Origin of the sequence: Shewanella sp. 2_MG-2023, assembly GCF_030548905.1 — a bacterium.
GTDB classification, from domain to species: Bacteria; Pseudomonadota; Gammaproteobacteria; order Enterobacterales; family Shewanellaceae; genus Shewanella; species Shewanella electrodiphila.
In genome coordinates, this window is record NZ_JAUOSO010000011.1 from 1 (window position 1) to 196,282 (window position 196,282).

General features: G+C 40.2%; 151 protein-coding genes, 7 tRNA genes, 1 other RNA gene and 1 pseudogene. 69 read left to right on the top strand and 91 right to left on the bottom strand.

The window, feature by feature from the left end; all coding sequences use genetic code 11:
- The 9 genes from Q4600_RS12075 to Q4600_RS12115 form a co-directional block, all read right to left on the bottom strand.
- Positions 1 to 73: transfer RNA gene (locus Q4600_RS12075), tRNA-Lys, on the bottom strand.
- 217 nt (positions 74 to 290) lie between these two features.
- On the bottom strand, positions 291 to 1,016 hold the full coding sequence (ybgF, locus tag Q4600_RS12080) for a tol-pal system protein YbgF (RefSeq protein ID WP_303516519.1): 726 nt from the start codon (positions 1,014 to 1,016) through the stop codon (positions 291 to 293).
- 63 nt (positions 1,017 to 1,079) lie between these two features.
- Positions 1,080 to 1,631 carry a peptidoglycan-associated lipoprotein Pal gene (gene pal / locus Q4600_RS12085; RefSeq protein ID WP_229368306.1) on the bottom strand — a complete coding sequence of 184 codons (552 nt, stop codon included), beginning with the start codon at positions 1,629 to 1,631 and terminating at the stop codon, positions 1,080 to 1,082.
- Positions 1,632 to 1,650: 19 nt separating this feature from the next.
- Entirely contained in the window at positions 1,651 to 2,979 is a 1,329-nt protein-coding gene (gene tolB / locus Q4600_RS12090; protein WP_102528367.1) for a Tol-Pal system beta propeller repeat protein TolB, read from the bottom strand.
- Positions 2,980 to 2,988: 9 nt separating this feature from the next.
- Positions 2,989 to 3,924, bottom strand: coding sequence for a cell envelope integrity protein TolA (gene tolA, locus Q4600_RS12095; RefSeq protein ID WP_229368311.1), 936 nt, complete (start codon positions 3,922 to 3,924; stop codon positions 2,989 to 2,991).
- 4 nt (positions 3,925 to 3,928) lie between these two features.
- Positions 3,929 to 4,354 carry a protein TolR gene (gene tolR, locus Q4600_RS12100; protein WP_102528365.1) on the bottom strand — a complete coding sequence of 142 codons (426 nt, stop codon included), beginning with the start codon at positions 4,352 to 4,354 and terminating at the stop codon, positions 3,929 to 3,931.
- A complete protein-coding gene (tolQ, locus tag Q4600_RS12105; protein ID WP_102528364.1) occupies positions 4,354 to 5,043 on the bottom strand; it encodes a protein TolQ in 690 nt (229 codons plus the stop codon). Before tolQ ends, tolR begins: the two co-directional genes overlap by 1 nt.
- Positions 5,033 to 5,434 carry a tol-pal system-associated acyl-CoA thioesterase gene (ybgC, locus tag Q4600_RS12110; RefSeq protein WP_102528363.1) on the bottom strand — a complete coding sequence of 134 codons (402 nt, stop codon included), beginning with the start codon at positions 5,432 to 5,434 and terminating at the stop codon, positions 5,033 to 5,035. The genes tolQ and ybgC overlap by 11 nt, the downstream gene beginning before the upstream one ends.
- A 1,566-nt stretch (positions 5,435 to 7,000) precedes the next feature.
- Positions 7,001 to 7,870 (bottom strand): OmpA family protein, encoded by an 870-nt coding sequence (locus Q4600_RS12115; RefSeq protein ID WP_102528362.1) that lies wholly within the window; start codon positions 7,868 to 7,870, stop codon positions 7,001 to 7,003.
- 138 nt (positions 7,871 to 8,008) lie between these two features.
- On the opposite strand from Q4600_RS12115, the gene rnt reads away from it, so the two are divergent.
- Entirely contained in the window at positions 8,009 to 8,686 is a 678-nt protein-coding gene (gene rnt / locus Q4600_RS12120; protein WP_102528361.1) for a ribonuclease T, read from the top strand.
- A gap of 62 nt (positions 8,687 to 8,748) precedes the next feature.
- On the opposite strand, the gene Q4600_RS12125 is transcribed toward rnt, so the two are convergent.
- Positions 8,749 to 9,354: a peroxiredoxin gene (locus Q4600_RS12125; RefSeq protein ID WP_102528360.1), complete on the bottom strand. Its 606-nt coding sequence runs from the start codon at positions 9,352 to 9,354 to the stop codon at positions 8,749 to 8,751.
- A 415-nt stretch (positions 9,355 to 9,769) separates the two neighbouring features.
- Between Q4600_RS12125 and Q4600_RS12130 the strand changes: the two genes are divergently transcribed.
- Positions 9,770 to 11,089 (top strand): Na+/H+ antiporter family protein, encoded by a 1,320-nt coding sequence (locus Q4600_RS12130; protein ID WP_102528359.1) that lies wholly within the window; start codon positions 9,770 to 9,772, stop codon positions 11,087 to 11,089.
- A gap of 103 nt (positions 11,090 to 11,192) precedes the next feature.
- Here Q4600_RS12130 and upp read toward each other — a convergent pair whose 3' ends face one another.
- Positions 11,193 to 11,819 (bottom strand): uracil phosphoribosyltransferase, encoded by a 627-nt coding sequence (gene upp, locus Q4600_RS12135; RefSeq protein WP_102528358.1) that lies wholly within the window; start codon positions 11,817 to 11,819, stop codon positions 11,193 to 11,195.
- A 241-nt stretch (positions 11,820 to 12,060) separates the two neighbouring features.
- Between upp and purM the strand changes: the two genes are divergently transcribed.
- Positions 12,061 to 13,098 carry a phosphoribosylformylglycinamidine cyclo-ligase gene (gene purM / locus Q4600_RS12140; protein WP_303516523.1) on the top strand — a complete coding sequence of 346 codons (1,038 nt, stop codon included), beginning with the start codon at positions 12,061 to 12,063 and terminating at the stop codon, positions 13,096 to 13,098.
- Complete coding sequence (gene purN / locus Q4600_RS12145; RefSeq protein WP_303516525.1) at positions 13,099 to 13,743, top strand: phosphoribosylglycinamide formyltransferase; 645 nt, start codon at positions 13,099 to 13,101, stop codon at positions 13,741 to 13,743. It begins immediately after the preceding gene.
- Between the two features lie 82 nt (positions 13,744 to 13,825).
- On the opposite strand, the gene cysB is transcribed toward purN, so the two are convergent.
- Positions 13,826 to 14,800: an HTH-type transcriptional regulator CysB gene (gene cysB / locus Q4600_RS12150; protein ID WP_102528355.1), complete on the bottom strand. Its 975-nt coding sequence runs from the start codon at positions 14,798 to 14,800 to the stop codon at positions 13,826 to 13,828.
- A 354-nt stretch (positions 14,801 to 15,154) separates the two neighbouring features.
- Here cysB and Q4600_RS12155 point away from each other — a divergent pair, with 354 nt between their 5' ends.
- Positions 15,155 to 15,940 carry a hypothetical protein gene (locus Q4600_RS12155; RefSeq protein ID WP_102528354.1) on the top strand — a complete coding sequence of 262 codons (786 nt, stop codon included), beginning with the start codon at positions 15,155 to 15,157 and terminating at the stop codon, positions 15,938 to 15,940.
- Positions 15,941 to 16,221: 281 nt separating this feature from the next.
- Here the strand turns inward: Q4600_RS12155 and topA are convergent, their stop codons facing one another.
- Positions 16,222 to 18,885 carry a type I DNA topoisomerase gene (gene topA / locus Q4600_RS12160; RefSeq protein WP_303516531.1) on the bottom strand — a complete coding sequence of 888 codons (2,664 nt, stop codon included), beginning with the start codon at positions 18,883 to 18,885 and terminating at the stop codon, positions 16,222 to 16,224.
- A gap of 358 nt (positions 18,886 to 19,243) precedes the next feature.
- Here topA and astB point away from each other — a divergent pair, with 358 nt between their 5' ends.
- Positions 19,244 to 20,578, top strand: a complete 1,335-nt coding sequence (gene astB / locus Q4600_RS12165) for an N-succinylarginine dihydrolase (RefSeq protein ID WP_303516532.1) — start codon at positions 19,244 to 19,246, stop codon at positions 20,576 to 20,578.
- Positions 20,579 to 20,688: 110 nt separating this feature from the next.
- Here astB and Q4600_RS12170 read toward each other — a convergent pair whose 3' ends face one another.
- On the bottom strand, positions 20,689 to 23,262 hold the full coding sequence (locus Q4600_RS12170) for a hypothetical protein (protein ID WP_303516534.1): 2,574 nt from the start codon (positions 23,260 to 23,262) through the stop codon (positions 20,689 to 20,691).
- Between the two features lie 234 nt (positions 23,263 to 23,496).
- Here Q4600_RS12170 and Q4600_RS12175 point away from each other — a divergent pair, with 234 nt between their 5' ends.
- From Q4600_RS12175 to Q4600_RS12190, 4 genes are all read left to right on the top strand, one after another.
- Positions 23,497 to 24,801, top strand: a complete 1,305-nt coding sequence (locus Q4600_RS12175) for a dicarboxylate/amino acid:cation symporter (RefSeq protein ID WP_303516536.1) — start codon at positions 23,497 to 23,499, stop codon at positions 24,799 to 24,801.
- Positions 24,802 to 24,958: 157 nt separating this feature from the next.
- On the top strand, positions 24,959 to 25,723 hold the full coding sequence (locus Q4600_RS12180; protein ID WP_303516538.1) for a LysE family translocator: 765 nt from the start codon (positions 24,959 to 24,961) through the stop codon (positions 25,721 to 25,723).
- 224 nt (positions 25,724 to 25,947) lie between these two features.
- A complete protein-coding gene (locus Q4600_RS12185) occupies positions 25,948 to 26,622 on the top strand; it encodes a response regulator (protein ID WP_229368324.1) in 675 nt (224 codons plus the stop codon).
- Complete coding sequence (locus tag Q4600_RS12190) at positions 26,613 to 27,965, top strand: sensor histidine kinase (RefSeq protein ID WP_303516541.1); 1,353 nt, start codon at positions 26,613 to 26,615, stop codon at positions 27,963 to 27,965. The genes Q4600_RS12185 and Q4600_RS12190 overlap by 10 nt, the downstream gene beginning before the upstream one ends.
- A 41-nt stretch (positions 27,966 to 28,006) precedes the next feature.
- Here Q4600_RS12190 and Q4600_RS12195 read toward each other — a convergent pair whose 3' ends face one another.
- Complete coding sequence (locus tag Q4600_RS12195; RefSeq protein ID WP_303516543.1) at positions 28,007 to 28,702, bottom strand: 2OG-Fe(II) oxygenase; 696 nt, start codon at positions 28,700 to 28,702, stop codon at positions 28,007 to 28,009.
- Positions 28,703 to 28,829: 127 nt separating this feature from the next.
- On the opposite strand from Q4600_RS12195, the gene Q4600_RS12200 reads away from it, so the two are divergent.
- The gene (locus Q4600_RS12200) at positions 28,830 to 30,086 is read left to right on the top strand and encodes a DUF3391 domain-containing protein (RefSeq protein WP_303516545.1); all 1,257 of its coding nucleotides are present in this window, start codon (positions 28,830 to 28,832) and stop codon (positions 30,084 to 30,086) included.
- An 84-nt stretch (positions 30,087 to 30,170) separates the two neighbouring features.
- On the opposite strand, the gene corA is transcribed toward Q4600_RS12200, so the two are convergent.
- Both corA and yejK read right to left on the bottom strand, forming a co-directional pair.
- Positions 30,171 to 31,118 carry a magnesium/cobalt transporter CorA gene (gene corA, locus Q4600_RS12205; RefSeq protein WP_102528344.1) on the bottom strand — a complete coding sequence of 316 codons (948 nt, stop codon included), beginning with the start codon at positions 31,116 to 31,118 and terminating at the stop codon, positions 30,171 to 30,173.
- 201 nt (positions 31,119 to 31,319) lie between these two features.
- Positions 31,320 to 32,348, bottom strand: coding sequence for a nucleoid-associated protein YejK (yejK, locus tag Q4600_RS12210; RefSeq protein WP_102528343.1), 1,029 nt, complete (start codon positions 32,346 to 32,348; stop codon positions 31,320 to 31,322).
- A gap of 276 nt (positions 32,349 to 32,624) precedes the next feature.
- Between yejK and Q4600_RS12215 the strand changes: the two genes are divergently transcribed.
- The 4 genes from Q4600_RS12215 to Q4600_RS12230 all read left to right on the top strand — a co-directional run bounded on the left by Q4600_RS12215 (position 32,625) and on the right by Q4600_RS12230 (position 35,516).
- Complete coding sequence (locus Q4600_RS12215) at positions 32,625 to 32,843, top strand: YejL family protein (protein ID WP_102528342.1); 219 nt, start codon at positions 32,625 to 32,627, stop codon at positions 32,841 to 32,843.
- A 142-nt stretch (positions 32,844 to 32,985) separates the two neighbouring features.
- Positions 32,986 to 34,788: a DUF3413 domain-containing protein gene (locus tag Q4600_RS12220; protein WP_303516549.1), complete on the top strand. Its 1,803-nt coding sequence runs from the start codon at positions 32,986 to 32,988 to the stop codon at positions 34,786 to 34,788.
- Between the two features lie 108 nt (positions 34,789 to 34,896).
- A tRNA-Pro gene (locus tag Q4600_RS12225) sits at positions 34,897 to 34,973 on the top strand.
- 195 nt (positions 34,974 to 35,168) lie between these two features.
- Positions 35,169 to 35,516 carry a hypothetical protein gene (locus tag Q4600_RS12230; protein ID WP_303516551.1) on the top strand — a complete coding sequence of 116 codons (348 nt, stop codon included), beginning with the start codon at positions 35,169 to 35,171 and terminating at the stop codon, positions 35,514 to 35,516.
- 79 nt (positions 35,517 to 35,595) lie between these two features.
- Here the strand turns inward: Q4600_RS12230 and Q4600_RS12235 are convergent, their stop codons facing one another.
- The 3 genes from Q4600_RS12235 to msrP all read right to left on the bottom strand — a co-directional run bounded on the left by Q4600_RS12235 (position 35,596) and on the right by msrP (position 38,643).
- Entirely contained in the window at positions 35,596 to 36,441 is an 846-nt protein-coding gene (locus Q4600_RS12235) for a magnesium transporter (protein WP_303516553.1), read from the bottom strand.
- A gap of 562 nt (positions 36,442 to 37,003) precedes the next feature.
- On the bottom strand, positions 37,004 to 37,612 hold the full coding sequence (msrQ, locus tag Q4600_RS12240) for a protein-methionine-sulfoxide reductase heme-binding subunit MsrQ (protein ID WP_303516555.1): 609 nt from the start codon (positions 37,610 to 37,612) through the stop codon (positions 37,004 to 37,006).
- Entirely contained in the window at positions 37,609 to 38,643 is a 1,035-nt protein-coding gene (msrP, locus tag Q4600_RS12245) for a protein-methionine-sulfoxide reductase catalytic subunit MsrP (RefSeq protein WP_102528337.1), read from the bottom strand. Before msrP ends, msrQ begins: the two co-directional genes overlap by 4 nt.
- Positions 38,644 to 38,843: 200 nt before the next feature.
- On the opposite strand from msrP, the gene rmuC reads away from it, so the two are divergent.
- The 10 genes from rmuC to recD all read left to right on the top strand — a co-directional run bounded on the left by rmuC (position 38,844) and on the right by recD (position 59,475).
- Positions 38,844 to 40,325, top strand: coding sequence for a DNA recombination protein RmuC (rmuC, locus tag Q4600_RS12250; RefSeq protein ID WP_102528336.1), 1,482 nt, complete (start codon positions 38,844 to 38,846; stop codon positions 40,323 to 40,325).
- A 198-nt stretch (positions 40,326 to 40,523) separates the two neighbouring features.
- A complete protein-coding gene (locus Q4600_RS12255; RefSeq protein ID WP_303516558.1) occupies positions 40,524 to 42,473 on the top strand; it encodes a transglycosylase SLT domain-containing protein in 1,950 nt (649 codons plus the stop codon).
- Between the two features lie 154 nt (positions 42,474 to 42,627).
- Positions 42,628 to 43,539: a MoxR family ATPase gene (locus Q4600_RS12260; RefSeq protein ID WP_303516560.1), complete on the top strand. Its 912-nt coding sequence runs from the start codon at positions 42,628 to 42,630 to the stop codon at positions 43,537 to 43,539.
- Between the two features lie 5 nt (positions 43,540 to 43,544).
- A complete protein-coding gene (locus tag Q4600_RS12265) occupies positions 43,545 to 44,621 on the top strand; it encodes a DUF58 domain-containing protein (RefSeq protein ID WP_303516561.1) in 1,077 nt (358 codons plus the stop codon).
- Positions 44,611 to 46,719 carry a DUF3488 and transglutaminase-like domain-containing protein gene (locus Q4600_RS12270; protein WP_303516562.1) on the top strand — a complete coding sequence of 703 codons (2,109 nt, stop codon included), beginning with the start codon at positions 44,611 to 44,613 and terminating at the stop codon, positions 46,717 to 46,719. Before Q4600_RS12265 ends, Q4600_RS12270 begins: the two co-directional genes overlap by 11 nt.
- A gap of 73 nt (positions 46,720 to 46,792) precedes the next feature.
- Positions 46,793 to 47,263, top strand: coding sequence for a DUF2059 domain-containing protein (locus tag Q4600_RS12275; RefSeq protein WP_303516563.1), 471 nt, complete (start codon positions 46,793 to 46,795; stop codon positions 47,261 to 47,263).
- Between the two features lie 1,673 nt (positions 47,264 to 48,936).
- On the top strand, positions 48,937 to 49,542 hold the full coding sequence (locus Q4600_RS12280) for a class I SAM-dependent methyltransferase (protein ID WP_303516565.1): 606 nt from the start codon (positions 48,937 to 48,939) through the stop codon (positions 49,540 to 49,542).
- Positions 49,543 to 49,811: 269 nt separating this feature from the next.
- Complete coding sequence (recC, locus tag Q4600_RS12285; RefSeq protein WP_303516567.1) at positions 49,812 to 53,600, top strand: exodeoxyribonuclease V subunit gamma; 3,789 nt, start codon at positions 49,812 to 49,814, stop codon at positions 53,598 to 53,600.
- Positions 53,600 to 57,451 (top strand): exodeoxyribonuclease V subunit beta, encoded by a 3,852-nt coding sequence (gene recB / locus Q4600_RS12290; protein WP_303516569.1) that lies wholly within the window; start codon positions 53,600 to 53,602, stop codon positions 57,449 to 57,451. The genes recC and recB overlap by 1 nt, the downstream gene beginning before the upstream one ends.
- A complete protein-coding gene (gene recD / locus Q4600_RS12295; protein ID WP_303516571.1) occupies positions 57,448 to 59,475 on the top strand; it encodes an exodeoxyribonuclease V subunit alpha in 2,028 nt (675 codons plus the stop codon). Before recB ends, recD begins: the two co-directional genes overlap by 4 nt.
- 14 nt (positions 59,476 to 59,489) lie before the next feature.
- Here the strand turns inward: recD and Q4600_RS12300 are convergent, their stop codons facing one another.
- Complete coding sequence (locus Q4600_RS12300) at positions 59,490 to 59,672, bottom strand: hypothetical protein (RefSeq protein WP_303516573.1); 183 nt, start codon at positions 59,670 to 59,672, stop codon at positions 59,490 to 59,492.
- A 144-nt stretch (positions 59,673 to 59,816) separates the two neighbouring features.
- Complete coding sequence (locus tag Q4600_RS12305; RefSeq protein WP_303516575.1) at positions 59,817 to 61,883, bottom strand: winged helix-turn-helix domain-containing protein; 2,067 nt, start codon at positions 61,881 to 61,883, stop codon at positions 59,817 to 59,819.
- 121 nt (positions 61,884 to 62,004) lie between these two features.
- On the opposite strand from Q4600_RS12305, the gene Q4600_RS12310 reads away from it, so the two are divergent.
- Complete coding sequence (locus tag Q4600_RS12310) at positions 62,005 to 63,366, top strand: VCBS repeat-containing protein (protein ID WP_303516576.1); 1,362 nt, start codon at positions 62,005 to 62,007, stop codon at positions 63,364 to 63,366.
- 211 nt (positions 63,367 to 63,577) lie between these two features.
- A pseudogene (locus tag Q4600_RS12315) lies at positions 63,578 to 63,823 on the top strand (ATP-binding domain-containing protein); the annotation flags it as partial.
- A 116-nt stretch (positions 63,824 to 63,939) separates the two neighbouring features.
- On the opposite strand, the gene Q4600_RS12320 reads toward Q4600_RS12315, so the two are convergent.
- The 7 genes from Q4600_RS12320 to Q4600_RS12350 form a co-directional block, all read right to left on the bottom strand.
- Entirely contained in the window at positions 63,940 to 64,851 is a 912-nt protein-coding gene (locus Q4600_RS12320) for a DMT family transporter (RefSeq protein WP_303516578.1), read from the bottom strand.
- Positions 64,852 to 65,242: 391 nt separating this feature from the next.
- Positions 65,243 to 65,848, bottom strand: coding sequence for a LysE family translocator (locus Q4600_RS12325; protein WP_102528325.1), 606 nt, complete (start codon positions 65,846 to 65,848; stop codon positions 65,243 to 65,245).
- Positions 65,849 to 65,947: 99 nt separating this feature from the next.
- Positions 65,948 to 67,153 (bottom strand): 2-methylaconitate cis-trans isomerase PrpF, encoded by a 1,206-nt coding sequence (gene prpF, locus Q4600_RS12330; protein WP_303516582.1) that lies wholly within the window; start codon positions 67,151 to 67,153, stop codon positions 65,948 to 65,950.
- Positions 67,154 to 67,276: 123 nt separating this feature from the next.
- On the bottom strand, positions 67,277 to 69,886 hold the full coding sequence (acnD, locus tag Q4600_RS12335) for a Fe/S-dependent 2-methylisocitrate dehydratase AcnD (protein ID WP_303516584.1): 2,610 nt from the start codon (positions 69,884 to 69,886) through the stop codon (positions 67,277 to 67,279).
- 128 nt (positions 69,887 to 70,014) lie between these two features.
- Positions 70,015 to 71,139, bottom strand: a complete 1,125-nt coding sequence (gene prpC / locus Q4600_RS12340; protein WP_248955898.1) for a 2-methylcitrate synthase — start codon at positions 71,137 to 71,139, stop codon at positions 70,015 to 70,017.
- 191 nt (positions 71,140 to 71,330) lie between these two features.
- Entirely contained in the window at positions 71,331 to 72,209 is an 879-nt protein-coding gene (gene prpB / locus Q4600_RS12345; RefSeq protein ID WP_229368396.1) for a methylisocitrate lyase, read from the bottom strand.
- Between the two features lie 138 nt (positions 72,210 to 72,347).
- Positions 72,348 to 73,022, bottom strand: a complete 675-nt coding sequence (locus Q4600_RS12350; RefSeq protein ID WP_102528320.1) for a GntR family transcriptional regulator — start codon at positions 73,020 to 73,022, stop codon at positions 72,348 to 72,350.
- A gap of 246 nt (positions 73,023 to 73,268) precedes the next feature.
- Between Q4600_RS12350 and Q4600_RS12355 the strand changes: the two genes are divergently transcribed.
- Together Q4600_RS12355 and Q4600_RS12360 are read left to right on the top strand one after the other, a co-directional pair.
- The gene (locus Q4600_RS12355) at positions 73,269 to 74,354 is read left to right on the top strand and encodes an acyltransferase (RefSeq protein ID WP_303516588.1); all 1,086 of its coding nucleotides are present in this window, start codon (positions 73,269 to 73,271) and stop codon (positions 74,352 to 74,354) included.
- Positions 74,355 to 74,672: 318 nt separating this feature from the next.
- Positions 74,673 to 75,674, top strand: a complete 1,002-nt coding sequence (locus Q4600_RS12360) for a D-alanine--D-alanine ligase (protein ID WP_229368399.1) — start codon at positions 74,673 to 74,675, stop codon at positions 75,672 to 75,674.
- Here the strand turns inward: Q4600_RS12360 and Q4600_RS12365 are convergent.
- Positions 75,671 to 75,976 (bottom strand): hypothetical protein, encoded by a 306-nt coding sequence (locus Q4600_RS12365; RefSeq protein WP_102528317.1) that lies wholly within the window; start codon positions 75,974 to 75,976, stop codon positions 75,671 to 75,673. The two genes, Q4600_RS12360 and Q4600_RS12365, sit on opposite strands and share 4 nt — an antisense overlap.
- Positions 75,977 to 76,413: 437 nt before the next feature.
- Between Q4600_RS12365 and Q4600_RS12370 the strand changes: the two genes are divergently transcribed.
- Positions 76,414 to 76,833 (top strand): hypothetical protein, encoded by a 420-nt coding sequence (locus tag Q4600_RS12370; RefSeq protein ID WP_229368400.1) that lies wholly within the window; start codon positions 76,414 to 76,416, stop codon positions 76,831 to 76,833.
- A 21-nt stretch (positions 76,834 to 76,854) separates the two neighbouring features.
- On the opposite strand, the gene Q4600_RS12375 is transcribed toward Q4600_RS12370, so the two are convergent.
- From Q4600_RS12375 to Q4600_RS12415, 9 genes are all read right to left on the bottom strand, one after another.
- Positions 76,855 to 77,592 carry an ABC transporter substrate-binding protein gene (locus tag Q4600_RS12375; protein ID WP_303516591.1) on the bottom strand — a complete coding sequence of 246 codons (738 nt, stop codon included), beginning with the start codon at positions 77,590 to 77,592 and terminating at the stop codon, positions 76,855 to 76,857.
- Positions 77,582 to 79,420 (bottom strand): ABC transporter substrate-binding protein, encoded by a 1,839-nt coding sequence (locus Q4600_RS12380; protein WP_303516593.1) that lies wholly within the window; start codon positions 79,418 to 79,420, stop codon positions 77,582 to 77,584. Before Q4600_RS12380 ends, Q4600_RS12375 begins: the two co-directional genes overlap by 11 nt.
- A gap of 173 nt (positions 79,421 to 79,593) precedes the next feature.
- Positions 79,594 to 80,193 (bottom strand): cytochrome c3 family protein, encoded by a 600-nt coding sequence (locus Q4600_RS12385; protein ID WP_229368403.1) that lies wholly within the window; start codon positions 80,191 to 80,193, stop codon positions 79,594 to 79,596.
- An 8-nt stretch (positions 80,194 to 80,201) separates the two neighbouring features.
- Positions 80,202 to 80,672, bottom strand: a complete 471-nt coding sequence (locus tag Q4600_RS12390) for a nitrate reductase cytochrome c-type subunit (protein WP_102528768.1) — start codon at positions 80,670 to 80,672, stop codon at positions 80,202 to 80,204.
- 11 nt (positions 80,673 to 80,683) lie between these two features.
- On the bottom strand, positions 80,684 to 83,173 hold the full coding sequence (gene napA / locus Q4600_RS12395) for a nitrate reductase catalytic subunit NapA (protein ID WP_229368468.1): 2,490 nt from the start codon (positions 83,171 to 83,173) through the stop codon (positions 80,684 to 80,686).
- A gap of 2 nt (positions 83,174 to 83,175) precedes the next feature.
- A complete protein-coding gene (locus Q4600_RS12400) occupies positions 83,176 to 83,436 on the bottom strand; it encodes a chaperone NapD (RefSeq protein ID WP_102528769.1) in 261 nt (86 codons plus the stop codon).
- Between the two features lie 39 nt (positions 83,437 to 83,475).
- On the bottom strand, positions 83,476 to 83,634 hold the full coding sequence (locus tag Q4600_RS12405; RefSeq protein WP_102528770.1) for a periplasmic nitrate reductase, NapE protein: 159 nt from the start codon (positions 83,632 to 83,634) through the stop codon (positions 83,476 to 83,478).
- A 536-nt stretch (positions 83,635 to 84,170) separates the two neighbouring features.
- Positions 84,171 to 85,100: a class I SAM-dependent methyltransferase gene (locus Q4600_RS12410; protein WP_303516598.1), complete on the bottom strand. Its 930-nt coding sequence runs from the start codon at positions 85,098 to 85,100 to the stop codon at positions 84,171 to 84,173.
- Between the two features lie 53 nt (positions 85,101 to 85,153).
- Complete coding sequence (locus Q4600_RS12415) at positions 85,154 to 86,335, bottom strand: AI-2E family transporter (RefSeq protein WP_303516600.1); 1,182 nt, start codon at positions 86,333 to 86,335, stop codon at positions 85,154 to 85,156.
- A gap of 529 nt (positions 86,336 to 86,864) precedes the next feature.
- Here Q4600_RS12415 and Q4600_RS12420 point away from each other — a divergent pair.
- On the top strand, positions 86,865 to 87,764 hold the full coding sequence (locus tag Q4600_RS12420) for a TIGR01777 family oxidoreductase (RefSeq protein ID WP_303516602.1): 900 nt from the start codon (positions 86,865 to 86,867) through the stop codon (positions 87,762 to 87,764).
- 175 nt (positions 87,765 to 87,939) lie between these two features.
- On the opposite strand, the gene Q4600_RS12425 is transcribed toward Q4600_RS12420, so the two are convergent.
- The 4 genes from Q4600_RS12425 to Q4600_RS12440 form a co-directional block, all read right to left on the bottom strand.
- On the bottom strand, positions 87,940 to 88,818 hold the full coding sequence (locus Q4600_RS12425; RefSeq protein ID WP_303516605.1) for a LysR family transcriptional regulator: 879 nt from the start codon (positions 88,816 to 88,818) through the stop codon (positions 87,940 to 87,942).
- Between the two features lie 222 nt (positions 88,819 to 89,040).
- On the bottom strand, positions 89,041 to 89,334 hold the full coding sequence (locus Q4600_RS12430; RefSeq protein ID WP_303516608.1) for an antibiotic biosynthesis monooxygenase: 294 nt from the start codon (positions 89,332 to 89,334) through the stop codon (positions 89,041 to 89,043).
- Between the two features lie 34 nt (positions 89,335 to 89,368).
- Positions 89,369 to 91,852 carry an ABC transporter permease gene (locus Q4600_RS12435; protein WP_248955907.1) on the bottom strand — a complete coding sequence of 828 codons (2,484 nt, stop codon included), beginning with the start codon at positions 91,850 to 91,852 and terminating at the stop codon, positions 89,369 to 89,371.
- Positions 91,852 to 92,583, bottom strand: coding sequence for an ABC transporter ATP-binding protein (locus tag Q4600_RS12440; RefSeq protein ID WP_102528777.1), 732 nt, complete (start codon positions 92,581 to 92,583; stop codon positions 91,852 to 91,854). The genes Q4600_RS12435 and Q4600_RS12440 overlap by 1 nt, the downstream gene beginning before the upstream one ends.
- A gap of 67 nt (positions 92,584 to 92,650) precedes the next feature.
- Between Q4600_RS12440 and Q4600_RS12445 the strand changes: the two genes are divergently transcribed.
- The 4 genes from Q4600_RS12445 to Q4600_RS12460 all read left to right on the top strand — a co-directional run bounded on the left by Q4600_RS12445 (position 92,651) and on the right by Q4600_RS12460 (position 98,752).
- Positions 92,651 to 93,214: an arylesterase gene (locus Q4600_RS12445; protein ID WP_303516612.1), complete on the top strand. Its 564-nt coding sequence runs from the start codon at positions 92,651 to 92,653 to the stop codon at positions 93,212 to 93,214.
- 191 nt (positions 93,215 to 93,405) lie between these two features.
- Positions 93,406 to 94,473: a DUF3083 family protein gene (locus tag Q4600_RS12450; protein WP_303516614.1), complete on the top strand. Its 1,068-nt coding sequence runs from the start codon at positions 93,406 to 93,408 to the stop codon at positions 94,471 to 94,473.
- Between the two features lie 264 nt (positions 94,474 to 94,737).
- Positions 94,738 to 97,386: a parallel beta-helix domain-containing protein gene (locus Q4600_RS12455; RefSeq protein ID WP_102528780.1), complete on the top strand. Its 2,649-nt coding sequence runs from the start codon at positions 94,738 to 94,740 to the stop codon at positions 97,384 to 97,386.
- Between the two features lie 130 nt (positions 97,387 to 97,516).
- Positions 97,517 to 98,752: an SO2930 family diheme c-type cytochrome gene (locus Q4600_RS12460; RefSeq protein WP_303516616.1), complete on the top strand. Its 1,236-nt coding sequence runs from the start codon at positions 97,517 to 97,519 to the stop codon at positions 98,750 to 98,752.
- Between the two features lie 76 nt (positions 98,753 to 98,828).
- On the opposite strand, the gene Q4600_RS12465 is transcribed toward Q4600_RS12460, so the two are convergent.
- The 3 genes from Q4600_RS12465 to Q4600_RS12475 form a co-directional block, all read right to left on the bottom strand.
- The gene (locus Q4600_RS12465) at positions 98,829 to 99,857 is read right to left on the bottom strand and encodes an AraC family transcriptional regulator (RefSeq protein ID WP_102528782.1); all 1,029 of its coding nucleotides are present in this window, start codon (positions 99,855 to 99,857) and stop codon (positions 98,829 to 98,831) included.
- A 12-nt stretch (positions 99,858 to 99,869) separates the two neighbouring features.
- Positions 99,870 to 100,883, bottom strand: coding sequence for a protease SohB (gene sohB / locus Q4600_RS12470; RefSeq protein WP_198589587.1), 1,014 nt, complete (start codon positions 100,881 to 100,883; stop codon positions 99,870 to 99,872).
- A gap of 121 nt (positions 100,884 to 101,004) precedes the next feature.
- A complete protein-coding gene (locus Q4600_RS12475) occupies positions 101,005 to 103,476 on the bottom strand; it encodes a VolA/Pla-1 family phospholipase (protein ID WP_303516620.1) in 2,472 nt (823 codons plus the stop codon).
- A gap of 259 nt (positions 103,477 to 103,735) precedes the next feature.
- On the opposite strand from Q4600_RS12475, the gene Q4600_RS12480 reads away from it, so the two are divergent.
- Complete coding sequence (locus Q4600_RS12480) at positions 103,736 to 104,473, top strand: YciK family oxidoreductase (protein WP_102528785.1); 738 nt, start codon at positions 103,736 to 103,738, stop codon at positions 104,471 to 104,473.
- A gap of 116 nt (positions 104,474 to 104,589) precedes the next feature.
- Here the strand turns inward: Q4600_RS12480 and Q4600_RS12485 are convergent, their stop codons facing one another.
- The 6 genes from Q4600_RS12485 to pspA form a co-directional block, all read right to left on the bottom strand.
- The gene (locus tag Q4600_RS12485; RefSeq protein WP_303516622.1) at positions 104,590 to 104,901 is read right to left on the bottom strand and encodes a helix-hairpin-helix domain-containing protein; all 312 of its coding nucleotides are present in this window, start codon (positions 104,899 to 104,901) and stop codon (positions 104,590 to 104,592) included.
- A gap of 187 nt (positions 104,902 to 105,088) precedes the next feature.
- On the bottom strand, positions 105,089 to 106,183 hold the full coding sequence (locus Q4600_RS12490; RefSeq protein WP_303516624.1) for a TIGR01620 family protein: 1,095 nt from the start codon (positions 106,181 to 106,183) through the stop codon (positions 105,089 to 105,091).
- On the bottom strand, positions 106,183 to 107,625 hold the full coding sequence (locus tag Q4600_RS12495) for a YcjX family protein (RefSeq protein ID WP_303516626.1): 1,443 nt from the start codon (positions 107,623 to 107,625) through the stop codon (positions 106,183 to 106,185). Before Q4600_RS12495 ends, Q4600_RS12490 begins: the two co-directional genes overlap by 1 nt.
- 204 nt (positions 107,626 to 107,829) lie before the next feature.
- Entirely contained in the window at positions 107,830 to 108,225 is a 396-nt protein-coding gene (gene pspC / locus Q4600_RS12500; RefSeq protein WP_102528789.1) for an envelope stress response membrane protein PspC, read from the bottom strand.
- Positions 108,212 to 108,451 carry an envelope stress response membrane protein PspB gene (gene pspB, locus Q4600_RS12505; protein WP_102528790.1) on the bottom strand — a complete coding sequence of 80 codons (240 nt, stop codon included), beginning with the start codon at positions 108,449 to 108,451 and terminating at the stop codon, positions 108,212 to 108,214. Before pspB ends, pspC begins: the two co-directional genes overlap by 14 nt.
- A 19-nt stretch (positions 108,452 to 108,470) precedes the next feature.
- Positions 108,471 to 109,166, bottom strand: a complete 696-nt coding sequence (pspA, locus tag Q4600_RS12510) for a phage shock protein PspA (RefSeq protein WP_102528791.1) — start codon at positions 109,164 to 109,166, stop codon at positions 108,471 to 108,473.
- 178 nt (positions 109,167 to 109,344) lie between these two features.
- Here pspA and pspF point away from each other — a divergent pair, with 178 nt between their 5' ends.
- The 7 genes from pspF (at position 109,345) to fabV (ending at position 117,167) form a co-directional block, all read left to right on the top strand.
- Positions 109,345 to 110,472 carry a phage shock protein operon transcriptional activator gene (pspF, locus tag Q4600_RS12515; RefSeq protein ID WP_102528792.1) on the top strand — a complete coding sequence of 376 codons (1,128 nt, stop codon included), beginning with the start codon at positions 109,345 to 109,347 and terminating at the stop codon, positions 110,470 to 110,472.
- Between the two features lie 73 nt (positions 110,473 to 110,545).
- Positions 110,546 to 112,174, top strand: a complete 1,629-nt coding sequence (locus tag Q4600_RS12520; RefSeq protein WP_303516630.1) for an ABC transporter substrate-binding protein — start codon at positions 110,546 to 110,548, stop codon at positions 112,172 to 112,174.
- The gene (locus Q4600_RS12525; protein WP_102528794.1) at positions 112,174 to 113,202 is read left to right on the top strand and encodes an ABC transporter permease; all 1,029 of its coding nucleotides are present in this window, start codon (positions 112,174 to 112,176) and stop codon (positions 113,200 to 113,202) included. The genes Q4600_RS12520 and Q4600_RS12525 overlap by 1 nt, the downstream gene beginning before the upstream one ends.
- A complete protein-coding gene (locus tag Q4600_RS12530; protein ID WP_102528795.1) occupies positions 113,192 to 114,082 on the top strand; it encodes an ABC transporter permease subunit in 891 nt (296 codons plus the stop codon). Before Q4600_RS12525 ends, Q4600_RS12530 begins: the two co-directional genes overlap by 11 nt.
- 3 nt (positions 114,083 to 114,085) lie before the next feature.
- Positions 114,086 to 115,093, top strand: coding sequence for an oligopeptide/dipeptide ABC transporter ATP-binding protein (locus Q4600_RS12535; protein ID WP_102528796.1), 1,008 nt, complete (start codon positions 114,086 to 114,088; stop codon positions 115,091 to 115,093).
- The gene (locus tag Q4600_RS12540; protein ID WP_303516634.1) at positions 115,074 to 115,859 is read left to right on the top strand and encodes an ATP-binding cassette domain-containing protein; all 786 of its coding nucleotides are present in this window, start codon (positions 115,074 to 115,076) and stop codon (positions 115,857 to 115,859) included. Before Q4600_RS12535 ends, Q4600_RS12540 begins: the two co-directional genes overlap by 20 nt.
- A gap of 105 nt (positions 115,860 to 115,964) precedes the next feature.
- Entirely contained in the window at positions 115,965 to 117,167 is a 1,203-nt protein-coding gene (gene fabV, locus Q4600_RS12545) for an enoyl-ACP reductase FabV (protein ID WP_102528798.1), read from the top strand.
- A gap of 303 nt (positions 117,168 to 117,470) precedes the next feature.
- Here fabV and Q4600_RS12550 read toward each other — a convergent pair whose 3' ends face one another.
- On the bottom strand, positions 117,471 to 119,243 hold the full coding sequence (locus tag Q4600_RS12550) for a flavocytochrome c (protein WP_303516636.1): 1,773 nt from the start codon (positions 119,241 to 119,243) through the stop codon (positions 117,471 to 117,473).
- A gap of 377 nt (positions 119,244 to 119,620) precedes the next feature.
- On the opposite strand from Q4600_RS12550, the gene Q4600_RS12555 reads away from it, so the two are divergent.
- The 3 genes from Q4600_RS12555 to Q4600_RS12565 all read left to right on the top strand — a co-directional run bounded on the left by Q4600_RS12555 (position 119,621) and on the right by Q4600_RS12565 (position 123,007).
- Entirely contained in the window at positions 119,621 to 120,685 is a 1,065-nt protein-coding gene (locus Q4600_RS12555) for a porin (protein WP_303516638.1), read from the top strand.
- A 177-nt stretch (positions 120,686 to 120,862) separates the two neighbouring features.
- Positions 120,863 to 121,738, top strand: coding sequence for a LysR family transcriptional regulator (locus Q4600_RS12560; RefSeq protein WP_229368429.1), 876 nt, complete (start codon positions 120,863 to 120,865; stop codon positions 121,736 to 121,738).
- Positions 121,739 to 121,774: 36 nt separating this feature from the next.
- Positions 121,775 to 123,007 (top strand): DUF819 domain-containing protein, encoded by a 1,233-nt coding sequence (locus Q4600_RS12565; RefSeq protein ID WP_229368430.1) that lies wholly within the window; start codon positions 121,775 to 121,777, stop codon positions 123,005 to 123,007.
- Positions 123,008 to 123,194: 187 nt separating this feature from the next.
- Here Q4600_RS12565 and Q4600_RS12570 read toward each other — a convergent pair whose 3' ends face one another.
- From Q4600_RS12570 to Q4600_RS12620, 11 genes are all read right to left on the bottom strand, one after another.
- A complete protein-coding gene (locus Q4600_RS12570) occupies positions 123,195 to 124,085 on the bottom strand; it encodes a GyrI-like domain-containing protein (RefSeq protein ID WP_303516642.1) in 891 nt (296 codons plus the stop codon).
- A gap of 93 nt (positions 124,086 to 124,178) precedes the next feature.
- The gene (locus tag Q4600_RS12575) at positions 124,179 to 124,769 is read right to left on the bottom strand and encodes an HAD-IB family hydrolase (protein ID WP_248955928.1); all 591 of its coding nucleotides are present in this window, start codon (positions 124,767 to 124,769) and stop codon (positions 124,179 to 124,181) included.
- Between the two features lie 120 nt (positions 124,770 to 124,889).
- Positions 124,890 to 126,761 (bottom strand): SurA N-terminal domain-containing protein, encoded by a 1,872-nt coding sequence (locus Q4600_RS12580; protein WP_303516645.1) that lies wholly within the window; start codon positions 126,759 to 126,761, stop codon positions 124,890 to 124,892.
- A 219-nt stretch (positions 126,762 to 126,980) separates the two neighbouring features.
- Positions 126,981 to 127,253: an HU family DNA-binding protein gene (locus Q4600_RS12585; protein ID WP_055023877.1), complete on the bottom strand. Its 273-nt coding sequence runs from the start codon at positions 127,251 to 127,253 to the stop codon at positions 126,981 to 126,983.
- A 266-nt stretch (positions 127,254 to 127,519) separates the two neighbouring features.
- Positions 127,520 to 129,871 (bottom strand): endopeptidase La, encoded by a 2,352-nt coding sequence (gene lon, locus Q4600_RS12590; RefSeq protein WP_303516647.1) that lies wholly within the window; start codon positions 129,869 to 129,871, stop codon positions 127,520 to 127,522.
- Between the two features lie 130 nt (positions 129,872 to 130,001).
- Entirely contained in the window at positions 130,002 to 131,282 is a 1,281-nt protein-coding gene (gene clpX, locus Q4600_RS12595) for an ATP-dependent protease ATP-binding subunit ClpX (protein ID WP_102528570.1), read from the bottom strand.
- A gap of 129 nt (positions 131,283 to 131,411) precedes the next feature.
- Positions 131,412 to 132,023, bottom strand: a complete 612-nt coding sequence (gene clpP / locus Q4600_RS12600; RefSeq protein WP_102528571.1) for an ATP-dependent Clp endopeptidase proteolytic subunit ClpP — start codon at positions 132,021 to 132,023, stop codon at positions 131,412 to 131,414.
- A gap of 88 nt (positions 132,024 to 132,111) precedes the next feature.
- Positions 132,112 to 133,416 carry a trigger factor gene (gene tig / locus Q4600_RS12605; protein WP_303516650.1) on the bottom strand — a complete coding sequence of 435 codons (1,305 nt, stop codon included), beginning with the start codon at positions 133,414 to 133,416 and terminating at the stop codon, positions 132,112 to 132,114.
- A gap of 284 nt (positions 133,417 to 133,700) precedes the next feature.
- Positions 133,701 to 133,776 (bottom strand) — tRNA-His (locus Q4600_RS12610).
- A 7-nt stretch (positions 133,777 to 133,783) separates the two neighbouring features.
- Positions 133,784 to 133,860: transfer RNA gene (locus Q4600_RS12615), tRNA-Arg, on the bottom strand.
- A gap of 108 nt (positions 133,861 to 133,968) precedes the next feature.
- A tRNA-Pro gene (locus Q4600_RS12620) sits at positions 133,969 to 134,045 on the bottom strand.
- 254 nt (positions 134,046 to 134,299) lie between these two features.
- Between Q4600_RS12620 and folD the strand changes: the two genes are divergently transcribed.
- On the top strand, positions 134,300 to 135,154 hold the full coding sequence (folD, locus tag Q4600_RS12625) for a bifunctional methylenetetrahydrofolate dehydrogenase/methenyltetrahydrofolate cyclohydrolase FolD (RefSeq protein WP_303516652.1): 855 nt from the start codon (positions 134,300 to 134,302) through the stop codon (positions 135,152 to 135,154).
- 110 nt (positions 135,155 to 135,264) lie between these two features.
- Here folD and cysS read toward each other — a convergent pair whose 3' ends face one another.
- Positions 135,265 to 136,647, bottom strand: coding sequence for a cysteine--tRNA ligase (gene cysS, locus Q4600_RS12630; protein ID WP_102528574.1), 1,383 nt, complete (start codon positions 136,645 to 136,647; stop codon positions 135,265 to 135,267).
- A gap of 142 nt (positions 136,648 to 136,789) precedes the next feature.
- On the opposite strand from cysS, the gene Q4600_RS12635 reads away from it, so the two are divergent.
- Both Q4600_RS12635 and Q4600_RS12640 read left to right on the top strand, forming a co-directional pair.
- On the top strand, positions 136,790 to 137,284 hold the full coding sequence (locus Q4600_RS12635; protein ID WP_303516654.1) for a peptidylprolyl isomerase: 495 nt from the start codon (positions 136,790 to 136,792) through the stop codon (positions 137,282 to 137,284).
- A gap of 6 nt (positions 137,285 to 137,290) precedes the next feature.
- Positions 137,291 to 138,013, top strand: a complete 723-nt coding sequence (locus Q4600_RS12640; RefSeq protein WP_229368440.1) for a UDP-2,3-diacylglucosamine diphosphatase — start codon at positions 137,291 to 137,293, stop codon at positions 138,011 to 138,013.
- Between the two features lie 102 nt (positions 138,014 to 138,115).
- Here the strand turns inward: Q4600_RS12640 and miaE are convergent, their stop codons facing one another.
- Positions 138,116 to 138,868 (bottom strand): tRNA isopentenyl-2-thiomethyl-A-37 hydroxylase MiaE, encoded by a 753-nt coding sequence (gene miaE / locus Q4600_RS12645; RefSeq protein WP_303516657.1) that lies wholly within the window; start codon positions 138,866 to 138,868, stop codon positions 138,116 to 138,118.
- A 333-nt stretch (positions 138,869 to 139,201) separates the two neighbouring features.
- Here miaE and Q4600_RS12650 point away from each other — a divergent pair, with 333 nt between their 5' ends.
- Positions 139,202 to 139,798 carry a Yip1 family protein gene (locus Q4600_RS12650; RefSeq protein ID WP_102528578.1) on the top strand — a complete coding sequence of 199 codons (597 nt, stop codon included), beginning with the start codon at positions 139,202 to 139,204 and terminating at the stop codon, positions 139,796 to 139,798.
- Between the two features lie 103 nt (positions 139,799 to 139,901).
- On the top strand, positions 139,902 to 140,951 hold the full coding sequence (locus Q4600_RS12655; RefSeq protein WP_303516659.1) for a glucosaminidase domain-containing protein: 1,050 nt from the start codon (positions 139,902 to 139,904) through the stop codon (positions 140,949 to 140,951).
- Between the two features lie 123 nt (positions 140,952 to 141,074).
- On the opposite strand, the gene glnS is transcribed toward Q4600_RS12655, so the two are convergent.
- From glnS to Q4600_RS12730, 15 genes are all read right to left on the bottom strand, one after another.
- Positions 141,075 to 142,745, bottom strand: coding sequence for a glutamine--tRNA ligase (gene glnS / locus Q4600_RS12660; RefSeq protein ID WP_303516661.1), 1,671 nt, complete (start codon positions 142,743 to 142,745; stop codon positions 141,075 to 141,077).
- 156 nt (positions 142,746 to 142,901) lie between these two features.
- Positions 142,902 to 145,196, bottom strand: coding sequence for a Fe(2+) transporter permease subunit FeoB (gene feoB, locus Q4600_RS12665; protein ID WP_102528581.1), 2,295 nt, complete (start codon positions 145,194 to 145,196; stop codon positions 142,902 to 142,904).
- Positions 145,189 to 145,428 (bottom strand): FeoA family protein, encoded by a 240-nt coding sequence (locus Q4600_RS12670; protein ID WP_102528582.1) that lies wholly within the window; start codon positions 145,426 to 145,428, stop codon positions 145,189 to 145,191. The genes feoB and Q4600_RS12670 overlap by 8 nt, the downstream gene beginning before the upstream one ends.
- A 225-nt stretch (positions 145,429 to 145,653) precedes the next feature.
- Entirely contained in the window at positions 145,654 to 146,190 is a 537-nt protein-coding gene (locus Q4600_RS12675; protein WP_303516663.1) for a GNAT family N-acetyltransferase, read from the bottom strand.
- Positions 146,191 to 146,265: 75 nt separating this feature from the next.
- Positions 146,266 to 146,544 (bottom strand): peptidylprolyl isomerase, encoded by a 279-nt coding sequence (locus Q4600_RS12680; RefSeq protein ID WP_102528584.1) that lies wholly within the window; start codon positions 146,542 to 146,544, stop codon positions 146,266 to 146,268.
- Between the two features lie 97 nt (positions 146,545 to 146,641).
- Entirely contained in the window at positions 146,642 to 148,477 is a 1,836-nt protein-coding gene (locus Q4600_RS12685; RefSeq protein ID WP_303516665.1) for a DUF885 family protein, read from the bottom strand.
- Positions 148,478 to 148,684: 207 nt separating this feature from the next.
- Complete coding sequence (locus Q4600_RS12690) at positions 148,685 to 149,935, bottom strand: hypothetical protein (protein ID WP_303516667.1); 1,251 nt, start codon at positions 149,933 to 149,935, stop codon at positions 148,685 to 148,687.
- Complete coding sequence (locus Q4600_RS12695) at positions 149,935 to 150,555, bottom strand: energy transducer TonB (protein WP_102528587.1); 621 nt, start codon at positions 150,553 to 150,555, stop codon at positions 149,935 to 149,937. Before Q4600_RS12695 ends, Q4600_RS12690 begins: the two co-directional genes overlap by 1 nt.
- Position 150,556: 1 nt before the next feature.
- A complete protein-coding gene (locus tag Q4600_RS12700) occupies positions 150,557 to 150,961 on the bottom strand; it encodes a biopolymer transporter ExbD (protein WP_102528588.1) in 405 nt (134 codons plus the stop codon).
- Positions 150,962 to 150,975: 14 nt separating this feature from the next.
- The gene (locus Q4600_RS12705; protein ID WP_102528589.1) at positions 150,976 to 151,503 is read right to left on the bottom strand and encodes a MotA/TolQ/ExbB proton channel family protein; all 528 of its coding nucleotides are present in this window, start codon (positions 151,501 to 151,503) and stop codon (positions 150,976 to 150,978) included.
- On the bottom strand, positions 151,503 to 152,858 hold the full coding sequence (locus Q4600_RS12710; protein WP_102528590.1) for a MotA/TolQ/ExbB proton channel family protein: 1,356 nt from the start codon (positions 152,856 to 152,858) through the stop codon (positions 151,503 to 151,505). The genes Q4600_RS12705 and Q4600_RS12710 overlap by 1 nt, the downstream gene beginning before the upstream one ends.
- On the bottom strand, positions 152,858 to 153,640 hold the full coding sequence (locus Q4600_RS12715) for a DUF3450 domain-containing protein (protein WP_102528591.1): 783 nt from the start codon (positions 153,638 to 153,640) through the stop codon (positions 152,858 to 152,860). The genes Q4600_RS12710 and Q4600_RS12715 overlap by 1 nt, the downstream gene beginning before the upstream one ends.
- Positions 153,641 to 153,988: 348 nt before the next feature.
- Positions 153,989 to 156,853 carry a TonB-dependent receptor gene (locus tag Q4600_RS12720; RefSeq protein WP_303516670.1) on the bottom strand — a complete coding sequence of 955 codons (2,865 nt, stop codon included), beginning with the start codon at positions 156,851 to 156,853 and terminating at the stop codon, positions 153,989 to 153,991.
- 455 nt (positions 156,854 to 157,308) lie between these two features.
- Positions 157,309 to 158,496: a porin gene (locus tag Q4600_RS12725; protein ID WP_303516672.1), complete on the bottom strand. Its 1,188-nt coding sequence runs from the start codon at positions 158,494 to 158,496 to the stop codon at positions 157,309 to 157,311.
- Positions 158,497 to 158,719: 223 nt separating this feature from the next.
- Positions 158,720 to 161,245: a DNA polymerase II gene (locus Q4600_RS12730; protein WP_303516674.1), complete on the bottom strand. Its 2,526-nt coding sequence runs from the start codon at positions 161,243 to 161,245 to the stop codon at positions 158,720 to 158,722.
- Between the two features lie 235 nt (positions 161,246 to 161,480).
- On the opposite strand from Q4600_RS12730, the gene dinG reads away from it, so the two are divergent.
- From dinG to Q4600_RS12760, 6 genes are read left to right on the top strand one after another with little or no spacing between them, the layout of a single operon-like run.
- Positions 161,481 to 163,556: an ATP-dependent DNA helicase DinG gene (gene dinG, locus Q4600_RS12735; RefSeq protein ID WP_102528596.1), complete on the top strand. Its 2,076-nt coding sequence runs from the start codon at positions 161,481 to 161,483 to the stop codon at positions 163,554 to 163,556.
- A gap of 8 nt (positions 163,557 to 163,564) precedes the next feature.
- Positions 163,565 to 164,338, top strand: a complete 774-nt coding sequence (locus Q4600_RS12740; protein ID WP_102528597.1) for a TSUP family transporter — start codon at positions 163,565 to 163,567, stop codon at positions 164,336 to 164,338.
- Entirely contained in the window at positions 164,335 to 165,000 is a 666-nt protein-coding gene (locus Q4600_RS12745) for a primosomal replication protein (protein WP_102528598.1), read from the top strand. The genes Q4600_RS12740 and Q4600_RS12745 overlap by 4 nt, the downstream gene beginning before the upstream one ends.
- Positions 165,001 to 165,009: 9 nt before the next feature.
- Positions 165,010 to 165,717 (top strand): DUF2057 domain-containing protein, encoded by a 708-nt coding sequence (locus Q4600_RS12750; protein ID WP_102528599.1) that lies wholly within the window; start codon positions 165,010 to 165,012, stop codon positions 165,715 to 165,717.
- A gap of 33 nt (positions 165,718 to 165,750) precedes the next feature.
- Positions 165,751 to 166,656: a histone deacetylase gene (locus Q4600_RS12755; protein WP_303516677.1), complete on the top strand. Its 906-nt coding sequence runs from the start codon at positions 165,751 to 165,753 to the stop codon at positions 166,654 to 166,656.
- 37 nt (positions 166,657 to 166,693) lie between these two features.
- A complete protein-coding gene (locus tag Q4600_RS12760) occupies positions 166,694 to 167,026 on the top strand; it encodes a late competence development ComFB family protein (protein WP_102528601.1) in 333 nt (110 codons plus the stop codon).
- 119 nt (positions 167,027 to 167,145) lie between these two features.
- On the opposite strand, the gene ffs is transcribed toward Q4600_RS12760, so the two are convergent.
- Positions 167,146 to 167,242: signal recognition particle sRNA small type (gene ffs / locus Q4600_RS12765), an RNA gene on the bottom strand.
- A 696-nt stretch (positions 167,243 to 167,938) separates the two neighbouring features.
- Here ffs and Q4600_RS12770 point away from each other — a divergent pair.
- The 9 genes from Q4600_RS12770 (at position 167,939) to panP (ending at position 182,032) form a co-directional block, all read left to right on the top strand.
- Positions 167,939 to 170,071 (top strand): OmcA/MtrC family decaheme c-type cytochrome, encoded by a 2,133-nt coding sequence (locus Q4600_RS12770; protein WP_303516679.1) that lies wholly within the window; start codon positions 167,939 to 167,941, stop codon positions 170,069 to 170,071.
- 281 nt (positions 170,072 to 170,352) lie between these two features.
- Positions 170,353 to 172,332, top strand: coding sequence for an OmcA/MtrC family decaheme c-type cytochrome (locus tag Q4600_RS12775; RefSeq protein ID WP_324295172.1), 1,980 nt, complete (start codon positions 170,353 to 170,355; stop codon positions 172,330 to 172,332).
- An 82-nt stretch (positions 172,333 to 172,414) separates the two neighbouring features.
- A complete protein-coding gene (locus Q4600_RS12780) occupies positions 172,415 to 173,404 on the top strand; it encodes a DmsE family decaheme c-type cytochrome (RefSeq protein WP_229369859.1) in 990 nt (329 codons plus the stop codon).
- A gap of 12 nt (positions 173,405 to 173,416) precedes the next feature.
- Positions 173,417 to 175,504 (top strand): MtrB/PioB family decaheme-associated outer membrane protein, encoded by a 2,088-nt coding sequence (locus tag Q4600_RS12785; protein WP_303516684.1) that lies wholly within the window; start codon positions 173,417 to 173,419, stop codon positions 175,502 to 175,504.
- 182 nt (positions 175,505 to 175,686) lie between these two features.
- Positions 175,687 to 176,265, top strand: a complete 579-nt coding sequence (locus Q4600_RS12790) for a hypothetical protein (protein ID WP_303516686.1) — start codon at positions 175,687 to 175,689, stop codon at positions 176,263 to 176,265.
- 25 nt (positions 176,266 to 176,290) lie between these two features.
- Complete coding sequence (locus Q4600_RS12795; RefSeq protein ID WP_248955953.1) at positions 176,291 to 177,442, top strand: sugar diacid recognition domain-containing protein; 1,152 nt, start codon at positions 176,291 to 176,293, stop codon at positions 177,440 to 177,442.
- Between the two features lie 213 nt (positions 177,443 to 177,655).
- Positions 177,656 to 179,014 carry a GntP family permease gene (locus tag Q4600_RS12800; protein ID WP_303516689.1) on the top strand — a complete coding sequence of 453 codons (1,359 nt, stop codon included), beginning with the start codon at positions 177,656 to 177,658 and terminating at the stop codon, positions 179,012 to 179,014.
- 66 nt (positions 179,015 to 179,080) lie between these two features.
- Positions 179,081 to 180,256, top strand: coding sequence for a glycerate kinase (locus Q4600_RS12805; RefSeq protein WP_303516691.1), 1,176 nt, complete (start codon positions 179,081 to 179,083; stop codon positions 180,254 to 180,256).
- Between the two features lie 129 nt (positions 180,257 to 180,385).
- Positions 180,386 to 182,032 carry a pyridoxal-dependent aspartate 1-decarboxylase PanP gene (gene panP / locus Q4600_RS12810; protein ID WP_303516693.1) on the top strand — a complete coding sequence of 549 codons (1,647 nt, stop codon included), beginning with the start codon at positions 180,386 to 180,388 and terminating at the stop codon, positions 182,030 to 182,032.
- Positions 182,033 to 182,127: 95 nt separating this feature from the next.
- Here panP and secF read toward each other — a convergent pair whose 3' ends face one another.
- The 4 genes from secF to Q4600_RS12830 all read right to left on the bottom strand — a co-directional run bounded on the left by secF (position 182,128) and on the right by Q4600_RS12830 (position 186,598).
- Positions 182,128 to 183,060 carry a protein translocase subunit SecF gene (gene secF, locus Q4600_RS12815; RefSeq protein WP_303516715.1) on the bottom strand — a complete coding sequence of 311 codons (933 nt, stop codon included), beginning with the start codon at positions 183,058 to 183,060 and terminating at the stop codon, positions 182,128 to 182,130.
- 8 nt (positions 183,061 to 183,068) lie between these two features.
- On the bottom strand, positions 183,069 to 184,859 hold the full coding sequence (gene secD, locus Q4600_RS12820; protein ID WP_303516694.1) for a protein translocase subunit SecD: 1,791 nt from the start codon (positions 184,857 to 184,859) through the stop codon (positions 183,069 to 183,071).
- A gap of 164 nt (positions 184,860 to 185,023) precedes the next feature.
- Positions 185,024 to 185,584 (bottom strand): hypothetical protein, encoded by a 561-nt coding sequence (locus Q4600_RS12825; RefSeq protein ID WP_303516696.1) that lies wholly within the window; start codon positions 185,582 to 185,584, stop codon positions 185,024 to 185,026.
- A 923-nt stretch (positions 185,585 to 186,507) separates the two neighbouring features.
- Positions 186,508 to 186,598: transfer RNA gene (locus tag Q4600_RS12830), tRNA-Ser, on the bottom strand.
- A gap of 243 nt (positions 186,599 to 186,841) precedes the next feature.
- Here Q4600_RS12830 and Q4600_RS12835 point away from each other — a divergent pair.
- Positions 186,842 to 188,581, top strand: a complete 1,740-nt coding sequence (locus Q4600_RS12835) for a S16 family serine protease (protein ID WP_303516699.1) — start codon at positions 186,842 to 186,844, stop codon at positions 188,579 to 188,581.
- 72 nt (positions 188,582 to 188,653) lie between these two features.
- A complete protein-coding gene (gene fabA, locus Q4600_RS12840; protein WP_303516701.1) occupies positions 188,654 to 189,169 on the top strand; it encodes a bifunctional 3-hydroxydecanoyl-ACP dehydratase/trans-2-decenoyl-ACP isomerase in 516 nt (171 codons plus the stop codon).
- 76 nt (positions 189,170 to 189,245) lie between these two features.
- Here the strand turns inward: fabA and rmf are convergent, their stop codons facing one another.
- The 5 genes from rmf to rlmKL all read right to left on the bottom strand — a co-directional run bounded on the left by rmf (position 189,246) and on the right by rlmKL (position 195,879).
- Entirely contained in the window at positions 189,246 to 189,422 is a 177-nt protein-coding gene (gene rmf, locus Q4600_RS12845; RefSeq protein WP_102528615.1) for a ribosome modulation factor, read from the bottom strand.
- Positions 189,423 to 189,621: 199 nt separating this feature from the next.
- Positions 189,622 to 191,514 (bottom strand): DUF3466 family protein, encoded by a 1,893-nt coding sequence (locus Q4600_RS12850; protein ID WP_303516705.1) that lies wholly within the window; start codon positions 191,512 to 191,514, stop codon positions 189,622 to 189,624.
- Positions 191,515 to 191,539: 25 nt separating this feature from the next.
- A complete protein-coding gene (locus Q4600_RS12855) occupies positions 191,540 to 193,465 on the bottom strand; it encodes an ABC transporter ATP-binding protein (RefSeq protein ID WP_303516707.1) in 1,926 nt (641 codons plus the stop codon).
- A complete protein-coding gene (locus tag Q4600_RS12860; RefSeq protein ID WP_303516709.1) occupies positions 193,462 to 193,728 on the bottom strand; it encodes a glutaredoxin family protein in 267 nt (88 codons plus the stop codon). The genes Q4600_RS12855 and Q4600_RS12860 overlap by 4 nt, the downstream gene beginning before the upstream one ends.
- A gap of 3 nt (positions 193,729 to 193,731) precedes the next feature.
- Positions 193,732 to 195,879, bottom strand: a complete 2,148-nt coding sequence (gene rlmKL, locus Q4600_RS12865; RefSeq protein WP_303516711.1) for a bifunctional 23S rRNA (guanine(2069)-N(7))-methyltransferase RlmK/23S rRNA (guanine(2445)-N(2))-methyltransferase RlmL — start codon at positions 195,877 to 195,879, stop codon at positions 193,732 to 193,734.
- A gap of 330 nt (positions 195,880 to 196,209) precedes the next feature.
- Here rlmKL and Q4600_RS12870 point away from each other — a divergent pair.
- Positions 196,210 to 196,282 (top strand) — tRNA-Met (locus Q4600_RS12870).

Sequence of the window (196,282 nt, forward strand, 5' to 3'; positions counted from 1 at the left end):
TGGGTCGTGAAGGATTCGAACCTTCGACCAATTGGTTAAAAGCCAACTGCTCTACCAACTGAGCTAACGACCCATCTTTGTTAATTAGATTAAGTGAAGACTATAAATAGAGTTCAATCAATCTGTCATCAAAATAAGTTAATCTAACCTGTTTAATGACCCCAGAACGTCGCTCCGTTCTGAGGGCGCCTATAATACCTTTTTCATCTTCTCATGCAAGCGCAATTTATGGTTTTTTTGCCGTTTGCACTAAAAATAAACTAAGAGGCTGTTTTTTAGTTAAATTAGGCTTATAAAGCCGACAGTTGTTGTTGTGCTAGTCGAGCGGAGGCACTATTGGCATATTCTTTTAATACACGGTTATAGAAAGTCTTTGCTGTAGCACTATCACCTTCTTTCTCTGCGATCATGCCTAGCTTGACTAAACTATCACCACGCTTATTAGAATTCGGGTATTTTGTCACTACAGTATCAAAAGCTTGCTTAGCTTCAGCAAACGTTCCTTTATTAAATAATAACTGACCAAGCCAATAATTAGCATTCGCTGCATAAGTGGAATCTGGGTATTGTTTAATAAAATCGCTGAAGGCAGGAATCGCTTCATCGTACTTTCTTTCTTTCAATACTAAATTAACCGCTTGCTCATAGCTTGCCGTTTCACCTAGCGTCGAGTTTGATGAAGAACCTGCGCTTGAATCTGCAACAGTAACGGTTGTTGACGCTGCACTTGCTGATAAATTGGCAATTTCTTCGTAGAGCTGACGTTGACGTTGAAGCATTTGACTAATTTGGTAATCTTGCTGCTCATTAATGCCACGCAAATCGAGAACTTCACGTTGTAATGCATCTAAACGTTGTTGTGCTTCAAATTCAGTTTGTTGTTTCGCTTTAATAATACGCTCTAAACGAGAAATTCGATCATCATTTGACCCACTAGCAATATCTTGTACTGGTGCAGGTGCCGCTGTGGCGCCTGCAGCTACAAACATTGCAGCAACTAAAACAGCATGTTTCATCAATAAACTCCTAAACTGGCCAGCTAGGCTGGCCTTCCGTAAACGTCAGTTCTTTTAACGTTATTAATAAACTAAAACACCACGACGGTTTTTCGCAAAACCACTTTCTGAGCGTGAAAAATCTAATGGCTTTTCTTCACCATAGCTCACTACGCTCATTTGGCTTGCTTGAACGCCCATGCTTTGTAAGTACTTAGCAATGGCTTTGGCACGGCGCTCGCCTAAAGCGATGTTGTACTCAGGCGTACCACGCTCATCTGCATGACCCTCAATAAGTACTCGAACGTTTGGGTGTTCAACTAAGTAGTTACCGTGTGCTTGGATAATTGCAGCATTTTCGCTTTGCACTTCACTGCGGTCGAAGTCAAAGTAAATAATGTTTTGAGCGCGTAATTCTTCTTGCTCAACACGTTGCTGCTCTTCAGGGGTTAAAATAGGTGCAACGCCACCAGTTTCAACACCACCAGAACCATATTCACCGCCAGTTGTCGTGGTAGTAGTACCACTTGTAGAACCACTCGCGTCAGTTTCAGATTCTGAAGTTGTGCTACATGCACCTAATGCCATAACAGGTACAACAACTAACATAGCTTTAAACAACTTATTCAGATTCATGGGTAATCCTTAATTAATTTTATAGAAATGGAGACCAGGCAGGCGATTTCACTTCGCCTTGGCCCGCTGGTAGTCTTGCTTTAAATCGTCCATCCATAGATACCGCTGCTAACACTTGTTTACCGCGGTAAGTAGTACCATAGATAACCATGGTTCCATTTGGTGCAATACTCGGTGATTCATCAAGTTGAGTCGAAGTCAGCACTTGCATAAAGCGAGTTTTAAGATCCATTCTCGCAATATTGTATTTACCATTAGTACGGTTAACAAAAATCATACTACGACCATCTGGAGTAATAGTACCACCTAGGTTCCACTCTCCTTCAAATGTGACGCGTGATATTTTACCTGTGCTTAATTTTACTTGATATATTTGTGGTTTGCCGCCACGTTCAGACGTAAAAATTAGCGATTGACCATCAGGCATCCAAGAAGCTTCGGTATCAATGGCATAATGATTAGTCACACGTTTTAATGCTCTCGTGGCAATATCAATAACATAGATTTCTGGCTGACCATCTTTAGATAAGGTAACAGCAAGTTTTTTACCATCTGGAGAAAAGCTAGGTGCACCATTAATGCCATTATGAGAGCTAACTTTTACTCGCTCTTGGGTATAAATATCCTGAACAAAAATTTCCGCTTTACGGTTTTCAAAACTCACATAAGCTAAACGACGGCCATCAGGTGACCAAGCAGGTGACATTAAAGGTTCAGGAGAACGTAGCAACATTTGCTCGTTATACCCGTCATAATCAGAAATCATCAAATGATATGGTGATTTTTCACCTTGTTTGACAACAACGTAAGCAACTCGACTTAAGAAAGCACCACGAATGCCTGTGAGTTTCTCATAAACGATGTCGCTGATACGGTGACCATATTGTCTAAACTGTGCTTCACTAATGACAGTTTCACGACTTTCCAGCAATAAATCGCTTGATGGCATTGGACCTTTATCAGTTTGCAGTTGAGCTTTCACTAAATCAATCAGATCGAAGCTAACTAAATATTGATTAGTACCATATGGTTTTATCGAGCCGACTAATAACGCTTCTGATTCAGTATCGCCCCAACCTGTCGCAACAAACTCTTTAACAGTACTAATATTGGCCTGTGGTAACCCACGTGCATCAAGTGGGCTAAAAGTACCACTTCTAGCTAAATCGCTATTCACGACATCACTGATCTGCTCTGGTGCTGGCCCTGTTCCCTGCCAAACAAAAGGCATAATCGCGATGGGTCTTGCGGCGTCAACCCCTTCAGTAATAACAATATCTAATGCTGCGTTAGCGGTAGTACTGGTGAAAAGTACCAATATCGTTAACCATTTTGCCAAAATCTTCATGTGACTCCTTTAATTAAATTCCGGTGATACGGTTAAATTAATTTCTTTCATTTTTTCATAGACATCTGGTTCAGAAGAAACCGGTAAACGTCCAGCGTTGTTAATTGCAGCCTTCGCTGCACGGCAAACCACAGGATCACCGCTTACAGTTTTACTCGAAGTAACAAAGCCATCTTTAGCCAAGCGAACATTGACTACGCAACTTTTTCCTCGCATTGACTCATCAACAATTAATCGTCGCTGTATCGCAGATGTAATCATAGCGGTATATTTATTGACTTCACTTACAACCTGTCTGCTACGAGCAGCTGATACCGCCACTTGCTCGGCAGCCATCGCTTCCGCCATTTCACGCTCTTGACGAGCACGTTCCGCTTCTTCAGCTTTACGCTTTCTTTCAGCTTCTTCTTTACGTTTACGCTCATCTTCACGTTTTTTAGCCGCAGCAGCTTCTTCCGCTTTACGTTTTTCAGCGGCCTTTTTCTCAGCAGCTTGACGTTCAGCTTCTTGCTTTTTACGTAAATCTGCAGCTTTTTGTGCCTTAGCTTTTTCTTCTGCTTCTTTAAGCTTGGCTGCTTTGGCTGCGTTATTCGCTTTGAGTGTTTCTTGCTCTTTTAACTTTCGCTGATTTTCAAGCTGTTTAATACGCTCTTGCTCTTTACGTACTTCATCTTTCGCTTTGCGGGCTTGTCTATCTAGCTCTGCTTGACGCTCTCGCTCCAATTGCTGAGCATCAGCGCGTTGCTTCTTCAATTTTTCGGCATGTTCGTTAATACGTTGCTGATCAACCACCACTGCTTGCACTATTGGCTCAGATTGCTGTGCTTGTGGTAAATGCTTTGGTTTATCATCAAAGCTAATGCCTAATGCTAACGCCACAATCACACCGACATGAACACCAGCAGAAATGGTAATGGGTAAGGTTAATTTAGATTTAGCAGTCACTAAATTACTCCTTAGGTGAATCAGTCATTAAGCCAACAGCTGGCACACCTGCGCCTTGCAAACTGACCATTAACTGAATCACATTTTCATATGGAATGCGGCGATCTGCTTTAACAACCACAGGTCTTTCAGGTTCAAGCAATATCATTGCCCCAACTTGAATTGATATTTCATCCAATGAAAGTGGATCGTCATTTGAGCCACTGCCCACATTTAAGAAGTACTCCCCAAATTCGTCTATCGACGCGACAATCGGTGGCTTACTTTCAGCAGGCAAAGGCTCAGCTTCACCTTGAGGTAATTCAACTTTGACACCTTGAGAAACAATAGGCGCGGTAACCATAAATATGATCAGCAGCACCAACATGACATCAATATAAGGTACAACATTGATTTCGGCGACCGGACGACGGCGCTTACGTTGATACATTACACCGCTTCCTTCTCACTGTAGGCTTGGCGTTGCAATATGTTAGAGAACTCTTCCATAAAGTTAACGTGTGCCATTTCAATCTTTTCAACTTGTGTAGAGAAACGGTTATAACCAATTACTGCAGGAATAGCAGCAAACAAGCCCATGGCTGTCGCAATCAAAGCTTCAGCAATACCTGGAGCAACCATTGTTAAAGTCGCATTTTCAACAGCGCCAAGTGCAATGAATGAGTTCATGATGCCCCATACTGTTCCAAACAAGCCAATGTATGGGCTAGTAGAACCAATGGTAGCGAGTAAAGGAAGGTGGGTTTCTAAGCGCTCAACTTCACGGGATAAACTCACTCGCATAGCGCGCGTTGTTCCGTCCATGACAGCTTCGGGTGATTTACTATTAGCCTGACTTAAACGAGAATACTCTTTAAAGCCTGCGACAAATAAAGCTTCAAGACCTGAAACCCCTTCATTTCTAGCTGACAATTCTTTATACAATTTATTTAAATCTACACCAGACCAAAATGTATCTTCAAACTTCACTGATTTAGCGCGTGCACTATTAAGTAACTTGCGGCGCTGAATAATCACAGCCCATGAGGCGATAGATAAGCATAATAAAGTTAGCATCACTAACTTAACGAGAACACTTGCCTCTAAAAAAAGACCGATAAAAGAAATTTCAGCTTGCACGATTAAACTCCTGCACAATATTTAATGGGATAGCTCTTGGTCGCATACGTGATAACGCGATACAAGCGACAATAATAGTGCCTTCACAATAACAGTCGCCTTTATCATCAAGCAAACGCTGCTTAAATACCAAAGAGGCTTTTTTCAATTCTATGACCTTAGACTCAACAAATAAGTTCTGTTCAAACCTTGCTGCAATACGAAAATCTAATTCAGCATGCTTAACAACAAAAGCAATATCCTCTGCTAACAGTTTACTTTGTACGATTCCCATGGACTTAAGCCACTCTGTACGGGCACGTTCAAAGAAATTTAAGTAGTTAGAATGATAAACTACCCCACCAGCATCGGTGTCTTCATAATAAATAGAAATAGGCCATGTAAACATAATAAGCGATTGTGAATTTTGCGTAATAAAAGATGGCTTACTATACCGAGTACCACAACGCTTGTGAACAAAATGACTGGGTAAAGCAGGCTTTATTTTATGGTTCGATGCTTAATTTGCCATTAAAAAACCCCTTTTGCAGGCATAAGCGTAAGAAATGAAGAAACTTTAATGTTAACCCTTGATATATTTACATTCTATTAACTTATATTGAAGCAAGCTTGATTCAAGAATGGACAAATTATCAGCAACACATTAATTAATCTATCGCTCTATCTCAATCTCCTGCGCCATTCAGCCCACCCAAATATCCATGGGTATACTTATAAATACTAATCATGACAACAAGGCAGATCTTTAGACCATGTTTTCGATGGCGACTTATACAGGTTTTCATACATTAGAAACTGGGGGTTCCAGCAAGCTTGAGCTTTCAGGTGACGTAATCAATATTGGTATTTAGCAAAATCAGCTTCGAGTTCTCTATACTTATATTGAAAGTAGCTTTTTAAAGTCGCTTTGTATTTAAGTCGCTTTCTTTAAGTAGCTTTCTTTAAGTCGCTTTCTTTAAGTCGCTTTCTTTAAGTAGCTTTCTTTAAGTAGCTTTCTATTTAAGAAGCATTCTATTTAACAAGCTTCGAATATAAGCAACTCTGCGTGTAAGTCGCTTGGAGTAGAAGTAACTTTGTATGTACCTAGCTTTGGATATATAGAATATCAGTTTGGATAAGTTAATTTATTGCTTTTATCGATAATAAACTCGTGCTTCCTCGTAAATAGCGATGCTAGCAACACAGATAAAATCAGCCCTCTGAATCAAGAATTAACGGCAACTGAATATTTAGTAAGCAAATTCATTGTTAAACAGTCAAAACGAACTGACATTATTCGCTTTGATAACTTATCCAATATTGAACAGCCTAATCAATTAGTGATCTCTATCACCATTTCAACCAACGCCCCTAATTACACAGGCTTTTAAAGTAAATTAAATATCAAAAAATATTATCAATCATGCTTGGCATGCTGAGATTTAACAATTGTATATCATAGCTAAAAAAGCAGAATTCGACTAAATATGCACTCAGTACGCTTATAAAGTTTATTTTATTCCATTTTGAACACTTTAATGTGATTACGGTAAAAACCCCCTTTAAAAGTTATATTAGTTTTACTAATGATAAACTGAAATTTTTCTAGTTTGTCAGACTAGAGTAAAATCTCTAATATGCATCTTGTTTTCAGGACATAGCTAATTTAGTTATTGAAAACCAAGAACTCCAAGATGATGTACCCCAATACCTCATCTTATCCCTGGTTCTTATGCTTGACTTCCTTCCTTGAATTTGTGAATACAAATTGTTTGGCCCGCTTATTTTAAGCGGGCTTTTTTTTATCTAAAATTTAGCATTTACAAAATCTCAAATAATCACTTTTTGATAGGCATAAAAAATGGCTTAGCTGGGTTTGCTAAACCATGATCAATACGTAGATATTTTATATTTTTTTTTAAGTAAAGTGACTTGGGGAACTTTCAAATAATAAATCAGCCAAATCTCGCCAGCAAGATTAAATGCTTTTTGATATTTTTATCACAACACGGCGATTTCGCGCTCTTTCTTCAACAAGGTTATTTGAAGCGACATGTCGCCTTTCGCCATGGCCTGTTTTATGAATACGGCTTTCTTCAATGCCGCTGGCAACGAGTAAGTCGGCAACAGAGTCTGCACGACGCTCAGATACTCTTTGGTTTATTGAGCGTCCACCATAACTATCTGTATATGCATCAACAAAGATTAATTCAACATCAGAGTCATAGGATAAGTACTCTTGGACACGATTAAGTTGCTGTTTAGAAAAACGGGTTAAGTTAGTTCCGCCTTCCTCGTAATTTAACACGGTAAAAGCGATATCATCAAAACCATAAGGTAATAAGGTTGATAGGCATGAACGAAATTGTCTGTATTGACCACCAAAATTTGCAGCCGACAAGCCGACAGCGACTTTATCATTTTGATTATACCAATCAGCATAGTAAAACGTCGGTTGCATACCTTTACTTAGCTCAGACAGCATAGACCAAGCTGCTTGTTTAGGTACTTCACCATTAAACTGCTTTTGATACTTAAGTTTGGTAATAGCTTTCTCATTAACCCCTGGACGCCATTGAGGCGCTTTGCTGATTAATTCAGCATTTGTCACTTGATCAGGCTTGTTCCACATATCGAGGGTAAAGTTAAGGTTTAAGTCTTTACCTGCTCGACTCGTAAACACAGCCTTACCATAATCAGGAATATCATGCTCTAAGCGGCATTCAATTGGGCTGTTTTGGCTGATGCGCCACATTGAGTCGTCTAGAGACGCAACATAGTGTTGTAGATCAGCTTGTGCTGAACATACAAAGCCTAAGCTCGATAAAAGAATTGCTTTACGCCACATAAAAACACCCTGTTTGATGGTCACAATTCTATATCGGCATAGTTTTATTATTCTTTAGCAGAGAAATCACACAATCAAACATGACACTTGGCCACAGTTTTAGCATAATAGCCGACATATTAGAGAATGAGGTTTTTAATGAGCGATATCTGCGACGCAAACAAATTCAAACACCGCTTTAGAGGCTACTTTCCAGTTGTTATCGATGTCGAAACAGCAGGATTCAATGCCGCAACTGATGCGTTGCTAGAAATAGCGGTCACCACCCTTAAAATGAATGCCGATGGCTTTATCGAGTTAGATAAAACCCAGCACTTTCATATTGAGCCATTTGAAGGGGCAAACCTTGAGCCTGAAGCATTAGCATTTAATGGCATTGATCCAACTAACCCATTACGCGGTGCGGTTGATGAAAAACAAGCATTCCTAGAAATCTTCAAAAATGTCAAAAAGGCTCAAAAAGCCGCTGATTGCCACCGCTGTATCATCGTTGCGCATAACGCAGCATTCGATATTGGCTTTATAAATAAAGCGATTGAGCGAAATGATTTGAAACGTTCTCCGTTTCACCCTTTCGCCACTTTCGATACCGCAACGTTAGCAGGTCTCGCTATCGGACATACTGTACTTGCTAAGGCATGTAAAATGGCAGGTATAGATTTCGATAATAAAGAAGCTCACTCAGCTTTATACGATACCGAGCGTACCGCTGAATTATTCTGTTATATCGTCAATAAATGGAAAACATTGGGTGGCTGGCCAATGGTGAGTGAAGAAGCTGACGAAGTTGAAGTAAAAGAAGACTCAGAAAGCTAATCACAATCTAAAGACACAAAAAAAGCTGCCTAGGCAGCTTTTTTGATTTCTAACTATCGCTATTAAAGCTTGTCAGAATTGTCTTTTAAGTAAGAAGCAACACCTTCAGTTGTTGCAGTCATACCTTTATCGCCTTTTTCCCAACCAGCAGGACAAACTTCACCGTGCTCTTCGTGGAATTGTAGCGCGTCAATCATACGTAGCATTTCATCAACGTTACGACCTAATGGTAAGTCGTTCACTACTTGGTGACGAACTTGGCCTTCTTTGTCGATTAAGAAAGATGCACGGAAAGCAACACCAGCTTCTGGATGCTCAACATCGTATGCTTTACAAATTTCGTGCTTAACGTCAGCAACTAATGTGTAGTTAACTTCACCGATACCGCCTTTATCTACAGCAGTATTTCTCCAAGCGTGATGCGAGAACTGAGAATCGATTGAAACACCGATAACTTCAACGCCACGTTTAGTGAACTCTTCAATACGATGATCAAATGCAATCAACTCTGAAGGACACACAAAAGTGAAATCTAGTGGGTAGAAGAAAACAACTGCTGACTTACCTTTAATCGCGGTAGATAGATTGAAACTATCAACGATTTCACCAGTACCAAGAACCGCTGCGGCAGTAAAATCTGGGGCCGGACGGCCTACTAATACGCTCATTTTATATCTCCATCTATGGATTGAAAAAAACTTAAAAACAATGCCTGTTAAACTGAGTAGCATTATACCCAAACAAAAGCATTATGCGAGGTTGCTCACACATTTGCTTTTGCCTGATAAAAAAATGTACCTTGCATATTTGCGGTATACCTTACCCCTAATTGCTTAAAGAAATAAGTCTTTTAAGATGAAATTTGGTTTACATGCTGAAAAAACACGCCAGAACGATATTGGCCAGAGACAAAAGATTAATTTCAACATAGTGACAGGCCTTGTTACATCAATGAAAAAACCTCCTTACATGCCTACACTTTTTGTAAACTCATTAGAGATAAACTGGACATGGCCTTTGATACAGACAAGAATAACTTCACTATGTCTACCAAATAACAAAACTTAATAAGAATAAATTAATATGAATGCGGTCGTAATTGCTGTCACCTTAATGCTTGCATTAAGTCTCATGCGTGTGAATGTTGTCATCGCGCTTACTGTAAGTGCACTTGTTGCAGGTCTCGTTGGAGGCTTAGATATCCATCAGACAATCGCAGCTTTTAATGACGGTCTTGGAGGCGGAGCACAAATTGCGTTAAGTTACGCCTTACTTGGCGCGTTTGCAGCCGCTTTATCACATTCTGGTTTAACGACCTTGATATCGCACAACATCATTAAAAAAGTAGGTAAAGAGCCAAACAGCACAAATACTCTAGTAGTGCGCTGGTTATTACTTGCATCAATATTGTTGATGGCCATAAGTTCTCAAAATATTTTACCGATTCATATCGCATTCATCCCAATTTTAATACCGCCATTACTGCATGTATTAAGCAAGCTACAAATAGATAGACGTCTGGTTGCGTGTATTATCACTTTTGGCCTTGTTACAACTTATATGATTCTACCAGTTGGCTTTGGTGGCATTTTCTTAAATGACATCTTACTTGCCAATTTAAACAACAACGGTCTAGATGCAGTTAAAGAACAAATCCCAGCGGCTATGTTACTGCCTGCATTAGGTATGATAACTGGTCTACTTACTGCAGTATTTATTACCTACCGTAAGCCGCGCGTTTATAAAGCCACTGATATTACAGTAGAGCAAGAAGTGGTAGGCATTAATAAAAAGACCATCATCATTTCTTTAATTGCAATTTTGGCTACCTTAGTGGTTCAGCTACAAACAGATTCAATGATTTTTGGTGCACTAACCGGTTTTATCATCTTCCGCTTCTCAGGCATCATTAAGCCAGATGTAAGACAAGATATGTTCAACCAAGGTGTATTAATGATGGCCAACATTGGCTTCATTATGATTGCAGCTGCAGGTTTTGCTGCTGTGGTTAAATCAACCGGTGAAGTCAGTACTTTAGTCACCTCGCTTGGTGACATCATTGGTGACAACAAAGCCTTAGCCGCATTACTAATGTTGGTTGTTGGTTTGTTGATTACCATGGGGATTGGCTCGTCTTTCTCAACCATTCCTATTATTGCCACGATTTATGTACCTTTAGCATTAACCTTCGGTTTCTCTGTGGCGGCAACTATTGCATTAGTGGGAACAGCTGCAGCATTGGGTGATGCAGGCTCACCAGCGTCAGATTCAACCTTAGGACCAACAGCCGGCCTTAATGCTGACGGCCAGCACGATCATATTCGTGACAGTGTTATCCCGACCTTTATTCACTACAACATTCCGCTAATCGGTTTTGGTTGGATTGCAGCCATGGTGCTGTAGTCGATTAAAAATTAACAACACCCAATAAAAAAGGAGCCATATGGCTCCTTTTTTAGTTATTAAATCAAACTTCTTAATAAGTAGAGTGATTTAACACTCTGAATTACTTAGTACCAAAAATCTTATCACCTGCATCACCTAAGCCCGGTAAAATATAACCTTGCTCGTTTAAGCAGTCATCAATAGATGCAGTGAATAGTTCGATATCAGGATGCGCCGCTTCTAATGCTTTAATTCCTTCAGGGGCTGCAACTAACACAAGTGCTTTAATTGATACGCAGCCACGTTTTTTTAATAAGTCGATAGTGGCAATCATTGAACCGCCAGTTGCAAGCATTGGGTCAACTACAATCGCTACACGCTCATCTACATTGCTTACTAACTTATCGAAGTAAGGCACAGGTTCTAACGTTTCTTCGTCGCGGTAAATACCCACAACCGAGATTTTAGCGCTAGGCATATGCTCAAGGACGCCATCCATCATGCCAAGTCCTGCACGAAGAATAGGTACTACAGTAACTTTTTTACCTTTGATCTGTTCAATCTCAACAGGGCCATTCCAGCCATTAATAGTGACGGTTTCTGTTTCAAAGTCTGCAGTTGCTTCGTACGTTAATAAGCTGCCTACTTCTGTAGCCAACTCACGAAAACGCTTAGTACTGATTTCAGCTTCACGCATTAACCCTACTTTATGACGAATTAACGGATGTTTTACTTCAACGACTTTCATTTTTGCACTCCTAATGATGAGATATTTTTCGCAAATTGTTCAAATTCTAGTTTATTTATTCTCTTTATAAAACATAAAGTTTCATAATTGCAGCCAATCTCACGCTAAACAGCTAAAACCATTACAGAAAACTGTTTTCATACTCGGATAAACCTGAAACATGACTTTCGACGCCTATCACAAGCTGATAGAATAGCGCCGCATAAAATCCCATAAAACGATGTACCTTAGAGGATCCTCCGTGAGCACTCCTACACCACTTAGCTATAAAGACGCTGGCGTTGATATCGATGCTGGTAATGCATTAGTCAATAACATTAAATCTGCGGTAAAACGCACTCACCGTCCTGAAGTCATGGGCAACCTAGGTGGTTTTGGCGCTCTTTGCGAATTACCAACGAAGTACAAACACCCAGTATTAGTTTCAGGTACTGACGGTGTTGGAACCAAGTTACGTTTAGCCATTGATTACAAAAAGCATGACACTGTTGGTGTTGATTTAGTTGCTATGTGTGTAAATGACCTAATCGTATCTGGTGCAGAACCTTTGTTCTTCCTAGATTACTACGCAACAGGCAAGTTAGATGTAGAAACGGCAACTTCTGTTGTCAACGGTATTGCTGAAGGTTGTCACCAATCAGGCTGTGCATTAATCGGTGGTGAAACTGCTGAAATGCCAGGCATGTATGAAGGTGAAGACTATGATTTAGCAGGCTTTTGTGTTGGTGTTGCTGAAAAAGAAGCAATCATCGACGGCACAAAAGTTAAGTCTGGCGATGCATTGATCGCTTTAGGCTCTACAGGTCCTCATTCAAACGGTTACTCTTTAGTACGTAAGGTATTAGAAGTGAGCAAAGCGGATCCACAACAAGATCTCGCTGGTAAGCCACTAATCGAACACTTATTAGAACCGACTAAAATTTATGTTAAGCCTTTACTAAAGTTACTTGAGCAAACTGAAGTTCATGCAATGGCGCACATCACTGGCGGCGGGTTCTGGGAAAACATCCCACGCGTATTGCCAGATGACTGTAAAGCGGTAATCAAAGGTGACTCTTGGCAGTGGCCTGTTGTGTTCGACTGGTTAATGGAAAACGGTAACATCGAACAATTCGAAATGTACCGCACCTTTAACTGTGGTGTCGGCATGATTATCGCCCTTCCTGCTGAAAAAGTAGAATCAGCATTAGCACTGCTAACAGCTGAAGGCGAAAATGCTTGGTTAATCGGTGAAATTGCAAATCGTCAAGGTGACGAAGAGCAAGTGGAGATTAACTAGATGCCTGTATGCTGTCGCGTTCTCGTTCTTATTTCGGGTAACGGTAGTAACTTACAAGCCATTATTGATGGTTGTGATGATAACGTAGACGCTGAAGTTGTTGGCGTTATCAGTAACAAGCCTGATGCCTACGGACTCGTCCGTGCTCATCACGCTGAAATCAATACTAGTTGTGTTATCGCTCGCAAGGATGAAAGCCGTCAGCAGTACGACTCTCGCTTACAGCAAGCAATTGAACAGTATCAACCTGATTTAATTGTGCTTGCTGGATTTATGCGTATTTTATCTGATGAATTTGTTAGTCAATATATTGGGCAGATGGTGAACATCCACCCTTCTTTATTGCCTAAATATGCTGGTTTACATACCCATCAAAGAGCATTAGATGCAAAAGATAAAGAACATGGCGCAAGTGTTCACTTTGTTATTCCAGAACTGGATGCTGGACCTGTAATTTTACAGGCTAAAGTACCAGTTTATGAAGACGACACTGTAGAAACATTATCTAGCCGTGTTCATGAGCAAGAGCATGCTATTTACCCTCTTGTGGTTAAATGGTTTAGTTTAAATCGACTTAAAATGTTAGAAAATAAAGCCTATCTTGACGACCAATTAATTGGTATTCATGGCTATGCGCCTGATTAAATCGATTTAGAATAAAGCCACAAACAAAAAATCTCGCAAATGCGAGATTTTTTATTATTTGATATTTGGCTTTTTCAAAAGCTTACCTAACAGGTAAGTCCATCCCTGCGAACATTTCATCGATTAATTGTTGGTCACGCAGTGCCACCGCTTTTTCAACCACATCACGAGTTAAATGCGGTGCAAAGTTATACATGAAGTCATACATATAACTACGTAAGAAACTACCACGTCTAAAACCAATTTTTGTTGTACTGTGAGCAAACAAATGTCTTGCATCAATTGCCACTAAATCTTTATCTATCACAGGATCGATTGCCATCGATGCTATCACGCCAACACCCAGCCCTAATCTAACATAGGTTTTTAACACGTCGGCACTCGTGGCGCTGAATACCACTCTTGGTTCAAGTTCAGCTTTTTTAAATGATTTTTCAATTTCAGAGGCTTTATCAAAACCGAACACATAAGTGACTAATGGAAACTCAGCTAAATCTTCAATAGTTAACGTTTTACGATTGGCCAAAGGGTGATCGCGTGTAACGACTATAGAGCGATTCCAGTGATAACACGGCAGCATAATCAAATCGGAATACAAGTGCATCGCTTCAGTGGCAATCGCAAAGTCAGCATCACCACGGGCTGCTTGTTCACTAATTTGCGAAGGCGTTCCTTGGTGCATGTGTAAATTAACTTTTGGGTAGCGTTTAATGAAAGGCTTAATCACTTGTGGCAAAGCGTAACGAGCTTGGGTATCAGTTGTAGCAATATTCAACTCACCTTGATTTGGCTGAGTATATTCTTCTGAGACTTTTTTTATGCTTTCAACTTTGCCTAAAATATCGTTTGAAATATCAATCACTAATTGGCCAGCGGGTGTGACATGAGTTAAGTGCTTACCGCTACGACCAAAGATTTGAATGCCAAGTTCATCTTCAAGCATTCGAACCTGTTTACTGATCCCAGGTTGCGAAGTGTAAAGGTCTTCAGCCGTAGCTGAGACATTCAAATTGTGTTTTACCACTTCTGCAATATATCTTAGTTGCTGTAATTTCATGCTACGACCTTTACTTTATGCCAAACAGAGTTTGAATTTGGTTTTTTAAGACTTCTAATAAAACTAATCAATTTACAAATTATAGAACTAAAACTGTTTATAAAAAGACTCGTTATAGCTAAATGTTATATACGATCTAAAATATTAATGCAAACAGTAATAAAGAGATTGAGAATTTTGCATGTTCTAAGGCTCTAATGGTAACCTTGCGGACTCAGTCCAAAGTTATAGTAATTCTTAACAAATTGAATAACTTTTTTACGACACTCGCTGTGTCTTGCGCTAAGATATAACTACAAATAAGATAAAAGTGGTACTCAACCACTCTGCTATTAATTATTGAACGGAAACCATATGACCTTTACCTTGGTATTGATCCTGTTAGGTGCACTTTTTATCCTGATCATTGGTATCAGTGTTATTCAGCAACAAAAAGAACGCGCTGAAGCTGAACGCAGAATGGAATTAAAGCGCCATAGAGCAATCATCAACGAAACTGAAGCTGTTTTATCTAACACAGGATTAGCATCATTTCCCAGCAGCGTTATTTTAGTGCTTTACAAGCGAATCAATGAAGCACTGGAATTGTCGTTAACTCACCTAGAAAACCAGCCGCAACAAGCTGACTATCAACGACGCTTAGCTGATATTCAAAACCAAATAACGACACTCAGTTCTAGTCCATCTCAAGCATTAGCTATTGAAAATTTTCGTTTGCCTGACAATGACAAACAAATTTTAGAACTAGTGCAAATGCTTAAAAAGCTTAAGGCGATTATTCGAGCTGAGAACAACAAAGGTAAGCTGGACCCACAAGTCTTCGGTGAAGCTGAAAATCGAATTGATAGCTACCAACTACGTATTAACGTCGAGTCGATGCTTTCGCGTTCTCGCGCTGCTAACTCACTTAAACAGTTTGGTTCTTCTAAACAAATGGTGTCAAAAGCATTGGCAACATTGCAAGCCATTAAAGCTAAAACACCTAACGACCCATTTATTAGCCGCAAAGTGGATGAGGCAAAAGAGTTATTAGAAGAAATTAATTCTCAGCAAAAACAACTGAACCCAGATATTGCTAAAGCGCCTAAAGAGGATGAAGACGATATCGATATGCTGTTTCAGCCTAAAAAGAAGTGGTAATAGCAGCATCCATTATTCATTAAAAAGCCTCGAAAGAGGCTTTTTTATTGCGTAAATTAATAGCTTTTTGAGCTAAGCAAGAGCTTACATTACCTAGGCTTCTCAATTTGAATACATATTTCTAGCTTATAAAGCGCACTCCTCAATCCCTAGTGCTATGTTTACTTCTAGTACAGTTTCCTACATTGACATACAAAATCCGCTGAAATATTAAGCACAAAAAATGGGACCCAAAGGTCCCATTTTAAAATGCTAACTAAACTAGCTTCAGTTCAGATAAATTAAGAGGCTTTTTTCTTAGCCGCTTTTTTAGCAGGTTTTTTCTTTGTCGATTCGCTTACCCACTTACCACCGATAAACTTCGAAGACCAACCTGTTGCCTTGCCATCAACTTCAGTCGCAACGTATTGCTCCTTAGTTTTTCGGCTAAACTTAACAGCGGCTTTGTTACCATTATCATCAGTAACAGGCGCGTCAGCTAAGAATTGGTACTTTGGCCATAATTGGTCACGGTAAGTAACAAGTTCTTCAACTAAAGGCGCTCTTGTCTCGCGAGATTTAGGGAACGTACTTGCAGCAAGGAAAATACCTGCAGCGCCATCACGCAATACAAAGTGCGCATCTGATTTAGTACATTTTAAATCTGGTAAGAAAATTGGGTCTTCTTTCGGTGGCGCCGCTTCTCCGCTTCTCAGCAGTTTACGGGTATTCTTACACTCAGTATTAGTGCAACCGAAATACTTACCGAAACGACCATTTTTAAGTTCCATATCATTGCCGCACTTATCGCACTCAATGATTGGTCCTTCATAGCCTTTAATTTTGAACTGACCAGCTTCAATCTCATAACCTTCACATGTCGGGTTATTACCACAAACATGTAACTTACGAGATTCATCGATTAAATAGCTGTCCATTGCTGTGCCACATTTGCCACAACGATGTTTTGCACGTAATGCATCAGTTTCAGCATCTTCGTTATCGCTAACAGCCTCTTCACCAGGCGTTAAGTTCATGGTGGTTTTACAGCGCTCTTTTGGCGGCAATGCATAACCTGAACAGCCTAAGAATACACCTGTTGTGCCTGTACGGATCCCCATTGGGCGACCACAAGTCGGACACTTGATATCTTCAGCTAGTACCATCTCGTTAAGACGCATACCGCCTTCTTCAGGATCTAGTTCAGCATTTTTAAGTTGCTTAGTTAAATCACCGTAGAAACCATCAAGAACAGTTTTCCACTCCAACTTACCTTGCGCAACATCATCGAGTGTTTGCTCCATGCTCGCAGTAAAGTCAAAGTTCATAATATCACTGAAACTTTCGACTAAGCGGTCACTGACAATTTCACCCATTTTTTCAGCAAAGAAACGACGGTTTTCAACTTTGACATAGCCACGATCTTGAATCGTCGAAATAATGGTTGCATACGTTGATGGACGACCAATACCACGCTTTTCAAGCTCTTTAACTAAAGACGCTTCACTAAATCGTGCAGGCGGCTTAGTAAAGTGTTGCTTTGGCAATAAATCTTTAAGATCTAATACATCGCCTTTATCTAGTGCTGGCAGCGTATTGTCTTCTTCGTTTTTCTTGCCCATTGGCGGCTGAACTTTAGTCCAACCATCAAATCGCAGCGTACGACCACTCGCTTTAAGCTCGTATTCGCCTGCAGTCACAGTTAAACGCGTCGCATCATATTTAGCTGGCATCATTTGACAAGCGACGAATTGACGCCAAATCAACTCATAAAGACGCTGAGCGTCTCTTTCCATATCAGTTAGAGATACTGACTGAACGATGACGTTCGACGGTCTGATAGCCTCATGCGCCTCTTGAGCGCCTTCTTTACTTCCATAACGAAGTGGCTGTTCAGGTAAATACTTCTTACCGAACTCAGAACCAATCATATCTCGCACGCCTTCAACGGCTTCTTTACTCAAGTTTGTTGAATCGGTACGCATATAAGTAATATGACCCGCTTCATACAAACGTTGTGCCATCATCATGGTCTTCTTAACACCAAAACCAAGACGCGTACTCGCAGCTTGTTGCAAAGTAGAAGTAATATATGGAGCTGAAGGTTTACTTGAAGTGGCTTTATCATCACGACCTGTGACAACAAACTTCGCATCTTTCAATGCATCAAGTGCAACTTGTGCTTGCGCTTCATTAATTGGGCTGAAAGCGGCTGACTGAAACTTAGCCACTTGCATTTTTAACTTGTGCTGCTCAGGTGTGGCTAAATCGGCATGAACATCCCAAAATTCTTCAGGAACAAAAGCTTTAATTTCGCCTTCACGTTCTACCACTAGTCGCACAGCAACAGATTGCACACGACCTGCTGATAAACCACGCGCTACTTTTTTCCAAAGTAACGGAGATACCATGAAGCCCACAACACGGTCGAGGAATCGACGCGCTTGTTGAGCATTCACCATATTAGTATCTAGTACTGATGGTTCACTAAATGCATCTTGAATAGCTGACTTGGTAATTTCATTAAAGACAACACGTTGATAACGAGATTCGTCACCACCAATGATTTCTTGTAGATGCCAAGCAATTGCCTCTCCCTCTCTATCCAAATCGGTTGCGAGATAGATATGGTCAGCATTTTCTGCAAGTGCTTTTAATTCTTTAACGACTTTTTCTTTGCCAGGTAATATTTGATATTTGGCTGCCCAGCCTTTTTCAGGATTAATCCCCATACGGGCTACTAATGCGCGTTTATCGCGTTGTAGCTTGTACTTGGCTTTTTCTTCAGGGGCCATTTTCCTAACTTCAGCAGGGGTTTTAGTCGCAACCTTGCTGTCAGGCGATGATGATGTAGGCAAATCACGGATGTGCCCTACACTCGATTTAACGATGAATTCTTTACCAAGGTATTTATTAATAGTCTTGGCTTTGGCCGGCGATTCGACAATAACTAGCGATTTACCCATAGTTTAATTTGCGCCAAAAAGTCTCTGATAGATTAAATTGGTTCCATATATAGAGTGTTGAGACGAATGTTTCAAGTAAATACCTCTATTATGTGCCCAGCGAGCCATTTTTTAATCAATTATAAAAAATGACAAAAAATAATATTGCGTTAATTAAAAGTAATATTTCATTATTTATGGTCTAGCAAGTAAAAGTTGTGCATGTTTAGTCACTTTTTCGATTTTTGCGACCAAAGTCACCGCTTGTTAAGGCCTATTTCATCAGTATACTGGCTGTATTCTTGCATTGCCTAGCAGCAAATGAACTCATTTTCACAACAATTTTTATAACAATAATAAATAAATTTAAGGATAATAAATGAAGCACTTCGAAGCGAACTTTGATGGACTTGTCGGACCAACCCATAATTATGCAGGGTTATCTTTTGGTAATGTAGCCTCATATAGCAACGCTGCGCAAGCTTCAAATCCAAAGTCAGCTGCCAAACAGGGACTGAAAAAAGCCAAATCTCTTGCTGACTTAGGCATGATTCAAGGTGTTTTAGCTCCTCAAGAACGCCCAGATTTATATTCACTTCGTCGTATGGGGTTCTCAGGTTCTGATGCTGAAGTGCTTAATCAAGCCGCTAAGCATGCTCCTGCGTTACTTAATGCATGTTGTAGTGCATCATCTATGTGGACCGCAAATGCTGCGACAGTGTCTCCTAGTGCTGATACTCGTGATGGTAAAGTTCACTTCACACCTGCAAACTTAGTCGACAAGTTACACCGCAGTATTGAACCTATCACTACTGGTAATATCCTCAAAGCGACTTTTAAAGACGAGCGTTTCTTCAAACATCATCAACATTTACCAGAACACGCAAGTTTTGGTGATGAAGGCGCGGCTAATCATACTCGCCTGTGTAATGATTACGGTCACTCAGGTGTTGAGTTATTTGTATACGGCCAGGAAGCCACAAATCCGAATGCGATAAAACCTACAAAGTTTCCAGCTAGACAAACATTAGAAGCATCGCAAGCTGTTGCACGTTTGCATCAATTGGATGACGAAAGCAGTGTTTTTATCCAACAAAACCCTCATGTAATCGATCAAGGTGTTTTCCATAACGATGTTATTTCAGTAGGTAACCAAAATGTGTTGTTCTATCACGAACAGGCTTTTTTAAATACTGATGCGAAATTTGAAGAAATTCGACGCAAAATGAATGATGATGTTCACTTTGTTAAAGTTTCTACTGAACAAGTCTCGATAAATGATGCCGTTAAGAGCTACTTATTTAATACCCAAATTATCACCCTACCCAATGGTGAAATGGCAATCATTGCCCCAACTAACTGCCAAGAAAACCCTGCAGTATTTGCCTACCTAAATGAATTAGTCACGTTAGGCACTCCTATCAAACAAGTTCAATATTATGATGTAAAGCAAAGCATGCAAAATGGTGGCGGCCCAGCATGTTTACGTCTACGTGTTGCTATGAGTGAGTTAGAAGTATCAGCAGTAAATCAACATACACTTATGAATGATGCGTTATTCAATAAACTCAATGTTTGGGTAGATAAGCATTACCGTGACAGCTTAGAAGTAAAAGATTTAGCAGATCCACAACTTATTATTGAATCACGTACAGCATTGGATGAACTCACTCAAATCTTGAAACTTGGTAGTGTTTATCAGTTCCAAAAGTAATATCAATATATTTCACAAATAATCATCAATAATGATTAACTAAATATCTAGAAATAAAAATGCCGCTCATTGAGCGGCATTTTTAATTATTGAATTCATCAAGGTATTAACTACAAGATATTAATACCAATCGCGAACACTTCTGTAAGTACTCCCTGAGGAGTTTCTGTGGTTACAGAGAAAACGCCAGAATTAGGTTCATCCTCACCTTTTAATGAAACAGCAAAGTTTCTACCTCCATTATGGTTAGAACTTGGCCAAGTGATGGTAGAAGTACTTGTAACAGAACCAGCTGATGCCGCAAAAGTCACAGTAGTACCTGCAGGTAATTGCTGATTATGTAAATCAGACAGCGTAAACGCTACTGATGCGGAACCTTTACCAATTATCTGAATTGGATATGGAACTATTTCACCATCCCCATCACTTTGAACAGCCGAGTGTGATCTATCAACAACAATCGTATTTCCATTTTCGTCTAACCCGTAGTCTTCATCTACAATTAGTATTTCTTCAGGTAAAGTTGCAACAGCTGTACTTCCCGACATTACAATCACAATACTACGTCTTACGAACAAGGATTTCGAATCACTCACACCATCTGCACAACCAGCATGAACAGGATCTGAACAAAGTACACCATTATAAAGCCCATCAGCAGTATCAAAGACTGTATTCACATTAAAGTCTATTAGCTCTTCAAGCGCACCACCATCAAGACCTTTTAATGAGTCTGCAGCTTGTGGGTTAAATACCGTATCTTCGTTGTAATCATTAAATGCATCATCTAAATCAAATTTTTCACCAGTCACATCTGTACCGTTTAAAAACTCATTCATTTCATCAGCATCAAAACGACCATTACCATTTAAATCAGGGAAAGACTCTTCACCAATTGCTGTAGCAGTAATAGTGGCACGACCACCATATGGCTGACCGTAGTAATTACCATAGACAATATTGTCTTCTTCACAGGTAGGGTCTTCTGACTTGTCGGTTAACTTATAACACTTAAGGTTTTGAATTGGACTTAGTATTTGATTTCCTAAAGCATCGTAAAAACTTTTACCTTCTGGTCTTGGTAATTGTGAAGTCCACATAACAGAACATGCGCCATTGATAGTTTGGCATGCGTCTTCAATAGAACCACCTTCAGTAGTAAATGACACCGTCGTTCCATCAGGTACTGGGTTATTGAATGCATCAGCCATTCTGGCTGTCACTTCAACTTTTGCACCTTCATAATTCCAACCTTCTGCATTACGAATAGTTGAAGATAATGAGAAACTGTCTTGATCAGGTATACCTGTTGACACAACTAACTGACTTGATTGACTGGCGATAACAGGTGATGAGCCTTGAATTGTTCCAGTTACTCGAACTGATGTTGCAACCGTACCAGTTGTCACTACAGTTTGGACAATGCCATCGTTGTTTGTAGTCGCGGTAATTGGATCAATAGATATACCGCCTACCACTGTATTTAATGAAAAGTTTACCGCCTGATTAGCAACAACGTTACTGTTTTTATCTAATACTTGAAACTTAACAACTGAAGACTCGATGCCACCAGTTCCTAAAATACCAATATTTTCAGGTTCTGCTGAAACAAAGACAATACTACCGATATCTGATTGCAATACATTGATAGTTGCTACTGCTGATAAACTAATGCCGCCCGCATTGGCAGTTACATTAATTTGATCTTCACCTACACAGCCTTGAGCAAGATAGGTTGATGTTGCAACACCATTAGATGATGAAACAGGAGAACTTAACTCAGCTTGAGCAGGGCTTTTAGTTGCACAAGTAGAAGAAAAGTTAACATCAATGGGTTGGTTGAATGGATTTCCAGCCTCATCTTGGATCAAAACAGAAACCGTTGCTGTTCCACCTGCTGATAAATCAGTAGTACTGACTTCTGCGACACCGCTAACAAATGGTGAGCCGCTTCCCATAACAACATTTGTTGCGCCTACAACAATAATTGTCTCACCTTTCTCTCCAGTATCCAGAGAAGCTGTTACAGTACCAGCGCCTAAAGAACTACCCGCATAAATATCTACAGAGGCCTTGTTCTCATCATTAGTTACAGCTGAAGTGATCGGTAAATCACCAATCTCTGTACTGAAAGAAACGATAGTAGGCTTATTAATGCCAGTAACTGTCGCAACTAGTACCCCTGGAACTAATGTACTGATCGTGTCAACTTCTTCACCTGCTGCATTAAAGAGTTTCAATGACACTTGAGCTCCACCGCCAGCTTCACCACCATCGCCAACCATGGTAAATGCTACTGTACCAGCTTCACCAGATTCGATACTTGCAGTCACTGAGCCCGAACCTGCTATTTCAGCTGAAAATAAATTAATCGTTGCGACACCATCTGAATTGGTAACCGCTGTTGCAGTCGAAACATCAAACGAGCCTAAATCAGCATTATTTAATTCAAATGTAACTAATTCTCCAGAAACAGCTCCCTCAGTCGAGCTGGTCACTGTGGCAGTTAAAAGAGTGCCAGTTGTAGCATCAACATTCTCAACAGATGATGTTAGTGTTATGCTGATAACTTCTACTGGATCGGTCCCTCCTCCACCATCATCAGAAATGCTTCCCCCACCACTACAAGCAAAAAGAAAAATTGAACTTAAAAGCGCTAAAAATAGTCTTTGTGCTGACCTCATTGTCAGTCTCCCTGTTACATTAAAATCGTACTTAAGATTTATAATAGTTACTTATCTCGCCATATTACACAAAATTCTGGCAACTTTTTTGTTACTCTACTGTTTTCTTCGGCATTTTTCCTTAAAAACTTTAACTTTTATCCCGTTTCATAAGATTTATTTTCCTGCTACGCTTTAAAAGATAAAAAATATAAATCATCAAAAATCGATGAATGAGATTGGAAGGAAGTAGTTTTGAATAAAAATAGTAAGCTTGGTTTAACAAGCAAGATCCTGATAGGTATGGGTGCGGGTATTCTTCTCGGATTGATTTTGAGAAACGTATTTCCAGATAGCCTATTTGTAAAAGATTATATTAATGAAGGTGTTCTACACGTTGTTGGAACCATCTTTATTTCAAGTTTGAAAATGTTAGTTGTGCCATTAGTTTTTGTTTCATTAGTTTGTGGTACTTCTTCCCTAAGTGACCCTTCAAAGTTAGGACGTTTAGGAGGCAAGACCATTGCCTTTTATATGTTCACAACAGCCATTGCACTCACCGTTGCGATTTCATTAGCTATCTTAGTTCATCCAGGAAACGCCTCGTTGGCAAGTTCAGCGATGGAATTCAGCGCTAAAGATGCACCAAGTCTTGCTGAAGTTGTGATTAACATCGTCCCAACAAACCCAATTGAAGCGATGAGCCAAGGTAACATGCTGCAGATTATTATTTTCGCAGTCATCTTTGGTTTTGCGATATCTCACATTGGGGAACGTGGTGCTCGAGTGTCTGCTTTATTTAATGATTTAAATGAAGTGATCATGCGCGTTGTGACATTAATCATGCAACTGGCTCCTTACGGTGTATTTGCGTTAATGGCCAAGTTAAGTTTGACCTTAGGCTTAGAAACATTAGGCAGTGTGGTTCAATATTTCTTCCTAGTAATTTTTGTATTGCTGGTACAAGCCCTTGTCGTTTACCCAACATTACTGAAAACATTTACGGGTCTAAACCCATTCATGTTCTTGCGTAAGATGCGTGATGTACAATTATTTGCATTCAGTACAGCAAGTTCAAATGCAACCTTACCGGTTACGATTGAAACCTGTGAACATCGCTTAGGTGCTGATAATAAAGTCGCTTCATTTACCTTGCCTCTAGGTGCAACTATCAACATGGATGGCACAGCCATCATGCAAGGTGTTGCGACGGTATTCATCGCGCAAGTGTTTGGTATTGAATTGAGCCTAATGGATTATGTTACTGTTGTCGTAACAGCCACATTAGCATCAATTGGTACTGCGGGTGTTCCAGGTGTTGGATTAATCATGCTTGCCATGGTACTAAACCAAGTAGGCTTACCCGTTGAAGGGATTGCACTTATTATTGGTGTTGACCGCTTACTCGACATGATCCGTACAGCTGTAAACGTAACCGGTGATTCTGTAGCAACAGTGGTTATTGCCAAATCTGAAGGTGAATTCAACGAAGAAACTTTCAATGACTCACAAGCAGGTAAAGTTGGTTCAAGCTTTGAAGAGCAAGTTAAAAATGCCTAATGGCAATTAACGAATACTAATAAGTTTATAATCAAAACGTTATTACAACCAAAGGCGCCGTATGGCGCCTTTTTAGTTTTTAAGATAACCTAGCCTGAGCCTATATTTTCAATACTTATATTTAAGTATATTTATTACACTTTAATTCGGATATAAAATGGATTTTGCTCTTCTATCAACGCTCGCTGTTATTCACTGTCTTGCACTCGTTAGTCCTGGTCCTGATTTTGCGATTATTGTAAAAACCTCAACCCAACAAACTCGACAAACAGCATTAATGTGCGCTTTTGGTATCAGCATCGCAATTTTAGTCCACAGTTTGCTGTCGCTTTTAGGGATTAGTTTAATGATCCAACAGTCAGAAATGGCTTATCTTGCAGTACAGATAATTGGCATTAGTTATCTTGCTTACATGGGATTTGGTGCATTAAATTCAGTATTAAAATCATTTAAAACACATTCAAACCCTTCTTCAGCAAATAACAATGCTGTAGGAGAAGACGTTGCGGAAGCGAATCTAGAGCCTAACATAACAAAAAATGTAAAAAGTAATATTGAAAAGGCTAATACTAAAAAGAGTAAAGTTTCAACAGAAAGCTTCAATGTACTCACTCCAGCAAAAGGGTTTCGTTTAGGCTTATACACCAACATGCTTAACCCTAAAGCACTGATTTTCTTTATCACTATTTTCACCGTTTTGGTGACCCCTCAAGTCACGACCGAGACAAAAGTCGCTGCTGCTAGCCTACTATTTATCTTGTCTTTATTTTGGTTTAGCTTTCTTGCGATAGTATTAACAAAGCCCGTGATTCAGCAAAAAATGGCAAAAGGTAGCAGATTAATCGATGCGATAACTGGTGTGATATTCATGGGCGTTGCTATCACGATTTTGGTTAGTTTACTAAATGACTATCTCGCTTAGTCGATCCGTTTACATTAACCCCTGCTAGAAATAGCTGCTTGTCGAACTAGCTATTAACAATTACAGTCAGTAATGGTTAAGTAAAGATAAGTTAATATTTTATCAAATTCATCGTAAGCAAACCGTTATTTAAGATTAACTTACTAATAACTAAACATTGCAAAATCGTTTTTTGTTCCTGAGCTAAATATCGAGTTCACACATTTATTTCTAAGAGTATTAATATGAGAATTTTAGTCATTGAAGACGATCCAATCTTATCCCATCATCTAAACGTACAGCTGTCTGAATTAGGTAACCAAGTACAAGTTGCACTCACTGCCAAAGAAGGCTTTTATCAAGCGACTAATTACCCTATTGATATCGCCATTGTGGATTTAGGCTTACCTGACAAAGACGGAATAACCCTGATATCTGAAATCCGTAATGCGGATGTTAAGGCCCCTATTTTGATTTTGACTGCCAGAGTGAACTGGCAAGATAAAGTCGAAGGATTAAATGCAGGCGCTGACGATTACTTAGTCAAGCCATTTCAAAAAGAAGAACTAGTGGCACGTTTAGATGCTCTAGTTAGACGTAGTGCTGGTTTTGTAAAACCGACAATCAGTAGTGGTACTTTACAGCTCGATTTAGCGGCAAAACAAGTTAGTCTGAATGATGAAAACATGGAAGTGACCGCATTTGAATACCTCATTTTAGAATACTTAATGCGACATTGTCATGAGGTGGTGGCGAAACAACGCTTATTAGACGTGGTCTATGGCGACAAAGAAGGTGACCCTAATACCATTGAAGTTATGGTCAGTAGAATTCGTAAAAAGCTTAATAAAGGTGGGATTGAAAACCCAATTGCCACTATTCGCGGCCAAGGATATAAATTTAATTTACCATGCAGCTAAATTTTATGCCCAAAAAGCGTCTACTCACGCGGATGTTTATTACTTCGTTAACCATCATTGCATTGGTGGGCTTTGGGCTTGCATGGTCTGTGACCATTTTACATGCTCAAAATAGCTATAATAAAGAAACCTCACAACTGATTGCTGAAATGCCTCAAATTGCGGCAGAGCTCAGAGAGCACGATCTCATTCCTGCTGACAATAATTGGCTCAATGAAAATAATAAACAAAAAAGCTATATGATGGCCAGTTGTACACAAACCTTTGACGAAGTTTGGGTTTCCACACTGGCAAAAAAGAGTGGTCTTAACAATATATGTCAGCGATTTGAGTCAATAGCTGACACGAGCCCTCCCTATTACCTCACCATGTCTGATAAAAAGTCCTACTTTGCCTACCTTTTACCCGTTGAGTTAAACCAAACTCAATACAATATGGTGGTATTAAAAGATGCTGATTCTGTTGAAAACGAATTCAAACGCTTCAAAAAGCTCACCTACCTTCGTTTGACTGTCGTGATGATGCTTGCCTTTATATTACTGATTAGTGCCGCCTATTGGGGAATGCGCCCTATGGCAAGACTAAAAAGTGAATTACAAGCCATTGGTGATGGCAAAAAGGAGGCACTTTCTGACGGTTACCCCCATGAACTAGAAGGCGTAACCCAAGCACTAAACCAATTACTAGTCCAGTCAAGCGATCAGCAGGAACGCTACCAAAATGCGATGAATGATTTGGCCCATAGTCTTAAAACACGATTAGCAGCTGTGCATGCCATTACTGATGATCATTCTTTGAGTAAAGCTGATGCCAGTGACAAGATTATGCAGCAAGTGGGTCAAATGGATCAGCTGGTAAAATATCAGTTAAAACGCGCACTGGTTGGGCGCCAAGGCCTAGTGCACGAACAAACACTCGTTCGTCCAATGGTTGAGCAACTTTCGCAAATGTTATTTAAGATTTACCGTGACAAAGGTGTGAAGTTTACGGTTAATGTTGACCCTGAAGTTAGCTTCCCGATTAATAAAGGCGATCTAATGGAGCTTTGCGGTAATTTGATGGAAAACGCTTTCAGACTGTCCATTAGTGAAGTGATAATTTCAGCAAGAATCGACCTTGACGGCAATGCAACACTCATCGTTGAGGATGATGGGCCTGGAGTTGACGATGCGATAAAAGAGCGAATTTTACAACGCGGCGTAAGAGCAGATACCCAATCACCAGGACAAGGGATTGGGCTAGCTGTCTGTAATGAGATTGTAAGCAGTTATCATGGCTTACTGTCTATTACCGAAAGTCATTTACTAGGCGCAAAATTCACCATAAAAATTCCACCACAATAATAAAGTAACGAGGGTTTATCTCCTCGTTATCATTTTATTTATTATTTGATTGGCGCATATAAATGCTCTGCTTTGTTAAACATAATCCATGAAGTCGCAATATACTTATCACTGCTGATAGGTGTATTACCTTTATGGGTATGAGTAAATCCAGCAGGCGCTATTACCATGGTTCCTTTTTGAGGTTTAATCGACTTGTTTTGATAATAAAACTCAGTTTCACCGCCGTCTTCTACATCATTAAGGTAAAACATATATAACAGCACGCGATGCAGTGCTTCATGTGAACCTGTTTGTGGGAAATGTTCTGAATGCCAATGCGGGTATCCGCCGACACCTTGATTGTATTTCTGTAAATTGATTACACCACTTCGATATAAATACTTAGTTAAAGCTTCAGCTCTTGGCTCCCCCAATAAAGCAAAGTTATCAGGTGATAAAGTCGCAGGTTTTCCTTGTTCGTCAGAAACAGACACAGATACAGCTCCCATTAGAGCCATTGGGTATTGTTTAAAGTAATCTGCAGTATGTTTTAAGGTATTTTGTAACAGCTCATTTTTAAGCTGTGTCATATCCTTATGATTATCTAGAGTTAAATCAAAACTTCGTTTCTTATCTCTATCGACTCCTTGACCAGTTTTACCTTCAATAACACCATCATGTTGTTCAAATGCATTGATTAACCTGTCACAGAGATCATCAGTTAATGCATTTGGAATGACTTCAATAAAATCCATATTAAATCAGCACTTTTTATAATGTAATGATAATATGCTGCCATGGAATTGATAAATTGGCAAAACAGTCAGCTCATCATTGGCAATTCAAATTATAAAAGATGGCTTCGGGTACTTGCTTTAACCTATGAAAAACTCTGTAAAAGTTTCTATTAATCAAATTCAAGTGGGTAACTTTATTCGCTTACCTGTCTCGTGGAAAGACCACCCCTTTCTGTTCAGCAATTTTAAAGTCAAAACCCAATCTCAAATTGAATTAATCAAAAGCCTCGGGATTGAACAAGTCTATTTTGATACTGAACGCAGTGATGTGAAGCTACTTGATAAAGAAGAAGCTAAGTCAAAAGCCGGATCGATTAAAGAAGATGGCTTAGATGAACTCAAGCTTGAGATGGATCAATACAAGCAAGATCAAATTGAATCGCAAAAAAAACTTCGTCGCAGTATTAAGAAAACTGAACAACAATTTGACCGTTCTTTATCTATGATGCGATCGACAGTTTCAAAGTTAGGAAGCCGTCCCTTAAACTCTGTTAATGATGCGAAAGACATGGTTAGCTCAATGACAAATATGTTACTGAGCTCTGATGATTTAGTTTTACATTTAATGGGCGACGCTAAGCCCGGTGACTTGATTTACCATCACTCTTTAAACGTTTCCGTTATGTGTATGATGTTGGCTAAAAGCTTAAATTGGAATCGAGAAGATATAGAATTAATCGGTTTAGGTGCCTTATTTCATGATGTTGGCAAACTCAAAATACCCAGTAATATTCTCAATAAGCAAGTGCCGCTAACTAAACCAGAACAAAACCTGATTAAGCAGCATCCATTAATGAGTCTGAACTTTCTCAAATTAGCAGATACCTTCCCTGAGCAAGCTAAACCTATGATTGCTAACCATCATGAATTTATTGACGGTTCAGGCTACCCTAAAGGCTTAAAGGGTGATGATTTAGACAAATTCTCTCAGTTAATCGCTGTGGTCAATGAATACGATGATTTATGTAATGGCACCAAAACCTCAAAAGCCAAAACCCCATACGCATCACTTGGCTTAATTTATAAAAACTACCAAAAAAAGCTTAATACTGAATATGTTGGCAAACTAATCAAAACTATCGGCATTTATCCACCGGGCAGTGTAATTGAGTTATCCAGTGGTCAGTTTGGTATGGTGATGTCGGTTAATCTGAATAAAATCTTATTTCCGCAAATCATGCTGTACGATCCTTTAGTACCAAAAGAGCAAGCACCGATAATTGATTTAGAGCGTGAAGAAATCAGTATCGTACGCTGCTTACCAGTATCAGCCTTGCCTGAAAATATTTTTAAATATCTAAACCCACGAGAGCGAATTAGTTACGGTATCGGTCAGCCATAGTCTGTATATAACAAGCACAAAAAAGCCATTAATAACTCAGTTATTAATGGCTTTTTATCTTAAAGACCAAACCGTTAAATGGCTTTATAACCAACCTTTACGTTTAAAAAATAAATAAGTACCACTGGCACTGGCAAGCATTAACCCAATAGCCATAGGGTAACCAAAACGCCAATCTAGTTCTGGCATATTGGCAAAGTTCATTCCATAACTACTGGCAATCACGGTCGGAGGTAAAAATACCACCGCAGCAACCGAGAATATTTTAATAATTTTGGTTTGTTGAATACCACTAAAGCCCATTGCAGCATCCAGTAAGAAATTCAATTTATCAAAAATGAACTGACTGTGAGGCATTAAGGATTCAATATCAGATAACATCTCACGTAAGTCTTTAATGTTCTCTTCAGATAAATGCTCACGATAATAACGCTGAATGTATCTTAACGAACGCTGCGTATCGAGCAAGCTCAAACGAATTTTGCCGTTCGAATCTTCTTGCAAGGTGATCATCTTGAAAACTTCATCTAATTCTTCATCATTAAACACTTTCGAGCTGACATTATCTAAGACCGCATACACGTCTTCGATTAAATCTGATAAATAATCAACTTTCAGATGGAATAACTCCAGCATTAAACCTTGAGGTGTCGTGGCATCTAAACGACCTAATCGTAAATAGTTACGCAGCAGGCGAATAAGACCGACATCTTCTTCACGAATGGTCAGTAAAAAATCTTTACGTAAGTTAAATGACACGTTAATTGCACGCACATCAGACCCAGAACGCTGCGGGAACAAAGAGTTAATATGCAGACCATCTTTACTCTGAAAAAAACGTGCTGAGGCTTCAATTTCATTGATATCTTCTTCGTCAGGTACTTCCTCTACCGAAAAACGACTCAACCATTCCCTTTCATCATCATTGGGCTTGAACATATCTAACCATAATGTTTGCTCGGGTATACTGTCGTGAACATTGAGTTCGTGGACCGTTAACTTTCGCTGATTATAAACATAGGCTGTTATCATGCTTCCCCCCTAGTAACCACTTAAAAAGCAATCACCGTCAATAGGTTAAATTTTTGGCTAGTGTACTAAAATAATCTAAAAATAAAACTGATAAATGTCATAACAAGCAAATAACATCGAATATTAACTGAAAACCTTAATTTCACATATTAAAAGCAAAAAAAAGCGTCCAAATGGACGCTTTAATTTAAATTTGATGTTTTATTCACCTTTAAGGCGACGATCTAACTGATCTTTCAAGTTTGCTGGTACACCTTTAATCAATAAGGTATCTGAAATAGGATCATATATGACTCGCTCACCTAAATGGCCGCCATCAAAACTTAGCGTCACGCCGCCGCCAGTACCTGAAAACTTCTTCAAGGTACGTAAGCTAGCTTTATCAGCAGGAAACTCTTCATCTAATTCATAAGTTCCACCACAGGCAAAGTCATAAAAAGAATCCATACCCGAGTCAGCAAGTTCATCAGCTAAATCTTTTACTTCAATGTCAGCACCTTCATCAGCGCGTTCACTGCAGTAATCAAACACTTTATCACGGCATTGTTGGCGTTCATCTTTAGTCAATTCACTGCTGGCAACAAAATCCTCGACTGCGTGCATTAAGGTTTTATTCTGTGCTTTAGTGTTAACACCTTCAACACAACCCATGAAGTCTAAGAAGAAATCAGCCACTTTACGGCCTGCACGACCGCGAACAAATGAAATATATTTGCGCGATTCTTTATCTGCTTGCCATTCTGTTAAATCAATACGTGCAGCTAACTGAACATTAGTTAGATCCAAATGATTATTCTGCGATAGCTCCATATCATCTAAAACAGTCATCGATGGTTTAGCATTCAATAAGGCAACAAATAAATAGTCACTTGTCATGCTGGTATAACATGACATCAATAAGAAGCCACCTTGGCTAAAGTCATATTTTGCGAGTTCCTCTTGGAGTAATTTACTCGCCGCACTACTGAACTCAACAAAGCCTAACTCGCCGCTACGATATTCATTTAATGCATTAGAAAAAGCCGGATTTGCTTCACCATCTTCGCCATGAGTACCAAAGAAACCAAAGCCTTTACCCGCTTTTCCAGTGTAAGTTTGATGTAATTCTTCCAACATAGACTCAACAGCATTGCTATTTAATAGCGGCTGCGGTCTAAGACGACAACTTAACTGTCCCTGACTGTCTTGGGAAATTTCGTGGATAATTGCTTGCTCGATATTGATGCTCATAAGCCCTGACTGATCTCTATTAATGGAAGCGAAATAGCGTTCAATATCATAACAGACCAGAGTAAAAAGTCTTAAAAAAATCTTCGCAAAAATGCGCAATTACAAATCAGTTAAGCTAAATAAACTTCAGCAAAGCGATAAGAGCCAAAGGGGTTAATAAACCCAGATAAACCGCTGAGATTTGATGTAATTTTGAACATTAGAAACTTGCAGCAACAGCGGATGAAATCCGATATAATAATGGGCTAATTCATTACTTTTTGAACTTTTCTGATTATGGCTATCCAATCTAAATATACCAACACCCAAGTTGAAGCATTAATAACTGAGCTTTTAGCAGTACTTAATAAGCACCAAGCACCAACTGATTTAAGCCTGATGGTATTAGGCAATTGCGTTTCACACTTACTTGAAAACAAAGTACCGAGTGAATCTCGTCAAGCGGTAGCTGAACAGTTCGCTAAAGCATTAGCACAATCAGTTAAAGCTGACTAAGTAAAACTCAAGACCCAAAGATAGGTCTAAGTTAAAGATCAAACTAAACGCCATTTAAATTGTTCAAAGATATGCTATTTTTATACTTTGCATCAGGGCTAATAGATTTTGATTCCAGATAGGATTAGGAAAACGATACCGCATGGTTGAGCGTAAAAAACAGATGACCCGTGACAAAGTGTCACGCCTTGTAAATTGGGGCCATTGGTTTGCCTTCTTTAATGGCTTTTTAGCTATGATAATTGGCGCCCGCTATTTAAGCAGTGTTGGTTACCCAGAAACCATTATTGGTTGGGGCTACCTAGCTATTAGCACCATTGGTCATTTCAGTTTTTTAGCCTTCATTGTCTATGTCGTCTTTCTATTCCCTATTACCCTTTTACTACCCTATTCAAAAATATTACGCGGTTATGCCGCACTCGTTGCGACATTAGGCCTGTGTATTTTGCTTTATGACACCATTGTCTTTGATGATTATGGTATTCATTTAAGTCCTTTTGCATTCGATCTTGCCTGGACAGATCTCAATGCTCTGTTAAAAAGTACCTCCTATATCGCTACCCCGACAGCGATTATATTAATTGAACTGACCGCTGCTAATTTTATTTGGAAACGAATTGAAAAATTAGAGAAAAAGCAGTTTGGTAATAAAGCAATAGCCTTCGTCGGCATATGCTTTATCAGTAGCCATTTAGTCCATATTTGGGCAGATGCCTCTGATGTAACTCAAATTACCCGTTTTGATGACACTTATCCGCTATCTTATCCTGCTACGGCCCGCTCTTTCATGGAGAGCCACGGCATTGAAGGAACCAATAGTGACGATAGCCGACATCAAACCAAATCAAGAAACCTCAGCTACCCAATACTGCCTTTGCAATGCAAAGATCCTGCACTACTTTCACAACAAACTAATGTGCTAATTGTTTCTGTTGATGGTTTAAGAGCTGATATGGTCAATGAACTCACCATGCCATTCTTAAGCCAATATCAGAATGACAATAAACAGTTTACTGACCATTTCAGTGGCGGAAATCAATTTAAAACCGGCATGTTTGCCATGTTTTATGGCTTACAGGGTAACTATGGTGATAGAAAAGAGTTTTATCACACGCCGCCAGTTATGACTGTGGCGATGGATCAAGCGGGTTACCAGCAAGCTATTTTTCTATCTGAAGAAAATGAAAAAGTATTCGACAATCGCTCAATATTTGACGGACTCTCTGTAATAACTAACGAGAGTGAAGAAGGCAGCGCGCAAACAGACATGAAAAATGTTCAGGCGTTTATTGATTGGAGCGCAAGTCAGCAATCTCATTGGTTCTCGCTAGTCAATTTATCTGCCCCAAAACATTATGACACTCCAATTGGCTTTTTAGGGATTGAAACGATTAAGCCGCACATTGATGTAAAGCCAGCACAAAAAGTATTGTATAACCAATATCGACAGTCTTTGTACTTTATTGATCAACAACTTAAAGAGTTACTTAATCATGTTGGTGATGACACTCTCATCATGATTACTGGTACCCATGGACAAATATTTAGCAGTAATCCATCTGAGGTTAACCAAGATCTTTCCCCTGGTAATGTTAAAGTGCCGTTTGTCATGCATTGGCCAAAAGTATCTGCTGATACTGTCAGCTATCGCACCAGTCATTTTGGTATTGTACCGACAATAATGAGCCAAGTATTACATTGTAATAACTCAACTACGGACTACAGTTCTGGCTATAGCCTGCTACAACCTAGTCAGCAAAAATGGGTTTATATTGGTGATAGCCGCACCTTTGCTATATATCAAAAATCTGAGATTACTGTTTTAGACCGCCATGGGAAATATCGTATTTATGATATTAATTACCAGAAACAACTTAAACAAAAACTGAGTGCTCCCGAGCTTATTCAAGTGATGCGAGAAGGACGAAGACTTTACAATCAATAATATAAAATTGATTTATCGTTTACTTAACAATCGATTGAAAGTAATTTTCATCAAACAGGTTGCCTGAAAAATACCTTATTGATAGTCTATACAGCGAAACAGAATGCTCGGGATATGGCCTAGTCCGGTAAGGCGCTTGTCTGGGGGACAAGAGATCACAGGTTCAAATCCTGTTATCCCGACCACTTTTTTTCACCTCTGTAATTTCCCTTGTTTTTATTCTCAGTTAATTCGATTAAACCTAGACTATTAGACCTTTGTCACCTAAAGCACACTTCAAAACGTCGTTTTGTGATTTACGCATGAGAATATATTCTCCTTTGCCGCTATATTGCCGCCTCTTAGCCTAATTTCACTTAAATTTGTAGAAGGAAACTACCATGTGGTGGCGCCTTGTTTTTATCACTTTAGCTTATATATTACTGGCAGCGCATTTCATGCGTTACGGTCAAATAAATCTAGCAGTGTTGTGCACCATGCTGCCGTTGCTGGCATTACTCAAAAATAACCTCATAAATCGAATCCTTCAATTAGGTCTCCTCGCTGGCACATTTGGCGTCTGGGGCGTTGTTACTTTCCAATATATTGACCTTAGAATTTCCATGCAGCAAGACTGGTACTTGCTCGCCGTAATTATGGGCAGTGTTATTGGCTTCAGCTTATTCTCAAGTTACTGTATAAATGGCTTAGTGAAGCCTCCAAAACATAAAAATTGTTTATTTAGATAGCCAGAATTAGACACAAAAAAGCCGAGTTCAACTCGGCTTTTTTGTGTCTGGTTAGCGATATTTTTGCCAAATAATTTTGTTAGCTAATGCCTAAGAACGCATTCACAATACTGAAGTAAATCCACATACCAGAAATATCGACAATCGACGCCAGTAATGGGCTAACAAGTACTGCGGGATCTAATTTACATGCTCTAGCAATAATCGGTAACACACCACCAAGTGTTGTTGATATGCTGATTTGAATAAACAATGCCACAGCAACCGCACTGGCAATAAGCTCTAACTCAAAGCCCCCAGTGGACATACCATCACTGAAAAACATCACTCTTGCGACAATAACAAGCGCAATCACCAAACCAATAATTAACGCCACTCTGCTTTCTTTCCAAAGTACTGACAACCACTGACGCTTTTTAAGCTCTCCAGTGGCGAGTGCTCTAATCACTAAGGTTGCCGCTTGAGCCCCAGTGTTACCACCAGCAGCTGCAATAACAGGCATATAAATCGCTAACAGCATTAATTGGCTCAGGGTATCTTCATAACTGGCAATAATTAACCCTGATACAATCCCTAACAACGCTAAACCTATAATCCAGCCTATTCGCTGCTGAACGTGGGCGAAAACCCCTGTGTTTAAATAGCCTTTGTGGGGTTCAACCTCTGAGAGAATGATCCCTAACTGATGAGCAAAATGCCTTGCTCTAACATCTTCACCAACAATATCTAATTCAGCAATCAACTTTTGCACATGCACAACAGAGCACCCACCAAGAATATTAACTGCGTCTTCAATAGGCATTGAGGTCAACAACGCTATTTGTTCATCTTGAGTGTATTGAGTAAATATTTTGGTATTTGGGGTAGGCTCTTCATTCGGTAATGACACTGAATCATAAGCTAAAGCTTTATTCATTAGCTTCATGGTATATCTCTCTATCATGTATAGCTTAACCAACCAATTGATAAACGGCAGGTATTATCCATTAGCCACCTTTAAAAGATGCTAATCATTTTAAATACAAATGTATTTGTGGTGTCGAGTAGATATTTGGGAGAAAAAATAAAAAGATAACAGCATATTGAATGTGTTCTAAGCCACTGAAGGGCTCGACAAAATTGACAGGCCGACAGGTGTTATTTTTCTCCCTTTCTACTAGGAGGATAGTCGGTCGTTTTCATTCTCGTCTCCAATTATGACTGGCTATTCCAGCGCCGCGTAATATATCAAAGAGATAGGGAAAGTAACAAGAAACCAAGATGTGAAAAAGCCAAAAATAACAAAGGTATGACACAAAATCAAAGTCAGTAAACAGAAGCGGTTTAGCCTCCCTTTATTGATAACAAAAAATCAATCAAGGTTTCAGCGGGAGCACTAAACCAAACTGTCTCTGGCTTTAATTAAAATCTATTGTAAAAGTCTATAGTTAAGGACTAATGCAATGAGCTTATGTAAAGTGCTTATTTAAAACGTTTAGGCAAAAAAACTATGCTCTACCAAATAGCCACTGTTTGATAGATTTTCGTCTGTACCAAAGTAACAAAGCGAAGATGCCAATATAAATACTGGGTTCGATAATTTCAGATTTAACTGACCAGTAAAAATGGATCGGCGCGAGTATTGCCATAACATAAATCCAATTATGCAAAGACTGCCAGCGTTTTCCCAGTTTACGCTTTACCGCTTGAAAAGACGTTAAAGCTAACAGCGTAGCAATAATCAAACTGGCAGCGCCGACTAAAATATACGGACGTTTAACAATCTCTTCAAACAAAAATCCCCAAGCAAAAAGCAAATCTAAACTAATAAAGGCGGCAATATGTAAACAAGCATAAGCAAACACATATAAGCCCACTAACCTTCTAGTTTGCAGTAGCAAGCCTTGCTTAAATCGCTTAGCAAGCGGTGAAATTAGCAAGGTTACCACTAAAGCATTCAGCGCGCCCATGCCAGTATAATGAATAATATACTGCACTGGATCACCACCAGCATTATCAATTAACACCATCAAAACTAGATAAATTATTGGGCTTAAAAAACTAATATGCAGGCATACTTTAAGCCAAAATAATCCTCTTTGAGTTAAGCGCTTCAATAGAACTTCCTTAAATCTAAACCTTTATACAGATCGGCTACTTGTTCACCATAGCCATTAAACATTTGTGTCGGAATACGTTTCGCTGAAAATAACCCACCCTCACCAATACTTCGCTCAGAGGCTTGTGACCACCTTGGATGATCAACTTGCGGGTTTACATTGGCATAAAAGCCATACTCATGTGGTGCCAATTGGTTCCAACTGGTTGGTGGCTGTTTATCTGTTACGCGAATTTTAACCACTGATTTAATGCTTTTGAAACCATACTTCCACGGTAGAACTAAACGCACTGGCGCTCCATTTTGTGGCGGTAAGGTTTTGCCGTAGAGTCCAACGGCTAAGAATGGTAATTCATTCATCGCCTCAGCAATCGTTAATCCTTCAACATAAGGGTAATGAATACCCCCGCCCATTAAACGATTTCTTTGACCAGGCATCTGATCTGGGTCGAATAGAGTTTCAAATGCAACATGAGTCGCTTTATTCGACACTCCTGCCATCTTAAGTAATTCAGCTAATGAAAACCCTACCCAAGGAACAACCATCGACCATGCCTCTACGCAGCGTAAACGATAAATCCGTTCTTCAAGATCAAATTTGGTGGTTAAGTCATTCAAATCGAGCGTTAACGGCTTATCCACTAAACCCTCAATCCTGAGCTCCCATGGATTAACTTGAAACTGCTGTGCATTGTCAAACGGATCTTGTTTGCTGGTACCGAACTCATAGAAGTTATTATGGCGAGTGATTTTATCTTCGGGGGTTAAACGATCAACTATTTGGAATTGATTGGGTTTACTGTAATCAAGTCCCTGTACAGCAAAAGGAGGCTTTTCTTCGCCGCCAAACAAATCAAATAATCCTGCTTGAACTTGTCCTGGTAAACTTGCCCCTAAAGCGCCAAGACCAAGTGCTTTAATGATGTTACGTCTATCACTAAATACACTTTCAGGTGTCACTTCATTTTCCTTAAGAGACCAAGAAGGCGTATTGCCAACGCCCTTAGTAAAGCCTTTTTTAGACACCATAAACTACTCCTTACTATTCCCGAAAAACGAGATTATTCACTGCGATTAACTATAAGACAGTTTAATACGAATATAAATTTCAAAAAGTTTAGCTTTTGAGTTTATTAATTAAGCGCTTAAGTATTAAATCCACTTTAACTCCCTTGCGCCCATACTAGCGGCATGAGAATCTTAAGCATCATTTTTATCTGGTTGACATCATGACGCTTCCTACTTCTTTATCTATCGCTGAAATCATCGCATTATCCGCAGCGGCCTTTTTAGGCTTACTTATAGGCGCATTACTTAATCAACGGTTAACTCGTCAACGTTGGGAACAACATCGAGACAAAATTGCGGCTGAGATGACTCAGCAACAATCCGATTTTGAGATAAAACAGCAGCTATTAGCGCAACAGATTGAAGACAAAGAACAAGCACTGGCTCAAACAAGAGAAAGATCAGAATTACTCATTGCCCAATTATCAAAATTAGAAGCTCAAGCCGAGCGTATTCCTCAATTAGAACAAACCTTAGCTGACGGCCAGCGTAAGTTCATGGAGACTCAACTGGCGCTTTCCAAATCAAATGCAATGCAACAAAGTATTCAAACCCAAGCGAATACCGAAAAAGTCGCATTGAATGACAAAATAGCTTTACTAGAAAGTGCAGAAGAAAGATTAAAGCTTCAATTTGAAAACCTTGCTAATCGTATTTTTGAAGAAAGAAGCGAAAACTTTAAACAGCAAAATGTCACTCAAATTGATGGTGTTCTAGGGCCGCTTAAACAACAACTTGAAGGGTTCAGACAACAAATCCGTGAATCCTATACTCAAGAGCAAACTGAGCGAAGTGCTTTAAAGCACCAACTTGATCACCTTAAAGATCTCAACCTTAAAATGAGCCAAGATGCGATTAACCTCACCAAAGCGCTTAAAGGTGACAATAAGCAGCAAGGTAATTGGGGTGAAGTTATTCTCGAGCGTGTACTGCAAGAAAGTGGTTTGCGTGAAGGTCATGAATATGACACCCAGCAAGATTTAAAAGATGAGCAAGGCAAACGCTTTAAACCTGATGTCATTGTTCACCTTCCAGAGCAAAAAGATGTGGTCATTGACGCAAAAATGTCACTGGTAGCCTACGAGCGATTCTTTAATAGTGATGATGAAATCGTCCAACAGCAAGCGATTAAAGAACTGGCCTTATCGATTCGCCAGCACATTAAGGGCTTAAGCCAAAAGGATTATCACAAACTACACGGTCTTAAGAGCCTTGATTATGTGTTGATGTTTATTCCAATCGAACCTGCATTTTTATTAGCACTTGAGTCAGACCCTGCTTTGGTAAGCTTTGCCCTTGATCATAATATTATGCTTGTCAGTCCAACAAACTTATTAGTTGCTCTGCGCACCATTAACAATATTTGGCGTTATGAATATCAAAATCAAAATGCTCAAAGCATTGCCGCTCAAGCAGCTAAGATTTACGACAAGCTATGTGGTTATGTTGAAGACATGGACAAATTAGGCCGCGCGTTAGAAACCGCAGACAAAACATATCAGCAAGCAATGAGTAAATTGTCACAAGGTAAAGGCAACCTAATAAGGCAAGCACATATCATGCAAAACCTAGGGGTCGAAACCAGTAAAAATTTAGATCCACAACTCATTAATAAAGCATTAGATGATTCAAAAGAGCACTAAAGGGTATTTTAAAACGATTAAAACCGATTTAGCAGCGCATAAGTGAGCATTTGCACTATTATTTTTGTTGAGCTTACCTGAAACACAGGGTAGAAATACTTAAGCCGTATTATTCAAACTGGCGAATAATACCAATACTATAAATACTAAAGTTGAGTTTTCGCAACGAAGTCGTACTGAGACGGAGATCTCATTATTATGCGTAACATGGTGTATTTTTCAATTGTCACGGTTGCTCTGCTATTTTTGCAGGGCTTTAGTCATTGCGTTAGCGCTAAAGAAATCACTTATAGCGCTCAACAGCAGCTTTATCTGGATGCACGTATAGCACTGGATAAAAAACAAATGAAAACTTACCAAAAATTACGCCAGCAGCTTGGTGATTACCCACTTAATGTATACCTTGATTATCATGAAAAAAGTGCAAGCATATCAAACCTTAATGGCAAGCAAGCCCATCAAGCCATAGAAGCATTCAATCAAACCCCGCTATACAATACCCTGCGCTATCGGTATTTGAAAAATGCAGGTAATCGAAAACAGTGGGACAACTTTCTTGCCATCTCACCGACGGTCCCTAACGATACAGCTTTGCAGTGTTATTACTTTCGCGCCCAATTGTCCCAAGGTAATGAAAAAATTGCCTACGACGGCGCAGAAAGGTTATGGCAATATGGCCGTTCTCGTCCAAAAGAGTGTGATGTTTTATTTAGCGAATGGACTAAAGCAGGTAAGCGAACTCAAGCATTAATATGGTCAAGAATGCTATTAAGCTTTAATGAAAGCCAATACGGTTTAACTCAATATCTGGCTAGAAAGATTACTAAGAATAAAGCTGAAGCAGATCTGCTTATTTCGGTTTATCGCGACCCAAATAGCTTGCGTCATACTCGTAAGTTTTCGTCTAAATCTCCCATGGTTGGCGACATTGTCACTGTAGGGCTGCGCAAACTGGCACGCAAAGATTTAAAACAAGCAGTCAAACTTTACAAAAAGTATGACAAAGCGAATCGCTTTAATGCCATTAAAGGACAACAACTTAATCGTTATATTGTCCGCCGTGCTTTAATCTACAAAGAAGCTGATTTACTTGAACATATCGACGCGAGCTTACCTATATTAGACTCAGATGACTTGTTTCAAATTCGTCTACGTTGGGCCATTAGTGAAAAAGACACTGCCACCATTAAACATTATCTCGCATTACTAAGTGACGACGTGATTGATGATTCCCGCTGGCAATATTGGCAAGCACGCTATCTTGAAGAAAACGCTAAAAATGATGCCGATAAACAAACATCAGCACAGATTGCCAAACAGTTAAGTCAAGCGCGTAACTTTTACGGTTTTCACACCGCACAAACCATCAAAGCGCCCTTGGCAATGAACGATGACAACTTACAGTCAAACCCTGTTCTTGCCGCGAGATTAAATGATGATCCAGCCATGGCGAGAATTATTGAACTGATTGCCATGGATAAAACCCGTGATGCTCGCAATGAGTGGGTGCACATGCTTCGCAGGCAGAGCAATCCAATGCGTGCAGAATATGGACTATATGCCCTTGAGCAAGGCTGGTTTGACTATAGTGTTGAAGCCAGTATTCAAGCAAAGCAATGGAACAGTTTACAGCTACGTTTTCCACCTGCTGCCCAAGCTGAATTTGAAAAGGCCAGTAAAAAATATAAGGTCAACATTGACGAAGTGCGCGCTATCGCACGGCGTGAAAGCGCATTTTACCCCTATGCTACATCAGGTGTCGGCGCCCGTGGTTTAATGCAACTAATGCCAGCAACCGCTAAAGAAACCGCGCGAAAAAACAAACTTACATTTAAACGTAAAACTGATTTATATCAGGTTGATTACAACGTACAACTGGGCAGTGCCTATTATGCTGAACTACTTAAACAATTCAATAATAATCGCGTATTAGCCTCTGCCGCTTATAATGCTGGGCCACATCGCGTGAAGCGTTGGCTTAAAGAATCAGACGGTAAGTTAGACGTAATGAGCTTTATCGAAACGATTCCTTATAAAGAAACCCGAGAATACGTCCAAGCGGTACTCAGTTACCGTTTGATATACCAACAATCCCATAGCCCTGAAAGCAGTATGTTTAGCACTAAAGAGCTTAATTTTATGTATTAAATGTTTTGTACAAAATTAACACAAGATTTAATAAACATTTACAGCTTAATGCCGTTAAGTGCTTTCCTTCTAATTAATGACAAGGTAACGTTATAGTTTCGATGTATTTGTTAACAAATATGGCCGAACCATTTGTTAACTAACGGAGTCCTGAGTGCCAGCGTCAAAACTAAAACAATTATTATCGCAATTAGAAAGTGTATTACTGGGTAAACCTGAACAAATTAAACTGGCGGTTGCCTGTATTTTGGCAAAAGGTCATTTATTAATTGAAGATTTACCCGGCATGGGTAAAACCAGTTTATCCCAAGCGCTTGCCACCTCTTTAGGCATGAGCTATCAACGCATCCAGTTCACCAGTGATATGTTACCTGCCGATATTCTTGGGGTATCAATTTACCAACAGGAGCAGCAAGAATTTACTTTCCATCCTGGTCCCATTTTCAATCAGATGTTGCTAGCTGATGAGATCAATCGTGCAAGCCCTAAAACACAAAGTGCATTGCTTGAAGCCATGGCTGAGCGCCAAATCACCTTAGACAGCACCACTCACCCATTACCAAAACCTTTCTTTGTTATCGCAACACAAAACCCTATCGAGCAATCAGGTACTTTCCCCTTACCTGAGTCACAATTAGACCGCTTCATGATGCGTATTTCGATTGGTTACCCAAATGAGCAAGCAGAACTGGAAATGCTCAAAGGACTCACTTCACGAAATACTGCTGAGCCTTTAGCACAATGTTTTACACCCAATGAACTCATCAGCTTACAAAATCAGGTACAAAAGGTCAGTGCTTCTGATGCTGTGCTTAAATACCTTATTCATTTAGCCCAGTTCTCTCGCCAGCAAGCCGATGGTAATGGCCTGTCACCTCGAGCGAGCATTGCTTTATTGGCCGCAGCTAAATCATGGGCATTTATTCATCACCGCAATTATGTAGTGCCTGAAGATATCCAAGCGGTATTTCACTGCGTGGCTGAACACCGTATTCGCACTAATAATCAGTTACAAGGCCAAGCTTTGTCAGATCATATTCTTGCTAGTGTTAATCCAATTAGTTAACTAGCATGAAAAAATCAGTAAAGACTGAAGCCCATTATCAGCCTAAGCCCAAATGGTATATACGCTTTATTCCCCAAAGAATTAAGCAACGTTGGGGCCGCTGGCTGAATAAGCGGATCCCTCCCAATAAACAGGTTACCCTGACTCATAAGAGTATATTTATTTTACCCAGTGGCTTTGGCATAGCGTGGTTTATGCTTATTGGCGTGCTGTATCTTTTTGGCACTAACTATCAAAATAACTTAGTTATCGGTTTAAGCTTATTACTGGCGAGCCTGCTGCATACCTGCATTATTTACAGTTATAAAAACCTCGCAGGGTTAACTTTAACATCGCAAACGCCACCAGAAACCCAAGCTAACCAAAGCATTGCTTTTCCTGTGACCTTAACCAGTAAAGCAAAACCAGATAACAAACATACCAGTCATCAACAAATCTGCCTTAACTTTGCAGAGCAGCGACATGTGCGCCTGACTGATTTTGGCGAATCTAGTCAATCAAGTATCACATTCACACCTCAAGAACGCGGTCGTTTCAATCCCGGGCGCATTAAGGTGTCATCTAATTTTCCATTGGGTCTGTTTCGTACTTGGTCTTATGTTGATTTAGATATTCACCAAATTATTTATGCCGAGCCAAAAACTAGCCAGGTCTCGTTAACCAGTCTCGATGACGATAACAGCAGCGAGTTTGAGCATGGGAAATTACAATCTGGCGTCGATGATTACAAAGGCTTAAAAACTTATGTAGAAGGTGAATCATTAAAACAAGTCGCTTGGAAACAGTGGGCTCAAGGTCGAGGAATGCTCACCAAAGAATTTGCTCAGCCAGAAGGAAAACCAGTGTGGTTAAGCCTGGACGATACCGATGGTAATAGCCTTGAACAAAAACTCAGCAAATTGGCATGGCAAGTTAATGTACTATCTCAAGGGCAACAAGTATTTGGTTTAGCCCTTAAGCAACAAGTGATTGAACAAAATAGTGGTGAAATACACCGCAAACAATGCCAGCAATTAATCGCCTTATATGGCAAAAAAATCACTGATTCAGCGGTAGAAACAGGAGTCAATGATGAAAAGTAATGACTCATTGTCTCAAAAAGCTCAGGCGAAAAATGATAAAAAGCAATTTATCGAGCAAGATAACTTTAACGAAAACATAGGCCGAAATACCCTATTTTGGTTGTTGATGACTAATGCATTAGTGCTATTTCCCCTTTATCAAGATGCCACCTTATGGAGCATTGGCATTTGCGGTATTTGTTTTGTTTGGCGTGTCGGTATTTATTTCGGCAAGGTCGCCGCACCGCCCAAATTACTGGTTACCAGTCTTGCTGTTGGCGCCGCAGCCACCTTGGCATTGGTGGCTAAAGAAATCGGCATGCTTAATGCGCTGGTTAACTTACTTTTACTTGGGTATGCACTTAAATACATAGAAATGCGTCAAATACGCGATGTAAAAGTCGTCGTGCTAGTGGGTTATTTTCTTATAGCGTTCGCCTTGCTTGAACGACAAAGCATTTTAGACACCATTCAATTGCTGTTTGTTTGTCTTGTTAATACCTGTGTGCTGATCAGCGTGTATCAACATAGCAGCCGCAAAATAAACTTAAGTTTTGGATTCAAACTTTTTTTGCAAAGTTTGCCGCTGGCGCTATTACTGTTTGTGGTATTTCCAAGGCTGCCACCTTTGTGGCTTGCACCAAGCATGAAAAACGCAACAACGGGCCTTTCGGATGAAGTATCACTGGGCGATATCAGCAAGCTAACTCGCTCTCCTAGTCTCGCATTTCGCGTCGGCTTTGATAACGAAACCAATAACACCGATAAATTACAATTAGTTCCCAATGAGCAACTATATTGGCGCGCGCTCGTGATGGAAAATTACGACGGAACAACCTGGAAGCAATCAAATTTCAGAAAGAATGAACAGCGGATTTCATACGGGCCTTTACCTAAACGTAAATTGCCGCATACCATTGAGCAGTCGAATCCATATAATTACCAAGTTATCACTGAGCCAACTTATCAAAAATGGCTGTTTGGTTTAGATCAATCTTTTACCAACACAGAACAAGTGGCTGAACTTAATGACTTTCGACTGTTTTCATTACGTAATATCGACCAACGCTTTAGCTACCGCGTCACGTCTTACCCTAATAGCTCACTTGAATTGTCATTACCACCGATAGCCAAGCGGATAAATTTGACTTTACCAAAAGAAACGAACCCTAAGACACAAGCATTAGCTCAACAATTTGCCAAAGATTACCCTCTCCCACGTGATCGTATCAACGCGATGATGGCCTATTTTGCAGAGCAACCTTATTTCTATACCTTAAGTCCACCGCCCATCGGTGCTAACCAAGTGGATGATTTTCTATTTGATAACAAAGCTGGTTTTTGTTCCCACTATGCTTCAGCGTTAGTGTTTATGGCACGTTCAAGTGGCATACCAGCACGTATGGTGGCAGGTTATCAAGGCGGCGAATACAACCCTAAAGCCGGTTATTACAGTATTTACCAATATATGGCACATGCTTGGACAGAAGTCTGGTTAGAAGGACAAGGCTGGGTCCGTTTTGACCCAACAGCGATGATTGCCCCAAATCGAATTTTAGATGGCTTTGATGCCATGTTTGCTGGCCAAGATAGCTATTTACAAGACAGTCCATTTACCAGTTTACGCTTTAAAGAAATCCCTTGGCTTAACAACATCCGCTTGCAATTGGCCAGCTTAGATTTTTATTGGAGTGTTTGGGTTTTAAGCTTTGATGAAGAGCGCCAGCAACAGGTATTAAGTGAGCTGTTAGGCGAAGTAAACAGCAGTAAAATTATTGTTTTAATGATTATTAGCTTTAGCATTATTGCTTTAATCATTGCCTATTTTGCTGGCGTGTTTACTGTTCGCCCAAAACAAGACCCGATCATTAAACGTTATAACCTGATTTGCACTAAGTTAGCTAAAAAAGGTTACTCACGAAACACCATGCCACCCCAAGCCTTTGCTACTTTTATGCATCACACAGTGAGTGAGCAACAACCACAATTAGCCGAAGATTTTAACAAGATGACAGAGCACTTTATTGCACTGCAATATCAGCAGTTGAGTGATAAGCAGATAGAACAACATCAAATCTTGTTTAAACGCTACTTTAGAAAGGTAAAAATGGGCTTGTGAGTTTAATTTTGGAATTCATGATGCAAACGCTTGCCAATAGACCATATATACAATTAATCCATAAGGTTATGAAATGAAAAAAGTACTAATATTACCGCTATTATTTATGACGTTTAGCGCACCTGTAATGGCCGAAGAAGCCGCAATAGACAAAATGTTCAAAGTCATGAATATGGACACTCAGATGAATGGCGGGTTCGAGGCAATGCTCCCTGTCATTGACCAAATGTCTGCCCAGTTTCAATTAAATGAAGCAGGTAAAGCAGAACTTAAACAAATCTTCCGCACCTGGTTTAATGAAGATATTGATCGCACCAAAATAATCAATGAAATTAAAGCACTGTATTCAGAGTCTTTCACAGATGATGAACTTAAAGCAGTCACTGAGTTTTACCAAACTCCTGTTGGTCAAAAATTCTTAGAGAAATCCCCTCAGTTGATGCAATCGGGCGCACAAATTGGTATACAAGAAGCACAATCTAAACAAACTCAACTGATGGAACGAGTTCAGCCATTTCTAGAAAAACATAGTGTTCAGCATTAATCATTTATATTCGTTTAATTGAGTAAAGTTAAAGATTAACGTCGTGGCGCTTCGCCCACACCAGACCAAAAGGGTATCAACAGCGATACCCTCTTTGAACACCCCGCTGCCCCTCCGAAAATGCTGAAAAGCGCATGATTTTCGATGGGGGTTGATCCAGCTTTTGACGTCGTTTGTTGCTAACTTCGGTCTTAGTCGAAAATGCTAACGCTTCCGATGGTTCATCCATGCACCGCGAAAGCTAATCTCACATCCATGTGAGCTTCACGCTATTTTCTCTGCGTCCTCAATTCAAGTTGAGCCTTGTAGATTTTTTGTTATCACGAATGGAGTTAAATCGAAGAGATAAAAAATTAGGTGTAAGCGCGGCAGTGACCGTCCATGACAAGGACGTCATGGCCGAGCTTTCAGGGACGAACTTGCAGCGTGTCACAGTCGTGCTTGCACAAAGGCCTGCGACAGGCAATTGATTAACTTGAAGCTATGGTGATGCATAACCTAACCAATACAACTATGGTAACTTGCCAATGCCCTAAAGCTGATAATTGAAAAAATAATTATGGGTGTCACAGTTATTTTTATAAGCAGATAGAACAACATCAAATCTTGTTTAAACGCTACTTTAGGAAAGTAAAAATGGGGGTGTAGGGTTAGTTATTTAATCATATTTCAATAGCTTAATCCTATAAAACTAGTTTAAAGTCGTGGCGCTTCGCCCACACCAGACGAAAGGGAAACAACAGCATTTCCCTTCTCGACATCCCTTGCCGCCCCTACGAAATAGCTCTGGAAAGCGAGCAAGCCTCATGCTTATTCGAAAATAGCTAACGCTTTAGAAAGGCCATCCATGGCCAACTAAAGCTAGCCTGACGTCCTGTCAGGCTTACGCAATTTTCTTCAACGCATTTCAGCAATTTCAATGGGGACATGTTTGACCGGCAGGTTCATTTGTTTAGTTAAAGCCTAAATAGAATTTTTTAAAACTGTGAATGCCCAATTTGAATTGAGGTAAGCAAGAAAAATACATGAGCCTAGCCATGGCCTTTCTCGCACATCCATGTGCTTCAAGGCTTTTAGTGCAACCTGCACTTAAGATTCCAGCTAGCTTTTGAGGAAAAGGGACGCCCCATTGAAAGCGTTAGTTATTTTTGAAGCTTACCGAAACAGCCTACAAACAAAGTTTAACGCTATGAATAACTCCATTGGAAGTTTCTCTTTTTAAACTAAATTGGAGTGAGTGTTCCAAGAGGAAATTGCTGTTACTTACTTTCGTCGGATTTGGGTGGAAAACCCACGATGTTAATTCAAACAGAGTTTGGAAATAAATTAAGCCACCAACATCAATACTCATTAATCATTTTTGATACTCGTTTATTCAACGTCACTCTGATAGAGTGCTTATAAATCATAATGTTACTTCAGTAAGTTTTTCAAAAGATTTATAAAACATGTGTGTTTTGCTAAAGAGATGCACGCAATACAAAGTTACACTTAGCAAGAGTAGATAGAACCCTGAAAGCGATGAAACAACAAGGTGCTGAATATTGTGATAATAGATCCATCACCAAAAGTGTCAGCTACTTGTTTATCTAAGATAAACAAGTAGCTGCTGCCGTACAACCTTTCAACTGCGTTAAGTTTTAATCCCAATTTGACTTAAAGTGAGGCCATTAGTGAAACCAAAAGATATCGGCAAAGCCTATGATCAAATTACTCATCTTTGGGCTAATGAAACGTTTAATATGGCTAATGGTATTGAACAGCACAAGAAAGCCATCGGCTTTATTCAAAAGCGAGGAAACGCTTTAGACATTGGCTGCGGTTGTACTGGGCGTTTTACTGAGTTGCTAAAAAATGAAGGCTTCACAGCTTCTGGGTTAGATGTTTCAATTGAAATGCTTAATATTGCGCGTGAAAAACAACCTGATATAGACTTTATGCAAGCTGATATTTGTGAGTGTGAGTTACCAGAGAAGTACGATTTTATCACTGCATGGGACAGCATTTGGCATATCCCATTAACTGAACAACGTAACGTACTCACTAAAATAGTAAAGATGCTCAATATTGGTGGTGTATTTATATTTTCGTTTGGTGGTGTAGAAAAAGAAGGTTGTCATACTGATAACAATATGGGGCCTACAGTCTATTATTCGTCTCTTGGTACTAATGGTTTTTTATCATTATTGATTGAACTTGGTTGCACGATTAAACATGTAGAGTTTGACCAATACCCTGAAGTTCATACGTATCTTATTGTAGAAAAAACCGAACTATAAGCTATAGCAGCATAGTTAGTAGTGAGGGAGAAGTTAACTTTATTTTGTTCTCATATGGATGACCCATGTTCTAATGAATCATGCCCAATATAGACACTTGAAAGTCACTTTCATCTGGTGAACACAACTTATTATTCCGTTTAACATGAATCACCACACAACAATATTTGCTTGCTATTTTAGCGTTTAAACTCTCTATCCAATAAAAGCCTTTCAAACCTAATAACAACCTCTTAGAATGGTTTTTATCATCAGTTGCCGAGTCAGTAATGCTTAGATTAATTCAATCGAATCAGATGGAAGTTTTGTCTGAACAGCTTTCCAAGGTGTTAGCCATTCCCCTTGATAATGCTAACTTACTGGCCAACGAGCATGTGTTAGTTCAAAGCCCAGGGATGTCGACTTGGCTGCGCTTAGAAGTGGCAAAATACAATGGTATCGCTGCAGCCCTTTCATTCCCTTTACCATCCAGTTTTACTTGGCAGTTATGCCATGAACTCTTACCTAACGTCCCTAAAGACAATGCTTTTACCAAAGCGGCAATGACGTGGAAGTTAATGGATTTATTGCCAAGATTATTAACTGATGAAGATTTTGCACCACTACAAGCTTACCTAACACCCGAAGTCACAAACACAGCTTCAAATGTAAGTGATATTAAAAGTGCTGATTTAAGCTCTAACACAAATGAATCCATCCCTAGCAGCAACAGTTTGACTAGACTTGCTAATCAACATCAACAGCATTTTGATGCGATGAAGCTGTATCAACTTTGTGGCCGCATTGCCGATATTTTTGACCAATACTTAGTTTATCGTCCGAGCTGGATTTTAGGTTGGGAAAGTAACGAGCTGCCAATCAAGCTTGAACAAAATCAGCTATGGCAGCCCAAATTGTGGCGTGCGCTAATCGAATATAACCAAGTTGAAATTAGCGGCAGTCATTATCACCGCGCCAACTTGCACCAAGAATTAATTAATGCGCTCAAACAGCCGCAAACCGTTATCAGCTCTTTGCCTGAACGCTTATTCGTTTTTGGCATTTCATCAATGCCGCCGCAAACTCTTGAGGTGCTTTATCACCTTGCTGAGCGCATTGAAGTCATTATGTTTTCCCTTAGCCCCTGTCAGCATTACTGGGGCGATATTGTTGACCCTAAAGCGCGCGCGCGAATGGCGCTGCAATATGCCGATAAAAAGCAACTCGGTGAGTCATGGGAAGAAAAATTAGAAGTCGGTAACCCGATTTTAGCCAATAACGGTAAAATGGGCCGCGAGCTGTTAGATTTAATGCTCGAGTTACCCGCTGAACATACTGACTTTAGTTACGATTGCTACATCGAACCTGAACAACCCGCCGATGAGCTAAACCTGTTGCAAGGATTACAATTTGATATCTTGCAAATGGAAACGTTAGGTCAAGCATTAGGGCCTGATGCCCACTTTTATCAAAATACTCAAGCAAGAAGAAGTTTACTGCCAACGGATGATTCAATCACTTTACGCAGCTGTCATAGTCCGCTGCGCGAAATTGAAACCTTACACGATCACTTATTAGCATTGCTGTCCAATGATCAGCAATCAGCGGGCCTGCTACCTAAAGATATCGTAGTAATGATGCCTGATGTTGCCGCTTATGCACCGTATATTGACGCGGTATTTGGCACCAGTAACAGCCAATCACACCAGCAGCAAGGTAATTATTATATCCCTTACGCCATTGCTGATAGAGGCGCTGCGCAAGAGTCGCCACTCATCAACAGTTTCTTAAATTTATTGGATATAAATCAAAGCCGTTTTGGTTTAACCGATATTTTAAGCATTCTTGAAGTCCCTGCTATTTTACGCAAATTCCAGTTAGATGATGATGGCCTTCAGCTTATTAGGCGCTGGTTAGATGATGCCAATGTTCGTTGGGGACGAGATGAACACACCCGATTGCAACAAGGTGTACCTGGGTTTAAGCAAAACTCATGGGCATTTGGGATCAGTCGCCTTATTCAAGGATATGCTTTTAATGATGAATCTTCGATTTATCATGACACCCTGCTCGTCAAAGGCGTTGAAGGACAATCGGCGCAAACATTAGGTCACTTGCTCAACTTTTTAGAGTCCATTGATGACTATCAGCAGCAACTTGCTAGCACTTGCCCAACGCTTGAGCGCATCGAACAGTTATATCAATTATTAGAGGTATTTTTTGAAGCTGACGATGATGAGCGTGAACAAGTGCAAACCATCCGTGAAGCGTTAACAGCGTTAAAAGAGGAGCTTGAAGGTGCGGGGCATCAAGGTGAACTCGACATTGAAGTGCTTAAGCAATGGTTTAATCAACGCTTAAATGAATCCCGCGTGGGTCAGCGCTACCTTGCTGGTAGTGTTAACTTTTGTACTCTGATGCCAATGCGCTCTATTCCCTTTAAAGTAGTTTGCTTACTGGGGATGAATGATGGCGTTTACCCACGAGTTCAACACCCTGTAGGGTTTGATTTAATGGCACACAATGGTGCCATTAAAGGCGACCGTTCAAGACGGTTAGATGACCGTTACTTATTTTTAGAAGCCCTACTTTCTGCAAGGCAACAATTATACATCAGCTATATCGGTCATTCTGAACGTGATAATGCTGAGCGCATTCCGTCGATGTTAGTCTCTGAGCTGATTGAGTATTATCAACTGTGTTATTTTGCCGACTATTGCTTTAATAGCTGTAATATAAGCAATAGCGATTTAAACAATAGCAATTTAAACAAAAACACAGCACGCGAAAACGTATCCAATGAAGCTGCAGATCAAGCCATTATTGATCATTTAATTATCCAGCAACCGCTGCAACCATTCGATGTGAAACTATTTCAGTCCGAGGTATCTCACTCACCGTCGCAGCAACAATCTATTTTACAACAGAGCTTTAGCCACCAATGGTGTCCGCCTAAGTTTAATGACCCGCTAACAGCACAATGGCAGTCCACATTTATTAACGCATCGCAGCCTATTGCTATAGATTTACAATCAGAGTTAACTGATGCAGCAAAAGATCATCAACATACACTTGAGTTATCAGCATTACTGCGATTCTTTAGAAGCCCTGCGCAATTCTTTTTAAACCGAAGCCTAAAAGTGGATTTTAATCTGCGTATTCAAGCTGATGATAATGATGAACCTTTTGGCTTAGATTCACTTGAGCGTTATAAACTGCAATCAGCTTTAATTGACAGTGCGTTGCAGCACAAACTAGAACACGCTGATATTGAGTTTATTAACCAGTTAAAAGTCAGTGGTTCACTTCCCATGAAGCCATTCGATGATGTGCTATTAGACCGTTACCAGAATGATATTAAGTACGTTATTGGTAGAGTGCAATATTTAACTGGAGAAGCGCAAAAGACTTCCGAACTAGATGTTGATCTTAGGTTTGATGACATCTGTTTCAGTAGCAGTAATTTTAACAACAGTACTCTTAACAGCAGCATTACTCGACAAACCATTGCAGTCAATTTGGTTGGTCGCATTGATGACATTTACGCGAAAGGCCAAGTCAATTATCGCCCAGGTACAGCCCATGGCCGAGACTTTTTACGCGTCTATTTACGCCATTTATGCTTAAACGCATCAGGAGTAGAGAAAAACAGTTACCTGCTGGATATCGGTCATTTTCATGCTTTCACAGCGATAAAACCAGAGGCAGCGCAGCAATTACTACAACAATTTGTTCAGGGCTATTTTAATGGCCAAGCGCTGCCATTGTGCTTTATGCCGCGCACCGCACTCGCCTATGTTGAAGCTGAAGGTTCACATTCAGAAAAACTCCATGAAGCGCAAAGCCAGTGGCTTGACGAGCAGACAGAGTTTGGTGAAGGAAACGATCCGCATAACAAACGCTTATTTAATTTCCCGAATGACTTTACGGAACAAGGATTTGGTGACACAGCCATGCAATTACTTAAGCCAATGCTGAGCGTATATCACAAAGGCACCTTGGCTGATTTAGACGAGTACATCAATGAAACAACATCGGTGAATAATATCGATGCTATCAGTACAGAGGGGCAAGCATAATGACCAAGGTCACTACACTCAACCCCCTCACCTTACCATTCACTGGCAGCAGCTTAATTGAAGCCAGTGCCGGTACAGGTAAAACCTATACCATTTCGGGTTTATATTTACGTCTATTACTGGGTGGTAAAGACGGAGAAATCGAAAGAGCGCCATTAACCTGCGAGCAAATCTTAGTGGTGACCTTTACCAATGCCGCCACAGAAGAGCTGCGCGATAGGATCAGAAAACGTATCCAGGTTGCGTTTAAGTGTTTTATTGGGCTTGATACTGATGATGAATTTGTCTCTCAGCTTTACCAGCAAATACCAGAGTCAGAACGCTCAATAGCCCTAAGACGATTAGATTTAGCATTAAAATCATTAGATGAAGCCGCGATTTTTACCATTCATGGTTTTTGTCAGCGGATATTATCTGACATGGCATTCGAGTCATCTTTACTGTTTGAATCTGAATTTACTCTCGATGACAGTGAGTTTTTGCACCATGCTGTAAGGGATTTTTGGCGTGAAACCTGTTATCCATTACCAGCGGTCTTAGCCCAAGTCATCGCCAATGAGTTTGGTAGCCCTGATGAGTTAGCTAAACAATTAAGGCAGCTATTAGGCGCAACTCAGGCTAAAACACCGTTTATTGCTAAAGACTTTAATCAACTGACTGACGAACTCACCCAAAGCCTGTCACGCTTTAAAATGCGCTGGGCAGCAGACAGTGAAGCAGAATTAACGCTGCTGCACAGTTTGCCGCTAAATGGCGCCCGCTTTGGCAAAAAAGCTGATGAATACCCGAAGCTTGCGGCTATGTTTGATAATTTGACGAACTGGGTTAGCTCAGGCACTGGTTTACCGCCAGTAAAAACACTTGAAATGCTGTCGTTATCAGGGTTAAAACTGAATAAAGGTGGCACAGTTCCTACGCCACAAGAAGCGCCTTTATTGGATCACATTGAGCGCTTATTTGATCTCATTAGCCAAATAAAACCGGCATTCTTGGTGCGCGCAAAAGACGGGATTAAACTTCGATTCGCGCTGCAAAAAGCTCAACGTAATTTAATGACCCCAGATGACTTGCTAATCACTTTAGCGGGCGCGCTAAACTCAACTGATGCTGATACTGATACTGATACTGATACTGATGCTGATGCTGATGCTAGCCAATCACAAGAGCAGTTAATTTCAAAACAGCTCGCTAACGCGATTGCTGCGCGTTTTCCTGTTGCGTTAATCGATGAATTCCAAGATACCGACCCACTACAGTTCGCTATTTTCTCGGCAGTTTATCAACAACAAGCACAGTGGGATAAACTCAGCTTATTAATGATTGGCGATCCTAAACAAGCAATTTATGCCTTTCGCGGCGCTGATATTCACACTTATATTCAGGCCCGAAAACAAACCAAGGCGCACTATAACCTCGAAACAAACTACCGCTCATCGACTGCGTTAGTGAATGGGGTAAACCAATTATTTAGCCAACACGATGACCCATTTATCAGTGATGCGATCCCTTATGACGTGGTCAATACGCCTAAAAGCGCTGATAGTAAAATCCTCAATGAAGCCACAGAAAATAGCGCAGCCTTACGAATAAAGTTACTGGCAGAAGATGACTCTGGCCTCAACAAAGCCACAGGCCGTAAAATATTGGCTGCCGATGCCGCCAGTGAGATCAAACGTCTATTAACTGAGTCGCAAAATGGCCAGTGCTACATGGCAGGTAAATCAAACACTCAAACGGGTAAGCCACTCATCGCCAAAGACATCGCCATTTTGGTTCGTGACCGTAATGAAGCTGCGGTAATGAAACAAGCCTTGAGCGAGCGACAAATTGGCGCAGTATTTTTGAGCCGAGACAGTGTATTTAAAACCCAAGAAGCGTTTGAAATTGCGATCATTTTACGAGCCTTAGCCAACCCTAAAGATGAACGTTGTTTACGCTCCGCTATGGCTACAGAACTTATGGGCTATAGCGCACAGCAAATCCATCAGTTCAATCAAGATGAAGAGCAGCGCCAAGACTTATTAGATAAATTTGCTCAGTGGCACCAACTGTGGAATCGCCATGGCATTATGCCGTCGCTACTATCTCTTGCCAGTGAAACAAAATTGATTAAGCGATTTTTAGCTAAAGGCGATCTCAGTACATCGACGTCAAAACTAACATCAGCTTCAACAGATGAGACAAGTGCCACCGAGAGCGGAGAGCGCCGGTTAACCGATTTCCGTCATTTATCTGAATTATTGCAGCAAAAAGCCACTGAACTCGATGGCAACAGTGCATTAATTAATTGGTTTGAGCAACAGCTTATTGATGGCCAAGGTAGTGATGAGCAGCAACTTAGGCTTGAAAGCGAACAAAACCTTGTGCAAATCGTCACGATTCATAAGAGTAAAGGCCTTGAATACCCTGTGTGTTTTGTGCCTTTCATTAGTTTAGCCCGTGACAATCGTCGCAAGCCAACGCCAATGCTGTATCACCAAAACGATGAGCTCATATGGGATGTTGAAGCCAGTAAGGAAGGTTGGGAGCAATATAAACAGGAAAATCTTGCTGAAGATTTACGCCTTTTATATGTGGCACTCACCCGTCCTGTTTATGTGTGTTACCTATATATTGCCAACCATAGCCGTATGCTAAAAGCGGGCATCAGCAGTCAGTTATTTGAAACCGCTATCGGTTATTTACTGGGTATTACCACTAAAGAGTGCGATTTTGAGCAGCTTAAATTGGCTGCAACAAAGCTTACTAACGATAAACACGGTCATCCTGTCGATGCGATTAGCATCAGTGAAATCGATGCGATTGATGATTCAGCATTATTGAGCGTAGAAAACAACGACCAGGAACCACTACCAAAAACCTTAAGCCGTGATTACCAAACACCATGGCGAGTAGGCAGTTACTCAGGGCTTGTGAAACATTTAGCCCATGAAAAAGTCGCTCCTGGCGCCGATGACGAAGATTTCAGCCAAGAAATCCAAGCGCAATTTGAACCCAGCAGTGATATCAACCCCTTTGATACTGAAGCCGCTGAAAACGCAATTAACCGTTTCACTTTCGAGCGTGGCGCCAATGCCGGTAGCTTTATGCATTTAGTGTTGGAGTTATTTGATTTCACTGAGGCAGATAGCGAATTGCCTGAAGCGTTAGCCAAAGCGATGGACCAATATGGTTTTGACAAAGAAGTTTGGACCGAGACATTAATCCACTGGTACCAACAAATTTTGCACACACCGCTATTAACCGGTTATCAGCAGTGCGACCAGCAATTACTTAATTCAAGCGGCATACCGTTAACCTTGAGTGAATTAACGGAAAAACAAAAGCTGGTGGAGATGGAGTTTTATCTTCCCATTAGCCAATTAAAATCTGAGCAATTGAATCAATTACTCAGTCAATACGGCTATGATGCTGGGCTAGAGTTTGATGAATTACAGGGTATGCTGAAGGGATTTATCGATTTAACCTTTGAATTTAACGGCCAATTTTATATTGCCGATTATAAGTCTAACCATTTAGGTGATGACTATTCAGATTACAACATTGAAGCCATGGGCAATGCCATTAGCAGTCACCGTTATAACCTGCAATATATCTTGTATACCCTAGCGCTGCATCGATACTTGTCTCTACGTATGCCACATTACCAATACCAACAACATATTGGTGGCAGCTTTTACTTGTTCTTGCGTGGTATGAGCCCGCAAACACCACAATCTGGGGTATTTTTCGACAAACCGCCGCAAGCATTAATTGAGCAATTGGATATATTATTTAGTCAATCGAATGAGGCATCAGCTGCAGTGAGTCGCACGCCTTTGAATAATACGACAGTGGAGTCAACATCATGAGTCAATTACTCCAGCTGCAAGCGCCCATTCATCAGCTACTAAAGCATTGGCAGCAACAAGGGCTTATTACCCCACTTGATCGCCATTTCGCTTTAGAAATGGCCAAGATACAGTCCAGTAAAAGTGATGAGTTTTTATTGTTCATCTGCACCCTACTAAGTCAGCAGTTATCCAGTCAGCACAGCTGTTTGGTCATCAGTGGGATAGATTTAGCTAATCCGTTTTGTGAACAACAAGCCCTATGTAAGCTCAATGTCGATCACCAGCAGTTAACTGACTCAATTACCGAACTAGATTGTGTGGGAGAGCCTAGTGAAAATACTCCGATGATTTTCGAACATGGCCGTTTATACCTAAACAAGTATTATCATTTCGAAACCGAAGTGGCGAGTCGCTTAAATCAGATGGCGAATATTGACTTAACTGTCGATACCAATCTGTTACCCGCTTACCTTAACGACTTATTTGATGAGGCTAAGCCAGCGTCAGCACAAACCATTAATTGGCAAAAAGTGGCTACTGCAACGGCATTAACCAAAGCCCTAGCAGTGATTACCGGTGGCCCCGGTACTGGTAAAACGACCACAGTCACTAAACTATTATTATTGCTACTCACCCAGTCTGAGCTCAGCATAAAGTTAGTCGCCCCAACCGGCAAAGCGGCAGCGCGATTAAGTGAGTCAATCAAAGCCTCTAAAGCCCGTTTGTTTACCCAAGTGAGTCAAACAGGTAAACCAGAACTTCTCAAGGCGCTCAAAAATATCCCTGAAGAAGCTGCGACTTTACACCGATTACTTGGGGTTATTCCAAACTCCCATGCTTTTCGCCATAACAAAGACAACCCGTTACGATTAGATTTATTGGTGGTCGATGAAGCCTCAATGGTCGATTTACCCATGATGCATAAACTGCTCAATGCCTTACCCAGTCAAACAAGGTTGATATTGTTAGGCGATCAAGACCAACTCGCTTCAGTTGAAGCTGGCGCAGTCTTAGCTGATATCTGCTCTGGGCTTGCAAATACGGACTCATCGTCTGTGCAGCCGTGGAAAATGCGCTATTCCGCTAAACAAGCTGATTTACTTGAACAACTCACAAGTGAAGCCACCAGCGAGTTTATTCATCAATCGCCCATGATTGGTGACAACCTGTGTATGTTAATGCACAGTCACCGCTTTAAAGGTGATGCAGGGATTGGCTTATTAGCTAGTGCAGTAAACTATGTCGATATTCAAGGAGTCCGCCGAGAATGGCAGCATGGCCATCAAGAACTTACTTGGATTGAGCATCAAGCTGAAGGTCAAAGCTTGCCGTTAATGCAACTTTCGGTGGCAGCTTACAGTGAATATCTGCAGATGATCCTCGATAATCAGCATGTTTATGAACAAGCTAAACAGCTCAATGGTGAACAAGGTCATGAGCTAGGTTCCGTACAAGACAGTGATTACAATTCCCAGCGTCATCAGGCTGCAGATATTATCGAAAGCTTTAACAAATTCCGGATTTTGTGCGCCATGCGATCAGGTGAATTTGGCGTTGATGGTATTAACCTCGCCATCACCAATGTGCTTAAGCAAAATCATTGGATTAAGCCTAACCAGGAGTTTTATCTTGGCCGTCCAATCATTATCCAAAGTAACGATTACAACTTAGGTTTATTTAATGGCGATATTGGTTTGATTTTGCAGGACGAACAAAAACCTGAACGGCTCATGGCTTATTTTGTCAAAGCAGATGGTAGCTTATTGAAAGTACAACCCGCACGATTACCCCATCACGACAGTTGTTTTGCGATGACCGTACATAAAAGCCAAGGCAGTGAATTTGAACAAGTGGCGTTTGTGCTGCCGCAAAAGCCCAGTAATGCGCAATGGCAACTACTGACTAAAGAGCTGGTGTATACAGCAATTACCCGTGCTAAAGAACACTTTATCTGCTTAGGCTCGCCTTATGTATTTGAACGCGCCTGTAAACAAGTGACCTCACGAGCTTCAGGATTGGCGCTGAGATTATGGGGCGAATAATATAAGCGTCAACATTATTGTTGAAGGGCTAACCTTGATGGATCATCCTTCTCGATAAAAATCCCTTCAAAATTTTTAATGCCATTTTCAGTTTCAATAATGTTCGTAAAATTATAATTTATGGCAAAATTAACTATGATGCTACTAGGATACCAACCCATAAAGGCTTCAAGCCTGATATTGCCTTGAACATTCACACAAGATTACCACCAACATAGCAGCTGGTTCATAAACGTCACCGACAAGCTTTTTGTTTATTGACTCACGATAATCCCCTTGCGTTGTACACTTAACCATCCATGGCAATGACAGTTTAGAGCAGCATAAAACACAAACCAGTTTTAATCATTTTCAAGTAAGTATAACTGCGTTTTATCACGAATTAGTTTATCGAAAATAACAAAAGTTTGTTGATCAACTTCCCCTATTTGAGTTGGGTAACTGTTGGCAGGTAAATCAAATACTTTGTTAGTTTCATGATTAGACATAGAATAGGAATTTAATGAATACTGACCATCATTTATTGTGGTAAATAAGAACTCATCACCGATAACATTTGATTGATGAGGTACAAAATAATGTTGACTTGGAAGTTTAAAAACGCTGTTAATTTCACCCGTTGAATTCAGTGCCATGACACTTTTAGTGGCATTTTTATAAAAATACAACAAGCCTCCCTCTACATTTTGAATTGCGAGTTTGCCTGCTGATAATATAATTTGTTTATACGTTAAATCTTCAACTGAAAATTCGTATATATTTTCTTGTTGTAACGATGACATGCTAAAAAACAAATTCCCTTCGGGACTCCAAGACAGTAAGTGAATACGACTTGGAAGCGTGTACTTTAATACCTGCTTTTCATTGAAAACATCTAATACCCATAACATACTGCCATTGGCTGTGGATGATGTGAATGATAATAACTTTTCATCCACTGATAATATGGGGCGTTCGATGACATTAGCATAAATGTCAGTCATTTTTTTTACGCTGCCTTCTTTGCTACTCCAGATCTCGTAGTAGCCAGAGCGATTTGATACAAAATAGTAGGTATTGATAATAGGTGAATAAATAGTATTCATATCAATCATGTCACCATTGATATCTGCAATAGCATTATTTGAAAGCCCTATTTGAAAGCTATCAATATCACGCTGGACACTTCTATAGATTATTTTATTAGAGCCTGGTACAGCACTGATGTCAGTAGGATAATCGCCAGGAGCTGGGGTAAAAGCTTCAATCGTTTTCCCTGTATCAACATCATATTTCCATATTGCTGAAATCCCTTTTTTTCTGCCAGTTATCCAAATCTCACTTTGTGATTTATTGCTCATGGAGTAAATAGCATTAAACCTTGCTTCTAGTTTGGTTAAGACCTTAGTCTCCAAGTGGTAACGCGATATGCCCTCTCCACCTTCGGAATTAGCCGCGACAAAATAGATGTAGCTTCCATCATAGCTAAACAACGGCATTCTGTTTAATTCAGAGCTAATAGGAGACTCGACTAATTTAAATGATTTTGCGTTATATTCAAAAAGACTTATATTGGAACGACTTGTATTGGAACGACTTGTATCCGCAGATTCTATTGCAATTAATGATTGGTTTACATCCATCGACCTAATTTTGCTGTTAAAGCGTTCAATCACTTTGCTACTTTGCAGTTCGAAGTTGTGCTCAACCAAATCACATTTTTGATATATACATTGGGCATAATAAACAAGATTATCACCTTTCCATCTAGGTGAAATCAGCTGACCAGAAAACTCCGTTATTATTTCTTTCCTATGATTATTTAACGACATTAGCAATAAAATGTTATTACCACCTAACTGCTCTATATAAACAATCTTCTTACCGTCAGGCGATATCACTGGATCATTAACGGTACTCTCGCCTTGGTTAATTAAGGTTGCTCTGAAGTTTTCTACTTCTTCATTATGTAAACGTTGATTAAACCCGAAGAAACTGAACAGTAAAATAAAAAGTGTCAGAAAACTTATGACGAGATAAAAACGCTTATTGTAAAGAGTAAACTCGTTTGCGTTATCTACCTTAGTAACATCTAACACTCCAGTCACTTCAATAGGGTAAATAAAGCTATAACCTTTACGAGCGATCGTTTCGATAAATTGAGGGGACTTGGGGTCATCTTTAAAAATTTTTCTTAATTCAAAAATAGCCCGAGTAACAACTTCTGAACCAATGACTTGTTCAGGCCATAGATCAGAGATTATTTCATCTCGACTAACGACTTTTCCGCGATGACGAACCAAATAACACAAGACTTGCATTATTTTGGGTTCAACTCTAATTTCCTGTTGCTCAAACTGTAATTTATTGTGTTCAGGCAATACCCAATAAAGGCCTAATTTATATTTTTTATTATTAATATTATTCATATAACCTATTGATTTATATCTCTGAATATTTCCATAACAACTCCATAACAACAGCATCATTGTATATAGGAAGCGATCAACTTACAAATATAACAACCTTAATAAAGCTAGGATGCCAACCATGAAAAAAACGATTGCAATAGGCTTTACTCTCTGTTCATTAGCTTATTCAAACCAAATACTTGCAGCTGAAATACACCTTTCAATAACTGGAGAAGGAACTGTTACAGCAAAAGAAGCAGGGGTAGAATGCAGTGAGGATTGTATTATTGAAAATAGCCTGCCAATTAATACTTTATTGACTAACACAATAGAAGGTAGTCAGTTTGTTGGATGGACAGGCCAACAATGCGATGCTGGTGAGCAGGTAACTTTAAGTGGAAGTTATAGCGTTTTCAATCAAAGTTCTGGAGGAGCTAAGACACTAGACGCCGCCGATATCAATGGCGACGGCGTGACTGATTTAGCGAAATTAAATCTGTTTACAGGAAAATTAAGTACACTCATTAATCAAGGGGATGGAAGCTTTGATAGTGTCAGTATTGATGATGACTTAGGCTATCCAACAGCGTTAACATTTCATGATTGGGATGGTGATAATGACCAAGATTTACTCGTTATCGATTATAGTTATCGTTTCATAAAGCTCTATTCCAATGACGGCAATGGAAATTTCGCCCTAAAGAAAGATATAACAATTGATGGAGTAACACCCTACGCTATTGCCGTTGAAGATATAAATAATGATGGCTTTCCAGATCTTGCCTTATCGTCATTCACGGCGAGTACTAACGGTGATTTATTTGATTTAGTAAATAGTATCAACAGTCAACATATTAGTTTGTACATTAATGATGGTAATGATTCTTTTAGCCATTACATTACCCTGTCAGAAAATGCTGCAATGACATTAGATGTCCATCGTAAGCCAGATAGTGGACGTATTGATGTTGTTGCTGCAGAAATCATCAATGGAGAAGTCGCTTTATATTCATTAACAGGTGATACAGTAAACCGTCAGGTTGTTGACTCAGGTGGTGGCACTTACGGAGCTGCTTTTGGTGACATTGATGGCAACGGCACTGCAGATGTACTCGCTGCACATTATAGACCTTCAACGTTAAACCTCATATATGCCAATGAAGATGGTACTTTTGAAGCTGCTCAAAATGTAGGTGTATTCTCAGACGGAGTGACTGCTACCACTTTCATTGATATAAATAATGATGGTTATCAAGATGTAGCTACTGGGATTTTCAATGATAACCAATTTATTTCATTTGAAACAAAAGGGTATGTAAACTGTGTAATTTCAAAGGATGCAAAAGTTACGCTTACAGCCAACTTCTCTTCTAATGCCGTACAAACAGAGGTTAAAAAAAGCACTGATTCCTCCGATGGCGGGGGCTTAGGTTGGGCAGCGATTATCATGATCGGTCTATCAAGTTTATTTAGAAGAAAATATCTGTCTACTAACAATTAGTAGCAAGATAGTCTTCAAACTAAAACGCCTCTACCAATTAAACACGCTGATAATAGGATTATCAGCGTGTTTAATTTCAGGGCAATAGATATCTGGTGTGAGTAATTATAATTAAAACTATCCCCAGGTATGCTTACCCAAACTTCCATAAGCACTCTAGTGCTGCGGTACATTACTGTTTTGTTCACTTGCCATTGCCCCTCAACAAAACAGTTGTTTTGCGATGACCGTACATAAAAGCCAAGGCAGTGAATTTGAACAAGTGGCGTTTGTGCTGCCACAAAAGCCCAGTAATGCGCAATGGCAACTGCTGACTAAAGAGCTGGTGTATACAGCAATTACCCGAGCTAAAGAACACTTTATCTGCTTAGGATCGCCTTATGTATTTGAACGCGCCTGTAAACAAGTGACCTCACGAGCATCAGGTTTAGCCTTGCGACTCTGGGGCAAGTCATAAACTGAACGAACAGGTTTTAAGAATATAATCGAAACTTAAGATATCAGTTTAGGATGTAAGATTTAGTATTGAGAAATAAATCCTAAGCTATTCAGCTAAGGCCGCTGTTAGCGGCTTTACTTTTTACTCTGACTCTTCCCCTGCACTACCATTAACATCCCCGTCAACACCACAGTCGATGCAATCATTAAACGACTAGTTAGGGTTTCAGCAACAAATATCACCCCACCAAAAGCGGCAATAACGGGTACAGAAAGTTGCACGACGGCAGCTTTAGTGGCGCTAAGTCCATTAAGCGCGACATACCAAATACTGTAACCCATTGCAGAGGTCATGCTGCCCGCGATAATCGCTAGCCATACACCTTTGTCACTTAATTCAAGCTGCCCTAAACTGACTAGAAATAATACCAGAACTAAAGGTATAGACCTGACGAAATTGGCACATGTATCGCGTAGCGGCTGAGTTGTTTGTTTACCTTTTAGGGTATAAACACCCCAAGCAATTCCTGAAATGGTCATAAATAATAAACCATCCATCGAAGGTGAATTGATATCGGGAACAACTAAATACACAAACCCTACAAATGCCGTAATAACCCCAAGCCATTCAATCAGCTTGAGCCGCGCCCCCTGAATGATTGCAAGCAGGATCATGGTTAATTGCACTGCGGCAAACAAAATCAATGCGCCTGTGGCGGTATCAAGTAGTGTGTAGGCATATGAAAAGCTGGCAGCGTAAACAAACAGCATCACACCACCTAACCAACTCCCAGCTGATTGATGTTGCTTTAGCATTAACTGTTGCTGCTTAATTAAAGATTGTTGATTATTCTTGCCCGTAACTTGAGCATCTGGATATCGAGGTTTTGTTAAAACCCCATTGATTTTTAAAATCAGTAATAAGGTTAACGCTCCGGATAATAAACGTATAACCGTAAAGCTCACCCAGTCAATGCTACCATCGCCCAGTGCTAAACGGCACAAAACAGAGTTCGCCGCAAAAGCTATCAATGCCAATATTGTCATCGATAAGGTTTTTACATTGGATTGTTGGATAAGGTAAACCTTCTAAGTGTTAATGGATGATTGTTGTGACTGATTGCAATAACTCGTTGCACTTACTTAGTTGCACTTACTTAGTTGCACTTACTTAGTTGCACTTACATTAGATGCACTTACTTAGACTCACTTACTTAGTTGTACTTACTTAGTTGCACTTACTTAGTTGCACTTACTTAGTTGCACTTACTTAGATGCACTTGCTTAGATGCACTTGCTTAGATGCACTTGCTTAGATGCACTTACTTAGATGCAATGGCTGAGTGAAAGCTCGACTTATATTAAACAAGATAACTTGAATCCCCCCAATCCACATAATGTCCTGTCGTCATAAGTTGTGACAAATCGTGATAACGAGTTAACTTGGCAAGCTAAACACCAAAGAAACTAACACAGTAATGACTAATAAGATCGCAAACACTAATCGAATAGCTTTAGCATGCTTTGGCGAAGAAAAAACTGGCTTTAATAAGCTGCCAAACACCAACCAAAGACTATCGACCAATGCTGCGACAACAATGCATATCACTGCTGTCATCAAATAACTGGTCGAAGAAGATGAAAGCGGTAGTAGAAACTGAGAGAAAATCGCGATAAAAGCGGCATAGGCTTTAGGGTTAAGTACATTCAACACTAAGCCATCTCTAAATTTAGGCGCTGACTGTTCTGCAATGTTTGGCACTACTGAAGCTGTAGCAATTTTATAGGCAATATAAACCATATACAGCGAAGCAATAATTTGACAGATAATTCGAAAGTTTGGATAAGCAATAAATAAGGCTGACAAGCCAAGTACCGTAGCCAGGATAACCAACAATAATCCTGACAATATGCCACACAAAAATGGCAGACCTTGTTTAACACCAAATGTAGCTCCTATTGCAGCAAGTGCAATGGGCACAGGGCCTGGTGAGCCTAATAATAAGCTTGTGGCAATAACTAACGTCATTAAGGATTCGATCAAAATAGCATTCCCTATAAAAAAGGCTTATAACGTTATCGTTATAAGCCTTGAAAAATCGATATTTAACATTGTCTCTGATGATTAGGCCGCTTTAAATAATTAAAAGCTATCGCCCGGAACTCTAACCCAGCCTTCCATTAATACTCTTGCACTGCGACTCATACTGGCCTTGTTAACTTGCCAGTTGCCATCAGTTAATGTCGCTTCTGCGCCCACTTTAAGAGTGCCTGAAGGATGACCAAATATCACTTGAGTGCGAGACGTGCCACCAGCAGCTATATTTACCAATGAACCTTTAACCGCAGCGGCAGTGCCAATTGCCACAGCCGCCGTCCCCATCATCGCATGATGCAGTTTACCCATAGATAACGCTCTCACTTGCAAATCGATATCAGTGCGAGCAATGGCTTTACCACTTGATGATGTGTAATCACTGGGGGCAGATACAAATGCAATTTTCGGCGTATGTTGACGCGCTTTAGCCTCATCAATGTGCTCAATCAACCCCATTTTCACTGCACCATGAGCACGTAACATTTCAAAAAAAGCTAATGCATTTTCATCATTGTTAATGTCATCTTGCAGCTCATTACCCTGGTAGCCAATATCAGCAGCGTTGACAAAAATGGTAGGAATACCCGCATTGATCATTGTCGCCTTTACCGATGAAATACCTTTGGCTTTAAACTCAGGGATAGATTGTGGCAGAATCAACTCATCAACCACATTACCCGTTGGAAACATAGCAGCATTCGCATCTGCTGGCGCCATGAACTCAACTAAGACTTCAGCAGCTGGAAATGTCACCCCATCAAGTTCAAAATCACCGGTTTCTTGCACTTCACCATTCACAATTGGCACATGGGCGACAATGGTTTTATTAATGTTGGCTTGCCAAATACGAACGACAGCAATGCCATTTTGCGGAATACGGCTCGTATCCACTAAACCATTTGAAATGGCAAATGAGCCCACTGCAGCCGTTAAATTACCGCAGTTGCCACTCCAATCAACAAAGGGTTTATCAATCGCCACTTGGCCAAATAGGTAGTCAACATCATGATCAGCTTGACTACTTTTAGATAAAATAACCGTTTTACTGGTACTTGAGGTTGCCCCGCCCATACCATCAGTTTGCTTGCCATAAGGGTCTGGACTACCAATCACTCTTAGCAATAACGCATCTCGCGCCGCCCCCGCAATTTGAGCGGTTTCAGGTAAATCAGTTAACTTGAAAAACACCCCTTTACTGGTGCCGCCACGCATATAGGTTGCAGGGATTTTAATTTGTGGAATATGAGACATATTATTTCCTAGACTATCGACAAGAACCGACAAAATCGGTAAAAACCGATAAAAATAAATGCGAAAAGGCCGACGCTTAACTTACTAAAGCGCCGCCTTTTGTTATGAATTTAACACCAATAATTATTGGTTCGCTTCTAAAAAGTCTTGAGCAAAGCGCTGTAAAATGCCGCCCGCTTCATAAACCGACAACTCCTCAGCAGTATCTAAACGACACTTCACCGTCACTTCAGTCTGTGAACCATCACGGCGATGGATAACTAAGGTCATCATTGCACCAGGCGTGCGCTCGCCAATAATATCGAAAGTTTCAGTGCCATCAATTTGATAAGTTTGACGCGTTTCACCATTAATAAATTCAACCGGTAACACGCCCATTCCCACAAGGTTTGTGCGGTGAATACGCTCAAAGCCTTCAGCGACAATCACTTCAACGCCCGCTAGGCGAACCCCTTTGGCTGCCCAGTCACGACTTGAACCTTGGCCGTAATCTTTACCAGCAATAATCACCAATGGCTGTTTACGTTCCATATAGGTTTCAATTGCTTCCCACATGCGGCTTTCTTGCCCTTCTGGCTCAATGCGAGCATAAGAGCCTTGTTTGGTTTGGCCGTTGTGTTGCACCATTTCATTAAGCAATTTCGGGTTGGCAAACGTCGCACGTTGAGCTGTTAAATGATCGCCTCGATGGGTCGCATATGAGTTAAAGTCTTCTTCTGGCAAGCCCATTTTATCAAGGTAAGCACCGGCGGCACTATCAAGCATAATCGCGTTTGATGGTGATAAATGATCGGTAGTGATGTTGTCACCTAATACCGCTAATGGACGCATGCCTTTCATGGTGCGCTCACCCGCTAATGCGCCTTCCCAATAAGGAGGGCGACGGATATAGGTGCTCTGAGGACGCCAATCATACTGTGGATCAATCTTTGCTGAAGAGCCATCTTGTAAAGAGCCATAGTCCACTTTAATATCAAACATAGGCTCATACACTTTGCGAAATTGCTCAGGTTTAACGCTTTGAGCTATCACTGCATCGATTTCAGCATCAGATGGCCACAAATCTTTTAAGCGAATGTCATTACCCTCGTTATCTTGACCAAGCACATCTTTTTCAATATCAAAACGAATGGTGCCAGCAATAGCATAGGCAACAACCAGTGGCGGTGATGCTAAAAACGCTTGTTTAGCGTAAGGGTGAATACGACCATCAAAATTTCGGTTACCCGATAACACTGCAGTGGTGTATAAGTCGCGTTCAATCACTTCTTTTTGAATAACTGGATCAAGTGCGCCACTCATACCATTACAAGTGGTACAGGCAAAACCGACAATACCAAAGCCTAGGGCTTCAAGTTCAGTTAATAAGTTGGCATCTTCAAGATAGAGCTGAACCGCTTTAGATCCTGGCGCCAGTGACGTTTTAACCCAAGGTTTACGAGTCAGGCCTTTAGCATTAGCGTTACGGGCTAATAAACCAGCTGCAATGACATTGCGTGGATTTGAAGTATTAGTACAACTGGTAATAGCGGCAATAATACAAGCGCCATCAGGCATCAAACCCGTTTCGTTTTCAACTTTGCCACTAATCCCTTGCTTAGCCAAATCACTCGTAGATACACGGCGATGCGGGTTAGAAGGTCCTGCGATATTGCGGCCAACGCTTGATAAATCAAAACGTAAAACACGCTCGTATTCAGCATTTTCTAGTGAGTCAGCCCATAAACCATTGGCTTTAGCATAGGTTTCCACCAATTTAACTTGGCTATCTTCACGACCTGTTAATGTTAGATAGTCTAATGTTTTGTCATCGATGTAGAACATCGCTGCGGTCGCACCAAACTCTGGGGTCATGTTTGAAATTGTTGCACGATCGCCCAATGTCAGATTAGCAGCACCTTCACCGTAAAACTCAAGATAAGTTGAAACCACTTTTTGTTCACGTAAAAACTCAGTGATAGCTAACACGATATCGGTGGCGGTTATGCCAGCTTGGCGTTTGCCAACTAACTCAACGCCAACGATATCAGGCAGACGCATCCATGATGGACGGCCAAGCATTACGCTTTCAGCTTCTAATCCACCAACACCGATTGCAATGACACCAAGTGCATCTACATGTGGTGTATGACTGTCGGTACCCACTAAGGTATCAGGAAATGCCACGCCTTCACGTGCTTGTATCACAGGTGACATTTTCTCAAGATTGATTTGATGCATGATACCGTTACCCGGCTGGATCACATCAATGTTTTCAAAGGCCGTCTTAGTCCAATTAATAAAATGGAAACGGTCATCGTTACGCCTATCTTCAATGGCGCGGTTTTTCTCAAAAGCATCTTTATCAAAACCTGCGTGTTCCACAGCCAAAGAGTGATCGACAATAAGTTGGGTTGGTACTACAGGGTTAACTTTTGCAGGGTCCCCGCCTTTTTTTGCAATCGCATCACGTAGACCGGCTAAATCGACTAACGCAGTTTGGCCTAAAATATCATGACAGACCACACGTGCAGGATACCAAGGAAAATCTAAATCGCGTTTGCGATGAATAATTTGTTTGAGTGAATCAGTAAGTGTTTCAGGTGAGCAGCGACGTACTAAATTCTCGGCATAAACACGAGAAGTATAAGGCAGTTTTTCAAAAGCCCCTGGCTCAATATCGTTGATTGCAGCTTGTGTATCAAAGTAATCAAGCGATGAACCTGCAAGCGGTTTTCTATAGTTAGCGTTCATAACTACATCCATTGTTATTTGTTTTATGTAGGCAAATCTTAAGTGACAAAGCTGAGCTAAAGGTTAGCGAAAAGATTTGCTAAAAGACTGACGAAAAAGGCTAACGTAGTGTCGTTAGCCTTTAAGGTTTATCTTTCGCTAATTGGCGTTACTGTACGAGGTTCAGCCCCAGTATAATCAGCACTTGGTCTGATAATACGGTTATTAGTGCGCTGCTCCATCACATGCGCAGCCCAGCCTGTTAAGCGTGAACAAACAAAAATAGGCGTAAATAGCTTAGTTGGAATACCCATGAAGTGATACGCCGATGCATGGAAGAAATCTGCATTACAGAATAACTTTTTGCTATCCCACATGAACTCTTCACACGCAACAGAAATATCATAAAGGCTGGTATTGCCAAATTCATCTGCAAGCTTTTCAGACCAGGCTTTAATGATCACATTACGCGGATCTGAGGTGCGGTAAATCGCATGACCAAAGCCCATAATTTTTTCTTTACGCTCAAGCATGCCAGCCATTTGTGTTTTAGCATCGCTTGGTGAAGTAAATTTTTGAATCATATCCATAGCCGCTTCATTCGCGCCGCCATGAAGAGGTCCACGCAGGGTACCGATAGCACCCGTAATACAAGAGTACATGTCTGATAAAGTTGATGCACAAACACGAGCGGTAAAGGTAGAAGCATTAAATTCATGCTCAGCATATAGAATAAGTGACACGTCCATTACTTTACGATGCTGCTCAGAAGGCGTTTCACCGCGTAATAGCTTTAAGAAATGGCCACCAATTGAATCTTCATCGGTCACACAATCAATTTCTACGCCTTCATGGCTGAATTTATACCAGTAGCACATGATGGCAGGGAAAGCGGCAAGCAGACGATTGGCTGCTGTATTTTGCTCTGTAAAATCAACTTCTGGCTCAAGGTTACCTAGGAATGAACAACCCGTACGCATCACATCCATTGGGTGTGCATCTGCAGGAATACGCTGCAATACTTCTTTAAGTGCTTGCGGTAAATCACGCTGTGCTTTTAGGCCTGCTTTGTATGTTGCTAACTGGTCTAGGTTAGGTAATTCACCGTTAAATAATAAATATGCGACTTCCTCGAAGGTGGCATTTTCAGATAAATCAGCCACATCATAACCACAATACGTTAAACCAGAACCTGATTTACCCACTGTACATAATGCTGTTTCACCTGCGCTTTGACCGCGAAGGCCTGCGCCACTTAATTTCTTGTCTACCATAATGATGTCCTATTCTTTTATGTTCTATTTCTTATGATCAATTTCTTATGATCTGAGCTTTGTAGGGGGCGGTTAAACCACACTATTTAACCTATCCATTTGCGAGTAACTTACCTTGTCCCAAAACAATATTTGTGCATTTTTCATACAGACACACTCACAATTGGAGATATTTTATAAATAACTCACGTTTACTTGTTTTTGCCTTCAGCAAATAAGCTATCTAGCTTTTGCTCGTAATCGTGGTAACCCAAGTAATCGTACAAATCCATGCGGGTTTGCATCGTGTCGACAACGGCTTTTTGATCGCCATCTTTTAATATTGCGCTGTAAACATGTTCAGCTGCTTTATTCATCGCACGAAATGCACTTAATGGGTAAAGCACCATGTCAGCGCCCCACTCACCTAGCTGCTCTTTGTTCCAAAGTTCTGTTTGACCAAACTCAGTGATATTGGCCAAAATCGGCACATCTAATGCTTCAGAAAATGCACGATAATGTTCTTCAGTTTTAACCGCTTCAGCAAAAATGCCGTCAGCACCCGCTGCAACATAAGCTTTAGCACGAGCGATTGCAGCTTCTAAGCCTTCTTGAGCAAATGAGTCTGTACGTGCCATGATGAAAAAATCTGGGTCAATACGCGCATCAACTGCTGCTTTAATGCGATCGACCATTTCATCAGTTGACACGATTTCTTTATTCGGGCGATGACCGCAACGTTTTTGCGCCACTTGATCTTCCATGTGCACTGCTGCTGCGCCGGCTTTTTCCATATCGCGAATGGTTTTAGCGATATTGAAAGCACCGCCCCAACCAGTATCAATATCAACCATCAAAGGCAAATCACATGCTGATGTAATACGTTGTACATCAACAATGACATCATTGAGTGACGTCATTCCTAGATCTGGTAATCCGTATGATGCATTTGCTACGCCGCCACCCGAAAGATAAATGGCTTGATGACCAATTTGCTTTGCCATCATTGCAGAATAAGCATTGATAGTACCGACAATTTGTAATGGTTTATTGTCAGCTAGTGCTTGACGAAATTTTTTGCCTGCGCTCATGACTTCCCTCTCTTTTTTATGCTTTAAGCAGTATGAATTGCTAACTGGTTGATTATTCTTTTTACTATTTACTGTTCGTAATATATTTATTAATTGTTACTTCTAGTTGATAGCTACTTTTTAGTTGATAGCTACTTTCTAGTTGATAACTAATTTGGTTTCTAACTTGGTTTCGATATTTGCTTTCGAGTACATGATATGACGACGCATTAGCATTTCTGCCAGCTCTTCATCACGATTCGAAATCGCTTTAACGATATGTTTATGCTCATCAAATGCGGTTGTGACTCTTGGCCCCGCCATACCGAGTTGTACGCGATACATACGAATAAGGTGATACATACCTTCAAGAAGAACTGTAATGAGGTGCTTGTTTTTGCTGCCAATTATGATGCGGTAATGAAAATCGACATCACCCGCTTCTTGGTAATAGGACTCGCCTGTTTGAACTTCATCAAAATGACGGTTAAGTAATCCATTTAAATCTGCAATCTCAGACTCTGTCATATTCTTAGCTGCCAATCTTGCTGCCATGCCTTCTAAAGATTCTCGAACTTGATACAGTTCAATTAAGCCTTCAGGCGTTAACGCCACAACTCTAGCGCCAACATTAGCTTTACGTTCCACCAAATGACATGACTCTAAGCGATTGATCGCCTCACGAATGATAGCTCTACTGACTTGATACTTTGTCGACAGCTCAGTTTCACTAAGCTTTGAACCCGCATGAATCTCACCTTCAACAATATCTTTGCGTAATTCAAAGAAAGTCTTATCTGCTGCAGTTATTGGCTGTTCGTTAAAGAATGTCATTGGAATATGATTGAACTCCACTTCGAATAATTGTCGACAATATAGGCTTATTTATGAGTATGGTCAATATAAAACCTACACATTGTCGACAAAGGTCTAACGTGCACGTCAAGATTCCAATACATTTCGAATGAGCATAAGAGGATTCAAACAAGCAAGGTTAATAGTTGTTATTTATTAACAATAAAAGCACAATGGAGTAACACTGATATTTCTAACTAAATAATAATAGAATCAAGGCTTAATATGTCAGATAGCGCTGAGTCACCAAGGGTAAATCCTGCAGAAAAAAAAGGCTTTTTAAACAGCATTAATCATTTTCGTGGTATAGCGATTATTTTTATTGTTATGGCTCATTGTTATAGGCCTGCAGGTTGGGAAGTTGAAACCCTTGCAGATAAAGCTTGGTTCAACTTAATGATGAATGGCACAGTATTTTTTGTGTTTATTTCTGGTTTTTTATTCCATCACGTGTTTTATCACCGTTGGGACTATAAAAAATATATGAAGAACAAAACCAAATTTGTCTTTTTACCATACATACTGTTATCGCTACCTTGGATATTCTGGCATTTGACGGTAGGTACTGATCCAGCGCTACATGTGATGTATGCCGACATTGAAAAGCCTGCAGTAGCAGCAAGCTGGTATGTCATCACAGGGAGGACCCTAACAGCTTACTGGTATATCCCAATGGGAATGATGTTATTTGCCCTTTCGCCATGGGTCATGCATTTAATTAAACGCCAGCACCTTCTGATAGTTGCTGTACCACTGTTTATTATTGCGATGTTAATTCACCGACCTGAATCAAACCTCAATGCTATACAATCACTTTTTTATTTTTTACCTGTTTATTTATTGGGTGTTTGGGGTTCAGCTCATCGAGACAAACTTTTCCCATTCATCGATAAGTACTGGGTAGTTATGCTGCTGTTAGCCATTGGGTTCGCTGTTGCACAAGCTCATTGGTTTGGTGCCGGCACCCTTAATAAAGCGGCGCTAGAGTTCACTGTTCCGGATTTAATGTTGCCACAAAAAATGTTGCTCACATTTGTGATATTGGCCATTTTGAATAAGTTTGAACATATCAGTATTAAACCCCTACAAAAATTAGCAGAGGTCAGCTTTGCCATATATTTCATCCACCCTTGGATAACAACGCCTTGGTGGATGATATATAACAGTCCAGATATTTTCGGTTTTGAAGGAAGTGGCAACTTGCTTACGACATTAGTCGTTACGATGGGAGTAATAATCGTTTCATACTTTATCGCTACCGCCATTAAGACAATATTGAGCAAGAAAAGTCGCTATATTATCGGTTGGTAAGTGTCATCAATCGCAGTTTCATTACGTGTTTTAATCTAATAAAAAGCACCTATTAACGAGCATTTCATAAAAAGTATCTCGTAAAGACAGCTAGCGCAAAAACTAAGCCTTGTTATGAATAATAAGGCTTTTTATTTTACTCCTTGAAGCTCACTGAATCCCGTATAACAATTTATGACCCCTGTGTAAGAATTAATGACTGCGATTGTTGATTTGATAAGCAGTTATCTAAAACCTTGCTTGCACTAAACCTTCTCAGTTCATTATCATGAGTACACGACAAACCAGTTTTACACGGTCAACTTCTCTCGGGGCTTTATGACAATTATCAATGTACTTCTAATCTGCGGCGGCGGCAGCGCTGAACATGACGTTTCAGTATTGTCAGCAAACTATTTTGAATCGTCATTAGCTAAGTCAGATAGAATAAACCTACTGAGACTAGAGCTTGATGGTAATGGCCATTACTTTGATCAAGATGGTCACCGCTGCGAGTTAACCAGTCGCCGTGAAGTGCGTTTTGATGACCAAAACAAACCCGCTTGGCCTGTTGATTATGCTATTCCTTGTATTCATGGTTTCCCAGGTGAAACCGGTGATATTCAATCGTATTTTAATCTTATTCAACTGCCTTATTTTGGCTGTGAATCTGAAGCATCAAGCAACTGCTTTAATAAAATCACCGCCAAAATGTGGTTCACAGCGCTCGGTATTCCTAACACGCCATATATCTTCCTAAATGATATGAACCAAGATGCCATTGAGCAGACTCAAACGGCACTCAATGAGTGGGGTTCGGTATTTGTAAAAGCGGCATCTCAAGGTTCATCTGTTGGCTGCTACAAAGTGGATAATGTGTCGCAAGTTGAGCAAGTTTTAAAAGACGCATTCAGTTTCGCACCCTCAGTGGTGGTTGAAAAAACCATTGTTGCTCGAGAATTAGAAGTTGCGGTGTATGAGTATCAAGGAAAAGTGATTGCCACACTGCCAGGGGAAATTATTTGCGCCAGCAATACGTTTTACACTTTTGAAGAAAAGTATAATGCCAGTAGCAAAGCCAGAACCGATGTTGTGGCCCAAAACTTATCTAAAGAAGTGGCAGAGCAAATCAGAGAGTATGCGATTAAAGCATTTAAAGGGATGAAGTTAAGACACTTATCAAGAATTGATTTCTTTTTGACTGATAAAAATGAGATTTTGTTAAACGAAATTAATACCTTCCCTGGCTCTACTCCTATTTCGATGTTCCCCAAAATGCTCCAAAATCACGGTGAGGATTTTACCGCTTACCTTGTAGATAACATCGAAAGTCAGCTTTAGCGCGACATATTAATAGAAATGATATTGGAAAATGTTTGCTGATGGCCAGCATTTTCTAATTCATCTCGCCAAGGGTTATCCTGCACTTTTACCATATAAAAATGCTGCCTGTATGTGTCTGTCACAAACGCAATACCGTGCTGCATCAACTCATAATGAATATCATTGATAAACACCAACGAGAAGCCTTGTCTTCCTGTTAATTGATTAATATCTTCTCTTGTTAAACTGACACCAGACTCTAATTGATCAAATTGCAGCTTAAGCCAATTAGCAAAATCTTTAGAACTCACCATAGACATAATACCCCTCCAAACAAAGCTCATATTGTTATCAGCGGATATCTCATCCGTTGAGAGCTGGCTGAATATGATAAGTATAGCTTGTTATAAAATAGTCAAAGCTAGTGAAGACTATTTATAGACTAAACCAATAGTGAATTAGTACTTTCGAACTATATCAAGAGAGGTTTTTAGATGAATTTTTTAAGACATTCATCGTTTTAATTTAAAAAACTGAAGTTCCAAGACTTACCAATAACAATATTATCAACCACTTAAAATAACAAGTAGCAACTAATATCACAATGACGTCAATATCACACTATTTGTCAAAAAAATGACTTAACACTTGATTTTAACATTAAATCAATAGAGTATTCAGTTGCAACGAAAGTGCCACATAAAATTGACATAATGCATAAGCTCAATTTTAAATTGTTCAAAAATTAGGAAATAAAATGTATAAGCAATTTTGTTTAATTCTGATGCTTAGTTTAATTGGGTGTAGTAGTTTCCAATCTTCAGATAATCGTCAAGAAATAGACACATCTATGGTCAGCGGGAAATATTTTAACAACGATGGATTTGGTAATAACATTCATTTAATTCTACATGAAGATGGACGTTACGAGTCAAATCTTGAAGGTCCGATTGGGATCGCTAGTTATTCTAACGGTGCTTGGTCAAAAGTAGATGATAAGATATCATTTTTACCAGAAGGAGATTCCGGATTCTTAAGAAGAGCATTATCACCAATGACTATTCTTAAAAATGACAATGATGTGTTATTAGTACCTTCAAAAAAAGTAGAAATGCATCAACAACTAATGGCAGATTTTGGAAAATCTACTTATAAATACTCACGTATAACGTTCTAGAGTAATACCCCCATGGCCTACCTACAGGGAAGCTCCGTAGGCTAAATTGATTTTCGCCATAAAGCCATCTTGATACATTTCATTTAGTGCATTGACCAACGCCTGATGTTTAGATACATCTAAAGCCTCATTACACGCCATAGCCCGTAAAGATGTGTGGAATATAAGTTCAGGTTCACCTAATTGCGTTTTTGATTGCGTCATTAATGCCTTAGCACTAATCAACTCCGCGGCCCATAGGTCAATTCGGCCTCTATCAAGTTTCTTAATATTTAATCCATCTTCGTTTGTAAGCTGAACCTGGTAACGAAACGAATCTAAATATTCACTAATGCCACTGCCTAAATAAGTGCCGATAGACAAATGCTTAGCATCTTGAAGCGTTACCAAAGGGATTGATTTACTTTTCGCACTGAATAAACCATATCTTGAAATTAAAATAGGTCCAACCCAGCGATATTCACTTTCTATCTGTTGGGTGCGAACTATAGGTAACACACAAACATTTTGGTCTCTTGCGGTCATCGTTAAACCACGTTTAAGTGGGTTAAATATCACTTTGTATTCCATATTTGCACGAGTAAATAACTCATCAATGATGTCAATAATCATGCCTTGATGATGAGCATCAGTTTGCTCTGCAAAAGGTACGTGCTGATAGGTATATACTGTGATTTCAGAAGCAGATACAGAAGTGACAGCATTGATTGATAAATACCAAACACACAACAATAAATAAGCTAGCTTTTTACCAAGCATTTATTGCCTCCTCAAAAGGTAAGCTTTTCCCTTTTACTTCTTCTGGCATTAACTGCTTTGGCGAGCCAGGTTTATTTAACCAAATAGAAGGTTTTACCTGCTTATTCACTTTTGGCCCGCAAATTAAATCTTGATCTTGCAAACGAATTAAATGCTGATCTATTTGCTCAGCTAAAGCATTCATTCCATCAGTAACAGATAGCTCACCTTCAATAATAAGACTAATAGCTTGCCACCAATAACCTGCCATACCGGGGTAATCTGGCACATTGGTGCCTGTTGGTGTCCAAACATCCCTTGCATGGCTTCGATAAAACTCTACTAGCCCACCAAGATAAGGAGCTTGTTCAGTCATAATATCTGATGCGATGTCCGATTGACGTATTGGCGTTGCGCCGACTAACGTTTTCTTTAATGAAACCGTTTTAGACACAACAAACTGTGCATATAGCCAAGCTGCAATTTGATTTTCATCTGGAGTGTGATTTAAAAAAGTCCAAGCACCAGTATCTTGATAACCTGATTTCATGCCTTTTTGCCAATACTTGCCTACAGGTGAAGGTGCAACACGCCACTTAGGGGTGCCATCATTATTCATCACCGATAAACCCTTTTTTGTGTAATCTGGCACAAAGGCGGTATACCAAAATATTTGTTGGGCAATATTGCCTTTGGCAGCCCAATCCCCAGACTCTGAGAACGTTAACTGTTTCGCTTCAGGAGGCGCGTATTTTATTAGCCACTCTTTATACTTCTCTATGGCATAAATCGCTGCTGGACTATTTAGTGCTCCACCTCGCTCAACACTAGCGCCCACTGGACGGCAATCTTCAACACGGATGCCCCACTCATCTACAGGAAGTCCATTAGGTAAGCCTTTGTCACCTACTCCAGCCATAGACAACCATGCATCCGAAATACGCCACCCTAAAGAAGGATCAGATTTAGCGTAATCCATATGACCATATACTTTGGTACCTGCGATTTCGCCAATATCATTGGTAAAAAAGTTGGCAATATCTTCATAGGCTTGCCAGTTCTGAGGAATTCCTAAGGGGTAACCATATTTTGATTCAAATCGCTTTTGATAATCTGAATTAGCAAACCAATCACTCCTATACCAATATAAGTTTGCAAACTGCTGATCAGGTAGTTGATAAATTTTCCCGTCAGGTCCTGTAGTAAAAGCAAGCCCAATGAAGTCGCTTAAATCGAGCGTTGGTAAGGTGAAATCTTTTGCGTGATGATTGATTAGATCAGTAATCGACATTACATGCTGCTGCCTAAAGTGACTGCCAATTAGATCACTATCACTGATGTAAGCATCATAAAGTCGCTGACCTGTCATCAATTGAGCTGAAAACTTTTTAATCACATCATCTTCATTGGTCAACTCATGAATAACGTGAATACCTGTAATGTCGAAGAAAGCTTTAGCTAGCACATTGGCTTCGTATTGATGAGTATTTATTCGCTCCGACACCACCCGAATTTCCATTCCCTTAAAAGCTTGTGCTTTATGCTGAAACCACAGCATCTCTTGTTTCTGTTCAGCTAAAGATAAAGTAGATGGTTGAAATTCAGATTTTAGCCATTGAAGCTGCTGAGGGTTAAGCTGCTGTTCATAGGTATCTTGTTGAGTATGGTCAAGCTGCGAGTTTACGAGAAGTTTGCCTTGAGGATCAGCTTTATCAAATATTTGAGGTTCGGCAGCACTAACAGTAGTAGCGACAACAGCCGTACTAAGCGTGACTGAGACTACAACTCTCAGTAAGACTTTAGTGATGATTACAATACTAGTGTTCAATAATGGTATCAATTTCTGCATGCATCCTGCTTCAGTGTTCGATTCAAGATAAGTTAGCCAAATTAAGTCTTTATTACTACTGAATTATTTATCTATTTAATATAGCCCTATATGTATGAAAAAGGCCAGCTAATGCTGGCCTTTTATTGTTAATTTAAAATCTAGTTAAGATAAAATTTTAACGTTAAATTTATTTAAAAACCTTCTACGCCTGCCATGTCAGGTAATTGATGTGCAATACCTTTATGACAATCAATACAGGTTTTCTCACCACTGGCGAGTGAAGTTGAATGCATTTGTGATGCACGTTTAGATTGACGCGTAAAATCCATGTAGTCGAAGTTATGACAATTACGACACTCTAATGAATCATTCGCTTTTAATCTATTCCACTCATTCTCGGCCAGGTGGCGACGTTTAGCTTCAAACTTTTCACGAGTATTAATGGTGCCAAATACCTTACCCCAAACCTCTTTAGATGCTTGCATTTTACGGGCAATTTTATCAGTCCAATTATGGGGAACATGACAATCAGGACACGTAGCGCGCACACCACTTCGGTTAGTGAAATGAATGGTCGTTTTTAGCTCTTCGTAAACGTTATTTTCCATCTCATGGCAACCAATACAAAACTGTTCTTGGTTAGTTACTTCTAAGGCAGTGTTAAAGCCCCCCCAGAAAATCACACCAGCAACAAAGCCACCAAGAGTTAGAAAACCTAGACTGTAGTGAACACTTGGACGATTAAGTACCTTCCAAATTAACTTCAGGTTTTCTAGTAATTTTGAAATCATAAACGCTCCTAGTGCTCAGTTGTTGAAGAATGTTTCATTAACTCTTTAACATCAACGAAATCATTCTCGACAAGTATCTTGGCATCTAATTGAGATACATGGCATTGAGTACAGTAATAACGACGCGGCGATAAAGATGCCAAGAAGTTATTTTCTCTATCCATATAATGCGTCACACTCACCATAGGTGCTTGTGAGTGCCCAGTACTATTACGCGCATGGCACTGCATACATTTGTTTACTTTCAAATCAATCTGGTAACCATCAATGCGATGCGGAATAACCGGTGGTTGCATTGGATAATTGCGCACCTGTTTTACGTCAGAGTTAATCACCTTTTGCATCGCTGGCGGTGTTGGCTCAACTTCAATTGGTGCTAAACGCAACGTGGCAATTTTTTCTTCAGGTACTGATGCAGCCATCAAACTAAAAGAGAAGCCCAATAACGCAATCATTGATAAAATTTTACCTGCTTTCATGGTCGTTCTCCTTAGGCTTTGACAATTTTAACCGCACACTTTTTAAAGTCAGTTTGTTTCGACAATGGATCTGTCGCATCAAGTGTAACTTTATTAATCAGCTGGCTAGCATCAAACCATGGTACGAAAACCAATCCAACAGGCGGCTTGTTACGACCTCTAGTTTCAACGCGGGTTTTAATCTCACCACGACGTGAAATGACTTTAACTTCATCACCTCGACGTAAACCACGCTTTTTAGCATCATCTGGATGCATGAAACACACAGCATCAGGGAAGGCTTTATAAAGCTCAGGAACACGTTGAGTCATTGAACCTGAGTGCCAATGTTCTAATACGCGTCCTGTGGATAACCAAATATCAAATTCTTCATCTGGCATTTCAGGCGCTGGCTCATATGGCAAGGCAAAAATCACTGCTTTTCCATCTGGCTTACCGTAGAACTCGAATCCTTTACCGGCTTTAACATAAGGATCAGCACCTTCTCGGAAACGCCATTTAGTTTCTTTACCATCAACCACAGGCCAGCGAAGACCATGCTCAGTATGATAGCGATCAAAGTCAGCTAAATCATGACCATGACCACGGCCAAATTCAGCATATTCTTCAAATAACCCTTTTTGAACATAGAAGCCAAAGTGCTTAGCTTCGTTATTCATAAACTTAGGATCAGTGTCACTTAACGGGAATTTCTCTACGTTGCCATTTTGGTAAAGGACTTCAAATAACGTTTTTCCTTTAAACTCAGGGTTAGCATCAAGCACATCTTTTGACCACACTTCGTCAGTCGTAAAACGCTTAGAAAATTCCATCAACTGCCATAAGTCAGACATTGACTCGCCTGGAGCTTGAACCATTTGATGCCAGAACTGAGTACGACGTTCAGCGTTACCATATGCCCCTTCTTTCTCTACCCACATGGCAGAAGGAAGAATCAAATCACCCGCTTGAGTCGTGACTGTTGGGTATGCATCTGACACCACAATGAAGTTGTCAGGGTTACGGTAGCCCGGTAAGCCTTCTTCATTCATGTTCGCAGCAGCCTGCATATTGTTATTCACTTGCACCCAATAACAGTTTAAATCTCCATCTTTAAGACGTCGATTTTGCTCAACAGCGTGATAGCCCGGTTTAGGTGGGATAATGCCACTTGGAATATTCCAAATATCTTCCGCAAGCTTACGGTGCTTAGGATTAGTCACAACCATATCTGCAGGTAAACGATGTGAGAATGTACCCACTTCACGAGCGGTACCACATGCAGAAGGCTGACCGGTTAACGAGAAAGGACTGTTACCTGGCGTCGAAATCTTACCGACTAACAAGTGAATGTTATAAATCAGGTTGTTACACCACACACCACGTGTGTGCTGGTTAAAGCCCATGGTCCAGAATGAAGTGACTTTCTTCTTAGGATCAGCGTATAACTCAGCAAGTTCAATCAGTTTATGCTCTGGCACACCCGATAATTTACTGACACTTTCAACATCGTAATCAGCAACAAACTTTTTGAATTCTTCAAAATCGATTGGGGTTGAATCACCAGCAGTATCAACATTCTTGGCTTTTTTCTGCAACGGGTGTGATGCACGTAAACCGTAACCAATATCCGTTTCACCTTTACGGAAATTAACATGCTTACTGATAAAGTCTTTGTCGACTTTGTCATTTTGAATAATGTAATTCGCAATAAAGTTAAGCATTGCTAAATCTGTTTGCGGGGTAAATACAATCGGTAAATCAGCCAAATCAAATGAACGATGTTGGAAAGTCGACAGTACTGCCACTTTTACATGTGGTGCACTTAAACGGCGGTCAGTAACGCGAGTCCAAAGAATGGGATGCATTTCAGCCATGTTTGAGCCCCATAATACAAATGCGTCAGCCGCTTCCATATCATCGTAACAGCCCATTGGCTCATCAATACCAAAGGTACGCATGAACCCACCTACCGCTGATGCCATACAGTGACGCGCATTAGGGTCAATATTATTTGAACCAAAACCCGCCTTCATCAGCTTAACGGCTGCATAACCTTCCCAAACGGTCCATTGGCCCGAACCAAACATACCTACTGCAGTCGGCCCTTTAGCTTTAATGGTCTTTTTCCATTTTTCAGCCATGGTGTCGAACGCCATATCCCAGCTAACTGGGGTAAATTCACCATTTTTGTCGTATTTGCCGTCAGTCATACGTAACATCGGGGTTTGCAGGCGATCACGGCCGTACATAATTTTTGAAAGGAAGTAACCTTTGACACAGTTAAGGCCTTTGTTAACTTCACTTTTTGCATCGCCATGAGTAGCAACCACTTTACCGTCTCTGGTGGCTACGATAACTGAACAGCCCGTACCACAAAAACGACAAGGCGCTTTATTCCACTCTAATTTTGTCTGCTCTGAACTCGTAATCAGGTTACTTGCTGTTGCAGGTAATGCCATACCGGCTACGCCAGCTGCTGCTATAGCAGCATTGGCTTTCATAAATTCACGTCTGTTCATACTCATTCTTCACCCTCTTCTAGCTCTTCGCTTTGGTGATAAACCATAGTGGCTGTTAACACACCAGGGATAGCATTTATGGTAGAGATGTCATCCATTAAAGAACGCTGAGTCGGTCCTTCAATCACCACTACAATCTTCATTTCGTTGTTTACTGATAGTTCAGCATTTTCCATCGCCATAATCTTTTCACGCACATCACCCATTTGATCAGGATGGACTTGGACGATTAGGCTGGTTACATGAATTTCTTTTTTGCTCATCAAGAATACTTCTCTTTTATTTTTGTTATTAATTAATGGCTAACCAGCACCCGGTGGGCCTGAAAGGATTTGACTGAACCATATGGTAAAACCGAGTGCACTGACTAATAGTGCCGATAAGATTGGCGCTAAAAAAACCGTCAAGAAGATAAAAATCTTAAATTCCAGGCTTTTTTCGCTTTGCGGATCTGTACTCATGGAGCCTCCAGTAGAGGTTTAGAATAAAAGTGATGTAACTTAGTTGTTACATACTAAGATTTGCGAGAATTTTATCTTTAATCAAAGACTAAACTATATACTCACAAATTGGTAAAACGTATCTTTGTTGATCTAGATCATAAAAACAGATTAAACACTTGCAATACAAAGGTATCTTTTTGACTTATTCAACTAGAACTGATGGAAGGGAAAAGCATTAGCATGCTTACAACAATCACAAAGGTTTGTTCAAATCAGAATATAATACTTAAGTATATATAGTCGCTTCCAGAGAAGTTATCAACTTGTTAAGTTGTAATTTGCTAATATAGGAGAGTAAAAAGAGTTATTTTGAGTGTTTAAAGCTTCAGCGATTTCCATTTACGCAGCTTGAACTCGCTTGCTTTGGTTCAATTGCTTTAGTTCAATTGCTTTGGTTCAAAATTAAACGACAAGTAAACGTATTTTCATAAAAAAGCACAACTGAATATATATTCAATTGTGCTGTTAAATTTCCAGTTTATTGATAATTATAATTACGGATTAACACGATATCGAAGTACTTTTAGCGACTTCTGCTCATCGATATCAGCAAAGACTGGTGGATTTTCAATACGCTCAACAAATGTCAAACTTGGCGCGGTTTCAGCAACCTGTTGCATCAAAAAATCACAACCCAATTCAGGCGCATTCAAACACAGCAGCACCTCACCATCTACAGCAAGTAACTCAGGTAGCCTACGTAAAAGTCTTACATAGTCTTTAGTTGCAACAAAACTGCCTTTTTGATTACTCGGTGGATCGGCAACAATTAAATCATAAGGGCCTAATTTAGTTAACTTGCCCCATGACCTAAAAATATCATGACCTAAAAATCTGGCCCCTGATTCAAATCCGTTAAGCAAATGATTTTGTTTGCCAATGCTCAGTGCGCCTTTACTCATATCCATGTTAACAACTTCGGTAGCGCCGCCTTGTAAACCAACCACTGAGAATGCGCAAGTATATGCAAAAAGGTTTAATACTTTTTTATCTTTTGCATGCTCCTTAACCCAGCGACGTCCATTAGCCATATCAAGAAAAATACCGTGGTTTTGACCACGCAACAGATGCACTAAAAAATCTGCGCCATTTTCTGAGACAATGTGCTTTTCAGGCACTTCACCTGCCACAATTTCAGTAACCGTTTTACCTGCATTACGGTATTGGAATACCAAGTTAAAGCTCAATTCACTATGATGTTGTTGCCAAACAGCTGCAACGGCATCAGTCAACATTAAGCGCTCACCTTCAGACAGCTCTTTAAAGCTGGTTAATAACAGTACAGGCTTAAACCAATCCAAACATAGGTGCTCTAAACCTGCAAAACGACCGCCTCGGCCATGGAAAATGCGGCTAAGTTCATCAGTTAATTGTACTTGGGCAAGTGATTGCCCAAGTGGAAATTCATCACTATCAAAATTCATTTTTTACTTTCACAATATTCAATTATTTAATTAATTTATCGACGTTTTGCTGTTTAAGATTTTTCAGCCGTCTTAACAGCTTCTGCTTGTTGCAATTCGGATGAGTCAGAGTTTAAATCTATGCCATCAGCTGAGTCGTTTTTATCAGTCTGGCTTTCACTTGCTACATAATCATTTGCCACATAATCACTTGCCACTGTATCAGTAGACACTTCATCAGAAAGTAAAATAGCAAACCATTTACCGTCTTCACTGGACTCAAGTGCAATTTTGACAACCATGGTTAACGGTACAGATAGCAGCATACCAACAGAGCCTAGTAACCAGCCCCAAAAGATCAACGACAGGAATACCACTAATGTCGATAAACCTAGGCCTCTCCCCATGAATCTCGGTTCGACAGCGTTGCCCATAACCGTATTAGTCCCAAGATATAAAAGTGCAGTTACCCCTGCAGCACCTGGACCCATTTGAATAAACGCTAATAATACCGCCGGAATAGCCGCAATGATTGAGCCGATATTCGGAATATAGTTGAATAAGAAAGCCACTACAGCCCACAACAAAGCGTAATCGACACCAATAATAGATAAGCCAATGCCAATGATAATACCCGTAGCGATACTCACTAACGTTTTTATCACCATGTATTGATTTACAGAATGTAAAAATTTATCGATTTGCTTTAGGCGCATATCTGGATCATCTAAAGCAAAATGCAGCTTCTTTGGTAAAGACTGAGCTTCAAATAACATAAAGATAATAGTCAGAATGATTAAGAATAAGTTGGCCATCACATTGCCAACACCAGACAACATATTAGTTGTCATGCTCAACGCCATACCTGGGTCAAAATATTCAAGAACTTTGTCTTTCGAAATATTGATATTCATTGAATTGAGTTTTTCTAACACCCAAGAAAACTGCTCAATTAATTGTTGACGATAGAATGGCATTTGTTGAGAGAACTCGTTTATCGAACTCCCTACCAAACTCGCAAGCCATAGCCCCATCATGACAATAAACATCATCAATAAAATAACAGAAAGCCATTTAGGTACACGATAGCGTGTCATGAATTGAATCGCTGGATTACAGATTACGGCTAAAAATGCAGATAATACAAACGGCACGACAATGGGGCTTGCTGTTTTAATTCCCGCTAAAATCACCACTAAACACGCCATGATAGCGAAACCACGAAACGCCATCGATGAAGAATTGCCGCCACTCATATTTAAACCCTTTGGTATTATTGGAATATCACATAGAAGTGCGCATGTATTTATAAGCTCGATTTAGAAGCATGATGGAAAACACAAGACACTTAATGTTGTTTTAAAATGGATTAAAAGACGTTTGCATTAATCCTGATGATTAAATCTACTATTAAACTAGCACAATAATAATAACTTACGCATTATACTCACAATCATTAGTCTATGAATGACTATATTACGGCTATTTTATTAAATGTGCTTCACAAAGAATAATCACATTACAGCGACACTTCTGTCGTGAGTTTAACTTAGATTAACTGAACCAATACTAAATACGAAGCCAATGAGGTAGAAATGCGTTTAGTAAACCTTATTACCCTTAGAGGTTTATAAGTAGAGTTTTATAAGTAGAGGTTTATAAGATTTGCATGACAGCTGATCTACTGATGCTTTTATATCGTATCAAACTGTGTAAAAGAGTGAGTTTTATTGATTTTTAACAACTGAGCTGTAGTTTCAACTGACATTTTAAAGTGGTGAGAATATGAAAATATTAATAACAGGTGCAACTGGGTTTGTCGGTAAACAGCTAGTCGCACTATTAAGCCAACAATCGCATCAGCTCACCATTGTGACTCGAAATATCACCCAAGCAACACAGACTTTAGGTGCTGAACATCAGTATTTAGATAACCTCAATCAACTAAAAAACTTAAATGACTTTGATAGTGTGATAAATCTTGCTGGCGAGCCTATTGTAGGTAAAAGATGGAGTAACCAACAAAAACAGCAAATTTGCGACAGTCGCTGGAATATCACCGCATTGCTAACTCAGTTAATTAAACAAAGTGACACGCCACCAGCAAGCTTTATTAGTGCATCTGCGATTGGTTTTTACGGACGACAAGGTACTATCCCTGTAGATGAAGATAGCCAAGCTCACGATGAATTTAGCCATCAAGTTTGCAGTGAATGGGAGCACCTTGCCTTAAAAGCACAATCTGAGAAAACGCGAGTTTGTGTGATCAGAATTGGGATTGTGCTGGGTAAAAATGGCGGCGCATTAGCTAAGATGTTACCGCCATTTAAGTTGGGTTTGGGCGGTCCTATTGGCAAAGGGGTACATGGTGTTAGTTGGATACACATTGACGATTTAACTCAATTAATTTTGCATTTACTGACAACAGAACAAGCCCATGGGGTATTTAATGCAACAGCGCCTAATCCAGTAAACCATAAGCAATTCGCCGAATCCATTGGCTCAAGCTTGAACCGTCCTGCCTGCATTCCGACTCCTGTCATTGCACTAAGACTTGCTATGGGGGAAATGGCTGATTTAATTGTAGAAGGTCAATTTGTACTGCCTAAAAGAACATTGGCATCAGGTTTTAACTATAAATACCCAGATATCTCACCCGCACTAGATTCGATACTTAAAGCTTAAGGTCGATAAACGCTTTAAAGAGTTCACTATAACGCTAAGGCAATCAATGGTTATTAAACCCATTGATTGCGCTTTCCATTACCATACTAATCCAATAACTTTTCGTTTACAGCCTCGTATATCAGAAGCTATACCAAACCATATCAGTATATCAATGTAGAAATATATCAATAACTCACTTGTTCACTAACGCTGTCGTGGTTTCAATAAACCAATCATAACGTTTAGGTAATGGACGAAATTTTTTGCGGATCATAAACAGTGGCTCTTTAACTTGATGAGTTAACTTGGCCACAAAAATACATTCTGGTTGACTAAAACTGTTTACCGCAAACTCTGGTAATACGGTAAATCCAAGACCTTTTGCAACCGGAAGTAAAATTTGATTTAACTGATTGACATAGCTTGCAATTGGAATGCTACCAGCTTGCTCAGTTTTAAAATTACTGTTGATCAATAACTGTAGGTAATGTTTGGCATCTGGGTGAGAAATCAGCCCCAGTGAGATGAGTTGTTCAAATGAAATTTCATTGTCTTTATAAGCCGCAGGCACAATTAAACAAAAGTTATCATCACCTATTGGCGTCACTTCCAACTCAGGATTAGAGACAAACTGAGTCACGATACCAATGTCGATATCGTTATTAAATACTTGCTCAATCACTCTTTTATTCGGCCCAGCTTCTATTGACACAGATAACTCAGGATGCAATATCTGGTAATCGATAAAGTGTGGATACAGCCACAAAGCAAGAGAGCCTGAACAACCAAAGCGACATTCTCCTATAAAAGGTGAATCCAGTTGAATATCACTGAGGAACTGCTCTTGTTGTTTTAACGCTTGCTCGCCATATTGCTGTAGTTGCATGCCAGCATCTGTAAGCTCAAACCTTTTACCAAAGCGCTGAATAAGTTGCACATTTAACTGCTGTTCTAACTTCTGAACATGTTGACTAACACCGGGTTGGGTCATAAACAATTGTTCTGCCGTTTGAGTAAAATGCCCGACTTCAGCAAGTTTAAGGAAGGTCGTTAGCCATTTTTGATTAATCATAAAATCCACTGAGTCGTATCTGACAATGCCGCTACTATAACGACAATACCATATAACAATAAATTATTATAAATTGCATTCTTGATAAATATAGATACAAAAATGCCGTTAAGCTGACTTAACGGCATTTAATTAACGGATGAATATGATAAGTTCAACAAGCTAAATTAGTCATCCAAGCTTTACTCATTCACCAAAGAAAATTTATTAACTGAAACTAATTTATTCACCGAAGCTATATTTTCTTTTTACCTCGACAATCTCAACGGTATAGGACGCATACCATTTATCTTGGCCTAGTTTCTGCGCAACGCTATGCTTTGAATCCTGATGCCAGCGTTTGATGTCATCTTCTGACTGCCAGTAAGAAATTGCAATTTCTTGCTCCCCTTCTGACACGGCAATAAAATCAATACAGCCATATTGCTCAAATGCTAAATCACGCATAATCGCAACAGTATCAAGATAATGTTGATTTTGCTCGCCCACTTTAGCCTTAAAGATAACCGCAAACATATCCAAATCCTTTAGATGTTAATAGGTTTTAATACTAACCCGCTTTGAGCAATTCACTGCATGACTGATTCAGTAATTGACGACAGCGCCACATGCCTAAAAAGGCCACCACAGCGGCACCAGCTAATGGCGCAATCCCCCACCACGGCCAATGCATATATACCACTAATTCAAACACTTGAGTTTTCAGCATATACAATGCAAATTCAGCCACGATTACCGCTAGGATACCCGCAATTGCACCTAATAAAGCAAACTCTAGCCCAGTCGCTGAGCGTAGCAGCCAACCAGATGCTCCAAAGGTTCTAAGCACTGCGAGTTCGCGCTGCCTGGTTGCCATCCCAGCTTCTGTTTGTGCTATCAATACTAATGCACTTGCTAGCAGTACTAGCGCCAGCACCAGTGACAAAGATAGTGAAACTTGCTCAATAATTTGTCTTAATTGCCCAACCATAGCACCAACATCAATCACAGATATTGTTGGGAATTGTTGGATGAGTTGTAGCACCACACCATTGGCAGTCAAATCACTCCCGGCTTGCTTCAAATCTTGATCATTTAAATGGAAGCTGGCCATCGAAGTATACGAAAACGGCTCCAAAGCTTTAGGCTTAAAAATCATGAAAAAGTTAGGTTGCAGGGTTTCCCACTGCACTTGCCTAAAGCTTGTTACCTTAACGCTTACACTTTGATTATCGATATTAAACGTCATCGTATCGTTGAGTGATAACCCTAAACGCTCAGCCACTTCAGCTTCAACCGAGACTTCATCATCCGCCTGATTAAAAGTCCCTTGGGTAATTTCATTATTCGGCGGCAGAGTTTCTCTGTACGTAAGGTTTAGCTCTCTTGAGATCCCAACTCGACCTTCTGCGCCATCTTTCTCTTCTCGACGAGAAATCAATTCTTCATCATTAATGTGAGTTAATCGGCCTCGGATCACGGGATAAATATCAGTTGCGATAATCTTGTTACTATCAAGAAAATCATCCAATGGTTTGGTATCTTCTGGGGCAATATTGACCAAGAAATAATTTGGCGCATCTTCAGGTAGTTGCTTTTGCCACTCATTCAATAAGTCTTGTCTAAGTGCAAGAATCGTCAATAACAACACTAAGGCACTACTAAAACCAACCAGTTGCACCGCATTTTGTCTCGCTCGGCGACGAAGTCCTGCCAAGGCTAGCTGAAATGGATTGGTGGTTTTCATGCCGACGCTATGACCTAAACGGATCATGGCAAAGCCTAAAATACTCAGTAATACACCCAGTAATAACACAGCCAGTACAACGGTCATGGTTAACGCGATACTGCGTGAATACAAATAGCCTAACAACGCCATTGCGCCAAGGCTTAACAATAAGTGTAACCACATGCCGAACTGTAGCCCTTCAAGCTGTCGCTGCAATACTCGTAAAGGTGGAATAGCCAGCAAACGCATTAAAGGATACGCAGAGAACATAAAGGCGCTGATTAAACCTGTGCTGACACCTAAGAGTAATGGTCTTGAATAAGGTGGTGAATATGCTGCTATTTCAGCAGGTAAAAATTGGTTAATACCTATATCCAGTAGCAAGCCACCGATTAGACCTAAAACAATACCTAATACTGTGACTAGCATTAAGTGAATGCCAAACAAGGTGCGAATTTGTTTTGAAGATGCGCCAAAGGTTTTGAGCATTGCCACAACATCATAATGTCGTTGGCAATAACGCTGCGCAGCAATACCTATCGCAGCACACGCTAAGGCAATACCCAGTAAACTGGCTAATAATAAAAATCGTTCTGCACGTTTCACCGCTGAGGCAATTGGTGAATCACCTGACTGCACATCAGTCCAACGTTGGCTGTTATTTAATAGCGGCTTAGCTTGAGTTTCAAATTCAGTTAACGCAGCAGCTTCACCTGCGAATTGATAGACGTAACTTACCCGGCTACCTGGTTGAATAATTCCAGTCGCATCGACATCATCTAAACGCATTAATAACACTGGCGATGAAGCAAACGGGTTAAAGCCAGCATCAGGTAATCGACTAATCTCAGCAGATAAATTTAATTCAGTATTACCTAACTCCAAGGTTGTTGGATAACCTAATAACCCACCTAGTCTGTTTTCATACCATGCTTCACCTGTTAGTGGTAATGCTTGTGTAATGCCAGATGATAATTCGATTTCACCACGTAGTGGATAGCCATCACCCACGGCTTTTATTGTCACTAATTGAAAATTATCACCCGAATAAACCATCGAGTTAAATTTCATATTGGTCACATGCTTAATATCAAGTGACTCTGCGAGTATCAGTACTTGCTCATCTAGCGGCGCAGGGGAATCAATGATTCTATCTGCCGCAATAAAATTGGCCGCCTCACCGTTAATTGCCACTTGTAAGCGCTCGCTCACTCTCGCAAGCCCACTGACCGATAACACAGCTAAAGTGATAGCAAGTACAATCAGTAATAACTGACCCTGCATCAATTCGCGCTTAAATAAACGCCACGCTAATTGTAATTCCATTAACACGCCTCCTCTGAGACGTTTTGCTCTTCACTGACAGCGGGCTCAGATAAGTGGCCATTTTCCATCACTAACTGTCTTTTGCAGCGTTTGGCCAGCTCTAAATCATGCGTCACTAATACCAATGTAGTATCGCTTTCTTGGTTCAAAGCAAACAACATATCGGCAATTTTATCGCCGTTGGCACTATCAAGGTTACCAGTCGGCTCATCAGCAAATAGCACTTTGGGCTCGCAAATAAAGGCACGTGCAATAGCAACACGTTGCTGCTCACCACCAGATAATTGCTTAGGTAAATGGGTTAAGCGATGTGATAACCCCACACGTTCAAGCATGATTTCAGCTTTCTCTCGAGCATTCACGACACCTGCAAGTTCAGCTGGTAACATGACATTTTCCAGCGCGGTTAAGGTATCAACTAACATGAAAGACTGAAAAATAAAGCTGACTTTTTGTTTTCTCAGCGCCGCTTTTTGTTCTTCATTAAGCCCAGACAGGGCTTGACCATCCAGTAATATCTCACCAGAGGTTGGTGTATCGAGCGCAGCTAACAAACCCAGTAACGTTGACTTGCCAGAACCTGACGGGCCAAGAATAGCAATACTGTCGCCCTGCTTGACATCCATATTAATGCCATTGAGGATAGTAAGCTCTCCCTCTTGGGTCACTACAGTTTTATTGAGGTTAGTAACATTAATGGCACTTGAATTATTTGCAAAATTAGTCGACATACGATCCTTCTTATATTTACCGGCTAAACGCCTGCTTACTGCGGCATTTTTGTTTGTAGCATCTACAATGTTTATTTCCACTTCTAGCTATGCTGCCACGATTTTGATATTAGGTGATAGTCTAAGTGCAGGTTATGGCATGTCAGAAGAGCAAGGTTGGGTACAATTGTTACGTGATAAGCACCCTGAACATGACATTATCAATGGCTCAGTCAGCGGTGAAACTACCGCAGGTGGTTTGCGTAGACTCCCGAATTTACTGGCTTCAACCCAATTTGACCTAGTCGTAGTTGAGCTGGGTGGCAATGATGGTCTTCGTGGTTTCCCGCCTAACAAACTGAAATCAAATCTTACAAAAGTCATTAGCTTGTCTCAAGACAGTGGCGCTGATGTATTACTGACTGAAATTATGGTGCCACCTAATTACGGTCCAAGATACACTAAAATGTTCAACGATGTTTACCATCAACTTGCTGATGACTTTGACATTGCATTAGTGCCTTTCTTTATGCTGGACATTGCACCAAACTCTGACTTAATGCAACGAGATGGTATTCATCCAAATGTCGAGGCTCAACCACAAATTACGCAATGGATGGCACCGTGGATCATAGATGCGTTAAAAAAGTAATCAAGGTTAAAATATTTCACTAGAAATGAGCAAAAAAGCGCAAATAGTAATTTTATTTTAAGGTTTTAAGATTAAACTAAACAAAATGGATTTGTTTAAAACGTTTCAATAATACCAATGATATGAAGAACAAGACTGAATTGTTCTTTTCGAGTTTTAATTGGTACACCCTATGGCTAAAAGGAAAAATTATGTCCGTCAGTCGTCAAAAGAAAGTGTATTTACCGACAGCTACACGTAAAAACCAGTACATCACAGTTGGATTTACGTTAACCGATGATTTATTAGGGTCATACAGTGACTTAGATAATTGCTATCAAGAGTTTAGTAAGCTGGTTTTCCAAGTTGCAGATAAACTAGAACTCTACAATGTTCATGTTATCGCGACTGATAAGCTACCGATGGTACGTTTCCATAGTGAAGCTTATTGTTTATCTACAGAAGAACAACTGCGCTTTTTCTACAACCCTGCTCATCATGAAGCCAATCGTTTACACACGCTTCCAGGGTATCGAGCGAAGAAGTTAAAAGTCGTTTTTCTGGCTACTGGTAATGAACTGCGTAGTAATTCAGCAGAGTTTCATGCCAAGGTTCAAAATTTCTTAGCTGAAATAAAGCCGTTACTCCCCAATAAAGAAGTACCGACAAAAATTCGTGATCATCAGCATATTTCTTATGACTTTTTCGCAAAAGCAAAAGGACTTAAAGAAACCTATGGTTACAAGTTACGTGCCGTCGATAGTCGCTATAAGCGCCGTGAATGTAACTTACCTGAATCGGTCAGTGCACTTAACTATGTCACTGTTAGCTTACCGATGGGCCGTCGTATTAAGAAGCAATTAGCTGCTGAAAATGCTACCTCATTTGGAGAGAAGTATCAGCGGGTTGCAGATCACTTTATTAAAGCCACCAGTGACAACAAATTACACCGAGTTGCAATGGTTGCGAATGGAAAAGTGCCGTTAGTCCGTAACAGTAAATATGAGCAATTAAACAGTACTGCAGAATTTCAGATGGTAGGGTTTGACCCAAGCGACGCAGCTCCTGCACCTATTTGCCACTGGGACAATACTAAATTAGCTGAAGCCATTCGCTTTGTGATTGTTGCAGCCAAAGACGATCGATATGATGAAGGCTATGGCCGCTTTATGAATCAAGTTCAGGATGCTGTGCGTCAATTCACCAGCCAATTTGATATTGATAAAGAACATATTGATGTCATTGTTCGCTTTCACCAGCACTTAAGTTACAAAGCCTAAACCAGTACTTTAATATACTAATTTTGCGAAGTTTCTACCGCACAATTAGTTAGTACTCAATCAACGACAGCTTAGGCTGTCGTTTTTTTCTCTGAAAAATATCTCCCTTATAACCAAAAACGCATATTAAGAAAATGTGGCCAGATCTCACATTGATTAACAATTAACAAACAAGGCATGTTGGAGTCATACGAAATAAATCGTATCCACTCCACTGGCGGAACTTTAGGAGTAGGAAATAAATAATAAAAAGCAGGAGATGCTATGTTCAACAAGAAGATGCCATGGCTGGTGCCTACCATTGTAGCAACAGCTGTCACTATGAGTTTATCAGGTTGTGGTTCAGATGATGATGACACCACAGTTACCGAAACCCCACCAGTCGTTCAACCACCCACAGAAACCGGCCCAACCTTTCCTGAAGGTGCGATAATGGTCGAAGCTGGCGATAACCTTACTATCAGTATTCAAGAAGCCCTAATTAACGCACAAAGTAATGATGTTATTGTGCTGCCTAAAGGTAACTTCAAAATCGAATCCACTTTATTGTTTGATGGTGATGTCGACGGCGATGGTAGCTTTGCTAAAAATATTACCATCATGGGGTATGGCCAAGATGATACCGTACTCGATTTCTCTGAAGCTAACTCTGGTGATGGCATATTCGTGCAAAATGCGATCAATATTATTATTCAGGATTTATCGGTTAACGAAGCAAAAAATAATGGTATTAAGCTAAAAAACACCAATGGCATCATCTTAAGACGTCTTGCGACAGTGTGGGAAGGCGAACTTGATGAAGGTAATGGCGCTTATGGCCTATACCCTGTTGAATGTGAGAATATCCTGATTGAAGATACCTATGTTCGCGGTAGCGCCGATGCGGGTATTTATGTGGGCCAATCTGAGTACATAGTGGTTCGACGTAATATCGCTAAAGAAAACGTCGCGGGCATTGAGATCGAAAACTCAAAATATGCCGATGTATATGATAACGAAGCTGTGGGTAACACAGGTGGTATTTTAGTCTTCGATTTACCGATTAATAATCACCGCTATGGCTCTAGTGTTCGTATCTTTAATAACAAAGTTTATGACAATAATACCCTGAACTTTGCCAATGCATCGTCAAATCCTGCTGGGGTTCATATTGTACCACCTGGGACTGGGGTGATTGTTTTATCGACTGATGATGTAGAGATTTTTAATAACGAAATTACTAACCACGACACTGTTGGCTTAACCATTTCAAGTTTCTTTATTGCCGAGCCAGATATTAGTACATTTGTGGGTAATTACGGTCAACCAGGTCAAGCGATTGCAGATGGTTGGCGCCCTACTCCGCGCAATATTTCGATTCACGATAACGTCATCTCAGGATATGGCCAAAAGCCTAAAGGTTATTTAATCGAAGACATCATTAAAGCCTATGTATTAACCCATGGCTCACTCCCCGGGATTTTATATGATGGCTTAGGGGAAATGTTGTCTAATAATGGCACAGCGGCATATCTAGGTTTACAAGAATTGCCGTTTAATCCTGATGGCAGTGACAATATTTGTGCGCAAAATAATGGTGATGTCAGTATTGGTCAATTATATGCCAACAATAATACCGATATGAATATTGCTGATGTGCTGTATGAAAAAACACAAGCTGAATTAATGAATTGTGCTCAAGTCAGTTTGCCTGTCCATACCGTCACCTTTGGCGATGAAATCTTTGGCTGTGGCGTCGACGATGACACCGCAGGTTGTGATGGTGGCACCTTAGTCGGTGGCGGTGGCTCAATCGGTGAAGGCGAAGGTGGCCTTGAAGGAGATGGCGACTTAAGTTTATGTGAAGCATCAGGAAGTAATGTCAGTTGGGATGCACTATTAAAAGCTAACTGCCCAAATTTGTCTGACTATAATCTATTTGCCGACATGGCAAACCCTACCGATGCACCTAACTCTGGTGGATTACCTTACGATCTCAATACACCATTATTTACCGATCATGCCAGCAAATATCGTTTTGTTTATTTACCCGATGGAACGAAAGCCGACTACAGTGAGAATGAGTCATTCGACTTCCCTGTTGGCACAGTGATCAGTAAAACCTTCGCACTTCCAGAAAACACTAATGCACGCGGCTTCGCTAATGAAGATTTAATCGAAACACGGTTATTAATCCATCGTGAAACTGGCTGGAGTGCGCTTCCTTATGTGTGGAAAGCAGACAAGTCAGATGCTGTGTTAGCTAAAGCTGGGGCGATTCAAGGTAAGCAAGTCACCCATAAAGGTGAAATGCTCAGCTTTGATTATGTGGTACCCAACATGAACCAATGTAAACAATGCCACCAGTTTAAAGCTGATGAGGACAGTAATGCGGTATTCATGCCTATCGGACCTAAAGCACGTCATTTAAATCGTGATTATGCTTATGTAGATGGCAGCATGAACCAGTTAACCAAATGGCAATCTGCAGGCATATTACAAGGACTTCCTAGCCTAACAGATGTTGATATGGTACCTGAGTATCAAGATGGCGATGAAGATAGTATTAGTTCAATGTCAGATACTGAACTAATGGCTGCTGCAAAAGGCTATTTAGATATTAACTGCGCTCATTGTCATCGCCCTGAAGGCAACGCGTCTAACACAGGCTTAAAGCTTGAGTATTGGCGTAGCTATGCTGAAGATGCAGGTTTCTCCCACGGAACATGTAAATCACCAGTCGCTTATGGTGGTGGTAGCTTAGGCTTTGATGTTGTACCAGGTAACCCTGAAGAGTCTATTTTACACTTTAGAATGGAAACTAATGATCCTGGAGATAGAATGCCAGAGATTGGCCGAAGTCTGTCTCACGATGAAGGTGTTGCCTTGATCAATGAATGGATTAAGCGATTACCAGCGGCGTCTTGTTCATAGAATGCCACTTTAGAGGATGAACCTAGGTACATCCTCTTTCATTTCACTAACCAATCATGACCACCAATCATAACGACCAAAATTTGTTCAAAGTTTGGGGCAAGTAATTATAAAATGCAGGATACTGTTGATGACTCATTACGCTGAAATCAAAACTAACTTTCTAATACCGCTCCTCATCTTACTATTAAGCTCAGTATTAATGGCTTGTGGTGGATCAGACAGTAATGATTCAAATACGTCAACAGCACCCTCAGCTCCTTCAACACCTAGTACGCCAGCCACGCCAACAACACCTGAACAGCCAGAAGGTTCAGATGATGTTTGTCAGTTAACCAATACAGAAGTAAATTGGCAGGCGTTAATGAGCAAAGACTGCCCTAATTTAAGTGATTATGGCTTATTTATCGACCCTTCAATACCAACTCATGCACCACGAGAGCCAGGCCGTGGTTATCAGTTGTCCACGGAATTATTTTCAAATTATGCCAGTAAGTATCGATTCATATATTTACCCGAAAGTCAGTCGATGGTTTTTAACCCGCAACAGGCTTTTTCACTTCCTATTGGCAGCGTGTTAGTAAAAACATTTGCGCTGCCATTTGACACTCAGTTAACCGGAACCAGCAACGAAAAGCTGATTGAAACCCGACTGATGATCCACAGGGAAACGGGTTGGACTGCGCTAACATATCAGTGGCAACAAGACATTGCCTCACTGATTATCGCCGGCGCCAATGTCACTCATACCTTAAATAATCAAGGCGAGTCCATTACCTTTGATTACCATATCCCCAGTAAAGTGGAGTGCAAAATTTGCCACCAAATCAATGAAGAGGATATTAGTAGAATTAATCCAATTGGTTTAAAAGCACACCTATTGAATCGGAATATAGTTCAAGAAAATGGTAATGAAGTGAATCAATTGAGTTTTTGGCAAGATAGGCAAATGCTGTCTGGATTACCTGAATTAGATACTGTTGATCAATCTTATGCTCTAGACAATAGTGATGCAGATTTAACAAATCGCGCAAAAGGATATTTAGATATTAACTGCGCACATTGTCATAACGAACAGGGCTTTGCGAGTATTTCAGGGCTGCGGTTAAGCTACTTTGTCGACCACACATCTTTTGAATATGGCGTTTGTAAACAACCTCCGGGCTGGGATGGTGGTCCTAATGGTTTAGCTTATGACATTGTGCCAGGAAACGCAGAGCGCTCAATAGTGCATTATCGCCAAATCTTATCTTCCCCAAAAGACAAAATGCCGCCGATTGGTCGAGAAATAATTCATTCTGAAGGCACTGAGTTAGTTAAACGTTGGATTGATAGTATGTCGGCAACCATAGCAACTTGCCAATAATGCAAAGCGAGTAACACCAAGCTAATATACAGGAGATAATTGTTAACAACGGACTCCCTGCTTTTTACTCAAAAAATTACTGTTTTGAGGCTTGATTGAGTCTTAGGAAATGTCCAGGAGGATAACCGATCCAGTGTTTAAAGCTTTGCCTAAAGTGAGATACATCGCCATAACCCAAAGTCTCAGCAATATCCTCAATGGATAGCTTATCAGTCAAAATTAAATTAATTGCCGCTTGGCAGCGAACTTGGTCGATTAACTTCTGATATGTCGTGCCAGCAGCAGATAACTTCCTACGTAAACTGCGATCGCTCATGTGCATACTTAACGCAAATTGCTCTAATTTAGGTGGGTTTGGCATAGAGTGCCGAATATTTGTTAACACTTTATCAATAAAAGAAGTGGCCTCTGGCACCGATTTATTGTGTTTAACTTGCGAAAATTGAAATGCTAAGGGAGAATTTAGCACTTCCATTTTGATGCCCCACTCAAAAAAGTCGCAGTCAAATACCATGGTAGCACCGGTCTCTTGGCTGAGAAAGTCGGTATTGCAACATGGGCAAGCAAAATGAATCTCATCAATATAGACTGGCTCATCAACGAGTTGCCTCGCAGCGCCAAGTAAAGCGCAAACACTATGATGAAACTGAAAGGCAAACTTGTCTTCGCTGACTTTACCGGTATTGAGCCAACGCACCCATAGAGTGTCCCCCTCAATTAGAACTAAGGTATCAGCAAAACTGCCTGCTAAATCAGGGTTTTGAATCACAAATTTAAGACATTGCCCCAAAGTTGTGAATTGATCAAAGAAGGGTAAAAGAACATCGAGGGAAGCAACTTGATAACTGGCACCCAAGCGGGCACCAATCTCTTTATCTGGACTGAGGGTGCGTAGTTGCTCCATCGCGAACTCAACTTGCCATACATAAACAAACTGCATCGCCTTAAGTTCTAATGGCCCTAAGCCCAGTTTTTGGTAGATATCAGCAGCAACCGTTTCACCTAGGTGAATATCGATAAAATTGAGTAAATTACGTAATTCAAAGGCAGGATAACATTGATCACCTACCATCATATTCGCTTTATAACCCGACTCTTGCTGCATCGATATCCTTAATTATTTAACTGCGTTTTCACGCTCCATCAAACGATTTAAAACCCCATCAACAGATAGCGAAGCACCATGTGCTATCTTATCTGCTAACTTCTTTTTCATTTGATATTTAATTTTGATCACTTGATGTTCTTTAGCTAGGCCTAAAATAACATCATCGCTGGTAGAAATAGCATCGACTAAACCCAGTTCAATCGCTTGCTGACCGTACCAATGCTCACCGGTTGCGACTTTAGCAATATCCATATCTGGACGATATTTGCTGACGAACTCTTTAAACAACACGTGCGTTTCTTCAAGTTCTTCCTGAAACTTCTCACGACCTTCATCCGTGTTTTCACCAAACACAGTCAATGTACGCTTAAAGTCGCCAGCAGTGTGCTGTTCGTAATCAATATCATGCTTTTTCAATAGTCGACTAAAGTTCGGTAATTGCGCAACAACCCCAATTGAACCTACAATAGCAAAAGGTGCTGCATACACTTTATCGGCCACACATGCCATCATATAACCACCACTAGCAGCGACTTTATCGATACAGATAGTCAAAGGAATTTGGGCTTGTTTTAGTCTATCTAATTGGCTTGATGCTAAACCGTAGCCATGCACCATACCGCCACCACTTTCAACATTAACCAACACTTGGTCATCTTTATCAGCAACGGTTAAAATAGCAGTAATTTCTTCACGTAAAGAAGCAACTTCACCGGCATCAATGCTACCTTTAAAGTCGATAACAAAAACTTTTGATGGAGAAGTGTCATCTTTCTCAGCCGCTTTATCATCAGCTTTTAATTGCTTTTCATAAGCCTTAAATTGCTTCTTAGTAAACAGCTCTTCTTTTAACTCTTTTTCAAGCTGCTTTAACTCGTCAGTGACATCCGTTAGCTTAAGTTCACCTTTGTCTGCTTTTTGCTTCATGCTGCTAGCAAGCACAACAATCACAACGGCAAGAATTGCAACGACAATCGTGACGGCTTTAGCTAAAAACATGCCGTACTCAGATAAAAACTCCAAAATACACTCCGTAAAGAAAAACATAATTGTGGGTTATCTTAGCAGGAAGTTGAAGCTTGTAGACAATAAAAAACCCAGCAAATGCTGGGTTTTTAGTCAATTAACAATTAAACATCATTAATTAGCTACAAGGAACAATAACATCTGCATTATCAACAAGAATCGTTGCTGCACCTAAGCCTGCTGACTTAGCAAATGCCGCTACTTGAGATTGCATTTCAACTGTAGCTTGCGCAGCCATACCATCTGTTACGCCATCAATTTCATCAGGGCTAACAATCGAGCTGTGATGACCTTTAGCAAATCTCACCGCGCCAGAACCTGCATTAGTTGAACTAACGCAACCTAAACCTAGTGCAGAGATAAGAGGCTCTGTCCCTGATAGTGGGAAGCCTTCAACACTATTAGGTAATACTTGATCCGGTAAGTTACCAGCACCATCACCCGCCACTTCAATTAAATGAACAGGCAATTGGGTTTCAGCTAACATTGCACCATGGTTAATTGGGTCAGCTGAATCAACCGCGGTTTGCACTGCGAATGCAAAGGTAGGAATAAATTCAGCGTAAACCGCTTGCACAAGTGCAGCATACTCAGGCGTATCAGGTTCAAATCCACCAGTGTTTGCCGCATCAACCAATGCTTGGAAATCTGCTGTACCTGTTACTGTTTCAAACAAAACAGGACCAAATGTCGGTGAGCCTGCAAATGAGCCAGCTAAACCACCAGCCGGCGCAACAAGTGAAGCAGCATTAATACCGTAAGCATTAGGTAATGCTGTACCGGTTGTTGGGTCAACTAGACCAGTAGATGCATAAGTTGATAATGTTGTACCGACAATGCCACCCAAGCTTAAACCTTGTGCACTGATTTTGCTGATATCAAATACTTGTTGCCCACCAGCCTGCGCTATTTGTGTGTACATACCAGTTAGTAACAAACGAAGACCTAAATGATCTAATGTTGCTTGGCGGAAATTATCACGAACGGTTAAAGTGCTTGCCACGTTAACAAAAACTAATGGGTTACCGTTTGCATATTGAGGACCAAATACATCACTGCTTGCCGAGATATCATAAACACCGTCACCATCTGCATCATATGAACGCTCGCCATGTAAAGGCATATCAATGGCAATTGTTGCAACACCTGCAGCAGCATAACTACCAGCATAGGCTAATGCCATTTGCTTAGTACCACCAAGACCATGCAGCGCCATCGTCGTTGGCCAACCATTTGTTGGTGCCACAAAAGGCAATCCCGCTTGCGCGCTGAATGCTGCTAACTTAGCTGCATTAGGCAAAGTGATTTGAACATTAACATCTTCATAACCCATGATCGCAGGAATTGGGTTGAACTTGGTCAAATGCTTTGTGGTATCGGCATCAGTGCCATCATCAAGCATCCAAGCCTTACCCGCCATTAACGCAGGGTTTTGCAATGCGGCGGCTGGGTCAACACCCTGCGCAACTGCTTGTGAGCTGAAGTTTGCAACACTCATCGTACCCGCTTCAAGTGCGAGTAATACAGATACCGGGCTATCCCCTTGTGCAAACCAACGGCCATTTGGCGCAGTAGGCGCACCATCAACAATTGGAATAACACAACTTACAGATGAACAATCACCATAAATGGGTAATTTAACAGTCGCGGCATACAAGTCAGCCATATCAGAAACAACAAAAGCAATACCATCCGCTTCAGTTAGTCCCAAAGCTTGCGCAACTGTAACGCCAAGTGGCGTTATTGGGCTAAGAAATGAAGGCTTATAAGGATCGCTTGAAGCCATTAACAATTTAGAGGTTTCATAAACATCAGCAACTGACTGAGTGGTAAATAAACCAGAATAAGAAACCGTTTCTGGATCAACGCCGTGTTCGGCAGCAATACCTTTTTCGTAGCTGTTAACTAAACCTTGAAGCAATAACTGCTCGTCGGTTGCAAGCGGATCGGTATCAATATCTAATTTAAGTAAGTTATAAGTACTTGATGGCTCTATCGCACGACCAGCAGAATCTTGGATCAGGCTGGTAGTGGCATAAATATAAGATTGGTTTGATTTAAGCGGTTTAATTGGCACGATAGCGATGCTATTACCAGAAGCCTGTGCGACAAAATCAACCCCAAATTGAAGTTCATCGCCAATTTTACACGCTGAAAGCGTTAATTCTGCAGCACATTCTGGATCGGTTGATAATGCTCCACCAACTGTTGCTTCAAACATGCGCACAGCGCCTGGTTGGAACACTGAAGCTGCATCTAAAGTGAGCATGACACCATTATTATCTTCTGGCAGATCGACTGAAATCGATATTGGAGAGCTAGTAGACCAGCCATCTAATGCGCCAAGAGCTAATGAAGGGTCGACATAATCAACACCGTCTTCACCAGGAATATTTAACGTGCCATCTGTAGTGCCGTTAAATAAAAGGTCATTTGGCAGTGGCACATCACCCGCTGCAGGGTCGAAAACCACTTGAGAGAATGGAATGAGTGGCTCGACTGAATCCTTCGCTTCATTTGAACTATCTTCACTACAGCCGCTAAGCCCAAGAGCAGATGCAATTGCAACACCCAATATGAGTCTTTTCATCTTTTTTCCCCAAATCTTGTTGTAATAATTTTAATTTCCCCAAAAATTGGTCACAATAGCGTAAACACATGACCATAAGGACTTATTTTTGTCCTTAACTCATCTCAAGTTAACGTAAAACTATTGAGTTAGCTACATATTTGTTACATGCAAAAGTACTACACGTTAACATTTATCAGTCATTTGTTTAAAACGATCGTTTATCTTTTGTTCGAATCTAGAATTGACGTGCTTTTGCAGCCGAAGGAAAAATAGAACCATGTTGGAATATCAAGCTAAAAAAGATTCATTAAATAATAAAACAATTCTTGTCACAGGTGCTGGCGCTGGCATCGGCCGTGTTGCAGCAATTACTTTTGCTAAACATGGCGCTACAGTCATCTTGCTCGGTAAAACAGTTAACAAGTTAGAAGCAGTTTACGATGAAATAGAACAAGCGGGTTATCCAAAACCTGCCATCGTGCCATTGGATTTAAAAGGTGCTACTGAGCAAAATTATAAAGACATGGCCGATACCATTGCAGAGCAATTCGGTCACCTAGATGGCGTTTTACATAACGCTAGTTTATTAGGCGCATTAGGCCCATTCGAACATATTGATTTGGAATCTTTAGAAGATGTAATGAAAATCAATGTAACTGCGCAAGTGATCCTTACTAAAGCGCTACTGCCTATTATGCGAGCAGCACCTTCTGCTTCATTAGTGTTTACATCAAGTAGTGTCGGCAGACAAGGTCGTGCTTACTGGGGCCCATATTCGTTTTCAAAATTCGCAACTGAAGGCATGATGCAAGTTTTAGCTCACGAGTGTGAAGGCACAAGTGTTCGCGTTAATAGCATCAACCCAGGTGCAACGCGCACAGAAATGCGCGCAAAAGCTTATCCAGGCGAAGATCCTGCAACATTAAAAACAGCTGAAGACATCATGCCAACCTATCTTTATTTGATGAGCGATGATGCTGCAGACATAAATGGACAGCAGTTAAATGCACAATAGTCGTTTTTGAGTTTTTGTGAAAATTAGATTTGAAATCATTTGATTTTAAATGAGTATAAAAAAGGAGCCACTGGCTCCTTTTTGTTAACTGACTACTTTGCGAATTAATCAGTTGATTAAAAGCTAATCTGTTTCGCATTTTGTTCAATTAATTTATCACCGACACCCGATACTTGGCTAAGTTGTTCAAGGTTACTGAATTTGCCATGCTTCGCACGATAATCAACAATCGCTTTAGCTTTAGATTCACCAATGCCTTTTAATTGCTGTAATTCAGCAGCATTGGCTTTATTAATATTAACTTTTGTCGTTTTAGCTTGAGTTTGAGCTTGTTTGGCTACAGTCGCTTCTTTTGCAAAGCTTGGCTGTGAAATCCCAATAGATAAAACGCAGGCGCACATCACGCCCATTAGAAATGGATGTTTCATTGTTAACTCCTTTAAGTCCTATTTAAAACCGATCTTCTTCCCTATCCGTGATCGGTGAATTCAGTAAAATTTCAAAGCGACAAAGCCACTTTAAGATGCCCCCTGAAATATCACTGTCATAAAACTGTAGTCAATAATCCAAATAGTTCAAATATTAGTCAACTTTTATTATCAAACTCAATTTAACTTAGTCTTTATGGGTCTCTGACGCAGACTTAACTTTACTCTTTTGCATCATAGATGCAGAAAACGTTTTCAATTCAGTTAATAATTGTTGATGGATCTGGCCAAGTTTAGGTCTATTTTGTTCTTTAAAACTTAAAGGACGACATAACGTCATTGCTTGATAACCCAATCTTGCAGTCAGTAAACCGCCACCAAGACCTTGAGCAAGTCTTGCAGATAACTTACCAGTCATTTCAACAGATAGTAGTTGGGTACCGAGATCGGCAACCACTTCAGTTGTCCCAGCATAAACGATATTAACAATAATACTTTTAATCAGCTTAATTCGGCTCCAATACCCTAATTCGATACCATAAATATCAGCGATAGCATTAATCATTCGTTGGTTACGCCAGAGAATAATCGCCATATCTAAAACAGCCAATGGACTAGCAGCCAGTAATAACGCTGACTCTGCTGCATACCGGCTAACAATTTGTTTAGCTTTTTCATCACGCTCAGAAACGACTAAATCATCAAACAGCAGCACCATTTCAGCATCATTATGCTCACTGGTATTCATTGCGCTATATTGCTGTTTCCCCTCACTTTCTGGGTACTGAGATAATAAAGGCGATATAAACTTTTCCGCCTCTCCTCGCTGCATACTTTGTGATAATCGCTCGCCAGTAACTTGAGTATCGGCAACATGTTTTAATTTTACTAATTTTCGCCATTCAGCCAACGTAATCGTAGATACCCAAGCAAGGATCACACCTGTCACCGAGGCATAAAAACCAAATAACCATGGGCTTTGTAAAAAAGCAGCATGCAGCCCTAGTAAGGTTTGTACAATCACAGCTAAACTTATGCCAACTAAAGAAAGCTTCGCTAATGGCGACCAACGTTTAGCTGACCTTGTAGGCTCAATAACATCAATGTCCTCTACAATTTCAGCTAAGGCTAACTCACACTGGAACTCAACCTCGGCGTAAGACTGACTCGGTTTGACTTGAGGCTCTTCTGTAGTTTCAGACGCAAATACTTGCTGCTGCTTTAATTTAGTTTGCTGCATTGATTCGTTATCACTTGAATGGTGCGATTGAGATGGCTTCATTATTGTAATTTATCCCCCAGTAAAAACTGCAGTAAGTGATCTAATCGAATATGTTCAAAGCGTGGATCTGACGTCGCGTTGTTATTCAATTTAGGCGGATTAAACGAAACAAAGTTGAAGCCCTGCTTTTGCCAAAATGCATTTTCTGGTAATGATTGCGGTACTTCACCAGGAAAAATAGTCAGCATATTATGATTTTCATCGATACCGCGAACCACTTCTTGCTCGCCAGATGAGGTATTTACCATACCGTGCTGTGTTGCTTTAATTGCACTAATAGCCATGGTCTCTACTTCACAGCCTTCATAATTGGCGAAATGTTGACTATGTTTAAGCATATCGGTCAATAAGCTCAGTACATGGCTTTGTTGATCGCGCGTCACCCTATCCACTTTACTTGCCGCAAATAATAATTTATCGATTTTCGGCGAGAACAAACGCTTTAATAAGCTCGATTGACCAAAATGAAAACTTTCAACAATGCTATTTAACGCATTCCCCATATCTTCAAATTGTTCTTTACCGCTATTTAGCCCATTGAAGCAATCCACCAGCACCAATTGACGGTCAAAGCTTGCAAAATAATCGCGATAAAAAGGCTTAACCACGACTGTTACATATTCCTGATAGCGTTTTTTTAATACTTGGTAATAACTGTCATCTGGTGACGTTTCAAGCTCCGTGAGTTGCTCTAAAGATAAATTAACCAATGGGAAAAAGGCTAACAATGGCGTATCAGCAAACTCGCCTGGTAATAACATTCTCCCTGGCTGAGCAAGGTAGAAACCTTGCTTGTTCACCATATCAATGAGTAAAGTTTGATATAAATCGGCAACTTGCTTTAACTTATGTTCATCTGCCACCTCCGCTAAATTAAGTGCGTTAATCGCGTCCTCAAAAGCAGAAAAATATGGCGAATGTCTTAAGCGGTTTTTCACTTCAAGTTGGCCCGATACCCATTCAACGTAGCTTTGTTTCAACATAGGCAAATCCAACAACCATTCACCTGGGTAGTCAACAATATCGACATATAAAGTCGCCGTATCTGATATTTTGGCTAATATGCCCTTTCTGGGACGATATTTAATCGCTAAACGGAGCTCGGAAATATTACGTGTTGAAGCTGGCCAAGTCGCGGGAGATGAAGTCAGAGCATTCATCCCACCTTGATAATCAAAACTTGCTATGGCTAGGTCTGGCTGCATAGTGCGTTTAATACCAATAAGCCGATTATCCCTTGAGACTTGCCATAGCGGTAAAGGGTTTTGTTTAACGTTACTGCCAGCATGAAGCATTTGATTGACCAGCCCAGTAATAAAAGCAGTTTTACCCGCGCCAGATAACCCCGTTACAGCTAAACGCACATGTCTATCGGTGCTACGATGCACTAATTGATGCGTTTTTTTGGAAATTTTACTGATTGAACGATCAATAAAGCTCATAATTTATCTCAAGTTATCTGTTAAAAACCAACTCTTATACAAAAAGTATTTCAAAAAAGTGTTGGTGATCATTTTGGGGAGTTATTGCTGTGCTGATTACTATAACATTTAGGCAGGAAAGGAAAAAATCAAGGGCGGGATACCGCCCATTGGATTTTAGTTGCTCTGGTTAGAAAGAGCCTACTTACAGCAGATTGAACAAGATTACAGATTATTAATTTCATGTTTCAAATCGAAATTATCTGAAGTCACGTGGCGCTCTAAACGTTGTAATCTAATCTCAAGCGCATAGAACTGACTGTTTACTTCATGAAGTGCGCGTTTAGCTGGCTCACCTGCTTGCCAAACTTTTTTCTTCACTTCAATATCTTTATGGTGCGGTTTTGTCGTCACCTCCTCAACCTTGCTGTCCAAAATTAACCATAATGCAATGTAGATGATTAATATTGGTCCAGAACCACCCACTAAAAAGATTGATACCGCAATAACACGTACTAACCAGGTTTCAAAATTAAAGTAGTCGGCAATCCCTGCGCAAACTCCTGAAATTTTACCCGCTTTGGGGATTCGGTATAATGTACGACCGTTAGCCTTGCTCATGTTTTCCCCTCCACTCTGGTGCTTCCGTGTCTAAAATAGCTTCCAATGTTTCGATTCGCTGGCCCATTTTATCAGCTTGGGCAATCAGTTCGTTCAGTTGTGTAAACTCTGCCTCAGTGAGCCCCTGGCTCACTTGTCGCTTACTGCGATAATGAAGAACCAACCAGATAGGCGCCACAATCACAAGAAAAATAATAATTGGGGCAATAAGAAGATCCATATCCATAACTCACCTCTGAAAAAGTTTACTTACTTGATTTAGTAGTTGTTTTAGTTGTTGATTTAGCTTTAACTTTTGCTTTTAAAGCCTCTAATTCTTCGTTGACTGAGTCTTCAGCTTCTAATGCAGCAAACTCATCTGCAAGATTATTTTTCTTACCGATATCATAAGCTTCAACTTGTGACTCTAAGCCTTCAACACGACGCTCATAATTCTCAAACTTCACCATCGCGTCATCAATTTTGCTTGAATCTAACTGCTTTTTCACTTCTAAACGTGAAGTTGCAGTTTGCTTACGCATAATGATGGTTTTCTGACGAGCTCTAGCATCATTAAGCTTTTCTTGTAGTTGCTCAACTTCTTGCTTAAGACGGGCAATATGCTCTTCAACTACTTGCAGTTCCATTTCTAATGTTTCTAGAATGGTGACTGTTTTCTGTTTTTCAATTAATGCAGCTTTTGCTAAATCTTCTCTATCTTTCGATAAAGCTAATTCTGCTTTTGCTTGCCAATCGATAACTTGCTCTTGCACTCGGCTAATACGACGCAGTAGTTCTTTCTTTTCTGCTAACACTTTGGCAGAAGTTGAACGAACCTCAACTAACGTGTCTTCCATTTCCTGAATAATCAGACGAACCATTTTTTCTGGATCTTCAGCTTTATCTAGTAAAGCACTGATGTTTGAATTAATGATGTCTGCAAAGCGTGAGAAGATTCCCATAATGTGTCCCTCAAATATTTTGTTAATGTCGAATATTACTATTCACAAGCCGTGCCAACTTTTTATATGCGTTACTTTTCAACAAGTTAACCAAAATATTAACTTTTTCTTTATTTTAAAGCGCTAGCCAACTATTATGATTTTCACCACTTGTTAGCGTATTAGACTAAAAATTACAGTGACTAGACAATTTGAGCAAGACAATCTTATCGGACAATCCAATGCTTTATTAGAAGTATTGGAACATGTGTCTAAAGTTGCCCCACTATCTAAGCCGGTTTTAATCATCGGCGAACGTGGTACTGGTAAAGAACTTATCGCAGAACGTCTACATTATCTATCTGCCAGATGGGATCAAGAGTTTATTAAGCTCAATTGTTCATCTTTAAGTGAATCTTTACTAGAAAGCGAATTATTTGGCCATGAGTCTGGCGCTTTTACTGGCGCGAAAGGAAAACATGAAGGTCGATTTGAACGCGCAGATGACGGCACACTATTTTTAGACGAACTTGCTAACACCTCAGGGTTAATTCAAGAAAAGTTATTACGTGTCATTGAATATGGTGAGTTTGAACGTGTTGGCGGCAGTAAAACAGTACAAACTAATGTTCGACTCGTCTGTGCTGCCAATGAAGATTTACCTTCACTCGCTGAAAATGGTGAGTTCCGCGCCGATTTACTCGATAGACTTGCATTCGATGTAATCACGCTACCGCCGCTTAGATGCAGAACAGAAGACATTATGCCTTTAGCTGAATATTTTGCTATCAGTATGGCAAGACAGCTGAATTTAGATTTTTTCGGTGGATTTAGTCCCATCGCAATAGAGCAATTAATGTCGCACCGCTGGCCGGGCAATATTCGTGAACTTAAAAACGTGGTTGAGCGAAGCGTTTATCGCCGAGGATCTGACGGTGATGAAATTGACCATATTATTCTCGATCCATTTGCCTCCCCTTATCGACCAACTGGTCGAGTAAAAACCCGAGAAAGACAAGCCCCAGCGACTTCTAGTGCAGAATCACATGGCAGTGCAGCGCCAAATGAAAGTAATAGCCCTGAGGACAGTAATACAAGCTCAGCAAGCAGTGCAGAAGGAGCTCAACATCAAACAAGCCAACTCAATAGCCAGTTTAGTTTCCCTATCAACTTTAAAGATCATACAGAAAACTATGAAGTTGAACTATTAAAGAAAGCCTTGGCGGAGAGTCAATATAATCAAAAGAAAACCGCAGAGTTACTCGGATTAAGCTATCACCAGTTGCGCGGTATTTTAAAAAAGTACAACTTATTGGAAAAGGCTTAAGATGATATTTGCTCCTAAGTTATTAACACTGCTAAAATAGTCGTTTACAGCCTAAAAATTGAATGATAAAAAAATGCGTGTGATTAGAGAACGTTGGAATCCCTTAGCATTACTTTGCTTACTATCTTTTTTAGTAACAGCTTGTGGTGAGCTCAATGTTCCATCTGGGATTGTGTATTGCTCAGAAGGTAATCCCGAAACCTTTAATCCGCAGCTCATTACATCTGGCACCACCATCGATGCTAGCTCTAATCAACTCTATAATCGTTTAATTGATTACAATGATGACTCATCTGACTATAGCGCCGCACTCGCGACAAATTGGGCGGTATCAGATGATGGGCTGCAATATCGATTCACACTGCGCCAAGATGTACAATTCCACTACAACAGTTTGTTTAGTCCATCTCGCAACTTTAACGCTGATGATGTCATCTTTTCGTTTGCACGCATTATCAATACAGAACATCCATATCATTTAGTAAGCAGAACCGGTTATCCTTTTTTTCAAAGTATTGATTTTGCTAATTTAGTAAGCAAAATTGAAAAAATTAATGATTACGAAGTTGTGTTCCATCTTGCCAATAAAGATGCGTCATTTTTATCTAACCTTGCCACCGACTTTGCCGTTATATTATCCGCTGAATACGCTGCACAACAACTGGCAGCTGGCACACCTGAAAATATCGACTACTTTGCCATTGGTACAGGGCCATTTTATTTAGCTGAATATGCTAAAAACGAATATATACGCTTCAAACGTAATCAGTACTATTGGGGGGAACAAGCCAAGATTGATTTACTCGTTTTTGATATCACTCGTAAAAGTGAAGCAAGACTGGCTAAAATCATTACTCGAGATTGCCAAGTATCCGCACTACCCAAAGCCAATGAACTTGCTGTCATAAACAAACATAAGCACCTTGAGTTACGTACTAAGCCAGGTTTAAACGTAGCATTTTGGGCATTCAACACCCAAAAACCACCGTTGGATGATGTCAGAGTGCGTCATGCTTTGGCCCACGCTGTAGACAAACAAAACATTCTCAATGTGGTTTATCATGACACTGCCGTTGCCGCTTCGGGCATGTTGCCACCCGCATCTTGGGCTTATACAGAAACAGAAGACGCCAAGCATTACGATCCTGAAGAAGCTAAACGTTTGTTAAAAGAAGCTGGCGTCACAAATTTAAGCTTTGATATTTGGGCGATGCCTGTCGTCAGAATTTATAACCCTAATGCGCTTAAAACCGCTGAGCTCATTCAAGCGGATTTAGCGAATATCGGCGTAACGGTTAACATCGTCAGTTACGATTGGAGTGTATTCACGCAGAAACTTATTTCCAGTGAATACGACTCTGTACTCATTGGTTGGAATGCTGACAACACCGACCCAGATAACTTTTTTACGCCACTGTTAAGTTGCAGCGCACTTGAGTCCAATAACAATCGCTCCCGCTGGTGTTCTACTGAGCTGGATACTTTGTTATCACAAGCTAAAGAGACGCTTTCCAAGCCAGAACGAAAAAAGCTTTACAAACAGGCCGAGAAAATCATTCATGAGCAAGTACCTTTGGTCAATATCGCGCACGCCCAAAAGCTACTGCTGAAAAATACCAACGTGAGCATTAAAAATGTCAATCCATACGGTGGTATGTCATTTTCCGGTGTTGAGCTGATTAAACAGGAGGTTCAACCTTAATGTGGCGCTATCTTATAAGACGACTGAACCTTTTTATTGCTACATCCATAGTAATGATGGCGGTATTATTTTTTGCAACGGGCATGTTTCCTGTAGAAAAAGGCTATGCGCTTACCGGTATTCAGTTCCCTACCGAAGAACAACAAGTTCAAACTGTTGAAGACTACAAATTAGATAAAAACCAGTTCAGTCAGTTTTATGCCTATGTAACGCAAAGATTATCAGGAAATTTAGGTATTTCAGTTAACTCACAGCAAGATGTGGCTGAAGAGTTAAGTGCCGTATTACCTGCATCATTTGAACTATCATTATTTGCTGGCTGTATTGCAGTCTTCTTCGGCGTACCGTTAGGGGTGTTAGCCTCGCTTAGTTCCAGTAAATCAGTGCAGCGTAGTATTTTAGCCATTACCTTAACCGGCTATTCCATTCCAGTATTTTGGCTTGGGTTAACCCTCGCTCTTTGGTTTGGTGTGCAATTAGAATGGTTACCGATTTCTGGTCAAATTAACCTATTATATGAAATAGAGCCCGTCACTCGTATTATGTTGATAGATACATTGTTATCTGAGTCAAGTTACAGCATGTCGGCGTTTAAAGATGCTTTACTGCATATCATACTGCCTGCTGTCACCTTAGCCGTATTGCCTTTTACTGTGGTTATCCGGATCACCCGTCAAGCTATGGTGACCGTCATGACTCAAACCTATATCCGTGCTGCAGAGGCCAGAGGGTTAAGTACATACCGTATTCTAATCAGACATGCCCTGCCCAATGCGCTTATTCCAGTGTTAAAAGCATTCGGTTTAATGCTTGGCTCATTTGCAAGTTACGGCATTATTGTCGAAGTAATATTTGCTTGGCCTGGAGTCGGTTCTTGGTTGATTAATGCTATATATCAACGAGATTACACCGTGATCCAAGCAGGTATCTTGTCGGTTTCATTATTAATTATCTTTTTGAGTATTATGATTGAATTACTGCATACCACTATTAATCCCATTAATAGGAAAGAACTGTATGCCGATTAAAAAACTCTACCAAGAAGAACAAATAGACTCACCGCTTGGGCAGTTATGGCATGCTTTTGCATCTAACCCTTTTGCAGTTGCAGGTTTATGGGCGGTGATATTTCTATTACTTCTGGTTATTTTAGGTCCATTGCTCGCCCCTTTTCAGCCAGAGTTACAAAATCCAGATGCGATTTTACTGCCCCCATCTTGGGATCAAGCAGGTCATGTTTCGCACTTTTTAGGCACCGACGATTTAGGCCGTGATTTATTTAGTCGAATTTTACATGGCGTCAGGCTCACTTTTGGGATGTCATTAATCGTCGTGGTATGCGCCCTTGTTGTTGGTTTCATTATTGGCTCGTTGTCAGGAATGATGCGCGGCTTAAAGTCGAGTATTTTAGGCCATTTATTAGATGCATTGCTGTCAATTCCATCTCTATTGTTAGCTATTTTAGTGGTCGCAGTGACAGGTCCAGGGCTATCAAATGTGTTTTGGGCTGTGGGTATTGCCTTAACCCCACAATTTGTTCGCGCGATTCATCAAGCTGTGCATGAAGAGTTACAAAAAGAATACGTTACAGCCGCTAAACTTGATGGTGCTAGCCAAATCCAGATATTTTGGTATGTGATCATGCCTAATGTGTGGGATGTGGTTATCATTCAAACCACCATTGCTATTTCAGTTGCGATTTTGGATATTGCAGCCTTAGGCTTCTTGAATTTAGGTGCACAAGCACCCAGTTCTGAGTGGGGGTCAATGATTTATCAAGGTTTAAGTAGCCTGCTTATTGCACCTTGGACAATTACAATTCCAGGGCTTGCCATTTTATTTACGGTGTTATCCATCAATTTAGTGGGTGACGGATTACGCTCGGCGTTAGCGCCGATAAGAAATTAACCTATGCCATTACTTGATATCAGAAACCTCACCATTGAGCTGGATACTCCACAAGGCACAGTCAAAGTGCTTGAAAAAGTCAGCTTAACCATTAACCCAGGTGAAGTGCATGGGCTAGTCGGTGAATCAGGTTCTGGCCGCAGTTTATTAGCGAAAGCGGTACTCGGTGTTTTAGGGCCAAACTGGAATATCATCGCAGACCGTATGATGTGGGATGGGCAAAACCTACTTGAAATGACATCTAAACAGCGCCGAAACTTAATGGGCACTGATATGACGATGATTTTTCAAGACCCTTCAGGCAGTTTAGACCCGGTTAAAACCATCGGCAGTCAGCTAATAGAGTCTTTAACGCCAAATAAAGCGGTGCCTTTTTGGCGTCGTTCTAAAGATACCCATTTAACCGCTCAAAAATGGCTTCATAAAGTGGGGATTAAAAAACCTAAAGCCATTATGAAAAGCTACCCATGGGAACTCACTGAAGGCGAGTGCCAAAAAGTCATGATTGCTATGGCTGTTGCAAACCATCCAAGACTATTAATTGCCGATGAACCGACTAATTCCATGGAACTGAGTACTCAAGCGCAAATTTTTCGGTTACTGTCACAACTCAATCAATTGCAAAACGTGTCTATTTTACTTGTGAGTCATGAATTAGAAACCTTGGTTAAATGGTGTGATCGCATCAGTATTTTATATAGCGGTCAAATTATGGAGTCTGGCCCAGTTTCGGAGCTACTGACAAAACCTTATCACCCTTATACCAAGGCCCTATTTAAAAACTTACCTGAACACACTGGTAAAATGCGCCATAAATCCTATTTGCCTTCTTTGCAGGGTTCCTCGCCGTCATTGCAACATTTACCAGCGGGTTGTCGCTTAGGCCCTCGTTGTCCTGATGCGCAAAGAGAATGTGTTATTCAGCCCAATTTAGCCCATGAAAAAGATCGCTATTTTGCTTGCCACTTCCCATATAACAATGAGATAGAAGATGACGACGCCATTACTTAATGTCACTGAGCTCAGCAAGCGATACTTTATTGGTTATAAGCGTTTTAAAGCGCAGTATAATCAAGCGCTTTCAACTGTATCTTTTGAGCTTGAACGAGGCCAAACCTTAGCTATTGTTGGCCAAGTAAGTTCAGGAAAAAGTACCTTGGCAAGAATTCTAGTTGGTGCAGAGTCTCGTTCTACTGGTACGATCGAATATGAAGGCGAAGAGCTAGAAGCGCGTAATTTAAAGCAACGCTGTCATTTAATTCGTATGATTTTCCAAGACCCTAACACCTCCCTCAATCCACGATTGACCATTGGTGCATTACTTGAAGAACCTTTACGCTTTAATACCGATATGACAAGTGCTGAACGAAAAGCACAAGTGACTGATATCCTACGTAAAGTGGGCTTACTTCCAGAACATGCCAGCTTTTATCCGCATATGATATCGGAAGGACAAAAACAACGTGTCGCTGTGGGACGCGCTTTAATGTTAAACCCCAAGATTATTATTGCTGATGAAGCGCTAACATCACTAGATTTATCAGTACGGTCGCAAATTTTAAATTTATTGCTCAAATTACAAAAAGAAATGGGCTTATCTTATATTTTTGTGACTCACAATTTAAATGTGGTCAGACACTTCAGTGACAAAGTTATGGTGCTTAAAAAAGGGGTCATGGTTGAGAAAAACACCACTGAAGAGCTGTTCGAAAACCCACAACATGAATACACTCGCAGATTAATTGCAGAGCAAACTCAGCTCTCGGCAAAACGCTAAACTGCTCCAACCACTGAGTTAAATGGCCATTTTTAACAAAAATGAGTGCCATTTCGGCGGCTAACTATTTATCCTAGGGCCATTGTTAAAGGAAGAAACGAAATTATGATTATTAAACCAAAGACACGTGGCTTTATTTGTACCACTACGCATCCAATTGGCTGTGAAGCTAACGTAAAAGAACAAATTGAATTAACTAAAGCGAAAGGCAAAATTGCTAATGGCCCTAAAAAGGTCCTTGTAGTGGGTTCTTCAAGTGGTTATGGCTTATCTTCGCGCATCGCATCTGCGTTTGGTAGCGATGCTGCCACTATTGGTGTTTTCTTCGAAAAACCAAGCACTGAAACTAAGCCTGGTACTGCGGGTTGGTATAACTCAGCTTATTTTGACAAGTTTGCTAAAGCTGAAGGGTTATATTCTAAAAGTATTAACTGTGACGCCTTTAGCCATGAAGCTAAGCAAAAAGTGATTGAGTTGATTAAGGAAGACCTTGGTCAAATCGATATGGTAGTTTACTCACTAGCATCACCTGTTCGTAAACTGCCTGATACGGGTGAAGTTATCCGCTCAAGTCTTAAGCCAATCGGCGAGACTTACACTGCGACAGCTGTAGATACTAATAAAAACACTATCATCGAAACATCAGTTGAGCCTGCAAGTGAGCAAGAAATTGCTGACACAGTCACTGTAATGGGCGGTGAAGATTGGGAATTATGGATGAGCGCCTTAAGTGAAGCTGGCGTATTAACCGACAACTGTAAAACAGTCGCCTATAGCTACATTGGAACTGAAATCACTTGGCCGATCTACTGGCACGGTGCGCTTGGTAAAGCCAAAATGGATTTAGACCGTGCAGCACATGCATTAAACACTAAGTTATCAGCAACCGGCGGTTCAGCTAATGTTGCAGTGCTTAAGAGTGTGGTAACGCAAGCCAGTTCTGCTATTCCTGTTATGCCACTGTATATTGCAATGGTGTTCAAGAAAATGCGTGAAGAAGGTGTTCATGAAGGTTGTATGGACCAAATTTACCGCATGTTCAGCGAGCGTTTATTCCGTGAAGATGGAACAGCTGCAGAAACTGATGCTGATAACCGCTTACGTTTAGATGACTGGGAGTTACGTGAAGAAATTCAGAAGCATTGCCGTGAGCTTTGGGCTGAAGTGACCACTGAAAATTTAGCTGAATTGACCGATTACAATGAATACAAAGAAGAGTTCTTAAAACTGTTTGGATTCGGTATTGACGGCATTGATTATGAAGCGGACGTTAACCCTAACGTGACGTTTGATGTTGTAAGTTTATAAGAAGAAACTAATAACATATCAATTAAAACCAAGTCTGATGACTTGGTTTTTTTATGTCTGTAGTTCTTATTAACGCCAAGCATGAGATTAAATATTTTCAACCTCCCTCTTCAAAACTCCCCCTTACTAATCAGTGTTAGCAGAGTGAAACTCTAAATTTAATAAAATTATTATTTAACGATGTTATGGATATCAAAACAAAAGTGGGTTGAAATTTTTTGTGATGAACAAACAATAAAAAGGCCAAGTAGATGATACTTGGCCTTTGTGGGGATATTAGTGATGATGAATTTTAATTACAGCTTATTTCTTTAAAGCATGTTTCGCTGCATTTTCGCCAGCTTTACGGCCGAATACCACTGTATCAGCAATCGCATTACCGCCTAGACGGTTATAACCATGAACACCACCAGTCACTTCACCAGCAGCAAATAAACCAGGCATTTTCCAGCTTTGCAAGTTTAAGATGTTCGAGTCAGTATCGACTGCAATTCCGCCCATGGTGTGATGGATACCTGGAGCTACTTTTACAGCGTAGTAAGGTGGCGTACTTAGGCTTAATGGTAAATTAGCTCGGCCGAATGCATCGTCTTTACCTGCTGCTTGATATTTGTTGTAATCAACCGCTGTTTTAGGTAAATCGCTCATGCCAGTGATTTTAGCTAACTCTTCAATAGTATTTGCCTTACTTAACATACCTAAATGCTCGTAACCTCGTACCATTTTCTTCTTCTCAACTAACTGCTCGTCAAAGACTAACCAGGCATATTGATCTTTTTGCTTAAGGATGGCATCTGAAGCGCGGTCACGAGTGGTTAATTCATTGATGAAACGTTGGCCATCCGTGTTCACCATGATGGCACCAACACCACGTACAGTTTCAGAGATTAAGATACGGCTATCTTTTCCTACTGTTGGATGCGCCTGAACCCAATCAATATCAGTCATAGAAGCACCGATTTCTTTAGCAAGTAACACACCATCACCCGTTGCTGTAACGTTGTTTGAGCTAGACATGTCTTTCATCGTTGGGCGGTAGTAAGCAACCATCTGCTTATTCATACCATAACCGCCTGTCGCAAGTACAATAGAGTCAGCTGCAACCATGTTGTAACCAGAATGACGGCCGTGAACCACCACTCCTGCAACTGATTGGTCATCGTTTAAGACGATTTTTTCAATCCTTGAGTTAACGCGAACAGGGATATCACGTTCGATTGCAGCTGTACGCAAGGTGTCAATCAAATGTGGGCCAATTGAAGCGCCACCAGATGGCGCGTGAGTACGCTCAGCTCTTGCACCGCCTGAACGTTTAAGCTCACTCATGTCAGCACCCAAAGACTCTAACCAAGCCACTGCGCCAGCAGACTCTTCTGCCATAGTTTGTACAAGCTTGGGGTCATTTTGATAACGGCCGCCTTTCATTGCATCTTCTGCATACCATTCAACACTATCTTCAATGCCTTTGGCTTTTTGCTGCGGTGTGCCAACAGCGTTAATCCCACCAGCAGCTAACATTGAGTTACCGCCTGTGTATGGTGCTTTTTCAAATAACACCACATTAGCGCCCGCCATTTTTGCAGAAATTGCAGCGTTGAAACCAGCAGAGCCACCACCAACAACGATGACATCAACCGTTTCTACTGGACCTTTAGCAATGGCTTGTTGGATTTTTTCTTGATTCCAATCACCATCCCACTTTTTCTTCGCTTTTGAATCAGCAAAAGGCATCTCCATTTCAAAGTTGTGGCAGTTATTACAGGTAAGTTCTGGCTTAGCATGTGCTGTGTGGCATGAAGTACAGTTGATATCACCTAAATGCGATGTATGTGGATCAAATTCTAAACTGTCATTAGCTAACTCCTCATAACTACCATGGCAATCTAGACATTGCGCATTTTCATGAGTTTGACTGTCAGTCATGCTTTTCTTGATGTCTTTCATTTTGCCAGTTACATGACAAGTCTGACAGTCGCCCATTTCCGCATGAAATGATGCCAAGTCATTTTTTGCAATTGCGCTGCCCGAAGTAAGCATCATCACTGCTACTGCCGAAGCCAAATATTTAAGTTTCATGTGTTCGATCCTTTATAAGTGTTTTTTATGTCTCTTTGTTGAGAGCAAGATTACTCATTAAGGAGTATCAAAACTTAGACCTTTGTCATGTTTAAGCTTCGGTTAAGTTTTAATGAAAACCTATTCAATTTTCTTTAATCAGCAACATAAAACAAACAGCTGTGACTCATGTTCATTTTATCAATAACCAAAATCACTACGATGTGAACCATCAAATCTAGTTACCTATCTAGATAGATAGACAATGAATCTACATAAATTTTTAGCCTAGAACGTTAATAAATAACCATTTGAAAAAGTGGCACATTAATCCAGTTAAGATTTTTACACCAATAATAAATAAGACAAAATTTATAATTAAAACAATGGGATTGAACATGAAAAAATCACTACTATCGCTATCAGTTATAACACTGCTTTCTGCAAACTCTTATTCAGCACTTGCCGATTCACCGCAGTTTTATGGCCGTTTAGAAATGGCAGTCACCAATTCAGATAACGGTACGACAACTCAAAATGGTAAGTCAGGAACGGTATTGGAGAATAACTTCTCACGACTTGGTGTACGTGGCAGTGAAACAATTGCTAACGATATTGAGTTACTTTATCGCGTTGAAGTTCAGGTCAACTCAGCAACAAATGAAGGTAACGATGACGTATTCAAAGCAAGAAATACCTATTTAGGTTTAAAAACAAATCTAGGTACGGTTTTGGTGGGACGTAATGACACTGTGATGAAAACATCAAAAGGGACTGCTGAAGCGTTTGCTTTAACCAATGCAGCATACAACCGTATGATAGCTGGTCAAGTTCGTAAAGCTGACGGTATTACGTATTACTCGCCAAAAATCGCTGATTTAATTACTTTCAACGCCACTTATTTAATGGATGATAACTACGCAGAATATGATGACAACGGTGAGCGCAGCGATTATGACGAACAGCAGTATGCTGTCAGTATTATTGCTGGTGATAAAAAGCTAAAAAAACAACCTTATTACCTAGCTGCAGCCTATAACACTATCGGTGGGGTCGATGCTTATCGCGGTGTGGCTCAAGTTAAGTTCGGCAACTTAAAATTAGGTGGTTTATTCCAAAACACTGAAAGCCAAGAATACAGCTATAAAGAAGGTAATTCATACTTCTTGAGTGCAGTTTATAATTTAAATGGCGTTAATTTAAAAGCTGAAATAGGTAAAGATGAGGCTGGTTTTGGTAAGTATTTCAAAAATAGCGCAATGTCTTCAAGTGACTATAAGCAAGCAACAGATGTTGATATTAACTCTTTAGTAATCGGCGCAGATTACCGTCTTTCAAAATCAACGATGGTATTCGCTCATTACGCCAAATACGAAGGTGAATATAGAGTCGAAAACGCTGGCCCTGTTATCGATTTAGATGAAGATAATATCTTTAGTATTGGTGTTCGTTACGACTTCTAAAAAGATTAGGATGTAAGGTTATTTCTCTTTAATAGCCTTACATCCACTTGCAAGGTTACACTTTTACTAAAAATATGAACAAGGTTACAAAAAAAGGAAGTTAAACAATGATTTTAACGTTGTTTATTCATATTTCGCTATAATCCCAAACATCATTAAAAAAACCTTTGTTTCATTATGAAAATCACCCTTAAACAACTTACTATTTTTAAAGCGATACATGATAACGGACAGATCTCAAAAGCTGCGCAGCAGCTTCATATGTCTGTTCCAGCTGTCAGTATGGCGCTAAAAGAGTTGGAAGGTTCTTTAGGCACACGCTTATTTGAACGAAGCAGCAATGGGTTAACCACCAATGATAATGGCGAAGTTATTCTCCCTTATGCCAATGAGATGTTGTCTAAAGGGACTCAGCTTGAACAAATGTTTGCAGAGCGAAATGCGGTTGGCGGTACGATAAAGATTGGTAGTAGTAAAACAGCAGGTAATTATATTTTATCGCGTAAGATCCCCCAGTTTAAAAAATCCCACCCACTGGTAGATATCAAGTTAGTCATTAATAATAGCCTGACAATTGAAAAGATGGTTTCAGAAAAAGAGCTGGATTTGGGTTTTGTTGATGCAAAACCAGGGCTGAACAACCTTAAGTATGAGCAATGGATTAAAGATAAGATTTGCCTTGTCACCAGTTGCGATAACCCGATACTAGAACAAACGATTACCGCTGAGTTATTGTCTGAACAATTATGGGTGTTGGATTCTACCATGTCAGTTTCAAGGCTCAGAAATACCCAATTATTACGCAGTGCTAAAATCAACATCAATAATGAATTATCGATGAATACCATGGGCGCAATTAAACGTGCCATAGGTACAGGCATTGGCGTTAGTGTTCTGCCATATCTTGCAGTAAAAGAAGAAATTCGTCGTGGTGAGATAGTTGAATTAGAATTAGCAGGCTGGGATTTTCAACGTAAATATTGGTCAATTAGCCGAAATGACGAAGCTTTATCGCCATTATTAGAAGAGTTCATTCGTTTTTGTAACGCATAATGCGTCACTTAACACTGTAAGGTAGCCAAAGCGTTTATGATCAACCAAGATCCTGTCATATTTGGCTTACTCACCACCATCATTGGTTTAGTGTTTTATACTAGCCAGTCCTCTCATCCAGTGTGGAAACAGGTTTACCGCTTCGTCCCTGTCATGGTGATGTGCTACGTACTCCCTTCTTTACTTAATACCTTCAATATTGTCGATGCCAGTCAAAGTGAATTAAATACGATTACATCCAAATTTTTAATGCCAGCTTGCTTAACCCTATTAATTATTAGTGTGGATATAAAATCTATGCTGTTACTGGGACCCAAAATAATCATTTTATTTCTATTAGGCAGTTTTGGGGTGATCATTGGCGGCCCATTAACCTTACTGTTGTTTGCAAAAATAGCACCTGAGACGATAAGTTGGGTTGGCGCTGATGCAGCCTGGAAAGGAATGGCAACCTTAGCGGCTAATTGGGTCGGAGGCACCGCGAACCAAATCGCCATGAAAGAGATTTATCAGGTCGAAGAAAACCTTTTTGCGATTATGATTTCTGTCAATGTCATATACTCGGCTATTTGGATGTCATTGCTACTGATTTGCGCTAATAACGCAAACTTCATTGATAAGAAAATAGGCGCTGATGCCAGCCAGTTTAAAAAACTCATTGAAGTGACCGACAGAGGCATATCAAACCAACAAGGTTTACCCACACTGAAGAGTTACATGTTGATGTTCAGCGTTGCCTTTGGCGTTACTGGTTTTGCTCACTTCGGCGCTGACATCATCGCGCCTTTTTTTGCCGAAAATTACCCCCAAACTGAAAAATATAGCTTAACCTCAACGTTCTTCTGGATTGTTATCATTGTCACCACAACCAGTATTGTCCTATCCAATACCAAAATACGGGAACTTGAATCAGTAGGTGCTTCTAAAGTATCAACAGTAATGTTGTATTGCTTAATTGCAAATATGGGTCTGCAGATGGATCTGTCTATGGTTGATGATTTTCCTATCTATTTTGCTATCGGATTTGTCTGGCTTTCTATTCATGTCATCGTGGTGGTTGTAACAGGGTTGCTGATGAAGGCGCCTGTCGCTTATATGGCTTTAGCCAGTCAATGTTGTATTGGCGGAGCGGCATCATCACCAGTCGTAGCAATGGCATTTCACCGCTCACTGGCCCCTGTGGCAATTTTGTTTTCGGTATTTGGCTATGCTTGGGCAACATACATGGCTTGGATATGCGCAGAATTGATGAGAATGACAGCTCAATAGCTGTCATTTAAAGTTGAGTCTAAAGGTTACGTAACGCCATTACATTAACGCTACCTCCGCGGCCTTAATTATTAGCTCTAAATACCTTTTTGTAAGCGCCAGTTTTGTAGTACCTGTTTTTTGTAAGCGCTTGAATGAGCGACGATTCGAGATTTAAAGACTTCATTTTAATCGATAAAGACAATAGTTAAACAAACCCTAAATAGACTCTGGTTTTTATCTGTTGGGGTTGAGTTATGTTTAGCTTTTCAAAAATCAGCGGTAGGTTTTCTAATTGGATAGCTTTATTCTGGCTTTGCTCATTAAGCCAAGTACCGTACAAGTATTTCACTTTCTTATTTAAATCCTCATCCGAGCCTGAATGTAAAAAAGTTGCATAACGCCCTTCTGATATCATTGACTCCATAAAGTAGTCTGAAACATCAATGACAGAGCGTAAAGCAGCTTTTTGCGTTTGAGTAACGCTGACTGCAATATCAATATTAAATTGCTGCAAAGGTTCAGCTGCAAATTGATAAATAAAATTAAACGTACGGCTTGTATCGGGTGAAAGTTGATGAGCTTGTCTAAAAGCTCTCATTGCCTCAATCGTTTGTGGTAAATATTGAGCTTGTGTACGATGCTCAATAGCAATTAGAGGAATAGCTTCAAGTTCAACCAATTCTATATTCACTTGATCTGCCGTTAATTCGTCATGGCCTTCTGACAAGGTTTTTAATGGCTGCTGTTTCTCGAAAAAATTCCCCCAGTCAGGTGTTAACTGGAACTGACTTGGACTTTGACCTATCGCTTTAGTAAACGCCTCAGTAAAACTTGCTTCACTACCAAAGCCGGCAGACTCAGCCACTGTTGAAATAGGTATCGCTTTATCAAAACCCAGCTGTTGCGCCGCTTCAAGATTACGTAATAAGCCAATATAATCTTCAGTCCTTGTATGAAATAAACTATGAAAGATAAAATCGAAATGACACTCAGGAACCTGAGCGATGCTCGCCAACAGTTTACAATCTAAACGAGATGTTAAATTGTTATCGATATGGCTTAGAACGTGCTCAAAGCGTTGGCTGATTTTTTCCACTGCAATTAACCTTAAATAGATGATCTTGAATTAAAAACTTATACGACAAATAATGCACTCAAAACGTTCGCGATGATTTTTACAAACCAGTCGTTAACTGACTTTATTCCAACAAAAATAAGCTTCATCAGCCAGCGCTAACAACTGCTTATCCTCTGTTGTGTCACCGTAGGCATAAACTTTTTCGAATGAATCCAGTTGATATGATTGCTTTACTCTACGCGCTTTTTCATCGGCGCTGCAATCGCCATTTAAATAAGCTCCTGTTAACAGTCCATTTCTTGATGCTAATGTTGCACAAATTAATTCGTATTGGTGCTTTTCACACCATGGCGTTAAATAGGCATCGAGTGATGCAGATACGATGACAATCACATCTCCTTGCGCTTTATGCCAGGCTAGCCTTTGTTTGGCTTCCGGTTTGATGATTGAATCAAGCGTCGAAGCATATTCTTTACCTTGGGCCCAAACGGCTTTATGTGAACGTTTAAAGAAACAAAAATAACTGACAACAGTGCGGATCCTTGAGCCGCCAATAAGCTTCAATTTATAAAGCAAAATCAATGGCACTAGCAAGGGGTAACAAATCACTATGCGCCATTTAGGCGCACTGAAGTATATGAATGGCGTGTAGGAGTCTGTTTCTGTGATGGTGCCATCGAAGTCAAAAAGCGCAATATTCATGAAGATCCTTCTGCATGAGCCAATAAATGATTAATCATAATTGACTGACTTTGTTAAAAAACAAATATAAAAAAGCCAAGGTTTCCCTTGGCTATTTAATCTATCTAGTGTGCTAAAAAATTATTCAGCTACAGGATATTCAATTTTAGCTTTTGCTTTCAACGCTTCAATAATAGAGCGGTAATCAGCTTCACTGTACTGAGGAGCTAAACGTTGTTTGATGCTATCAACAACATTGCTATCAATACCTTCAGCGGCATTCACTTTATCAAGTGCAATAACGGCAAAACCATTGGCTAATGCAGCGGTATCAAATGCAACTGTACCTGATTCTGGCGCTGGCATTTGGAATGCTTTAGTTGTAATAGCTTGGTCGATATCTTGACTGAAACGAGGTAATTGCGCTTTAGTTGCAATAGTCACTTCAGTGATTTCATTACCCGCTTTTAACTCAGCTAATAACTCGTTAGCTTTCTCACTGGCTTCAAGGTTAGCCTGGTCTTGCACTAAACGTGCTTCGATACCTGCTTTTACTTCACTCAGTGGTAAAGTACCTGCATCTTGGTGTTTCAATAAACGAATAACAACAACATGATTAGGTTCAAGCTCAATCACTTCGCTGTTCATACCGCTACCGATAACATCATCAGAGAAAGCAGCACGGATCAAGTCTGGCTTGTTTAGGTTAGCAGGTGCATTATTACGTGAGAATAACTCAGTCGACTGAACTTCAACATTAAGTGCTTGCGCAGTTTCATCTAACGTATCAGGCACTTCGTAACTAGTATCAGCTAAGATGCTTTGTAAGCTGTAGAATTCATCTACTGCTTTCTTATTCTTTAGATCAGCCACAATTTTGTCTTGAACATCTTCAAATGGTGCAGCAGCACCAGATTGAACGTCAAGTAACTTAACGATGTGATATCCGAATTCACTTTTAACCACTTGAGAATATTCATCTTGGTTAAGTGAGAATAATGCAGTATCAAATTCAGGATCCATTACGCCTTGTTCAAACCAGTCTAGTTGACCGCCTTGTTCTGCACTAAATTGATCATCTGAATCAGTTTTAGCAACGTCAGCAAAATCTTCACCTGCATTGAGTTTAGCAAGACTGGCTTCAGCTTTCGCTTCGTCTGCACTGTCATCGCCTGATGCAAATAGAATGTGCGCAGCTAAACGTTTTTCAGGAGTTTGGTACTGTTGCTTATTTTCTTCGTAAAAGTCTCGTGCATCTTCAACAGAAGCGTCAACACCTTCAGCAATGTTTGCAACATTTAGCTCTACATACTGCAAGCTCACTTTTTCTTGATCCATAAATTGCATCAAGTTGCTGTCGTAGTAATTTTTAATCGCTTCATCAGATACTGTAGCTGATGCTAAGTATGGTTCCGAATCAACAACTAAATAGCGAATATCACGAGTTTGTCCTTGGACTTCAGCTAATTGTTTAGCTTCGCCATCTAATACAAATTCAGTGCCGACTAACGAAGTCAGTAACTGACGACGCGTCATGTCAATGCGCATCATATTTCTGAAGCTAGCAGTTTGGTAGCCTAGCTGACGTAAAACAGCTAAGTAACGCTCATTATCAAACACACCATCCGTTTGGAAAGCAGGTTCATTAACAATCGTTTGTCTAATTTGGTCATCTGAAACACGTAGGCCTAAATCGTCAGCAGCTTGACTCATTAATTTGTCAGCAATAAGACGGTCTAATACATTCTGCTTGATACCATTCATGTAGTTATCGTCAGCAGATAATGCATCAAACATTTCACCCAGTTGTTGCTCAAGGCGGCCACGTTCGTTTTGGTAAGCTTGTTCTAGTTCATTTGCAGTAATATCGTCACCGTTAACTACGGCGACAGCAACATCAGTTGAAGTCCCTAGGTAACTACTTACACCAGCAAATGCGAACGAAAGAATCACTAGCACTAAAATACTTTTAGCAATAACGCCTTGTGAACCTTCGCGAATTTTTTCTAACATCTGAATTCTCGCTTGTTGCGATTAAAAATAAAAAGGCGCACCACTTCGGGATGCGCCTTCTTGTAATTTATATGGAGTTATCAGACGCTACCTCGGGTATGACCCAATTCCTCCGAATATCAAAACTAACTGTGTTCTTTCTGATATTTTTTTCGCAAAAAGCACTGTTAAAACAGTGCTTTCTACAAATGCCTTACAAAAGGCAACGATATTAACTATTTAGTTAACAGCGTCTTTTAGAGCTTTACCAGCTTTGAAAGCAGGAATATTTGCTGCTGCAATTTTGATTTCCGCACCAGTTTGTGGGTTACGGCCAGTACGTTCTGCACGTTGACGTACTTCAAAAGTACCAAAACCAACTAGAGAAATTTTATCGCCTTCTTTAAGTGCTTCAGTAACAGCACCAATGAAAGAATCTAATGCACGGCCAGCGCCTGCTTTAGAAATGTCAGCACCAGAAGCGATTTTCTCGATTAGTTCAGATTTGTTCATGTCATCCCCTTGAATGTTTATTTTCGCGCCGCAACCAAATCCGTCTTTAGAGCGGTCTGCGGAGGCTTTTTTGTTATAAGTTTGATACCACACCAAACTTAATTGGAAAACCATAAAAAATGTACTTGGATACAGCTCAAAGTCAGTTGCGCCAAGGGTTTGGTGCTAACTGACTCTCCACTTATCTAGGCTACCACAGCTTTCGCGTTTGTTAAGCCCCTTTTTTCACTTTTTTTAGGTTCAAAGCAATTTTTTTTGCTATTTAGCTACTTTTTGACCACTTTAAAGCCCTTTACAGGTCTCTCTAAGGCCAATTCAAGCACTTCATCAACCCATCTAACTGGGTGGATTTTAAGATCTGCAATAACATTCGCAGGAATTTCTTCTAAGTCGCGTTCATTTTCTTTAGGAATAAGAACAACTTTTATACCGCCACGGTGTGCTGCAAGTAACTTTTCTTTCAAGCCACCGATAGGCAACACTTCACCACGAAGGGTAATTTCACCTGTCATTGCCACATCACTTTTAACAGGGTTACCTGTTAAGCTTGAGACTAATGCAGTACACATCGCTGCACCGGCTGAAGGACCATCTTTAGGTGTTGCCCCTTCAGGTACGTGAACGTGAATATCACGTTTCTCGTAAAAGTCGCCATTAATGCCTAATTGCTCTGCTCGCGCTCTAACAACAGTCATAGCAGCTTGAATTGACTCTTGCATTACGTCGCCAAGAGAACCGGTATAAGCAAGCTTGCCTTTACCTGATACTGAAGTTGCTTCAATTGTTAGCAAATCGCCGCCAACTTGAGTCCATGCTAAACCTGTGACTTGGCCAATCTGGTTATTAGACTCAGCTTTACCGTAATCAAATCGCTGCACACCTAGGAATGATTTCAAGTTATCTTGATTCACTTTTACGGTTTTAACAGACTTATCTAATAAAATCATTTTAACGACTTTACGACACACTTTAGACAGTTCACGTTCCAATGAACGCACACCAGCTTCACGGGTGTAATAACGGATCATGCCAATAATGGCACTATCTTCGATATTGATTTCTTTAGGCTTAAGTCCATTGCGCTCAATTTGCTTAGTCAGCAAATGCTTTTTAGCGATATTGAGTTTCTCATCTTCGGTATAGCCCGATAGACGAATCACTTCCATACGGTCAAGTAACGGTCCAGGAATATCCATTGAGTTAGATGTCGCAACGAACATCACATCAGATAAGTCATAATCAACTTCTAGATAATGGTCGTTAAATGCTGCGTTCTGCTCTGGGTCAAGGACTTCAAGTAATGCTGATGATGGGTCACCGCGCATATCTGAACTCATCTTATCAATTTCATCTAATAAGAATAATGGGTTTTTAACGCCCACTTTCGCCATTTTCTGAATGACTTTACCTGGCATAGAACCGATATAGGTGCGACGATGACCACGGATCTCAGCTTCATCACGCACGCCGCCTAGTGCCACACGTACATACTTACGCCCAGTAGCTTTAGCAATTGACTGACCCAGTGACGTTTTACCGACGCCTGGAGGCCCTACTAAACATAAAATAGGCCCTTTAAGCTGCTTAACTCTGCTTTGAACCGCAAGATACTCAAGAATGCGTTCTTTCACTTTCTCTAAACCGTGATGATCGGTATCTAAAATTTCTTCAGCTTTAGATAAGTCACGTTTGATTTTAGAACGTTGGCTCCAAGGCACTGACGTCATCCAATCAACATAACTTCTCACCACTGTCGCTTCTGCTGACATTGGTGACATCATTTTTAATTTGTTTAGCTCAGCTTCAGCTTTTTCTTTGGCTTCTGCTGGCATTTTCGCTTCTTCAATCTTGCGAGCGAGTACTTCAAACTCGTCTTGACCTTCATCAAGATCGCCAAGTTCTTTTTGAATAGCTTTCATTTGCTCATTCAAATAGTACTCGCGTTGGCTTTTTTCCATCTGCTTTTTAACACGGCCACGAATGCGTTTTTCAACTTGTAATAAGTCGATTTCGCCTTCCATCATCGCCATTAAATATTCAAGACGCTCGCCGACGTTAATCATTTCAAGTACAGACTGCTTGTCTTCTAACTTCAGCGGCATATGTGCAGCCATAGTGTCAGCAAGACGAGCCGCTTCTTCTATTCCTGTTAACGACGTCAGTACTTCTGGCGGGATCTTTTTATTAAGCTTAATGTAACCTTCAAACTGACTGATAGCGCTGCGAACGAGCACCTCTTCTTCTTTTTCAGCAAGTTCTTCAGATTCTAAGTATTGTGCTGTTGCAACAAAGAACTCTTCTTCTTGGGTGTATTTGTCAACTTTTGCACGCTGACCACCTTCAACTAATACTTTTACTGTGCCGTCAGGCAATTTAAGTAATTGCAGAATTGACGCCACTGTACCAATTTCGAAAATATCGTCTTTTGTTGGTTCGTCTAAATCAGCTTCTTTCTGTGCGACCAATAAAATTTGTTTATCTTGTTCCATTGCCGATTCTAAACATCGAATTGATTTCTCTCGTCCGACGAATAACGGAATTACCATATGGGGATAAACCACTACATCTCGAAGTGGCAGCACGGGGAGTTCGATATGCGCTTCACGCTCTTGGGTCATAGTTCGATTCCGTTTGATGAATGGATTTTATAATCAGTATATTGGGATGTTTCTTGAACTTTCAATGGTTAATACGAAAAAAGGAGCCCAATGGACTCCTTATTTTTCATAAACGGCTAAAAGCGTCTATTTATTGTTCGCCACCAGCGACTTGATTGTCGGTGTTTTCATAAATCAATATAGGTGCAGACTCACCTTTTACTACTGATTCATCAACTACAGCCTTAATCACACCTTCTACAGAAGGGATGTCATACATGGTATCTAACAAGATATCTTCGATGATTGAGCGTAGACCACGAGCACCTGTTTTACGCGTCATTGCTTTATGGGCAATCGCTTTAAGTGCATCTTCACGGAACTCTAACTCTACCTCTTCCATCTCAAATAACGCACCATATTGTTTCGTCAGTGCATTTTTAGGTTGAGATAAAATTTGTACCAAAGCTGCTTCATCTAACTCTGTTAGCGTTGCAACAACAGGTAAACGGCCGATGAACTCAGGGATCAAACCAAATTTGATTAAATCTTCTGGCTCAACTTTACCTAGCGTTTGTGAAATCGTCGTTTTGTCAGCTTCGCCTTTGACTTCAGCGCCAAAGCCAATACCTGTTCCTGTTAAGCCGCGTTGCTCAATCACTTTTTCAAGTCCAGCAAACGCACCACCACAGATAAATAAGATCTTAGAGGTATCAACCTGTAAAAACTCTTGCTGTGGATGCTTACGACCGCCTTGCGGAGGAACAGAAGCAACAGTACCTTCAATTAATTTCAATAAGGCCTGCTGAACACCTTCACCTGACACATCACGTGTTATTGAAGGGTTATCAGATTTACGGCTGATCTTATCGATTTCATCGATGTAAACAATACCACGTTCCGCTTTTTCAACGTCGTAGTCACACTTTTGTAGTAGTTTCTGAATGATGTTCTCGACATCTTCACCCACATAACCGGCTTCAGTTAACGTAGTCGCATCGGCCATCGTGAATGGCACATCTAAAGAGCGCGCTAACGTTTCAGCAAGTAACGTTTTACCACTACCGGTTGGACCGATAAGTAGAATATTACTTTTACCTAATTCAACACCTTCAATCGGTGTGCCATTACGCAAACGTTTATAGTGGTTATAAACTGCTACCGACAACACTTTCTTGGCCTGATTTTGACCGATTACGTAATCATCTAGATGAGTTCGTAATTCATGTGGTGTTGGTAATTTATCATGATCGCGCTTAGGCGATATTTCTTTAATTTCTTCGCGAATGATGTCATTACAAAGCTCGACACACTCGTCACAAACATATACTGAAGGTCCAGCGATTAGCTTTCTAACTTCATGTTGGCTTTTTCCGCAAAAAGAGCAGTACAGTAGTTTGCCACTGTCACCGGTACTTTTGTTATCGCCCATTACCCTACCTCTGTTGCAGCCTGTTCACTGTTTTTAGAAAACCATCTGTACAATTAATAACCTGCACAGGAACAGTCAAATATTTTTTATACGCTATTCATCACAGAATAGCCTACTCAGGCCTAAAGATCAGCTACGCTTTTCAAAAACTGAATCAACTAATCCATAATCAGCAGCTTCTTGCGCACTCATAAAGTTATCACGGTCTGTATCACGCTCAATAACTTCAATCGGTTGACCAGTATGCTCAGCTAACATTTCGTTTAATTTATTCTTAATGCCTAAGATTTCTTGAGCATGAATTGCGATATCCGATGCTTGACCTTGGAAACCACCAAGTGGTTGATGGATCATCACACGTGAATTAGGTAAACAATGACGCTTACCTTCTGCTCCGCCTGCTAATAAAAACGCACCCATGCTACATGCTTGGCCAATACATACAGTACTTACATTCGGCTTAATGAATTGCATAGTATCGTAAATTGCCATACCGGCAGTAACTGAGCCGCCAGGTGAATTAATATAGATAGATATATCTTTGTCTGGGCTTTCTGATTCTAGGAACAATAGTTGCGCCACGATCAAGTTAGCCATGTGCTCTTCCACTTGGCCAACCAAGAAAATTACTCGCTCTTTTAATAAACGAGAGTAAATATCATATGAACGCTCACCTTTAGCCGTTTGTTCAACAACCATAGGTACAAGAGCATTGAGTACAGATTCTGGCGCTTTATGCATTTTATGCTTCCCTAAAATAAAAATGGCTCGTATGAGGAACCTCATACGAGCCATTAAATGGCGAACCGCCAATCAAGTCAAGCGAAGGTTACGCTTTACCTGTTGCCTTGTTCATAAATTCTTCAAATTCGACATCTTTAAGTGTCACTTTTGCAGATTTTAATAAAACTTCAACAGCTTGCTCTTCAAGCGCTACGTTGCGCATGTTTTGCATAAGCTCTTTGTTGCCATTGTAATATTCAACAACTTCACTTGGATCTTCGTAAGCAGAAGCCATTGAAGCGATCAAACCTTGAACACGTTCGTCTTCAGCTTGAAGTTCATTAGTCTTAATAACTTCACCTAAAAGTAAACCTACTTTTACACGACGCTCAGCTTGTTCAGTGAACAAATCAGCTGGAAGCTCAGGCATGTTTTCAGTTTGACCACCAAAACGCTGCATTGCTTGTTGACGAAGTACATTCACTTCACCATCAACTAATGCTGAAGGAATTGTGATTTCGTTAGCTGATAATAAGCCTTCGATAACTTGTTCTTTAACATTTGCTTTAAGCGCTTGTTCAAGTTCACGAGTCATGTTTTTACGGATTTCAGCTTTAAGCGCTTCTAAGCCACCTTCAGCGATACCGAATAAAGAAGCGAACTCATCGTTAACTTCTGGTAATTCTGCAGCTTGAACTTCAGTAAGGGTAATAACGAACTTAGCCGCTTTACCTTTTAAGTTTTCAGCATGGTAATCTTCAGGGAAAGTCACTTCGATTTCGAATTCATCACCGGCTTTATGACCAATAACACCAGCTTCAAAACCTGGGATCATACGGTTGCTACCAAGCTCTAGTTCGAAGTCGTCAGCTTTGCCGCCTTCAAATTCTTCACCGTCTACTGAACCTACGAAGTTCATTTTAGCTTTGTTGCCTTCTTCAGCAGCAGTTTCAACTACAGCGAACGTGGCGTGTTGCTTGCGAAGCGTTTCAATCATTGTATCAACGTCAGCGTCATTAACTTCAGCTTGTGGTTGCTCAACTGCGATTGCATCTAAACCAGTTAACTCAACTTCTGGGTAGATTTCGAAAGTCGCAACGAAGACGAAGTTTTCGCCTTCATTTTCGCCTGGAGCGAAAACAGGTGCGCCAGCTGGGTTTAACTTCTCAGCCATGATCGCTTCAATGAAGTTGCGTTGCATTACTTCACCAGTCACATCTTGACGGATAGCTGCACCGTAACGTTGGTTGATCACAGATACAGGTACTTTACCTGGACGGAAACCTGAAATTTTTGCACGTTTCGCTTCACGTAATAAGTTGTCTTTAACTAATTTCTCAATTTGTTCAGCAGGAACAGAAATTGTTAGGCGACGTTCTAGGCCTTGAGTTGTTTCAACAGAAACTTGCATTGTTTTACCTCGAAATATGTCTGACGTCCTTTGTAATAGTCGAAAGCTCAACTATTAAATATTCATTTCTTGATGATTAATGTTTACTAATAAAAGTGCGATACAGCAGCTTTTCAGCGCCATTACCCGTAGTAATTCGTATTAGATATTTATCAAGACGCGACATTATAGCGACGGTTTACTGCTGAGTCGAGTGTGAAAACGGGGTAAAATGGGGATTTTAGACATAAAAAAAGCGACCTAAGGTCGCTTTCTCTACAATCGTGCATTTTTAATGCAAAATTTGGGGTGACTGATGGGGCTCGAACCCACGACAACCGGAATCACAATCCGGGGCTCTACCAACTGAGCTACAATCACCATAATATGGTACGCCACTCAGGATTCGAACCTGAGACCCACGCCTTAGAAGGGCGTTGCTCTATCCAGCTGAGCTAGTGGCGCATGGTTTACAAATATTATCTGTATAACCTGTAAGCTTAATAAATTGATTTGGTCTTCAACTTATGTTTCAAGCTTATTCGCAAAGCCTATGCTTTACAAATATAAAATTGGTCGGTGATAGAGGATTCGAACCTCTGACCCTCTCGTCCCAAACGAGATGCGCTACCGGGCTGCGCTAATCACCGAGATGTCTACTGCAAATAATTATTAAGTTGCCCTAATCGGCTTATCTGTGAGAACGGAGCGCATATTAGCGAGTCACTTTAATATCGTCAACGACTTTTTTTACAAACTGGTTCATCTGCTGTTTTTACAAACAAAAAATTCTGTTTTTAATAAATCGTTTAGCCATTATTCATGACATGCCTATGCCTGACTGGTAGAATACGCCACGTTAAATTTTACCTCAATCGCGCCATATAAAGGAAACTATACACACATGACAGCCCAAAACATTGATGGCAAAGCGATAGCTCAATCTATAAGAACCACATTAAAAGAAAAAGTATTGACGCGCAAAGCAGCTGGAAAACGTGTTCCTGGTCTTGCTGTAATTTTAGTTGGCGCTGATGCGGCATCACAGGTTTATGTTGGCAGTAAACGTCGCGCCTGTGAAGAAGTTGGGTTTGAGTCATACTCTTATGACCTTGAAACCACCACAACAGAAGCAGAACTGCTTGCACTGATTGATCAATGTAATGACGATCCAAAAATCGATGGCATATTAGTACAGTTGCCATTACCTGATCATATTGAAGACTCGAAAGTCATTGAGCGTATCAGACCTGATAAAGACGTTGATGGTTTCCACCCATACAATGTAGGGCGCTTAGCTCAGCGTATCCCAGTACTTCGCTCATGCACGCCAAAAGGCATTATCACCTTAATCAAATCGACAGGAATTGACACCTACGGTTTAGATGCAACCATTGTAGGTGCATCAAATATTGTCGGTCGTCCAATGACACTAGAGTTATTACTTGCAGGGTGTACAACCACAACATGTCATCGCTTTACTCAGAACCTTGAACAAAAAGTACGTCAGGCCGATTTACTGGTTGTTGCAGTGGGTAAACCTGGGTTTATCCCTGGTGATTGGATTAAGCCTGGCGCTATTGTTATTGATGTGGGTATTAATCGACTAGAAAGCGGCAAGCTTGTGGGTGATGTAGAATTTGATGTCGCTGCGAAAAAAGCCGCATTTATCACGCCTGTACCTGGTGGTGTGGGCCCTATGACGATTGCAAGCTTACTTGAAAATACCTTGTATGCCGCTGAGCAATATCACGACTAATCAATTTACTGTGCTCATCTGAATTAACTGATTATTCGTTTATTCGCCCCCACAAAAAAGCCTGCTCAATGAGCAGGCTTTGTTATTTAAGACTTAACTTTCAGTTTGGATTACGACTTTTTACGCCAAGTCGTGCCTTCTTCGCCATCTTCTAAAACAACATTTAATGCGTTTAGTCTATCGCGCGCCGCATCTGCTGCAGGCCAGTCTTTTTCTGTACGAGCACGATTACGCTCAACAATAAGCGCTTCAATCTCTGCAACTTCGTCATCACTTCCTTCACCTTGGAAGAAAGTATCAACGTCGCGATTGATTAAGCCTAATACATCAGTCAAGGATTTTAGGCTCACACCTAACGCACTTGCTTGTGTCATATCGACTAATTTCAAACGATTAATTTCGCGTACCATTTCAAAAATAACTGAATAGGCTTCAGGCGTATTAAAATCATCATCCATCGCTGTGTTAAATTTGGCAATAAATTCTTGTGCAGGCGCTGCGGCAACAGTTAAATCTAACCCTTTAAGCGAAGTATAAATGCGCTCAAGTGCAGACTTTGCCTGCTTCAAGTTATCTTCAGAGTAATTTAACTGGCTACGGTAATGACCAGACAGTAAGAAATAACGAACCGTTTCAGGGTCGTAATGCGCTAATACATCACGAATAGTAAAGAAATTGCCTAATGACTTAGACATTTTTTCTTTATCAACCATGACCATACCTGTATGCATCCAGTAGTTCACATATTGTGAACCATGGGCACAGCAGGATTGAGCGATTTCATTTTCATGATGGGGGAACTGTAAATCACTACCGCCGCCATGAATATCAAAATGCTCGCCTAAATGCTTACTGTTCATTGCTGAACATTCGATGTGCCAGCCCGGACGACCTGGTCCCCATGGCGATTCCCATGTTGGCTCACCTGGTTTAGACATTTTCCATAATACAAAATCCATAGGATCGCGCTTAGTATCTTCTACTTCTACACGCGCACCAGCTTGAAGTTGCTCAAGGTTTTGCCCTGATAGGCGTCCGTATTGCGCATAAGAAGACACACTGAATAACACATCGCCATTATCAGAGACATAAGCATGCTCTTTGGCAATTAATGTTTCAACCATTTCGATAATTTCATCGATATGTAATGTCGCGCGAGGTTCGAAATCTGGGCGCATCATGTTTAATGAATCGAAATCATTATGCATTTCGCCAATCAAACGCTCTGTTAACGTATCGCAACTTTCTTTGTTTTCAGCAGCACGTTTAATGATTTTGTCATCAACGTCAGTAATATTACGAAGGTAATTCACGTCATAACCACGGTAACGTAAGTAACGAACAATCATATCGAAAGAAACAAAAGTACGACCATGACCAATGTGACATAAATCGTATATGGTGATCCCACATACATACATGTCAATTTTGCCTGGATTAATCGGCTTAAATTCTTGCTTTTCACGACTCATACTATTGTAAATTTTCAACATCGATGGTTCTCTTTTACTCGTTTTAATACCAATATAATGGGAACAAAGTCTATCATGAGCAACACTGTTTTGAACACTGCACTTTAAGCCTCAAGTTAGATAAGTTAGAATCGCGCAACAATTTTTATCTAGGTATTTAAATATGATCACTTTGCACACAAACATGGGCGACATCAAAATTGCTCTAAATGCTGAAAAAGCGCCTCTTACTGTTGAAAATTTCATCAAGTACGTTAAAGACGGTTTTTACGACGGTACCGTTTTTCACCGTGTGATTGATGGTTTTATGGTTCAAGGTGGTGGTTTCACTGAAGATATGGTTCAGAAAACACCTAACGCTGCTGTAAAGAATGAAGCGAATAACGGCCTATCAAACAAAGTTGGCACATTAGCAATGGCGCGTACTTCTGATCCGCATTCGGCGACTGCGCAGTTCTTCATTAACGTTAGCGACAACACTTTCTTAGATCACAAAGCAGAAACTGGCCAAGGTTGGGGTTACTGTGTATTTGCTGAAGTAGTTGAAGGCATGGACATCGTAGAAAAAATTAAAGGTGTTAGCACGGGTAACCGTGGTATGCATCAAGATGTACCACTGGAAGCAGTAGTCATCAACAGTGCGTCTATTGCTGAATAATCAATAGTGCATACTGTATTTATGGGCGATTTGCACTTAAGTGCAGATCGTCCTGATATCTCACAAGCCTTTATCGATTACCTCGATTCAGATTTATCTGACGTTGAGGCGATGTATATCATTGGTGATTTGTTTGAAGTTTGGACCAGTGATGACATTGCTGAACCATTTACTGACGTCATAGCGGCGCACATCAAACAAGTGTCTGAAAACATGCCAGTGTTTTTTATTCATGGTAATCGTGATTTCATGATAGGCAAAGAATTTGCTGCTAAATCTGGCATGCAATTGCTACCAGAGATTAAAATACTCGATTTATATGGCATCAAAACGGTTGTGCTGCATGGTGATAGCTTATGTACTCTTGATAAGTCTTATCAGCGTTTTCGCCGCTTTAGAAATTCGGCCATTGTGAAATGGATATATTGCCACTTACCTAAGTCAACTAGACAAAAAATTGCAGCTGATATCAGGCACAAAAGTCAAAATGGCAATAAAGATAAAAGCTATGTGATTATGGATGTTGAGCAAACAGCGGTTGATGCATTACTCAGTGACACTGATTGCCAAAGAATGATCCACGGCCACACTCATCGCCCAGCCATTCATGAGTTAAACAATAATAAACAACGTATCGTTGTCGGTGATTGGTACGATCAAGGCAGCATTTTAATTGTAAAAAAAGACAGTGCTGAATTACAGCAACTGCCCTTCTCTGCTAAAAAATAATCAGCTCTAGTTGCTGATAACTTTTATTCAGCCAACCAATAATCGCACTAAATCATCCTATGGTTAGCAATCACGCTCTGATTAAACTGATTGTCTTGAGGTTTAAACAGGTAAGCCACTATGAAACTTAAAGTCTTCGTCGGGCAATAAAATCAAATCTGCTTCTACAGTGGCAAAAAAAGCGACCCTTTCACTGATATCTTTGCCTGAAATAGACTCTGCAAGTGATAAGTAGTCTTGGTAATGCCGCGCTTCAGAGCGAAGTAAAGAGATATAAAATTTTTCTAAATCAGCATCAAGGTGTGGAGCAAGTTTTGCAAAACGCTCACACGACCGGGCTTCAATAAACGCTCCAATAATTAACTTATCGACTAATGCATCAGGTTCAAACGTTTTAACATGCTTCATCATGCCTTTAGCATAGCGACCCGCTTCAAGAAGTTCATAAGGGACATTCTTTTTTTCCATCAGCTCCATGACTTGATAGAAATGATGTAATTCTTCTTTAATCAGCATCACCATTTTATCAACGAGATCTTGTCCATAAGGACAGTTTTCTCTCACAGTAACTTGCTTGGTAATATTACTTTTACCTTTTAAAGAGCTTAGATCGCCAATACGTTTGTAAGCAAACTCTTCATAAGGTTTAACCCACTCAGTTAATCTATTAGCACTTTCTTTATCTACAGCGTATTTCCGAATAAGGAACATCGCACTTTGCGCCGCTTTAAGCTCACAAAGTAAATGGTCGCGTAATATAACCGATAGATTATCAGAATGGCTCGCTTTTTTAATCCAACTATCTGGTGTCTCACACTTTAAAAAACGATAAATGGGCGCCAATAATTGCTGCATGTACTTAAACTTTTGTTAGGGTTTGAACGTATTTTACCTTCGTTGAGGATATTTCTACAGATAAAACACGATTAACCCTTGACGAATCGATGCTTATGTTCAATAAATAGTCTATACATCTTCGTAACAATAGTTGCTAAAGTTGTATTTCGATTGCCTTTAATGGATAAACTTCTATAGGGATGAAGTTATTACTGTGATTAAATCGCTCAAAAAGCAGAGCATTTAAGACAGTATGTGTTGGACTGATTAAGGCGGTTGATATATGGGGCTATGATCAGTTCGTCTGAAGTTTGGCGAGCTATGTATGAATGCTAAACAAGGATAATAACAATGATACTAAATCACTTAATGGGGCTATACACTCATCCGAAGGAAGAGTGGAAAACAATTGAACGCAACCATGAGGCTGTCAAAAGCAGTCTCAGTCACATCTTACTTATCGCATTAATTCCTGCAGTATGCAGCTTTATCGCAACAGCTTATATTGGATGGCACCCTGCAAATGGTGAACCATTATTTTTAACCCCACAAAGTGCAATGTTTATGTCTGTGGGTATGTATTTCGGATTAATTGGCGGTGTTTTAGCGCTAGCTTATTTATCTTATTGGATGGCTAAGACCTTCGACGCCTCTCCAACATTCACTCAAGCCTTAGAATTAGCAGCTTACACAGCGACACCATTATTCATGGTCGGTATTTCAGTTTTATATCCAGTGTTATGGTTTATCATGCTGGTTGGACTTGCTGGTTTAGCCTACTCTGTATATTTACTCTATGCAGGCGTACCTATCATCATGAATATTCCCGAAGAAAAAGGCTTTATTTATGCCAGCTCTGTAGTGACAGCAGGACTCGTGTTATTAGTCGGCTTAATGGGAAGTAGCGTTATTTTATGGAGCTTAGGCTTTGGACCTATGATGCAATAAGTATTTATATACTATAATTAAAGGCGCTTTCGGCGCCTTTTTTATTGCGTAAATGACTTAGCGTTTTTCGCGCAGTTTGAAATAATTATGTTTAGGATAAAATATGACCAAAAACACCTACCAAAAAATACTCTTTGTTGTATTACTCCTAGCCAGTCTTTTTGCCATTAATTACTGGGTAAAATCTCCTCCTTCGCCAGTTGAGCAAGAGAATAATTCATATGTTGCAAAGTCACCTAGCAAATCTGCTAATACCGAACCTTCAAGTACCTTACCTTCAAATACCAAGCTTGCTAATGCAAAGCCTAAACCTGTAATAAACAAGAGTAGCCAACCACCTGCTAAAGACATTAGTTTGAACTCTTTAGATGAACTAATCGAATTGTTTAACTCACTTAATTACAACACAGAAAGTTGGGCCGCTGGAGTTAGAGAGGTCCCTCGCTTAACGTTTGAAAGTGTCAGCGAGAAATGGCAACAAACATCTAATGAAATACCGGTACAACTAAAAAAAATGGTGTTTTTTAGGTTAATGGCGCCACTTATTCTTATCAGCAATGAGAACATAACAATAGAAAGAGAAACAGTTAATGAGGCTTCCTTAAATGATGAGCAACTGATCACTATTGCTCGTAAATACCGAGTCATTAGTGATCCAGTTGAAACAATAACCGAAGATCAACGCCAGCAGCTATTAAAACGTGTTGATATCATGCCACCTTCTCTAGTATTGGCTCAGGCGGCAGAAGAAAGCGGCTGGGCAACCTCGAGGTTTACTCTTGAAGGTAATGCTTTCTTTGGCCAATGGGACTTCAGTGGCAATGGCATGATCCCAAAACAACAACGAAAAGAGTTAGGCAATTATGGCTTAGCTCGTTTTGACACGCCTCAAGCTTCTGTTGAAGGCTATATGCTCAATATCAACACTAATGCTGCCTATTTGAAATTACGTGAGCTACGAAGAGATTTAAGAGCAAATAATCAGCCAATTACAGGTTTAGAGTTAGCCAATACATTGGATAAATACTCGGAACGAGGCCAGGCATATATTGATGGAATTCAACAAATGATTCGATTCAATAAACTTGAACAAGTAGATGAAGCTTATCTCAGCGAAAGTGCTCCGCTACATTTGATAACAGCTAATCAATAACTTATTTTCAATTAGCTTTTGAGCTTTTAAATGCTAATAAAAAAATGCCAGAGTATTCACTCTGGCATTTTTAATTTTAAATCCCGTTTTAAGCAACGAGGCATTAACTGCTATATTGACTGATTATGCGAAAGAGTCACGCAATGGCACAGTCAAATTGAACACTAAATGCTCTTTACTAGAATCTTTATTGTCCGCACAGAAGTAGCCTTCACGCTCAAACTGATAAGCTTTTTCAGCTTCAGCACTCACTAGGCCTGCTTCTGCAACTCCCTGTAAGACAACCAATGATTCACTATTGATAACTTCATCAATAGTATCGAATGCAGCTGGGGTTGCATCAGTAAATAAACGATTATAAATGCGGAACTCAGCAGGTTTAGCAGTACTTGCTTCGACCCAATGAATCACGCCTTTTACTTTACGACCGTCACTTGGGTTCTTACCCAAGGTTTCGTTATCGTAAGTACAATAAACCGTTGTGACATTACCTTCGTCATCTTGTTCAAAGCGCTCAGCTTTAATCACATAAGCATTACGTAAACGAACTTCTTTGCCTAATACTAGGCGTTTGAAATGCTTATTTGCTGATTCACGAAAATCTTCCGCATCGATAAATAACTCTTTACCAAAAGCTAATTCGCGCGTACCCATTTCTGGTTTATTAGGGTGCATTGGTGCATTGATCGTTTCAGGCGTTGCTGAAGGATAATTCTCAATAACCACTTTAATTGGTCTCAATACAGCCATTGCTCTCGGTGCATTTTCGTTTAATTCTTCACGAATACAAGCATCTAGAACACCACCTTCAATCAAGTTTTCTTGCTTGGTCACACCAATGCGTTGACAGAATTCTCGAATCGATGCAGGTGTATAACCTCTACGACGTAACCCTGCAATAGTAGGCATGCGAGGGTCATCCCAGCCGTTAACTAAATTATTAGTCACTAGGTCGTTCAATTTACGTTTTGACATCAAAGTGTATTCAAGATTCAATCTTGAAAACTCATATTGACGAGTACGGTTAGGCTGATTGAAATCATCCAAATGATCTAATACCCAATCGTACAAACGACGGTTATCTTGAAACTCTAAGGTACATAATGAATGCGTAATATTTTCAATGGCATCAGAAATACAATGAGTAAAGTCGTACATTGGGTAAATACACCACTTATCACCGGTTTGGTGATGATGTGCAAAGCGAATACGATAAATGACAGGGTCGCGCATACACATGAACGGCGAAGCCATGTCAATTTTAGCTCTTAGTGCACATTCACCTTCTTTGAATTCTCCTAAACGCATTTTCTCAAATAACGCTAAGTTTTCTTCAACAGAAGTGTCGCGATAAGGACTGTTCTTACCAGGCTCTTTTAATGTGCCACGGTACTCACGCGTTTCTTCTGCATTTAAGAAACAGACATAAGCCAGACCTTTAGTGATTAACTCCACCGCATACTGGTGTAGTTGATCAAAATAATTAGACGAATAACGAATTTCACCAGACCAATCGAAACCTAACCAACGAACGTCATCCTGAATTGAATGAACATAATCGATATCTTCTTTTTCAGGATTGGTATCATCAAAGCGCAAGTTACACTGACCTTGATAATCTTGTGCAATACCAAAATTCAAACAAATAGACTTCGCATGACCAATATGTAAAAAACCATTTGGCTCTGGCGGGAAACGGGTTTGCACACTAGTGTGCTTGCCACTTTTTAAGTCTTCATCAATGATATTACGTATGAAGTTACTTGGACGTACTTCGTTGTCCACTTGACTCATGGAGTTCCTCTTAGTGCACGATGGTAAAATTTTCAGACCTTCGATGATCCTACAGTTTTACGCGAGTTACAATGCCTGTTTGATAAAAATAATAGTCTAAAAACAAAAAACCAGCATTTATCAAAATGCTGGTTTTAATTTGAACATTAAAAAGGCTTATTCAGTGATAACTCTTACACCTGGAATAATCTGTTGGTTCTTTTTACCTTGTTTCTTAAGCCAGAAATAATAGCCCACTAAAGCAATAGTAAAGAATGAAATCCAGCTGACCGATTGCACTGGGTGTTTGGCAATATTAGCACCTTGATACACCACGGTAGCACTGCCGTAAGCTAAAGCAAATGTCCATAAAGCCGCGAATCGAGCCCACTTGTTACCGAACTCATTCACTAATGCACCCATTGCAGCAACACAAGGCGTATATAGCAATACGAATAATAGGTAAGAAAATGCAGCCACCTTAGTGGTAAAGCCAGCTTGAAGTGCGCTAAACGTTGAGCGATCCACGCCCTGCTCCTCAGCAGCTTCTTCAATACTTTCAACATTACCCACATCTAATGACAATGGATCCTCAGGTGCAATACCAAATAGGTTCTCAGGAATTGTACCTAATGCTTCTGAGAAGCTTTCAGAAAGGCTTGCAAGCTCTTCATCACCATCAGATGGATCTGAATAAAGACTGTTTAATGTGCCTACAACAGCTTCTTTCGCAAAAATACCTGTAATAATACCTACTGTTGCTGGCCAGTTATCTTGCTCAACACCCATTGGCGAGAATAACGGAGTGACTTTTTGGCTTAATACACTTAATACAGATTCTTTACTGTCTTCATGACCAAAGCTACCATCTGTACCAATAGCATTTACAAAGTTAAGCAAGGTCACCACAATCACAATGGTTTTACCTGCACCTAAAATAAAACTTTTTGTACGCTTAGTTGTACGAGAAAAAACTGCTTTAAGCTTAGGCATTTCATAGCTAGGCAATTCCATTACAACCGCGCTGCTACTACCTGGTAATACAGTGCTTCTTAGTAATAAACCTGTACCCACTGCAGCAATAATACCGATGATATAAAGTAAAAAGACTAAGTTTTGTCCTGACTCAGGAAAAAACGCAGCAGCAAACAATGCGTAAACCGGTAAACGTGCACCACAAGACATGAATGGCGCCATCATGCCTGTCACGATTCTTTCTCTTTCACTGCCTAAAGTACGGGTAGCCATAATCGCTGGTACTGAACAACCAAAACCAACAATCATTGGAACGAATGCTTTACCCGGAAGACCGATACGACGCATCAAACCGTCGACCACAAAAGCGGCTCTAGACATGTAACCCGACGCTTCTAATACTGACAAGGCTAAAAAGAGCGCTGCAATGACAGGAATAAAAGTCGCTACTGTTTGGATACCCTGGCCAATACCGCCTGCAAGGATTGTTACAAGCCAAACTGGCGAACCAATCGACTCTAGTAGTGCACCGAACTGATCAACAAATACAGCACCTGCAGCGATATCGAAGAAATCGATAAATGCACTACCAACATTGATACTGAACATGAACATCAAGTACATAACAAATAAGAATACTGGCACCCCTAAAACCGGGTGTAATAATACTTTATCTAACTTGTCACTGGCACTTTCGTGCCCTGCAATATCAACTGAACCATCGAAAACTTTTTGAACGAAATCAAACCGTGTTGTAGCTACCAATACTTCAATATCAGTACCTGATTGTTCTGCTATTTGGGTGCATTCTTTGACAACATCTTTAAGGTTAGTGCTATCACATTGACCGCAACCATTACCATTGCCCAACATAGCTAATGCACGACCGCGGCTGAGCTCTTCTGAATGGCGCTGTAAAGTTTTTACGCCTGACTCAATACTTTCATCGTATTGAAGCATAAGCGGTGATTCAGTTATTTCACCATTTAATAATCTTAATACTTGATCTTGCACTTGCTTTACGTCTGCTTCTTTTCGTGAGCAAACAGCAATGACAGGACAACCTAACTCTTTACTCATTAACGCTAAATCAGTATTGATACCCAATTTTTTGGCAGCGTCGATTTTATTAAGCACCACAACCATAGGAACACCAAGCTCTCTAAGTTGTACGGTTAAGTAAAGGTGTCTTTCAATGTTTGTCGCATCAACTAAATTAATGATGCCGTCAACACGTTGCTCAGCGAGATATTGTTGTGCAATTTGCTCATCTAAAGAACAGTCACAACTATTGCCAGCTGGTAGTAAATCATATATTCCCGGTAAATCTGTTAAATGAACATCTGTACTATCTAGGGTGAAATAACCTGTTTTTTTCTCAACAGTCACGCCAGACCAGTTCCCCACTTGCTGGTTAGAACCTGTCAAAGCATTAAATAAAGTAGACTTACCTGCATTTGGGTTGCCTACTGTTACGCAATGGAATTCTTTAGTCATTTGTTACTACCACCTCAATAATATCCGCTAAATCACGGCGCATACATAAACGGCTGCCTCGTAACTCTAATTCAACGCCTGATCCCATCGGTGCACGGCGGAGCATTTTGAACGCTGTATGAGGTGTAATCCCCATTGATAACAATTTACGCTTTACCGTTTGAGGTAAAGAGAGTTGACCGATTTCAGCAATCTTCGCCGTGTCTCCGGGGTTGAGTTCACTGAGCTTCATTAGACATTCACCTTGCGTTCAAAAATTTTGTTATGGGCTGATTTTATATGAGCCATGTAAGCAATACCTTTACCTAGATCATGTTTTGTAAGTGGAAACGAGAATAGTTTTCAATTGTATTGGTAATTATGTGATAAATATCCATGTTTAAGAAGATATTTTGTGTATTAATTTTGTAAATTTACAGATAAAAGAAATTCGTGTTGTCTTTCGTGTTATCTAGGCTTATGAACGTATGTCAGATTGAAGCAAGCCAAATACGTGTTCATCAATTTTCACATCACCGATTCTATGGTTTTCTCTAAGCAAACCTTCCTCAATGAAACCACACTTTTTCATGACTTGTGCTGAAGCATTATTCTTTACCGCGCAATGACCAATAAACTTTTCAATATTAAACTGGAAAATTCCCCAATCAATTACCGCTTTAAGACTTTCTGTACCATAACCAAATCCCTGCTTACTCGGTGTGATCAAGTAACCCACTTCAGCCCTATTCATTATTTCACAATCACGAATGAATCCCGTTAATCCAACAAATTCATGAGTATCAACAGTTTCAATAACCAATGTTAGCCATTTACCTGATTGAAAATCCCAAGGTAATAAGCGTTGCTCAAAAGTAGTTTTAATATCTTCTTCTGAAGTAAATTCCCTAATATATTTCAAAACCGATGGGTCTGAATTTATGGCGAAAACATTAGCCCAATCTTCCTTTTTAATTGTTCTGATCACTAACCTATCCGTATACAGTTCAACCATTTCACATTCCTTATGCGCTTCATATTTTAAAGACAAAAAAGGCAGCCGAAGCTGCCTTCAACGATTAATGTTGAATTAACCGCGGCTAGTCACCTCAAGCAGGTGATAACCAAATTGAGTTTTTACAGGACCCTGCACTTCATTTAATGGAGCACTAAATACCACTTCATCAAATTCACGAACCATCATTCCAGGACCAAATGAACCCAATTCACCGCCTTGCGCACCTGAAGGACAAGAAGAGTTCGCTTTTGCGATTTCAGCGAAATCAGCACCTGCAACGATTTGTTGCTTCAATTGTTCACACTGCTCTTCTGAACTAACTAAAAGGTGTCTTGCTGTTGCCTGTACCATGGTGAACCCCTACTTTTAAATAATAAAACGTAAAATATTAGGGAGCATCAATTGCTCCCTAAATTTAAATAACAATCGCTAAGCTAACAGTAATTAACTATTTTGCCAATTCAGTTTCAACCCAACGTGCAATCTTTTTCTCCATAACCGCCATTGGTAATGAACCAGTGGTTAATATTTGGTCATGAAAACCTTTCAGATCAAATTTCTCACCCAGTTGCTCTTCAGCATCAGCTCTTAGCTTCAAAATCGTAAGTTGACCGATTTTATAAGATAAGGCTTGGCCTGGAATTGCCATATACCGTTCAACCTCGGCGACAATATCTGACTCCGCCATTGGCGAGTTATCTTTCATGTATTGAATTGCCTGCTCTCGACTCCAACCTTTAGCATGCAGACCAGTATCGACCACTAAGCGCATTGCACGTAACATTTCATCTGACAGCTTACCGAAATATTGGTAAGGGTCATTAAATAGGCCCATTTCGATCCCTAAATATTCCGCATATAACGCCCAACCTTCTTCAAATGCCGTGTAACCTTGAAAGCGTTGAAATTCAGGTATACCAGTAAGCTCTTGCTTGATGGCAATTTGAAAATGATGACCAGGAGCGGCTTCATGTAAAGAGAGCGTCGTCATGCCCCACTTTGGTTGAGCTTTTAGGTTATAAGTGTTGATGTAAAACACACCAGGGCGAGACCCATCCACAGCTGGAGATTGATAAGAAGCGCCTGCTGCTGATTGTTCTCTAAAGCTTTCAACAGGTTTTACTACATAATCTGCTTTGGGCATAACATTGAAGTATTTTGGTAACTCTTTATTAATGTCATCTTTCAACGACATATAACCATCAATAAGCCCCTGTCTTTCACTGAAGAAGTATTCAGGTTCACTCCCTAATGATGCAAAAAACGCAGTTAAATCGCCTTCAAATTTTACTTGTTCTCTCACCACATCCATTTCAGTTAAAATACGTTTTACTTCAGACAAACCAATTTGATGAATTTCATCTACTGACATTTTTGTTGTTGTATGGCTATTGGCTAGAGATTGGTACCATTCTTTACCATTAGGAAGTCCCCACCAACCGTCAGATGCTCTAGCATGAGGTAAATACGTCTCATTAAAGTAATTTCGTAATTGTGTTAATGCTGGTAATAAATCAGCTTCAATTAACACACTATATTCATCTGTTATGGCTTTCTTTTCAGCTTCGCTAAAATCATCTGGTAGTGCATTAACTGGCGCATAAAATAAGCTTTCACTTGGTGATGAAACTAATTGAGCATCTAATTGAGGAATAATACGTTCAACTAACACTTTAGGCAGCACAACTTTGCTCTTAATACCTTCATCCATTTGAGATTGGGCTAAAACAGTCCAATTAATAAAACCTTTTAGACGACCTAACCAATTTTGATAGTCTTCAACTGTTTTGAATGGTTGAGCGCTCTCACCGCTGCCTAACTGAATCATACTAATGACAGTGCTATAAAACTGATTCATAGGCATCAAGTATTCAGGATAAGACTCAGCAACTAAATCCATGTGACGATCATAGATAAACATGTCAAAACTCAGCGCTAAGTTTTCAGGTAGTTGCTCGACATCAATTGATTTAGCTTGCTTTAAATAGCGAGAATTAAGCTCATGTCTTTGCTTAAGGTAGGCCGGTGTTAATGAACCACCAAACTGATCGTTGTAATCATTAACCCCTACATATGTGGCATAAATGGGTTCTAAAGCCAATAAATCTTTAAAATAGCTATCAGCCATTTGGTTATATCGCTCTGCTTCTGATTGTGTTGCAGATTCAGGTGCTTCTGTAGTCGAAGTATTTTTGTTACTAACATTATTAGTAATATTTTTATCGTTACAAGCTGATAAGGCAACAACAGCTGCAATAGCTACTGCTAGAATATTTTTGTTCATTGGTATTTCCCTATTTGCGGCAACAAGTTTACCGAAATCAATTGTTAATCTAGTTTTAATTTTTATGAGTAATTTATGGAATTTAGCGACTAAAAGCCAGTAGAAAACTGTAACAGAGGATAACAAAGAAAACTGATTATTACAGATAACTATAAGATTAACAGGCATAAAAAAAGCCCCATAAAGGGGCTTTTTTATTAACAAATATTATAACGTAATATTGTTAATACGTGCTTTTTCTTTAATATAAGAAATATAGCTATTAGCACTACGCTTCGTCTTGCTGTACTTAGCAGCTCGATTTGCACGTTTGTAAGCAGACTTATACTGCTTCAAACTTAAATGCGCTAATGTTAACTCAAGTTCTGCTTCACCTGGCTCATCTAAACCAATTGACAGTGCCTTTTCAAACACAGGAATTGCAGATTTTGGCTTTTCAGCTATTGCTAAAATCTTACCTTGTTTAAGGTAAAGATCAGCGTCACCTGACAACTCAGCGGCTTGGCCATAAAGTTTAGCAGCTTTCGTGAAGTCCTTAGCATTATGATAGAAACCGGCTAAAATCTTAATTGTCTTTTCAGACTCTTTGATTAAACCAGATTTCATATGCTTTTCATAAAGCTTAGCAGCATTAATTGGAGCACCGTTTTGCGACATAAGCTGAGCTAGACGAGTAATGTTACCGTCAGACTCAAGAAAACCATTTTTATAAGCTAAATCATAAGTTGCTAATGACTTAGTGTAATCTTCAGTCATCAAATAAAATTGAGCAAGCTGAACCCAAAGACGTTTGTCGTCTTGGAATAAAGGCACCATAACTTCTAGTATCTTTACAGCTTCTTTATACTTTTTCTGGTTGAAGAAAGCAGTCAACTTCATTTGGTAAAGGCCTTTATCAGGCTTTTCAACTAACGAAAGACCTTTATCGGCTACTTCAAGGACTTTATCCCACTGTTTAAGTTCACTGTAGGCAATACCGACACGACGGTATACTACTGGGTCAACTTTACAAGTGAAATCCATCCACTTGTAGTAGTAAGGAATAGCGTCTTTGAACTTCTTTTCCTGAAGTAACAAATCAGCATAGAGACGTAATGTCGCAGCATGATCTGTACCACCAAGAATATCAGCATCAACAGCAGTTTTTAAGTATTTAACTGCTGTCGCCATTTGACCCTTTTCAGCATAAAACGAACCGATCATACGATCGATATACGCTTTATCGAAATCATTTTTAGTATTAACTTCTAATAAGATTTCAATCGCTTGGTCCAGACGGCCTTCTGTATATTCTTCAAAAGCTTTTTGAACTTTTTTACCAGCACTTGCACCAACAGCTCTAGATTGACGGTCATCAATCGGACACTTTTCAGCGGCTTGAGCTGTTGAAACAGCAAGTAGAGAGCTAGATGATAAAGTCAGTAATAACGCACTAGCTAGTGTAGATATCTTACGCATTAGTTACCTCCTTTATCCAATGAGAAATCAAGCTGTACTGTCATATTAGGAACTTTCATTGCTTTTCCATCAATGATCTTAGGCTTATATTTCCATTTCTTTAGTGCTCTAACTGCTTCGCGGTTAAATAAACGTTTAGGTTCAGCTTTAATAACTTTAACATCTTCGATTCCGCCGAGTTCATTAATAGTAAATGAAAGTTGAACATAACCTTCTTTACCATCACGTGCTGCAGCAATTGGGTATTGAGGATCAATACGTACAATTGGTGTTGCATCACCGTCTCGCGTCATCATGTTGCCAAGTTTAAAACCTGTGCTAGCACCGCCTGCCACAACACCACTCATATTAAATGCCATATTCGTATCAATATCTGATGACGTGTCAGGCGGAGTCGTATCCGGCTTTGGTGGTTGCTCAGGTGGCGCTGGTGGCTTCGGTTTAACCCTTGGCTTGTCCTGAACTTTCGTATCCTGCTTATCCATACTGATCTCAATAATAGGAGAATCAGTTTTGGTATCGGCGCGCTTGGCGCCGCCACCGACCAAGAAGGCCATGAAGACAAACAGGGCGAAAGTAACAGCAGCACCTAAAATGAGTGATACTATTGCTCTCAGCATATTAGTCTTTCCCCGCTGAAATCGAAATTTTATCGATACCCGCTTTCTTAACGTTGTCCATAACCTTAACTACAAGGCCATGCTCGGCTTCTTGGTCTGCTTCGATTAATACAGCCGCTTCAGGTGATTCAGCTAACATACGTTCTACGTTTGCTGTTACACGCTCGATGTCAACCTGACGGTTTTCCATCTTAATTACGCCTGTCTTACTCACACCAATAAAGATGTTTGCAGATTTCTGTTGTGTCGCTGTAGAAGCTTCAGGTTTCTTATAATCAAGACCTGAAGGCTTAATGAACGAAGTCGTCACAATAAAGAAGATAAGCATAATGAACACGATATCTAGCATCGGAGTCATATCTACTTGTGCTTCTTCTTCTACATTTAAATGCTTTTTACGTGCCATTTTAAATACTCTCTCTAGTGGTGTGGCAAGCTATCTTTAAGCTTTTCGAGACTGATTTTCATTTTTGCATCTAATCGAGTGCTAAAAAATACACCAGATAATGCTGCAACCATTCCTGCCATTGTCGGCATGGTTGCCATTGAAATACCAGCCGCCATCATACGAGCGTTACTCGTACCATGAACTGCCATCACATCGAACACTGCAATCATTCCGGTTACGGTACCAAGTAGACCAATCATAGGACAGATGGCTACCAAGGTTTTGATCATCAGCATACGAGCATTCATATCTTGTTTTGCTTGGGACATCCAAGCTTCACGGATACGGTGCGCATACCAAGAGGTTGAATCCTCTCGATTATTCCATAAGTTAATAATACCTTTATGCTCTTTTGGTGCTACCCAATTGACATACCAAAAGCGCTCTAGCATCAATACCCACATTAGGAATAGTACAGCCGCTACCAGCCAGAGGATATCTCCTCCGGTGGCCATGAAGCCCCTGACAGAGTCCCAAACATCCATCAGGATTAGCATCATTAGTCAGCCCTCTTCTCAGCATGCTCTGCAATAATACCAGCGCTTTGCTCTTCAAGAACTTGAACCACTGTTTTACTACGTGCTACTACGATTGCATGCATAAGCATTAATGGTAGTGCAGCAACTAGACCTTGAACAGTTGTCATCAATGCCATTGAAATACCACCAGCCATTAAGCGTGGGTCACCTGTACCGAACAATTGAATTGTTTGGAAGGTTGCAATCATACCCGTTACTGTACCTAGTAGACCCATCATTGGAGCGATAGCTGCTAGTACTTTAATGATTGAGATACGAGCTTCAAGAGCAGGTGTTTCTTTCAAAATTGCTTCGTCAAGTTTCAACTCAAGTGTTTCAACATCAACATCTTTGTTCTCTTGGTAAACCTTAAGAACACGACCTAATGCATTGTTACCTGGATTATTGATATCTTTACGTTGCGCTTTAACTTTAGCACCAACAACATATAGCGTTACTAGACGTTCAATCGAAATTAAAGCACCAAGAACAAGTAAGCCAATAATGATGTAACCAATTGGTCCACCCGCTTCAATACGTTCTTCGATTGTCGCTTTTTGAGTGAATACGCTAAGTAATACGCCACGTGCAGGGTCAACGAATAATTTTTCGTAACCTGAAGTTGCACTAGTGAATGACTTAACACTTGAAACCTGAGCGCCACCCGGTTGTTGTGATAGTTGTTGAATTAAACCAAGGTCTGCGTTGTAAACAACATATTGACCGTCAGCTAATAAGTTATATGCACCAACACGAATAACAGAGGTGTTCTGAACACTACCGTCTAAACCTGTAACGTCTGCATCAAAACTAACAACTTTGCCAGATTCAACCATTTCGAAAAGCTGTGCTTCCCAAAACTGCTCTAGTTCGTTAATTTTAGGTAATTCTTTACGAGCACCTAGTTCTGCAATAAATGCATCACGACCTGGGAACTGTGCAGTAATGTTAGATGAAACTAACTTACCAGCAAAATCACCGGCTTCACCTTTAACAACACCAAACATTTCGCCTAAATCACCAGAAGCAATCTTACGATCTTCTTCTAGTTGTGCAATTTTACGTTCGTTGTCAGTAAAAGCTTGAGCTAAATCTTTACCACGTTGAGTTTCAGCAGCTAAAGCTGATTTTTCACGCTTTAAAAGAGCCGCTTTATCGCCACGCTCATTCAAAAACTCTGCTTCACGCTTTTTGTTTGTTTTACTTGCGTTTGCACGATCTGTCTGTACTTGTTTCAACAATTGTTCAATCGTCTTTGGTGCATCAGCAGCACTAACCATTCCAGACGTTAGTGACAGAGTTGCAGCAACGATTGCTGTAGTAATAAACTTTTTCATTATTGCGCAGCCTCCGCAGCAGGGATTGGTAAGGCGAATAGATCAGGAGCACCTTGACCACGAGCCTGTTTAATTGCTTTGCTTAAGTTACGAAGATAGCTATCTTCTAACTTATCCCAGCTTTTAGAATCTTCGTTATACATCCAAGCCGACTTTTGATCTTGGCTTTGAGCATATAAACTTACTCGACCGAAATTTAAGAAATCAACTAGGATTTCTTTACCGTCAAGTTCTAATTGGCCTGTTTCTGCAATAAGTTTTGAACCGTATTCACGTTCAATATTGTATGCATCAAGGATTAAACGGTACTTTTCAGCTAATGTAACTTCAGCACTGTTTAATGTATCTTTTAAGCGTTGAACACGAGTTTCACGCGCTTCAAGATTGAATGGTAGGTCTAAAGCAATGAATTGCTCTAGTGCATCAACCATTTTAAACATTAAAGGAACAACACCTTGTCTAAGAGCATCAACACCGTCGATATCATCTTGAATTAGTTTCATAGTTGCTTCTTGATCTGCAACTAAGCCTGCAACGTAATCGTTGTATGATTTAAGAGACTCACGTTCATCAGCAACTGAGCCATACTCAAATAGCATGTCTTGTGCTTGATCAAAATATTTGTCTACTTTGTTTTGCGACGCAGCAGCATCTGTATGAATCTTAGTATCTGCTTTTTGTACATCGCTTAGAGGATCTGCAATCACGAAGTTGCTGCTAGCTAATGCAAGCGCGCCAACAAGTGCAGTAGCGATTTTTGTTCTATTGCTTACCTTGGACATAGTTCCCAACCAATTTATAGTGAATTAGAAAGCTTAACTAATGAGTAACAACCAAGATTAATTTGTTAATCTTTGTTGCTGCTACTAAGTCTATCTTTCTCTTGTGATTGTTAGTTTTTTCTTCCCTATTCTATACCTGCTAAGGTATAGACCCGCTCGCATCATTTCACAAAATGTTGACCTGTGTCAACAATTGAGAACATCTAAAATACTTGGAAAGACCAGTTAGGTGCTCAAAGTCAAACGAAAGCCTAATTTATAATCATTAAACAATCTATTGGAGCATTTGTATCATATAAAGGACAAAAAAAAAGCACCTAGAAGGTGCTTTTTAACTAAGTTTTCAATTTAGAACTTTTGAGAGATTCGAGCAAACCAACTTGCTCCAAATAGACGATAAGTACTTTCATCAGTATTACCGTTAAATGCAGGCTCGATGTATGGAGGCTCTTCATCAGTAAAGTTCTCAACACCTACACTGATTTTAGTACCAGTGTCGAAATTGTAGGTTGCTGAAATATCATGGTAAAAATACGAATCAACTTCATATTGGTGGTTACCTGAATTTGGATCGTTCGGATCATTTAAGGTAGTGCCCCAATATAATAAATCATCATACTGTAAACTTGAGATATAATTTGCAGCATACGCAATGGTTAAATCTTCCCAAGTATAGTTTGCAGTAAAATTAGCTTTATCTGTCGCATAACTAACGTCATTTTCAAAACGACCATTCAAGTCTTCCATCTCAAATGCGAAAGTATCTGAGTTATAAACTTGGTTTTCACGTTCTAAGAAATGAGTCCAAGATAAGTTTAGATTAAAGTCACCAGCTAATGCACTAAATGCATAGTTAGCGTCGAAATCTACACCTTTTGCAGTCATTCTGCTTAAATTGGTGTCTTTTTCACTAATGTAAGATAGTTCACCGTTAGTACGTTCAATGTTTGCACATAGAGATTCGATACCACCGTAATAACAACCTTTAAGCGAATCATCAGCACCAATTGAGTCAATAACATCATCAATTTCAATAGACCAGTAATCAACTGTTAAACCAAAACCTTCGAGGAAATCTGGTGAATAAGCAAAACCAACTGTGAATGTATCACCTTCTTCAGGCTGTAAATCTTCATTACCACCGACCTGAGCCAGTTGTTGAGCATCTAAGTTATTAGAACCACCAGTTGGAACTCCATCAGCCATACAGTAACCTTGTTGAGCTGCTGATAGGGTAGCCCAGTTTGCTGTGCTACATGGATCTGTTGCCGATGGGAATGAATCACTTTCTGGTGAATACAGGTTTGAAATGGTTGGAGCACGGAATACTGTGCCATAAGTAGATCGAACCATTAATCCATCAATGACTTTCCACTCTGCACCTAATTGATAAGTAGTGCTTCCACCAAATGCTGAGAAGTCATCGTAACGAACACCAACTGGCAACTCTAAACTTTCAACTAATGGTAAATCACTTAATACAGGAATTCGGAATTCTGCAAATAAGCTGTTTACGTTGAATCGACCTTGAGTTCCTTTTGATTTATTACCAGTTACTTCACCCATAAACTTACCAGAATCTCTACGGGCTTTATATTCCTCATCGCGATATTCATAACCAACACCACCAGTCATGATACCTGCAGGCAATTCAAATAAATCACCACCAATAAATGCTGTAACAGTTTGAAGAGTATAAATATCAGAATCGACAAGAGGAGCAGTTACATAGTCTAACATTTCTTGTGTAACAGAACCTGGGCCACCAAATACGTTCATTGAAACACAATCGGAAATTGGTGAGGCAGCTGTACCACATACAATATTACCTTCTGCATCTTGGAAAGATGGTCCCATAGCCTTAGCTAAGTTTGGTCCATATAGTTGTCCAAAATCGGTAGAAATTGTTTGGCTATGACCATAGTTATAATTCACATCATAATAGTAGTTATCGCCTAACTCACCTTCAAACCCAATGACTTGTTGGTATCGAGTGATGTCTTGTTCAAAACTACGACCACCTTCTAGCATACGACGTCTTGAACGAACAACATCTTCACCAAACGGGTTGTAGAAGTTATCAACAGAAACACCGTTAAATTCAGTTCCATCTGGAGTAACACCTGAGTATCCAGGGTCAAAACGAGTATCATAAGGTACTGCAGCTAATTCTTGACGAGATTCACGTTTGTTAATGCGAGTCTCTGTGTAAGCACGCATATTATCTGTAAGATCAAACTTCCCTTCAACAAATATGTTTAATTTTTCATAAGGAGTTTGAAGGTAGTTAACTGGTGCGTAGTTATAAGTATCATTGTTTGGGCCACCGCCAACAAAATCTCTCATATCATCGATTGTAGCAATGCCACCATCACAGGTACCATTTGTTTGGCTTGCACCACCAGATGCTAAATAAAAGTTACCACATGGAACAGAACCTGAACCGACTTCAATAACGTTAGCATTGTCTCCAGTACCAATTAATCCATTTTTCCAGAAAGATTCTTCAGCATCTTCACCCCAAACTTGCCAAGGGTAATTTAGGTAATCAATACTTGTATCACCTTGGTATACTTCATCCTGTTTAACCCAGTCAACACCAAAAACTAAATGGCCATCATCAAATGCTTTACCAGCTACAAGGCTGAAGCTAGTTTGAGAGTTTTCGTCTACATCAAATGAATTTTTAGCTTGAGCAGTAATTTCAAGACCTTCAAAATCACTTCGTGTAATAATGTTAACTACACCAGCTACAGCATCTGCACCGTAAGTTGCAGAAGCGCCATCTTTTAATACTTCAATACGTTCAATCATTGAGCTTGGAATATTTTGGAAGTCTGAGCTTACTGGGCGGCGACCATTAACCAAAACAAGTGTTCTAGAAGTACCTAAACCACGAAGCTCAACAAATGTTCCACCATTACCACCATTGTTTGTTGTGGTCATGGCTGGAGAACCAGACATTACTGAGCTATTTTGTAAAAATTGACCTACGTCCTGAATACCTTGTAGGTTCATCTGTTCTGCTGTCACTACCGTAATAGGCGAAGCAGTTTCCATATCAGTTCTCTTGATACGAGAACCAGTTACAGAAATACGCTCAACTTTAGCGCCTTCTTCAGCAGCAAAAGCTACCGGTGAACTAAGTGCTGCCGCAGCTGCACCGCTAATCATTGCTAGACGCACTGATTTCGCTAATAAATTCTTATGCATTGTCAATCTCCCTGGACTTATATCTTTCTTATTTTTCCAACTGAACAAAATCAAGTTGGTGAATGTGTGCGAGTTACACCGCTACTACATTTCAAGAGCAATAAAATCACAAATAAAACATTTATTCAACATATGTTTCATTAACATAACGAGAGATTGAGGCATTAACGCAGTTGATCTGTTCAAATATATGAACACAAACAGAGTTATACTCTGCAGTGTTCATGCAAGCATCTGAAAGAAAACAATTAATTTAATTACCATCAAAAACGCTTAATGTTAAAAATTTGTTTCTATCTGGTTCTTTTTTAAGCTCTAACAAGTAGAAGATATGCCTAATAAAAGCACAAAGCATGTACAAGTAATTAACATTTGTTGTTTCGTTCATAAAAAAAAGGCCAAAAAAAACACCCTAAATAGGGTGTTTTTCAATTTAAAAACGGCTTGTGAAATTATTAAAGCACGTAACGAATACCGAAACCAATTCCGTCATCGTCAGATAACTTCATTGCAGCTTCTTCACTTCCACTAAAGTCGCTGTTATCAACACGACCTTCTAAGTAGATAACTGTATTAGCATCCCAGATGTAATGTAGGCCAGCAACTGTGAATTGACGCTTAAACGTATCACCGTTGTAATCTGCTTTATATTCATCACCAGCATCTAAGATGTTGTATGAAAGGAACGCACGAATGTTGTTATCAAAACGGTATGATAAAAGCGTTTCCACGCCATAAGCTTCTGAAATCAGACGACCTAGGTTATCTGTATCATGGAATTCTTGTTTGCTGTAGTTAGCCGCTGCGTATAGGCCTTCAGCATCCCAACCACCGTAAGTTAAACCGAAGCCATAAATGATATCAGTTTCTTCGATTTTTTCATTTTCAACTGTAGAACCTTTAAACTCACCGACGTTAACACCTGCAGTAACAACAAAGTTGTCAGTGGCTTGGTAAGTTAATGCTAAACCGTAAGTGTTATTGTATTCAATGGTAGCAACAGTTTGTTGAGCACTGATCATTGGCGCAATTGGATTTTCAGGTTCGATACTGCCATCTGAAAGTACATCGAATTCATCTTGTTTAAGCTGTGCTTGAACTGCAAAGCTGAAATCACCGAATGCATTACGGTATTGAACTGTTTTGTCACCACGACCGGTACCATTTACAGAACCATCACCTTTGTTGTAGGTGTACGTACCAGAGGCATCACCATCCCATACAAAGCCGTAGTTAGTGTTGTAAACAACGTCGTACCATGCGCCCCACTGTTTACCAACAGTTAACGTACCGTAAGTGTCATGATTCACACCAACATAACCTAAACGGTTAGCTAGGAAGTCACCATTTTCATAAGACAATTGGTCATTGTTGTACTGGATTTTACTGTCACCGAAAGGATTTACGCCCCACTCTAATTTAGCAAATGCATTCCAGCCATCACCCATTTGGCGATCGAAACCGAAATTAATACGTGAAGCGCCATTTACAACTTCAGTATCACCTTGTCCGTGATATACACGCGCATCAATAAATCCGCCGATTTCTACAGCGTTTTTATCATCTTTATAGATTTCGATAGCTGAAGCTGCAGGTACGAACATAACAGTTGCAAGTGCTGAAGCGATTAAAGTCTTTTTCATTAAGCTAAACCTTCCCATTTTATTTTCATCATAATTTCTGATAACAGTCCATTTTGTTTGTATTATCCTTTCATCAAAGGCTAGCATGCTGAAATATATCAAAACAAAGAAATGCGTGCTTTTTACGCCTGAATAAACTAAAACAACACATCAAACAGCACAATCAACTACCAAACCACTCAAAAATAGTAACGATTTACCACAAATGCAATATTAAGTAACACTAAATTAACATCATCTGATTACTGCTTAGACTTTCAAACCCTTCTCCAAGTAACGCTAAAACAGGTTCAGCAATCGGTTTTATCTGTTTCTCAACATAATATTGATAATCAATTTTTTCACCGGTGGCCTCTATGGGCTGAGCCCCATTTAATGTCATACGGTATTCAATCATAGTGCCCCGCTTGCCCGCTTTATCATTTCCTGTTAATTGACAAAGTCTAATCGCAGCTTTTACATGAGGTGACGATTTCGCAGTGTATTCTTCAACATGTCTTTTTAATCTTTTTCTAAATATAAGTTCATCATCCAATTTACCGTCATCAAGATCTTGCAGCTCTTGTTGCAAATACGCCTTCACGTCACCTTTAGTAAAAAGTAAAAAATACAAGCGATATTGAATCCTTCTCGCAACAGGGCTCCAATCACTTCGCACCTGCTCCATTCCTTTAAAGGTAAGTTCAATTTGTCCTTCTTTATCTTCTGTTGCGCCTACATAACGTTTTTTACTGCCCGCATCAGAGCCTCTTAAAGTCGGCATCACAAATTGATTAAAATGACTTTCAAATTCTAACTCAAGATAGCTTTCAATTCGGTATTGCTCCTTACAGGTTTTCGTCCACTTGTCAGTGACCATTTTTGCAAGTTTATTTCCTAACTTGGCGATATCTTCAATTTGATGATGTTGACCAAGCCAAACAAAAGTTGAATCAGTATCGCCATAAATCACTTTATAACCTTCTGCTTCAATCCATGTTTTAGTTTGCTTCATTATCTGATGGCCACGCATCGTAATTGAGCTTGCGAGTTTTGCATCATGAAACACACAACCTTTGGAGCCTAAAACCCCATATAAAGAGTTCATGATTATCTTTATAGCTTGAGAAAGAGGTTTATCATGATTAAGTTTAGCTAAATCTCTTTGCGCAGCGAGCTGAGCAATAAGTTTTGGTAAAATGGGATTATCACGACTAAATTGAGCCTCTAAAAAACCTGGGACAGTATGCTCCTTAAGTTGATTTTCCGCTTCTATTAATCCTTTGGGGTCGATTAAAAAAGTACGAATAATTGAAGGGTATAAACTCTTAAAATCGAGAACTAATACATCCTTATAAAAACCAGGAATAGAGTCCATCACATAACCACCTGGTGACTCTAAGCCATGACTTGTTGCTCTTGCAGGGGCAACATAGCCACTTCGATGTAAATGCGGAAGATAGAGATTATTAAAAGCAGCAACCGATGCTCCAACTCGGCCAAATTCTAATCCCGTCAACTTTGCTCTTTCTAAGGCAAAAGCCAATAATTGTGTTTTTTGAAAAATATCCCAAACCAGTCGGCAATCTGTCAGGTTATAAAAAGCGAGTGCTTTTTTGTCATTAGCAAATAAATGGCAAATCTCTTGCCCTCTATTTTCAACATGATCAATGGCTTTACCTTCTTCTAATAAATGCTGCGAGACATGTTCGAGTGAATATCGCTCAAATTGATAAAATGCCGCTTTTATCCAGTCAATACCATCCAAAACAACCCTTCCTGGTAAAGACAGCGTTTCTGGTCTGAATTTATCTTCAACTTTCCATGATAATTCTGTACCACCACGACCGATTAACAAAGGAATTCGATGATACTGACAACGCCTATATAGAAGTGCTAAATCAAAGGTAACCACTGCCCAGCCAATAATAATGTCAGGATCATATTCATTGAACCAATGAATTAACTGATGGATTAATGCCACTTCGTCATCAACCCATTGAATATATTCAACGCTATCATCAGACTCATTAATCTCATCAGCGTCAAAATCAGGTCGACCAAGCATAATGACTTTTTTATATAAGGGGCTTTGATTATCAAGTGCTGATTGAGAGCCATATAATCCAACTGAGTACAACTCTCCAGATGGGCTGCATTCAAAATCCAGTGAAATCATTGATAATGGAATGGCTAAATCTGCCTTTCTTGTTTTGAATGCTGCATAGCATGCTAGTGGGTCATTCGAATGGCTAGCACTTGCAAAAGTAGCCCCCTCAGTCAGTGATAAAGGTGTTTCTGCATTGCTTGAGTCAGCAGAAACAATGAACTCTGCATCTAACGCAATAAATCGCTCAATAAGATAACGTTGCTCTGCCCTTATATCGGCTTCATAGATCTCGATTCCTGCATCATTGGCAATTCTGAGCAATTGCTTCTGTACTGTCGTTGACTTTAAATAGATGCATGAAACAGCTTGATGCTTAAAGTTTTTTAAACTGATAGGCTCAATACGTATACCTGAATTGAAATGACCGAGAATCAATTCACTGTCACTTTGTTTACAAAAACAGATAACTTCAGCTTGTTCTAGTTCAATGAGTGCCGGTCCTGTTTCTGTTTTTATATAATATTGCAGCATTAATCGGCCGTGACGATAAGTCGCATGTCTAGTCAGCACCCTTCCTTTGATCGAAAGTAAAGCATCATTGTTAGTTTTAGTGCTAGTGCTAGTGCTAGTATCAGTGCCTATTGAATTTTGTATTGTCATCTACAATGTTGCCCTGAAATCGTCTGTTTATGCATGATTAACCTATCGTTGGGGCAAATAAGTATTTTCAGTTAACTAAATAAACTTATCTTTACCACTAAATTACTTACCTGTGTCGCTAAAGACGCTATAAACGTTCGATTATTTATTCCGAACATTTAAAATCACTGTTATTATGTACAGCATATACCAGCAAATAAAGAATTAGTAAGTAAAGATTACTAATGGGCCATACATGTTAACGGATCATATTAAAACTCAGATCCGCACTATCTATAAAGATATTGCGACTGCGATGCCAAATTTTCGTTCTCGTAGAGAGCAAAACTACATGGTGGCTGAAATATCTAAAACATTAGCTGGTGATTATGATAAACATCGCAGGATCATGGTTTGTGAAGCTGGTACCGGTATTGGTAAATCTCTTTCTTATATCTTAGGTACTATTCCACTTGCATTAGCCAGCAAGAAAAAAGTATGTATTGCCACCGCAACTGTGGCCCTTCAAGAACAATTATTGCACAAAGACCTGCCCTTCTTTTTACAGCAATCAGGTGTCGACTTTAAATTTGGTCTCGTAAAAGGAAGACAGCGCTACGTTTGCCTAGCAAAACTTGCAGCAATGATTGGTCCAGAAGACACATCACAATTAGCAATGTGGCAAACCAAACCTGACCAAAGCCAAATTGACTTACTAAAAGTACTGCATCAAGATTTTCAGGCAGGTAAATGGAATGGCGAAATTGATACTTTAGAGCAACCATTACCAGACTTCTTATGGCAACAAATCTGTTGTGACAAGCACAGCTGCCATCGTCAAATGTCCAGTCACCACAACTGTCCATTTCATAAAGCGCGCGAAGACGTCGAAACTTGGGACGTATTAATTGTAAACCACAGTCTATTATTTGCTGACTTAGAGCTTGGCGGCGGGGTGATTTTACCTGAGCCTGAAGATATGTTTTACGTTATTGATGAAGCCCATCACCTGCCAACCGTTGCCAGAGACTTTTCCAGTGCGCAAGCCACACTAAGAGGAGCCAGTGACTGGTTAGAAAAAGCCTCGAAAACTTGCTCAAAACTGCAAAATCAACTTAAAACGACTCATATCATTGCGCCAGTACAAGCCATGCTTGACCATATTGGCGATTTAGTGACTCAACTTAATCAAGTGGCGCATTTTTGCGATACGCAGCCTAAATTATTTGCGAACCCAGAAACTCGATTACGTTTTGAAAATGGCAAATTACCAGAGTCATTACTAATACAGGCCGAAAATTTAGCGACCACCTCAAATCTAGCCGTCAAACAGTTTAACAAAATTCAATCTGTGCTCAGTGAAGCCATTAAAGATGGTGAATTGCCTAAGCATCAATCTGAAGCCGTTCTCTCAGAAGCGGGATTTATCCTGCAGCGACTTGAGAACTTAAGTAAGCTTTGGAAAATGTTAGCTAAAGAGGATTCGAAAAAAGGTGCTCCGATGGCACGTTGGGCAGAATTAATTACCGGAAAACAACAGGATTACTTATTCTGCGCCTCCCCTATTGAAGTTGGCTTTATGCTTGAACACATGCTGTGGCAAAAAGCAGCGGGGGTCGTATTATGTAGTGCAACGCTTCGAGCATTAAATAATTTCAATCATTTTGCTCATCAAGTTGGTCTATCCCTTAATGATGGCAGTCGCTTCTTAGCACTACTATCGCCATTTGATTACGAAAATAATGCCACTTTATTTATCCCACAGATGAATAACGAGCCAACAGAAGATGCCTATACTGACGAACTAGCTGAACAAATCATTGCACTAGTTGAAGATGAAATGGCGACATTGGTTTTATTTGCCTCATATTGGCAAATGGAAAAGGTCACAGATCAAGTCAGTGGCAAAATACCTAAAGAGCAACTTTTTGTTCAAGGAACCATGCCAAGACAACAAATATTGCAACAACACAAACAACGCTGCGATGAAGGTAAACCAAGCATAATTTTTGGTACTGGCAGTTTCTCAGAAGGGTTAGATTTACCGGGAGATTATTTAACTAACTTAATCGTGACTAAATTGCCGTTTGCGGTGCCAACCTCACCCGTTGAACAAGCACATGCTGAATACATAAAGAGTAAAGGTGGCAATCCATTCCTGCAGCTAACTATTCCAGATGCTTCACGCAAATTAATCCAGAGTTGTGGTAGATTACTCCGTAAAGAAGATGACTATGGTCGCGTAACCATTTTAGATAGACGTCTTATTACTAAGCGTTATGGCAAATCATTACTTGATGCCCTTCCGCCATTTCGTAAAGTTATAGAATAGGTAATTATTTGGAATTCTTGTTAGATCCAAGCCACTGGGTAATCTTGGCCGTTATTGGTCTTGTGGCCGGTTTTATTGATGCTGTAGTGGGTGGTGGTGGATTATTATCTATTCCTGCATTATTAACAATGGGAATACCGCCCCATTTAGCACTTGGTACCAATAAACTAGCAGCTTGCTTTGGTTCAATGACTGCTGGGTATACTTATTATAAGCAACAGCTTATTAACTTAAGATTTTGGCGAACCGCCTTTATCGCGACTTTTTTCGGTGCAATTTTAGGTAGTATTTTTGTATATCTTATAGATGCTGCTTGGCTCGAGAAAATCTTACCTTTAGTTATTATCAGTATCGCCATCTATACCTTATTTAGCCCCAAAGCAATGGGCGAGAATCTAAAAGCCGCTCCGATGACATCCCCATGCAAACAAAAACAAACTGCTCAAGGTGTACTATTAGGTGGATACGATGGCTTTGCCGGTCCTGGGATTGGTGCATTTTGGACGGTATCAAGCATAAGACTATACAAATTGCCACTACTAAATAGTTGTGCATTAGCGCGTGTAATGACTTCTGTTAGTAATGTCACTGCATTAGTCATCTTCGCTTTACTAGGAGAAGTCGATTGGGTTCTAGGGTTATGGATGGGGGTTTGCATGATGGCAGGCTCGTTCATTGGCGCTAAATCGGCTATTAGATTCGGTATTCCCTTTGTAAAACCTCTGTTTATTATTACTGTTTTATCAATAGCAGCGCATCTTGCTTGGACAGCCTGGTTATGAGAAATACCAACCAACTTATTTATCAATTAAAGCAGCAGCTCAGCTCGCTTGAACAAGATGCACTGCATCATGATCAACAATTGCCAGCCCAGCAAAAGAAAATGCTCCAAGATATTGAACGTTTTAACTCACAACTATTTATTCAACAAGGAGCACAACTTAGCCCTTGTATTCAGCAACTGAAAAAAGACATTCAACAATTAGAAAAGCAACTTTCTCTTAAACTCGATGTCAAAATAATCGAACTGAGTTGTCAACGTATTCAAGATCGCTTTACCGCATTGCGCCGCGCACTCGTTACAACCAATATCAATGTTAAGACTGCAGAGCAGAAACGTGCCAACAGTCGCGCAAGGTATGCTAAGAAGCAACAGCAACAACATTCAGACAGTGGTTTTGGCTGGATAGCCAGTAATGTGATGAAGAATAGCCACCAAATATATCAAGAGTTAAATAAACATTTGAATTGGGCTACAACTTTTGAACAAAAAATTGCAGAAATGGAAACTAAGCTTGCAAACTGCCACAGTACTGACAAAATCATGATACAAAATGAAATACTTTCTCTACATCGTCGATTAGGGAAATGTCGTCAAGCAATCAGTTATATTGAAGAAAGAATTCAAATGTTTGAACGACCGCATCGAAATAACAATCGTTAAGGAGCAACAATGAAATTTACCCTTCCGCTCAGTGCAGCGTTATTAGCTTTAGCGACTTCAACGTCAGCTATGGCGGCTAACCTAACTATCCCAATGTCATTTGAATATCTTGCACTTGACGGTAAAGAAATCGATACCAACATGTTTACTCATAAGACTGACCTTGAACTTGATAACGGCAGCCATAAAATTGCTATTCGCTATCATGACATGGTTGATGATGATTTTAGTGACAGTCAAAGCTTTGTAAAGTCATCACCTTTTATTGTGGCTATCAATGTTGATGGTGATCATGAGTATCAGCTCAAGCCAATTGACGGTGAATTTGTTAAAAAGCCAAAGTCATTTGCTAAAGACCCGCAAATCGTTATTTCTCGTAAAGACAACGGTGCTGTTGATTACAAAGTGACGCAAACTGATTATGAAGAGAGTACTTTTATCAGTAATTTGTTTAGCGGTAATAAAGGTGAAGATATTGATACGCTAGCAGCTTCTGCGACTGACAGTAATACGAAAACGCTACCAGTTGCTGCAGTAGCAACAAGCGCAACAGTTACAGCAACGGCCCCTGCGGCTTCAAAACCTGCAGTAAAAGCTGCAACTCCAGCTGCAGGCGAGACAGCAACACACCCAGAACAAATGCTTCAATATTGGTGGTTACAAGCAGATGAAGAAACAAGAAAAGAATTCATGAGCTGGGCAATCAAGCAATTGTAAATTGAATATCAAAATAAGCGTGTAAATTTCACATTGAGTATTCCACTTGTTTATCACGCCAGCTATTCTAAGCTGGCGTTACCTTCTACCCACCGATTTCCAACAAGTAAATATCAGTTGCTGCAGCAATATTTGCTGAACAATCAAATAGCTAAACCCTCCGATTTTCATTCACCGGAAATGATTCAAGTTGAAGTACTCAAGCAAGTGCATCAAGACAAGTATGTTGATGATTTCATCGACAATAAACTTGACCTTAAAGTCATGCGCCGAATTGGATTCCCTTGGAGTGAAGCACTATTAAATAGAACCTTACACGCCGTTAGTGGTACAAGCTTATGTGCAAATTTAGCCATCGAACATGGCGTTTCTTTACATCTCAGCGGTGGATACCATCATGCCCACTATGATTTTGGCAGTGGATTTTGCATATTTAATGACTTAATAGTCGCTGCCAATGGCATGATTACTAATGCTAAAGCGACTAAAGTGCTTATTATTGATTGTGATGTTCATCAAGGAGATGGCACCGCAACCCTATCATCACAATTCGACAATATTATCAGTTGCTCTTTTCATTGCTTAAAAAACTTTCCTTCAAGAAAACCTCATTCAGACCATGACATAGAATTTGATAAAGGAATTGATGACCGCCACTTTCTTCATTCACTCGAACAAGTGGTTCCTTACCTCATCAATATTCACCAGCCAGACCTAATTTTATATGATGCTGGCGTCGATATTCATAGAGATGACGATTTAGGCTATCTCAACATTTCGACAGCAGGTATTTTAGCGCGTGATAAGTTTATATTTAAAACCGCTAAACAAGCTAATATCCCTATTGCAGCAGTCATAGGCGGTGGTTACAGCCGAAATGAAGCCGAATTAACTCATCGTCATAGTCAACTTTTTATTGCAGCCAATTCAATCTGGTAGCAAACTGATATAAAAATTCATTCTCTTGGAGTAAAACATGCAAGTTGATATTCGTAATTACTATGAAGTGCTATTAATGGAAATATTAAGAGATGAAGGTTTATTAGAAGAACTGCCAGAAGAGTATTTAGCGGATCTATGTTGCGTAACCTTAAACCAGCTTCCAGTGCGTTACATCAGGCATTTAGTCGATACGTACTTTTTCGAAGATTACAACGAACTGCAAAGCATGAAAAATGAAATACAACTCGCATTAGAGAAATCTCGTGAATTTTTGAAAGCCAACTTAAAAAGACGTATTGCGGAAGAAGAAGCTGAAGCAAAGGCAAAACTTGAATCGATACCGAGAATTGAAAGTACTGAAAATTAAAAGTACTAAAATTAAACAGATCTAAACTGAGAAAATTGAATACAAAAATTTTCTATATAAAATATGTATGAGTAAGACATTAAGAATTTTGATGGTAAAACAAGAAGAATTTGGAGGTTCCCCTAGAGCCACACCCCGGCACACGAGTCACTTGCTGCGGTTGCTCCCTTCCAGGCCTGGCCGAGTTCACAAGTTATCATTGCGGGGGGACCCTAAGGTCACCATAGATTTCACATAAAACCTGTTTTACGTGAACGGCAGGATTATCCCCCACACCTGTGACATGATCAAGTTAAATCGCCATACTTTCATCATCTTTATGTTTGTTTGAACAATGATTACTCAATTGAATGCTTTTTCGTACATTGCCAAAATCAATAAAGCCATTCATAAGTCACTTTTCTCTGCTTTAGATTAATTAGAACAACCTTTAATTTAATCAAAAGCCATCAAAGCCGATCTAGATCACATTTTTTAACAAAAGTGAGATTTTAACGCTAAAAACCACATAAAAAGTCATTCAAATACAAACAAAAGTCACACAATTCACTTATTATTAGTAATGGTAATTTTAGCAGTAAGTAATGTATTGGATGGTACGTTAGTTAATGATTCTATTAATTAAGTTTACTCTAATTAAATAATCCATATAGTTTAGTGAAAAACACTACAGCAACGCTCAAGCAACAATTGCGACGCAAGCGCTTTTCACATTTTACAATTTCAACATTTTAACTTTCAAATTGTAGAATTAAGTAATACCTCTTTCGGAATAGTAAGATCTAAATCACAGTGATTTTAGCCCTAACTAAATAGAATAAAAGAGCTTTACATAGACTTGGATATTATCCATACACTTGATTTTATGATGAAGAATCAAGTTTAAAACAAAATCTCTTGCAGGGAACAATGATGAAAAAATTCAATTTTAATACTACTGCTAAAGCGGTATTTAGTGCTGGGCTTTTAGCCTTCGCGCTAACCGGCTGTGGCAGCGACGGAACTGACGGCGAAGATGGCGAAGATGGCACCGTTGGTAAGCCAATCGGCTCTGTAACCACTCTAACGAGCACGATTACCACTGCTAGTGTTGATGAAAGCCAATTTCTAACTGTTGATTTTAAGCTTGCTGACGCCAATGGCGTAGCTGTAACTGGTTTAACTCAAGCAGATATCGCCACTATTTCTTTTGGCCGCGTCGGTTCTGCTAATGAACCAGGTGAAGACGAAATCGTTAATCCAAGTATTGATAGACAAATCTGGTTAAGCTATTTCAATAAAGATAAAGGCGACGGTTATTTTACTGGTTCAAATTACTTTGATGGCAGTAAAAGTGAGTGTGAGGATTGTTTCGTTGATAATAATGATGGCAGTTACTCAATCACAATCGACCAAGCAATTGATACTTTAGAAAAGTATGAATACATGGCTGACGCTACCAATGGCGTTTACATGTCAATCAAAACATCCAACAACAATGCTCAAACTATTGTAGACAATAGTTTTTTCTACTGGGTACCAGCTACTGATGTTGAAGTTGAAAAGCCACTTCAAATTTTAGCAAATTCTGATTGTCAAACTTGTCATAGAGCAGATCAAGCAGGCGAACTCTCTATGCATGGCAGTAAACACGTAACGGAAGAAGCTTGTTCTTTCTGTCATACAGATTATAACAGTTATAGTAAGCAAGACACTGATGCAGATGGAACCCCAATTGGTGATGCTTACGAATATGATGGTTCGATTAAAGGTATGGTTCATAGTATTCATACTACGGCTAACTTCTCAGATGACGGTGTATACCCGCAAATGACGTCAAACTGTTTGACTTGTCATAATCCGAATGAAGATTTTAACCTAACTGATAGCTGGAAAGCTGATATTGATACCACTGCATGTTGGAGCTGTCACAGCCCTAGCCCTGCTGCTGAAGCCGCTGGTGTTCCAAAATCACATAGGCAAGGAAATAATTGTCTAGATTGTCATACAAGTGAAGGAAGTGGTCGCAGTACAGAAGAAGCTCATTATGATTTGAACAGTAACTTCTTAGCAACTGCGCTAAAAGTTGAGTTTTCATCGATGACAGTTGCTGATGATGAATCAGAAATTAAAGTTAATTTCACCGTTAAAAATGGTGATGAATTAGTAGCAATAAATCAAATTGATCCGCGCCCTTACCAATACGGTGGCTTTAATAGTGCAATCGTTATCAATGGTGTACTGACTGATGACTTCTTGGTTAATTACCAAAAAGTAGGTTATGACACATTTGCTGAAGAAGCTGATGGCTCAATTACAGCGACTATTAGTGCTGCTGACTTTGAAATCGCGACATTAATAGATGCTGGATCTACTATTGTACTAAGCAGCCAATTACATGTTTGTTCTGGCAAAGGTGTGGTTGAATATTGTGATGCTGATGATTTAGATGCGGGTGACCAAGATGCTCCATACGTAACGTCTGATACTTACTACTTCAATTTAGATGGTAGTTCAGTGGCTGAATCTCCACGTATGCAGCATGCTGAAATGGCTGATTGTCAACAATGTCATACAACGCAAATTACGCATCGTTATACCAATGATATTGATGGTTGTGCATCATGTCATAATGGAACACGTGCAACATCAGGTGGCGAAGCATCTAACTTAGCAACTAAAGTTCATGATAAACATTATGTCTATGACTCAAGTGGCTCTTTATTCTTTAAGAAAACTGAGTGCCAAGCTTGTCACGGCGATGATGGTTTCTCTATCCAAGGCATTGCTACTGATGCAGCTCCCGTAGCATTTGGTAAAGATGATGTTGGCCTGTTAGTTGTGTCTCCTCAATCAGCAGCTTGTTTAAGTTGTCACGTACCTCCTTACGGATTAAGTGAATCAACAATTAGCCACATTGAAACTAATGGCGGTGTAGTTGGAACAATCGACAGTCTAGGTGTACCAGAGGCGGATTATGACGCATTAAATGTGATAGAGACTTGCTCTACTTGTCACAACGATAGTCAGATCCTTGAAGCACACTCCGACTGGGGTGGACAGTAAAGGTTAGCTAGCAATACAAAGAGTCGCCACCGTGCGGCTCTTTTTTGCTTTAAGCCAATAAAAACAAGGTTTACTTGAGAAAATGTATACCTCTTTAGAAATAGACTGATCTGCTTCACAGTATCAGTCTAGGTTTAAAGATTTTTCTCTGATTGTGGATTAACCTTGTATTTGATGAATTTAAAACCCAAAAAGCTAAATTGACTCAAGAGACTACGTATCTCGGCAATACAAATAGCCAAGTCAAATTTATGCAATGTCTTATTACGCAGGGACAAATGATGAACAAGAAAAATTCTAAAATAGCACTGATGCTTGTAGCAAGTGCAGTCAGCGTAGCCTTAACAGGCTGTGGCAGTGACGGTGATGATGGTAAAGATGGTAACCCTGGTCTTCCAGGCGGTACTCCAGCTGAAGCAATTGAGCAGCTAAAATTAGAAGTGCTGTCAGTTTCTTACGCTGACAACATCCCTACTGTAAAAGTTTATGCGACTAATGAAGATGATGAAGCAGTAGTCGGCCTTAAAGACTTTTCAATCGAAAATGCAGCTCAGCTTATCCCAGTTGGCGCTAGCGGCGCTGGTAATAGCGCAAACTGGCAGAAACTCGGCTCTACATCGACTTTCGTTGATAACAAAAACGGTAGCTATGAGTTTAGTTTTGACAGTTTCGATACTGATACATTCAACGCTGAATTAACTCAACGCTTCAACATTGTCGCTGAGGCTTCGACGTTACTGGATGGTGTAACGTCTGTCCCTGTCAGCGAAATCGTTGCAGACTTCGACGGTGAAGGCTACCAAGCTCTATACACCAAAAATATCGTTTCTCATGAAGTATGTGCAAGTTGTCACGCTGAAGGTGAAAAGATTTATCACAAAGCAACTACTGTAGAAACTTGTATCACTTGTCACACTCAAGAGTGGGCAGATGGTCGTGGTAAACCTGAAGTTGCTTTTGCTCACTTAGTTCATAACGTTCATAACTCTAATAAAGTTTGGGGTCGTAACGATTACACTGCAGAAACTGCACACGCAATTGTTCAAGACAACTGTCAATCTTGTCACGTTGAGTCAGAAGAACTAACTGAATGGGGCAACTGGACTCGTATTCCAACAATGGAAACCTGTACAAGTTGTCACACTGGCATCGATTTCGTCGCTGGTGAAGGTCACTCTCAACAGTCAGATAACTCAAACTGTATTGCATGTCATAACGCGAGCTGGACTGAAGAAATCCACACAGGTGGTTTCGAACAGAAGAAAGCATTTATCGACATGTATGGTTTAACTTCTACCTTGATGGTTAACTCAGACAAAACAGCCACTATCTCAGTGACGATTACTGATGCTGCTGGCAGCGCTGTTGATGCATCAACATTAGTTAGCAAGATTCAACGTATTGAAACGATCACTAACGTTGGTCCTAACTTCCCAATAATGGGTTACAACGCAAGCCCAGGAAATGGACAAGCAAAAGTTGCTTACGATTTAGTACGTAATGGCGAACTTGGCGAAAACGTTTCTGTTGAAGCTGGTGCACTACAGTACACCTTACCGGTTCTTCCATTTGGAGAATACTCACCTGCTGGCATCCAAGACACAGATACCGCCTTTACCTTCATTGGTTTAGAAATGTGTAACGATGGCACTGCTGCAGTTGATTGTGGCGATGATATCGCAACTACAAGTATGAAAGCTGACTTAGTATTCGGTACGCTTTCAGGTGAAGCAGCTAGTATGCGTCACACTGATTCAGTTGCATTCAATACGTGTGAAAACTGTCACGGCGAAACATTTGAGATACACAAAGGCTACCATGCAGGCTTTATCATGACTGAGCAATTAGGTCGTGAAAATGCAGATGGTGAAGTGATTGTCGGTGTTGATGGTTGTGTGACTTGTCATACTCCAGACGGTACTTACGCTTCAGGTGGAAACCAAGGTGCACTTGAAATGAAACTTCACAGTGTTCATGGTGAGCAAGATATCATCAGTGATTGTACCCAGTGTCATAATGACTTCAATCTTGATGCGTTCAAACTGAAAGGTGCATTAGCGACTTCAGCTGGTGAATACACCACTCCAATCACTGCTACTTGTGCTTCTTGTCACGGTTTTGACGAAATTAAAGCGCATGCTGAAGGCCAAGGTGGCGTTGTGAACGGTACTTACGAAGATGCCAACGCATCTGCTCAAGTCGAGTTCTGTATGGGTTGTCATAAACCTACCATTTTCGATCACACCGCGGTGAACATGTAATTTACTGTTAAGGGAGGAGCTTGCTTCTCCCTTTCATTACATAAATCACATCTACATCATGGATAGATTGGGAAGCCATACTATGAAAATCAAAATGAAACTAAATTCTATAATCCCGACATTTGTAGCAGTTGTTATGCTATCTCTTGGGATGTCTCACTCGGCTTATGCGTCGAAGTGGGATGCTAAAATGACCCCTGACGAAGTTGAAGCTGTTCTAGATAAGAAATTTGAAGAAGGCAGCTACTCTCCTAAAGGTGCCGACTCTTGTCTGATGTGTCACAGACGTTCTGAAAAAGTCATGGATATCTTTAAAGGTGTTCACGGCGCTATTGAATCGTCAAAGAGTCCAATGGCAGGCCTTCAATGTGAAGCATGTCACGGCCCAATGGGTAAACATAACCGTGGTGGTAACGAGCCAGTTATCGCTTTTGGTCCTGATTCTACCCTAGCGCCAGAGAAACAAAATAGTGTTTGTATGGGGTGTCACTTAGACGATGACCGCATGTCTTGGAATACTAGCCATCATGATAATGCCGATGTTGCTTGTGCTTCTTGTCACAGTGTCCATACCGCTAACGACCCTATTCTGTCTAAAAAGACAGAGATGGAAGTGTGTACTAGCTGTCATACAAAACAAAAAACAGATATGAATAAGCGCTCAAGTCATCCAATGCAATGGAATCAAATGACTTGTAGTGATTGTCATAATCCACATGGAAGCATGGCTGATTCAGACTTGGTTAAACCAAGTGTGAACGAGACTTGTTATACATGTCACGCTGAAAAACGTGGACCTAAACTTTGGGAGCACGCACCAGTAACTGAAAACTGTGTAACGTGTCATAACCCACATGGTTCAGTGAATGAAGGAATGCTTAAGACTCGTGCTCCACAACTATGTCAGCAATGTCATGCCAGTGATGGCCATGCAAGCAATGCTTACTTAGGGAACACAGGAATGGGTTCTAATGTTGGTGATAATGCCTTTACTGGTGGACGCAGTTGCTTAAATTGTCATAGCCAAGTACATGGTTCTAACCACCCTTCTGGCAAATTACTTCAGCGTTAAGGATGTACGACTATGAAATTTAAACTGAATATAATCACCTTAGCGTTAGTTGCCAATGCAGGATTTGCAATGGCAGCTGATGGTTACGGTGTAGGCAGTGCCAATACTGACAAAGTCAAATTCGACAAGTGGGTTTGTAAAGGTTGTGCAGTAGAAACTGGCGTAACAGGTAGTGTTGGCGTGGGTGTTGGTTACAACAGCGAAGATGACATTCATTCAGCTAACGCATTTGGCAGCGACAATGAGTTTGCACCTAAGCTAGATGCTGATGTGAATTACATTGGCGAGTCTGGTTACCGTGCAAAAGTTGAAGCGACTGACTTAGGTCTTGATAACGGTCGTTTAGACGTGAATGTCGGTAAGCTTGGTCAGTACAACCTGAACCTAAACTACCGCTCTATTGCAACGTACGACTCAAATAGTGTTGTATCACCGTACAGTGGTATTGGAGGCTCAGACTTAACTTTACCCGATAACTGGCAAACAGCGGGTTCAACTGACGGTATGACTGAGTTATACAGCAGCCTTAACCCATTTGAGCTTTCGCTTAAACGTGAACGTGCAGGTTTGGGTTTTGAATACCAAACAGAATCAATGTTCACTACTTACGTGAATTATCAGCGTGAAGAAAAAACTGGTGTTAAGACAGCATCAGGTAGCTTCTTCAATCAGTCAATGATGATTGCTGAACCAGTTGATTACACCACTGATACCATTAATGCTGGTATTAAGTTTAGCGGTAAAAACTGGTTTACGAGCTTGAATTACGATGGCTCTATCTTTAAAAATGATAATGCCCAATTAAGTTACGATAATGCTTTTAACCCGACGTTTGGTGCACAAACCCGTGGTTATATGGCACTTGATCCAGACAATGAGTCACATATTGTGTCTCTGCTTGGTCAATATACTGAAAACGGCACAGCAGTCAGTGGCCGTTTGATGTTTGGACAGATGAGTCAAGATCAAGACGTTGTCACTTCAGGTTATGGTTACAGTGTGCCAACAGAATCTGTTGATGCAAAAGTTGACCTAACTGGCATGACGTTAAAAGCCGTGTCCCGAATCAATCGCAGTGTGCGCGTATCTGGTAGTTACGACTACTCAGATCGCGAAAACAACACCAATATTGAAGAGTGGACACAAATCAGCATTAACGATGTTAATGGTCAAGTGGCTTACAACACCCCTTATGATCAAACAACTCATCGCGCTAAGTTAGCAGCTGATTACCGCATTAGCCGCGGAATGAAGCTTGATGGTGGTGTCGATTACAAGCGTGATGAACGTAGTTACTCAGAGCGTGAAGTGACCGAAGAAAGCACCCTTTGGGCTCGTTACCGCGTCAACAGTTTTGAAAACTGGGATATGTGGGTAAAAGGGAGTTACGGTAACCGTGACGGTTCTGATTACCAAGCATCTGAGTGGACATCATCTGAAAATAACGACCTATTACGTAAATATTACCTAGCAGATCGTGATCGCAGCATGGTAGAAGCGCGCGTAAGCCATACCCCTATTGAAGCATTAACTGTTGATTTAGGCGTGCGCTATGCACTAGATGACTATACTGATACTGAAATTGGCTTAACTGAGTCAAAAGACACCAGTTACGATATCAATGTAAACTACATGTTCAATAAAGATGTCATGTTGAATGCGTTCTATAACCACCAGGTTATTGAATCACAACAATCAGGTAGCAGCACTTTCTCAGGTCCAACTTGGCAAGCTGATATCGAAGACACTGTTGATGTAGTAGGCGCTAACTTAAGTTATAACAACTTAATGGATAGCCGCTTACGTTTAGGTTTAGATTACACCTATTCAGAATCTGACAGTAACACTCAAGTTCGCCAAGGCGTGACGGGTGATTACGGTGATTACTTTGCCAAAGTACATAATGTTAATTTATATGGTCAATACCAAGCCACTGAAAAAATGGCTGTACGTTTAGATTATAAAATTGAAAAGTACTTAGACAATGATGCAGCAAATGATATCGCACCTGATAATATTTGGAATGTCATGACCTTTGGCAGCAATAGCCATGATTATACTGCTCACATGATAATGCTAAGCGTTAACTACAAGTTATAAGCAACGCATTAATTGATTAAAAGCCTGCATTTTTGCAGGCTTTTTTGTTGTAAAACACTTTCTATTTGTGCCCTCTTTCGCAAATACCAACAAATAACTCGATATTGCTAAATTAACAAAAGCTATTCTAAGCGATGTCTATTAAAATTTATTTTTAAGTGACTTAGTAGACTCAAGATATCATGCAAAAAAAACACCTTATTCTATCAGGCTTAGCAGGTTCTTTATTGGCTATGCCAGCCTATGCTTCAACCACATCAATGGCAAATGACAGTATTCTCATTTTGATTGCCTTAATGGCTTTCTCATTTATTAATGCCATCGTACAAGCCTGTTGTTACTTCTCTGGTCAATATGTGCAATCTTCATTTAGTCAAAAACATGTCACAGTTTCGTTATTGTTTCCACTTGCTGCCCTTATAGGCTTTGTAAGCCAGTACGAATCATTTGCACAATTTGTACTGTATTTGGGCGCGGTTGTGCTGTCTATTGGTACTGCACTTATCCCTATGCCATTAACGAATAAGAAGTCCCCATCGCGTCTCTCGACGTTAATTTTACTGACTGGGGCCATTGTCATATTACCCTTGAGCATTATCGTCGCACCTATCAGCATTTTTTCTATTGCTTTGTGTCATATTGGGCTTAAACAAACTGACATACCGCCTTTCGCTAAGTTCGCGACTGTATTGACTTTATTAACCAGTTACGGTTTATTGTTTTACTGGCTTTATCAATTAATAACTCAGGTAATGAGTTAATTTTGCAACTTCTCTGAGTGGACATATGTATGTAATTGACAGTGCAATCGCCAACAGGATTGTAGACAGAACAATGAAAATTATTGGGCATAATATCAATGTGATGAATGCCCAGGGCGTTATTTTAGGTTCTGGCTCTAATGAGCGAATAGGCTCAATACATGAAGGTGCATTACTGGCAATTAGTCAAAACCGAAATGTTGAAATTAATCAAGACATTGCCCCAAGCTTACACGGGGTAAAGTCAGGGCTGAATTTACCTCTGCACTATCAAGGTCAGATAGTGGGTGTCATTGGCATTACAGGTCAGCCTTGTGAATTAGCCCAATATGGCGAGTTATTAAAAATGACCGCTGAAATGATTGTTGAACAAGCTAACTTGCAAGATCAATTACAATGGCAAAATAGACAGAAAGAAGAGTTCATTCTTCAACTGATCCGAGATGAAGATAAAGATGTCGATCAATTAACTCATTGGGGACATCAGTTAGGCATAGATATTACCGTTGAGCGTGTTGTCGCCATTATTGAAATAGAATCGGTCAAGCAGCAACAAGTTCACAATAATCAAGCGTTGAAACAAATCGTCCACTTACTGCAGCACCCAGATCGTAATAACCTGATTGCGATGACATCACTTAATCAGCTGGTCATTCTAAAACCCGCATACCTTAATGGTAAACAATGGGATCCGGAACTTGAGAGCCATCGAATAGATAAGCTGTTAAAGCGTATTCCTGCCAATATGGAATTAAACCTCAATATTTCACTTGGTCACTTTTTTATCGGTATTGAAGGCATTGCAAAATCGTATCGTACCGCGAAAGAGACCTTGGCTATTGGTAAAAGTTTAAACCCTGAATCCAGTAAGTATTTATATGAAGACTATGCCCTTCAAGTGATATTTACCGGCTTAAAACAACATTGGCGCGGTGATGCCTTGTCTGCCCCTTATTTAAAATTAGTTGAAGCAGACAAAAATGGTGTACTTCAAAAAACACTATCTGTTTATATTCAGCATATTGGCGATCATAAACAGTGTGCAGAAGTGCTGTTTATTCATCGCAATACGCTCCGCTATCGATTAGATAAAATTCAGCAAATCACCGGAACAAATTTGCAAGAATTCCATCACTTACTTAATTTGTACCTAGGTCAAATCATGCATCAAGCTTAATGGCTGCAAAGTTAACACGTTAGCTTATTTCGTCAGTAAAACAGTCCAGTCCTTTTATTAACCATTTACATGTCAAAAATATGTGCACATGCACACATTTAAATCTTTATATCCATAAAAATCTGTTCAATTGAACAAAGCATATATTGTGCAACTTTTTAATAATACGCATACAAAAACAACTATCTTTATACCCTGACCAGAGACGTTATCATGAGCATGATCTTGATATTAATTGGCGTAATTGCATTTATCGTTATTGCGACTTCAAAATTTAAGCTACACCCCTTTTTGACATTAATTTTGGCTTCTTTTTTAGCCGCATTTGCCTATGGCTTACCTAGTGCCGACATTGCTAAAACCATTACCAGTGGCTTTGGCGGTATTTTAGGTTACATAGGGCTTGTTATTGTACTCGGTACCATCATAGGCACGATTTTGGAAAAAAGCGGTGCCGCTATCACCATGGCCGATGTAGTCATTAAAGTGTTGGGTAAACGTTTCCCAACGCTCACCATGTCGATAATCGGTTACATCGTCTCTATTCCTGTATTTTGTGATTCAGGTTTTGTCATTTTGAACTCGTTAAAACAGTCAATGGCAAATCGAATGAAAGTTTCAAGTGTTTCCATGAGTGTTGCTCTTGCAACGGGTTTATACGCAACCCATACTTTTGTGCCACCCACACCTGGTCCTATTGCTGCGGCCGGTAACCTAGGCCTTGAAAATCAATTAGGCTTAGTCATTGCTATTGGTGTATTTATCGCTGCAATAGCCGCGCTTGCTGGCACATTATGGGCAAATCGTTTTGCCAATGAGCAACCTGATGGTGAAGGCGCTGAAGAGCTCAATAATAAAGTTGAAGATTATGAAACCTTAAAGCAAAGCTACGGTGCACTACCTAGCCCAACAAAAGCTTTCGCACCAATCTTTGTACCAATATTGTTGATTTGCTTAGGCTCTATAGCCAACTTCCCTTCTGCGCCACTGGGTAAAGAAGTCATATTTGATACCTTGATGTTTTTAGGTCAGCCAGTTAATGCCTTAATGATTGGTCTCTTACTCGCCATTCCTTTGTTAAAAAGCGCTGACAAAATTAAAGAGTTCAGCGAACGTATTAGCCAAGGCTTAATTGTTGCCGCGCCTATTTTATTAATCACTGGTGCAGGCGGCGCATTCGGTGCTGTTCTCAAAGCTACTGAAATCGGTACTTTCCTTGGAAGTAGCTTGTCGGCATTAGGTGTCGGGATATTTATGCCGTTCATTGTGGCTGCAGCATTAAAATCAGCACAAGGTTCGTCAACGGTTGCATTAGTGGCTACATCAGCTTTAGTCGCGCCACTGCTGGGTGATATTGGTCTTGCAAGTGATATGGGACGTGTATTAACCGTTATGGCCATTGGCGCAGGTGCTATGACCGTATCACACGCTAATGACAGCTTCTTCTGGGTGGTTACTCAGTTTAGTCGCATGAGCGTTAAACAAGCATATCGTGCGCAAACCATCGCAACACTGGTTCAAGGTGTTACAGCCATGACACTGGTTTACCTTTTAAGCTTAGTTTTGCTTTAACCCGCTATTGTTATCCATTGTAGCCACCCTTAAGTAGGTGGCTCTTTTAAACCCAAGAGAGACAATATGAAAATAGTCATTGCCCCTGATTCGTTTAAAGAAAGCCTGAGTGCATTAGGTGTTGCTAATGCTATTGAAGAAGGTTTTAAGCGTGTGTTTCCTGATGCTGAATATTGCAAAGTACCCATGGCCGATGGCGGTGAAGGTACTGTACAAGCTATGGTAGATGCCACTGGCGGCAAAATGCAAATGCTTCAAGTCACAGGGCCTGATGGACAACCAGTTAACGCACATTATGGCATTTTGGGTGCAAACAATAATGACTCAGGCACTAGCACTGGCTCTGGCACAGCTGTTATTGAAATGGCTGAAGCATCCGGTTTACATCATATTGAAAGAGATAGAAGAAACCCTATGCTGACCACCAGCTTTGGAACTGGGGAACTTATTCGTGATGCACTAGATAAAGGCATAAATCACATAATTCTAGGCTTGGGGGGGAGTGCGACAAACGATGGCGGCGCGGGAATGGCGCAAGCTTTAGGCTTTAAACTGCTTACAGCAAACGGGAGCGCTATTGGCCATGGCGCTGCAGGACTCAGCCAGCTAGCTGAGATTGATAGTTCATCTGCACACCCACTCATTGCTGATTGCAAAATCGAAGTGGCTTGTGATGTAGATAATCCTTTATGTGGTCCTAATGGTGCCTCTGCAATATTTGGCCCGCAAAAAGGCGCAACTGCAGAAATGGTCACTGAGCTTGATAATATTCTCAGCCACTTTGCCAATGTTATTAAACGCACTATACCTGAAAATTCCGATAACGACATTGCACTTTTCCCTGGTGCTGGCGCTGCTGGCGGCATGGGCTTTGGTGTTATGGCATTACTTAATGCACAACTTCAGCCGGGAGTTGAAATTGTCATAGAAACAGTGAAATTAGCCGACATAATGCAAGGCGCCAATATTGTCATCACTGGTGAAGGCCGTATGGATAGTCAAACCTTAAGTGGAAAAACCCCCATGGGCGTAATGCAACAAGCCTTAAAACAAGATATCCCTGTGATTGGCATTGCGGGTTGTTTAGGTTCTGGAGCAGAAAAAATACTGCAACAAGGAATGACAGCAATTTTTCCTATTATTCCATCGTTAGCTCCGCTCGATGATATTTTAAGCAATGCACACGAAAACCTGGTTCAAACAGCTCAAAATGTCGCCGCTACACTTAAACTATCAATATAAAAACGCTCGTTTAACTCAAAAACTTGCTGAGCAATAATCCATGAAGTAAAGTTAGCCCTCATAATTGCCAAGAAACCACTTTCATTTTAGTGGTACTTGGCTGAAAAATAAAAATGATGGCACGAAGACATGACCGCAAAAAATTACCGACAAGCCCAAGCATCTGAAGCAAGCCTTCTACGTATATTTACCATTCCAGAAGATGCGGAATCAACACTAAGTATCATTGAGCAAAAGCTTTCTGAAGACTTAGCGGGCTTTTTAGGTAAAAGTATTGCCGCGCTTGAAAAGCCATTGTCATTAATCGAAAAAGATTTTCGAGCCTACCAAATTCCTGATTCACCCAGATTTGTTTCAGACTATACCGATGAAATAATGAAGAATTTAGTGGCCCATTCGGTACACACTTCAGCACCGAGCTTTATCGGCCATATGACATCTGCTCTGCCGTATTTTGTATTGCCACTGTCTAAAATGATGGTTGGGTTAAATCAAAACCTCGTTAAAATTGAAACCTCTAAAGCTTTTACCCCACTTGAGCGCCAAGTGCTGGGGATGATGCATCATTTGATTTTTGATCAGGCTGACAGTTTTTACGATCAATGGATGCATAGCGCTAATTACTCCCTTGGCGCATTTTGCTCCGGCGGCACCGTGGCAAATATCACCGCTTTATGGATTGCTAGAAATCAATTATTAAAAGCAGACGGCACCTTCAAAGGAGTTAATCGTGAAGGGCTCCCGCGTGCATTAAAGCATTATGGCTATGATGACTTAGCCATATTAGTGTCTGAACGAGGTCATTACTCGATAGGCAAAACTGCTGACTTATTGGGGATTGGCCGCGACAACATTGTCAGTATCCCAACCAATGCCAACAACAAAGTTGATGTTGAAAAAATGCGCCAAACTGCTGCGAAACTCGCCAAAGAAAACATCAAAGTGATGGCGATTGTCGGCGTTGCTGGCACAACAGAAACAGGCAATATTGACCCATTATCTGAACTAGCTCAATTAGCTTCAGAATTACAATGTCATTTCCATGTTGATGCAGCTTGGGGCGGCGCAAGTTTATTATCAGATAAATACCGTTACTTGCTTAAAGGCATTGAACTGGCTGACTCAGTGACCATTGATGCCCATAAACAAATGTATGTACCGATGGGCGCTGGAATGGTGTTGTTTAAAGACCCAGAGCTTGCCCATGCCATAGCACACCATGCTGAATATATACTCCGCGTTGGTTCTAAAGATTTAGGCAGCCAAACATTAGAAGGCTCTAGACCAGGCATGGCAATGTTAGTACATGCTTGTTTACAGATCATCGGTAGTGAAGGTTATGAGATTCTGATTAATAACAGCCTTGAAAAAGCGCGCTACTTTGCACAAGAAATTAACCAGCACCAAGAATTCGAATTGATAACCGAGCCAGAGCTGTGCATTTTGACCTATCGCTATGTACCACAAGCTGTGCAATCCTTTATGGAACAAGCTATACGTAATAATGATATTGCGAGTGTTAAACTGTGCAATAAATTGCTCGATGGTTTAACTCAGTTCATTCAAAAACATCAACGTGAACAAGGAAAGTCTTTCGTTTCACGTACGCGTATAAAGCCCGCGAAATATAAGCGACAAGCAACGACGGTATTTAGAGTGGTATTAGCTAATCCGCTAACCACTGATGAAATATTAAATGACGTACTGCAGGAACAAACTGAAATAGCGAAGCTTGATAGCCATTATTTACCGCAATTACTCGCAATGTCTGAATAAGCTTCAATTTAATTGACCAATAAAAAACCAGCCTTGTGGCTGGTTTTTTATTGCTGCAAAGCCTTATTGACACAAACTTAATTGATGCAATTTCATTAAGAATACGTTTCTTCAATATCGATAGGCTGAGGAATATAATCGGCAGGTTTTAGACCAAACAGTTGCGGCAAAGTCACCCCTAGCGCAATAGATGAACAAGTTCCGCATATGATGCCAACGAATAACGCGATTGAGAAACCTTGTAAACTAGCACCTGCCAATAACCACAAACTTGAAACTGTCACTAATGTCGTACCTGAAGTGACTAACGTGCGCGAAAAGGTCGCTTTAACCGCCTCGTTAATAATCTCATTGGTGTCACCTTTTGGTCTCATTCGCATGATTTCTCTGACTCGATCAGCAATGATGATTGAGTCATTGAGTGAATAACCTAATACTGCTAATAACGCTGCTAAAACCGTTAAATTAAATTCTAGCTGTAAGACTGCAAATACCCCTAGAACGATAATGATATCCGTCATCAAAGCAAGTAAAGCACCAGATGCTAAACGCCAATCAAAACGCATACTTAAGTACACCATGATCATCACTAAACAAACCAGTACTGCAAGTCCACCTTGTTCGACCATTTCATTACCGACTTGCGGCCCTACAATACTGTGACTGATAAGTGTTACCTGCTCGCTAATCTGAGCAAGTGCATCCGTTATACCGACATCACCAGCCAATTCATCACTATAACGCAGTATCCATTGACCTTCTTCTGACGCCTTAATCACTTGCACGTCTTGGGCTAAAACATTATCCACATGCTGATTTAATTCAGTAAGTTCTATGCTTGAGTCAAGTGTGACCTCAGTTACCACGCCACCGGTGAAATCTAAGCCCCAGTTAAAACCTTTAATTCCAATCATCAAGACTGAAACCAATAAAGCACATACTGAAAATCCAGTTAATAAAAACCTAAGGCGAGTTAATCCACTTTGCGAAGGATTATTATCAAATTGGCCTTTGAAAAAACGTGTCATTATATTGTTCATATTTTTACCATACGACGCTTATCACGTCCCCATACTAAATTGATGATGGCTCTTGAAAGAAAAATGCCGGTAAACATGCTGGTTAACAGCCCAAGCCCTAGTGTTAAAGCAAAGCCTTGAATGGGCCCATTACCAATGGAATAAAGCGCAATTGCGACGATCATGGTTGTCAGGTTAGCATCGAAAATAGATGAAAATGCACTGTCAAACCCGCTATTAATTGACTGTGCAAAACTATTACCGAGTTTCATTTTGTCTCTTATTCGCTCGAATATAAGCACGTTAGTATCAACGGCCATACCAACAGTAAGTACTAACCCAGCGATGCCAGGCATAGTCAGTACAGCACCGGGGATTAACGCAATAAGACCCACTAGCATCACAAGGTTGATACACAAGGCTGAATTGGCAACCCAACCTAAGCGTCGATACCAAAAGGCAATAAATGTCAGTGTTAAACCGAGCCCCAATGCCAACGCAGCAAAACCATTTTTAACGTTATCAGCACCAAGACTTGGGCCAATGGTCCGTTCTTCTACGATGGTGACTGGTGCGGTCAATGAACCCGCGCTCAATAGCATGGCTAACTCTTGAGACTCTGCAAGACTACCACTGCCTGTTATCCTAAAACGATTCCCTAATTGCGATGTAATCGTCGCAACACTAATAACGGAACTTTGTTCTACACTTGCGCCATCTCTACCTTGCGTAAATTCGTTATAAACCGTTGCCATAGGATTACCGACATTATCGCGAGAAAACTGTAATATCTTGCGGCCGCCCGCTGAGTCGAGAGTCAGGTTAACCTCTGGCATTCCCATTTCACCAAGGCTAGCTCTGGCATCAATAATGTGCTCGCCGCCGAGAATAGCCCTTCTATTAAGCGATATAGCTTGGCCATTTTCATCATCCACTGACATCGCCATTGGTGAACGCGGCTCAACAAGTTCATGAAATGAGAGTGATGCTGTTGCGCCAATTACGTTTTTAGCTGTTGCGGGATCTTGTACCCCTGGCAGTTCAATTCTGATCCTTGACTGCCCCTGCCTTTGAACAGAAGCCTCAGTTATGCCCAAGTGTTCTATTCGGCTACGCATAATTTGCAAGTTCTGTTGTACCGTCGTGGCTCTCAATGCATCCCGCGCTTCTTCTGTTTGAGTCATCACGAGCACGTTGCCATTTACCGAGCGTTGCCACTGGGGAAACTCTTCCCTTGCCGCAGCTACACCAGCTTGTAAGTCATCACTATTACGAAAGTTAAGTTGTACCTTCCCATCGATATGCCTACCCTGTGAACCTCTGACCAATTGACGAAATTCATCAATCACCATTTGCCTATGGGCTTGATAAACAGGTTCCATATCCACATCTAACAAGAATTGCACTCCGCCTCGTAAATCTAAGCCCAATTTAATCGGGGCAAAACCAAGCTCAGTTAACCAATTAGGCGCGTCTGATTCCATGGCTAAAGCCACGAGAACATCGTCAGTTAAATAAGATTCAATCGTTGATTTAGCAGCAGCTTGTTGACTGGCATCGCTAAGCACAACGGTGACTTTATCTTCAGTTTGAGAAACAAGACTTGTCGAAATACCCGCTTTATCAAGCTGTTTAACTAACTGTTTTATTTCCACCTGATGATCGCGATCATTGATATGTAGCGCAGCATTTTCACCAAATATTGACGGCAATGCGCTGAGAAACATCACAGCAATAGTAAAAAGCAGGACAATGTACTTCCAACTCGCATAGCGATTAATTGGATTTTGTGGTGTTTTTTTATTCACGTTTATATTCTCTGTTAAGAATTAACCGTGCACTTGATAGCTTTCAATTCCAGTGCTAATACCTTGGCTAGCTAGATAAAATAGCCAAGATTTAGGCACAGGTACAAGCACACTAAAATACGCCGAATACTCGGCAATAATATATTTGTTAAAACGACAGAGATTTAGCTGTAGCGGAGGTGATGATGACTGTAGAGACTATTACCGTCCTTCCAGCCTGACAGGCGAGAAACAGTACTAGAAAGCTTGCTTGTCCAATGATAAGTAAACTTGGGTTTATCTATAGGTGTAATAAAACGATTAAAAATCACTGGTTCAAAAAAAGCAATTTGAAGAAAATAATTAGGCTTAACGCCTGTTCCAGCGCGATTATCGCTACTGACAACTCGTCTAACATCATTAAAGAAGTCAACACTAGCTAATTGGCTAATAAGGGGTTGCTCTTTCTCTGGTGTTAAATTTTTATGCCTTAAATCCATACTAACAAGCATAGAGATGAAGTCTTGGCCATCAGATAAACTCGGTTGTAGGTATGACAGAGATGATACTGAATGACTCACGCGTAAACTATTAGCGGGAGCTCCAGTCTCCTCTTGTACACAAACGGCTATTTCAGTTGAGAAAATGTTTCTTTGGTCATCATTTAGCTGCACTTGACCAACCGCTGAGAAAGTACTCAACGATAGTAGCAACAATAAAATGATTTTCAGACGCTGAAACAACAAGGTATTTCCCTAAACTTTAAATATGAAAAGGAATTATATGTTGAATTACATTAATGCTCATAGTGTTAAATTATTTGTTTCACACTCGTTAATAGCTAAACCTGATATAAGCATTAAAAATCATAACCTTAGTAAAACATTAATAATAATTTAGAACAGCCAAAGACTTGAAAGCAAATAAACCATTACTTTGCAGTAATGAGTTCTTCTATATATAGCGGAGAGTTAGAGATTTGAGTCCTACATTGATGCCTACAAACCAATACTTTACTATTTTTGAATTTCTAGATAGTAAAAAGCCCGCAGTTTTTCAGTAGCGAACTTTTCTAAAGATGGCCGAGAGATAGCATATTTTTGAAAGAGTAATCCTACATTGATGCCTACAAACCTATGTTGTTATATTTAATAAATTCTAGATAGCAAAAAGCCCGCTATAAAATAGCGGGCTTCTTTAAATATGGCGGAGAAATAGGGATTTGAAGCCTACATTGATGAGCTACAAACCTATGTTTAATTATAATTAAACAAGAATGAAAAAAGGCTCATCATTTCTGATGAGCCTTTCGTCTTAAATATGGCGCAGATACGGATTTAAACCCTACATAGATGCGCTACAAACCTGTGATGTTTTATTTTCTAAATTTAAAATAGCAAAAAGCCCGCTATAAAATAGCGGGCTTCTTTAAATATGGCGGAGAGATAGGGATTTGAAGCCTACATTGATGAGCTACAAACCTATGTTTAATTATAATTATACAAGAATGAAAAAAGGCTCATCATTTCTGATGAGCCTTTCGTCTTGAATATGGCGGATAGATAGGGATTTGAACCCTACATTGATGAGCTACAAACCTATGTTTAATTATAATTAAACAAAAATGAAAAAAGGCTCATCATTTCTGATGAGCCTTTCGTCTTGAATATGGCGGAGAGATAGGGATTTGAACCCTAGATGGGCTACAAACCCATGCCGGTTTTCAAGACCGGTGCATTCGACCACTCTGCCATCTCTCCGAACGCCGAGAATAATATAAGTATCAGGCTCACTTGTAAACAGGATTTTTTAAAAACTTATTCAAATGGTCATCAAATAGACTTTTTCGTTATTATTTAATCTAATTCAATTAGAGCTGGTGCTTATTGAACTCAAAAATGATTAATAAAACGCTTTTAAACCTTCACTAGACTTGAATCATTTCAATGATATGACGATATAGTGTGCTAAAATCTTTTTAATGATTTCTAAAACGTAAAGCTATGACCACAACTTTAATCCCAACCTCGCAACTTGCACCACAATATACTTTGCCTCAATCTTTACCAAGTACCATTTATTTAAGCCAGTTGCTACTTGGCCAAGAGCGTTGTGTTGATGCTTTTAACTTAATGAGCAAAGTGGAGCAACAGCATTTATATTTGGCCGACTATGCAAGTATCGATCGTGCCCTCTTTATAAAAGCCCTGGTTGGGCAAGCCGATACGCCTGCTGATTCATACCTCGTTGCCACGAAAAGTAAAAACGAAAACCATGATTTTAATTTTCGCTGGCAAACAGAGCTTCCTTCAGCCAATGTCGGCACTATAGCCAGTCAAAACCAATTATTTAGTTATGTAAGTGGTCAAATTCGCCGAGCTGATTTAATTGGTAAAATGCAGAAAACAGATAAAGCCAGTCAATATAAAGCTGGCATACTTGCATCTAACCACTTTGTATTTATTGATGTCGAATCGCTTTGGAAGCGCGAGGGACTGTGGGAATTTGTCATGCAAGTGCTTGAACAGGGGTTTTATCGAATAAACAGTGAACTCGCACCAATTCCACTGAATTGTAAAATTATCCTTGTAGGTTCTGCTAATTTATTTACCCATTTGCGTACTGAAGACAGAGTTTTTTTTAAGTATTTTCCTTTGCTTGCTGAAGTCAATTCAGAGCTAGATTTAACAAAGTATTCAGAAAGCCAATATTTACAATGGTTAATGAGTTTAGCCAACGAATACGGTATTCAGTTAGAGCTTTCCTCATTAATGCCTTTATTTTGGTATAGCGCTAAGCTCACCGAGCACCAACAACGCTTAAGCCTATCGATGCTGCAAATAACTCAAGTGCTATTGCAAGCAAAGGCATACACGAATAATAAAGCGGTCACAGCATCAGCAATCGCTAAAGTCATTTTACATGCCAAAAAACGTCATGACAGCTCAGCGCTATATGCAGCGCAAAATTTTGCAGACAATTTCATTAATCTGCAAACATCTGGTGAGATGATTGGGCAAATCAATGGCTTAACTGTCGTGGACACCCATGATGCTAGTTATGGTGAACCCGCCAGAATTACGACTACCGTGCATTACGGCGACGGTGAAGTCATCGATATTGAAAGAAAATCTGAATTAGGCGGTAATATCCATACTAAAGGCATGATGATCCTATCAGCGTCTTTATACCGTATTTTCGGGCGTGATGTGCCATTACATTTAAATGCCAACATTGTATTCGAACAGTCTTATCAAGAGATAGATGGTGATAGTGCTTCACTAGCAGAGTACTGCTGTTTAATGTCTGCCATTGCTGAGCAGCCTATTAACCAAGCGTTTGCCATTACAGGCGCGTTAGATCAATTTGGCAATGTGCAAGCTATCGGAGGCGTCAATGAGAAAATCGAAGGCTTCTTTAATTTGTGCCAAACGCGTGGCTTAAATGGTGAACACAGTGTCATTATACCTAAATCTAATGTGTTACAACTAAACCTTGAGCCTGAGATCATCGATGCCATATCGAAGGGTTTATTCCATGTACATGCTATTGAACATATGGATGAAGCCATCTCATTGCTTATGCAGATACCTGCTGGCGAGAGAAATCAAGACAATGATTTTCCTGAAAAATCTTTATATGGCTTAGTCCAACAAAGGTTAGAAAAAATGGCAGGTCAAGATGATGACGATATCGAACCATCATTTTTGCAAAAAATATTAATAAAATTACGCATTATTTAGTGATCGGAGTTGTTTAGCTTACACGTGTTCGCTATCTTGTCACCCTACTCAACATAAAGTGGTAATATTTAAATGGTAAAAGCTAACAGTTTCACTAAAGAAGAGTTAATCGCATGCGGCAATGGTACCCTTTTTGCGCCTAACTCACCTCGCTTACCTGTCGACAATATGCTGATGATTGACCGTATAACTAAAATTAATGAAAACGGTGGTGAGTACGGTAAAGGCGAAATCGTAGCTGAACTCGATATTACTCCTAACCTATGGTTTTTTGATTGCCACTTTAATGGCGATCCTGTTATGCCTGGTTGCTTGGGGCTTGATGCAATGTGGCAATTAGTCGGATTTTACTTAGGTTGGGAAGGCGCTGAAGGTAAAGGACGTGCTCTGGGTGTTGGCGAAGTCAAATTCACTGGCCAAGTATTACCAGAAGCTAAAAAAGTCACCTACAAACTCACATTAAAGCGTAAGATTCATCGTAAACTAGTGATGGGTATTGCAGATGCTGTGATGGAAGTCGATGGCCGTGAAATATACAGTGCTACTGATTTAAAAGTGGGTATTTTTACTGATACTTCGTCATTTTAAAAATCACTTACCTCCAAATCTTAAAAGCCCTCACCATTCTTGTGAGGGCTTTTTTTTATTTCATCACCCATGAAAACTATTTATTAAATAAACCGCTTAAACGGCCATCAACACCTTCACGCCACCCGCCTAACCATTGTGATTTAGAATCTAAAGTTCCATATGGACAAAGTTCTTTTGAACGTCCAGCAATTCCTGCTTGGAAGCCTTTAGAAAAAGCTCTATCTAGTCGATCTCTTTTTTGTCTTTTCATTAACACATCCTCATTTTGTTAATTAAGCGCAATTAGTGAATAGATCACTAATGGCTTCACAATAAGAAATAGGCGACTTTTCATACAAGATCAATGTCGGTTTATGACATTTTTTCGCATTTTTAATTAAGGTATTGAGAAAAAAGACAAAAAAAAATCGAGGAAAAAACCTCGACTTTTTGTTTAAAAAATGCTCAATCTATTTCATTTTACGGCGACGCAACCAAAGTAATGGTAAGCCCAATAACCAAGCTAAAGAAGCAGCACCTTTACGTACATAAGGTTCATCTTCGACAAGATCTGACTCTGTACATGCTTCTTGATTACCTGACGTTGGTTTAAGCACAACCATACGGGTTAAGAATGATGTTACAGGATCCCCGTTACCATCTATTTCAAATAGCGGCGTACCGTTTTCACCTAAAATCAGGTTCCCATCAGAGTCGTATTGATAAACTGGCTTACGTACGAAAGCGGTACCGACTATCGTACCTTCTTCATTAATGCTGTTCGCTTCAACAACATAAAATTCAGCGCCGTAAGACAGGATAGAACCATCGCCATCAATCACTTCAACTTGATGACGGCTCCACTCGCCGTCTTCATCTTGCTCGTAACCTTTTGACTCACAAGTTAAGTTATTATTGATGTTGATAAACTCGTTATCATTCATGTTATACAAGAACGCTGCTTTTGGGCGTGGCTTATCTTTGTCATAGGTTACTTCAATATTACCCACAACTTGACCTGCGTTGTTAATCGCTTTCGGTTTACTGGTTAAATCAGACAATCCTTCTTGAAAATCATCAGGCACCACAATTTCAGCAGCAGGATCATTGATATCATAGTAGAAGAACTTCTCTCTTAAATAACCACTGATGTATTTTTGAAAGCTACCTACCACAATGCCATTATCATTGACATCATAAGCAATTGAGCTGTATACGGTATCACTGAAAATATCCGGATCAATCCAATTGTATTGGTACTCGCCGTTGCTATCTTTTTGCCAATATGCGGCATCTTGATATAAATCATCGTCATTACCATTTCGATAAGTATGAGAACGACCTACGACCACATCGTCATTATTAACACCTAAGCCTTGAGCAATATAATTTAATGTCGAATCTTCATCAGGTGTTAACCCTAATGGCAGCTCTACAATATTATCCTCAGGAATTGTATTATCCGCTTCTATTTGCCACACGTGAGCACGTGTTTGGTAAGAGATATTACGACGACCATTTGAAGGGTATTGGTCTGCTTGCACACAGATTTCTACTGGTATAGGGAATTCAATATCTTCATCTTCGCTGGCATCAATACAGCTATCAATTCGATCAGAACTGAATTCAATAATGTCAGTACTAGCATAACCAGCCACTAAATTATTGTTATTTACCGCTGCAGCAGCAGACCAGCCACCCAGTTCAACCACAAAATCATCTTCTTCACGAATGTAGGTTTGATAAGATGGTATTAACTCGATTTCAGAGCCGTCACCTGTGACCGCTACCCCACGCAGCTCAAAGTCACGATAATACCAAAACTCTTGGTCTTCATCGCTGCCTTCATAATCTAAGGTTTTTTCAGGTGCTGTATAAGAACCAACTTTTACGCCATCATCATTCATACCGTAAAAGAAAGTATCAACAGAATTGATAATTAACTCACCTTCATCATCAACATCTGTTGGCGCAGTGGTCCCATTGATGCTAAAGAAGTTAGGATTCCATGGCGATTCAGCATCATTTTCTTCTGCTGTGAAAGTGTAGTTATTGGCAATAATCGGCAAGAACACTGAGTATACGATGGCTTCTTCTGGTGCAATACCGTCTTCAACATCAATAACGCCATCATCGTCTTCATCATCTACAGATAATTTTTTCTTACCTTTAGATACACCGACCAATTCATCATTGGCATTTACGCCAAGCGCATAGCCGCGGCTGGTGCCATCAACATTACCTTTGAGATCAAAATCTTCAATATTTACAATTTCATATACTGGAGCAGCATGCACACTGCCGATGGCGCCAAGCACACTCAAGGCAACGACGGATAATGCCCTATCAAACTTCGACTTCATTTTAATTCCTATTTTTATTATGCGCTTACTTCAATGACTCGAGTTCTTCCCAACGTTCAAAGCAAGTGTCCAATTCTTGTTCTTTTGCCGCCAATGCCTGTAGCACTGAGTTGACAGTATCTTGTGGTTGGCTATAAAAATCAGCTGAAGCCACAGTGTTTTGTAATTCTTCTACTTCCTGTTCTAACGTCTCCATTTTACTCGGCAATTGCTCGAGCTCACGTTGAAGTTTGAACGATAATTTCTTAGGCGCATTGGTTGTTGCTTGCTTAGGCTTTTCAGCTTTCGTTACAACAGGCGCTGATGCTATGACAACAGATGCGGCGTCAGGTTCCTCAGAATAAAATTTAGCTCCTTGAGAAACAGCATCATTATAACCACCAACATACTCATGCCATCCACCATTACCCGCAAACCACCAACTGCTGGTTACCGTGTTATCTATAAATTCACGGTCATGACTGACAATTAATAATGTGCCTTCAAAATCAGTCAGTAGAGACTCTAACAATTCTAGGGTCTCAACATCAAGGTCATTGGTTGGTTCATCAAGAATAATTAAGTTTGCAGGTCTCAGTAACAGGCGTGCCAGCAACAAACGGTTTTTCTCACCACCTGATAACGCTTTAACAGGCGTTCTTGCCCTGGCAGGTGAAAATAAGAAGTCTTGTAAGTAACTTAGAATATGACGGTCTTGCCCATTAATTGTTACGGTACTTTTACCATCACCAACATTTTCTTCAACTGTTTTTTCTGGGTCAAGCGCTTCGCGGTATTGGTCAAAATAAGCAACTTCAAGCTTAGTTCCAACTTTTACTTCACCTGATTGAGGTGTTAGCTGCTCAATCAATAACTTAATCAGCGTCGATTTACCACAGCCGTTTGGTCCAATTAATGCGATTCTATCACCGCGCATAACCGTTGAACTGAAGTTTTTAACTAAATCTTTTTCAGGAAGATTATAGTTTAGCTCTTTAATATCAAATACTAACTTACCAGAACGCTCTGTATCACTGACGTTCATCTTGGCGTTGCCTTGTCGATTCAAACGCTCGCTGCGCTCACTTCTCAATGCTTTTAATGCTCGGACTCGGCCTTCATTACGCGTACGACGTGCTTTAACGCCCTGACGGATCCAAGTTTCCTCTTCTGCCAGTTTTTTATCAAAGTGAGCATTTTGCTCAGCCTCAACCCGCAACCACTCTTGCTTACCTTCTAAGTACATTTTGTAATTGCCAGGCCAAGACGTGACAACACCACGGTCAAGGTCAACTATTCGAGTTGCCATACGGTGAATAAAACCACGGTCATGGCTGACGAATACGATGGCACCTTTAAAATTAAGCAAGAATTGCTCTAGCCATTCAATGGTATCAATGTCGAGGTGGTTGGTTGGTTCATCAAGTAATAATAAGTCTGGCTCGCTGACTAGAGCACGGGCTAAAGCAACTTTACGTTGCCAGCCACCAGATAACTCACTTAATGGTTTATCTGGATCAAGTCCAAGTAATTCACAATTCTGGATAATTCTTGAATCAAGTTGCCAACCATTATTATGATCTAGTGACTCTTGAAGACGCGTCATTTGATTGAGCATCTTTTCCATTGCTTCTGGCTCAGCAGTAGCAACGTCATGGGAAAGCTGATGATAACGCTCAAGTTGCTCACCAATTTCTTTAAGTCCCGCTGAGATATACTTATAAACCGTCCCCGTTTCCGCTTTAGGCGGATCTTGCTGTAAACGGCTAACATTCACATCTGAGGCGATATTAAATTCACCATCGTCAAGTAGCACATCACCTGATAGGACTTTCATCAAACTTGATTTGCCTGCGCCGTTTCGGCCGACAATACAAACACGCTCACCAGGTAAAATAGTGAAATCAGAATTTTTCAATAATGGCGTATAACCATAGGCTAACGAACCATTATTAATACGAACTAGACTCAAACGACGCTCCTAATAAAATCAGTTAACTGTGGCACATCAAATGGCCAAAACAGTTCTTTATCACCCATAACTAACACTGGAATTGAAATACCGTAACGCTCAGCAAGTATTTCATCATCGCATATATCGATATGTTGATAACTCAGGGCTAATTGCTCAACCAGCGATTGAGCAATTTCACACAAATGGCATCCCTCTGTGTGATATAAAATTAAATCTGAGTTTTCAGTTTTTGTGTTAGTTAACATATTACGACTCTGCATGCCTTAGCTGCTGTAAGGCGACTTAGCATGAGTGATTAACCATGTGTTATGGATGTGTGGATTACGCTTATAATCCATTGGTAAGGTTTGGTTATCAATGTTCTTCACGTCCATTTTATATTGGCCTAGAAGGTTGATATCCATTTTAAATTTACGTTTGTTGTTCGAGAAAATGATCTCACCCGTTGGGCTCAACAATTTAATCAAATCAACCAATAAAGCAGCATGGTCACGCTGAACATCCCAGCTATCTTCCATACGCTTAGAGTTTGAAAAGGTTGGCGGATCAATGAAAATCAAATCAAATTGTTCTTCACAATCTTTTATCCATTGAATGCAATTGGCTTGCTCAAACTTGTATTGTCTAACGTTGAGGTTGTTTAACTCAAAGTTTTCTTTAGCCCAAGCTAAATACGTATTCGACATATCCACTGTCGTGACAGATTTAGCGCCACCAAGGGCTGCATGAACTGATGCACTACCAGTGTAAGAGAACAAGTTAAGTACGCGTTTACCTGCAGACTTCTCACCTACTAATTTACGGGTTAAGCGATGGTCTAAAAATAAACCAGTGTCTAGATATCCAGTAAGGTTTAATTTAAAGCGGGCATTATATTCTTGAGTGATAATTTCAAGCTTTTGCTCATCAATTTTTTGATATTGATTGGTTCCCTTTTGACGCTCACGGGTTTTTAACGTAACTAGCTCAGGGTCAATGCCTAACGCATTTGGTAGTGATAACAATACATCGGTTAAACGACGTTTTGTCACAGCTTCAGGAATGGTAGCAGGTGCTGAGTATTCTTGAATCACAACGTGATCGACATACTTATCAATCGCCACATTATATTCAGGCAAGTCGGCATCATAAATACGGTAGCTATCGATACCTTCTTTTTTGGCCCACTTAGTCAATTGCTTCATATTCTTTTTAATACGATTAGCAAACGCAGGTGAGATATCGGCAATGTCGACACCTTCCGGTAATACTGGCGCTTCACGGCGGGTACTTTTGGCGTGCAATGTATAAAGGTTAAAACCACATTCCAACGCACCGTTAAACATCTTCATTTGTTTGTCAGCTTTAAGCTTTAATGCCGATAGCAATTCAATATCGCTACACAGCATGGCAATCTTCCAGCCACCAAAATCTTTTTTGAACTTATCGCCTAACTGATAATAAAGCTGTAAAAGCTCAGTAATACTGCCTAAACGCTCACCATAAGGTGGGTTTGAGACTAAAAAGCCAGTTTCTAACGGCGGTGTCACTTCAAGCGCATCTAATACCGTAAAGTCGATTAAGTCAGCAACACCTGCATTTTCAGCATTCTGTTTTGCTAGCGCCACCATCCGAGAATCAATATCCGATCCGTAAAACTTAACATTACAACGAGATTTACCTAAGCTCGCTCGTGCTTTAGCTTCTTGTAAGATGTCTTGCCAAACTTGATCGTCATGCTGAAGCCAATGCTCAAAACCAAATCTTGCACGCTGCAATCCTGGAGCAATATCAGCAGCCATTAATGCTGCTTCAATCACAACCGTACCACTACCACAAAATGGATCTAACAAGTCAATCGGTTTAGCTTGCCAGCCACAACGAGCTAGCATATTGGCTGCTAAGTTCTCTTTTAGTGGTGCTTCACCCGTTGTTGAACGGTAACCGCGTTGGTGTAATGAAGGCCCAGAGAAGTTAATCGACATGGTAAGTTGATTATTTCGAAAATGAGCATCGATTCTAAAATCTGAATGGATACGTTCTACATCAGGACGTTCCTGACCATCATCGCGAAAACGGTCAACAACAGCATCTTTAATTTTCAGTGCGCCAAACTGGGTGTTGTTAATAAACCCACCAGTACCGTGAAAATCAATACCAAATGTACTTTGATTAGAGAAGTGAGATGGCCAATCAACAGCATATGCTGCGTTATAAAGTTGCTCGGCAGACTCACAAGCACCTTTATAGATAACAACGACAATGCGGCTAGCAAGTCGAGACCACAATGTAATTCGGTAGGCAAGTTCTATAGGTGCAGAAAAATACACACCAGCGACGCTTTCCTTAACATCAGTAGCACCAAACTCTTTAAGCTCATTAGATAAGCTATATTCAAAACCCTTAGGGGCAGCAGCAAAAAAATTTAACATGGAATCGACGTCATCATCTCACAGATATAATTAAGTCGGCATTATATACCTAAACCGATTGTCAGGTGTGAAAATGTCACTGAAATGGATAAATTCTAGTCTTTTGAGTCGTTTTAGCTATTGAGTACCATTAAATCTACGATTTATTGGATAATTTGATCCAAAAATTAGCTAATTGAAAGCAAGAACACATAGACAATGCTTAAAAGGCCACCGATTAAGGCTGAAATAGTCTATATATGCTCATTAACCCAACAAACGATCATAAATATGCTAATTCGACTTGCCAAGGGCACTATAGGTCGTTATAGTTCGCCCCGCTTAAACGGACGCGGGATGGAGCAGTTTGGTAGCTCGTCGGGCTCATAACCCGAAGGTCGTTGGTTCAAATCCAGCTCCCGCA

Excerpts from the sequence above, each read along its gene's own strand:
- ybgF (WP_303516519.1), bottom strand. The coding sequence starts at position 1,016 with ATGAAACATGCTGTTTTAGTTGCTGCAATGTTTGTAGCTGCAGGCGCC.
- pal (WP_229368306.1), bottom strand. The coding sequence starts at position 1,631 with ATGAATCTGAATAAGTTGTTTAAAGCTATGTTAGTTGTTGTACCTGTT.
- tolB (WP_102528367.1), bottom strand. The coding sequence starts at position 2,979 with ATGAAGATTTTGGCAAAATGGTTAACGATATTGGTACTTTTCACCAGT.
- tolR (WP_102528365.1), bottom strand. The coding sequence starts at position 4,354 with ATGTATCAACGTAAGCGCCGTCGTCCGGTCGCCGAAATCAATGTTGTA.
- Q4600_RS12115 (WP_102528362.1), bottom strand. The coding sequence starts at position 7,870 with ATGTGGCGTAAAGCAATTCTTTTATCGAGCTTAGGCTTTGTATGTTCA.
- rnt (WP_102528361.1), top strand. The coding sequence starts at position 8,009 with ATGAGCGATATCTGCGACGCAAACAAATTCAAACACCGCTTTAGAGGC.
- Q4600_RS12125 (WP_102528360.1), bottom strand. The coding sequence starts at position 9,354 with ATGAGCGTATTAGTAGGCCGTCCGGCCCCAGATTTTACTGCCGCAGCG.
- Q4600_RS12130 (WP_102528359.1), top strand. The coding sequence starts at position 9,770 with ATGAATGCGGTCGTAATTGCTGTCACCTTAATGCTTGCATTAAGTCTC.
- upp (WP_102528358.1), bottom strand. The coding sequence starts at position 11,819 with ATGAAAGTCGTTGAAGTAAAACATCCGTTAATTCGTCATAAAGTAGGG.
- purN (WP_303516525.1), top strand. The coding sequence starts at position 13,099 with ATGCCTGTATGCTGTCGCGTTCTCGTTCTTATTTCGGGTAACGGTAGT.
- cysB (WP_102528355.1), bottom strand. The coding sequence starts at position 14,800 with ATGAAATTACAGCAACTAAGATATATTGCAGAAGTGGTAAAACACAAT.
- Q4600_RS12155 (WP_102528354.1), top strand. The coding sequence starts at position 15,155 with ATGACCTTTACCTTGGTATTGATCCTGTTAGGTGCACTTTTTATCCTG.
- topA (WP_303516531.1), bottom strand. The coding sequence starts at position 18,885 with ATGGGTAAATCGCTAGTTATTGTCGAATCGCCGGCCAAAGCCAAGACT.
- astB (WP_303516532.1), top strand. The coding sequence starts at position 19,244 with ATGAAGCACTTCGAAGCGAACTTTGATGGACTTGTCGGACCAACCCAT.
- Q4600_RS12170 (WP_303516534.1), bottom strand. The coding sequence starts at position 23,262 with ATGAGGTCAGCACAAAGACTATTTTTAGCGCTTTTAAGTTCAATTTTT.
- Q4600_RS12180 (WP_303516538.1), top strand. The coding sequence starts at position 24,959 with ATGGATTTTGCTCTTCTATCAACGCTCGCTGTTATTCACTGTCTTGCA.
- Q4600_RS12185 (WP_229368324.1), top strand. The coding sequence starts at position 25,948 with ATGAGAATTTTAGTCATTGAAGACGATCCAATCTTATCCCATCATCTA.
- Q4600_RS12190 (WP_303516541.1), top strand. The coding sequence starts at position 26,613 with ATGCAGCTAAATTTTATGCCCAAAAAGCGTCTACTCACGCGGATGTTT.
- Q4600_RS12195 (WP_303516543.1), bottom strand. The coding sequence starts at position 28,702 with ATGGATTTTATTGAAGTCATTCCAAATGCATTAACTGATGATCTCTGT.
- Q4600_RS12200 (WP_303516545.1), top strand. The coding sequence starts at position 28,830 with ATGAAAAACTCTGTAAAAGTTTCTATTAATCAAATTCAAGTGGGTAAC.
- corA (WP_102528344.1), bottom strand. The coding sequence starts at position 31,118 with ATGATAACAGCCTATGTTTATAATCAGCGAAAGTTAACGGTCCACGAA.
- yejK (WP_102528343.1), bottom strand. The coding sequence starts at position 32,348 with ATGAGCATCAATATCGAGCAAGCAATTATCCACGAAATTTCCCAAGAC.
- Q4600_RS12215 (WP_102528342.1), top strand. The coding sequence starts at position 32,625 with ATGGCTATCCAATCTAAATATACCAACACCCAAGTTGAAGCATTAATA.
- Q4600_RS12220 (WP_303516549.1), top strand. The coding sequence starts at position 32,986 with ATGGTTGAGCGTAAAAAACAGATGACCCGTGACAAAGTGTCACGCCTT.
- Q4600_RS12230 (WP_303516551.1), top strand. The coding sequence starts at position 35,169 with ATGTGGTGGCGCCTTGTTTTTATCACTTTAGCTTATATATTACTGGCA.
- Q4600_RS12235 (WP_303516553.1), bottom strand. The coding sequence starts at position 36,441 with ATGAAGCTAATGAATAAAGCTTTAGCTTATGATTCAGTGTCATTACCG.
- msrP (WP_102528337.1), bottom strand. The coding sequence starts at position 38,643 with ATGGTGTCTAAAAAAGGCTTTACTAAGGGCGTTGGCAATACGCCTTCT.
- rmuC (WP_102528336.1), top strand. The coding sequence starts at position 38,844 with ATGACGCTTCCTACTTCTTTATCTATCGCTGAAATCATCGCATTATCC.
- Q4600_RS12255 (WP_303516558.1), top strand. The coding sequence starts at position 40,524 with ATGCGTAACATGGTGTATTTTTCAATTGTCACGGTTGCTCTGCTATTT.
- Q4600_RS12265 (WP_303516561.1), top strand. The coding sequence starts at position 43,545 with ATGAAAAAATCAGTAAAGACTGAAGCCCATTATCAGCCTAAGCCCAAA.
- Q4600_RS12270 (WP_303516562.1), top strand. The coding sequence starts at position 44,611 with ATGAAAAGTAATGACTCATTGTCTCAAAAAGCTCAGGCGAAAAATGAT.
- Q4600_RS12275 (WP_303516563.1), top strand. The coding sequence starts at position 46,793 with ATGAAAAAAGTACTAATATTACCGCTATTATTTATGACGTTTAGCGCA.
- recC (WP_303516567.1), top strand. The coding sequence starts at position 49,812 with ATGCTTAGATTAATTCAATCGAATCAGATGGAAGTTTTGTCTGAACAG.
- recB (WP_303516569.1), top strand. The coding sequence starts at position 53,600 with ATGACCAAGGTCACTACACTCAACCCCCTCACCTTACCATTCACTGGC.
- recD (WP_303516571.1), top strand. The coding sequence starts at position 57,448 with ATGAGTCAATTACTCCAGCTGCAAGCGCCCATTCATCAGCTACTAAAG.
- Q4600_RS12305 (WP_303516575.1), bottom strand. The coding sequence starts at position 61,883 with ATGAATAATATTAATAATAAAAAATATAAATTAGGCCTTTATTGGGTA.
- Q4600_RS12310 (WP_303516576.1), top strand. The coding sequence starts at position 62,005 with ATGAAAAAAACGATTGCAATAGGCTTTACTCTCTGTTCATTAGCTTAT.
- Q4600_RS12320 (WP_303516578.1), bottom strand. The coding sequence starts at position 64,851 with ATGACAATATTGGCATTGATAGCTTTTGCGGCGAACTCTGTTTTGTGC.
- prpF (WP_303516582.1), bottom strand. The coding sequence starts at position 67,153 with ATGTCTCATATTCCACAAATTAAAATCCCTGCAACCTATATGCGTGGC.
- acnD (WP_303516584.1), bottom strand. The coding sequence starts at position 69,886 with ATGAACGCTAACTATAGAAAACCGCTTGCAGGTTCATCGCTTGATTAC.
- prpC (WP_248955898.1), bottom strand. The coding sequence starts at position 71,139 with ATGGTAGACAAGAAATTAAGTGGCGCAGGCCTTCGCGGTCAAAGCGCA.
- prpB (WP_229368396.1), bottom strand. The coding sequence starts at position 72,209 with ATGAGCGCAGGCAAAAAATTTCGTCAAGCACTAGCTGACAATAAACCA.
- Q4600_RS12350 (WP_102528320.1), bottom strand. The coding sequence starts at position 73,022 with ATGACATTCTTTAACGAACAGCCAATAACTGCAGCAGATAAGACTTTC.
- Q4600_RS12355 (WP_303516588.1), top strand. The coding sequence starts at position 73,269 with ATGTCAGATAGCGCTGAGTCACCAAGGGTAAATCCTGCAGAAAAAAAA.
- Q4600_RS12360 (WP_229368399.1), top strand. The coding sequence starts at position 74,673 with ATGACAATTATCAATGTACTTCTAATCTGCGGCGGCGGCAGCGCTGAA.
- Q4600_RS12365 (WP_102528317.1), bottom strand. The coding sequence starts at position 75,976 with ATGTCTATGGTGAGTTCTAAAGATTTTGCTAATTGGCTTAAGCTGCAA.
- Q4600_RS12370 (WP_229368400.1), top strand. The coding sequence starts at position 76,414 with ATGTATAAGCAATTTTGTTTAATTCTGATGCTTAGTTTAATTGGGTGT.
- Q4600_RS12375 (WP_303516591.1), bottom strand. The coding sequence starts at position 77,592 with ATGCTTGGTAAAAAGCTAGCTTATTTATTGTTGTGTGTTTGGTATTTA.
- Q4600_RS12380 (WP_303516593.1), bottom strand. The coding sequence starts at position 79,420 with ATGCAGAAATTGATACCATTATTGAACACTAGTATTGTAATCATCACT.
- Q4600_RS12385 (WP_229368403.1), bottom strand. The coding sequence starts at position 80,193 with ATGATTTCAAAATTACTAGAAAACCTGAAGTTAATTTGGAAGGTACTT.
- Q4600_RS12390 (WP_102528768.1), bottom strand. The coding sequence starts at position 80,672 with ATGAAAGCAGGTAAAATTTTATCAATGATTGCGTTATTGGGCTTCTCT.
- napA (WP_229368468.1), bottom strand. The coding sequence starts at position 83,173 with ATGAACAGACGTGAATTTATGAAAGCCAATGCTGCTATAGCAGCAGCT.
- Q4600_RS12400 (WP_102528769.1), bottom strand. The coding sequence starts at position 83,436 with ATGAGCAAAAAAGAAATTCATGTAACCAGCCTAATCGTCCAAGTCCAT.
- Q4600_RS12405 (WP_102528770.1), bottom strand. The coding sequence starts at position 83,634 with ATGAGTACAGATCCGCAAAGCGAAAAAAGCCTGGAATTTAAGATTTTT.
- Q4600_RS12410 (WP_303516598.1), bottom strand. The coding sequence starts at position 85,100 with ATGAATTTTGATAGTGATGAATTTCCACTTGGGCAATCACTTGCCCAA.
- Q4600_RS12415 (WP_303516600.1), bottom strand. The coding sequence starts at position 86,335 with ATGAGTGGCGGCAATTCTTCATCGATGGCGTTTCGTGGTTTCGCTATC.
- Q4600_RS12420 (WP_303516602.1), top strand. The coding sequence starts at position 86,865 with ATGAAAATATTAATAACAGGTGCAACTGGGTTTGTCGGTAAACAGCTA.
- Q4600_RS12425 (WP_303516605.1), bottom strand. The coding sequence starts at position 88,818 with ATGATTAATCAAAAATGGCTAACGACCTTCCTTAAACTTGCTGAAGTC.
- Q4600_RS12430 (WP_303516608.1), bottom strand. The coding sequence starts at position 89,334 with ATGTTTGCGGTTATCTTTAAGGCTAAAGTGGGCGAGCAAAATCAACAT.
- Q4600_RS12435 (WP_248955907.1), bottom strand. The coding sequence starts at position 91,852 with ATGGAATTACAATTAGCGTGGCGTTTATTTAAGCGCGAATTGATGCAG.
- Q4600_RS12440 (WP_102528777.1), bottom strand. The coding sequence starts at position 92,583 with ATGTCGACTAATTTTGCAAATAATTCAAGTGCCATTAATGTTACTAAC.
- Q4600_RS12445 (WP_303516612.1), top strand. The coding sequence starts at position 92,651 with ATGTTTATTTCCACTTCTAGCTATGCTGCCACGATTTTGATATTAGGT.
- Q4600_RS12450 (WP_303516614.1), top strand. The coding sequence starts at position 93,406 with ATGTCCGTCAGTCGTCAAAAGAAAGTGTATTTACCGACAGCTACACGT.
- Q4600_RS12455 (WP_102528780.1), top strand. The coding sequence starts at position 94,738 with ATGTTCAACAAGAAGATGCCATGGCTGGTGCCTACCATTGTAGCAACA.
- Q4600_RS12460 (WP_303516616.1), top strand. The coding sequence starts at position 97,517 with ATGACTCATTACGCTGAAATCAAAACTAACTTTCTAATACCGCTCCTC.
- Q4600_RS12465 (WP_102528782.1), bottom strand. The coding sequence starts at position 99,857 with ATGCAGCAAGAGTCGGGTTATAAAGCGAATATGATGGTAGGTGATCAA.
- Q4600_RS12475 (WP_303516620.1), bottom strand. The coding sequence starts at position 103,476 with ATGAAAAGACTCATATTGGGTGTTGCAATTGCATCTGCTCTTGGGCTT.
- Q4600_RS12480 (WP_102528785.1), top strand. The coding sequence starts at position 103,736 with ATGTTGGAATATCAAGCTAAAAAAGATTCATTAAATAATAAAACAATT.
- Q4600_RS12485 (WP_303516622.1), bottom strand. The coding sequence starts at position 104,901 with ATGAAACATCCATTTCTAATGGGCGTGATGTGCGCCTGCGTTTTATCT.
- Q4600_RS12490 (WP_303516624.1), bottom strand. The coding sequence starts at position 106,183 with ATGAAGCCATCTCAATCGCACCATTCAAGTGATAACGAATCAATGCAG.
- Q4600_RS12495 (WP_303516626.1), bottom strand. The coding sequence starts at position 107,625 with ATGAGCTTTATTGATCGTTCAATCAGTAAAATTTCCAAAAAAACGCAT.
- pspC (WP_102528789.1), bottom strand. The coding sequence starts at position 108,225 with ATGAGCAAGGCTAACGGTCGTACATTATACCGAATCCCCAAAGCGGGT.
- pspB (WP_102528790.1), bottom strand. The coding sequence starts at position 108,451 with ATGGATATGGATCTTCTTATTGCCCCAATTATTATTTTTCTTGTGATT.
- pspA (WP_102528791.1), bottom strand. The coding sequence starts at position 109,166 with ATGGGAATCTTCTCACGCTTTGCAGACATCATTAATTCAAACATCAGT.
- Q4600_RS12520 (WP_303516630.1), top strand. The coding sequence starts at position 110,546 with ATGCGTGTGATTAGAGAACGTTGGAATCCCTTAGCATTACTTTGCTTA.
- Q4600_RS12525 (WP_102528794.1), top strand. The coding sequence starts at position 112,174 with ATGTGGCGCTATCTTATAAGACGACTGAACCTTTTTATTGCTACATCC.
- Q4600_RS12530 (WP_102528795.1), top strand. The coding sequence starts at position 113,192 with ATGCCGATTAAAAAACTCTACCAAGAAGAACAAATAGACTCACCGCTT.
- Q4600_RS12535 (WP_102528796.1), top strand. The coding sequence starts at position 114,086 with ATGCCATTACTTGATATCAGAAACCTCACCATTGAGCTGGATACTCCA.
- Q4600_RS12540 (WP_303516634.1), top strand. The coding sequence starts at position 115,074 with ATGACGACGCCATTACTTAATGTCACTGAGCTCAGCAAGCGATACTTT.
- fabV (WP_102528798.1), top strand. The coding sequence starts at position 115,965 with ATGATTATTAAACCAAAGACACGTGGCTTTATTTGTACCACTACGCAT.
- Q4600_RS12550 (WP_303516636.1), bottom strand. The coding sequence starts at position 119,243 with ATGAAACTTAAATATTTGGCTTCGGCAGTAGCAGTGATGATGCTTACT.
- Q4600_RS12555 (WP_303516638.1), top strand. The coding sequence starts at position 119,621 with ATGAAAAAATCACTACTATCGCTATCAGTTATAACACTGCTTTCTGCA.
- Q4600_RS12560 (WP_229368429.1), top strand. The coding sequence starts at position 120,863 with ATGAAAATCACCCTTAAACAACTTACTATTTTTAAAGCGATACATGAT.
- Q4600_RS12565 (WP_229368430.1), top strand. The coding sequence starts at position 121,775 with ATGATCAACCAAGATCCTGTCATATTTGGCTTACTCACCACCATCATT.
- Q4600_RS12575 (WP_248955928.1), bottom strand. The coding sequence starts at position 124,769 with ATGAATATTGCGCTTTTTGACTTCGATGGCACCATCACAGAAACAGAC.
- Q4600_RS12580 (WP_303516645.1), bottom strand. The coding sequence starts at position 126,761 with ATGTTAGAAAAAATTCGCGAAGGTTCACAAGGCGTTATTGCTAAAAGT.
- Q4600_RS12585 (WP_055023877.1), bottom strand. The coding sequence starts at position 127,253 with ATGAACAAATCTGAACTAATCGAGAAAATCGCTTCTGGTGCTGACATT.
- lon (WP_303516647.1), bottom strand. The coding sequence starts at position 129,871 with ATGACCCAAGAGCGTGAAGCGCATATCGAACTCCCCGTGCTGCCACTT.
- clpX (WP_102528570.1), bottom strand. The coding sequence starts at position 131,282 with ATGGGCGATAACAAAAGTACCGGTGACAGTGGCAAACTACTGTACTGC.
- clpP (WP_102528571.1), bottom strand. The coding sequence starts at position 132,023 with ATGCATAAAGCGCCAGAATCTGTACTCAATGCTCTTGTACCTATGGTT.
- tig (WP_303516650.1), bottom strand. The coding sequence starts at position 133,416 with ATGCAAGTTTCTGTTGAAACAACTCAAGGCCTAGAACGTCGCCTAACA.
- folD (WP_303516652.1), top strand. The coding sequence starts at position 134,300 with ATGACAGCCCAAAACATTGATGGCAAAGCGATAGCTCAATCTATAAGA.
- cysS (WP_102528574.1), bottom strand. The coding sequence starts at position 136,647 with ATGTTGAAAATTTACAATAGTATGAGTCGTGAAAAGCAAGAATTTAAG.
- Q4600_RS12635 (WP_303516654.1), top strand. The coding sequence starts at position 136,790 with ATGATCACTTTGCACACAAACATGGGCGACATCAAAATTGCTCTAAAT.
- miaE (WP_303516657.1), bottom strand. The coding sequence starts at position 138,868 with ATGCAGCAATTATTGGCGCCCATTTATCGTTTTTTAAAGTGTGAGACA.
- Q4600_RS12650 (WP_102528578.1), top strand. The coding sequence starts at position 139,202 with ATGATACTAAATCACTTAATGGGGCTATACACTCATCCGAAGGAAGAG.
- Q4600_RS12655 (WP_303516659.1), top strand. The coding sequence starts at position 139,902 with ATGACCAAAAACACCTACCAAAAAATACTCTTTGTTGTATTACTCCTA.
- glnS (WP_303516661.1), bottom strand. The coding sequence starts at position 142,745 with ATGAGTCAAGTGGACAACGAAGTACGTCCAAGTAACTTCATACGTAAT.
- feoB (WP_102528581.1), bottom strand. The coding sequence starts at position 145,196 with ATGACTAAAGAATTCCATTGCGTAACAGTAGGCAACCCAAATGCAGGT.
- Q4600_RS12670 (WP_102528582.1), bottom strand. The coding sequence starts at position 145,428 with ATGAAGCTCAGTGAACTCAACCCCGGAGACACGGCGAAGATTGCTGAA.
- Q4600_RS12675 (WP_303516663.1), bottom strand. The coding sequence starts at position 146,190 with ATGGTTGAACTGTATACGGATAGGTTAGTGATCAGAACAATTAAAAAG.
- Q4600_RS12680 (WP_102528584.1), bottom strand. The coding sequence starts at position 146,544 with ATGGTACAGGCAACAGCAAGACACCTTTTAGTTAGTTCAGAAGAGCAG.
- Q4600_RS12685 (WP_303516665.1), bottom strand. The coding sequence starts at position 148,477 with ATGAACAAAAATATTCTAGCAGTAGCTATTGCAGCTGTTGTTGCCTTA.
- Q4600_RS12690 (WP_303516667.1), bottom strand. The coding sequence starts at position 149,935 with ATGCGTAAGATATCTACACTAGCTAGTGCGTTATTACTGACTTTATCA.
- Q4600_RS12695 (WP_102528587.1), bottom strand. The coding sequence starts at position 150,555 with ATGCTGAGAGCAATAGTATCACTCATTTTAGGTGCTGCTGTTACTTTC.
- Q4600_RS12700 (WP_102528588.1), bottom strand. The coding sequence starts at position 150,961 with ATGGCACGTAAAAAGCATTTAAATGTAGAAGAAGAAGCACAAGTAGAT.
- Q4600_RS12705 (WP_102528589.1), bottom strand. The coding sequence starts at position 151,503 with ATGATGCTAATCCTGATGGATGTTTGGGACTCTGTCAGGGGCTTCATG.
- Q4600_RS12710 (WP_102528590.1), bottom strand. The coding sequence starts at position 152,858 with ATGAAAAAGTTTATTACTACAGCAATCGTTGCTGCAACTCTGTCACTA.
- Q4600_RS12715 (WP_102528591.1), bottom strand. The coding sequence starts at position 153,640 with ATGTCCAAGGTAAGCAATAGAACAAAAATCGCTACTGCACTTGTTGGC.
- Q4600_RS12720 (WP_303516670.1), bottom strand. The coding sequence starts at position 156,853 with ATGCATAAGAATTTATTAGCGAAATCAGTGCGTCTAGCAATGATTAGC.
- Q4600_RS12725 (WP_303516672.1), bottom strand. The coding sequence starts at position 158,496 with ATGAAAAAGACTTTAATCGCTTCAGCACTTGCAACTGTTATGTTCGTA.
- Q4600_RS12730 (WP_303516674.1), bottom strand. The coding sequence starts at position 161,245 with ATGACAATACAAAATTCAATAGGCACTGATACTAGCACTAGCACTAGC.
- dinG (WP_102528596.1), top strand. The coding sequence starts at position 161,481 with ATGTTAACGGATCATATTAAAACTCAGATCCGCACTATCTATAAAGAT.
- Q4600_RS12745 (WP_102528598.1), top strand. The coding sequence starts at position 164,335 with ATGAGAAATACCAACCAACTTATTTATCAATTAAAGCAGCAGCTCAGC.
- Q4600_RS12750 (WP_102528599.1), top strand. The coding sequence starts at position 165,010 with ATGAAATTTACCCTTCCGCTCAGTGCAGCGTTATTAGCTTTAGCGACT.
- Q4600_RS12760 (WP_102528601.1), top strand. The coding sequence starts at position 166,694 with ATGCAAGTTGATATTCGTAATTACTATGAAGTGCTATTAATGGAAATA.
- Q4600_RS12770 (WP_303516679.1), top strand. The coding sequence starts at position 167,939 with ATGAAAAAATTCAATTTTAATACTACTGCTAAAGCGGTATTTAGTGCT.
- Q4600_RS12775 (WP_324295172.1), top strand. The coding sequence starts at position 170,353 with ATGAACAAGAAAAATTCTAAAATAGCACTGATGCTTGTAGCAAGTGCA.
- Q4600_RS12780 (WP_229369859.1), top strand. The coding sequence starts at position 172,415 with ATGAAAATCAAAATGAAACTAAATTCTATAATCCCGACATTTGTAGCA.
- Q4600_RS12785 (WP_303516684.1), top strand. The coding sequence starts at position 173,417 with ATGAAATTTAAACTGAATATAATCACCTTAGCGTTAGTTGCCAATGCA.
- Q4600_RS12790 (WP_303516686.1), top strand. The coding sequence starts at position 175,687 with ATGCAAAAAAAACACCTTATTCTATCAGGCTTAGCAGGTTCTTTATTG.
- Q4600_RS12795 (WP_248955953.1), top strand. The coding sequence starts at position 176,291 with ATGTATGTAATTGACAGTGCAATCGCCAACAGGATTGTAGACAGAACA.
- Q4600_RS12800 (WP_303516689.1), top strand. The coding sequence starts at position 177,656 with ATGAGCATGATCTTGATATTAATTGGCGTAATTGCATTTATCGTTATT.
- Q4600_RS12805 (WP_303516691.1), top strand. The coding sequence starts at position 179,081 with ATGAAAATAGTCATTGCCCCTGATTCGTTTAAAGAAAGCCTGAGTGCA.
- panP (WP_303516693.1), top strand. The coding sequence starts at position 180,386 with ATGACCGCAAAAAATTACCGACAAGCCCAAGCATCTGAAGCAAGCCTT.
- secF (WP_303516715.1), bottom strand. The coding sequence starts at position 183,060 with ATGACACGTTTTTTCAAAGGCCAATTTGATAATAATCCTTCGCAAAGT.
- Q4600_RS12835 (WP_303516699.1), top strand. The coding sequence starts at position 186,842 with ATGACCACAACTTTAATCCCAACCTCGCAACTTGCACCACAATATACT.
- fabA (WP_303516701.1), top strand. The coding sequence starts at position 188,654 with ATGGTAAAAGCTAACAGTTTCACTAAAGAAGAGTTAATCGCATGCGGC.
- rmf (WP_102528615.1), bottom strand. The coding sequence starts at position 189,422 with ATGAAAAGACAAAAAAGAGATCGACTAGATAGAGCTTTTTCTAAAGGC.
- Q4600_RS12850 (WP_303516705.1), bottom strand. The coding sequence starts at position 191,514 with ATGAAGTCGAAGTTTGATAGGGCATTATCCGTCGTTGCCTTGAGTGTG.
- Q4600_RS12860 (WP_303516709.1), bottom strand. The coding sequence starts at position 193,728 with ATGCAGAGTCGTAATATGTTAACTAACACAAAAACTGAAAACTCAGAT.
- rlmKL (WP_303516711.1), bottom strand. The coding sequence starts at position 195,879 with ATGTTAAATTTTTTTGCTGCTGCCCCTAAGGGTTTTGAATATAGCTTA.